Here is a 230686-nt window from a genome sequence, read left to right on the forward strand (position 1 = left end):
GCAGGTAGCACCGGCAGCAGCATTGGGGCTCGGAGGAGAAGGCGGGCCGGAATATATTCCACTTTCGTTTGGCCTGCCCCATCAAACCAATATTAGTGCTCAGCTGCAGCAGGTAATCTATAACCCTCAGCTTCCGGTGGGGATTAAAGCCGCTCAAACAGGGCAGGATATAGCTGAGCTTCAGTTGCGGCAGTCAAAAGAAGAAGTGGTGTATGGTGTATCCAGTACCTACTATCAGGCGCAGTCTGTGGCCCAACAGATCAACTTACTTAACCAAAATATTAATTCAATAGAGCGACTGGTGAAAATTACCGATTTGCTCAGACAGAATGACCTTGCCAAAAGCACTGATGTAGAGCGTCTTCAACTGAACCAGGCTAACCTTTCTAATCAAATGGCTAACCTTAAGGTGACTTATCAGCAGTTAATTAACGGGCTGAAGCTGATGACTAACACACCTATGTCAGAAGAGTTTGCCATTGATACTGAGATACATGTGCAGGAAGAAGAAACGTTGGTATTGGTCGATAGTGTAACGCGTACTGATGTGGCACTGGCAGAGAAACAACTGGAAGTGCAGAGGCTGGAAGAGAAGCAGATTTTGGCGGGCTACCTACCCTCTGTATACGCTACTGGCGTTTATGGACAGACCGGTTTCGGAGAGTTTGACAAAGACTATTATGAGATGTTCCCGGTCAGTTACGTAGGACTACAATTGTCAGTTCCCATTTTTGATGGGCTTAGCAAGCGTTCTCAACGTATGCAGAAGCAAATTCAGCAAAGCCAGACCCGCGACCAGATTGCCTTACTGGAACAGCAGGTAGAAAACGAAATTGCCAATGCTGTGGCAAGTCTGGAAACTCAGCAGCAGGCAGTAAGCATACAAAAAAGAGCCCTGGCCCTTGCTGAGAAGGTATATGACAATATGCAACTACAGTACAAAGAAGGGGTAAGCGGAGTAAGTGATGTCATTGACTCCGAAAACGAACTACGTCAGGCTCAGACTGACTACCTCACCGCCTGGGTTAAGCTCAAGCTGGCTGAACTGGAAATCAAGCAAGCTACTGGAAATCTAATAGAATAATCAACATATCAAGTAAAGAACCATTTAAGCAGAACATATATGAAAATCAATACCAAAGTTTGGAGATTCGTGATAGCCGGAGTCCTTCTGACTGTACTCGGTGCATGGACCTACACCTCACTAATGGATAACAAAGCAGCAGTAGAAGGTCGTGTATATGAAAGAGACTTTTCCCGTCGTACACCCGTACAGGTAGAAAAAGTTAGTAAAAAAGTATTGTCACAGTCTAAACGTTTGCTAGGCACATTTGAGCCTAATCGTGAGCTGGACGTAAAAGTACAGGCCCAGGGTGAAGTAGTAAGAGAGGCGATCAGTGAGGGGCAGAGCATAAAGCAAGGGGCACTTATTGCCAAAATTGACGATGACCAGCTACGTTATCAGCTTATTGCTGCAGAAGCAGACCTCAAAGACGCACAACAGTCAGTGAGCAGATACCAGAACCTGACTGATAATGATGCGGTAGCGAAAGTACAGTTAGATAATGCCCAGCTTAGACTTGCCCGTGCTGAGAGCCAGGTAAAAGTTTTGAGAAAGCAGATCAACCAGACAGCGGTTACCGCTCCTTTTTCCGGAGTTGTTACTGAGAAAATGTTTGAAAAAGGTACTGTAGTATCTTCCGGCATGCCTCTGGCACATTTGGTAGAGCTATCTAAGCTTAAGCTAATAGTTCAGGTACCTGAAGCCGATCTTTTATCCTTCCGCGAAGGGCAGAACGTTACTGTGGTAACAGATGTACACCCATCGGCAAAATATGAAGGTACCATCAGCATGGTAGGTGCAAAAGGAGACAAAGCTCACAATTTTCCGGTACACATCACTGTAGCAAACTCTGAGGAGTATCCTCTGAGAGCAGGAATGTACGGTAGCCTGCAGTTTGAGAGCGATGACCAGACAGAAACGATGGTAATTTCTCGCGAGGCGCTGGTAGGCTCTACCCAAAACGCAAGTGTATACAAAGTGAATGAGGGTGTAGCCTATAAGCAGCCTATCGTGATTGGTTCAACTTCTGGCGAGGAGCTTGAAGTCATTTCCGGTCTGCAGATCAATGATCAGGTAGTAGTAAACGGACAAATCAACCTGAGCGACAGTACTGAAGTTGTGATCCGCTAACCCATCCCAAACAAAAGAATTTATGAGTATCTCAGAAATATCCGTAAAACGCCCTACGCTGATTGTAGTACTGTTCCTGGTAACAGTACTGGCAGGGGTGCTGGCCTTTCCTAACATAGGCTATCAATTGATTCCTGACATTTCTGCTCCTACCATCACCATTACTACTATCTATCCGGGAGCTTCTCCCAGCGAAGTAGAAAATAGTGTAACCCGTGAAATTGAGGATGCAGTAGCAGACCTGGAGCGTATAGATGATATTACCTCAAAATCTCTGGAAAGTGCTTCTCTGGTAATTGTAAACTTTGAAGCAGGCACCGATATAAACCAAAGGGTAGAGGAGGCACAGCGTAATATTAACAATGTGCTCAGCGAACTTCCAGAGGATGCAGAAGCACCATCTATCTCAAAAGTATCGCCTAGTGACCTGCCCATCATGCAGATTAGCGCTACTTCCAGCCTAAGTAGTAAGGTGTTCTATAATGAGATGGAAGACCAGATTGTACCTGAGCTACAGCAGATAGAAGGTGTGGCAGAAGTAAGCCTGTTGGGGGGAGAAGAGCGCGAGATAAAAGTGGCAGTAGACCCAGGTAAACTAGAGTATTATGGAGTTTCCCTTCTGCAAGTGAGCCAGGCCATCAACCAGGCTAATATGGAATTTCCGACAGGAAGTGTGAAGAATGAAGGAGATGAAATTACTGTAAGGCTGGCCGGTAAATTTACTGATCTTGAGCAGATCAGAGAGCAGATAGTAGTTGCCGGTGAAGGTGGTAGTCAAATCAGAGTGCGTGATGTAGCAGAAGTTACTGATGGCACTAAAGATACTGAGAGTATCGCTCGTTTAAATGGTGCAAATGCCATTGCGCTTAGAGTACAGAAGCAGAATGATGCCAATACTGTAGATGTGAGTGAAGCTATTCGTGATCAGCTTGTTGAGTTGGAAGCACGCTATGCCGACAGCAACCTTAAGTTTGATGTTGCCCAGGACGAGTCCGAATTTACACTGGAAGCGGTAGAAGCGGTGCTTCATGATTTGGTTATCGCTATTATACTGGTTGCTGTGGTGATGTTATTCTTCCTGCACAGTTTCAGAAACGCACTCATCGTAATGATTGCCATACCAGTATCCCTCATCTCTACTGTTGCCTTTATGTACATGATGGGCTATACTTTTAACCTGATGACCTTATTGGCCATGTCACTGGTAATTGGTATTCTGGTGGATGACTCTATCGTGGTATTGGAAAACATCTACCGACATATGGAGATGGGCAAGAAGCCTTATAAAGCAGTGCTGGATGGTACTAAAGAAATTGGGCTTACCGCACTTTCCATCACCCTGGTAATTGTGATTGTGTTTATACCGGTGACCATGGTTGAGTCACTGATAGCTGATGTATTCCGCCAGTTCTCATGGACGGTAGCCATCGCCACCCTCTTTAGCTTATTGGTGTCCTTTACATTAATTCCATGGCTGATGTCACGCTTCTCTAAGCTTACTCATCTGAATCCTAAAAATCCGCTACAATGGGTACTGATTCAGTTTGAGAAAGGACTAAGCAACTTAAATGACTTCTATGAAAGTACGCTGAAGTGGACGCTTGGCCGTAAGTGGGTAGTTGTAACCATAGTCATCTTACTTTTTGGTTTTACTGGCTGGGTCGGTAGCCTGGGGATCATCGGTCAGGAGCAGTTCTCTTCTGGTGACAAAGGAGAATTTACGCTGAGCTTAGAATATGACAAGAGCACTTCAGTTCGTAGTAATAACCTTGCTACTTACGAAATAGAGCAGTGGCTGCTGGAAAAAGAAGAAGTAGTATCTGTATTGGCCAACATAGGTGGACCTAGTGTAGGTGTAGGAAGTACTGGTCTGGGTAATCCTTATTTATCTGAGCTTACTGTAAAGCTGGTAGACAAAGCTGACCGTAGTACGAGCACGGAGCAGTTTATGATCGGTGTGATGGAAGATGCACGTGAGCAGTTTAGTGGCGTGGAAGTTGGTGCTGCAGTAAGCGGCATGGTACAGTCAGGTCGTGCACCTATAGAGCTCACACTGAGCGGAGGCGACTATGATAAACTGGTAGCGAGTGGAGAGAAGCTAAAAGAACTGATAGAGCGCACACCAGGAGCAAATGATGTAAGCGTATCTGTGGAGAGTGGAAAACCTGAAGTGTCCGTAGAAATTGACCGTGATAAAATGTCTGAGTTGGGACTCAATATTGCCATGGTAGGAGCTACTTTGCAGAATGCATTCAGTGGTAATGACGATAGCGAGTTTCGTGATGGCGATTATGAGTACGACATACGCATTCAACTGGATGAATTTAATCGGCAGAACCCTGAAGATGTTAAGAATATTCTTTTTGTCAACAACAGTGGAGGGTCGGTTAAGCTGTCACAATTTGCGACAGTGAGCCAGTCAAGTGGGCCTTCAGTGCTTGAGCGTAAAGATCGTCGCCCTTCAGTTACTGTAACTTCCTATGCCCTGGGCGTTCCTTCCGGTACACTTGCTCAAAGTATAGAGGCGAAAATGGCTGGTGCTGACTTTATGAAAGATGTGGGCTACGTATGGGGGGGAGATATCAAAGGGCAGAATGAGAGCTTTGGCGCTTTAGGCACTGCTTTTGGTATCTCACTGATCCTGATTTATCTCATCCTGGTAGCGCTATACGATAACTTTATCTATCCTTTTGTCGTGTTGTTCTCCATACCTGTAGCTCTGATTGGTTCATTTCTGGCCCTGGCCCTTTCTATGTCTACCATGAGCGTGTTCGCTATTCTGGGGGTGATCATGTTACTGGGGCTGGTAGCCAAGAATGCGATTCTGATCGTGGACTTTGCCGGACAGCTAAAGTCTGAAGGCCTAGGCACTCGCGAGGCAGTAATCAAGGCAGGGAAAGAACGCCTGCGCCCCATCCTGATGACTACCCTGGCGATGGCAATCGGTATGCTGCCCATTGCGCTGGCAGATGGAGCTGGCGCTGAATGGAAAAATGCAATGGCCTGGGTAATCATAGGAGGCTTACTTTCTTCACTGGTACTCACCATTTATGTTGTACCTGTGGCTTATGATTTTGTGGATTGGGTAAAAGATATAATAAGTGACTTTACTCAGAAAAAGGAGCGGTCAAGAAAAAAATTAGAAAAAGTCTAACAAAAAAAGGATGCTAAGGGTAACGTACATCTGCGTTACCCGTATTTTCTAAAAGTAAATTTATAAGATTATGACTGACGTATACCATATAAAAGCAGAGATCGCTATGCAGTATGAGCATGGCTGGACTATTGCACAGGATAATTTCAATCGTTATCTGCATGAGCAAAGCAGGTACGGAAACCCGGGAAAAAAAGTGAGGAGAAACTTTATGTCCTCCGCAGTGAATAAATAAACGCCAACCCGGAGTTTATCAATCCCATGGGAAAAACTGATTTTTATAGGAAGAGCTTCGGCTCTTTCTTTGGTTAATACACCTGAATCAGCAAGTCCACGAGCTATTCATGTCTTATAAAAGTTGTAAATTAGGTTGAAAAAAAAGGGAGGTAAACAGATGGAAGAGAGTTGGGGCATGCAAGAGTTTATGGGAAGTGCAGTAGAAGATAAACGCGAGGCAAAGAGTTTGTCACTGATGGCTGATCGTCTTTTAGCTAACCCTGAGCTTTCCTTTAGTAGTGCAGTAGGAGAGAATTTCCGTAAATCAGCCTGGCGGATATTTTCCAAACAGGAAGTAGACGTCAGCTACGGCCACTATAGGCAAACGAGCAAGCGCTGTGCCGACCAGGATGTGGTTTTGGTGAGTCAGGATACAACAGACTTGAATTATGCCAGTCATGTCGCTACTGAAGGTCTGGGCGACTTAGGCGGCAGTCATGTAAATCCAGGGCTTTGCCTGCATACGGCCATGGCTCTGAGTGAGCAGGGAACGGCTTTGGGCCTGGTAGGACAAAAGCTGTGGCCTCCCCAATCCACAGGACGTACAAAGCAGGTGCAGTTTTATCCTTTAGAAGAAAAAGAAAGTTATCGGTGGGTAGAAGCCCTACAGTGGGTGGATCAGCATTTAGCTAAAGCCAAGAAGGTGATCGTAATCTCCGACAGAGAATCTGATTTTTATGAGTACATGGCTGCTCGCCGCTCCAAACATGTAGAATTACTCTTCAGGGCACATCATCTCAACCGAAAGGTGCATTATGAGCAAGAAAAGATGCTTCTTAAAGAAGTGGTTTTTCCCAATACTACTAAAGTAGAAGTTTACCTGCCCAGGACCAGCAAGAGAAAAGAGCGTAATGCTAAGCTGCAGGTAAGCTGGGGTAAGATCACATGCCCTGTCCCTACTTATAAAAAAGGAGAAGATATTGACTTATGGGTGGTAGTAGCTCAAGAAACACATACTCCGGCAGGAGAAGAACCGCGCAGCGAACCGCCTCTGCTATGGTATTTACTCACTACCATCAATATAGAAGATCAAGCTGCTGCTTTGCTGATGATAGATTATTACCGGAAACGATGGGTGATTGAACGCTGGCATATGGTGCTGAAGAGTGGTATGCAGATAGAAAAGCTACAGTTTGATACTTTCACACGACTATCTCATGCCATTGCTATGCTCTGTATTGTAGCCTGGCAATTGATCTGGCTTAAGCATCTGGCAGCAGAAAGTGCCCAATTAGCTGCAGAGAAAATATTTGAACCGCTACAAATAGAAGTCTTAGAAAAGCATAGTGGCAGAAAAGAACTCAGTGTACAGCAGGCATTGATCATCATCGCTGCCCTGGCCGGGTTTACGCCTACTAAAAAGCAGCCCTTCCCTGGAGAAAAAACCATGTGGAGAGGGTGGGCCATCTTCTCTCAACTCTGCCATGGATACCTTCTCGCTTCGCAGATAAATTATGAGACAGGATAAGGTCCACGAGTTGCTATCATGATTTCAGAAAATAAAAAAGAACATATCCTGACGAATGCACTGGCGTTGATTAAGCAAAGCGGTGTAATTCATACCACCATGGATATGGTTGCTGCGCAGTCAGGGGTATCTAAAAAGACGCTTTACGCCTACTTTTCCAATAAAAAGGTATTGCTTGCAGAGGCATTGGAGATGGAGGCTACCCTTTTAAGACAGGAGCTTGATAAGCCTGTGTATCCCAAAATGTCTTTGACTGACTACTGGTGCAGAACATTGCATATTGTAAGCGACCGCTTATCAGGATATTCTCCCCAACTGATGGAGGAGTTTACGGATTACTTTCCTCTGAAACATTGGGCGGATGAACAAAAAAAACTGGTGCTGGAACTGATATTAAAGAACACCACCAATCTGGAAGTTCGGCAAAAAGTGGAAATACTGTTTCGCTCATTTTTAGCTTTGATAGGGAGAAGTATTGTACAAAAAGGGTTTTATTTTAATAAGGAAGCCCTTGAAAAAACAGTAATACCCTTTTATTGTAAAGGTGTGGAATAAGAATTATTTACGATACTCGTGAAGTGATCCTTCGCTTATTTAATTCTTCAGTGCTGGCACATCAAGCATAATGCTAAAAACAATCAGTCAAAGTATCTTTGTTATATCTAAAAAGTATATACCAAAGACAAATGACATCCGTACTAACCTTAATCATCATTATCTCTATCTCAATATTGGTGACGCGCTTTGCTACCATGTCACTGATACATACCGGACTTTCCGAGCAGACAGCGCGCTTTCAGGCTCGTTCTGCCTTCACAGGTGTTGGCTTTACTACTCGTGAGTCAGAGCGAATTGTTGCTCATCCTGTGCGTCGCCGTATCATTATGGTTTTGATGTTACTCGGTAATGTAGGGATTGTTTCGGTATTGGCTACCCTCGTACTTACGTTTGTTGACGATCAGGCCGGGGCATCCGAATGGTTAGAGAAAATGGCTACCCTCATCGGAGGGCTGGGTTTGATCTGGGGCCTTTCCAAAAGTAAATGGGTAGACAGAGGGCTGTCCCGCTGGATTAATCATTTGCTGAATAAGTATACAGATATCAAAGTAAGGGATTATGCCGGTATACTTCATCTTTCCGGTGAATACGAGATCACTGAAATGCTGGTAGACAGTAAACACTGGATGACTGACAAGCCTCTGAGGGTGCTTAACCTCCGGCAGGAGGGGCTTAACCTGATTGGCGTAGAACGTGAAGACCGTACGTATGTGGGCTTACCCAATGGTGATACGGTGATCAGGGAGGGCGATACCCTGATTTTGTATGGCCGTGAATCGGCCCTCAAATTATTGAGCGAACGTAAAAAAGGAAGAGCAGGCGTAATGAATCGTCAACAGGCCATCTCGGAAAATATGGAAGCAGAGCGCAGGGAAGCTATAGCTGAGCAGAAGTCCAATGAGGCTACTAAAGTCTAAAGGTGCTAAAACACTTTTACATACATTTCTTCTTCTTCCTTCTTAACATTAGAATAGAGATAGAGAATTTGATGTACATTTTGGTTAATCGTTTCTGCAATAGTGCCCGTAGGAAGGTCATTACAATCCAGGCCGAAAGGATCTTCAATTTCTTCCCCAATGAGTTCTACACCAGCCATGGCAAAAAAAACAAACATAACCATAGGAATAGTATAGTACCCGAATTCTAAGACTAGCCCAAAGGGTAGGGTAAAGCAATAAGCGATGATGAACACTTTGATATACACATTATAGGAGAATGGTATGGGCGTTTTTTTAATCCGTTCACAAGCGCCCATCACATCCAGCAGAGCTTGTACTTGTGGCTTCAGGTTGATCATGTCAGCTTCAGAAAATACTCCGGCACCGTACAGCCTTTGGATTCTTTGAAAAATCTGCAAACTGATAAAATTAGGCATATGCCCCTGATGAGGGTAAACCTTTTTCTCTTCTTCGGTGAGCCTTATCATTTCTTCAATCTTTGTCCCTTTGCGCAAATGTTCTTTTAGTGAGATGCAGAAGTTAGCGATGTGCTTGGCGAAGTAGGAGCGGTTTTCCATGTCACCTTCGGGTAACATGGCCTGTAGCATTACCGCCAAAGTGCGGCAGGTATTGACCAGTGTCCCCCATTGTTTGCGACCTTCCCACCAGCGGTCATAAGCAGTGTTGGTACGAAACACCAGTAATATGCTCAGCACAATACCGAGTAAAGAAAAGAAACCGGAATGTAGCCTTACTTCCCAGGCCATTACGTCAATGATAAGCCAGCAGAAAAAGCCGGTAAATAAACCGATATATAAAACATAGCGGAGTAAGACCTGTAGTGTATAACTTTTATAAAAGTTGACTAAGTTTTTGAGCCACTCTTTGGAATTGTACCTTACCATAATTCTGTTTGATTAAGCATTGACGCTTTTTATATACTCGCGAGATATTCATGCACCATTTTAATTGCCATAGCTCCTTCTCCTACAGCGGAAGCTACGCGGTTCATCGCTCCGGCGCGAACATCGCCCGCAGTGAGTATGCCCGGTATGCTGGTTTCTAGCAGGTAAGGCTCTCGTTGAAGTTTCCATAGCTTTTTAAAAGACTCATACTTCATAAGTTCACGTCCGGTTTCTATAAAGCCTTTTTTATCCTTAATTACATCCAGATTGATCCAGTCGGTAAAGGGTCGGTTACCAATAAAAATGAAAAGTGCGGCAGCAGCGACCGCTCGCTTTTCTTCCGTCCTTACATCTTCAAGGGTAAGCGCTTCCAGGTGACCATTACCTTTAGCTGCCACCACCTGGGTATGGGGTACCACTTCAATGGTGGGAGTCTGGTTAATCTGGTCAATAAGGTATTGCGACATAGAGGAGCTTAAGTCAGCTTTACGAATAAGGATGTATACTTTACAGGCATAGTTGGATAAATACATGGCAGCCTGACCGGCCGAGTTTCCTCCTCCTACGATATAAATGTCTTTGTCTTCGCAGGCATTTGCCTCAGTTGTGGCTGCCCCGTAGTATACGCCCGCCCCTGTAAAAGTGTGTACTCCTTCTGCTTCCAGTTTACGGTAATTCACTCCCGTTGAAATGATAATACTCTTGGTCTTAATTTCACTTTCATCAGAGAGCGTTAGAATTTTGTACTGATCCTGAAGGCGTAAGCTTTTTACTTCCAGCGGGGAAAGAAATTCAGTACCCAGGCGTTTGGCCTGAGAGATAGCCCTCCGGGTAAGGTCTGCACCACTCAGGCCGTTAGGAAAGCCCAGGTAATTTTCTATGCGTGAGCTGGTCCCTGCCTGCCCTCCCGGAGCACGCTTTTCTATGAGTAGCGTTTTCAGCCCCTCCGACCCCCCGTAAACAGCGGCTGCCAAGCCTGCGGGACCTGCGCCAATGATGACCACATCATACAAAGGTTCAGCAGCCTGTACTTTCATGCCTATCTTTTGCGCTATTTCATTGATTTCTGGTTTAGCCAGAGCAGACTGATCTTCAAAAACTACCGCTGGTAGTGATTTTTCTTCAATCTGATGCAACTGAAGTAATTCTCTGGCCTTATCACTTTTCTCTATATCCAGCCACTGATAAGGTACAAGGTTACCTGCCAGGAAATCCTTGATCTCATGAGATTTAGGGTTGTACTGATAACCAATCACCCTTATGCCCTGGTAATCGGGGATATACTGCATCTGCCAGGCTTCCAGCAGATCGTTGATGATAGGGTAGAGCTTCTCTTCAGGGGGATCCCAGGGTTTAGTAAGGTAATAATCCAGTTGAACCTCATTTATCGCTTTGATGGCAGCATCAATGTCAGAGTAGGCAGTGAGGAGTACTTTTTTAGCTTTCGGAAAATGTGCTTTAGCCTTTTCCAGCATCTCTACGCCCAGCATGTCAGGCATTCTCTGATCAGAGATAAAGAGCGCTACTTCATCCCCTTTTTTCTTTAATTCTGGCAAGGCATCCAGGGCATCCTGGGTGTTGACAGTGCTCATGATCCGGTAGTCTTTGCGATACTGCTGGCGTAAGTCACGTGAAATGGCACGCAAGACCTGAGGGTCATCATCTACTGCAAAAATGATTGGGCGTTTCATATGGCTAATGGTAGAAGTTTTGTAAAAGATGGAAGCTAAGAGGTAAAGAGCATAAAAGCGCTTTTTTGTTTAATAAGGTAACGGTTTTAAGAAACAGGAAAGCTGACTTTGAACACAGTAGCACCTGGTTTGGATTTTACATCTATATCGGCCTGATGCTGATCCAGTATTTTTTTGACAATATCCAGTCCAAGCCCGGTACCTTGCCCTATGCTCTTCGTAGTAAAAAAGGGATCAAAAATGTGACTTAACAAATCAGGAGGTATGCCTGAGCCATTATCTTGTATGGTGACTTCAGTCCGCTCCCCTATGCTACGGCTACGTATAGTAAGCCTACCCTTCTGTTCCATCGCGTCAATGGCATTGTCTATGATATTGGTCCAGACCTGATTCAGTTCACTGACAAAAGCTTTTACCCTGGGAAGGTCATCTTCATATTTTTTTATGACTTCAATGTTTTTCTGCTTTAGCTTGTGGCTGAGCATGGTCAGGGTACTGTCAATGCCAGTATGTAAATTAACAAACTCTTTATCCTGGGCACGGTCCATATGAGAGTACGTCTTGACTGACTGCACCAGAGCAGAAATTCTGGAGGAAGCCTGTTCTATTTCAGCGACAAGCCTTTCGGTGTTCAGTACATTTTGTATCCAGCCCAAAACCTGTGGCAGGTATTCACCCTTAGTGATCTCTCCCACTTCTTCCACATCAGCAATTGTAAGCCCGAAGGAAACAAAAGTTTCAGCTATGTCATACGCGTCTTCAAAGCCCTGATCTTCCAGCCATTCGGCAATTTCATCCTCCTGGTTATTGCGTTCCAGCATACTAAGCTCGGGAAACTCATGCTGGTTGATTTTGGCAAAAAGAATATCATTCACTTCGTCTACCTGATCTGGTGTTAGCCGCACAGAAATGATCTGCTTGAAACTTTCGGGTGTATTATGCAGGTGGCTTTTTAGCGCTGCCGAACAGCGGATGATGGCTGATGCAGGATTATTTAGTTCATGTGCCAGTCCTGCAGAAAGCTTCCCCAGCGCCATCATTTTATCATTCTGCTGTTGTCTTCTGGTATAGTCTCTGGTTCTGCTGGTCATGACCGATACCAATGCCTGTACCATGGCATGGCTTTCGGTCTCCATCTCCTGGAAATGGGTTTTATGCAGGCTGAAAATAGTGGTTTTGGTGGTCGCAACGCCATATCCGCCAGCTTCTTTCATGCGGGAGTAAGGGAGTATGCCTGTAATATCTCCTTTTTCTAAGAGGCTTACATCCCTGAGCTGGCTACCCTGAGGAATTTTTAATTGTATAATGCCTTCCAGCATGATATACATATGCTCAGCCGGCTCTCCTTTTTTAAACAAATAATCACCGGGAGACAAAAAGATAAGTTCTCCTTTATCAGCAAGCCATTGCAGATGCTGATCTTCTATACCTTCAAAATTAGGAATTTCACGAAGGGCAGAAAGTAAATCCATTTTCATACTGGCTAGGGTTTAGGAGGTATTGATTCACAAGAATGAAGGTCAATCTAGTGAAAGTCTGTCAATCATTTTTTTCATGACCTTCTTGGCTGATTTTAAGTCTTTTTTGTCAATATCATGTGTAGCTTCCCGGGTAGTCTCTTTCACAACTTTGACAAGTTCTTCCTGCAGACTTTTTCCTTCTTCAGTCAGGTAGACCCTTTTATTTCTACGATCATTGGGATCAGCCTTACGGCTCACCAGTTTTCTTTTCTCAAGGTTGTCAATAAGATGGGTGATGCTGGCTTTGTTTTTACTGACCATATTTGCCAGGGTTTGCTGGCTCTGGCCGTCGTGTCTCCAGAGGCTAGCCAGTATTACCCATTGTTCTACAGTTACATGGTATTTCCCCATGTTCTTGCTGATCTTATTGTTAAGCAGGCGAGAACTAGTGCCCATGATGGTAGAAAGCGAGTTTTCTACTTTAACTTTTTTGCCCATGGCTTTTTTGTTGGATATTCAACTACTTACTAAATATAGTGCTTCTCATTGAGATGCAAAAAGTTATTTGGTATATTCTGGAAAGGTTTTGGGGCTTTATTTTGCTGCAAAGAACTGTATATTCGCAGCTTTAAGATTAATTCATCAATAACATGCCTATTGAAGACAATTACAAACATAAAGGAATGAGAAGGCAACTGGTCAATAAAATCCATAGAAAAGGAATTACAGACCAGAAAGTGCTAAAGGCCGTCAATACCGTACCTCGCCATGCTTTCCTGGATAATGCTTTTCTGGAGCATGCTTATCAGGACAAAGCTTTTCAGATAGGAGAGGGACAGACCATTTCTCAACCTTATACCGTGGCCTTTCAAACCCAACTTCTACAGCTTAAGCCGGGAGAAAAAGTGCTGGAAATTGGTACGGGCTCTGGTTACCAGTGCAGCATACTTCTGGAAATGGGTGCAAAAGTCTATTCTATTGAGTACAACTGGCCCCTGCATCAGAGGGCGGCAAGCCTGTTGAAAAGTATGGGTTACCAACCACATCTTTTCCATGGAGATGGAACCAAAGGCCTGCCCGCTTTTGCTCCTTATGATGGAATTATTGTGACTGCTGGGGCACCTACTGTTCCAATGGCTTTGATAGAGCAGTTGGCTCCCGGAGGAAGGCTGGTGATTCCGGTAGGAGATAGAAGAACACAAAAGATGCTTCTGGTGATCAAGGAGAAGAATGGAAAAATAAGTAAAAAAGAATTTGACCATTTTAGTTTTGTCCCCTTATTGGGTCAACATGGTTGGGAAAATCATTAAGTTTAAGGTATGAGTGAATCAAAAAAATCTGTTAAAGCCTCATTGACCACCATGACTGAAATGGTATTTCCAAACGATACTAATGGCCTGAACGGACTGATGGGTGGCAGGCTGCTGTATTGGATGGATATAGTATCGGCTATTGCAGCCCAGAAGCATGCGAACAGCCTGGTGGTGACCGCCTCAGTAGATAATGTGTCTTTCTCGCATCCTATCAAGATTGGGAATGTAGTAACCCTAAAAGCCCAGGTAACCCGTGCCTTTAACACCTCCATGGAAGTACATATAGAAGTAAAAGCCGAAGATGTGCCTAACGGTAAAATTGTAGAAAGCCATCGCGCTTTTTTCACCATGGTGGCCGTAGATATGGAAGGGCAAAAAGTAGGCGTGGCAGAAGTAGTACCGGAAACTGAAGAAGAGCAGAAATTATTTGACAGTGCATTACGTCGGAGACAGCTGCGTTTAGTCCTGGCCGGTAGAATGAAGCCTACTGAAGCCCATGAGCTTCGTTCCATTTTTGATATTAACGAAAAAAGGTAGAAGCGATGCATGCACAAGAAGACTTAAATTTCCTGCGTTTTTTCCTCACGGAGCCTATCTATCTGGTACCTGAAGCAGAACCACCGATAATAGCGCAGAAAGCAGGAGCTGCGGAGGCGGAGGGTATCGTTGAAACAGAGACAGTACAGCAAATGGCTGTACAGGATAAAGAAGAGAGTAAAGCAGCTCCTGCTGCCAGACCAGCTGCTCCCTTGCCCATTCCCGAGACTGAAGGAGGAAATCACAAAGGGGTGGTAGTACTATTTTATGATCAGAAGAATAGATCTCTGGGCAAAGAGGAACGCGGTTTTTTAGGAAATATTCTCAAAGCGGTTAAGCTTAACTTTGATGATGTAGCACTATGTAATTGGGCACTACTGGAAGCTGAATTTGAGCAGCGAAAGAATATCTTTGAATCTATACAGCATGTTGAATGCAATACTATATTAGCATTTGGCCAGCTTCCCCTTTCGTGGTCGCTGAGTCATTTTTTTCAAAAATATCACATTACTGAAGATGCCGAAGGGAGAAAACTACTGCTGGCCGATGATTTGCTGTCAATTGCACAAAACAGAGATTTCAAAGTACAGCTTTGGAATGCGCTGAAAAAGATGTTTCAGTAAATGATTGCGAATGAAGCGGAGGTATGTAGACCGGTATCGTAATGTCAAAAGTTTTGTTCTCTGGGGAGTGCTGCTCTGCCTCGCCACTTTTTTGATTGCTGCTGGTTTTTCAACTACGCCAGATTCAGCTACATCCATAGAGGCAGCAAAGGATAGTCTGCTCTGTGTAGCTTTTAGGCTGGAGGGTACACCTTATCGCTTCGGGGGTAAAAATGAACAAGCTTTTGATTGTTCCGGGTATACCCGATATCTCTATCAGCAGTTAGGTGTGAGTTTACACGCTTCGGCTGCCCAACAATATAAACAGGGAGTAGCTGTGCATGCAGATAGCTTGCAGCAGGGGGATCTGGTTTTTTTTCAGCATAGCAACGGTAGAGTTTTTCATGTGGGCGTATATATAGGAGAAAGAGAGGGCAGTCCGGCTTTTATTCATGCTTCCAGCAGCAGAGGCGTAGTAGTGGATCACTTATATCAGGATTATTTTCATACACGTTGGGCAGGAGCAAAACGAATTTTTAATCCATAAGAAAAAAGTTTCCCTTGCTAACTTCCCAACTAAATGTTTACTTTGTGCTCCCTTTTGAAAAGAATAGCTTTTCAAAGTTTATCAATGCTGGAGTGGCGGAATTGGTAGACGCGCACGTTTCAGGGACGTGTGAGTTTTACTCGTGCGGGTTCGACTCCCGCCTCTAGCACATCAGGCCCGGGCAATTTGTCCGGGTTTTTTTTGTTTTACCCTAATTTCCTGTTAAGCTTTCACTTTTATCGTGTTCCATGTAAGACAGGCAAGGAATTTGTCTGTCCCTGTAGTGAAGAAAGACTGTTTTGTAAAGCTTTAAACGGAAAAGCACATTTGTAACACCTTTCTCATTACCAAGGCTTTACAAAACATGACATTGTGGTACTTTGTAACATCACTTTAATCTAGGATTGCTATGCTGATAGCAGAATCAAAACTGACTGACAGACAAAATTGGCTGAATAACCGCAAGAAGCTGGAAGCATTACGCTTCAACCAACTCAGCGAATACGAAAAAGAAAAAGGACTTGTCACCTGGATTGATTACTTGCTCCCTGTGGCTTCATTAGGTCTCAAAGCGAGTGGCCTATACCCCATTGGTAAAAGGAATGCGCAAAAAATACAGCTACATGAATTTGAACTGTATTTTGATCAGCTACCTGCTGCATTTGATGGTTACAGTATTCTGCATCTGACAGATCTGCATCTTGACTGTCTGCCCGGAATTGAAGAAGCCATTTCCAACAAGCTACAAGACCTTCATTACCATAGCTGCTTTATTACTGGGGATTACCGCAAGAGATTGATGGGTGACTATGATGATAAAGTACTTAGTCCACTGCGAGACATCATTGCTTGTATACAGGCTGAAGATGGGATTTTTGCGACGCTGGGTAACCATGATACCCACCAGGTTGTGGAGCCACTGGAAAATATGGGAGTCAGGGTGCTCACCAATGAGTCGGTACAACTAGAGCGTGGGCAGGATAGTATTTTGGTAACAGGTTTGGACGACCCGCACTTTTACTTTACCCATCATGCTAAAACCGCCCTAAATACAAAGCAGGACAGTTTCAAAATAGCACTGGTACACTCTCCTGAAATGTACCAGGAAGTAGCGGACCAAAACTATGCCTTGTACCTTTGTGGGCATACCCATGCCGGACAAATCTGTTTACCAGGTGGTATACCCCTGATCAAGCACTTGAAAAAAGGAAAGAAGCTGTACAAGGGCTTATGGAATATTGGTAAAATGCAGGGATATACCAGCCCCGGCTGTGGTGTTTCCGGCTTGCCAGTAAGATTTAACAGCCAGGGGGAAATTACCCTTTTTACCTTAAGGAAAAAAGCTTAGACCACCTGCTGCCCTGAACAGACTTCAGGGCAGCAGGTACAGGTTTAAGTGGATCTAAAATACAAAGTTATTTGGGCCAACGCCTACACTATATGTTTCTAGCAGTGTCCCCTCACTATCATACTCCAGCACAGTACCTTCTCCCTGAAAAGAGTTGCTGTTGCCAACAAACAGATTGTTGGTAAGCGGGTCACTGCCAACTGCATAAAAGTATTCTCCGCTAATTACTTCTTCAGGACTGGCTGAAACCTCGTCAATAGCCAGTGAGTAGATTGAAGTGGCAGTAGCAGGCCAGGGCTCAGCGCCGATAAAGTAAATCACATTAAGGTTATCATTGATAGTAAACTTTCCATTACTATTGCTTCCCGCTACATCTACAGTAGCTGCCACACTGTTATTATCAGGGTTGATTCTGACAAACTGAGCTGCCGCTCCGGTTACGCTTACCCACAGATCATTTTCATGCACTTCCAGCCACTGGGGGCTGCCCTCCAGCGTAAGTACTTCTTCAACCTCATCAGTGTTCGTATTGATAACGGTTAGCTTGTTGGTATAACTATTGGCTACAAAGATTTTGTCATCTACAGCCTGTACGTCTTCTGCACCGTCTTCGGTAGCTATGTATTTGATGATGCTGTAATCATTAAGGTCAATTACCGCAACTTTAGATTCGGGGAGCATATAGTTTGCATCAAAATTTCCCCAAACCGAAACATAGGCCTTATCACCCACTACATCCATATAACGAGGGCTGATCAGTCCTGCGTCCTCAAGAGGTGCCTGAATAGCTACAAAAGTTTCTGCATCTACAATTTCAATCTTGTCAGAAGTATTACAAATGATGAAGGCTTCGTTGCCCTCAACCGTAACGGATTGTACACTAGCTTCCAGTTCACGAGGTGCATTGGCAGAGGCAAACACATTATTGCTTAGTGTATCCATATCTCGATCAAGAAGCGTGACAGAGCCATTGCCCTGGCCAAAGTTCCCTTCATTCACAACAATGATATTGTCTCCTAAAGCTGGTCCTTCCGGTGAATCTTCCTCGCAGGCAAAGGTTACTACAAGTAGGGTAGACAGAAAAAAATACGATAAAAGTTGTTTCGTCAAGTTCATGTGTTTTTAATGGATAATGATTAGTGAAAAATTAAATTTTGCTAGTCTGAAAAATGCAGTTGAATGCTGAGTTGGTAATTTCTACCTGGCATGGCCCTTCGGGCTACATTCTGATAGTCAGTATTGAGGATATTATTAATTCTCAGGCTTACTGCATGCTGTGTCTTCCACCATTCAAAAGTCCTGCTCAGGCGAAGGTTGACTAAGGCGTAGCCTTCCAAAGCACTTTCATTGGTAGTGGTCAGGAAGCGCTGGCTGGTCCACTGACTGAGCAGACCGGTTGACCACTCCCGCCATTCCGCATGCGTATTGAAAGTGAGTCGGTGACGTGGTACATAAGGCAGCTGCTTATTTTCCGAGCGGTCGTATTCGTTAATCGGCACTTTGTTAAGGGAGGAGGTAAAAGCATAACTGCTGCTAAACCTGAGCTTAAGTTTTTTCAATGTAAATTGATATTGCCCACGACCTTCAATACCATTTACCACTACGTTTCTGAAATTCTGCGGACGCCAAAACGTCCCCTGATCAAGCCATACAATCCAGTCTTCCATATCGGAATGGTAGTAGGTGACTTCAGTATTCAGCCTTTTGGTCTGGTAGTGCAAACCACTCTCATAGCTCCAGCCATTCTCGGCATTGAGCTCAGGGTTACCTCCCGGCTGCCAATACAGATCATTGAAAGTGGGCACACGATAATTTCTTGCGACCTGACTTTTTAAGCTTAGCTGCTGAGTGTTGTTATTGAGTAGCAGAATTTCACTGCCCAGACTGGGGGAGAAAGGCGGATCATAGCCACTGACCCACGACTGACGTAGGTTAAGGCTGAGCTTCCACCATTCCAGCGCCTGATAATTGGCTGAAGCAAAAGCATCTACTCTGTGTTGAAAGCGGATTTGTTCATAACTTTCTACAGCGGCCTTTACATATCTCCAGTCGCTGCCCACCTTTATACTAAGACGTTCGCTCAAATTTTTATCGTATTGTAGTCTGGCCAGAGTATGCTGCGCGATGATTGGAGCCTGCTGATCATATATCTGCTGATCACGTACAAAACCAGCGGTAGCCTGCAAATGTCCCCAACGCTCCTGCTGCTGATACTGCATAGATAAGCGCAGGTGGGTATCTTCTATGCGCTCATAAGTTTCTTCTTTTAGGTTGTTGCTCATCAGCGGAAGCACGCCATTCTCGCTCTCCTCATACCAGGCATTCAGGCTTAATCTTTTATTGCTGGCAGGTTGGTAGCTGATTTCCTGCATCACCCCAAAATTGTGTAGATCAGCATTCTCCTGTCTTTCTTCCGGTAGGCCGTACCTGGCAGTATTTTCAAAGGGAAAATTATTTTCGGCGGTATTGCGGTAGACCGTGGTCGCCAGCTGCCAGTCTTGTAGGCCTATATTGGCTTTGATACCGGAGAAAAGCTGCCCAAAACTGCCAATCGTCTGGCTGGCCTGTAGTTGCAACCCTTCCTGCTCAGGGGCATTACTTTGTAGAGTAATACTTCCGCCCAGGGCATCGCTGCCGTAGAGTGAGCTGCCCCCTCCATAATGCACTTGCACTTCATCAAACATGAAAGCAGGGAGATTAGAAAAGTCCGTAGAGCCCAGGGTAGGAGAGTTGATGTTAAGCCCATTCCAGAGCACCGCAGTATGGCTGGAAGATGTACCGCGCATGCTGATGCTGGATACCATGCCATAACCATATTCTTTGAAATACAAAGAAGTCTCCTGTTGCAGCAGGTCTTGTAAACTACCATTGACCTGAGATGCCTTGGCGACGGAATCAATGCGTACAATAGAGCTTCCACTGGCATATTTGCTAGCAGGGATACCGAAAATTTCTACGGCATCCAGCAAGATACTATCAGCTTCCTGTGCTATAGCATCCAGCGAACAAAATGTAAAAAATAATATGGTGAGCAGTCGCCTCATTCCTTGTCCCTTAATTCTCTTGAAACATAGTAACGCTTGTCCTTTAGCTTGCTGAGTAGTGCGGAAAGCGAGCGGCACATAATGGAATTGCCCTGCCCCTGAATGATCCAGGTGGGGGTAGGGCTGGTCTGCTGTATTTGTACAGACAGCTTTGTATCTGCATTTTCTACAATTTTATAGCCCACTCTTTCCAACGCCTGCTGTGTCCAGTGCGTGAGTATTCCCTCTCCATTTAGCCTGATCGGCAGTGTGGGTTTCCGACGAATAACAAAGCTGCCTTTCTGCTGGTCAAAGCGGAGGTTTTTACTTTGGAAACAAGCTTCCACTTTACCCTGTAACACCAAATCTTCCGGTATGCCTGACCAGATATTTTGCTTATGCAAGAGCCATAACTGATCTGCTGATTGTATCACCAGTTCCAGATCGTGCGAACTCATGAGTATGGCTTTTTGCTTCTCGTGGGTAAGCCGGTGCAATAGCTGCATGATCTCCACCCGATTGGGCAAGTCCAGGTGAACCGTAGGCTCATCCAGAATGATGAGAGGCGTATCCTGGGCTAAAGCTCTGGCGATCATGACTTTCTGCTTTTCACCATCACTCAGTTCGTAAAACGGACGATTGGCAAACTCCAGCGTAGCTGTATCTTCCATTGCCTGATCAATAAGCTTGCGGTCGACCTGACTGAGACGGCCAAACCAGCCACTGTAAGGGTGGCGGCCCATGGCGATCAGCTCATGTACCCGTAAGTTGAGCGCTATGCCTCTTTCTGTAAGCACCAGGCTAAGTTGCTGCGCCAGCCTTCGGGGAGAAATTTCGGAGAGCAGCTTTCCCGCTATGCTTACTTCTCCTTCCAGCGCAGCTTGCATGCCTGCCAGGGTGCGCAGCAAGGTAGATTTACCTGCGCCATTGGTACCCAGCAGACAAATCAATTCTCCTCTTTTTACCTTCAGATCCAGTTTGCTGATCAGTAGCTTATCGGGAGAATAGCCTACTGATAGTCCTCTGGTAAACAATATGGTGTTTTCGTTCTGCATCTTTAAACTTTCAGCCTCAACTATTAACCCTAATGAAAAGCACTTTGCTGTCTTCGGTTTTTAAGAATGACATAAATGACGACGGGCGAGCCGATTAGTGCGGTAATCGCATTTAAGGGCAGGGTAATGCTACTGCCCGGTACCTGCGCAATCAGGTCGCAGCCCAGAAGGGTAATGGCGCCCAGCAAGGCCGAAGCGGGTACCAATATACTGTGACTGGCCGTATGGAAAAGTCCTCTGCTCAGGTGGGGTACAGCGATGCCGATAAAACCGATAGGCCCGCAAAAAGCCGTTACCACGCCCGCCAGTAAGCTGGTAGCGATGATAACACCAATGCGCAGTTGTTTGATGTTGACGCCCAGGCTCTGCGCATAATGTTCGCCCAGCAAAAGTGCGTTCAGAGGCTTAGTCAGCAGAAGCGTGAGCAGTAAGCCTAGTGAAACGACTATAACCATCACCCAAAGATGCTTCTGAGTAACGCCATGCAAGCTGCCAAAGGTCCAGAGTAAGTAGTTTTGAATCTGTTCAGGATTGCTAAAATACTGCCAGAGGCTGACCAGAGATAGGGTGATATTGCCAATCATGATACCGGCAATCAGCAGCACTACATAATCATTGACCCTGAAAGAGATACCTAACACGATAAATAAAACCAGAGCAGCACCTAAACTCGCGGCTATCGCCACCAGCCAGCTACTGCTGATGCCTAACTGCTGTATCGCATAAACGGTAGTAGCCTGCCCGCTGGAAAGTGTGACCAAAGCTACGCCCAGGCTTGCTCCTGAGGTAACGCCCAGCACAGATGGACCCGCCAAAGGATTGCGGAAAAGCGTCTGCATCTGCAAGCCTCCTACCGATAGCGCAGCACCTGCCAGTACCGCGGTGATGGCTTTGGGCAGCCGGATTTTCATGACGATATTTTCAAAAGCCTGATTGTCCAGCGTTTTTCCCAGAAGTTTGTTGATGACTTCGGATAGAGGTATAGCGACTGAACCCAGCGCAATATCCGCCAGCCACAGCATTAGCGTCAACACCAGCAGCCCTAAAAGGAGAAGGCCTGTGCGCGGATAGCCTAATGCTTCTTTACTATGGTCCTTTTTTATTGTGGCAGGCATGGCTATTTCAGCTTTTGGTAGTAATACAACTGATGGCTGGGTAGCAAGTCCGGATGAAGAATATGGGTGAGATCCGCCAGGATGAGGTGAGGATTGACTACCCCGCTTTCGTAATAGTCATTGCCCTGCCCCTTGGGTGTCAGCCTGCGGTTATGATTGTAGACCTTTCCGTTCTGAAAAGCTTTAAAATCTGCGAAGCGCTCGTCCTTGGCCAGCAGTTCATCCATGGTATTTACCATGCCGGGATTAAGCCAATAGTCGGCTTCCAGTCCATAAGCGTATATGTTTTCAAAGGCTACAGGTAGACTTACTTCTTCGCTATCGCTCCAGGGCCAGTGGGCTCCTGCCTGCTCAAACATTTTGCTGCGATAACTTTTCCCTCCCGGCACATACCATGATCCCTGAAAAGGGGAGCCGCTGATGACTTCAGGTCTTTCTTCCAGATTATTTGTTAACTGAGCGATCTGCTGATAGGTTTGGGCAAGGGAGTCAAATTTGGCGTTTGCGATTTCCTCCCGATTGAGTAAAGCCGCCATCAGTTTTACCCACTCCGCTTTGCCCAAGGCGGTATTTTCCATCCACTCGGTATTGATGAGTACCGGAATATCAGAGCTGCTCAACGTATTATATTTTTGCAAATCGGTATTGGGCATACCGGATACCATAAGCAGGTCAGGCTGCAGGGCGAGTACCATTTCCTGGTTAAGGCTGCCCGCCTCACCAATGGCAGTGACTTCTCCTGCTTCTATTCTGGCTCTTACCTCAGGGTCATAGACATAGTCTGTATTGTCCAGAGCGATGATGATACTGTCGGCGTCAACAAAATCTGCCAGCGCAACATGGGTGGTAGACAAAGCTGCCAGGCTGTAGATAGGAATACTGATTGTCTGGGCCTCAGGATAAGCAGCGGGGCGAGTAGTCCCTTCTGGTAAAAGGATATAGTGTGTAGTGTCTTCACCCTGCATCAGGTGGAGTACTTTATAATCGTCTTCATAGCTGATATCAAAGCCCTGGGCATAGTTGACCTGTGCTTCTTCCGTCCAGAAAGGGGATGCTACGGAAGAAGTATTGTTTTGCTGCTGATGAGGGGTGCTTTCGCAAGCGCCAAGCAGCAGATAAATGCATATAATACTACAATAGCATGGCCAAAACATGCGCAATGCTATATGCCTGTTCAAAAATTTCATAAGATTGTTCTGTAAGCTTCCTTTTTGTTTCAACCCTCGGAAACAAGTCGGCGAAGTACGATGGCAGGTCTTCTGGCTTCTCTTGCTTTCCGGCTGTCTTCCCATGCTGGCGTAGGCCAGTAAAGTGACTGTGGCAGTGCCGGAAAGTTTGCTTCCGATGAGTGATCGGAAAAAGAGTTACAGCAGCGAGGACTGCAGCGGATTTGCACCGCATTCCCTATTTACAGCTTGTCCGTGTAGTCAGCAACGGACGAAGCCACCATAGTACGAGGCAAAGGTAAGGCTTATTTGAGGAAAAGAAAATGTTTGCAGATTATGTTAGTTTAGTTCGAGCTATTCAAACAGTAATAATGAAATACCAGGTAAGTAAAGCATTTTTCGAGCCCTTAAACTGTATACAAGTATAGAAAATCCTGCAAATTCACGAACTTGCCACCCCAAAAAAGCATTGATTGCTTTGTGCTAAGCACTTCACTAAACTGATGAATTGATCCTATGCGAGAGGAAATACAATTACAGGTCTCACCCGAAATAGCTGCCCATGAAGAAGCTCTAATGAAAGAGGTTTCGCGTAAGCTGGCCATTGCCTCCGCAGAGATCAGGCATCTGGAAGTGCTCAAGCGCTCTATTGATGCCCGCCAGCGTAAGGTGAAAATCAATCTGAAGCTAGGAGTTTTTGTAGATGAAGACTTTGAGGAAGTGCCGATACAACTACCCGACTATCCTGATGTGTCTCAGGCGCAGGAGGTGATTGTGGTGGGCGCAGGTCCGGCAGGCTTGTTTGCCGCGCTCAGGCTCATTGAAAAAGGACTGAAGCCCATTGTACTGGAGCGAGGCAAAGATGTGAAAAATCGCCGACGTGACCTGGCCGCCATTACCCGTGCGCATATCGTTAACGAAGATTCTAATTATTGCTTTGGAGAGGGGGGAGCCGGCACCTATTCTGATGGCAAGCTGTACACCCGTTCCAAGAAAAGAGGGGATGTACAGCGTATCCTGCATTTACTGGTAGCTCATGGTGCTCATCCCGATATTATGGTTGATGCGCATCCGCATATTGGTACCAATAAGCTACCCCAGATCGTGACCGCTGTCCGTGAAACCATTATCCGACAGGGAGGGAAAGTGGTTTTTGACGCTAAGGTCAGCGATATTCTCATTCAGCAAAATGAAGTGAAGGGTGTCAGGTTAGAGCGTGGTGATATCCTTGAAGCCTCTAAACTCATTCTGGCTACCGGACATTCAGCCCGGGATATTTTTGCATTACTGCAGCAAAAAGGAATCAGGATAGAAGCCAAGCCTTTTGCGCTGGGTGTGAGGGTAGAACATAGTCAGACGCTGATAGACAGCGTACAATACAATTGTGAAAGTAGGGGAGATTATCTGCCGCCCGCACCTTACAACATTGTCAGGCAGGTGCAGGGAAGGGGAGTTTATTCTTTCTGTATGTGTCCGGGAGGCATCATTGCCCCCTGCGCTACCGCTCCGGGAGAAGTAGTGACCAATGGCTGGTCGCCTTCCAAGAGAAATCAGCCTACTTCCAATTCCGGTATTGTGGTGGAACTGAAAGTAGCAGATTTTAAAGAGTATCAGAAAATGGGGCCGTTGGCAGGCGTAGAATTTCAAAAGAGCATTGAGCAAAAAGCCTGGACTCTGGCAGGAAAAACGCAAAAAGTACCCGCCCAGCGTCTGGTAGATTTTACCCAAGGAAAAGTTTCACAGGATATTCCTTTTACTTCTTATCTTCCGGGCACCAGCTCAGTAGAATTGGGAGAAGTATTACCCAGTTTCATCTACCGCGCACTGCAGGAGGGATTCCGGCAGTTCGGTAAAGCAATGCGTGGCTATCTGACCAATGAAGCAGTAGTGCATGCGCCTGAATCGCGAACTTCTTCTCCGGTACGTATTCCCCGTGATTACCAAAGCCTGGAACATGTAGAGGTCAAAGGTTTATATCCCTGCGGAGAAGGAGCGGGATATGCCGGAGGTATCATCTCTGCTGCCATAGACGGAGAGAAATGTGCCGAACAATGTGCAATCAGTTTAGGGAAAGCTCAGCGTGTCTCTTAACCGTTACCAATAAAACCGGGGTAGAGGCTCATCCCTCCATCGACATATATCGTTTGCCCGTTTACATAATCTGATTCATCAGAAGCCAGCCATACCGCAGCATTGCTAATATCTTCAGGTTCTCCTATTCTTTTATAAGGAATAAGCGCTAGTAGCTCATTTCGCTGTTCTTCATCCTTCCATACTTCTTCATTGATAGGCGTTTTGATAGCTCCCGGACTCAATGCGTTTACCCTGATTTTATGGTGAGCCAGTTCCTGCGCCATCGTTTTCATCAGCATCATCACCCCCCCTTTAGCAGTCGCGTAATTGATATGGCCTGCCCAGGGGATGATGTCATGCACTGAGCTCATACAGATGATTTTACCAGCTGCTTTGGAGCGTTCGTTTACAACACCTCTTTTTATAAATTCTTTGGCGGCGTGCTGGGCACAGAGAAATTGTCCGTTCAGATTTATTGCAAGTACCTTCTGCCAGTCTTCAAAACTCATGTCCAGAAAGGCAGCATCTTTCTGGATGCCAGCATTGCTGACCAGAATATCTATGGTGCCAAAACGCTCCATAAACTGACCGAACATATTATTTACGCTTTCTGGATCGCTCACATCTGCCTGTATGATCATACCTTCGCTGCCAGCCTGTTTTACCTGCCGTAAGGTCTCTTTGGCTCCATCCTCACTGCTGGAATAGTTGATACCTACAACAGCACCTTCATTGGCCATCGCAATAGCAATATTCTGTCCGATGCCAGAGCTGGCACCTGTAATTAAAGCAGCTTGTCCTTTAAGTCTTTGCATATCAAAAAAATTAATACCTCAATCATCAAAAAAGTATTCAGAGTATACCTTAATATAACAAGCATATTAACAATGTTTGAGGTCAGCTGTTTTATCTATGCAGATTCAAACATCATTTTTTTTAGCTATGAAAGATTTTTTAGGTGTATTCGTACTTCTGATTTTAGTATTTGGCTCCATGGCTTTATTTGTATACCTGATGTTTTATCTTGATTATGCCTGGTTTGCCTTTTTCCAGATCGTACTTTCTACAGTGATTATTCTGCTTTTTATCAAATATTTTCGCTCGCATCGCTATAAAAAATAGCTTGTAAATATAAGTGTAGTTGCTTAAGACTCAATACTTACATTTTATGAGCGCTAGAGATGAGCATTCAACTTATCAAGCAAAAATCAAGTGTTAGCCACATTGGTAATGTTTGCTTTTATCTGGGAATAGCTTTAGGAGTATTTGCGGCGGTTACGCTGAGTTTGTTTTTTAATTATGGCCGAGAGCTCTTCCGCTTTCTGTTCAGCGCTTTGCGAAATCTGGTAGAACTTAATGCTGAGAAGAAGCAGTTTTTTACTATTTCTATGCCGCGCTGTCTGGCAGTCTGGGTACGAATCTGATGTTATGGATATGGCAGCAAAAGATGGATGTCCGACATCTTTTCAAGAGACGTTACATTCGTCTGGCTTAACTCTCTGCGATATTTATTTTCTGGATGATCTTAGAAGTGGTCGTTCGCTTTGGTTCCGGCACTCCCTGGGGCTATGCAGGGTACTTTGGAGACCAGCCTATTCCAGTATTCACCGGGGCAAGTGGTTTACTTTTTTACCTTTTACCTTTAGTTATTTTTTTGCATGGATGGCATACTTTCCGGCTTGCTGTTCGCTGTTTTAGCTGGATGGGATATACATTTGTCGCAGGCTGTCTTTTGTCCTTTGTACTGGCACACATCACTTCAGTGGATAGTTCAGTAGTTACTAAGGTAGATGCTGAGTTACGTGCAGAATTTTACGCTTATATAGATTCTGCGCTGACTGAGGCTGAACAGAAATATAATATTAAGTTTAGCGAAGAGGAGGTCGATGACCTAAAGGAAAGAAGTACGGTAGCGACAGCTGCCCAACTTGAGCGCATGCAAAAAGCTTTTGAAGACAAACAGCCGGTTCCCCTCAAAACAATTGTTATACAGCGGGTTTCAGTGGCAGCCCTCAGACTGGGAAGTAACTTCCATGATTTTGCCAATTACTGGCCTTACGCTTATCCTGAAGATGTTGGGCAGCAGCTAAAAAACTTCTCGCCAGACTCGGATGAGGCGAAAGAGTGTATTCATGTACTTCAGTCTTTCGTTGATATTTACAATACTCCTACCCCTAAGCATTGGGACAATATTGACCGTTGGGAAATACAAAAGCATGCTAATAAATGGAGCTCGTTTAGATTACCTTCAGTGGTTGATTCATTAGAAAAAGTGATCCAAGCTATCCAGGCCGATCCTAAATATGAGCAGTATCACATAGACAACTTAGCGCATGCCCGCTGATTACTTTTTGATCTTTTTAGAGCAGATGTCTTCCCATCTTTAAAAAATGATCAGAGAAATAAGAGAGTTAGGTGAAGAATTGATTATTATCTTAAATTTGGTTGAGTAATTTGAATATTCGCATTTTGTGTAATTATTAAACTCAAGTTGCGAATTAAAAGGTTAAATGAAGCATAGTCTGCCAAAAGATTGTTAAAGTGAAGTTACCACACTTTACCTAACAATTACATGACAGACTATACTATTGCAATATATTGTTTTATGGACGATTATTTAAAAATCAGCCAACCCCACATAGACATTCGTCGCAAAGTAAGTGATGCGGAGATATTAACTACTGCCCTGCTCTCAGCCCAGTACTTTTATGGCAACCAGCACACTACTTGTCAATACATGCAGCAACATCATGGGATGGCCAAAATAGACAAGTCTAACTTTAATCGCCATCTGCATCGCCTATCAAATACTTTAATCAGGATCTTTTTAGCATTGGGGGAGAGTCTCAAGCAACTCAACACTGCAAGTCGCTACTTAATAGATTCGTTCCCAGTAGCTGTTTGTAAAAACATTCGTATTGGGAGGTGCAAGCTACTAAAACATGAATCTTATCGGGGATACAATGCCTCCAAACGACAGTATTTCTATGGTTTTAAGGTACAGGTAGTTACCACCGCCGATGGTATACCAGTGGATTATTTGATCACGGCTGGTTCTATTCACGACAATACAGCTTTACAAGCTATGTCCCTATACTTACCTCAAGGTAGTGAACTTTATGCTGACAGTGCTTATACGCATTATGAGTTGGAAGACCTTTATGAAGAATGCGATCAGGTGCGCCTATTGGTAGAGCGAAAATCTAACTCAAAAAGGCAGGATAACGCAGCTATGCGTTTTTTAAAAAAGCATTACAGAAAGCGTATTGAAACCTGCTTCAGCCAAGTTACTGCTCGCTTTCCCGGAAAAATCCATGCAGTTACCCCACAGGGGTTCTTGCTCAAGGTCGTTCTGTTCCTATTTGCTTTTACTTTTAACAAAACATTATCCACAACTTAAATTATTAAATATATAATTTGCGAAATCATTAAACATTTAGCCTTTGTTGTCTTTTTATACTCTTAGGTTTGAAAGAAAACATTTTAATGCTGGCCACTTGTGTATAAGATCGGAAATTTACACACTACCTATTCTATGGAAACTACGATTGAGCAGGTTGCCCAAAAACCTCGCCTGAGTTTTTGGCAAATATGGAATATGAATTTTGGATTCCTGGGCATTCAGTTTGGTTTTGCCCTTCAAAATGCCAATACCAGCCGTATTTTTGAAACCCTGGGAGCGAGTAAAGATGAGATTCCAATATTGTGGCTGGCAGCTCCAACTACCGGTTTACTGGTTCAACCTATCATCGGTTACTTCAGTGACCGTACCTGGCATCCCAGGCTGGGGAGAAGAAGGCCATATTTTCTGATAGGAGCGATACTTGCCAGCATTGCGCTGGTATTTATGCCTAACTCTCCTGTGCTTTGGGTGGCGGCAGGGATGCTGTGGATTATGGATGCATCCATCAATATTTCTATGGAACCGTTTCGGGCTTTGGTCGCCGACATGCTTCCTTCTATTCAGCGAACCACCGGCTTTGCGGTTCAGACTTTCTTCATAGGAGTGGGGGCTGTGGTAGCTTCTGCTTTACCCTATATGATGACCGAATGGTTCGGTGTGAGCAATACTGCTCCTGCCGGTCAGATACCAGATTCAGTCAAAATCTCCTTTTATCTGGGAGCATTCGCTTTCTTTTCGGCGGTAATCTGGTCAGTCATCAAAACTAAGGAATATCCTCCAAAAGAGTTTAAGCATTTTCATGGAGAAGAATATACAGAAGAGCAGGATCAAGGTATGGTACAGATCCTGATTGATTTTGTGAGAATGCCCAAAACGATGGTGCAATTGGCCTTAGTTCAGTTTTTTACTTGGTTTGCGCTCTTTTGTATGTGGCTCTATACGACAGCCGCAGTTACCGAGCATGTGTATGGTACAACCGATCCTACCTCATCATTATACAATGAAGGAGCCAACTGGGTAGGTGTATGCTTTGCCGTTTATAATGGGGTTTCAGCTATTCTGGCTTTTATGTTGCCCAGGCTGGCATTAAGTATGGGCAGAAAAAAAGTACATGCCCTATCACTTATAGTAGGAGGTATGAGTTTGATCTCTGTTTTTTTTATTGATGACCCTGTCATTCTTCTAGTCACTATGTTAGGTGTTGGGTTGGCCTGGGCAAGCATACTTACCATGCCTTATGCCATACTTGCAGGCTCATTACCAGCCTCTAAGATGGGCATCTATATGGGGATTTTTAATTTTTTTATTGTCATTCCCCAGATCATCGCTTCCAGTACGCTAGGTTATATTTCCCGTACTTTCTTTGACAACCATGGAATTTATGTGCTGATGCTGGGTGGCGCAGCCATGATACTTGCCGGATTTATGGTCACCTTTGTAAACGATGTGGATGATGTGGTGGAATGAATCGTGTTAGTGTTCTTTTGACCACTCATTTAGCAATATGAAGTTGCACCCTCTCACACCCTAAAAGCTCCAAGACGACCTACTCCATTAGCTCAGCCAGCTCCAGCCAACGGTCAGATTTTTCGTCAATCTGTTTGCTGATGCTTTCAATTTTTTGGGAAACTTCGGTTAATGCGTGGTGGTCAGGAGCAGCAGAGGAAGAAATCTGGTTGAGTTCTTCAGTTAGCTGTTCTTTTTCAGCTTCCAGTTTTTCAATTTCCTCTTCTAGAAGAGCATATTCACGTTTTTCTTTATAGGAAGCTTTACGACTCTTGCTTTCATCAGCAGCTTTGGGAGAAGTCTTTTGCTCTTTTTTTGCTGAAGATTTTTCAGAAGACGATTTCTTTTCACTCTCTTCTTGAAGAGTCTCCCTATAATCAGTATAATTCCCGGGGAAGTCCTTGATTTCACCTCCCTGATCACTAAATACGAACAGGTGTTCCACCAATCGGTCCATAAAGTAGCGGTCGTGAGAAACCAGGAGCAGACAACCATCAAAATTAAACAGAAAATCTTCCAATACATTCAGCGTCATCAAGTCCAGGTCATTGGTAGGCTCATCAAGAATGAGGAAATTCGGGTTTTTCATTAAGACGCGGAGAAGTTGAAGCCTACGCTTTTCACCACCACTCAGATTTCTCACCTTGTTATAGTGCATCTCCGGAGGAAACATAAAATGTTGCAGAAACTGAGAAGCAGAAATAAAGTTACCCTTGCTGACCTCCACAATTTCAGCGACTTCCTTCACTACATCAATCACCCTTTGGTCATCGTTGAAGCTGATTTCCTGTTGGGTATAGTACCCAAATACCGTATTTTGTCCAAGGTCAATCTCACCTGCATCAGGGGGCAGCTGCCCGGTAAGCATATTCAGAAAGGTAGTTTTGCCGGAGCCATTTTTTCCTATCACTCCAATGCGGTCACTTCTTTTGAAGGTGTAGGAAAAATCATCTACAATTTTTTTCTCATCATATGCCTTTTGGATATGTGAAAGCTCCAGAATTTTTTTTCCTTGTCGTCTTCCTTTCAGACCCAGCTCTATGTTTCGGTCTTCTACCTTTTTATTGGCCTGGTCCTTCAAATCGTAAAAAGCCTCTACCCTGTATTTCGCTTTTGTGCCCCTTGCTTTAGGTTGTCTACGCATCCATTCCAGTTCTTTGCGCATCAGGTTTTGCGCCTTGTCAATGCTGGCCTGCTGCTGTGCCATGCGCTCATTTTTCTTTTCCAGAAAATACTGGTAGTTCCCTTTGTAGCGATATACATTGCCCTGATCCAGTTCCAGTATCTCATTGGTTACTCGCTCCAGAAAGTAACGGTCGTGTGTGACCAGCAAAAGGGACATTTTTTGGGTAGACAAATAATTTTCCAGCCACTCTATGGTGTCCAGATCAAGGTGGTTGGTAGGTTCGTCCAGAATCAAAAAGTCAGGGCGTTCTATGAGTGCACGGGCAAGGGCTACCCTCTTACGTTGCCCTCCGGAAAGCTGACTTACCTGCTGCTCAAGATCATATATGCCCAACTGACCAAGTATTTGTTCAATCTGATGTTCATAATCCCAGGCATTAAGACTATCTACTCGGCTCATGAGGCCTTGAAGGCGGTCAGAAGTAGCATCTTTGTATAATTCCTGACGGTAGTCTCTTAGTAGCTGAAGCACTTCGTTTTCACTTTCATAAATTGCTGATAACACTGTCGCGTTTTGATCAAACTGTGGTTGTTGCTCGGCAAAAGCCAGTCTTACATCTTTACTAACCACCACCTGGCCCTTATCCTGAACTTCAAGTCCTGAGATAATCCGGAGCAAAGTAGACTTACCTGTGCCATTTACACCAACTAATGCTACTTTTTGACCTTGTTCTATCCCAAAGGAGATATTTTCAAAAAGAAATTTTTCCCTGCCCTCAGCGGTCAGGTAATGTTTGCTCAAAGAATCTACGGAGATGTGAATCATATAGCTAAAGAAAAATAATCAGCAAGATAGGGATATAAACAAAAAAAAAGTGAACCTAAAAGGATCACTTTTTTCACTACTAATACAACAACCTAAAACTACTCAATCAAATCTTAAATATTTGGCATTTGCCAAACTATATATCTTTAATATTTTTACTTCTCTTTACAACGTTTATCAATAAAGACGTGATTATACGACAAAGGTTACATAAAAATGATAAAAACAATAAAAAAATCTTAATTTTCTGTTTTTATATTACTCGCCATGTATAGAAACGAGATGACTAACCTTATAGTATTGCATTATCGCAAAAGTTGCAATAAATCCTGAGGCAGTACCTTCAATCAAAATCGCTATACTTACCAGCAAAGGATTTAAATAACTACCGAAAGGTTCGTTTTGTTTGATGATCTCCATAAATGCCGGATCTAAAATGGTAACATACAATAGTACCAAAGTTGCAAAAACAAATACCCCTACCACTGAAGTCAGCAGGCCCAAACCTACACCTTTCAGGTAGGTCAGGTGTAGCCCTTTCTTCTTTTTGTATTTGTCTATGGCCATCAACACAAAGCTAGACAGTATAATCAGGTTAAAAACTCTGAGCTCCAGATTTTGTTCCAAATTAACAGCCTTCATAAGAAGAAAATAACCTACCAATGCCAAGGTCATTAATACCCCATATTTTACTCCCAAGCGTTCAATGGTATTTTTACTATTAGTTTCCATGAGCTTTACGGTTTAGGCCTAAAAAGTTATAACCTGTTGATTTTCAAGATTGTTTTAAATGATGTGAAATATTTAAAAAAAAAGAAACAATAGAACAAGGTGCTCCAAGTAAGATGATTCTTTATCTTATGAATTATTTGTAAGCACAAATTCGTTTCTTTGACAAAAATGACGAGAGCTTATGATTGGATGGAAAAAAATTAGGTTATCAATGATGTGCGTTATACTTTTGATCGGTCTTATGAGTGCATGCGCTACCAATAAGCCCAGGAAGTTACCCAAAAAAGGGGCCATTCCCTGTCCCATAAGAGACTGTTAACCTTACACTGCATTATGCAGGATATTATCATAGCTTTAGATGGTTATTCCGGTTGTGGCAAGAGTTCTACTGCTAAAGAGGTAGCGAAGGCTCTTAAGTACACTTATCTCGACTCAGGCGCTATGTATCGTGCGGTAACACTTTACTTCCTCCGACACCAGGTAAATTTGCAGGACTCAGAAGTGGTAGCAGAAGCTTTGGATGCTATTAATATCCGCTTTTCACGTAATGAAGATAGCCTGCTTAATGAAACTTATTTAAATGGCGAAAACGTTGAGGAGGAGATTAGAAAAATGGAAGTTTCCAAAAACGTAAGTGCAGTTAGTGCACTGCCAGTGGTACGAAAAAAAATGGTCAGTCAGCAAAGAGCGCTAGGTAAAGATAAAAGAGTAGTGATGGATGGACGTGATATTGGAAGTCATGTTTTTCCTGAAGCCGAGCTAAAAATTTTTATGACAGCAGACCTGAAAGTGCGCGCTGAAAGAAGAATGAAAGAACTGGCTGAGAAAGGGGGGGGAGCGTCACTGGAAGAAATAGAAAATAATCTTAGAGAAAGAGATAAACTGGATAGCAGCAGAGCGCAGAGCCCCTTGATCAGAACAGAAGATGCCATAGAGATAGATACTACTTATCTGAATTTTGATGAGCAGGTAAAAAAGATTGTAGATCTCGCAAAAAAACTGATAGAAAGATAACAATTTGCACTGTATACTTTTAAGAAACTAAAAAGTGATTTCTTCCTATGGAAGTAACAATTGATAGTAACTCAGGTTATTGTTTTGGAGTTGAATTTGCCATCCAAATGGCTGAAGATGAAATGCAGGATGGTAACAAACTCTACTGCTTGGGAGACATAGTGCACAATGACATGGAAGTCAAAAGACTACATGACAAAGGGTTGCGCATTATTAACAGAGACGATCTTTCCAGAGTTACTGACTGCAAAGTGCTAATAAGGGCACATGGTGAGCCTCCCGAGACTTATCAAACCGCATTAAAAAATAATATTGAACTTATTGATGCTTCTTGTCCGGTCGTGCTCAAACTGCAAAACCGAGTGAAAAATGCTTACGATGCCATGCAGGAGAAGAGCGGGCAGGTTGTGATTTACGGCCAGCCTGGGCATGCCGAAATTATTGGCTTGACTGGACAAACAAGAGGAGATGCTATTATTATTCTTAAGGATGAAGATCTGGACGAAATAGATTTCGCACGTCCCGTCACCTTGTTTAGCCAGACCACCAAAAGCACTAAAGGGTTCTACCGTATAAAAGCAATGATAGAAGAGCGGATGCGCGCTTCCAGCCATGATTTAAAAACCATTGAGTTTAACGCAAATGACAGTATTTGCAGGCAGGTTTCTAACAGAGAACCTCAGTTACAAAGGTTTTCTAGGGAGCAGGACGTTATTATATTTGTGAGTAGTAAAAAAAGCTCAAACGGCAAAGCCTTATACAGTGTTTGCAAAGCCGAAAACGAAAGAAGCTATTTCATCGCCAATGAGGAAGAGTTGGAGGCAGAGTGGTTTGAAAATGCTGAAAAAGCAGGTGTCTGTGGAGCTACCTCCACGCCTATGTGGCTCATGGAAAACGTAGCTAATGCCATCAAAAGTATCGGTGAAAGATGCGTTACGACTGCCTGAGATACTTAGCTGAATGGTATTGAACCATAACATAAACTGAATATGCTGCATAGATCAGAAGTAACTGAGAAAAATTAAGGTTATTAGCTGATTTTGATTATTTTTGCAGCGTTTTTCCAATGGAAACGATCATATAAACCTTATTTGCAACGGTAAATGTCTCAGCACATCAAACTTAAAAAAGGATTTAACATAAATCTTGCAGGTAAACCTCAACAAGTAGTTGCCGAAGCTGACAGATCAGAAACTTTCTCTGTAAAACCTACTGACTTTATCGGTATCATTCGTCCCAAAGTTACTGTACGGGAAGGAGATGTCGTCAAGGCTGGTACACCGGTTTTATTTGACAAGAAAATGAACCAGGTCATGTACTGCGCTCCGGTAAGTGGAGAGGTTGTAGAAATAGTAAGAGGAGAGAAGCGAAAGCTGCTTGAAATTAAAATTTTGGCTGACAAGCAAATTGAATACGAACAGTTTAAGGAGCATTCAGCATCAGAATTGTCAGGCATTAGTAGAGAGCAGGCTCAGGAAACTATGCTTAAAGGAGGCGTTTGGCCACAGCTTATCCAACGTCCCTATGGTATTGTCGCCAATCCTGAAGATACCCCCAAGGCTATTTTTATTTCTACCTTTGATACTCATCCTCTGGCCCCTGACTATGATGTTCTACTGAAGAATCAGGCAAGCTTTTTTGAAGCGGGCATTGAAATCCTCAAGAAATTTACAAGCGGAAAAGTAAACCTGGGTGTAAATGCCGACGCAGAGGTTTCTCCTATATTCTCCAACGTAAAAGGCGTTCAGGTCAACAAGTTTTCAGGACCTCACCCTGCCGGTAATGTAGGAGTACATATTCACCACACAGACCCTATTGGTAAAGGTGATTTGGTATGGACTATTGATCCATATGGCGTAGTACAAATAGGTAAAATGTTTTTGAATGGAGTATTTGATGCTTCCAAGACTATTGCCCTTACCGGCTCTGAAGTGAAGGAACCTAAGTACTACCAGACTTATATAGGCGCTTGCATAGATAAACTCGTGGAAGGTAATATCAAGCAGGAGCATGTGCGCTATATCTCTGGAAATGTGCTTACCGGGGAAAAAATCAGTAAACAAGGATACCTTGGATTTTACCATCATCAACTGACAGTAATTCCTGAAGGAGACCAATACGAATTTCTAGGATGGTTAAAGCCTACGACCAGTAAGTTAAGCTTTCACAGGGCGTTAGGTTTACTGTCTTTTCTCAATCCCAAGAAAGAATTTGTGTTAACCACCAATACACTGGGCGAGGAGAGAGCCTTTGTGCAAACCGGGATATTTGAGAAAGTAACTCCTATGGATATCCTGCCGGAATACTTGATCAAAGCAATCATGGCGGAAGATTATGACGATATGGAAGCACTTGGGATATTTGAAGTCATTGAAGAAGACCTTGCCCTATGCGAATTTATAGATGTATCCAAACATGAAATTCAGGCCATACTACGCGAAGGTATTAACCTGATTAAAGCTACTACATAAATATTGTAAAGGTATATATGAAAGCGATTAGAGATATATTAGACAAGCAGAAGCCACTATTTGAAAAAGGTGGTAAGTTTGAGAAGTATTATTACCTCTTTGAGGCTAATGAGACCTTCTTATTTGTACCCAATGAAACTACTGGAATTAAAGGTGCTCAGGTGCGCGATGCGATCAATCTGAAGCGCTTAATGATTACCGTAGTAGTAGCGATGATTCCATGCCTGTTGTTCGGCATATATAATGTAGGACATACACATTTTCTGGCTACCGGCCAGTTGGCTACCTTCGGCGAAAAAGTTCTGCTAGGTGCTACCGTGGTATTGCCGGTTGTACTTACTGCCTATGTAGCCGGAGGCTTGGTAGAAGTGGTATTCTCTCTTATCCGCCGCCATCCGATCAACGAAGGCTTTTTGGTAACAGGAATGTTAATTCCATTGATTTTGCCACCTACTATTCCATTGTGGCAGGTAGCATTAGCATCTGTCTTTGCCGTGGTGATTGCCAAAGAAGTATTTGGAGGGACGGGCATGAATGTACTGAACGTTGCCATGACAGCCCGTGCTTTCTTGTATTTTGCTTACCCTTCGGATATGTCGGGAGATGTGTGGTACTATTTAGGTGACCAGCAATATGCTGACGGTTTTACCGGAGCTACCGCATTGGGACTGGCTGCAGAGACTATACTTGTTGACGGAACACAGGAAGTTACTTCTACATTGGCTACCACTAATGATGGTCTTTTTTCTTTCTGGAATATGTTTATAGGCTTTATTCCGGGATCAATTGGGGAAACCTCTACGTTGATGGCATTGGTTGGAGCCATTATTCTTATCGCTACTGGAGTGGGTAGCTGGAAAATTATTTTAAGTGTATTTGGTGGTGCCTTAGGCTTGGGATATTTACTGACTGCTTTTGGTGCTAACGAATTTATGATGATGCCTGCTCATTACCACTGGGTAATGGGTGGTTTAGCTTTTGGTGCGGTATTTATGGCGACTGATCCTGTATCTGCTGCACATACAGAATCCGGAAAATGGGTTTACGGTGCACTAATCGGAATTATTACAGTAATCATAAGAGTATTAAATCCTGCTTATCCGGAAGGAATCATGTTGGCAGTACTCTTCATGAATGTATTTGCACCGCTTATTGACCATGTAGTTGTTCAATCAAACAAAAAAAGAAGATTACAACGTGCGACAGTCTAACACTTATATTATCGTATTCTCCGCTGTATTGACCATCATACTTGGCGGATTGATTTCACTTGCGTCTGTAGGGCTTAAGCCTATGCAGGATATGCAAGTCGCTTTGGATACGCAGAAGAAGATCTTAGGTGCAGTAATGGACCTGCAGCCTACAGATGATATTCCTGCTATTTATAACGAAAGAGTTGAGACACTGGTGGTAAACGCTAGTGGAGAAGAAGTTCAGGAAGTAGACGGAGAGCCTGTAATAGCTGAAAAAGTGAACATTGCCTCTCAGTATGATAAGGCTCCTGAAGACCGACTTTATCCAGTTTACAAATACAAGGGAGAGGATGGAGAAGTAAGTTCTTATGTATTGCCTGTCTATGGTAGCGGTCTCTGGGATGATATCTGGGGATATGTTGCGCTGGAAAGCGACCTCGAAACCATCAGAGGAGTGGTATTTGATCATGCCGGTGAAACCCCTGGTCTGGGAGCGAGAATCACTACAGTAGAAGTACAGGAACGCTTCGCAGGTAAGAAGATTTATGATGACATAGGAGAACTTGTAGCAGTGCGTATGATGAAAGGGGAGACCGGAGATCCTAGCGCCTACAATGCTAATCAGGTGGATGGTATGTCAGGTGCAACGATTACTGCTGTAGGTGTTAATGATATGTTGTCTAATTATCTTACTTATTATCAACCTTACCTGGAAAGGGCTGCAAAAGCGAATGATGTTGAAAAGCCTGATTCAGAAGAGCAGTATACTGATGTATAAAAACTTTTTTATTAAAAAGCAGATATTATTATGAGCACAGAAGTAGCTGATAAACCAGTAAAAGAAAAAGAGAAATCGGAAGCTTTATTGTCAAAAAGGAGACGGAGGTTTGTATCCGACCCTCTCAATGACGATAATCCTATTACCGTCCAGGTTTTAGGAATCTGCTCTGCCCTTGCGGTAACTACCCAGCTGAGCCCTACCCTGATCATGGCGGTCTCAGTGGTTTTCGTAATTGTTTTTTCTAATCTGATTATTTCTCTGATTAGAAATTTGGTCCCCGGTAGAGTTAGAATTATTGTGCAACTAGCCGTCATTGCTACCCTGGTAACATTAGTAGACCAGGTGCTGAAAGCTTATTTCTACGATGCATGGAAAGTGTTGTCAGTATTTGTAGGTCTGATCATTACCAACTGTATAGTAATGGGTAGGCTGGAAGCCTTTGCCATGGGTAATAAACCTTACGATTCTGTGCTGGACGGTCTTGGCAGTGGCTTTGGATATGCGTGGGTGATTTTGGCTGTGGCCTTTTTCAGAGAGCTTCTTGGATCAGCATCTATTTTTGGCTTTAAAGTTTTTGAAGCTATTGGCATTGAAAACTTCCCTACTAATGGACTAATGGTATCTCCAGTGGGAGCCTTTATGATCCTCGGAATTATTATTTGGGTACAGCGTAGCTTAACTGGATACGTAGAAAGATAAGCGATCAATAACATTTACTATGGATTTAATAAATTTAGGAATTAAGGCAATTTTTATTGAGAACATGGTACTCGCCTATTTCTTAGGTATGTGTTCTTATCTGGCAGTATCCAAGAAGGTGTCTACCGCTGTTGGTCTGGGGTCCGCCGTTGTTTTCGTACTTACGATTACTGTACCGATTAACTGGGTACTGCAAGAGCTTGTGTTAAAGGAAGGTGCACTAACATGGGCAGGCGATCAGTTTGCAACCATTGACCTGAGCTTTTTACGCTTTATCATGTTTATTGCGGTAATTGCAGCAATGGTACAATTGGTTGAAATGGTAATTGAAAAAGTTTCTCCTGCGCTGTATGGTACGCTGGGAATTTTCTTACCGCTGATTGCTGTAAACTGTGCGATATTAGGGTCTTCACTTTTTATGGTCCAGAGAGATTATACTATTGGTGAAGCCGCAGTATTTGGTTTTGGATCTGGTACGGGATTTCTGCTGGCGATTGTAGCCCTGGCCGCAATCCGTGAACGTTTGAAATATTCCAACGTTCCCGATGGACTCAAAGGACTGGGAATTACGATGTTGATTACTGGACTTATGGGTATTGCTTTTTTATCTTTTGTGGGAATCTCTATCTAAAACAACACAAGCAATATTGACATTTGTAAAGGGTTTTACATTATCAATGTAAAGCCTTTTTTTTTTAACTTAGTGTATCCTATGAACCGCTTCGTTTCTTATTTTTTTCGTGGTCTTCTCTTTGTAGTGCCTGTTGCACTCACTATGTATATCATTATTCTAGCCATTAGCTGGCTGGATAGCTTGATTCCTTTTGCAGTTCCGGGTTTAGGAATGCTTACCATTTTAGTATTCATCACACTCATAGGATACCTGGCATCTACTCTACTGGCCGGCCCGATATTTAAGCTTCTGGAAGAATTACTGGTTAAGGTTCCGCTAATCAATATAATCTATTCGTCGTTAAAAGATTTGATATCCGCTTTTGTGGGAGATAAAAAGAAATTTAACCAGCCGGTGCTGGTCACACTTAACCCTGAATTTGTTATCCAGAAACCTGGTTTTATTACTCAGAAAGATTTGTCACAACTGGGTTTGGTAGATCAGGTAGCAGTATATCTGCCACATTCATATAACTTTTCAGGTAATTTATACATCGTCCCTGCCAAATTTGTGGTGCCCATCAAAGCAGCATCCAGTGCGGATATCATGAAGTTCATTGTATCCGGAGGTGTATCGGGCTTACAAGAAGTTGAAAACCAGACTGATGAAGGAGATAGGCCGGGCTTGCACTGATCTTAAAGGAATACTGAACAAGTGGTTTAGGTTATAGGGATTTTATTATATTTTTGCCCCATGTCAGAAATGATTCTAATTATCGATTTTGGTTCTCAATATACGCAGCTTATTGCGCGTAGGGTAAGAGAACTGAATGTGTATTGTGAGATACACCCGTTCAACCACCTTCCAGAGCCGGATAGCCTGGAAGGAAACGTAAAAGGAGTAATACTTTCAGGTAGCCCGTGCTCAGTGAAAGACGAGGAAGCACCTCATATTGACTTGCAGGATTATCTGGGCAAGCTTCCGGTACTAGGTATATGCTATGGAGCTCAATTAATGGCTGAAAAATACGGGGGAGAGATAGTCCCTTCTCGCATCAGAGAGTATGGCAGAGCCAAACTGAGCAAAATAGATACCCACAAAGACCTGCTCAAGGAGCTAACTCAGGATACACAGGTATGGATGTCACATGGGGATACGATTAACAGTGTACCTGATTCTTTTGAAGTGATAGCAAAGACCCCTACAGTGGCAGTCGCTGCTTTCAAAATTAAAGACCAGGAGACATATGGTATACAGTTTCACCCTGAAGTAACACATTCGCTGGAAGGTAAAACAGTACTCAGAAATTTTGTGGTGCATATTTGTAAGTGCGCTCAGGACTGGACTCCTGATATTTTTGTGGAGGCTACGATTGCTTCATTACAGGAAACTTTAGGAAATGATAAAGTAGTATTAGGGCTCTCAGGAGGGGTAGACTCTTCAGTGGCTGCTACTTTGCTACACAGGGCAATAGGTAAAAACCTGCACTGTATTTTTGTAGATAACGGACTTCTCCGTAAAAATGAATTTGAGGATGTGCTGACGTCATATAAAGACCTGGGGCTCAACGTAAAAGGAGTAGATGCCCATGAAGAGTTTTATACGGCATTGGCCGGCATTTCTGATCCTGAAGAAAAAAGAAAAGCTATCGGCAGAGTATTTATTGAAATATTTGATGCTGAAGCACACAAGATCAAAGATGTAAAATGGCTGGGTCAAGGTACCATTTACCCAGATGTAATTGAATCAGTATCAGTCAAAGGGCCTTCAGCCACAATTAAGTCACACCATAATGTAGGAGGTCTGCCCGAAAAGATGCATCTCAAAGTGGTTGAGCCACTCAAAACACTTTTTAAAGATGAAGTAAGGGAAGTGGGTAAGACATTGGAAATCCCGCGAAACATTCTGCAAAGACATCCTTTCCCCGGGCCGGGACTGGCTATCCGGATTTTGGGTGATATCACTGCTGAAAGGGTAAGAATATTGCAGGAGGTAGATCATATCTTCATTAGTAAGCTCAAACAGGAAAAGCTCTATGACCAGGTCTGGCAGGCAGGAGTCATTCTTTTACCTATTCAATCCGTAGGAGTAATGGGTGACGAAAGAACATATGAGGGTGTTGTGAGTTTAAGAGCAGTAAGCAGTGTGGATGGTATGACCGCCGACTGGAGTCATTTACCTTATGAATTTTTAAGTGATGTGTCCAATGAGATTATTAACAATGTAAAAGGAGTAAACAGAGTGGTTTATGATATCAGCTCTAAACCTCCGGCTACCATTGAATGGGAATAGTTATTTACGTATATTCTTTTATATGAAAAGTATGATGATCAGATGTATTTGCATTTTTTGCTTGTTGTCTTTTACAGTACAAGCGCAAACGAATCAGGGAAGTGCCTCATTAAAAGGGCGCTATGAACAGGGCAAAAGATTATACGAACAAGCGCAATATTCACAAGCCATTGAAGTATTCCGTACGCTAAGCAGGCAAGAACAAAGTAATCCCTATGTAGAATATGCCAACTATTATTTTGGGCTTTCTGCACTTAAAGCCGGTCAATACGATCTGGCAAAGAATATGTTCTTACAGGTGATTAGTAAATTTCCAAAATGGGATAAACTGGGAGAAGTAGATTATTGGCTGGCCGTTACCTATTTTAAAATGGGAGATTATGTTCAGGCAATGGGCTTAGTAAATGAAATTAATAACAGTCAGCTCAGTGCCTCTCTTAAAGAAGATGTAGCTTTTGCGAAAGAATATTTTTTAGGACAAGCTACTTCTGAAGAGTTAGATGTATTGCTCAGACAGCATCCCAAAGATAAAATGCTTGCCGAACAATTGGTAAAAAATATGTCCAGCAGACTCTACGATGCTGAGGGGCAGAGAGTGATAGATTCACTTGTAAATGCATTTGACATTGATCTGGCCAGCCTTGGTACGGTAAGTAAAGAAGCTTCAGTAAAGAAAAACAGCTATCAGATCGCAGTGCTTTTACCTTTTTTATACGGCAACCTAAAGCCTGAAGCCAGGCAACAGGGAAATCAATTTGTACTTGATCTGTACAAAGGTATTAAGATAGCGAGTGAAGAATTACAACAGAATGGGTTCAACATAAATATCCATGCCTACGATACAGAAAGGAGCGGTGATAAAACCAAGAGTCTGTTGAGCAGGCCTGAAATGGAGCAGATGGATGTGTTTATTGGTCCCTTATATGCTGGACCTATCCAGGAGGTTACGCAGTATACCAAGGAGAACCAAAAGTATATGTTCAACCCATTGTCCAGCAACCCTGCGGTTATCGGAGAAAACCCGTTTTCTTATCTGATGCTTCCCAGCTTGATTACACAAGGGCGAAGAGCGGCACAGTTTGCCATTGACTCTCTGGATAAAAATCATGCGGTGGTCATTACCAGTACTTCTGTTCAGGATTCTCTTAGAGTATCAAGTTTCGTAGAAGCCTTTGAAAAGGCAGGTCGTGAAACCACTGTTTTGGAAGAAGAAAATTTCAATAGAGAACGTATTGAAGAGCTGGTAGAAATGCTGGACGAACTGGGAGAAGATAATATGATTTATGTAGCTACTGATAAGGAACTGATCATCAGCAATACCGTCAGTGCTGTAGTGATGGCAGAAAATAACATCCCGGTGATCGGTAATGAAGATTGGCTAGGCATCAGCTCCATTTCATACGATCAGCTGGAAGGGTTTGAGGAGTACCTGATTGCTCCGGGCTATATCAACCCGGAAAATGAGAACTTCAAAGCTTTTAAAGAGCAGTACCGTAAAAAGTACTATGACATACCCAATAAATATGCTTATGCCGGCTATGATCTGCTTATGTACATAGGAAATATGCTGGACAAGTATGGCGTTTATTTCCAGGAGTTCTATACACAGAAAGATAAAATCAACAGTCTTCTATATTCTGGCTATGATTACTTCAATGCCAACGATAATCAATTGGTGCCTATTGTCAAATATGAAGAAGCTGAACTCAAAGAGGTAGATGTGCGTCCTTAATAAGGAGCCCGAAAACCAAATTTATTAAATCAAACTCGAGAACTCATTCATGCATAGCATTGACAGAAGTCGTTCATTATTTGCAAAAGCCCAAGAATTTATACCCGGAGGAGTAAACTCTCCTGTTAGAGCTTTCAAAGCCGTAGGCGGAGACCCACTCTTCATTAAATCTGCTAAGGGAGCCTACATCTATGATGAGGATGACAATCAATATATAGAGCTGATCAATTCCTGGGGCCCCATGATTTTGGGTCATGGGAATGAAATGATAGAGGAAGCAGTTTCTAAAGCTATTTCTCATTCTCTTTCTTTTGGAGCGCCTACTGCCAAAGAAGTGGAAATTGCCGAGTTGATCGTAAGCATGGTCCCTTCCATTGAAAAAGTAAGGATGGTGAATTCAGGTACTGAAGCGACCATGTCGGCAGCCCGATTGGCGAGAGGCTATACCGGAAAAGATAAGCTTATCAAGTTCTCAGGTTGTTATCACGGTCATGGCGATTCTTTCCTCATAGCGGCAGGAAGCGGTGCAATGACGATGGGTGTGCCTAATAGTCCAGGAGTTACTGCAGGTACCGCGAAAGATACACTACTGGCAAACTTCAATGATATTGAATCAGTAAGAAGTCTGGTAGAAAAAAATAAAAACGAAATTGCTGCCATTATCCTGGAACCTGTAGCCGGTAATATGGGCTGCATTCTTCCTAAAGATGGTTTTCTTCAGGATTTACGTAAACTCTGTGATCAGGAGGGTATTGTACTGATTTTTGATGAGGTGATGACGGGTTTCAGGCTAGCCAAAGGCGGTGGACAGGAAGTATATGGCGTTACTCCCGATATGACTACACTGGGTAAAATCATCGGTGGGGGTATGCCGGTAGGTGCTTATGGAGGTAAAAAAGAAATCATGGATTTTGTCTCTCCCAGTGGTCCGGTATATCAGGCAGGTACACTCTCAGGAAATCCTATTGCTATGGCAGCAGGTTATGCTATGCTCAATCATCTCAATGAGAACCCTGCTATCTATCAAGAGCTGGACAAGATAACCAACAAACTGGTAGAAGGCTATCGCCAGAATTTAGAAAAGCTCGGCCTGAACTATACCCTAACTCATCTGGGGTCTATGTTTTCTTTGTTTTTTACCGAACAGGAAGTATATGATCTGGATTCTGCCAGCAGTTCAGATACTGAACTTTTTGGAAAGTATTTCCGCAGTATGCTCAATCAGGGCATATACCTGGCTCCTTCTCAGTTTGAGGCCTTATTCGTTTCTCATGCCATCAATGATAAGATTGCCGATAGAATTATCCTCGCCAATTACCATGCACTGAAAGAAATTCATGAGTTGTAAGCAAAATTGAGCCACTTTTATATTGGCTTTATTACTTGTGCAATGTCTTAATCTTATTAAGGATTTTTTTTGCATAAATGTCTCTAGCTTCGCAATGGTGATAATGTTTCTATTTAAAGCGAAGCGAAGTGAATCTGAGATATACCTTATACGTGGTCATTACCCTCCTTATCACGGCCAATAGCGCCTTTGCGCAGAGTGACATGATAAAAGAGGCCATCACCTACGAAGAGCTATATGATGACCCTTATGCCATCAACAAGCTCTTTGTGCATTTACAACCCCTTTATACAGAGTTGTTTGCCACCAACGTAAATGCGGGCTTTGGACTGGGAGCAAATTACCTGCATAAAGATAAAGCTGATTTCTTTGCTAATTTTCGCCATGCTTACTCTCGCTCTACAGATTTTGTCAGAAATATTGCCTATAAAAACTCTTCCGTAGCGAATAAGCCTAACAGCTTTACCTATATGGAACTGGGCGGCACTTATCATGTGAGGGATGAGGAGACCGATACCGAGACCAAAATGATTTTATATTCCAAGAGGTACCAAAAGGGAAATCGCTGGGCATCACATGTACCGGAGCATACCATCATACCTTCCAAAGTTAGAAAAGTGGTCGGAGCACGCTTGGGAGCGTTTGCTTATGCCACTTCTATTGATTTAAAGAGGGTGGCACAAGAACAGGAAGTAGTAATTGAAGACGAATTTGGAACGTTCCCCGCAGATTTATATTCACATACTAACCAAAGTGTGACCGGCGCTTTCGTCGGAGGTTCTATGTCATGGATTAAGAACATGGCAATCAAGCCAGACAAAGGCTATGGAGTACTTTCTGACGATCTGCTACTTACCACCTTTCTTGACTTTATGTTCGCACCCAGTATTACGATAGAGGATATTCAGTATAGAGATCCTGTAAGTGGTGATATGCGTACTTTCTCTACCCAAGAGCTGGAAACCAAAAAAGTTGGCTTTCGCCTGGGGATAGAAGGAAAATACAACCGCGAGCTGAGCTGGGCATACGGAGCAGAAATTGGTGCCAGACCTACGGTGAACGGTAAAGGGTTTTTTGCTTTGATCAAAATCAGTCTTCCGGTATACAGTACCAATCTTGATTACGGAAGAGAAGCTTTTGGTAAGTAGGAAATGATAGTTCAACCACAAAGTGAGAATCACGCTCAGAGGCTAGTCTGAGCGTTTTTTCTTTTACAGCACTCCCTTAGTGCTCGGCAGTTTATCCATATTTTTTATATCCCTGCTCACCGCCATTTTGATTGCTTTTGCCAGCGCTTTGAAGGTAGCCTCAATTTTATGGTGCTCATTACTGCCTTCAACCTTGATGTTGATATTGCTCAGTGAAGCATCAGAAAAGGATTTGAAGAAGTGGTAAAACATTTCGGTAGGCATATCTCCAACCTTTTCCCGCTTGTACTCAGCCTCCCAGATCAGCCAGGGGCGGCCGCCAAAATCAATGGCTACCTGAGCAAGCGACTCATCCATAGGAAGCAGAAAACCATAGCGCATGATCCCTTTTTTATCGCCAATGGCTTTGCGATAAGCTTCGCCCAGCGCCAGCGCAGTATCCTCAATTGTGTGGTGTTCATCAATATGTAAATCTCCTTTGACCTTTAGCTTGAGGTCCGCACCTGAGTGGCGCCCCAGTTGATCCAGCATATGATCAAAAAAGCCTAAGCCCGTGTAGATTTCAGTTTGCCCTTGTCCATCCAGATTCAGGTAAATTTCAATATCTGTTTCTTTGGTAGTACGGCGCACATCAGCAGTACGGGCGGGAAGTCGTAGGTGTTCATATATTTTATCCCAGTCGGTTGTGCTGAGGGCTGCATCTTCGGAAATCTCATCTGAGATATAAATGGCTTTAGTCCCCAGATTTTGGGCAAGCTCTAGGTCGGTGAGCCGGTCGCCCAGCACATAAGAATTAGCCAGGTCATACTGATCGTTGTTCATATAACCCGTTAGCATAGCGGTGCCCGGCTTACGTGTAGGCTTATTTTCATGACTGAAACTGCGGTCAATGTGGATGTCTTTGAAGGTGATTCCTTCTCCTTCCAGAATTTTCAGCATTTTGTTGTGGGCAGGCCAGAAAGTTTCTTCAGGAAAAGAATCAGTGCCTAAGCCATCCTGGTTGGTTACCATCACAAATTCATAATCAGTTTCCTCTGCTAATTTACGTAGATTGGAAATAGCTTTGGGCAAAAATTCCAGCTTCTCTAAAGAATCTATCTGCTTGTCTTCCGGCTCTATGATGATGGTGCCGTCACGATCTATAAAGAGTACTTTTTTCATTTATGTGTATTTCTGATTAATGTTAAAGCTTAGCTTCGCTAAATCAAAGTGATATTAGGTCACAAATCAAAAAAATACGCTCCTCACTTCCAATTTCTGACAGGCTCAAGGATATGAGTAGCTATCCAGCCTGTAGAATTTCACAGCCATGCGGAAGGGCAGCTTATAAAAGAGAATCAGTCTCTTCAGCGATTGAAAGCTATTGGATTCCTTCTGAAACCGGCACCGGAATAACTGTATCAAACTCCTGAGGCATTACTAAAATACCGGCAAGAAGGAGGCAATCAGGCTTAGCTGGTAAAACAAGAGAGTGGATGGCACAAAATAGAGGACAAAGCAAATCAGAATAATCTTAAGAAATTTTTTTAGGGAACAGGTAGGGTAACAGAAGTCTTGGCTGTATTAGCTATAGAATCAACAATTAGCTAAAGCAACATTAACCCAAACCCCATGAAAAAATTCATATTTCTGTCATTTATGCTACTGACAGGATTTAACCTGACCTTATATGCTCAGCAAAAAGTTACACTGAACGGCTACATTAAAGATGCTACCAATGGCGAAGAGCTCATCGGTGTAACCGTAATAGTAAAAGAAAAAGGGGCAGGCGTAGTGACCAATGTTTATGGGTTCTATGCCCTTAGCCTGCCTCCCGCTACTTATGAAGTGGAGTTTAGCTATGTAGGTTTTCAGACATTGACAAAAACAATAGTACTGAATAGCAATCAGGAGCTGAATATCTCTTTGTCACCTTCGGTCACCGAAATGCAGGAAGTAGTTATTACAGAAGAGCGTACGGACGAATTCAAGAATGTAGAGCGTATAGAGATGAGCCGGAATGATATTCCGGTAGACTTGGTCAAGAAAACCCCCGCACTTTTTGGTGAGCCGGATATCATCAAAACTGTGCAGATGATGCCCGGCGTAGTCTCGGCCGGTGAAGGTACTTCCGGCTACTTCGTGAGAGGTGGCGGAGCCGACCAGAATCTGATTCTTATTGACGAAGCGCCTATCTATGATCCTTCTCACTTCTTTGGACTGTTCTCTGTCTTTAATGCGGATGTGATCAAAGACTCCGAACTTTACAAGGGCGGTATTCCCTCACAGTTTGGTGGTCGTCTTTCTTCCATTCTGGAAGTACGCACCAAAGACGGTAACAACCAGCAGCTTTCCGGTTCGGGCAGCATAGGTTTACTGGCCAGCAAAGTAATGCTGGAGGGGCCTATTGCCAATGAAAACAGCTCTTTCCTACTTTCTGCCCGTCGTTCTTATGCCGATGTATTTTTAAAAATGTCGCCTGACGAAAACTTGAGACAGAACCAGGTATATTTTTACGATATCAATGCGAAAGTGAATTGGAAACCGGATAATAAGAACCGCTTTTTTCTGGCAGCTTATACCGGAAGAGATTCCTTCAATTTTGACAATCTTTTCGGATTTAACTGGGGGAATATGACCGGGACATTTCGTTGGAATCACCTCTTCAATGAAAAATTGTTTTCCAATACCACCCTTATTGCCAGTAACTTTGATTATACCCTGGCAAGTGAGCAGTCTGCCGCTGAGTTTGACTGGGATGCCAATCTGCAGGAGTTTTCACTTAAGCAGGATTTCAACTATTTTGTTAACCCCGAAAATGTGTTGAGTTTCGGCTTACAGGCTTCCTATCGCCGCTTTTCTCCCGGTACGATTAGTCCGGGAAGTGAAGAGTCTTACTTTGGCAACATAGTAATGGATAAGATGTATGCGATGGACTATGCCTTGTACGCAAGCAACGAGCACCAGATTTCTGAGCGATTATCGCTTCTGTACGGACTGCGCTTGTCTGTTTTCCAGAATGTTGGAGAGACTACCATTTATGAGTATGCTAAAAACGAGCAGGGCCTTCCAGATAACATCAACATTAGGATCACTGACTCTACTTATTACGGTAGCATGGAGCCGATCAAGACTTTCGCTAATCTGGAGCCTCGTTTTAGTGCTCGATACCTGTTGGGAAGCGAAAGCTCGCTGAAACTCTCCTACAACCGGATGTTTCAGTATGTACATCTGCTGTCCAACTCTACCGTTCCTGTACCTTTCAATACCTGGACCCCCAGCTCTCCTTATCTGAACCCCCAGCAGGCAGACCAGTTGGCTTTAGGTTATTTCAAAAACTTCAACGACAATATGTACGCTTTCTCGGTAGAGTCTTACTATAAAAAGATGCAGGATGTCACTGACTTTGCTGATAATGCCAACCTGCTACTGAATCATGATGCTCCGGTAGAGTACCGACAGGGTGAAGGAGAATCTTACGGAATGGAGTTCTTTCTACAAAAGAATAAAGGCCGTATGACAGGCTTTGCCAGCTATACCTTGTCTAAAACGGAATTAAATATACCAGGCGTAAACCGTAATGTGGTATTTCCTGCCAACTATGACCGTCGTCATGTCGCCAATATTGTTGCCAATTATGGAGTGAATAATCAGTGGTCAATCGGAGCGAACTTCACATATTCGACCGGAAGGCCTTTTACAGTACCCGTTGGCCGCTATGTATTTGATGATTACAGTGTAGATCTATATTCAGAGCGCAACCCCTACCGTTTGCCTGACTTCCACCGTCTGGACCTGTCGGCTAATTTTGAACCTCGCAGAAATGCTACTCGTCGCTGGAAGACCGCATGGAGTTTCGCAATTTATAATGCTTATAACCGAAGAAACCCATTTACCATCTACACCCGGGCGCTTCAAGACGAAGAGGGCAATGTGATAGATCCCAATATGAAGGAAGCCAGAATGGTCTACCTATTTCCAATACTGCCTTCTGTCTCTTATAAAATCTCTTTCTAAATACCAGATCAAAAAACACAATGAAAACAATTATAAAAATCATATTGCTCAGCTTTAGCGCGGCAGCTTTCTTTGGTTGTGACGAACCCATAGAACTGGACCTTAAGCAGATACCCCCTCAATACGTAGTGGATGCATTGATCACAGATGAACTTACTGATCACTACCTAAAGTTGACAACTTCAGTAGGCTTCTATACCGAAGGGAGAACGCCCGGTGTAAGTGGGGCTGAAGTAATAGTAAGTGACAATGAAGGTAATCATTATCAATATTTGGAAAGTGAAACTGAAGCAGGTTTATATAAGGCGAATTTTGAGGGAAAGCCGGGGAATACTTACAGCCTGCAGATATCATTGCCCGGTGGTGAAAGCTTTTCTGCCCAGGAAGAGATGACTCCATTAGGCTCTATTGATAGTCTGGTGTGGGATATAGATGAACGCGCTCAGGGTGACCCTGAAGAGGAAGGCTTATATTACAGGATACGTATTTATGCCCGGGAGCCGACAGCTACTGAAGATTACTATTTGTTCAAATTCTTTCGCAATGATTCTATCCAGAATTTTGACTCCAATACCGGAATATTTTATGCAGATGACGAACTGATTTCTGGCTATATTTATGGATTAGAATCTCCGCAATTGTACCGTAAAGGCGACAAAGCTACCTTTGAGATGTATCGTATCAGCCGTGATGCGTATCTTTTCTATAATGATCTGGACAATATCCTGAACGGTGATGGCGGTATGTACGGTCCTTCACCTGCTAATCCGCGTACCAATATCATCAGCGCTGATGGTTTGGGATTAGGCCTTTTCCAGGTTTCAGCTATTGATCGAACTACAATTGTAGTGGGTGAATAAGGAAAAGAAGAATAAATGTTTGTTGTGGCTAAAAATAAAAATGCCGGGCTGTTTTGGCCGGCATTTTTTATATCTGTATCACCATTACTGCTTGTTAGGCTATTGAAGATTTAGGCTGATAAGCTTTCATCTTTTCTACTAGCTTGCGATTTTCATCAGCAGTACCTACTGTAATGCGGAGACAACCTTCGCAGAATACCACTTTGGAGCGATCACGCACAATGACCTTTTCATCAATCAGGTAATGGAAAAGTTCAGCGGCATGCTGCATCTTCACTAGCAGAAAGTTTGCGTCAGAAGGAAATATTTTTTCAACGATGGGTAATGTTTCCAGGTCGTTTTGGAGCTCTACCCTGTGGGTGAGTATCTGCTGAACAATGCTTTGCTGCTGCTCCGTCTGCTCCAGTACTTTAAGCGCAGCCTGCTGGGTCAGCGCATTGATATTATAAGGAGGTTTGATCTTATTCAGTACCGCAATGATCTCTTCGGAAGCAAAGGCCATTCCTAATCTGAGTGCCGCCATGCCCCAGGCTTTGCTCATGGTCTGCAGGACTACCAGATTTGGGTATTCGGCCAGCTTTTGTGACCAGCTTTCAGTGTCAGCAAAGTCAATGTAGGCTTCGTCGACGACGACCACACCTTCAAAGTGTTGTAAATAATATTCTATCAGATCAGGCTGAAGCAGGTTTCCGCTGGGATTGTTGGGTGAGCAGAAGAACAGCAGCTTGCTGTTGATATCAATTGCACCATCTAAAGTTTGAGCATCAATTTTGAAGTCAGGGGTGAGTTGCGCTTTTTTCAGTGTCACATCATTGATGGCAGCACTCACCTCATACATACCGTAAGTAGGAGGGAGGATAACAATATTATCTACCCCAGGACGGCAAAAAGCTCTGATCAGCAAGTCAATGGCTTCATCACTTCCGTTGCCCAGAAAGATGTTTTTTGCCGGTACATGCTTGATCTCGGCAATGCGCTTTTTAAGCAACTGCTGATAAGGATCAGGATAACGATGATAACCGGCTGCTGGGTCAGGAGTGCCGGGCGTACCAAAGGCGTTTTCATTTGCATCCAGAAACACTCCTTCCGTACCGGAGTATTCATCACGGGCAGAGGAATAAGGTTTGATACTGCTAATGTGAGGGCGTAATAATTTGTGTAGATCAAAAGCCATAAAATAATGAAGCTAGGTATGGTAATATTTTGAAGAGAAGGAAAGAAGGCTGAAGTTGATCATTCAGCCATTTTCAGTCTTAGTTTTCAAACAGCTTTCTGATGTTTGATCTCAGCCAGACGCAAAGAAACAGCTTTCTTATGAGCAAGTAGTTTTTCTGCTTCAGCCATAACTTCCACCGTTGGCCCTAACAACTGAAGCCCCTCTTCGGTAAGCTCCTGGTAAGTAATCTTTTTCACAAAGCTATCCAGAGACACTCCGCTATACGACTTGGCATAACCATTGGTCGGTAAGGTATGATTGGTACCCGAAGCATAATCACCTGCCGATTCAGGGGTGTAATGACCCAGAAAGACCGATCCGGCATTGAAGATTCTTTCCATTACCTCTCTGGGGTCATGGATGGCAAGAATAAGGTGTTCTGCTCCATATTCATTGAGCAGGTCTATGCAATCTTTAGAAGATTTCATGATGCAAACTACACTGTTTTCCAAAGCCGCAATAGCGAATTCACGACGAGGCAACATACTGAGCTGTTTGCTGATCTCTTCCCGAACCCTTTCTACCAGTCTTTTCTCGGTAGTTACCAGTAACACCTGGCTATCTGCTCCGTGCTCTGCCTGAGACAATAAGTCAGCCGCTACAAAAGAGGGGTTGGCGGATTTATCGGCAAATACTGCTACTTCTGAAGGACCGGCGGGCATATCTATGGCTACCCCTTTCTGACTGACTATCTGCTTGGCTGCAGTCACATACTGATTACCGGGGCCAAATATTTTATGGACTTTGGGAATAGTTTTGGTACCATAAGTCATAGCAGCGATGGCCTGGGCACCACCCACTTTACAGATTCTGTCTATCCCGATGAGCTTGGCAGCGTATAAAATCGCCGGGTGTAGCTTGCCCTCCCGATTAGGGGGGCTGCATAATACAATTTCCTGACAACCGGCCAGCTTGGCAGGTATGCCCAGCATAAGCACCGAGGAAAAAAGAGGTGCTGTACCTCCAGGTATATATAGGCCTACCTTCTGGATCGCCACACTCTTACGCATGCACATTACCCCGGGCATGGTCTGTACCGCTAAGGGTTCGTCCCGTTGTGCGGCATGAAATTTCTCAATATTCTGATATGCAGTTTGAATAGCCTCTTTTAGCTCTCTGCTCAGGAGTTTCTCGGCTTTGTTAATTTCTGCACCGCTCACCTTGATGTCATCAAGCTCCACATGATCATATTCCAGGGCGAACTGCCTTAGCGCTTTATCTCCTTTCTTCTTTACCTTTTTGATGATCGGTTTGACAATCTTCTCAATTTTTTTGAATCGCTGGGTAGGGCGTGTTAGAATTTCTTCCCAGTCTTCAGGAGAAGGGTTTGTATATATATTCATCAGAGAATCATTTTTTCTATGGGTACTACCAATATACCTTCTGCCCCGGCAGCTTTGAGCTGTTCAATCACATCCCAAAATTCATCTTCTTTGATCACGGAGTGCACTGAGTTCCAGCCGGACATGGCCAATGGCAAAACTGTGGGGCTACGCATGCCCGGAAGAATTTCTATAATTTGCTCGGTTTTATCAGCGGGAGCATTGAGTAGTACATATTTATTGCCACTACCTCTCTGCACAGCATCTATTCTGAACAGAAGCTGGTCCAGGGCTTTAAGGCGTTCATCTGACATGCCTTTATGCCCTATCAGTACCGCTTCGGATTTAAGTATGGTTTCAACCTCTTTGAGGCCATTGCTCAGCAAGGTACTACCCGAGCTTACGATATCGCAGACGGCGTCGGCAAGTCCTATGCTGGGCGCGATCTCAACCGAACCACTGATTTCGTGCAGATGGGCATTGATCCCTTTTTCCGCAAAAAAGCGCTCCAGAATTACCGGATATGAGGTGGCGATGCTCATTCCCTCAAAGTCCTGCACTCCCTTGTATTCCTTATCGCGGGCAATAGCCAATGATAGGCGGCATTTTGAAAAACCGAGCTTTTTGATCAGGCTTACATCTTTTCCTTTCTCCAGCATCACATTTTCGCCGACTATGCCAATGTCAGCTACGCCATCTTCTACATAGCCGGGGATATCATCATCCCGTAAAAAAAGAAACTCAGCAGGAAAAGTATGTGAAACAGCTTTGAGCCTACCTTTCCCATTGTTGAAATGTATCCCACACTCTTTGATCAGTTTGATGGAACTATCACTAAGTCGTCCTGATTTTTGAACCGCAATGCGTATTCTCTCTTTCATGAAAATTTATGGTGAAAATGATAAAAAAAGGGTTGATGAAGCGCTTGCTTACAAGCGTCTACACATGATGACAATGGGCGATATGATGCCAATGGTATTGCATAAAACTCTGTTCGGCTTATCCCGAAAGTATTGCCTGCAAATATATAAAATGCTCTCAATTCAGCACGAAAATCATGAAGTATTCTATTCATCTTACCGATAGAAACAAAAGCCGCTTGAAAAAAGTCATATTTAAGCTGGATTTCTTGTGTAAACTTGTATTCAGCATTTCACAGATTAACTTTGAAGTCTGAAGACAGAGCAGTAGAAAGTGAGAAGCTGGAAGTTTTGATTCACTGCTTCTTCCTGCTTTCGCATTCTAACCCAAAAACAAAAAACCATGCCCAGATACGCTCCACTTAATACTTCCCTATTCGTAGAAAACAGAAAACGACTATATAGCGAGCTGCATTCTTGTTCTTTACTAGTATTAAACAGCAATGATATCATGCCTACCAATGCGGATGGGAGCATGCGCTTTATTCAGAACAGTGATCTTTTTTACCTCACCGGCATTGATCAGGAGGAAAGCATACTGTTGATGTTTCCCGACTTTCCTAATGAAGATTTTCGGGAAATATTATTTCTCAGGGAGACTAATGAGGAGATCGCCATCTGGGAAGGACATAAGTATACCAAAGAAGAAGCACGGGAAGTCTCAGGCATACAGACAGTGCTATGGTTATCGCAGTTTGAGCGTATCTTCAGCATGCTGATGGCGGAAGCCAATCATGTATACCTCAATGCCAATGAGCACATACGCGCTGATGTAAAAGTAGAAACCCGCGATGCCCGCTTTATCAAATGGTGCCAGCAGCAGTATCCCTTGCATCGCTACGAACGGCTAGCACCTCATCTTTACCACCTGAGAGCAGTAAAGTCTGAAGAAGAAGTCAAAGTAATGCAGGAGGCCTGTAATATTACCGAAAAAGGTTTTCGCCGGGTGTTGCAGTTTGTAAAACCCGGGGTTATGGAATATGAAATTGAGGCGGAGTATCTGCATGAGTTTGTCAGGAACCGCTCCCGGGGTTTTGCCTATGAGCCTATCGTAGCCTCTGGCAAAAATGCCTGTGTGCTGCATTACATCGCCAATAGCGAAATGTGTAAAGAAGGCGACCTCCTTCTGATGGATGTAGGCGCTGAATATGGTAATTATAATGCTGATATGACACGCACCATTCCTGTCAGTGGTAAGTTCACAGATCGGCAGAAGCAAGTGTACAATGCGGTGCTGAAGGTACAGCGCGAAGCAATGAAAATGCTCAGGCCGGGCAATGTAGTAAAGGATTACCAGAAGGAGGTAGAGAAAATCATGGAGAGTGAACTGATTGGTCTGGGCTTACTGGACAAGCATGATGTAAAAAACCAAAACCCCAAGCAGCCTCTGCTCAAAAAATACTTTATGCACGGTACTTCGCATCATCTGGGGCTGGATGTACATGATGTAGGCAATGTGTACCGCATCTTTGAGCCGGGTATGGTCTTTACCGTAGAGCCGGGGATTTACATACGGGAAGAGGACATCGGCATCCGCCTGGAAAATAATGTGGTGATCCGTGAAGATGGCATTCATGACCTTATGGCCAACATCCCGATAGAAGCAGAGGAAATTGAAGCGCTGATGAATTAGGTTTAATAGAGTCTTCTTAGGGGCTACGGACTGGTGTTATAGTTTTCTTTAGCTTTCCAAGCTATAATATCCAGAATTATAACACTATCTAGGTTTTTGGAAGTACATCATCCAGTTTAATCTGCATATCCAGTACAGTAAACCGGCCTGTCGCGACCTGTTTCAGCTTGTACTGAGCGCCTTCCGGCTGGGTATAGACTTCCGCCTGTCGCTGATTCAGGTTAATGATGACTTAGGTCGGGATGCCAGCCGAGGCATAGAGGAGTGTTTTTATGCACAGCAGCGGTACGGAGTAAAGGGTAGCGCGCCTGCGCAATAATTGCAAAAGCAAACAGAGCTTCGCTATTCCCAAAGGGATGAAGAAATGAAGTACGCACCACTATCAGCGGTTCCAGGAAGGTGTGCAGTGGAAAAATAGAAATGGCTTTTGAGGTAGTATAGCCAGCACTGATCATGCCACTGTCAGACAGGCCACTGTATTTGAAAACAGTGGAGGTGAAGTGAGCTATGCAACAGATATGAAAAGGTCAATCCCTGATGTGGACTTTCGTCTGAGAGGGATGCGATCGGCCTATTACCACAAGCTGGGCATGAACACCGGCTACGCTTTCGGCCTGACAAATTACAAATCAGAGCGTATTGGCGCAGAGCAGGAAGTATACTCCAGGCTTTTCAGGTTCGTATTAGCCTGGAGGGTATAGTGCAGGAAGGTAACTATAGCATATAGTTTCTGTGGCTTAGCTTGTCAACTCCTTACAGGATGACCTTTTTATTTACCCATGCGTAGGGCTGGATGTTTTGGGAGAACCTGTCTGCTCTTTAGCTTTGGTCTGTTTGGTCTCTACTTTTACCTCACTGTCTTCCCAGGCAGCTTCATGCTTTTTTTCATAATGTTCAAAAGCAGTATGTAGTCCTTTTAGTACTTCGGCGGAGGTTTCAAATAAGGCTCTGGCCTGTGGATCGTCCAGCTTTTGTACGTCTTCTCTAAGCTGCCTCTGCAAACTATCCAGCTTTAGCTTTATCTCATCCAAATGATGTTCACGCATTGTCATATCAATCTCTCTTTAGGTTAAAGTATACACTTTCTCATCAAACAGCTTCATTGTGCTGAATGTTAGACGCGCAAGACAGGAAAACTAACAATGTCTATTCAAATTCAAAAGCCTGGGGCTTGCGCACACTGAAATCCATAAGCCGGGGAATAGGAAGTCCCGCTATAGTAACTTTAAATTGTGATTCTCCTAGCGGAGCTACCGGATAACAGGCAAACCTTAGCTGAAAAGTTTTATAAGCCAGCCGTTCGTTCCTGATCCTCAGTCCCAGGCCATAGCCCTGATATAAAGGGCTGTTCAATAGCTTCTCATCATGATTAGCGATGAGGCCGGCATCGGCAAAAAAGAAAGTGGCCATCCTGAAACTGTAAAACTCAAAGGGTAAATAGGCTACGGTTTCCAGGCTGAGCACAAGCCGCTTGTTGCCGTGCATACGATAGCTCCGCATGCCCCGTATACCCTGCCGGTCATTAAGGCTAATCATATTTTCCCGAAAATCTTCTTTGCCGTTTTGGGAAATACCCAGGGCATAATCAGCATTAAAAAACAATCTGTAAGTAGTTCGTTTCCACTGAATAGGATAAGAGAAGGTTCGCGCGGCAAGCTGTAAGAGCCCATCTTCCAACTCTCTGCTATGCCAGTAACCTCCCAGCCTTAATCCGCCCGAGATATAGCCCAGGGGACGAATGTAGTTTCCACGGGCTAAACGTATACCCGTGAAGAAGCGATTGTAAAACTCACCTTTCTCCGGCCCGAAGATAAGTTCCGTCACTTTGCCCAGAGGAATGTCTTCCGTACGGCCATAGCCATATACCAGCCGCTCCCGGGTGAAGTTGTTTCGTGAATAGCCCAGGCTCATCAGCAACAGGTGCCGGTTATGAAACGCCCGGTTTGTGTTGATACTTACTTCGGGGCGATCAAAAAACTGTTTGTGCTGATAGCGCATGGCCACTACTAACCTGGCACGTGGGTCGGCAGCGGTGATGAATCCGGGGGAGAAGCTTCTCCCTATCCAATAATCTTGTTTAAAACGCTTATAAAGATGCCTGGGAACATCTTCTTCATGCTCATAGGTATGTAGTATGTCATAATTATTGATCCAGGGAGCATACGCAAGTTCACGGCTATAATCCAGTGAGATGCCTCCGGCGAAATTGATGCCGGGAGTCAGGAAGCTGCGTTCTGCTGATACATTGTATCGCTGGCGGAAGACAGTATTTTCATATGCAGCAAGTCCCTCAATGAGCGTTCCCCGAATATTTGGAATGTAGTACTCACCTTCATATCCCACTTTTTGAGACTTATCTCTGTCGATGATCACTTTGTTATTTAACTGATGGCCATAGCCCAGAATATTGAGGTTGTTCAGGCTGAAGTCACCTCCATCCAACCCATTGGGAGAAGCAGACACTGTATAAGCGACCAGGTCCTGGGTGATCAGCAGGAGGTCAACCGTATCTCCTCTGACTGAAGAAACGCTGAAGCGCGCATCCCTGATATAAGGCAAAGAGCGAATCAGCCTTTCATTATCCAGAAGGCGGGCTGCACTAAGGTAATCCCCCTTTTCCAGTATCAAGCGGTTACGGATCACGTTTTCCCGTGTGTACATATGGAGTTTATTGATAAACCTACTGATGGTACTGGTCTTGTCAGAGGTAGTATCAGTTACACTGGGGCCAAAGATCTCTATTCCCTGAATGGTGATTTCACCAACGATTTTTCCGTCAAGATCAAGCTCAGGAGAGTAGGAAGTCTCTTGTGGCGCTGATGCACTTGAGTCAGCTTTATCTTCGGCGTCAATGAGCAGGTCTATGATTTTTTCGCGAAGCTGGCTGCTGTCGTTTTTTTTGGTAAGGTTTTCATAAAACTCCTTTTCAGGGGCAGATTCATGTTTCTGTAATAAAGACTCAATCTTACTCTTTATCGTGTCCTGCACGTACATGACCGTATCATTTTTTGAAAAGTAGATACTGTCAGCGTCAATGATGAGTGTGTTTTTTTCAATATGAATGGTATCCACCTGAGGGTGTGGCGTGTATCCTTTCTCCTTTTCCTGGGCATGTACACCAAATGCGTAAAGGCACAATATGATAATGAACCGAATGCGCAAAGCTTAAAAAATCAGTAAAAAAATTAAAAAATGAAGTAAGTAAGAGCTGCTTAATATAACTGATTTATGGTCAAAGTGTTCCGGAGAAGGAAGTAGGTTTAATTGAGCTTATCTTTTTCCAGTTTAATCAAAATCAGATCAATATACACGCTAGGGTAGGATTTCATAAAGCTGGCAAGCTCATCATAATAGTATTCGCTAACCCTGATGGGCGAATTAACTTTGCCCTCATCATCAAGGGCACGCTCTCTGGCCTGAGAGAGGAGCCTTTCTTTGAGGGCTTCCTGAGCATTGATGGTTAGCCTGTCTTGCTTTTCATCTATGAAGCTAAGCTCACGTATTTGAATACCATTATCCATCATTAATATAATAATTTTATCAGTGCCAAAGCATTAAAAAGTAAAATGACTAAAGCTAAAGACGTATAGAAATTAGCAAGGAATCAACTAAAACGCAAATAATTCAAACCATGTCTTTATCGCAGATAAAAAGTTATTAATAAGGCAGTATTTTTTTGTGATTAATTAATACAATAAAGGCTGACTGCAAATATGGATGTAACTGGAAACTATTGATACGCTTGATTATTTAGGGTGAACTTGAATAATAGCTCAACTCCTTAAGGTATTTTGTAGTTCATTATATTGCAAAATACTTCAATTAATTGTTCAATTTTTTAAGTATGAGATTACAAGAATTTTTTAAGCTGCATAGTTAAGACTAATTATCCAGAACAAGTTTATGGGAGCAGAAAAAACTACTTAGCGAAACGAAATAAAGGGTGAAAGAGCCTTTTTCACCACAGTAGGCGTAAGGTAGATAAATGCTCAGAACAGACTTATAAAAGTCAGGCAATCAGGTTTACTCCTTAAACAAGAAACCAGTCAGCATTTGCGCAAAATTTTATCTGAGATAAATCAGAGTAGGGTGCAGGCTGCATTATCCAGTATAATTGTGTTATATTAAAGCCTGCTAAATATTATTTGAAAAACAAACAACAACCTCAACTTGCTTACTCAGGAAAACAAAAAGCTGCTGGACAATCCTTATGTGCAGGATTCATCAGGTATCCAGGAACCTCCGACCCGCTTTAAAGATCGCTTAAAAAAACTTGGCCCTGGCTTTATTCTATCTGCTGCAATCGTAGGTTCTGGTGAACTAATTGCCACTACTACTTTAGGAGCGGAAGCCGGATTTGCCACATTTTGGGTAGTTATCATTTCCTGTCTGGTTAAAGTAACCTTACAACTGGAGTTTGGTAAGCATGCCATCTATTCCGGCGAAACGGTAATGTATGCTTTCAATCGCCTGCCAGGTCCTAAACTAAGGGGCACTAACTGGAGTATCTGGACATGGTTGTTTATCCAGATATTTAAGCTTTTGCAGGTGGGAGGTATCGTAGGGGGGGTGGCCATCACCCTGAATATCGCATTTCCTCAGGTAAATGATGCGATCTGGGCCATATTTGCGGCAGTGCTTTCTTCACTGCTGATCTTCAAAGGTTACTATCGCTTTATAGAAAAGTTTTCTATCAGTATGATTGGCCTGTTTACCCTTATGACTTTCGCTTCTCTTTTCTTTCTTCAATACACTGGCTTTGCATTAAGCTGGGACAATCTGCTGGAAGGCTTGAGCTTTAATTTGCCTCCTGAGGCAGTAGGTGTAGCCATTGCTGCTTTTGGCATCACCGGCGTGGGGGGGGATGAGATCATGTATTATAACTACTGGTGTCTGGAAAAAGGTTATGCACGTTTCGTAGGCCCTAAAGATGATAGTGAAGCGTGGCTAGGCAGGGCTAAAGGCTGGATAAGAGTAATGTATCTGGATGCGCTGCTCTCTATGCTGGTATACACGATAGTTACGGCTGCCTTTTATCTTCTCGGAGCTGCCGTACTCCATCAGTCGGGCCTGGTACCTGAAGGCTACGAAATGATAGAGTCTCTGTCAAGAATCTATACTGAGACATTAGGAACCTGGGCTATGTCCATTTATTTGTTCGGTGCGCTTATCGTATTGTTTTCTACCCTCTTCGCAGCTTTAGCCAGTTGGACACGTATATTTTCGGACGCTTTCGGGCAGATAGGCTGGATCAATTTTTATGATCCGAAAGTAAGGAAAAAGAGCATCGCCATTTTAGCATGGGTGTTCCCGCTTTGTTGGGCAGTGCTCTTTATTTTTATCAAATTACCTGTACTGATGATATTAGTAGGTGGATTTGTGACTTCCATCCTTCTGCTGGTGGTCGTGTACGCTGCCTTTCAGTTTCGCTACAAACGTTTACCAGAGCGGCTTAAACCGAGCAAATTCTATGATATTGCCCTCATGCTCAGTGCAATAGTTATTGTAGCAGTAGGGGTGTATAGTATAGTGAAAGTTTTCTAGTAGCAAATTTACTTTCCTACAACAACATTCTTTCCATAATCCTCTGATAAATTACGCCAGAGAGAGTGGATATGCCAGTATTCATAACTACGGTTATCGTATTCAATAATACATGCCGGCCCTTGAATACGATAGTAACGGGCTTCGTGTAAGCCTTTTTCACCAGACCAGGCAAAATGTAGCTTGTCAATACCGGCCTTTTCTATCTTATCCATCTCCTGCTGAGCCAGTGGATAGACGAGGTTATAGACCCAGGCCCGTACCAAAGCCATTACATCTGCCCGCTGCTTCTCAGTCATATCAGCTACTTCTAGGCCTGTAGCTTTTTGGGTATGTGGTTCATTCCCTTCCCGGGTAAGGATGTCGTCAGGCATCTTCCCTTCCATCAGTGCCTGCGAAGCCTGTTGTTCGTTGAAAGAGTTAATCAGCTCCCAGGCAACATTGGCTTCGGTGTGCATAAAACCGTATCCGGCATAAGGGCCTTCAGTAATTTCCCGGGGATCAACCCCTACAAACATAGGCGTAACACTTATTCCCTCGGGGGCTACGGTAAAATGCAGCGAAATGTGATGTCCTTCAAAACGCCAGCCCCAGGCAGATGTCATGCTTGGTTCACCAAAAAGGGTCAGGTAATAGTAGTCATGACCATACATGGTCATATTGGTTTCAAAGCCAAATTCCTCAAATACTTCTTCTCTACGGTTCTGATCCTGTTCAATAATGTTCTGCACCTTAAGGTAGCCTTGTTCGCTCAGAGCCGTCTGTAAGAGCTTGTGCAGTGCCATTTTTTGTGCCGGGTTGAGTTCACCCAGAGGTAGTCCTTTTCTCAAGAAGCTATGCGTAGGCAGGTTATTCCATACTTGCCTCTCATCATCGTCAAAAGAGTGTTTTAGCTTTTCCAGTTGTTCGCTGTATAGTACGCTCATCAGCTGATTGCTGGCGTCTACCATATCCTGTTTTACCCTTTCTATAGGATCATATGACTGGCTGAAGCTGCTGAATGAAAGGCTTAATAAAATAAGTAAGGTTGTGTATCGCTTATGCATAATCTGTTTATGTAAAACTCAAAACCTGAAAGTAAATAAATTTTACAGAGTAGGGAAGGGAAAAGTAAAGGAAAACCAGGCTTTTAAGTGCAGCACAATTGATGCAACGTGAAAAGCTGATTATATCAAGGCTACGATTCTCCCTCTTATTCTTCTTCACTCTCCCATGAGCTTTTACCTGCCCGATAAACTTCTTATGTAGAATGCTTCTATTTTCCAGTGGCCCTGGATTATATAGAACATGGGCTGTGGTGTATAGGTAGCGTAGCGGTAGGATTGTATCTGGATCATAGCTGATGCAATGCGTATCAGGCAAAATGATTTTGAATGCTTCGGCAGATGATCGTGGTGATTGTTCTATAGAATAGATGAGAATGTACGTTTGATGTATAAGCGAAATTCTACTAAGTTTGTACCATCTTGCGACTGCTTGCCACCATATTATCCTTTTATGTGTTGCTACTGGCTTTTATGCCCTGTGCAGACGAATTTTCCATAGAAGACATTCGGGAACAGACCTGCCAGATACAGGATGATTGCGGTTCGGATGAAGCCGCCCATCAAAAGTCCTGTACACCTTTCTGCCACTGTCATTGCTGTCATTCTCATGTTACTTTCTTGGAGATGGACTGGCATTCGCAACCTTTTTCTCCTTACAGTGAGAAGCATACGCTTTACACCAGGCAGAAAGAATGTATTTTTCCCTTCTCTATTTTCCAGCCCCCCAGGGTTTAACTCAGTTTTAGGCTTAGTATGTCGCACCCTCAGAGTTCTCCACGAGTAACTCTGAATGGGTAATCATTATCTATTTACTGATGCTAAACAAAAATATATGATCAATAAAATCATAGCATTTTCTATAGACAATAAACTTGTCATAGGATTGCTGACCCTTGCTTTGATTGGTGCGGGGATTTGGAGCATGAAAGAAGTGCCCATTGATGCAGTGCCTGACATCACCAACAATCAAGTGCAGGTAATTACACAAGCCCCCAATCTGGGTACCGAAGATATAGAACAGTTTGTCACCTATCCGGTAGAAGTAGCGATGGCCAATCTGCCGGGCGTGGTGGAGATACGCTCGGTTTCCCGCTTCGGTATCTCAGTGGTCACCATCGTCTTTGAAGATGATATGGGGACTTATCTGCCCCGCCAGTTGGTCAACGAAAAGCTGGCGATGGTGAAAGAAGATATACCTGAAGGCTTTGGCGAATCTTTTATGGGACCCATCTCCACCGGACTGGGCGAAATTTACCAGTACACCCTGGAGGTAGAGCCTGGATTTCAACATGAATACTCAGCCACCGATTTGCGCACCCTACAGGACTGGATCGTGCGTCGGCAGATGGCGATGGTACCCGGCGTGGTAGAGGTCAATGCTTTTGGCGGTAAGATGAAGCAGTATGAAGTAGCCATTGATCCCGAAGAGCTCAGGGCCATTGACCTGACCATCACCGATGTGTTTGAGGCGCTGGAACAAAATAACCAGAACACCGGTGGCGCCTACATAGAAAGAGACCATCAGGCTAACTTTATCCGGGGCGAAGGACTGGCACGAAGCATTGCAGATATAGAAAATATTGTGGTCCAAAACGCAGAAGGTATCCCCATCCGTATTAAGGATATCGCTAAGGTGCAGTTTGGCAATGCGGTGCGTTACGGTGCCTTTACCAAAGATGGGAAAGGTGAAGCCGTAGGCGGTATGATACTGATGCTGAAAGGAGCCAATTCCAATGAGGTGATAGAAGCTGTGAAGGAACGTATGGCACAAATACAAACGTCATTGCCCGAAGGCGTGGCTATAGCCCCTTTTCTGGATCGCAGTGCCTTGATAGCTGAGACCACCAGTACGGTTACTACCAATCTGCTGGAAGGTGCACTGATCGTTATTTTTGTGCTGGTATTTCTGCTGGGCAACTGGCGAGGTGGTCTGATCGTAGCTTCTACCATTCCGCTTTCCCTACTCTTTGCCTTTATCCTGATGAATACTTTTGATGTCTGGGCCAACCTTATGTCACTCGGAGCTATTGACTTTGGCATCATCGTGGACGGAGCAGTAATCATTGTAGAAGGGACTGTCTTCTTTCTGGTACAGCGCCTAAGACAGGGAGAAAAGATTAACGCTGCTGCTCGTGATAAACTGACTTACAGTGCATCCAGCAAGATGATGAACGCTGCTTTCTTCGGTCAGCTCATCATTCTTATCGTGTTTCTACCTATCCTTTTTCTGGAAGGTGTAGAAGGGAAGATGTTCAAGCCTATGGCCCTGACCTTTATGTTTGCCATGCTGGGAGCCATGATCCTCTGTCTCACTTATGTGCCTATGATGTCAGCCCTTTTTATTAAAGTTTCCAAAAGTGATAAGCTATCCTGGGGAGACAGAATAGTGATGTGGTTAGAAAATAGATACGAAAAACTGCTGAGTAAAGCTTTAAAAAGAAGAATGATTGTCCTTAGCTCAGCTGTAGCACTCTTTGTACTGGCCATCTTCACTTTTACACGTATGGGCGGTGAGTTCATCCCCCAACTGGATGAAGGGGATATTGCTTTTCATGTCATTCTGAAACCCGGAAGCTCGTTGGCGGAAGCCACCCGGACGTCTTCCCGTATTGAGGCAATTCTGCTGGAAAATTTTCCCGAGATAGAACATGCCATGACGCGCTTTGGTGTAGCCGATGTGCCTACCGATCCCATGCCGATGGATCTGGGCGATTGTATCCTTGTGCTGAAGCCTAAAGATGAATGGGTTTCGGCAGAGACCAAGGAAGAACTGATTGCTAAAATAAAGGAAAAGATCAGCGTAGTGCCCGGAGTCAATTATGAGTTTACCCAGCCCATAGAAATGCGTTTTAATGAGTTGCTTACCGGTGTGCGGGAAGATATTGCCATCAAGCTCTACGGGGAAGACTTGCAGGTATTGGCCAACAAAGCCCAGGAGATGGGAGAAATCATTGCCACGGTAGAAGGTGTGGGTGATATGAGGGTAGAAGCGACTACCGGTCTGCCCCAGATGACGATCCACTATGAGCGGGATGAACTGGCACAATATGGCATGAATGTGAACGATATCAACAGAGTGATAGAAACCGCATTCGCCGGGGGGAAAGCAGGGGTTATTTTTGAAGGAGAAAGAAGGTTTGATTTGGTAGTACGCCTTGATTCGGCTTACCGAACAGGCATAAACGATATCAAAAACATGTACATCAATACGCCGGATGGTGCCCAGATTCCTCTCAAGGAAGTAGCCAGCATCAGCTATCAGCCCGGTCCCATGCAGATCAGCCGCGACAATACCAATCGCAGAACTTCTGTCGGGGTCAATGTACGGGGAAGAGATGTACAAACGCTGGTAGAAGAGATACAGCAGAAGTTAAACCAGCAGTTGAATCTGCCTCCCGGCTATTATATCCGCTACGGCGGTGCTTTTGAAAACCTGGAAAGAGCCACAGATCGTCTGCAGCTAGTGGTCCCCATTGCACTGGCGTTGATCTTCATCCTGATTTTCTTCGCCCTGCAATCTTTCAAGCAGACCCTAATGATCTATATGTCAATTCCGCTGGCAGCGATCGGTGGTATTTTCGCGCTTTGGTTGAGAGGTATGCCTTTCAGCATTTCTGCCGGAGTGGGCTTTATCGTCCTCTTTGGCGTAGCGGTGCTGAACGGTTTGGTACTGATCAGTGGCTGGAATGAGTTGAAGGAAGAAGGTTTGAACGATCTGGGAGAAAGAATCCGGCAAGGCGCAAGAAGGAGAATACGTCCGATCCTGTTGACAGCCCTAACTGATATTCTTGGTTTTCTTCCGATGGCCCTGTCCGTATCCGCCGGAGCCGAAGTGCAGCGTCCATTGGCTACGGTGGTGATTGGCGGGCTGCTTACTTCTACCTTGCTCACACTCTTTATCCTGCCTGTCCTCTACCGTTGGACAGAGACGCATACTTTACGTCCAAGTCTGAGCAAAAGCGCAGCGGTACTTTTGGTGGGCTTAGGGATAAGCATATCTGTTTCCGCACCCTCTTATGCCCAGCATGGAGATGCCCAGAACTCTGCTTCAGTACCGAGAAGTGTACAGCAGACTGACTCACTTCGCTCCATCACTTTTCAGGAGGCAGTAGAGAAAGCTTTAGCCAATTATCCGAAGATAAAAGCGGCCAGACTGGAGGTGGAGCAGCAAGAGGCATTGAAAAAGACAGCCTGGAACCTGGGAAATACGCAGATATTTACTGCTGGCGAAGAGTTAGGAGAAGAGGGGCAAGGCGTTTATACTACGATAGGCATTCAGCAGCAAAACATGGACGTCTTTGGCATTGCTCCTGCTCTTGAAGTGCAAAAGCAGAAAGTAGCCCTGGCAGAAGCAGCCTTACAGCTCAACGAATATGAATTGCGACAGCAGGTAAAACTAGCCTATGGCGAAGCTTATATTGCCCTGAAAAATGTACAGCTTTATGAGCAGTTGGATTCTATCTACCAGGAATTTGAAAGGGCTGCCCGAATCAGATATGAAGTGGAAGAAACCTCCCGCTTAGCTTACCTTGCCGCCAGCAATCAGGTGAAGCAGATTACACTCCAAAAGACACAGGCGGAATATGACTACCAGGCTGCTCTGTATAAATTCAACCTTTGGCTGGTAAGCGATACCCTATATCAGGTAGTAAGCGCTGAAGAGACTCCCTGGTTAGAACCATTAATACAGCAGGATACCATCACCAATCATCCTTTGCTCAGGGTAGCCAGTCAGGGTATGGAGGTGGCGGAAGCAGAACGTAAAGCTGCAACTGCCGATTATCTGCCCAAGCTCTATGCTCAATATGGTATTCAGGAGATCGCCGGTGAGCCGGGCTTTTATCAGTTCCAACTGGGCATAACAGTGCCTCTGTTCTTTTTTCCGCAGCAGGGGAAGCTTCAGGCCAGTAAAATCCAGCAGAAGATTGCTCAACAGCAGTTTCAGCAAAGCCAGTACGAAATACAGGCAGCGTACCAATCCCTTTTGCAGGAATACAGAAAGTGGCTGGCTTCCTGGCAGTTTTATCAGGATGAAGCATTACCACTGGCCCGTGAACAGCGGGAGGGAAGTGTGCTTGCCTACGAGGAAGGAGCCATTGACTATGTCTCTTTTATTCAGAATCTAAAGGAAGCTGTGCAGGTAGAAGTCAAGGCTCAGGAAGCACTGAATCAGTACCTGCAATCCAAATTCCAACTGGAGTATTATCTCAATGCATCTAATCAGCAATAAACATGAAATCCAAGAAATATAACTTGTGCAATCTAAACCCAGGCTTTTGTCTTCACAGGCTATTCGGGCAAAATAAAAATGATAAATTAACCCGCTTCTTTCTATCTGGTTTGGTCATTCTCCTGTTTCTCTTTTCAAGCTGCGCCGGTGAAAATCATGCAGGAGAGGAGCAGCATGCGCATGAAGAGGAAGTCCACCATGGCAATGGCCACCATGAAGATGAGGGCGTCCATTTCTCTTCCGAGCAGTTTGTCGCCCTGGCTATGGAAGTAGGCGAGCTGCCCATGCGCAACCTTTCATCTCTGGTAGAAGCCAATGGTCAACTGGAAGTACCGCCCCAGAACGAAGCCACTGTCACCGCCATTATGGGTGCCACCGTAACTTCCATACAGGTGATAGAAGGAGATGAGGTGAGGAAGGGACAGGTGCTGGCTTATCTTTCTCATCCCAACCTGACGCGTTTGCAAAGTGATTATCTGGAAGCTCATAGCAGTTTGCAGTATCTGGAACAGGAGTTTCAACGTCAGAAAAGACTGTACGAAGAGGAAGTAGGTTCGGGTAAAAACTATCAGCAGACTCAGGCCGATTATCGTTCCCAGCAGGCGATGGTCAAAAGCCTGGAAGCACAACTCAGACAGTTAGGCATGAATCCCAGCCGACTTCGTGATGGTAATTTCTATGATCAGGTGCCGGTTGTAAGTCCTATTGAGGGAGCCGTGACAGCGGTAGAGGTCAAAACCGGGCAGTATGTACAGCCGGAGAAAGAACTTTTTGAGGTAGTCAATACACACCATATCCATGCCGACCTGATGGTCTTTGAGAAAGATATTTACAAAGTGGAAGAAGGGCAGCAGGTGCGCTTTTCAGTAGAGACGCTGCCAGGGCAGGAACTGTATGCTGAGATATATTCAGTAGGCAAAAAGTTTGAGCAAAATCCCAAAGCAGTGCATATCCATGCTGAAATAGAAAATTCAACTGGCAAGTTAATCCCCGGCATGTATATTCAGGGAGAAGTGCTCACCGATAGTGTGGAAACCTACGCTTTACCGGAAGAAGCTATTGCCAGCGAAGGCGATGGGTACATAGCGTTTTTGGCTACTAAAGAAATGGAAGGTGAATCTGAAAGCTGGATGTTCACTCCGGTAGCTGTCATCACGGGTACTTCGTCCAAAGGTTGGGTAGCGGTCAAATTTATGGAGACTTTGCCCGAGAACGCGCTTTTTGCCATCAACAATGCTTACTATCTGGTGGCTGAGATGCAGAAAGGTGAGGCTGGACATAGTCATTGACACCAGCATTTTATTGTAAAGGCTAGTGTTTCTCGGATAACGACAGTTTGAGTAACACTATCCTTTCCTCTCGGTTTTATAGGTAGAAGAGTTGATTTGATGACGATAGAGATGTTTAGTCTATATTTTTTAACCTGTAAAACCTATAAAGATGTTACAACTTTTAGATTTCACTCAAAATAATATTATCGCTACCCGTGCTACCGGAAAGGTGACCGGAGAAGACTATGAAAGGCTAAAACCTATGCTGGATAATATCACCAGTAAAGGCCAGAAGATCCGCTGGTATTATGAGCTGCAGCATGAAGAAGGCTTTAATATGGGAGCGATTCTGGAAGACTTGAAAGTGGATATCCGGCATGCCAGCGATTACGAAAAGATAGCTGTGGTAGGGGATAAGAAGTGGCAGGAAACAGTAACGAAAGCTTTCAGGCCCTTTACCAATGCTAACGTTCATTTCTTTGAGATGAATGAGAAGCAAGAAGCCCGGCATTGGATTATGAACTAGAAAGAAGTAGATCTGGCAGATTTTCGAAATCTGCCAGATCCTTTTGTTTTATGCCTGATGCTGTTCCCGCAGCAGGTCATTCACGGTTTTAACCGGATTGAAAGTAATAATGGGTACTTCCACAAAGATGGTGTTCCAGTCCGACATGCTGCCGTTCCACAGCCCGGGCAGCTCCAGGGCTTTTAGGTCTTTGCCATCTTTTGATTTTTGAGAAATAAAGCCTGTTTGAGGATCTATAAATCGCTTAAGGTCAAACTTATTCTCCTCAAAATCTTTAAGAGAGCAGACAATATCTACAGGGTTAAAGTGGGTAGAGTTTTTGAAGATAGACATCTGCTCAGGATCATTGGTATCTACCTGTGCACTCTCTACGATCTGCAGTGAAGTAGAGCCGTCACTGTTTTCTGCCCAGAAAGGGCCACCCCCAGGTTCACCTTCATTTTTCACCATACCACAAACCCGGATAGGACGATCCAGCTTCTGGAAAAGATAGGCCACTTTTTCATCATCTTCCATGGTGCTGAAGACCTGCGGAGAAATGGTGCAAAGCTGGTTTTCTACAAAGTGCTGGATTTCTTCTATCTTTTCAGCGGACAAATCATCCGACTCATGAATAAGCTTGAGATACGAAAAGATAATTTCCTGATAGCGTAACAGTATGCCTCCCAGCATCTTCTTGTTGCGGTAAGTAGCCTCTTTGATGGAATCGGGTACTACATTGTCAATATTTTTGATAAAGACGATATCTGCTTCCAGGTCGTTCAGGTTTTCTATCAATGCGCCATGCCCACCGGGGCGTAGTAGAATGCTGCCGTCTTCATTGCGGAAGGGCTTATTCTCCATATCTACCGCAATGGTATCCGTAGAGGGTTTTTGCTCGGAAAAAGAAATGTAATAAGTGACACCATATTCTTTTTCATACGATACTTTTACCTCTTCAATGTGCTGCTCAAACCCCTGACGGTGTTCAGGAGAGACTGTAAAATGAATAAAAACCTCATTGTTGGCATTCTTGCAGTATTTGGCCCCCTCAACCAGATGTTCTTCTACCGGGCTACGTGTAGTATCGGTATAGGCATGGAATTCCAGCAGTCCTTTGGGCAAACTCCCGTATTGTAGGCCCTCCTCATTGAGCAGCGTTTCCAGTACACTCACATACTGACGTTGAAGTATAGCTTCGTTCAGGCCTATTCCATGCTTTTCGTAGTGCTTTTCTTTAAGGCTGTCGTAAAAAGCAAAATCTTCAATACGCTTAAAGAAGTTAAAAATGGGACGTAGCTTCTCATCGCTGATAAGTTTGTCGTACTCCTCGTCACTTCCACTATACGAACCCATAAAGCTGAAGAGTGCTTTGAACATCCGGCTGGCCGCCCCGGAAGCCGGTACAAACTTTACTACCTTTACCTGAGGAGATTCGCTCTCATACGTACTGATGTATTTTTCAGCGAGTTGTTCATCTATTTGCAGTAAACCATCGTTGATGGTGGCAGCTTTGATAATTTTCAGAAAAGGAAAACCTTCCTCAAACTGTTGTATTTGCTGCTTAATGGTATCCAGGTTGGCACCATATGCTTTGAGATGGTTTAAGTCTTGGTCGGAAAACATATAGAAAAAAATTAGTTGGGTTGAAAAAGACGTTGTGCCTGAAAATAGTAATAAAAGCTAATATTACACAAAATGCGTTAAGGAAATGAAATTTTTGATACAATGAAGAACGCAGGAGAAGTTCAGCCTGTAAAAATAAAAAGCTCCCGAGTGTATCAGGAACTTTAATAAATACTTTTTGATCAGTTCTTTTTTCCACCAAAGATGCCTCTGATCACATCTATCAGCTTGGTTTTTTCTTTCTCCTGTCTCTGAGGCCTTTCCGGGACTTTCTGTACCCGTTCGGCTACTTTTTCTTCTTCTTTTTTATCTTCATCTCCGGCAAACAATCTCCAGAAGAAACCTTTATCTTCGTCCAGGTCCTCTTTATAGAAATCGCAGTCCAGCTTATCTTTGGCCCTACGGTTTAACTCAGGAAAGTGGCCATTGCTGACCATTCGGAAATCGGGTTCCCGGTTGACCTGCTGCATAAATTTCGCCCAGATAGGCAAAGCAGTATTGGCACCCTGGCCTAAAGTAAGGCTACGAAAACGAATCAGGCGGCTGGAGCCTCCAACCCATGCTCCGGCTACCAACTTAGGGGTAGCCCCCACAAACCATCCGTCCGCCTGCGACTGGGTAGTACCTGTTTTTCCGGCGATCTCATTTCGGAGCCCATACGCATAGCGAATACGGCGGGCACTACCGCTGTCCACTACATTTTTGAGCATATGTACCATGATATCGGCCACCTCCGAATGCAATACTTTTTTGATATCCTGCTTTTCTTTTTTGGTAAAGTCTACGATCACATTACCGTACTGATCTTCAATGCCTAACAAATACTTAGGTTTTACTCTGTATCCGCGATTTACAAAAGTGCCATACACAGTAAGCATTTCAGAGAGTGTAAGGTCGGCTGTGCCCAGGGCAATGGAAGGTTGAAGTGGCAGGTCATTTTCTATACCCATATCGTGAGCCAGTGAAGATACCTTCCTGACGCCAGTCTTCATCATCAGATCTACCGTAACAGTATTCACAGAATGAGCCAAAGCACCGGGCATGGAGTAATAGCCTTCATATTTGTTATCTGAGTTGCGAGGAGCCCAGCCTTCGTATTCTTCATAAGTTCTTAGCTCATTGCTGATGAAGTCGCAGGGGTCTACGCCATCTTCAATAGCAGCGGCATATACGATGGGCTTAAAAGTAGAGCCTACCTGTCTGCGGGCAGTGACATGATCATACTTAAAGTGTTCGTGGTTAATGCCTCCTACCCAGGCTTTTACATGACCATTTTCCGGCCGCATGGCCAGGAATCCGGCGTTGAGAAACATCTGGTAATACGCGATGGAGTCCAAGGGGCTCATGGTTTTTTCCTTTTCACCTTCCCAGGTAAATACTGTCATCGGAATAGGCTCCTTAAAGCTGGCTTCCGCCTCTTCTGCCGTTTTTCCATTGGCGACCATTTGCCTATAGCGGGAAGAGCGTTGCATCAAGGTTTTGAGGTAATCGTTGTGCTGATCCCAGGGTGCGCGGCCCTGCCAGTGCTTGAAGAAGGTGGATTGTAACTCTTTCATATGGTCTTTTACCGCCTTCTCGGCAAAAGCCTGCATACGTGCGTCTATGGTCGTGAAGATCTTCAGCCCATCCGTATAAAGGTTGTAAGTGGTACCATCTTCCTTAGGATGATCATTTAGCCATCGCTGAACCTCATGACGGAGCTTCTCCCGGAAATATGGTGCAAGCCCTTCGTTGTGAGACACATAAGTATAATCCAGTTCCATGGGAATGGACTTCAGAGAGTCTGCCTGAAAGGAAGTAATATATTCAGACTTGGCCATTTGATTGAGCACCACATTGCGCCGTCCTTTGGCACGCTCGGGGTGGAGCCTGGGGCTATAATAAGTCGTAGCTTTGAGCATGCCTACCAGTACGGCAGCCTCTTCAGGCCTGATATCTTTTGCCGACTTATTAAAAAAGCGCTTGGTAGCTGCCTCTATTCCAAATACATTGCCTCCAAAAGGAACTGTATTAAGGTATAAGGTCAGAATTTCTTCTTTGCTGTAAATTTCTTCCAGGCTGGTAGCGATGAATATCTCCTTAAGTTTGTTGACCGGCATACTCAGCAGCCAGAAATCCTGACGGGGGAAGAGGTTTTTGGCCAGTTGCTGGCTGATCGTACTTCCACCACCAGAACTTTCATTGCCCAACATAATACTCTTGACCAACACACGTGCCAGGCTGCGATAGTCTATCCCTTCATGTTTATAGAAACGCGAGTCTTCGGTAGATACCAGTGCCTGGATAATATAAGGAGAGATATTTTCGTAGCGGGCATTGGTACGATTCTCTATATAGTATTTTCCCAATAACTGACGATCGTAGGAATAAACCTCTGAGGCATTGAAATTTTTGATATTGCGTAACTCCTGCTCATTAGGAAGCCGGCCAAAAAAGCCCATATGCACCAGAAAGACAAATACCAATCCGGATAGCAGAACGCCAAAAAAAGTATATACACCCAGACGAAACCACTGTCGCCAGCCAAAATGCCTGACCGTACGAAATAAAGCTTTGAACATATGCTGTATCACCCGGAAGAACTTCCGAATGATTTTCATAAATGTTTTTTTGACTTTGGGGTTCAATGAAATGTCAGTTTGGTAAAACAATCTACAATACTACGCTAAAGTGCTCGCTTTGTTATGCCTTATTATCACAAATGAAGATAAATACACAAAGCGAAAGACTAACAAGCAGATGGGATGCATAATTCCTACTGCTGCTTTTACAAGCTAACTTTTTTTGGCATATTGAAATCTTGGTCCGCTCAGGCTTTTGATCACTCTAACCAACTAAACTTTATGAAGAGAATTTGCCTTCCGTTACTGCTGTGTATTTTTTACTTGCATACTTTATGCCATGCACAAACGCATGATGAGCTCATTGAACAAGTAGAGTCTCTTGAAGAGGAAATTAGCGATCTGCGTCATGAGTTCAATGCTTTGGAAAAAGCCATTGATGACCTGGCCTGGCAACAATCCATGGACAACATAGCCTTTGTAGATAAAGTTACCTTGACCGGGCCACCCAAAAGAGTAATTGAGAATCCTACAGCTCAGGGAGCCAATAACCCGCTTAAGTTCAGCGCCTATGTTTTCCTTCCTAAAAATATTGATTTCTCTAAAAAGTACCCTTTGCTCGTATTACCACATGGTGGGGTACACAGTAATTTCAATACTTTTTACCAGCACATCGTCCGGGAACTGATGGTGCAGGAGTATATAGTAGTAGCTCCGGAATATAGGGGGAGTACCGGCTACGGCAAGGGATTTTACGAGACCATTGACTATGGAGGGCTGGAAGTAGAAGATGTGTACAGCAGCAGAAACTATATGCTGGAAAACTATGACTTTATTGATGCCAATCGGGTGGGCATACTAGGTTGGAGTCATGGAGGATTGATCACCTTACATAATATATTTGAGCATCCTGACGATTATAAGGTGGCCTATGCGGGGGTGCCCGTAAGCGATCTGATTGCACGCATGGGTTATAAAACGCAAAGGTATCGTGAGTTGTATTCCGCTGATTATCACATCGGTAAGTCTGCCTATGAGGATGTGGACGAGTACAGGCGTCGTTCTCCTGCCTGGCAGGCGCATAAGCTACAAAGCCCGCTGCTGATTCATACCAATACCAATGACGGAGATGTCAATGTCTTTGAGGTGGAGCACCTGATCAAATCCCTAAAAGCGGAAGATAAAGACTTTGAATACGAGATATACGAAGATATTCCCGGTGGTCATACTTTTGACAGGATAGATACACAAAAAGCTAAAGAAGTGAGGCTTAAGGTGTATAACTTTTTAGCAGACTACCTGAAACCAAATGTCACCTTTCGCAATGTCAGGGAGCTGCAGCAGGCTAGTTATTTGCCGCGTTAGTGGATTGGCTTGATGCTTTGGTCGTTGTACTCGCGGGTTTTGCTGCCGGCTTCATCAACACTTTGGCGGGAGGGGGTTCACTGATTGCTTTATCAGCATTAATTTTTATGGGGCTGCCTCCCGCCGTTGCCAATGCGACCAACAGGGTGGCGGTTTTTTCGCAGAATGTTTTTGGTGTACTGGGCTTTAAAAGTAAAGGGATTTCTTCTTTCCGCTTTAGCCTCTGGCTGGGACTTTCCGCGCTGCTAGGGGCTGCCATAGGCGCTAAGATTGCTGTAGATATTGACGCTGAACTGTTCAATAAGCTGCTGGCGCTAATTATGCTTATTGTGGTTATTTTCATCGTTTTTAACCCCAATAAGGGGATTATTGAAACAGTGGAGCGGATGGATAAGAAGCATCAGGCCCTTAGTATTTTTCTGTTTTTCTTTATCGGCTTGTGGGGAGGCTTTATCCAGGTAGGGGTAGGCTTTCTGGTAATTGCCGTGCTCTCTACCGTCAATCGTTTTAGCCTCGTCAAGAGCAATAGTGTGAAGGTCTTTGTGATATTGATCTATACAGTAGCTGCACTGGGTGTTTTTATCTGGGAAGGAAAAATTAACTGGGGCTACGGTTTGGTCCTTGCCCTGGGCAACTCTTCAGGGGCCTGGTTCGCCTCTCGCTGGTCGGTAGAGAAAGGCGATCGCTGGATAAAGGTTTTTCTGATCGCTACCGTGCTTGTGATTGCTGTGAAGCTCTGGTTTTTTAGCGAATAAGCGTAAGTCTGGTTACCTCACGTCTTTGTAAAATTTCCTCTTGAGCCAGTGGGGGGAGGCTCCCAAAACCCATAGTATCAATACAGTAAAATAGAGTGCGTGGGCTTTCCAGAAACCCAGGTCCCTTACCCTGCGGTCAGAAGTGTAAACAACATCAGCTAACTGCCTGATGTGGCCAAGCTGGTTGATGCGTAAACAAAAATCAGCTTCTTCCATGATGGGTAAATTCTGGTCAAAGCCTCCTATCTTCCGGAAATCTATCCTCCGGCAAAACATCGCCTGATCTCCAAATAGCAACCTTAAACCCCTGAAGAAGTAACGGTAAGGACGATAAAGCAGTGGGCTGAGGAATGTTTTTACATAATTGAGCCAGGATGTGAAGTGCTGCGTTCTTCCATCTCCCTTCATTACTGATACAAATCCTCCTAATACAAGTTTGGGGTCGGTCAGCGCACTTCTGATTTTCAGTACTAGGCTTGAAGGTACCTTGGTGTCGGCGTGCAGAAAGCAGAGAAGCTCACCCTTAGCCTCATAAGCCCCGGCATTCATCTGAACAGCTCTGCCTTTTTGGGGACTTAAGATAAGCTTTACCGGAAAACGTTTCGCAACTTCAACTGTCTGATCGGTACTTCCTCCATCCACCACAATAATCTCATAGGGCGGCGGTGAGATTTTTACAAGCTGATGAAGGGTATCCGCCAGATAACGTTCTTCGTTCAGACATGGAATAATAACACTTACCCGGCGCATGCTAAGAACAAAATAGGTGAAAGTAGACTTATCAAAATAAACGATAGCATATGAACATCAAACATTTTTTTACCTTAACAGCACTTATTTTTTTTATACAAGCGCATGCCCAGATTGATGAAACTGAACCAGGCCAGTCACAGTTGAGAGAAGCCCGGCAGTTTGAACAGCTTTCTAACTTTGATATAGGGTTAAGAAGGGGTGGTATTCTGATGCAACTGGACTACCAGCATATCCATAGGTTGAATCCGGAAAACCGTTTTCGTATGGGCTATGGTTTGGCCTTGACCCGCTTTCGGGGGTTTAACGATATTCCTTATACCATAGTAGGAGAACCTTCCAATGCAGACGCGGGAGTTGGTCTGGATACCTTTCAGGTTGAGAATGCGAAAATATCTTCTCTTAATCTTTTTTTACTGGTCAACTACGCGCCCAATAACCGGATAGATTTCGGATTGTTAGTAGATGCCATAGGTCTAAGCTGGGGAGATGTACAGAAGGGCCTTTTTGCCAGCGGGCCTAATGATCCCAACCCCAGGGGAGGAAACGCTGCGCCTGTTCAACTGAATACGTCTTTCGGATCTTTAGGCTCCTGGCGGTCCAGGTTTCAACTCCGGTACTGGGTATACCCTCGCTGGTCATTACAGACCGCGGCTACTTTTTGGCGATCGGCTTATCAGATATCAGAAGATACAAATCTGGGAAACGGAGGCAGCAAGTACAGTAGTGGACTGTGGTTTTGGCAGATGGGTTTGGCTTTTCGGTGGGGTGAAGTTTATTACTAATCTGCTGCAATGCGCTGAAATTTGGCGGAGGCATAAAAAAGCAAAAGGTGGGCAATACCCACCTTCTGCTATGACTTATATCAAACCAAACTTATATGATCATAATTTTTTGTTGATGCTGTTTTCCATTGTTACTCAGGACGATGAGTAAGTAGGCTCCAGGCTTTACGCTAGAGGGTAAGCTAAATTTGTTACTGTCTAACCGGGTTGTTTGCTTATAGACGGTACGTCCGCTGAAGTCCATTAACCTGATTTCTTCCATCTCCGTATCGGAGATTACTGTTAAAGTATGATTGGTGACGAGATTAGGATAAACAGTGGTATTATTTACCCTGGCAGTAAAACCGTTATAATGAACACTGATAGTTTTGTGGTATTCCACTGAGCCGTCATAATCAGTAGCTTTGAGGCGGTAGAAGGCCTGTCCCTGAAGCGGGTTTGTGTCAGTAAAATCGTAAGCTATTTCCGCAGTGGAATCACCCGTACCATTAACGTTGCCAATGGCTTTGAACTTAAGATCAGCGCCGGCACGCTCTAGGGTGAAGTAGTCAAAGTTTTCTTCAAAGGCGGTGACCCAGTCCAGTTGTATTGAAGACATGTTTGCCTGTCCGGTGAAGGAGAGGAGTTTGATGGGTAAAGGCTGGTTTGGAGTTGAGTTTTTGTTCATTTCACCAGGACCTTCTAATGAGCCGCTGGTACAACCATCGCACTCATTACCCCATACTCCATTTTCTCCAATCTGAATCAATGTTCCCTTACTGTTATTGCTGGCTATTACAGTTCCTCCACTTTCAAATTCAATGGTGGTATTTTCTGGTAGTATGAGCTTGGAATTTGATTTAAAAACTATACTACCACTACTTTTAATTATAATTTTTGAAACAGAGGAAGAAGAAAGGTCAACAGTCTTATTGACCGCAATGTCAACAATATCATCAATAATAATATACGTCCCTCCAGTCCATGCGCCATTAGGTGGGAGGCCAACCGATCCATCAGCAGTCCATGTACCGGAAGAGAGCCAGGTTCCATCTCCATTTGAAGTCGCGGTATAGTTCTGCCCAAATGCTGAAAAACTAAATACAAGCAAAGTTATTGGTATAAATAAGTCTTTTCATTTCTGAACCATTGTTAATCTTATTGTACATTTCTTATGTACTATCTGGGGCAAATATAATTATTTTTATTTAAAATATAAATATTTACATAAAAAATTTAAATTTTCTTACCTGTAGCAAAGCATATCCCTGTTAAATAGGCTTTTTTAAAGTGATTTAGGGGTTTTTGGGATTTCAGCGCCTGATTACAAGCATAAAAAGGTGCCTGTTAGTGTATGTTTGAGGTATGAAAAAAGAGCTGTTTTGATAAAAAAGTGCTACTAAAAGCTGTGAATGCTGTTTTTCTTTCGTGCTCAGATATTCAATTTCATAATAACAGCCAGCTATTTTGGCAAAGAAATGTACTTAATTTCGCTAAAATGGTATAGCGTAAGGAGTTAAAGGAAAAGGTAAAGAGAGAAAAATAATGGGAAACAAGCAGGAGTATTGTAAAAGTATCTGGTAATTCTATCGTCCAGTTTGAATTTCCCTTAATAGATCAATAGAGGGAGGCATAAAAAAGCAAAAGGTGGGCATTGCCCACCTTCTGCTATGACTTATATCAAACCAAACTTATATGACCATAATTTTTTGTTGATGCTGTTTTCCATTGTTACTCAGTACGATGAGTAAGTAGGCTCCAGGCTTTACGCTAGAGGGTAAGCTAAATTTGTTACTGTCTAACCGGGCTGTTTGCTTATAGACGGTACGTCCGCTGAAGTCCATTAACCTGATTTCTTCCATCTCCGTATCGGAGATTACTGTTAAAGTATGATTGGTGACGGGATTAGGATAAACAGTGGTATTATTTACCCTGGCAGTAAAGCCACTATAATGGACACTGATAATTTTGTGGTATTCCACTGAGCCGTCATAATCAGTAGCTTTGAGGCGGTAGAAGGCCTGTCCCTGAAGCGGGTTTGTGTCAGTAAAATCGTAAGCTATTTCCGCAGTGGAATCACCCGTACCATTAACGTTGCCAATGGCTTTGAACTTAAGATCAGCGCCGGCACGCTCTACGGTAAAGTAGTCAAAGTTTTCTTCAAAGGCAGTGATCCAGTCCAGTTGTATTGAAGACATGTTTGCCTGTCCGGTGAAGGAGAGGAGTTTGATGGGGAGGGTCCCGTTGGCTATTTGATTGAACAAAGAATTATGGTTTAATTCTAAATTGTCGTCATCTCTAAACCCTTCCGGATCAGATGAACTAATCGTTCCTACTCCCCCATAATAGCTGTTATCCAGATCAAATACATAAAATTCTAAATTATTGATCAAATTACCACCTCTTACATCATAACGGTCAATGAGTACACTAATTCCTTGATTAGTTAAAGTGCCTCCTCTCATGTACAAAACACCGCTGATTATTAGTACCCCATCTGGTTTAATAGTTAGCGAAGAACCAGGCCGGATTGTAACATCCCCTTGCACCCATAAAGTATCATAGATTTCAGAGTGGTTATTATTGTCTAAAACCAAATTATCCTCCAGGGTAACTTTTCCATAAATATGTACACTGCTATTTTCTTCACCATTATTACCGGGTATACTACCCTCAACCCAGGTTCCATTGGCTTTCCAATTGCCTAAAGTATTGTTTTTTGAAGTTAAATCTTGAGCTATTATAGGGTTGCTCAAAAAAAGAATAAGGTAGATTAAGTATAAATTTTTCACTGCCAGTACAATTTTAAGTGTGTATTACTGACTTAAGTAATATTTAATGTAAATATAATCACATTTTAGAAACTATCTAAATTTTTTTGTTATTTTTTTAATATTTCTTACATGAAAAATTATAGAATAGTGAGACTAGAAAAAAAAATAGTATCCCAAAACTTTCAAATTTGCAGTGAAATGGAAAAAAGAGAGCTTTAATAGGTTCAAGACGGGTAAATTATCGCTAAGTTTGACACATCTGGATTTAGAAGTAATAAATACATATATTTCTAACAAAGCAGTCCTGAAGCTTTGGCCCCGTTCCTTCAATGATAATGCACAATGAAAAAGATATTGTACGGCCTCGCTATATTCGCACTCTTAATGGCAGGCGTATATAGCATGGGACCTACGCCTGAACATGGAGAACTGAGTGGGCAATTACCTGAAGTGCCTACTGACCTCATTGCGCTTGAACAGGAAGTCGTCACCCAGGAGCGGAGTAATCCTTACATCAAAGCTGATAATGAAGCCCGCATCATCTGGGCAGATAGCAGTAAACAGAAAACACCATATAGTATAGTTTATCTGCATGGCTTTGGAGCCAGCCAGGGTGAAGGAGAGCCGGTACATCGCTTGATAGCCGAAAAGTATGGGTTCAACCTCTATCTCTCACGACTCAAAGAACAGGGTATAGAGTCCGATAGCGCATTCAAAAGTATGACTACCGAGAACCTGCTGGAAACCGCCAAACGAGCAGTGGCGATTGGGAAAGTTTTGGGTGACAAGGTGATTATTATGGGAACCTCCACTGGCGGGGCGCTGGGCTTGTACATCACTGCTGAAAACCCTGAAATTGCCGGACTGATTCTCTACTCTCCTATTATCGCTCCTAAAGACGAAAATTTACTCCTGCTCAACCGTCCCTGGGGAAGGCAGATGATGGAAGCAGTAGCCGGAGGGGAATATATCATAGAGGAGAGAGAAGGATTGCAGAAACAATACTGGTCCAGGCTGTATTATATAGAAGGCTACATCGCATTGGCGGGTCTGGTTGAAAATGCCATGACTGCAGCAACCTTCGCAAAAGTCAAATGTCCGGTGTTTTTAGGTTACTATTACAAGAATGAAGAAGAGCAGGATAATGTGGTATCTGTAGAAGCTATGTTGGAGATGTTTGACCAACTTGGCACTGCTTCTGAAGACAAAGTAAAAGTAGCATTTCCTGAGGCGGGAAACCACGTGATCAGCTCGTATATCAGGTCTGGAGACTGGAAAGGTGTTTATCATGAAACCGATAATTTTATGCGGAAAATATTTGGTTTTTCACCTGAAAAGGAAGTAATTATTCCTGAATACGATGAATCGCAAAAACCAAACTCTTAGAAGTTTAAGTGCGATTTTCATAACTGAGCCCACCTGCAGCGCGTCTGTGATTAAACAAGTAATTGGTGTTAAGTAATTATTAAATTCTTTTTGCCTGAATTAACTTTTTGATAAAACTTAAAGAAGCATGAAAGCTTCGGGATTTTTAGAAATTTGCGGTCGTTTTTTACTTATAAACTTTACCTTTTGCTATGAAGAAATATTTACTCATTTGCCTTAGCCTGATGTGTCTAAGCTTTCAGGCCTATGCCCAAACGGGTTCGGTGAGCGGAAAAATCACCGATGAAGGAACCCGGGAAGGCCTCATCGGCGCCAACGTGATTCTGGAAGGAACTGCCACCGGTACAGTGACTGACATAGATGGAAGCTTTACGCTTAATGGAGTGGAAGCCGGCAACCAAACTTTAAATATCACCTTTTTAGGATATGAGTCTATCAGCCTTCCTGTGGTGGTAAAAGCCAATGAAAACACCGATATAGGTACAATTTCCCTGGGGGAAGGAGCCGTAGGGCTGGAAGAAGTAGAAGTTATCGCTTCAGTAGCTATTGACAGAAAAACACCTGTAGCAGTATCTACTATTAAGGGAGCAGAGATAGAACAGAAAATAGGCAATCAGGAATTTCCTGAAATCCTTCGCTCAACGCCTTCCATCTATGTTACCAAGCAAGGCGGTGGTTTCGGTGACTCACGTATTAATGTCCGTGGCTTTGATCAGCGCAACGTAGCCGTGATGATTAACGGTATTCCTGTAAATGATATGGAGAATGGCTGGGTATACTGGTCAAACTGGGCCGGTCTCAGTGATGTGACCAGCAGTATACAGGTACAAAGAGGCCTCAGTGCTTCCAAACTGGCAGTCTCTTCAGTAGGAGGAACAATCAACATTATTACCAATGCTGCCGAAATGAAAAAGGGCGGTGCTGTATCTGTAGGCGTCGGAAATGACGGCTACCAGAAGTACGGGCTGGTGCTTTCTACCGGACTAGGTGAGAATGGCTGGGCCTTTACCCTACAAGGTACGCACACCCGAGGTATGGGTTATGCTGATGGAACTCAGTTCCGCGGCTGGTCATATTTTGCTTCGCTGGCTAAGCAGTTTAATAATCAGCATGCGCTTAACTTTACTGTTTTAGGAGCGCCTCAATGGCATCACCAGAGAGAATACGGAAGCTTTGATGGCGTTACGATACAGACTATAGAAGAAAGAGGAATCAGGTATAACCCTCAGTGGGGCTATCTTGAGGGTGATGAGTTTTCATGGAGAAAGAACTTTTACCATAAGCCTAAAGCGTTCCTAAACCATTACTGGACAATTTCAGACAAGACAGAGTTAGCTACCTCCGCTTATGTTTCATTGGGAAGAGGAGGCGGAACAGGAGACCTGGGAAGAATCAACGGAAGTTACAGAACCTCCAGTAAATTTAGAAATGAGCAGGGCATCGTACGCTGGAATGATATTCAGTCCTGGAACCAGGGCGGGGCAGTACCGGATTTTGGCGATAACCGTATTCCATGGTCCGGACCAGGTACTGAGACATTTGATCCTGGCTATAACGGCCCCTTCGCCGGACAAAACGTAGCAGAATCCTACAGAAACGGATTCATCAGAAGAGCCTCTATGAATGAGCACAACTGGTTTGGGGTCCTGTCTAACCTGACGCATGAAATCACTCAGGACCTGACTTTGGTGGCCGGTATTGACGCACGCTACTACAAAGGAGCCCACTATCGCAGATTAGAAGATCTCTTAGGCCTGGATGCTTACTTTGATGATGATGATATCAATAATCCGGAACATTATGTAACGGATGAAGGCAGGGAAGAGGGTAACGAAATTGACTATTACAATGATGGCCTGGTAAATTGGCTGGGAGCATTTGCTCAGCTTGAATACACCCTTGGCGATTTGTCAATCTTCGGATCAGGCTCATTGTCAAACCAGGGCTTCAAAAGAATTGATTACTTCCTGTACGAAGACAGCGACCCTATGCAGGAGTCAGACTGGCAAAACTTTATGGGAGGAACCGTAAAGATGGGCGCCAATTATAATATCAATGATCAGCACAATGTCTTTGTAAACGGAGGTTATTTTTCTCAGCAGCCCCTCTTTGACAATGTATTTGTTAATTATTCTAACGAGGTTGATCCCGATGTGGAGAACCAGAACGTATATGCTATAGAAGCTGGCTATGGCTTTAGAAGCGCCTACCTGAGTGCCAATATAAATGCATACAGTACCCAGTGGTCTAACCGTCAGATTAGCCGCGGAATTCAGGTAGAAGGCACCGATGGTACCGCCAACTTTACCAACATCAGCCAGTTGCATCAGGGGATAGAGATTGACCTTACCGCATCACCAGTAGACCGTTTGAGTATCAGTGCTATGGCATCTTTTGGTAACTGGAGATATACCGATAACTTCAATGCCTCAGTATTTGACAATGACCAGCAACTGATAGGTACAGGCACTTTGTACATGGAAGATGTAAAAATACCGGATGCGGCGCAGACTACTTTTAACTTAAGCGCAAATTACGAGCTTATAAGTGGGCTTAGCTTATACGGTTCTTATTATTATGCTGATCGTGTGTTTGCTGACTTTGATATTGCTTCCGACGACTCATTCTCTGAGCCGGGAAATCAGGCGTGGCAGCTGCCTTCTTACAACTTGCTGGACGGAGGCCTTACTTACAATTTTACCCTAAGTGGACTGGATCTTACCGTTAACTTAAACGTTAACAATATTCTGAACGAAGAGTACATGGCCGAATCTGAATCTAATATACTATATGACCCCAGTGAAGAGGGAGACCGTGAAGTGGGCGAAAACGGAAGTGTTTTTAACAGAGTTTACTACGGATTTGGTAGAACCTGGAATGCAGGCCTGAAAGTTAGATTCTAAAATAGCTGACTTGCAATTAACATAAACTTCATACTTAAAAAAGAGGCCTTAAGGGTCTCTTTTTTTATTTTAGCACGATCACTACTTTCTAACCTTAAGCAAACAAGCTATGAAAACTTTCATTTTTTCTTTTGCCCTCCTACTTGCTTTTTCTTTTTCAGAAGCGCAGCAAGAGGCAAGTGGCATTGTATACGAAGACCAGAACGCCAATGGCAAAAAGGAGAGGAGAGAACCCGGCATTGCGGGAGTATCAGTTTCCAATGGTGTACAAGTTGTACAAACTGACGAAGAGGGGCGGTATACCCTTCCGGTTGATAATGATGATATTCTTTTTGTCATCAAGCCCAGCGGCTATGAGGTTCCGGTTAATGACTTAAACCTACCCCAGTTTTACTATATCCACAAACCGGCAGGCTCTCCCGATTTAGATTTTGAAGGCGTAGCACCCACCGGAAAGTTGCCCAAATCTGTAGACTTTGCCCTGCTGCCAGCTGAAGCAAGAGAAAGCTTCAGCGGACTATTCTTCGGTGACCCTCAACCCTATACCCGAGAGGAAGTAGCCTTTTTTGACCGGGCGGTGGTAGAAGAAGTAGTAGGCATACAGGATATTCCTTTTGGCCTGAGCCTAGGTGATCTGGTAGGCAATGATCTGGATCTTTTTCAACCCTATAACGAAGCCATTAGCCGGGTAGGTATCCCCTGGTGGAATGTATATGGTAACCACGACATGAATTTTGATGTTGAAGCAGATACACTGGCTGATGAAACTTTTGAAGCCACCTATGGTCCTGCCAATTATGCTTTTAATTACGGCAAAGTTCATTTTATCGTGCTGGACAATGTAATGTACCCCGATCCAAGGGATGGCAAAGGTTACTGGGGTGGTTTTCGCGAAGATATGTTTCAGTTCATGGAAAATGACCTGAAGCACGTGCCTAAAGATCACCTGATTGTAATTTCTTTTCACATACCTCTGTTTGACCCCAGTGAAGACAACGATACTTTTAAGGATGAGGATAGAGAGCGTTTCTTTGCGCTTCTGGAAGATTATCCTCATACATTGTCCTTATCAGCACATACCCATCTGCAAAGACACGATTTCTTCACCAACAAAGAAGGCTGGAAGCAGGATACCCCTCATCACCACTATAATGTAGGTACTACTTCAGGAGACTGGTATTCTGGTAAGCTTGATGAAAATGGAGTGCCAGTTTCTACTATGCGGGATGGGACCCCTAAAGGTTATGCGTTTATTAGCTTTGAGGGTAATCAATATGAAATTGACTATAAGGTGGTAGGTAAAGAAGAAGATTACAGAATGCGTATATTCGCTCCCAAAGTAGTCCCTCATGAAGGTCGTACTTCAGCAGGGATTTATGTGAATTTCTTTCAGGGTAGTGAAAAAGCCTCTTTGAGGTATAGAATAGACCAGGGGGCGTGGAAAGATATGTATTATACCATAGATGTTGACCCAACTTATCTGGGCTTTCTCCACGAATGGGACTATACTGAAGAACTGATGCCGGGCAGAAGACCTTCCAATGCGGTAGCTTCCCGTCATCTCTGGCGTGCAAGTATCCCAACTGACCTAAGTGTGGGGACACACACGATAGAAGTAGAAGCGACAGATATGTTTGGTAGAAAATTTACAGAAAGCTCAACCTATAAAGTTGCTCTACCTGCTAAGGTGGAAGAAGTAAAAGGGACTGAAGAATAAATGAATAAAAGATACTCATATCTCCTGCAGGGGCTGGCCTTGGTCAGCCTCTTTTCACATTGCAGTATATCCGATAGAACGGAAGCTGAAGTCAATACAGAGCCGGTTGAAGTTAAAAGCCAGCATGCCGCCGAGATTGATACGCAGGCTGTAGTGAGCACCATTGCCTTTGGCTCATGCAATAGGCAGGATCAACCACAGCCTCTCTGGCAGCCTATCCTGGCCAATGATCCTGACCTTTGGATTTGGCTGGGTGACAATATCTATGGAGATACCGATGATATGAAGGAGATGGCAGCGATGTATGCCCAGCAAAAACAGCAGCCTGGCTATCAGCAACTTTATCAAAATGTGCCGGTCATTGGGATCTGGGATGACCATGACTACGGAATCAACGATGGGGGTAAAGCTTTTCATAAGAAAAAAGAAAGCCGTGACCTGATGCTTGATTTTCTGGATGTGGATGATGAGGCGAAGGTGAGAAAAAGAGAGGGCGGCTATCAGGCTTATACTTTCGGACCTGAAGGGAGACAAGTAAAAGTAATACTTCTGGATACCCGATACTTTCGGGATACATTACTAAATAATGAAGAAGTTGGCAGGCGTTACAAACCTGATCCCGACGGCGATATGTTGGGTGAAGCACAATGGATATGGCTGGAAAAAGAATTAGCAGAAAGCTCGGCTGAAATTAACATCATCGCCAGCAGCATACAGGTAATTTCTGAGGAGCATGGCTTTGAGAAATGGGCTAACTTACCAACTTCCAGAGAACGCTTGTTTCAATACATAGAAGATTCAGGTGCGAGAGGAGTAGTCTTATTGAGTGGTGACCGACATATCGGGGAAATATCAAAGATCAACATTTCAGGAGTTCCTTATCCTATTTATGATATCACATCAAGTGGGCTTACCCATGTTTATGAAGACGCTGACGAAAGCAACCGGCATAGAGTCGGAGAACTGGTTACAAACTTAAATTTTGGTATCATTGAAATTAAATGGGAAAGCCCTATCAGCCTTACCTATAGCATAAAAGGGCGGAATAACCAGACCTATCAATCTGCTTACACTACCCTCTAAGCACTTTTTACATAATTCCACTTTATAGGATTAAAAGCAATCGGCTTTTAATCCCTTTGCTCCTTCGCTTTCTATAGCCATAGAATAGCCCAAATCACCTATAAATCTCTGGTGTCAATATTTAGGCACGTACCTTCCACATGTACCTTATGTAATCTATATCAAACATTGCAAAAAAAACTATTATTTAATTATCATTTTTTTATAACAATTACAATAACCTTCTTGTAATTATTCTATTAAGCCTTATCTCAAGAGCTAATAGGGCATAAAAAAAGAAAAAACTAAAAAAAATTACATTATTTAGTTTAATAATTAAAAATCATTTTTTAACTTCATGGTATGGAAAATCATTACGCAATTGTTACACCCTGTTTTAATGAGAATGAGACTATTATTAAGTTTCTATTGTCATTAGAAGACACCCTGCAAAACCTGCCATACCATTTCACAGTAGTGGTAGTTAATGATTGTTCTACAGATAAAACTTTAGATCTGCTTTCAGATTTTACTTTCAAGGCGCGCAATTTGTCATTGGACTTATTATCACTAAGAGTTAATCTGGGGCATCAGGGGGCAATATTTCAGGGCTTGCTTTATGCAAGAGGTCTTGAGGTAGATAGGTTTATCATCATGGACGCTGATGGAGAAGATGATCCTCATGCTATCTTAAGCTTACTGGTTCATCAGGAATCTGACATTGTACACGTTGTTCGGGGTAAGCGGAATGAGAGCCTCTTTTTTAGAGTGGCCTATTATTTCTATAAGTTATTGTTCAAGGCGATTACCCATAAGAATATGAACTTCGGGAACTTCTGTATGATCAACAGAAGAGTGCTGGAAGCCGCAACACATTCATCGTTCATTCATTTTGCGGCATATCTGTCTAAGGTGCGTGGAAGTCATGCCTACATCACCTTTGACAGACAGAAACGTATTGGTGGTGAGTCAAAAATGAAAGCCAGCAGTTTGGTCTACCATGCTTTTAAGTCTCTTACTGAATACGCTGAAGATTTGCTGATGATATTTCTGAAGTTATTTATGGTATTGGCAAGTGGGTTTGTAGGGCTGATAGGTTATATTTTTTATCTGAAATTATTTACAGATAAAGCTATCCTTGGTTGGGCCAGTACCATGTCTGTGGGTTTATTTAACACAGCCCTGATTTCAATAGGGTTTTACGTCATCGGAATTATTTTGCTCAACATTTCACATTATCGGAATGCTGCTTCTAAAGAGCCGGTATATGAGTTAGTTGATGATCATTATGAGCATGAATTTAACTGACTGAGATATTAACACCTGCTAGATATTAAGCATACTGGTTAATATAAATTTACTAGCTCCTACACTACCTACACATAAAATTAACATATAAGTTTGTGTAAAATGCTAAACAGAGAGAGTAAGACTAATCTGAATTCTATCTTAGACATCCTGTACAATTACGCAGCTAAGAATGGGTTCAGGCTTATTTTGGCGGTGGTATTGCTAGGCCTAATGGCAACTGTGGTGCTACGTATTGTATTAATTTTCACATTTATTCCGGATTTAGGAGGAGTTGAGAGTAATGTGATCTACAGTATTCAGAGGGTGATGGATGGTTATCCTTTGTATATGGACCCTTCAGACCCTCCCTATTCTATTACGCAATACACGCCGATCTATTATTTCATTATCTATGCGCTGGGAAAGCTTTTTCAAATCAGTGCAAGTGATGTGGAAAGTATTTACATATTGAGCAGGAGTGTGTCTTTCATTTTCAATTTGGGATTCGCATATCTATCGGCACTCATCCTTGTAGATATTTTTAAAGGAAAAAAGTGGATGGGGTTTATCGCTTTTACCTTTGCTTTTGTATTCCTTGACGAAGAAAGCTTCTCCCGTCCCGATAGTTTGTACAATGTAATGGTGATGGCAACCATATATGTTTTCCTTCTTTTTTTCAGGAAAGGTGTTAAGCCTAAAAAAGTTAGCCTGTTGGTATTAGCTTCTCTGCTTTCGGTATTCACAATTTATGTCAAGCAATCCGGAATATTTTTACCTGTATTACTGGTATTCTTCGTGCTGGTTTATTGTCAGAATATCAGGTGGGCTTCTATTTCGGTAGCCACAATGTTGGTATCGTTTACAGCATTACTTTTCCTGTTTACAGGAGGTAATCTGGTGCCGTTTTTTCAAAATGTTGTGGAAGGTGTAAATAATGGAATAAGTCTGAAATGGTTCGTCGAGAAAATAGTGATTGAGCATTTTCAAAAAGAAAGGTTTATCAACATTTTTGGTATTTCGTTGTCAATCTATTGGCTTGTAAAAGGAGGAAGCCACCAATTGAAGTTTTTGGGGCTAGCCATGTTGGGGTCCTTCTTATTTGCCCTTATTACTGGCGTAAAAGTTGGTGCGGCACCTAATTATTTTACTGAGTTTATTGCACTCACAGTGATTGCTACCCTCATCTTCTTACAAAAGTATGATAGACTTATTTACGAGGAGAAAACACATCATCATGATGCTCCGGATAACTTTAAGATATTATTTTACTTAATTCTGGTAGGAATGACGCTCCTGCCCAGGCTTGCAGGAAAAGTAGATACCGAATTAATTAAGGCACAGCCTCACATATTAGGTAAAGCAGGCTATCAGAGTAATAAAGCGATCGCCGACTTTATGTATGAAGAGGAAAAAATACAGCCGGAAGATCAAGTGTTTATTACTACTCATGTACATGACTACTTAAATAAATTTCTGTACAGAAATGCTATTTTTCCTCAGAAAGAGATTGTGTACCGTAACCCCGAAGGTGTATATGACTACAATAAATTTAAACAAGGATTACAAAACGGTGATGTTAAATATATCATCGCAAGTGTAGCGGAAGGAAATATTGTAACTGAGGGTGGTGAACAAGTAATTTCTGAAGATTTTCTGAGTGCTGACTATTCAGATTATAAGCCTATCAAAGAACTTAATGGTTATGTGATATTTAAAAGTAAATCTGCTCCTTAAGTAGTTTTTCTTTTAAAGATAAATTCCAGGCCTGTTTTGGTAACCTTTACTGAGACAGGCTTTTATTTTTTTTTGCTACAAAAAATGATTTTTTTGATCAGTATGAAAGAGATAGCGTAGAAAGAATATTACTTTGTGGGCATGGATAGAATGAGTTTTCTACAAAAGATTGTTACCAATGTAATCAGAGATTTTTCAGATGAGCTGAAAGATGCTACAGTAGTTTTTCCTAATCGTAGGGCAGGAATATTTTTTAAAGATTTGCTTGCTAAAAGGCTGGATAACGCCAGTTGGATGCCTCAGGTTTGTACTTTGGAAGATCTGGCAGCACGCCTGTCTGATTTAGTTTTGGCAGATAAGCTAAGTCTCGTATATCAGCTTTATGAAGTGTTTCGGCAAAATGATAGACAAATAGAAAGCTTTGACCGCTTTTACTTCTGGGGTGAGTTACTGCTCGCTGATTTTAGCGAAGTAGACATGGCTATGGTCAATGCTAAAGACTTGTTCTCAAACCTTAAAGACCTCAAGTCCATTGAAGCGGGTTATGACTACCTCACGGAAGACCAGAAAAAAGTAATTGCTCGTTTCTGGGAAAGCTTTCAATATGAGGAAGAAAAAAAAGCTGTAGGTAGCTCTCAAGAAAGATTTCTTTTATTCTGGAATAAGCTCTATCCGATTTATCAGCAGTATAGAGAGGCGTTGACCAAGCAGGGACTTGCTTACGAAGGATTGGTTTTCAGGCATGTCGCTGACCAACTAAAAAATGATGCAGTGTCTTTACCATCTGGTTCTTTCGTTTTTGTTGGCCTGAATGCTTTGAAAAATGCTGAATTGCAGATTGTCAAACAATTGGTGAGTCAGGAAAAAGCAACAGTTTATTGGGATATTGATGCATATTACTTAAATAATGAGGTGCAGGAAGCAGGTGTTTTTTTGAGAAAATATCTTCGCTCCACTACACTTGCACCCACCTTTCCCAAAGCGATACCTAACCAATACCATAGTGGAAAAGAAAGACAGATCCATATACATGGGGTGCCTTTGGAAGTGGGACAAGCAAAAAAAACAGGAGAATTTTTACAGGAACTCAGCAAAAAAGAAGGCTTTAATCCCGAGCGATGTGTGGTAGTACTTCCTGACGAGCATATGCTTTTTCCGGTACTACATGCTTTGCCCCCTGTCATCCCGAAAGTAAACGTAACGATGGGGTATCCACTGCGGAACACTTCTCTCTATAGCTTTATTGAGCATTTACTAGACTTACAATTAGAAAAAAAGCAAGTCCAACAGCAGTATACCTATCATTATGAGAGTTTATTAGCATTACTTCGCCATCCCTTTATAAAAAACTATGCTCCGGCACTGGCAGAACTTAACATTCAGCATATTATACAGAGTAATGCCGTTTATATTCATCAGGAGGATCTTGAAGGGGATACAACTTTCTTTCAGAATTTATTGACGGCTGTAGAGGATGTCCCTCACTTATTCAGCTACTTACTGCACTGGAGTGCCCAGCTTCATCAATTACTAAACCAGGAAGAAGAAAACGCGAATAACGCAGCTCATGAATTATCAGAAAGTGAAGATGGCGCTTCCAGTCAGAACATCCCCATGCTGGAGCAGGAGCTCCTGTATCACTTCTATATCCATCTCAACCGACTAAAATCGCTTACCCAGGAACGTCAGTTTGATTTTGAGCTACCGGCTTTTATTAAGTTACTAAGGCAAATCTTCCAATCGCTTAGAGTCCCTTTTACCGGTGAGCCACTGCGGGGTCTGCAGATTATGGGCTTATTAGAAACCCGAAACCTTGATTTTGACCACGTTTTTGTCCTTTCCATGAATGAAGGTGTTATGCCTGCCTCCAGCAGTCAAACTTCGTTTATACCTGCTAACCTGAAGAAAGGCTTCGGCTTATTTGGTGTAGATCAGCAGGATGCCTTTTATGCACATGCTTTTTTTCGTTTGCTGCATCATGCCCAGCATGTTCACCTTTTTTATAATACAGAGGATACCTCCCAGCTGAGTGGTGAAATGAGTCGTTTCCTTTATCAGTTGTACTATGAATCTGCGTACAATGAGTCTGATGAACTTCGTTTTCCTGATGCCAAGGGTGATTTTATTGTGCATAGAGACTATTTGAGCATGCAGGTTTCCCCTTCTATCGTAAAGCCTATTTCTATCACAAAGTCAGAAGATGTCTGGAAACAAATGCTGAGGTACATCAATACAGATGAAAATAGTGCGAGATCAAGTCTGACACCTTCAGCGCTAAATACATACCTGGATTGCCGACTTAAATTTTATTACAAATATGTAGCCCGGCTAAAAGAGACTGAGGAAGTGGAAGAAGAACTGGACGCCAGGGTGTTCGGGAATATACTTCACAAGACGATGGAAGTACTATATAAGCGTTTGATCAGCCTGAAAGGAAGTAAAAAAATTGAGGCGGAAGACTGTCTTCAGCTCAAAGGCGAAAAACTTGAGGAAGCTATCCAGAAAGGCTTCAAAGAGCATTATCAGCCGGAGAAAGCGCAAGCGTTTACTTTTGAAGGAAGAAATATTATTGCCAGGGAAATTGTGAAGAAAATGGCTAAGCAGATACTGGATCATGATAGCCGCTACGCTCCTTTTGAAATTGTGAGCCTGGAAAAAGGAGGTAAAGCAGGACACCATGCTCAGTTGACTGTAAGTGTGAACGGAACAAATATCAGTATTCCGTTGAGAGGGATTATTGATAGGATAGACCGGAAAGAGGGAGTGGTAAGAGTTTTAGACTATAAAACCGGGCGTGATGAGAGAAAAGCCGTTGACATTCAGTCCATGTTTGACAGAGAACATCCGGGACGAAATAAAGCTGCAATGCAGGCATTATTGTATGCCTGGCTTTATCAAAAAAATCAATACCATGAAAATGAAAGCATTGTACCAGGTTTGGTAAATGCTACCGAACTTTTCAAAGAAGACTTTGATCCAAGCCTCATCCTGGAGGGGGAGAAGGTCAACAGTTTTGAGAGGTATCAAGATGAGTTTATCAGCAGTCTTTCCAGGCTTTTGGAAGAAATTTTTAATAAAGAAGTGCCATTTGATCAGACAGATGATGAGAAGAAGTGCGGATTTTGCCCCTACGCCAATATTTGTTACTGATCCTTATATATTTTTATTCATTTTTAGTAAAATACATCTCTGAAAGAGGCCTTTCAAGATTTTTCACAGACATTCATTGAGCCATGCATGTAGTAAGCACTATACTCAATATTTACAATGAGCAAAACTATACCGTAAGAAGAGTGTGTATGGTCGTATTTTTTTGGACTTTATTCGTAGGGGCAAAGCTTGAAGCCCAGTCGCTTTTTATAGGAAGCGAACAGACAGTCTGGGTGGAAGAAGGAGGGCTGATCAGCCTGAATGGTGATGCTGAAAACTATGGACAAATTACAAACCAGGGCGAGATCAGCATAAGTGGTGATTGGCAGAATCAGGGGCAGTACGTAGCTGGCACGGGGCTCTTGACGCTTGCAGGTAGTGAAACCCAAAACTTTGCTCATGGAGATCAGGAAGTATATCAGTTGGCACTGATGAACGGGGGAGATAAGATCCTTCTGGATGATGTAAGTATATCCTCTCTGCTTAAGCTTACAAATGGTATTTTAAGAGCAGAAAATAATGCGACAGTATATTTGGAAGCAGAGGCCCAGTCAAACGGTGGAAATAATTCATCTTTTGTTGAGGGTAAGGTTGTCAGCACAGGAACCGGGTACAAACAGTTTCCGCTGGGAAGCGGAGAACTTTACCACCCCCTGACATTGCTTGACGTACAAGGTAACAACCCGCTCATTGGTGTTGAAGTATCCGAACCTCATCCGGCTCCCGCAAGTCTGAGTGGGCTGGAAAGCATTTCCACCAGCCGCTACTGGCAGTTAGATGTATTGTCAGGAACCTATGAAGGTTCAGTAGTCAGGATAGGGATTACAGATGAGCCTGACTTTAGTGATCTTACAGGCCTGGTCGTAGCGGCTGCACCAGCAGTAGCTACCACTTATGAGAGCTTAGGTGCCTCAGAAATAGTAGGCAAATTGGATGATGGTAGTGTTACTAGTGCTGAACCTACGACACTATCAGTAATTTCATTGGGACTAAGTTCAGAGTTTTCCGAAAGGGGTAAAGTATTGGTGCCTAATGCTTTTGCCCCTGACTCCCCATTGGAAGAAGACAGAAGCTTATCCATTTTCGCGGTTAATCTTTTGCCTGAGAGTTTTGTTTTCCGCATCTTCAACCGCTGGGGTAAACTGGTTTACGAAACGACTTCTCTGGGTGAAGCTTTACAGACAGGGTGGAATGGGATTAACCAGGAAACTAATCAGCCTGCTCAGTTTGGGGTATATAGCTATTACCTGAGCGGTAAGTTCAGTAATGATGAAACAGTGATTCAAAAGGGAACACTGACACTTTTCCGTTGATTTATGCAGCTGACTTTTTTACATATCTTTAAAAAAAATATTCCGGTATTTTTTCTGCTGAATGTGCTTAGTTTACTACACTTACAGGCACAGGAAGTTCGTTTTTCTCAGTATCAGACCGTCCCCCTCTTGGTCAACCCGGCTTTCGCGGGCACACAGTCTGACTATGCGCTGCATCTCAATTATAGAGTACAGAACATTGGCCTGCTTGCTTACCGTACCGGCTATTTTTCATTTACGCTACCTTTATATGATCAGTCCCAGGACCCCAGGCATGTAGGTGGACTTTCTTTGGGAGCTATCAATGATATGGCGGGTGAGGCGGGTGAAATAAAGACCAATGGAGTGAATTTATCAGGAGCTTATAGCCTGCTCTTTGATCGTTATGGCGTTCAGTCCCTTACTTTTGGCCTGCAAGGCGAATATATGCTGACCAGCATAGACTATGGCGTGCTCAACTGGCCTTCGCAGGTAACGTACTTTGGCTTTGATCCGGGACGTCGCCCGCTAGATGTGATTGAAGGTAGAAATAGCTTTGTCAGGTTCAATGCGGGTGTAATATGGTCTTATAATCCCGCGAATAATCAGCTGAATTCAGAGCAGAAGCTCAGGTTTTTTACAGGTTTTGCGGTATCAAATCTGAATTCTCCATCGCAAAGTTTTTTGAAGGATAGCTCATATGAGCTGCCCTTTCTTTATAAGATTCATGGTGGAGCTGAAGTGATGCTAGGCAAAAGAATGAGTCTGGCCCCGGATTTTGTTATAATGCTGCAAAATGGGCTATCTCAGTTTACGCTTGGTACTTTGCTCAATTATGAGAAAGATGTTCGTTCTGCAAATAACCCTAACCTTAGCAAAGTCAATTTATTTGCGGGCGCATGGTTTCGTTCCACCGATGCGCTTATATTACTGTTAGGAGCTTCAAACCGTCGGTTCAACGTAGCATTAAGCTATGACGTTAACACTGTTCCGGCCCAGGCAGGGATAGAAAGTCAGGGGGCGGTTGAACTATCTTTGGCGCTAAAGTTTTTAAAAGAAAAAAACCTCAGAAAAATATCATCACCGCTTTTTTGACCTGCCTGAATTATGCAAGTAACTCTTGAATACATAGCCAAGCTTCAAAAAAGCGCTTATCTTTATTTAGCAGTCACGGGCTGTATTTGCTTTTTTGCCTTAAACCTTGCCTCCGCGCAAAGTATAGTTCAGGCTGATAATTATTATAGTGCCCAACAATATTATAAAGCCTCTCAACTCTATCAAAAGATCGTCTCAGGAGATAGTAGCCATTATCAGGCTGCATATCAGCTTGCCCATTGTTACCGCTACCTATATAAATACCAGCGGGCCGAAAAGTACTACGGCGACGTAGCCCAAAATGCAGGAAGAAATTTTCCTCTCGCACCTTACTATTATGCCCAGATGCTGAAATATAATCAGCGTTATGAAGACGCATTATTCTGGTATAATCAGTTTCTTAAGAACTATGCTGACAAATCTTCCAAATTTGTGATTCAGGCGGAGAAAGAAAAAGAGGGTTGCGTTCAGGCGATATTAAGCCAGCCAGAAGGTAATGATAAAGTTAAACTTAACAGACTGTCTGAGGACGTCAATACTGTGGATTATCAGGAGTTTGCGCCGGCGCTTTATCAGCACGACTCCATCATAGCCTATAGCTCCACACGAATTGACTCACATGATAACATCAGCAACAGATCAGGAGAAGCATTTTCCAATCAGTATTTGGTAAAAAAAGATAGCCAGGCGTGGAAAGATATTTCCAGAGAAACGCGTTTCAGCCAGCTCAACACAAAATGGTCTGATGCCAACGGCTCTTTTACGGCTGATGGTATGTATTACTATTTTACCCGTTGTAGCCCGACTACCGACGGTTTTTGCCATATCTATGTCACTACTCAGAAAAACGGAAAATGGCAGGAAGCCAGGCTTTTGGGAGAAGACATTAATGCTCCGAACAGCAATACAAAACATCCATCCATTTCTGCAAATGGCGACACCTTATTTTTTGTATCTGATAGGGCAGGTGGCCTGGGAGGCACAGATATCTGGATGAGCAGGCGAGTAGAAGGCGAGTGGAAAGCAGCAGTAAATCTTGGCAATGATACCAACACAGTGGATGATGAGATTTCTCCTTTTTACAGTACTAAGCATAAACTGCTGATTTTTGCGTCGGATGGCCGGAGTGGAATAGGAGGGATGGATTTATATATGGCTGAAATCAATCAGGCTACTCCTGAAACGCCAGTTCCCTTAGCATCTCCATTTAACTCCAGCAAAGATGATTGCTACCTGGTATTGGGTGAAAATGTAGCCTATATGGCTTCTAACAGAGAAGGAAGCTTTGATATTTATAGTGTTCATAAACAGGAAAAGCAGTCCTTTTTCCGGCTATTACAAGGTATTCATGCTGATCAGCTTGTAAAGCAACAAAAGGAGGGGGAAGTGTTTGAAGATATTATCACTGATTATTCAGTTTTAATGTCTCAAAAAGAGGAAAATATAACAGTTATGCATTCCAGTGGGCAGGACTTCCTGAGAAACGGGTCTTCTCGTTTTGTGTTGAGTGCCGATGTTAATGATATTTTATTAGAACAGCTCCGCGATAAAAAAGCATTGACAGAAGGAACTACGTATACGCCAACCGCTGAGAACAGTGCAGATACATTGTCAGAAAATAACCTGTTGGTATCATTTTCAACCTTTCAGATCAGCAGTGATGAGATGGTTGAAATAAGCGGATCAGTATCTTACAGAAATCAGGAAAATACCCCTGTCGCCAAGCTTAGCTTATACCTGCTTGACGAAGAGGGTAACATTACCAAAATTACCACCACCAACGCTCAGGGAGAGTTTAGGTTTGTTAACCTGGAAGCTGAAGCTGCTTACGAAATACGATATTCTGAAACTTTGGAAGCACAGCAGCCTAACTATAAGCTGGAAAACTTAAGAGTGTTTGGTTACGGAAATGACTTTGTGACGCTTCACTTTGAAAATATCTATTTTGATTTTAACCAATCCTATCTGAGAAATGAAGCCAAAGTAGCTTTAGATCAGTTAGCAGCGTTTCATGAGCGTTACCCTGAGTCAGTCATTGAAATTAATGCTTTTACCGACAGTACAGGCAATGATGTATATAATCTGCAACTGAGCCGGGAACGAGGCCAGTCCGCATTTAATTATCTTTTGGAACAGGGGGTAGACCGTTCGGCTTTGGTGTTCAATGCCAAGGGCGTATCTACTGCTATTGAATCCTCCAACTCATTTATCAGTCAGCAACTCAATCGTAGGGTAGAATTTTATGTATTGGGAAAAGACCTGAAGTTTGAGCAGGAAGTAGTAACCCGGATGTTGCGGCCTAAAATTACACTTTACACGCTTGCAAACGAAACAGGGATGAGCCTGGAAGAAATCAAACGCTTAAATGGACTTAATGGAAACGAGTTACAGGCATACAAACCCATAAGAATATATCGTTGGGCTTATGAGCAGGCTCAGGGATTATTCTATCAGATGCAGCTTCGCTCTGAATAGCCAACGAATTGATGAAGTATGTGAAAATAATGCTAAATTGTGAAATCTAGATGTAATTAGACGTATATATGAAGTTTAATGTAAGATACTGTTTGGCAACAGTGGTAGTCATTTTTTTTGTGCTTGTGCACCAGGCATGGTCACAAAATAATGTAGGTATTGGCACCAGAGAACCCAATAGCAATGCTGCCTTACATGTTGTTGCTCCTAACGGTGATCAAGGCTTACTTATTCCCACCCTTACTACGACTCAAAGAGAGTCACCAGATTTACTGTCACGTCTAGGTAGTAGTGAAAATGGCTTATTGGTTTACGATCTTGATCGCAACTCTTTCTTCTATTGGATGGATGAGCAGTGGCAACCTATCGTGAGTGGCAATATTACTGAGTTTTTAACTGGTGGTGAAGGTATAAGTATTGCTGATAATGGTGTTATTACAAATATCGGTGACGCTGATTCTACCAACGACATTACGACTTCTACCTTAGCTGAAGGTGATATTGAAGGCACATTTCCATCGCTCAGCATTGCTCCGCAAGCTGTAACGACCGAAAAGCTTGGAGATGGGGCTGTGACTTCGTCTAAAGTAGCCAATAATACGCTGCTTCCCCAGGATATGCAGTCGCCGGGTGCGGGCAAAGTGCTGATCACTACCAGTGGGGGGACAGTCTTTTGGGAGAATCAGTCTATTTTTGGTATTACTTTCTTACCCAGAGGAAGAATGTATATAGGAGATAGTGAGAATAAACCTTCTCCCGTTGATGTAAGGGGAGAGGGGAACATCCTTATTGGTAATGGAACTTCCGCCAACAGCCTGGCCATCAGCGGAGATTTGAGCCTGAGCAGTACCGGTGACGCACAAATTCAGGCAGACGCGGTTACTGCTAATGAAATAACCAGCGGGGCCGTAGGTACCGATGAAATTGCCGACGGTCAGGTAGGAACCGCTGATATGGCAGATTCTGCCATTACGAATTCAAAACTGGCCGAAAATGCTGTAACTTCTTCAAAAATTCTGGATGGAGAAATCATCGGCAGTAAAATCGCTGCCAATGCTGTGAATTCTAATACCATAGCAGATGGTAGTATTATCAATGCTGATATTAGTGCGACGGCTGCCATAGATGGAGCCAAGATAGTGCCCAACTTTACCGAAAAAGCATCGTCTACTTCCTCAACTTTACCTACGGATGGAGCAGGAACACTGACTACTAAAGATTATGTAGATGCGGTCAATACAGAAGACCTTAGTGGAGGCAATGGAATCTCTTCATTTACCTACGATGGAACTTCAGTAGCTACGGTAGGAGTAAATGCAGGAGCAGGCTTGGGCTTTGATGCAGGTGGGGCTTTACAGGTCAACAGTATGGGAATTACTGAAAGTATGCTGGCTAATGATGCGGTTACGTCTGCCAAAATAGCCAATGAAAGTATTATCAATGATGATATTAGTACTTCAGCTAATATTGCTGGCGTTAAAATCAGCCCTAACTTTGGGAGTCAGAACATAAGTGCTGATGGAAATATAAATATTACCGGCAAAGCTACCTCCGCCGAGACCTTGGCTGGCGACCCGAATAATACGCTTGCTACCAAAGGATATGTAGACAATGCAGTTAGCAGTGACCGTCGTTTGAAAAAAGATATTCAGGCTGTTGACAGCTCATTAGAGCAAATACTTCTTCTTAAGCCTTCACAATACAAATGGAAGAACCCACAAAAAGAAGGCATCAGCTATGGGTTGATTGCGCAGGAACTGGCCGAGACATATCCCGAACTGGTAAGAGAACGCAATGACGGATATTTGGGTATTGATTATTATGAGCTTATCCCTCTTCTGATAAAAGCAATACAAGAACAGCAATTACAAATGCAGCAACTTCAAACCGCTAAATCTGAGGCCACAATCGATACGGATGTAAAAGTTGAGCTACAAGATTTGAGAAACGAAAACCAACGGCTAAAGCAGGAAATTGAGGACATCAAGAAGGCACTGGGACTAAAAGCAGCAGCTACTGCTGACGAATAGGCTACCATGCGTAACTTACCCCTGCACTGATAAAATAGGGAGAGCCTATGGACAATTCACCTCCCACATGTAAAGCTTCATTAATAGGTATGTCTCCTCCCACTAATATAAGTTGAGGTGCGAAAGCAGCCCCCAGTGCAATATTTATATACTGGTCTATATCAAAGTTAGGGTCTCCGGTATTCGTATCTGCTCTCCAGTTGGAAACTCCCAATCTTAATCCTGAATATAAGCGAAAGGTGCTATTAGGATTGTACCAGAATAATGCTCTCGCAGAAAAATTAAGCCTCGTTAATTCCGCATTGATATTTTCAGTAATCGTTTCTCCACCTGACTCATACTCATAGCCATCATAAAAAGCACTGATTTGCTGATAGGCTATGCCTACGCCCAGACTCAGCCTTTCATAAAAAAAATAATTGTACTCTATATGCAATGCAGGACTGGCGCTGAAACGAATATCATCTACCACATTAAAAGTATTGGCGATATTGGCTGACAAACCGATCCAGCTAAAGCCTCCCTGTAATTGCACAAGATGTTTTTGTTGATTCTGCGCCTTAGCGCTTCCTACTAACAAGACAAAAAAAATGGTTATAACGATATGAATATTTCTCATACAGCTATAACCATCTAAATACAGGAAAGATTATATCCTTAGGTCAATTCTTCAGAAACATTTTGAACTTCCTTCCAGACTCTGAACACATTCTTGTAACATATTTTGGCTATATCCTCTTCGGTATACCCTCTCAAGAGCAGTTCGGCAATCAGGTTTGGGTATTCAGAAGCGTCTTTCAGTCCTGTAGGAAGTGTATCGCCTACACCGTCAAAGTCTGAACCAAAGCCTACATGATCCACACCTACCAGACTTACTACATGGTCAATGTGGTCCGCCACTTTCTTGACAGTAGAATAAGCCGGGTTTTCTTTCATATAGCCTTCTATATAAGCTTGTGCAGCTGAGTCTTCATAGGTCAAATTATTTTCTTCTAACCAGCTACGGAGATGTCCTCTTACCTCTTCTGACTTTTCCCTTGATTTGTCATCGACAAAAGTAGAGCCGAAATTGATCTGAATAACGCCACCGTTTTCGCCCAACACTTTGATCATATCATCATCCATATTTCGCTCAAAGCCAGGCACAAATTCCCGGCAGGATGAATGAGAAGCAATCACCGGGGCTTTGGTAATTTTCATCACATCATAAAAAGTGCTGTCTGAAATGTGAGAGACATCTACCATGATGCCTACCTTATTCATTTCCTGTACTACTTCTTCTCCAAAAGGGCTTAAGCCGTTCCAGACTCTTACTGAGTCGTAAGAAGAATCACAAATCTGGTTGACTTTGCTATGGGTTAATGTGATGTAGCGAATGCCACGATCGTAGAAGTACTTTACATTGGCTAAGTCGTCTCCAATAGGTGCGCCATTTTCCATACCCATGGGTAGAGCAATCAAGCCTTTCTCAAAATGTGCCTCTACCTCCTGAGGGCTGGTGGCAATGGCAAATTTGTCAGGATATTTCTCACTTATGCCTTCTACCAGAGTGATGAGTGAGTCCGCCACTTCCTTGGCTCGGTTCTTTTCACCTTCCAGCAAATTACCATATTCATGATCAAAGGCAGCCTGATAAGAAGCGGGAATGTAGATAGACATGAAAGGTGCATCAAGTCCACCTTCTTTGGCTTTTACATAATCAAAATCCCCATCAGTTTCTACAGATGGATCAACGAATTCGCGTTCTAATCGGAAATTAGCGATTCTCATACGGTAAGGAAGGTCTATGTGCCCATCCACAATGATGAACTCTTTGGCAAGTGCCATAGCCTTTTCGTCTACATTTTCTTCAGTAACTTCAGTGTCACTTTCCTGCGCTTCCGTGTTGCAAGCAGATAGCAGCGCCAGTGATAAGGCGGAAAATATGAAGGATAGGTAATAATTTTTCATGTGTAGCTATTTGTCAATAATATATACCCAATTTTATTGAAAAACTTAAATATATAAAGGTGTATGGTGGTAAAATTAAAATAATATTTCATTATTTATACCATTGGGAATATTTAATATAATTTTTCGCAATTCTTTCCATCATGGCTTTATTTTCTGAACCTATAGTTTTTATCTTCTTTGCGGGTACTCCTGCGTAGATGCTATTAGCTTCTACAACAGTATTTTCTAACACCACAGCGCCTGCGGCGATCATCGCCCCGCTTTGTACTACAGCATGGTCCATGACAATAGCCCCCATACCTACCATTGTCTGGTCTTCCAGGGTGCAACCGTGTACAATGGCTCGGTGTCCGATAGTTACATGATTGCCTATGTACGTAGCGGCTTTTTCATAGGTGCAATGAATGATGGCCCCATCCTGGATATTGGAATGATGGCCGACACTGATCTCATTCACATCAGCCCTGACTACTGCATTAAACCATACACTGCAATAATCTCCCATGCTGAGCTGTCCTACCAGGGTAGCGTTTTCCGCGATAAAGCAGTCTTCTCCCCACTTTGGGGTAAACCCTCTAACTGATATTATTTTTGCCATACTGTAAAAATAAAAAAAACCGCCCAATTTGGGCGGCCTTAGTTTAGGTAGTTAATATTTTATGCTTAATGTATAGCTGTTAGTTTTGAGAGATCCACACTATTACTGTTGGTAGGCTCAAGGAAGAAAATCACATCATCGTAGTCCTTATCTCCCCCGGGCAAGCGAATATCTTCAAATGTAAGAATACCTAGCTGGTGATCTTCTGCTCTGAGCAGCAAACTTGCCTGACGATACTTTTCAGGCCGATCCGTATTTAAGTGCTTGCTGGTAAAATGTGTATATACCCCGGAAGTAACTTCAGAACCCTTCCATCCCGAAGTGATCAGGAAGAAACCTATAGCCGTACCTGCCTTTAAATCAGTTATACAAACTTTATCCCCTTTTCTTAAGCCCCCTCCTTTTCCCTCAGCAGAGGCATTAGCAAACAAGATCGTCATATTTTTGATCTCATCCTGTGTTGTAGGAGGATTGGAAGGATCATAAATATAGTAACCCAGTGTGTTTTTGAATAAAGTAGCTTCGCTATAAAATGTAATTTTAAGATCAGTATCTTCTTCAATGTAAAGGTCAGTAACTACATCATCAGCAAAATAACTGGGCTTTCTCTCAATAAGATTTTCTGTCTCAATAAAGTTATTGACAATCAGGTTTTCCAGTTCAGTGTCTATTTGAGTGGCCTTTTCACATAAATTTTTGGGGGTACCATCATCTTCCCACTCATCACCAGGGATATAGTCACCCTCTCCGGGATTGTAGTTTACGATTTCAATAATTTTTAGGCCGCCGGCACCGGTAGCTACGAACATGGCTTGCCCCTGGCTTTCCACATAATTTGCCGAAGCCTGAAACCCTACACTCCCAATCAGGCTTGTACTAGCCGAATGGTGTTCTGACAGGTACATTCCGGCAGCGCCATTGGCACAGAAAATTTTCTCCTCATTGACCGAAACACCATTGGTTACAATCATTTCATCCTCAATGCCTTCAATGCTAGGTAAGCCCATTTCCGACAGTATTTCACCAGTATGGAAATCAATGATTTTCAATCCTCCTTTACCTACGGGCAGGAAAATTTTATCATTCGTAATGTTCAAAATAGATTTGGCTTCAGGTATATCAGCCCCCCCCACATTATATCCATTGACATAGCTGTGATCTGCTCTACGATAGATTTTGACCCTTGCCGGTGTGCCCTGCATTACCGCGTAGTATTCATCATTGAAAGCGATAGAGCGGGCATCGTCCATGCCTGTAGCTGTAACTACTTCCAGTGTTTCTTTGTCAAGCACAGTAATACCACCATGTGAGCCTGAAGTAACATAAATGTGGTTATCTCGCACTTTTACATCGGTAGCTACAAAACTGGAAATATCTACCACCTGGCTTTCACTTTCCTCAGAAGATGGATAGTCTATAATTTCCAGCACCGCATTGGAGTTGAGGTTAAACTCTTCCGTATTTTCTGTAGCCCCGGCCAGGTAGATTTTCCCATCTGCATAAAATACAGAACTATAATCAGTATCATCCACCAGCATCTGGAAGATAAGAGAAGGAGCCTGAATATTACTGATATCAAAAACCTCTACACCCCCTTTGTACATAGGCCCTTCGGTATTGTAAGATACAAATGCTTTATCGCCATCAATGAATACGTGGGACGCTTTTAATATATTTCCGCCTGCCTCGGGAGCTTCTACCTCAGCACGCATGACTAGCACATAGTCTGAGCTTCCTGAAGTAATATTTTTTAATCGTGCATTATTGTGTGTGATATTCAAAGGAGCATCGTATAAGGAAAGCATCTCTTCGTACTCCGGAATGCGCACACGACTATTTAAATCAACTTCATTATTGTTGATATTGAATCTCTGATTGAGCTTTTCCTTTTCTATAGTATCCTCATTACATGCGTTAAATATCAATAGAGAGAATAGCATCAAGGGTGAGAGTATTTTATGCTTAATGTGCTTTGTCTTTTTCATATGATTGAATATTTACAATCCCACAATCAACTGTGTAGCACAAATGTAATAATTTTTATATTAATTATAAAATAATTATGAAAAATATAACTTAAATAAAAAATATTGTGAGAAATGATTGGAGTTAAGATAAGCTGAATTATAGCCTGTAAACACAATTAATTGCTGCTGATAAGCATAATTGCTAACTTCCCTTTGTAATTCAACTTTTACTACTCACCACAAGCGTTTACTAGCAACTCATAACTTACAGATGAAGAAGCCTGGAATAAAAAGAAGAAAATTCATTCAAAATACCTCCTTATTATTGGGTACAACCAGTTTAACTACCCTTACTACCATGATGCAGGAAAATGAGCCACGCGACCCGAATCCCCCTTATCTGGGTGAAGAAATCAATCTTTGGGAAGATGAATCGCCTAATAATGGAAGTCATAAAAATTACCGTCCTAAGCTCAGGTTGTATTATCCTTCCCTGAAACGAAATTTGTACGAGAATAGAAAATTTCCAGTAGTGCTGATTTGTCCGGGAGGGGGATACCATGTGCAGGCGCATCATGAGGGGCAGCCTTTCGCGCAGTTATTTGCTCTGCATGGTATAGTAGGAGCAGTACTTACTTATCGTGTACATCCTGACCCCTATCCGGGAGCTTATGCCGATGCTACCCGAGCCATGCGTATCCTTCGTTCCAAAGCAGATCAATATCAATTGGATGCGAAGAAGGTGGGGATCATGGGCTTCAGCGCGGGAGGTCATCTGGCTTCCACTGTGGCTACGCAACCGGAATTGTATAAAGAACCCGAAGATGATTTGGTAGATCAATTTTCTGCCCGTCCTGAGAAAGTGATTTTGGGATATCCGGTGATTTCCTTTGAGGAGCATGCTCACCAAGGTTCGGTAAAAGCGCAGTTAGGGGAGAATCCTGATCCGCAGATGATGGAACAACTGTCCAATCAAAAACAGGTTACGGCTGATACCCCTCCTGCTTTTCTCTTTCATGCGGCGGATGATGGGGGAGTACCAATACAGAACAGCCTGATGTTTGCCAATGCCTGTGTGGAACATGAAGTGCCGCTGGAATTACATGTCTTTCCCAAAGGCGGACACGGTATGGGTATGGCTTTGGATAATCCCAGCCTAAGCATCTGGTCAGAAAACCTGATGAACTGGATGGGAGATTGGAAGTTGGGGTAGGTTTACTATGTCTTTTTGATTTAGGGGATGTTTTTATTTTTATGAAAAAACTAAAGAAGTGAGCCATTCATCTAACATATTATTGTCTTGTAAAAAATACTCTGAATCAGTATTTATTATCTTTAGTAATAAAATGCGAGTTAACTGATCTATCTCTTTTGAAATATTAATCAATTTTTCTCTTGACTTAAATTTTGAACCTAAATGTTGACCGTGGACAAATTTTGATCTAATTGTATAAGCAGTCTTTATTAGCTTAAAAGTATCTATCTTAGTTTCAAATTCTGATGCTAAATAATAGCTTATTCGTTCTGAGACTTTGTGGGTAACTTCAGAATTATCAGTCGTAAATAGAGTTTCAAAAATTGCTACATAAAATGAGATTTTTAGTGGTAAAAAAGAGTTAGATCGAGCTAGAGATAAAAACATTAATGCCCTATCAATTCTGTTGCGATCATTGTAAGGAATATAATGCATGCTGCCTAGAGTGGTTTGAGCATTATTAACAGGTTTGCTTTCAATGAACTTTTTTGCATCAAGTCCTTTATTCATTAAAGAAGCAGCTTTATGAAATATGGAATATGCATTTGCTAGCTCTTCGTATGAAAATTTTGTGTTTGTATATTCACCGCTTGCATTGCTATTAAAAATATTTCTGTATCTCGGATATGCATTATTTTCCTCTATGTTATAAGTATAAAGTGTATCAGCATTAGATGAACAGTCTTTTATAAACCATAAACACATAAAAAAGAATTGTACATGTTCATGCTTAATTTCAGAAAGTTTAATGTCACTATCTACTTTTAATTGTTTAAAATAATAAGAGCTATCTGCTTTAGAAAGCAAAAAAGGGTTGTTATCCAGCGAATAACAGGATTTTAGTCCAATGTTTGTTACAAATGTTTTGTTTTGAATTTCTTTTCTAAGGAGAGTTTTGTCATTTGAAATGATAAAATCTTCAACTTTAAATCCATTTGCTGATTTTTCAATTTCAAAAAAGACAGTACTACAAACTAATTTGATTTCCATAGTGAAAAGGGCTTTATGAGAAAGTAAAATAACTCTTTATCAATCTTTTCATTACAAACTCATGACTAGTCCTAAAATAGGTTGACACTTTTTAGTGTTAAAATTAAGACCACTGGAGATATTCTTCAATGGCATTTTGATGTACAAATTCAGGTGTTTGATACCCTAAACTTAAGTGTGGTCTTTCATGATTATACGTTTTTATGGATTCGTCTATGACTTGGGAGAGTTCATTGAAGGTGTTACACTTATGAAGTAAGAACTCATCTTTTAAAATTCCATTCACTCTTTCAGCCAGTGCGTTCTGATAACAATCATATCCTTCTGTCATTGAGGGTATCATTTTGTTTTTTCGTAGTTCCTTCTGGTATACTTCTGAGCAATACTGTAGCCCCCTGTCTGAATGGTGGATAGTATTCTGATCACTCATTTTGTTACTGACAGCCTTTTGAAGAGCTTTTACTACATTTTCACTACTCATGTCCTTGCTGAGATGATACCCCATAATTTTTCTTGAATAGACGTCGGTGACCAGCGATAAGTAATGTATCCCTTCCGATGACTTCACATAGGTTATATCACTGACAAAACAACGCTCCGGCTTGATAAACACCTTGTCCTGATACAAGTTAGGGTATTTTTTGAGCCAATGTTTGGAGTCAGTGGTTTTGGTATACTTCTTCCTGGGTTTTATCAACAAACGCTCTTGGCGCAAGTAAGAAAACAGCCCATCTCTACCAATCTTGACGCCCATAGTATCAAACGCACCGGAAAGCAAGGTACAGTTTCCTGGTACCTATGCGAGGCATACGTCTACGCGTATCAACTACTAATTCTTTTACCTTCAGCAGTACTGATGTACGCCGGGTATATCGTCTCTCTCCCTGATAGATAGCCTGACGGCTTACCCCGAACAAACTACAAGAGGATGCCAGGCTTACTTGGCGCTCTTGCTGGAGTTCTCTTGTTGCCCGGGGGAAAACTTTTTTCGGATCGCCGTCCCATATTCTTTATCAGAGATGTCGATCATCCTATTCAGAATCAGGTTTCTGGCCTTCTCATCGGCCAACTCCTTCTCTAAACGCTTAATCTGCTGGGCAGGAGTTTCTTTGGATTTAGGCATAGGATGCATGTTGTGTGAAGGTTTACTCCAATCTAGCTTCCCATGCTTTCTTAACCAAACTAAAACTGTGCTCCTTCCCTGAATACCATATCTCTGCTGGGCTTGTTTATAGCTCAGTTCGCCTTTTTCTACCTGATCTAATACCGATAATTTAAAGCCCAGTGTATAGTCCCGTTGCGTGCGCTTTTTTTGAGATTCTTCTGCATTTTGATGTCTTTTCATAAATAAGTCAAGCTTCTGTCAACTTATTTTAGGACGAGACATCAAAATAAAAAAAGCCTGAAACAAGGATCATCCTGCTTCAGGCTTTTATGTGTGCGCACGAGAAGATTCGAGCATCCCATGCTAACTAGTTGATTTATAGCCTCATTGTAGAGCGTATCGTACAGGGGTCACTGAACCAGAGATTACTTTTGGTAAACTCTCGGCCAAAATATCAATGACCTCATCCTTTCCCGAAGTTACATTATTCAGTAAATTCTGAAGGTATTCTTTATCCTTACGAAGCTCAGCAATAACGTTTCTCATCATTTGCTTTTCAATGTCATCTCCGAACGTGCCATTATCCATAGGCTTACTGGAAGAAGGATCTGAATCAAAGTTAGGTTCCTCACCTCCTTTTGTAAGCCAATCTACAGTGACATTACATAAATTGCTGATATTGACAAGAACTTCTATGCTAGGCTTACTTTTACCAGTTTCATAGTTTCCTACACCACTAGTTGTAATACCTAAAAGTTGAGCTAGCTTTTCCTGGCTCAAGCCGTTTTTTTTTCTGGAAAAACGTATTCGCTTTCCCAGATTATCTAATCCATCCATAACTTTTATTGATATTTTATATACCATTGGTTGTAAAATACACTAACAGTTGTATATTTGCTCATATCTTGTTACAAGATAACTACTATTAGTTTATTCTACAAGATATTATCATTTACAGTTGTAAATAATTGGGATATGCCAACACCTTATGAGATAGAGATGTGTAAAAGGATTTTGAGGGATATTGAACCACATATACCACTAAGGCACTACGTCAAACCAGTTCAAAGGATAATAGAGAGAAAAGGTTTGGAGGTCCCTAACAAGTTTAAAATCCAAAATGTAAGACACGGACGGGTATACGACTTAGATATAGTCTTAGCATTATCTGAAATAAGTAAACCAAGAGATGAGAAGGGGGAACGGGTACCAAGAAAAAAGTATAAGATAGATGAAAAATAGGGTAGGGGGTGAAAATAAAAAGCACTCCCAATTGATGAAAGTGCTTTCTGGTACTTTAAAACTTTAATAAGTCTCAAACCACAAGATTTTAAGACATAATCATCCACAATAAAACACCTTAAGAATGAAAATCATTAAGCCACCTTAATCATTCATGACCATATAGAACTCCCTAAAATCAGTGACTCGCAGCCGGTTTAAAATTGCTTGTAACTGGTTCTGAGGTAAGTCCGCAATGGCGGCATTAATACTGCGGAATTTGCTCCCAAGATAGCAAAAAATTCCGAGAAGAGAATCTTATTGTCCTAATAGCAGCATAGCTATTTTTTTCAGGATTGACTTAGTTTTCCATTAAGCCCAAACTATGTTTTCAACATAAGTTCTCTACCCTTTATACTTTCTTACTTTAAAACTTTAATAAGTTAACTAACGCAAACTATGCCTAATAAAAAATTTGAACTAGCTCCCTACGATACCGATAATGCCACCTATATGCAAGTGATCAGATTTCTGAACGGAAAAGTGATACCAGGATACAGCAAAAAAGTAGGTTTTGACGAAAATGTAGATCCTACCAATACGCTGACCAACTTCATTTTGAGAATGTATGTGAAAGGCTATCTGAGACCCAGCAAAAGAATTACCCCGGTTAAGGAAATTGAATATAAACTGAATCAACCACCCTATACCACCATTGTCACCTGCACCTACAAAATGCCTTATTTGAACCCTGAATATTTACGAGATAAAAGACTTAGTAAATGGCTCAGTGGATTCTATGATGCCATAGAGAGAGGACAACCCAAAGAGCATATTGAGCGAAACTTTCACCGACAAGGAAGAGCCTCAGAAGTGGACAAACTAGATTCTAATGTACATGCCTTTCTGAATCCCAGGCATCTGTTACAGTACTGCATAGAATTAATAGAAAAGAATGAGTATCCTATAGGACACATTATCCATTTCTATCAGAACTGTAAAAACAAGTATTTCAGCAGGATAGATACCCGAAAGTTTGACAATGAGATGTTTAACCGGACTCAGAACCTGGCGGAAGAAGCAGCTCTGAAATTCAAATTCTGATACTATGCACTACCTGGATGTTTACATACAATCGGTAAGGATCAAAAACAGAGTGCGGCTACAACCTCTAGCCGACCAGAATATTCCTCTACTTTTTGTATCAGCATCCAGGAAGTCTCGCTTACAGTGGCCGGTAGGTACCATTTTCAAGGCAGACCTGGTACTGGTCAAAAAGGAGAAGATCAAGAATTTCTATCGCTTGCGCAAAGGTCAAAAGCTGGAAAGAGCCATAGAATACTTTGATCATAACCTACAGCTGCAGCAAAATGATTCTTCCAAACTAGAGCAAACATGAACAACCCTAGCATGAAATATATCTGGCTGGAAATATTTCCTGAAACTGATAGTGAAGGTAGATACAATCCCCGGTTAATGGCCTGCCATACCTGTAATGAAAATGACTTCTTATTGGCATTGAACAAGCTGTTGGAAGCTCATGATATCAATATAGGCGAGTTAGTCAATGAATATGCCTGTGACAGTATAGAACATATGTTGAGCAATGACCTATTGAAAAGAGGTGCTTATATGCCTTTTATCAATGACAAACTTTCCCACCGCTACTACCTCACCAAGTTTATCACTTATGTTGCCTGGAAAGCCAAGGGCTTCTTACAAATCAATGATCAACAGGTCCGTAAAATCTATTTTTGAATGACAAAACTCTACGAAAAAGCAGCCGATTCGCTTTTCTCTCTTCCTCCCATCCTGATTGGATTCTTTGCCATATTTGGTTATTTAATTTTTGAATCGCAAGCGCTGATTAGTGGCTTACTACCTGCTGAGATGGGTGATTTATCCAGAGAGGTAGCTGCTGGCTTTCTCGCCGTAGCCATCCACCTGATGATATTGCTCACTGCAACCAACAGCAAACTGGTAAGTCATGCATTTACTATTTTCTATGCTTTTTGCTCCTATGGAATTACGGCTCTCTTCTTTGATGCCTTTGAGTTTACGGGTAAGAGTAACAGAGCTATCTTTTCAGCGCATCTGTTTTCAATCCTTATTGCCAGCATCAATTATCTGGTTGTATATCTTTTGGTGGGTAAATATTATGAAGTGAAAGACAATCGCTCAGCTGTAGAAAAACTACAAGAGGCTAACGAACTGCTATCGCAAAGGGAGGAAACCATCAGGCTTCTCAACGAAACGCTTACGAAAACGGAACGGCAGCTAACGAGCTTCCAACAAGAAGCAACCAAATCCAACGAAGCGGTTACCAAGCTTAACGAAGAATTACAAAAGGTGAATCAGGAGCTTACAAAATCCAAAGAAGCAGCTACCACTTACTATCAGGAATGCAGTGAAGCCAACGAACAGAAGCAAAGTCTTGAACAAAAGCTTCTTCAAGCCCAACGGATTTTAAAAGACCAGAAAGACAAAATCTTCAGAGCCTACGAGAAACTATACTGCCCCCACTGTGAATCCACCTTTACTAATGTCAATGCGCATAATGTACATAAAAGGATTTGCAAATGAATGAAGTATCTCTAGTTAGCTTATTATTTTGATTTTTTTCTAGTTAGTTGGGCATTTGCTCTTTGACACTTTCATAAGCCATTTCCAAATGATTCTCTGATATTTGCCCTCGAGTTCTTGTTGCAAATTGTTCAGTAATATAGAGAATACGCCCATCATGTGAGTCTATTAAGCAGTAAAGATATAATGGTGTACTACTTTGTCCCACTCCTGTAGGTATAACGATTGGGTATACAAACCCCTTCTTATGAGTAGTAATGATTTCAATCGCATTCTCGTCATTTGATGATTGGTATTGATATCCATACATTTCTTTCAGACTTCCATCATTGATTACTGACTGTAGACTAGAAGTAACGACTTTTTCATAAAGTATTAGGTTTCTGTCTTGTAATTGCATGGAACGTTTAGAAATTTCTTTCTTAAACTTTGATTTTTTATCAATTCCATTATTGGTATAATCAAATAACTGATTTTTAAGATGTTGTATCATAAATGTCATTGATACCTCGGGTAAGTCAACTAAAGGTATTGCAGAACGAACTATGGCTTTTTTAGGTTTACCACCCCATACAATCATAGCATATGAGGTAATATCATTACCAAATGCGCCACTAAAGTAATTACCTGTTCCAGTGCTCATTCTGTAATTAGCAACAGAAATTTTGTCTAAGATACAGTACTCTGGATTTTTGCTTTTTTTTATTTGCTCTGCCCTTTCAGGGCTTACAAATTCAAAATTCTTAGAGACATCCCACTCTCTTTCTATAACTGTCTTTAACATTGAGTTATACTTCGTAATGCTCTCTTTGTAAGACTTTAACTCTTCTGGTTTATCCTTGAGTTTTTTAAGTTCCTTGGTATCTTCCGTCATAAGAACGACAGCTAAAGTTGTTTCAGATACCTTGTCAACGTATTTACCATTCATTGGAACATACTGAGCAAACACTTCAAAATTGTTTACAACTATTGATAACAAAACGAATAAGAAGAACTTTTTCATTAATTATGAATTTAGTATTGCATTGAAAAATGCAAATAAGTATGTAATTATTTTTATTTTTCAATAATCAATTCACAATAACTTACCGTGTAATTTTTGATAGATATAACCAGTGAGAATTAAGAGTAAATACCTATCCTTTAAATATCAATTTCTATTTCAATCTTTTTACATTTTCCTTTTTCAAAACTAAGCTCCTAATTAACACCACCCCGCCCAATAGTGCACCTCCAATGATCAGAGGTTTAGGTATATCTCCGAAGCCTGCAGTCATAGAAGAGGCATCTGCAATGTTGGGAGTATTGTGTGCTCTGTTAGCAATGCGAGCTTCTCTTGCTTGCTGAACTGAGTATGTGTTTCCTGAATTACTTCTTACTGAGTCCCGAATGATCACTCCTTGCTCATTGGTCACATAGCTTTTTGGGGCATAAGGATCGTAATTACGCACACGAGGATCATAATCACTGGATCTGTTAAGTGATCCTAATTGCTGAAAATCATATTGATCTATCATTATTGTATTCTTTATAGTTGAGTATATTATTTGTCGTTACGCTTAGCCATTTTCTTGATAAGTACCAATCCCAGCAGTCCAGCCCCTATGTAGATAGCTTTTTTGGAATCTATATCTCCAAACGCAGCCATCATAGGGTTTGAAGTAGGTCTACCTCCTTCCACTTCCAATTGGCTGTACTGCATCATCAGACTTAGGGTAGCCGAATCACCATTGCTTTGCTGGTATTGGGCAATGATATTTTGCAGCTCTGAATATTGAGATTGGGTAAGTACAAAGCCCTGTTCCTCAACTTGTTTAGCCAAATCTTTAAACTCATTTAGATAATAGGTGGCCTGCATCCTTTGGCTATTTTCTTCCGGAGTTTCTGCTCGGGTTGCCCTTTGTCCTGACTGCCCGGTAGTGACTTGTCGGGGAGCATTGGGATCATGTTCTACCCCACTTCTACCCGTAGTCTTGGTCACAGTACTCGTACTACTCCTGCTACCTCCGCTTGAAGAGGTGCTACCACTAGCAGCATTTCTGCTGGAAGATGAACTACTGTTTGAACTTGTAGCAGGCGCAGAAGCAGTCCTATCCTGAGCCTGATTGACTACCTGTACCGCTCTGGAAGTAGCGTCTCTCAAACGGTCCAGAAAGGAAGTACTGGTAGCACTTGACCTGCTGGTAGAAGAACTTCCGGAACGAGAACTAGTACTGGAAGAAGTTCTGCTTGTGGAACTACCAGCGGATCGGGCATTGGAATAGGAAGTGGACCGGGTGGCTCCCAGCTTATCCGGATTTTGATTGAACTCTAGCTGATCTATCATATGTACAATATTTACCTGGTTGTTGGTGGTTGCTCATGGTTGTAATGGGCCCATGGGCTAATCTTACATTACTAACAAGCTAACTTTGTGTTATTCCAAGAGCTATTCAATTCATAGTCTGCGATATCTTCCAGGCTTCGGGGAGAAAGGGAGTAGGTATTAAAAAAGGCGGAAACTATTTCAGAATCAAGCAGTTCGTATCTTTTTTGCTCAATACCTTGCACCCGGTTCATTTTTCTTTTCAGCGTGGCCTCACTAATTCCCAAACGGTCAGCTAACTCCTTTCTGCTTACAAATCTTCGCAAATATATCCTCATCATGCTTTTATGGTTTTTGCTTTTTTTAAGAAATATAGAGAGCCCAAACATTAAAAATTTGTCAAAATCCCCAAAAAGTCGACATGGTACAGCTTAGTGCTTCATAGTCGGTCAGGCAGTTGGATGAAAGCCGGAAAGCCCCCAGTTTTGGGACATAACAAGCCCAATACAGGTGCTATGAACAAGTCAAATTTTGCATTATTATCGGCAGGTTTGGTTGCTGCCGGAGGTTACTACCTCTACCAACTCAAAGCAACCGGGGAGGCGCTGGAAACCGTCACTGATATCAAGCTCCATAGCCTTAGCATGGACCGTGCAGTGCTCAAAGCCCATGTGAAGCTGATCAATAAAGGCACAACTACGCTTAGAATAGAAAATCCCGATGTGGAAGTGTTTTATGTCCTTCCTAAAGGAAGCCAAAAATCAATATTAGTCACCAAACCAAAGGATCAAACCATAGTGGTAAAGCCTGGCGGAAGCAATGAGTTTGACTTGTATTTAGAGACCTTATCCAAAGCTGAGCTACTCTCTATTGTCGGGCAAAGCAAAGCTTTACAGCTGATCACCTCAGGCTTAACTTTCTTAATGAAGACCAAAGCCAAAGTGAACTACTTCATTCCCATTGAGGAAGAAGAACCCATAGTGCTCAAATTATTCAAATAGGTTATGCAATCAGCCAAAAGACAAATACTTCCAGGGGCCCAGTATGATATGTACTTTGCTAAGCCCAAAGGACTAAGGCAGATCATTGTCAAATCCGGAGGAAGTGTTGAGGAAACCGTAGCCCTTTGCAAAAAAGTAGTGGCAGAAACTTTATCTGAGACCAAAAAGATTGCCCCTCTCTTGAAAGGAGAAACTCGGGAGCAAACGGCTAAAAACATATGGGAGTTCATTGTGACCTATATCCAGTATCAGTTGGATAACCGGGCAGAAGATGTAGGCTCAGTAGAAAGAGTGAGAACCCCAGCCCGTACCTGGCATGACCGAAAAATGGGAGCAGATTGTGAGGACTATTCTATCTTCATAAGTTCAGTATTAACCAATCTGGGGATTCCTCACTCTTTTAGGATTACCAAGTACAATGGTAAATCTCACTGGCAGCATATTTATGTGGTGATTCCTTATGAATCTGAAAGAGGAAGTCGTGGATACATCACCTGTGATCCGGTGGTAGACTACCGCTTCAATTATGAAGTGCCTTACAGTCAGAAGCGGGATTATGAGATGCCTGTATCCGTGAGTAAGGCAGGTTTATCAGGAACATCCAGTAATGCTCTCTGCTGTGCTGGAGGTATTGATGCCGCTGAATTTAGTGAGGAAAATCATCTGTCGGGCTTGCCAGCAGTGAGACTGCCTTTGTATCCTAAAAGAACACTTAGTGGGTTCAATGCAGGTATACTAAAAGCATACGCTACGCCTAAAAACATGGCGATTGCTGCAGGGGCAGGTATGCTGCTTTATATCTTTTTCAAAAGAAAATAATCATTTAATATGAGCAATATAGATCAATTAGAGTTTGCTACCAGCTTTTCAGGTTTGTCAGGTTCATCCAAAGCTTCCCATGTGGCTGAATGGTGGAAAATCATTTACCCTCAGGGGAATTATGCTACTCCTGAATCCCTGGCAGATCGCACCAAGTCAAGTTTGGAATATGTAAGCAGACAAAAGCAGGCTGATCATCCCCTGTATAAATATGCCGGATTATTGGCTAAAGGGTGGAATACTGCAAGAGCAGCCATTGTCTCTGATATCAAAGCCAACTGGACTTATATCACCGGAAAATCAGGCAGTGCTCCTTTACCCAATGGAGGCAATGTACAAGCTACATCTGCCCCCAACATGAATAGTGCTCCCGTGAGTTCTACCAGTTCTACTACATCAGTGCCGGCAGTACCTACCAGCACAGGAGTTTCCACTACTTCTGAAGTGGAAGGATTTAAGAAGTATCTCACGACTAAGAACATGATCATTGGTGGCGTGGCTACAGCAGCCATTCTCTATTTCGTGCTTAAATAATTATTCATGAATATTGATAGTAAAGAATTTCAATCCTTAGGGAGAGTAGCCAGATCTTCAGCGGACATTATCTCTGACATTGATGCTGATATTGATGCCTGGGCGAATAGCGAGTCAGCTGCTTCTAGCAATACCAAAAGTGGTGGGAATTGGTTGGATACCGTTACCAAAGCCACCACCACTGCAGCTGATCTGTTTAGCAAGTACACCCAATCCAAAACGCCTACGGTAACCCAAAATCAGGTATCAAGTTCTGCTACCCCCTCATGGTTGCTGCCGGTGGGGCTGGGAGCAGCAGGCCTGATTCTATTGATCGCTTTTGACAGCAAGAAAAACTAATCATGCAAATACAACTATTATCAGGAGTAGCTGAGTCTAAAGGATTACGAGAATACAGCACCACTGCTGTAAACGCTGATCCTAATCAGCTCAAAAGATTAGGAGTGCTTATCGGGCTCAAAATAGATTGGAATAAAACTGCCGATATGTTGCGGTGGGGTTATCTCAAAACGGAGAGCTTAAGAGGTAGAGGGCTTAATGATAGACAAATCATGAGTCTTAAAAGCAAGCTTAACCGTGCGGAAGCAGAATATACCAAGCTGGGAGGCAACCGTAAAGACTTTGCCAAAGCCATTGTAGAAGGTTTTGGTAATCGAGACTATGCCGTAAGGGTTGATTATGATGCCCTCGGAGAAATCTCTATTAGAGCTGAAGAAAGAATACTGCTTACTTCCCCTGCGCAACTGATTGCTGATCTTAAAGCAGGTGTTTCAACTACTGGGTTAGGCAATCCTGAAAGTAATGCTAATGCGGATGCTTTTGCCAAAGCTGGTAGTACACTTTCCAAGATTTCAGAGATTGCCTCAGGGGTTTCAAGTATTACGGGGTCTCTTGCTACCATCACGCAGAAAGAGGATAAGGTCAATGCCAGCATTGATGAACCAGCTACTACACAACAAGCAGGCATGGGGTCATGGATAGATACCCACCGAAAGAAACTGCTGGCAGGAGGAGCATTACTATTTGCCGGTCTTTTCATTACTCAAATGAAGCATGCCGATGGTGATCCGGGAAGCAACTCTCGTTCAAGAAGCAGAAAGTCTGGTGCTAAGAAAACTACAAAGCCTAAAAAAAGGCCTGTGAGCAGGAAACGACCAGCTAAGAAAAAGTCTACTTCATCTTTAGGCATAATACCACTTCAATAATTCACTCAATCAAATATCTAAATCAATTCATTTCCAATGAGAAAAAAGAGAAATACTGCTGCTGTAGCTACCAGAGGTGCTAAGAAAATAGGCAGCCGTTTGGGCAATACCGCTCTTCTGTTGCTGCCGGCAATTGCGGGTGGTGCTGTAGGTGCAGGTATCGGACGTAACAGCTTTTTAGCTGGATTCGCTTTGCTGGCTTCAGCCAATCATTTTAAATGGCCGGAGTGGACCAAAACCATGGCCGTAGGTATGGCAGTCAATGGTGTGGCAACCACCAAACCGGTTACAGAGTCACAAAAAGTAGCCGAAGTCACTACTGATAGCGCTACTGTGTCAGGTTTCCTTCCCTCAGGTCTGATAGAGGACAACTTCAAAGAACGGGGAGAGCAGTACTTGAAAAACATCATGCTCAATGCCTACATAGACAAAATCCCTATGGTCAATAAAATGGTTGGCCTTGCCGGTATTGAGTCAGAAAGCATGTTTGCTCCTAACAAATCGGCAAAGATCAATCTGAAACCTCATCAGCGACAGGAACTCAATCGCCTGATTGCAGAAATGAGCAGTGTATCAGGAATTGATCAGACTGAATTTGCCGATCGTACTACTGAGCTCAGCAGTATGGGAAGCATTGATCAGTATGCTTTTGAAGAATCATCGGTAAGAGCCTTTGATCGCAGAAGAGCCTCATAAGGAATACCACAATAACTCAATCAATAATCAATTAACATCTAAATCAGAATCAAAAAAATGGGATTGCTAACTCAAATTAAAACCTCTCGTGAGCACTTCATTGAGCAAGCGAAAGCTTCACAAAACCCCGACATTAGAAAAATTGCTGAGGCGGTGGCTGCTGGCCGTTCCCGACTGGCTGACTTTGCTGCATACGCTATTGTAGATGGCAGTACTAAAACCATGATCCGCTTCTTTGAATCTCAGGACAAAGAAGAGATCGGTATCAAAAACATTGCTACCGCACGCCTGGAAAAAGGCGAAGTCTTTATGGCTACTTCTATTGCCATTCTTGCCAAGACAAGTGTAGAGGCTACTTATGATGAGGAAGCCATGTCCAAACTCAAATTCGGTATGGTAGATGATATTCCCGGACTTGCCAATGGAGAATGGGAGTTTGAAGTGAACAACTCCATCATTGTTCCCAAATCTTCCATGCAGATGTTTGTGACTACTGGCTTTAATGTTCCGCTGGGAATTTGTCCTCTGACCAATCCTAAGATCCTGGAGGATAACGTTCCATTGTCATTGACCATTGAAACCAAAATTGCGCTTCCGGCAAAAACTGCTTTGAAAGCGATTCTTTACGGAACAGTCGCAGTACCTGCTTAATACTCTGGTAAAAAGACGGATACATACCCCGTCTTTTTACCCTATTATTTATTCAATCATGCAACAAGAGCAATTAGAAAACTATAAAGTAGCCTATAAGACCTTCAAGTTTGAAGCTGTAGAAGATGGCCTTGCCAGAGGAACCAATTTTGAACTGGATAAAAACACGGTCTTTGTTACAGGCTTTCAGTTGGGTTCAGACAACAAAAGTAAGCTGAACTTCAGAGGATCATTGGGCCTGCGCATTGGAGGAGATACGCTACTAGAAAATGGTACACCCTGTCAGCTGTTTGTCTCTTCAGTAGGCGTACCGGTAGAAAAGCGTTTCTTCCCGCTAGGTGAAGTAAAGCCAGGCAACTACAAGGTGGAGCTCAACTTCCAGGATGAAGACAATGCCATTGCTCCCTTTGAAGCTGGGTATACCGTCTATATTACTTTTGCTTATTTACTTCCTAAAGAAAATCTCTAAAGAAAAGCTGTAATGCTGAGACACAAAGTGCTGCATAGAACCTTAGCAGGAGGTAAAGAAAAAGAAACCAAAAGAAGGTTGCTTGCCAAACGTATCCGGATAGAAAGCAAAGGGGCTTACAAAGTAGCTACTATGGATATTGATGGCTGCAAAGTAGTGGGAGCCTACATTGTACCCATGGTGTATGTAGATCAGCCGATCAAGACTTTCAGAAGATTCTACGGCATAGGTGCAGCAGGACAAAACTCAGCATCATTTATAAACTCGCTCAACCGTGAACTGATCCAGAGCAAGATAGGTCAGGTATCCGTAAGTGCAGGATTGAATGAGCATATCTATATCGCTCAACCGGTAGAGGCTGGTTTACCGCTGCTTTCCTATGGGGGTCTATCCGGTGGGTTTAAATCACCCATCATCGTAACAGTGACTGATCCTCAAACAGGATCTGCTATGGATTACTATCTCTTTGAAAGTGTAAATGATAATCTGGGACAAACGACTATTGAAATAGAATAAGGAAATAGAATAAGTTGAAATAGCATAACATGATACCCTTCTTAGGAGAACTATCGCTTCAGTCCAGAGACACATCAGACCTCTTTTACCAACACCAGGTGGAAGCAGCTTTCATTACTTATGAAGTAGAAGGTGATCAGTTGATAGATACCCCACATATCAACGGTTTTGATGCGGATACCGAATTGGACTATCCACTTGTTGAAAGCCTTCCCGATCTGGAAATGATACCGGTGGAACTGGAAGCAGGGAACCAGGAAGTAAAAATCATGTACCGGGATGCTGAACAATTTGGATCTCAATATGAAGTCATTGTCTACCTACTGATTGAAGAAGAATAAGAATGGATGCTACACTACTCAAAGAACTTATTGCGCAGCGGATTGCTGAAAAGGGCTACTCTGTCCAAAAGAGCCAGATTGTATACCGGGATATTGCTCTACCTGCTAAAGCAAGCAAAGAATTTAGAGCTTACAACCAATTATGGATACTCATTGATGATGTAGCAGGAATCAAAATAGAAAGCAGCTACGGCATGTATAACCTTTCCAACATTGTAGCTGATGAACAGCAGCACGAACACAGCGACCAGATCACGATTGAAAACCTAACAAGCCAAGCGGTACAGATCAAGATGTATCAGATAATTCTAAAAAAATAACTCAACACTATTAACCCATGACTACCCAGGAAAACCATACCCTTCAAAAATATTCGCATGTGGTAGAGGACATCATGAACAACCGCTCTACCTCCCAGATGCTGAGAAAAAACTACCTCATAGACAATGGGGTGGAAAAAGTAGCCGAAGATACCATTTATGGATTGCGCCAGATGGTAGCGAAAAAGAAGGCTGAATTAAGACGTAAAGGTCTAAATGGGATTGATGCCCAAGATATCACTGCTCCTAATTCAGAGGTAGTAGGAAGCCTATCAATGACTAATGCTGGTGGCTACAAGCCTCAGCAACCGATGACCACCTCTTCTACTGGACCAGCATATGCTGATGAAAGACCTGCTCCCAATTACATGCAGGCACCTGTCTCGGATATGCAGGCCCACGTACAAAATGCTGAGCTAAGAGCTGAAATCCGTTTTTTAAAGCATCAACTTTCAAGTACTGAAAAAGAGCTTGGCAAACTCCAAAATGAAGGTCTGGGCAATACCAACCTCAATACCGAGCATATCTTTTTAAAAAGGGACTTCTCAGACCTGCAAAAGCAATATGATGAGGCCAAAAAGAAGCTGGAAAGCTTAGAACCAGAGTATGAAGATCTCAAAGAAGATGCTAAAACATGGGCCAAGCTGGAAAAAGCAGCTACGCTTATTACTTCTCAGCCACAGATGTTCATCTCGGTCTTATCGGCTATCAATCCGGTAGCAGGTAGAAATGCAGCCAGTGCTTTGGCAGGCATGTCGGGAGAGCAGCAGCAGTTGCCGGCAGGATCACAGACTGCCATGCAGATCGCCCAGGCCATAGACCAGGCTTTCAACCAGGATGAGCAACGACAGCTGGCCCAAATCATCAATCATTGCGCAAGCCGCAAAGAACTTGTCACTGAGCTTGCCTATATGTTGCAACGCCGATTAGAAGAGATTGCCGCCAAAGCAGAAAAGCTTACTGCTGAAGGCTCCGAAAACGCTGAAATGATATAGATCCCGGCTGCTCCACAGCGGAACAAGCCACTGTGGAGCAGCCCGGGATGACAAAAAAGAAAAAACCAATGGCAGATTTTAAAATGGAAATCCTTGTAGATGCGAAAAGCAAGGAGGAAGCACTCAAACTCAAAGGTATCATTCTGGAAATGTACCAGGATTATGGTACCGAAGGCTTAGTGGGCTTGTACCAGCTAGGCAAAAGCCCGGCTGGAAAGATGTTCACGAGCAAGTTCAAAAAGAAGAAAAAGTAAGCTGCTATGCTCCCGCTCATCGCATCACAATTAGCAACCAAAGACAATATGAATAGTCTGGGAGAGGCTCTGTCTACTGTAGGCAAAGTTGGCTTAGGAGTGCTGGTAGCAGGGGGAACTTTCATGCTTTTACGCTCTGGTTACCGTAAGCTGACAGCAGACTTACAGGACGATAAAGCTACTGAAATAGGTACTCCTGCATATTATGCCGCCCAAATTGGCAAAGCCATTCATACCGGAGATGTATGGTGGGGATGGCTGCAGGATGACGATGAAGAGTACCTCTACAACATCCTGCGGGAAATCCCTTCCGGGACATGGGAAAGAGTTGAGATTGCCTTTAGACAGCTCTTCAATAATAAAAGCCTGACGAGCGAGCTTTTGCGTGCCCTTTCTACTTATGAGTACACCAAAGCACTTTCCATCATCAACAGCAAATAGGAAAATGAAGAGAAATAGAAAAGGACAAAAATTAACAACGGGAAAAATCATCATGTATGCCGCCGGGGCAGGAGCTATTCTGGGTACTGGCTATGTGAGTTACAACTTCTTGCGAGACCTGAATTTTGGCTCAGTGAAGACTAGTGAAGATTTTCCCAATGGCAGTGGCTCTACAGCACCTAACGGTAACACCGGAGTAGTTGGCCCGAATGCTACTTCTTCTTTGCCCAAGCCCACCTACCACGATGCTTTTCCTTTGGAAGTAGGAGACAGGAACTGGTATGTGCAGCAAATGCAGTTGGCCCTCATCAACCACGGAGGCAAAACCAAAGACTTGATTGAACAAAGTGGAGGAGCGGATGGCGCTTTCGGTCAAGGTACTTTGAATGCTTTGGTGGCTGCCCGATACATTGGAGTCCTGGATCAATATTTAGGCGCCAGAGTCACTGATGTTACTTATGAGCGAATCCTCAATAAAGGATCACTATCAGGACTTTCCGGTCTGGGCTACGCTCCTAAAGTGGCGATTACCACCCAACAGACTTTCATGATTAATGCTGACTCCATTAACCAGGCTGATCCCCAGGCCTATCCGGTACAGCAAGGAATTCTGCTGGGCTATCTGATGGATGAAAGTAAAGGCTTATCCAGGATACAAACCGAGCAAGGAGATATTTTCTATACCGTTTCTTCAGGCATTAAAGTAATCTAATCATGAGTTTTGAAACAGCATTTACCCACCTGATGCAATTTGAAGGCAATTATGCCCATGTAAAAGGAGATATGGGAGGTGAAACCTATAAAGGCATTGCCCGCCGCTTTCACCCGCATTGGAGCGGGTGGGCAAGCATTGATAAATACAAAACCCAGCACGGACCACTAAAAAGGAATCACTACATCCCTGATCCGGAGCTGGACCAGAAGGTAAAAGCATTTTATCTGGCAAATTACTGGCATGAGATCTACTGCAGCAAAATTGCAGATGAACGAGTGGCTCACTTCATGTTTGACTTTTATGTGCATAGCGGTCATGTAGGCATGAAAATAGTCCAGCGTTGTGTGAATCAACTCCTAGACCGGGATGTACTCAAAATAGATGGCGTTATTGGCAAAATAACGCTCAACTGGATCAATAAAATACCGGGAGAGTTACTCCATGATCTCATTAAAGAACGGAGACGGGACTTTTTAGAAGGACTGGCTTTGCGACCAGGACAGTCTAAATTCTTAAAAGGCTGGATGAGACGTGTTGATTCATTTCCAACCTTAACAGAAGATGCTGGATCATGGGTATAAAAAACATTCTAACCGGCCTCTTTTCAGGAGGACTTGCTGAAATCCGTCAACTGGTGGATGAGGTCACTACCAGCAAGGAAGAAAAGCTCAGGCTGCAAAATGAGATTGATAAGGTCTTTTATGGTCTGCAGTCTCAGTTATTTGAAGCAGATCTGAAGCGCTTCCAGGAATCACATGAGACTTTCAGAAAAGACGGGCAAATGCAGAAGGTCTATGCGCTGACCTTTCTAATTGCTTATGTAGGTTTATCAATCGTGATGCTTTTGATCATCACTCGCATGACTGATCTACAGGATTATGCGATATCATTGATATCTACTATTTGGGGAGGGATGTCGGTCAAAGTCAATACCATTACTGATTTCTTCTTTGGCTCTTCTTCGGGAAGTCAGCACAAAGATGATAGAATCTTAAAGAAATAAGTTTACCGAATGAGTTTTACTGCCCAGCTATCAACTTATTCCAAAGTGAATTCCTTATTGCGAAAGCTAAGAAGCAAGGGCTATAGGATATTTGATCGCCCCCTGGAGTTGAACCTCATCGCTGAGCGTAGCAATACGGTTCGCTCAGAAGTCATGGATGATAAACTGCACATGCTTTATAAAGACCTGGAAGGTAAGTGGGTACTCAAAAGCTATCAAGTGACCACTGATCCAAGTGCCTATTATATTGACAACCCGATTGTACCGCAAGGCTATGGGTTCATCAAAAAAGGACAGTGGCTAGATGTGTATTCTCTCGGCTATCATAAAGGCAGACCGGCACTCGTGCAGGTAAAACCTATGACCGTCATTAGAAATTATGCCTTGAAAGGTATTTTTAAAACCTATACCGGTACAGAAGAAACTGGAATCTTTGGCAATAACATCCATGATAGGAAGGGTAGCATGATCAATGCCTCAGCAGGTTGTGTGGTCTTTGCAAGAGACAATGACTATCAACAGTTTTTAAATCAATGCCAGGTTCATCGTAATCGCTATGGTAATGCATTTACTTTAAGCCTGTTGGATTTTAGAGACAATCATAAGACTCGCAATACCATGATTGCTGCAAGTCTGTTAGGTCTGGGAGGACTGGCAACCATACTATTCAAAAAATGAAGAAAAGCGATAAAGTAAGTCTAATCAGTGGCCTTGCCGCCATTGCAGGGGTATCTGTCCATGAATATCTAAAAAAGAAAAAGCTTATCAGTAAGCAGGTGAAGACGATCTATACCGTTACGCCAATATCATTGCTTTCTGCACTAGTTGCCAATAGCGTGATTCCAGAAGATGCTCCCCGGACCTATGATGATTACTTGCAAGAGGTAGCTCAAAAAAATATCAGATAATGGAAAGATATGTCCAGCTCAACTATGGAGAAAGTGGCACTTACTTCATAGGTGATAGTAAGACCGGAATCATTTATGCTGCCACTGGCCCCCTTGCTGAACTTAAGAAAAGATATCCTATTCAATTTGGTTTAGGGGCACTGGGAATCATTCCAGTGATAGTGGGAGCGGTAGCTGCAGTAACACCTGCAGTGATTGGTGCGGTGAATGCTTCCAAGAACCGTAAAGCAGCTGAAAAGGAAGCGGCCCGTCAGCAGGAAATGTTGCAGCAACAAGCCTACATGCAAACTTCAGCGCAGGCCAACCAACAGCAAATGCTAATGACAGTGGGTGGTTTAGGGCTAGCAAGTCTCTTAATGTTTATGCTTCTTAAATAACACTCTTATGACAAATCAAGCTTATCACTACTCTTCTCAGCACAACAGCAACTACCAGCAACATATAGAAAGGCAACAGAGACTTAAAGCGATTGAGTTTTCAGGGGAAGATGACTTCAAAATTAAGGCCTACACCAAATCAGAGTTAGCCGATATGTATGGAGTGCACGTCAATACCCTATCCAAATGGATAGACAGACATTTGCCAGCATTTGAAGAATTAGGCTACACCAAAACCCTGAAGATGCTTGATCCTGCTATGGTTAGGCTCTTCATAAGTATTTTTTCTACTCCCTAGGAAATAATGTCTTAAGAAATGAAAATTAAACTATTATGAATTTCAAGGAGTATATAGGTAGTCGGCCTTAATTGTGATGCTCTCCTACATTATATTATCCAAATAGTTTTGTACATAGGGCTGCAATTTTACAATCAGCATCTTGTCTTTTCCTAAAACACAATACCCATAATCATAGCAGTAATAATAAAGATGTCCTTGCTGTGTTTCATAACGACCGGTATAATAACCAAACTTAAATCCATCTTTATGCAGAATAGCTTTAGTTACTTTCCCTTTTCCATGTAAGCAATACTTTGCCAGAAGTTCCCTATTCATTTTCAGAGTTGTATTCACTTTTTTGATATAGGCTCTCTGATTTTTTTGATCCCTATTGTGATGAATAGATCTGCACTTGTCAGAACAATATATTTTATCTGCTCTGCCTTGAATGACTTTGTTACATGTAACACACTTTTTCATAACCGTTTTCAGAAAAACTAAACGTTTGTAAACGTATCATTTTTCTTCATCGCTTATAAACGTTTATAAACGCTTAGCTTACGACTACTATAAACTACTTTTTTTATCATAGTCCCATGAAGGACGTGAATGTGTTTTTATCGGTAGTAAGGCAAAAATTGGTCTTAAGAGGCTATAGTGTTAGTACCATTCAGGGTTACAGCCAAATGTTGCAACTCTTTGCCAATAGCTTTCCTGAAAGAGAATTAAGTACTGTTTCAGAAGAAGAAATAAAAAACTTCCTGCTTCATCAGGTTTCAAGTAGAAACCTTTCTCGTTCTTATCAGAACCAAATGATTAATGCCATTAAATTCTACTATGAACATGTTTTAGGCAGGCCCAGAACCTATTATAATCTGGATAGACCTAGAAAAGTATTCCGTCTTCCTATCGTGCTTTCACCAACAGAAGTTAAAAACATTTTATCTCAGGTAGATAATCTCAAGCACCAAGCAATACTTCAGACAATTTATGGATGTGGCCTTCGCTTATCAGAACTTATTCATTTAAGAATTAAGGACATTGATTCCCAGAGGATGATTGTAATTATAAAACATGGTAAAGGTGCCAAGGATAGGATAGTACCTTTATCAGAAAAACTACTTAAACTTCTTAGAAGATACTATTTAGCTTATCGACCTAAGGAATATTTGTTTGAGGGACAATTTGGGGGAAAGTATGGTAAAAGTAGTGTCCAACAGATATTGAGAAGGGCAAGGAAAGCAGCTGGAATCCAGAAAAATGCTACAGTCCATACCTTAAGGCATAGTTATGCAACACACTTGCTGGAAGCTGGTACCGATTTACGGTATATACAGGTACTCTTGGGGCATAATAGCAGCAAAACTACTGAGATTTACACACACGTAAGTAGTACACATATCAAAAGAATAAGTTCTCCTCTGGATGCTATTACTTAGTAAATGATTATCTTAGAGATTATCTATAAGTGAAACATGCACAATATGCATGTTCGGATGTTGATAGGCAATTCAATCATTTTCGGGGATCATTTTTCCTAATTTTGCCAGTAAGAAGATGGAGATTTCCTTCTGTAGGAGCGGGATGTATGTAGGGAGAAAATCTTTGATTTTGGCCCAAGTCTTCTGTCGGCTTTGCCGTTCAAACCGTGTTTGATGACGCTAAGACGTCAATGAAGACTTGAAGATAAAGAATTTAGATCAAAATTGCTGGATAGACTTTATCGGAAACATACATTGGAGGGGGTCAGAAGGAAATAATGATACAAGATAAAGCTCTTTAGGCTTCTTACTGGCCCAATTTAGACCACGAACGTCTATGCAGACATAAACATCATAGTCTAAATTTAAAATCAGGAAAAGGGAAGGAGCGGAGAAAATGATAGAACACCGTGCCCTACATGATAAAGATAAAAGGGGAGGCACTGCCTACAACATCCCGCTACCGGTCATACAACTATCAGGACGTAATAAAGCCAGCAAGATGAAGCAGAATATCTCATCAAAAAGTCACATCTTGCCTCTACGACCGGTAGCTATAACGTTATGTGCAATTAGAAATGAAAAAAACGGATTTTTTAACCAAGTTGATCTTTTCCAGACAATTAGTTTCTGTAATGAACAGAACTAAGTGGAAAGAATTAGCTGATGAGATGACCTCAAATCAAGATTTCAACCCTAAAGTCCGAATTAAATATCTAGAAGATGAATTGCCATTAGGATTCAGCCATTTAGATTGGGAATGGGTAAAATTTGGCGACTCAAGAGTAATTGAATGGATGGAAATTGATTCAGTTAAAAGAGAATACGTTGGCCGACTCATTGATGACAAAGAAAAAGATTACAGTGAATGGATTAGAAAAAGACTAAAAGCTAATTCAATTCCATTTGATGAGAGCGATGGTATTTTTCGGATTCTCGGTTATTTAAGCCCAACAAAAGAATAGTGAAAAAGCACATAACAAAACGCAGCCATCAGCCTAGCCAAAATGAGCTTGAACATTCATTGCTCCAAGCACGAAAAATGATAATTTGAAAGACAAACGCCAACTAGTCCGGCCGTTGGCTTGCGTTGGTCGTTGTAAAACATATGAAAAAAGAATACTTCATATTTGTTTTTCTGATTTTTGGATTTACATGTGCTGACCAATCTTGTAATCTGAAAGACGGAAAATATAAAGTAGTTTACGATAAGCAATTTTCAGGTTATGCGGAATCAGAATTTGTAATTATAGATCAAACTTTGATTGAATTAAAGAATAACCAAAAATCTGAATACAAGATTAATTGGATTGCGGAAGACCAATTTCGACTAGACCCGATTAATAAGGAAACAGATTCTTTGACAAGCATTCAAGAGGAATTGAACTCTTTGGGAGAGCCATATTATCAAATTACCGGATGCAAAGCTGGCGATATTATGTTTGAGTTTTACCGTAATCCACATATACTTATAAATTCTGGGAAACTAATTAGAAAAGATTAAATACGTTTTACAACATTATGCATCGGTCAGCCCTATTTGAAACGCACCTGGGAGTTTATTGCTCCAAGCACCATTTTGATATTCGAACAGAAAACGCAAACAACGCCAGGCCGTCCGCTGCATCGATCGTTAGCAGGCACTTAAAAAATGAGAGAATTAGATGATCCAATTTGGAAAGATTTGACTGGTGGATATCAAGTTCCTTATGATGCATCGGATGCTTTAAAGAGACTTGAAGCTTCTGCTGATGAAAAGGATGAGGAATTGATCTGGGAGGAACTCTGGAATGAATTGTATCATCAGGGAGACGTGGGAACAGCTTCTTTCTTAGCCATCCCCCAACTCGTTAGGATTTACAAGATAAAAAATAGAGCTTCTTATCATGTATTTGCTTTTATCACAACGATTGAATTAGTCAGGATCAATGATTCAATTCATCTTCCGGATGAATTTAACAATGAATATGAAGAAGCTCTCGATCGGATTCCGGAATTGATTGATCTGATAAAAGATCAGATTTGGGATTCGGTATTGGCAGCCAGTGTATTATCAGCCACCGCGATTTGGAAGAAAAAGTATAAGATGGCGGAGCTGATAGCTGAATTAGAAGATGATAATTTGACGGATTACTTATTGGATCAGATAAATGAATATTGAAAGCGCCTGCTAACAGTATGCAGCGCCCAGCCCTGTTAAATAGCGATTGAAAGTCGATCGCCCTAAGCACTATTTTTGCAACTTGAAAGAAAAACGCAAACAAGACCAGGGCCGTGCTCTGCATCGGTCGTTGTAGCCAATTTGAAAAATGACAAAGCGACTTCTTTTAATGTTCCTAGTTTTAATTGGATTTTTAGTATTCTGGAATAATTTCTATCCGAGATTTTCAGTTGAGGGAGTTTATGTCAGTAACAATACCAGACCGATAATCGAAGGGCCGAAATCCATAGACACTTTGACAATTTACAGTAACGGGACTTTTGAAAACGGATCTTGGGGGAAAGGAGAATATTCAATTGACGGTGACCAAATTCACTTTGACATAACATACGACTATGGAAAATTTGGATTCAATACATATTTATCAAGAACATATTTTATAGGTTCACCGAAAATCCAATTGGATTCAGATCTAGGGTTTTATTATGAAAAAATTAAATAAAAAAACTGGCTACAACAACACCTAAAGCTAATGCGGCCATTTCGTCTTCGGTAGACACTGACACGGTTGACGATGACGATCTCGGTTCTTTAGGAATTTACGGAAAGCCGCACTAGCTTTAGCCAAACCGTTCTATGCCATTGAAATGAATGAAAGGATTGAGAATAGAGATAAATGAAATTCCACTTCCCCAGAAGAGTTCAAAAATAGGAAGCCTATTCGGAGGAGGACTCTTGATTTTGATAGGTATCCTGTCACTTCCTTTGATTTTAATTTTTTGGATCGGTGGAATGATTATCAATCTCATCCCATCAAGAAAAGCAGTCACTGTTGCCAATGATTGGCAAACTATCGTTTCTGATAACCATTGGATATTAAAATTTAGATGGATTAACGTGGATGATTTAGCAGATTATTTATACGGTTACTTTGATACTCAACCCTTAATTGAATATTGGTCCGATCCTGAAATAGATTTCTTTCAAGGCTACTTTACGGATTTCAGATTAGAAAGAACGGATGGTATTTTTGTTCAGAAAGTAATCCACGATCCAGCAAACAAGGAAGTGCTGTCATTACCGGTATGTTTTTTCAGTTATCTAACGAAGGAGGTGGAAGAAATCAGAGACTTGAAGGATTATGAATTTGATACCAAAGGAAATCCGGATGACTTCATGATTTCGGCCATTGGAGACGGACACGAACTACAGATTCGATTGAAAAGAGAGTGAAAGCGGCATAGAACATCGTGCAGCCCTCAGCCTAGCGATGATTAGCTAGATTGTCTGTTGCGCCAAGCAGGGAAATTGATACTCGTAAATTAAACTGCAAACAAGTCGGCCGAGGGCTCGCACTTGTCGTTATACCCAATTTAAATGAGAAATGCGATCATACTTGATCTGGATGGAGTCTTGATCACGACACCGAAATGGAAAGCGGATGCAATACATGCTGATGGATATTCAGATTTTAATCGGCATGCAGTAGATAACCTCAATTTGTTATTAAAAGATATCTCGGCTGAATTATGGTTAAGTTCAAGCCGAAGAATAGGAAAAACGATGGATGAATTTAGGACCATATTTCATAATCGGGGAATAGAGAGTAACTTGATTGGATTTCTGCCAGGCGATGAACTAGGAATACAAAGGAAGATTGAGGTAACTAATTTCTTGGAAAATGAATCGTTCATAAACTTCTTGATCATTGATGATGATGCTTCCCTGCATGGATTGGAATTAGAAAAAAAGAAGTACTGGATAAGAACAGATCCCCATCTGGGATTTGATTCCAACAAATTAGATGAGGCGAAGGAAAAGATAAAAAACTGGGTATAACACTGCTCAGCCCTCACCCTAGCAATATAAATGCTAGAACATTAGTCGCTCTAAGTAGCGAAAATGATAAATGAAAGTAAAACAGCCAACAAGCCGGGCGACGGCTGCGCTTATCGTTGGCAGTAATTAGAAAAAATGAAAATAACACTTAAAGCAGACCACAAGTCGATTAAAGAACGAATAGATTTTGAATTACCAAATTTTTCTGTTTTAACCGGTAAAAATGGGAGCGGTAAAACTCATTTACTCGAAGCTCTTGCCAATAAAGATTTGACAGATGTAATTGTTAATGGGGCAAAAATTAAAAATGCAAGATATATTCCTTTCAACGGCCTAAACCCCAATATTCAGGAAAATTGCGATCCAGACACAATTACAAAGCATATAAAAAATGTTTGGAAAGAATATGAAAGAGCAAAAAATCAATCAACCAGAAGAGGGCAGCAAAATGTAAACAATGAAACAGTTCTCAATCAAATTAATAACCAACATATACGGAAGCATTGTGCTAAAGCATTAGAAGAAACTGGCAAAAATTATGATGTCCTCACAGAAGACGATTTACAAGACTCTTTTGACATTGCCTTTATGGGCCAAAATGATTTTTTTACGGCACAATTTGCATTAATCTTTAAAAATTACCACAAACTTTGGCTCGAAAATCAAGAGAATAAATTTTACGAATCACAAGGTATCGCAACAACATCATCGGTTTTAACTGATGAGGAGTTTTTAAATAAGAATGGAGAACCACCATGGGAATTCGTGAATAAGATTTTAGAGGAAACAAGTATTCCCTATGAAGTAAATAGCCCAATGGGCAGTAGGAAAGACACTTCGTTCTCCTTTAAACTAAAGGATAAAGTGGAGGGTTTTGAAATTAGCTCTGCTAATCTTTCAACTGGTGAAAAGGTTTTAATGTCATTAGCTTTGGCAATTTATAACACAGGTGGTGAACAAGGAAAACCTGAACTGTTGTTGATTGATGAGCCAGATGCTGCATTACACCCTTCAATGACAAAAAAGATGGTTGGTGTTTTAAAAAAGAATATTGTTGAAGAAAATAATATTCCAACAATAATAACCACTCATTCACCAACTACTGCTGTTGCGGCAGAAGGAATTTCTATTTATCAGCTTGAAAGAGGCAATAATAATCCTAAAAAAATACCCACACAGAAAGCTGTAGAGTTGTTATCAGGAGATATTCCGTTTTTAAAAATATCAACAGAAAGAAGACGTCAAGTTTTTGTAGAAAGTAAATATGACGTAATCTACTATGAACTCTTGACTAACATTTATGGTCGTATAGAAACTTTCCCATCAGAACCAATTTATATTCCAGCAAGAACTTCTAATGGTTCTAATTGCACTGATGTTATAGAGGTTGTTAATAGTTTATTTTCTAATGGAAATGACCAGATTTATGGAATAATCGATTGGGATCTAAACAATCCTTCTACGAATAGAATTATTGTCCTTGGCGATGGTGAAAGGTATTCCATTGAAAATTATTTGCTAGATCCTTTATTAATGGGGATTCTGATGTTAAGAGAAAACAAAATCCCTGTAACTGATTTTGGAGCAATCAGTGTATCAAATTACCCCCAATTTGGACAATTGACACAAGGAGATGCTCAAGTCATAATAACTAAAGTATTAACTGATTTGGGATTACAATCCGCAAATACAGTGACCTATAAATCTTTTAATGGTTGGGAGTTAGAAGTTTCAGAAGAGTTTAATAAGCATCAAGGTCATGATCTAGAGCAGCTATATAAGTCAAAATATCCTTTTTTGAACTCTTACCAAAGAGAAGATGCTTTGAAGAAAGATGTGATTGAAAAAGTAATAAATGATTACCCTGACTTTGCACCAATTGCACTTAGTAAGGTAATAATGAAAATAATATAACATACCGCCAACAAAGTGTATAGTGCATACCCTGCGGGATACGCACCATACACAGAACGTTGTGGTGCATTAAAATGAAACAGTGAAAACAAAGAAAATCCGCGGACATAAAAGAAGATGGAATGATATTGACCATTGGGTTGAAACTCATAAGAATCTCGACTTGGACTATTTGAAAGAATACCAAAGAGATTATGCGAAAATTCGAGTTCACCCTTGGAGCGGAATTTCTTTGACTAATAGCCAAACACCCGAACCAAAAGGACAAACAAAGACCAAAATTATAAGTGGACTTATTGAAATTTATGATTCTTGGAAAAGGGAATTGGACAAACTTGGCGAAAATTATTATTTGAGAATATGGCTCTTTGAACCAAGGTTTGCTAATTCTCAAGTTGTTTGCGCGATTGGAGACTATTTAGACTTTTATGAAAACACATTTTTCAAACCAGAAGATTCGAAGAAAATGAATCCCGAGAATTATGGAGCATTGAAAAATGAAATTGAAAAGTTTAATTGGGAATATAGGCTTGACGAAGATCACTTTGATAATAGTGAGCCAGGTGCTCCGGACTTATACGCAACGATGGCGGACTATGAAGAAAGCAAAATGTATTTTAAAAAAATGCTAAAGAAACCGCACAGGACAACGAAATTTAAAGAACCGATTGGAGAAGCCACAGAATCATATTCATTTAAGAAAGGAGTTGTTTGGCTTGGAGAAAAATAAAAAACGACACCACAACAAGGTGTATAGCCAATAGTGCATTTAGAGATAAATTGAAAGTCCCGTTCTTTGAGCAGGCAGCGCCAAAACAAAGTTTTGACGTTTAACAAAAAAGAAAATTAAAAGTAAAAACGTTTGTTTTGGCTTTGTGGTAAACCGAAAGTGATTTGCTTTGAACCTGCCCTACTGTCCATACACAGAACGTTACAGCCCATTATAAAAATGATAATCACAGGACTGATAAAATTTACAATTGGATTAATAGGTTTACTATTGACGTTCGTTTATTTTATAGTTGCGGTAGCCAATAAGAACAAAAGAGAAAAATTCAAAACTGCAGCCAAGGTGTTCTTTTCAACAGCCGCTTTTGTGATAATAATCAGCGTGATTGAATTTTTAGTTTATCCTTCTAATAGTAAATCGAGTGAAATAATTTTGGAAGCATATCGTGAAGCTCCAATTGGTGGTATTTGGCTAGCCCTGTATGAAGATAAAACATGGGAATTAGGCAATTCGTCGAGAGAAGTAAGGATAAAAGGTCAATATCAAATTTCTGGAGACACATTGATAATTATTGCTGATCAAGAAAATGAAATAAATGCTGATGTTAAAAGAACATTTGTTATTGATCGAGAAAGATTAATAGAAACTACTAAAACTGGCATTCATTCCTTGGAAATACTAACTAACAAAATAAATGAAAACGGGCTGTAACATCGCTCAGCCACCATACTTCGGCTAAAGCCTTCGTCGTCGGCTGCGCAAACGTTATCTACAAGGTAAATATAATACAGAGAGAATTTTCATGAAAAACCTGAATCTCGTTCTAATGCTCTTTCTGACAATATGCTGCCTAACAGTTAACGCACAAAATAAAGAAATCACAGGTAAAGTGATTTGTTCAGACTTTCCTAGTAAGGATGATTCAACTGAACACGAATTTTGGAACGGGTCTGGAGCCGTGATATTTGGGAATGATTCAATTCGATTGGGAACGGCAAACAATAACGGAGAATTTAAACTCTCAGTGACTGATAACATTCACTCAATCAGCGTTGGTTGGGTTGGCATGTACCCTGAAAAAATTGAATTGACCGGCAATTGCAAATTTCTTGAAGTTATATTGCTACCTGACGTGATCTACGATTTTGTAACGTATAAAAAAGAACAAAGACTAAGAAAGAAGGATCGGAAGGTGCTTCCTGATTTGTACAGAAAAGCTTATGAACAAGGAATATTTAAAAATGAAGAACCCTGTAGATAACATTGGCTAGCCACAACCGGGCGGAAATAAGTGCCTGAAAGCTAGTCGCTCCAACGGTAGAAAATTGTAAATTGAAAGAAAAATACCAACAAGGCCCGGTATGATGGCTAGCCTGGTCGTTATGTGGCATTTAAAAAAACATGAGACAACTATTCATAATATTCACTTTGATTTCATTTAATGCTTGTTCACAGGACAAGCAGAAGAATGATATAGATGTAAATGAATTACCTGAAAGAATTCAATACATAAACAATCCTAACTCAAATGACACTCTCTGTATATCTGAAATTGAAAGAGCAAAAAAAGATATTGATAATGGAAAGATTGTATTTACACAAAGTGCAGGGTTTCTTTTCGGAGACATTCGATATGAAAGAGAACTGAGAGAACTCTGCAAGGAAAATGGACTTGTATTTGACTTTGATTTAATTGGTTGTGTTGTATTTGAAGGTCAAACTCAAGGTTGTTATGGAGATTACATGGATAAAATAATCATCGACAAATATGGAATTGACTTCAAAGAAAATCTTCATAAAGAAGCAGATAGTCTTTTTCTATCTCGGACACAATCAGAAAATAAACTTGTAGAATATTGGGATTGTGACGAAAGACCAAGACTGCCGAATGAAACTAAAAGAACAAGTGATTACATTCCAAGTATAACTGTTGACAGTCTTGATATAATAGAGAAAAAAGGAAATTATGGTGGTTGGCCATTCTTTGACCTAGGGTTTACTGTAGAAAAGGATAGTACAATTTCAGGGTTTTATTCTCGCAACTTTGTAGCTCAACTTGAAGAAAATGAAAAATATAAAAACGAACTTTTTGAAATTGCTGTAACACACATAAAGAAGAAATACCCGACTTGGGTTCCTGGAAAAGTCAATGGTGTGCCAGTAAGGACAAAAAATAATGTTCGAATATTTATAAAAAAAGAATAAAAAACGCCACATAATCGAGTAGACGGCTGACAGTCTCTGACTGCCAGTGCGCCTCTCACACCACCCGGCATACGGTCCTCGTACCGGGCGGTTCATTGAATTTCAGGACTGAGTTTCTGGTAATAGCTTGCCATCTGTTCATAACCTCTTTTTCTTAGGCGTGCAACAGTAATTGTAGTTCCAAGTATAGGGCTTTGGGCCACTGCCCATCCTCCCATATTGGTTCTGCTCCAGGCATAAGCCTGCCCTTGTTTTACGCCTAATCTAATGAGGTTTTTACGCTTTCTTTCCGGCTTTTTCCAATCATGCCATATGCAATACCTGAGGCGGTTTCTTAGCCATTCATCCAGTGATTTGAGCTTGGTATAAATACTTGCCAGTCGGTAGTTGTTTACCCAACCCCTGTACACTTCATTTATTTTGGCTATTCTTTCCTCAAAACTATAAGGCAGTGTTTTCTTGGTCATTGCCTTTAGTTTGCGCTTTAGACTTGCCCAACTGCTCTTCTTGGCAACCAGTTGATATCTACCTTTTTCTCCTTTACGGTAAGTTGGTACAAACCCATGACCTAGTAATTCAAAGTCCGAAGGTCTACGTATACCGCTTTTTTCTGGGTTAATAGGTAAATCCAGCTTATCTCTTAGAAAGAGATATGTTTCGTTTCCTATCTTCCTTGCCTCCTCTTTTGTCTTAGCGTAAATACTAAAATCATCGGCATACCTGATGAACCGGTATCCTTTAGATTTCAGATGTTTATCCAGTTGGTCTAACAGTATGTTAGATAAAAGGGGGCTTAGGGGACTTCCTTGTGGCATTCCTTTTCTGCGCTTATGAAGCTTCCCATTGATTAAAATAGGAGCCCGTAGCCACTTGCGGATTAGCCATAAGGTAGTAGGGCATTTAACTTTGTTGTAGATGAGTTGCAGTAGCTTATAATGCTGGACTTCATCGAAGAAACTCTTCAGGTCTATATCCACAATATCCTGATATCCATCATTGATGTGTATCAAGGATTTCTGGACTGTCTGATGAAGGTTCTTGTTAGGGCGGAAGCCATAGCTTTCTTCTTCAAAATCTAGTTCGAATTTGATTGCTAATTGTTGACTTACCGCCTGCTGAAGCCATCTGTCAACTACTGTGGGCACTCCCAGCAATCTGGTTTTGCCATTCCCTTTGGGTATCTCTACCCCTCTGATAGCTTGCGGTACATACGTCCTGTTCAGGATAGATGTCACCGTGGATACACGGTGGTAATCCAGGTATGAGCGTAGCTGATCTACCTTCATGTCATCTACTCCTGGTGCCCCTTTATTACCTACCACTTTGCGGTAGGCTCTGTACAGGTTTTTCGGTTGTAGTACTTTTTCTATCATCTTTTGTTCTGTCCTTGTCCGCTTAAGGGAAAGCTATCTCGTCTTAAGACGACATTCTGACCCGAATTTGGACGCAATTCAATGTTCGGTCCTTCGCTGTTCTGTGAGACCTCAGGGGTATGGTATTCGCAATCCCTGCTCGTTCATCCAGCTACTATGACCTCTGTCGGCAGCCGACGCTGTGACTTCTCAGATATCTGTTAATATCTGAGACCTCCCTCGGTAAGGTAAATACCCCGCGCCGCGTCGGCTTGTGCCTATTCCTGCTACATCTACTATTTCGGTGCTGGCCTCTTTCGAGGAGTTGGACTTCGGTATCATGTGCTACCTCATCCGACCTCATAGCCTCGGTATGTAGTTTCTGTTCGTCAGTACAGACACCGCAGTCTGGCCGCTCGGCGGTCCGATTACTTCAGTTCCAGAGTCACCTCTGACAACCTTGCCGCTTGCTTAGCTTGGGGTAACGACTCCCCCGCCTACGGGACTATTTCCTGGTGAACATTACACCAGAACTTTCACCCTTTGGGACGTCCTTTTAAAGAACTATATTTACCATTCAAGGCACACACAAAGCATATAGCTTATGGCGGGTGAACGGCTGCCAGCATGGTTTTCGCTCCGTAGCCAGCTTTGGTTTCGCGGGACAGGAAAGTGCTTCGAAACCGCCACAAGCCATATGCAAACCGTTAGTGCGCCACGAAGTGGTGCCATTCCAGTGGGTGAAAATCCCCCCAAGGTAATTGACTGTTCACCTTGAAGAAAAACAAACAGTCATGCCCGTGAGGGTATTGCTGAAGCTTTGTTCTTTCAAATAATCAAGCTGTAATGCGCAAGCGTGGGGGCGGCCCCCCGCAACCCATAGTAGCTTCGAGAGGTGTACCCGTAGTTTGGGGAGAGTGTTAACGGTGTCTGCGAGACCCGCTTGAACCCTGCCATACTAAGAGGATTAACAGTCACAAGAATCTTAGTAAACTGCCGGAGTCCTAGGGATAGCGTGATTATAGATGGAATGGGATTAAACGTGGGAGATCTGATTTTCTGTAAGATAGCCACTTACAACTCTCTGCTATAAGTATAACGAAGTGCAGAAGGGGGAAGGTCAGAAGTCGGAGGGGCACATAGTACTGTAGATGACAGAGACAACAAAACTCTGTTGGAGGGAAGGTGCCCTACTTTGAAAGCGCTCATATAATTCATTGATAGTTGATACTGGCTTAGTCCTATACGGTTAACCTTCTTGCTTGTCAAGTCGAATGTGTCAGATGAGATTAAAAGGAGCTATAGTTTGAGCCAAATATGGGGATACAAGTTGAGGGGTGTTATAGCTAAATACCAAAACCGAAACTTGTAGACATGTATGCACGCTTAAACCTGAATTTCATCGGTAAGCCGGGGCGGCCCCGCCGGATGAGGGAAAACTTCAAGTCCGGTTTGATGAAGGTCGCCATGAAATGGGGTCACTGATAGTCTACAGAATTTGCTATCTTTTAGTAAGTTTAACGGTGGGCTATCAGGGCCTACTCTACTGCAGCAGTAAAAAAAAGAATTTGAAAACTATTCCGACCATATTACTTATTTTGATGTTCTGTGCTTCATTTGCAGTTGCTCAGACCGATTCAAAAAAATTATGGATTTCTGGTAAGGTAAAAGTATTAGCAGGTTTGGAAGTTGTAGATCCTTTGGATGCATTCGCAGAAATAGAACAACTTCATAAACTTGAACTGATTGATCCTCTTGGAAGATTCAGATTTGATTATTTAATGCCTGGAGATTATAAGATCAAAATACATGGTCTGGGTTACTCAACTTTGGATACCTTAATTAGCATTCGAAAGGAATCTGTCAAAGATTTACAATTATTGATTGTAGCCGATTGCGAGGTAAGCCGAAAAATGGCTGAATTAGACATTAAAAACGGTAAACCGAATTTACTACTCATCGGTGGTATTGCACCTGTAGTCTATATGGATCAATACAAATTTGAGGAGAAATATGATATAGAATATAAGGATTATGGTTGTACCCCACCGGCTCAGGAATGTGTAGAACAATACAATAAAAGAATCTTCGAGCATTTGGACTCACGATACGGTAAATCATGGAGAAAGAAAGTGAGAAAGGATGTTATTGGATTGAAATAAAGGAAACCGCTGCATAACATCGGGCAGCCTTCAGCCTGGCATCAGTGAGCCTGAACATTTATCGCTCCAAGCACGGAAATTGATAACTGAAAGATACATGCAAACAATCTCGGCCGTCGGCTCGCCCTGGTCGTAGAATGCTTCATCGTGACCTTGATACTTTATCAATTGAAGCATTAAGAAGTAAAATAAATAGGTAGATTAAATCTACATGTTTCGCATTTTAATGCGCCATATTCTAATCGTTTTCAGCATCTAACAAATGAAATTGACGGATGAACATATTGCAGAAATTGCAGAACTCCTTGAAAGTGGAATGATTTGTTTCTTTCATCGAGAAAATGGAACGATTGAATTTCATCCTGATCAAAGTGATCTCTACTATGATCCGGAACCTTGGCAAGACATTATTGATAAAATTGAAAATGATTGGGACAATTACAACCAATTTGTAAAAATGGACTCGAACCAGGGGTTTAGAGTAATGGAGGAATTTGCTTATTCAATATCTGATTCAAATTTTAGGAGCAGCTTACTCAACCGTCTCTCCGGAAGAAAACCTTTTCAGAACTTTAAAATTTTAATAGATGCCTCTGCCTATCGGCAAGATTGGTTTGACTTTAAAAAGAGAGCCTATATCAAATGGGTTGAACAACAAATTGAAATAGATACTTAATAGCTGTGCGTAACAAAAACACAGACTGATATGCAAAATCTCAAAAATAAAGATGATACAGCGAAGAAAGGTTGCCTGAAATCGCTTCAAACAACAGCGGAAACCTTAATTACTACTGTATAGCTCTTAATGTACTTTTGAAGTCTTCACATATTTATAAAGTGTGGGCTTGGAGATATTCATCATCTGGCAGATCTCTTTTACTGATATGCTGTCATCTTTGTATAACTGCATCAGAAGTTTTTGCTTGTCTTTGGTGAGTGCTTTAGGTCTGTCCCTTGTTTTGCCTCTTTGAAAAGCACATCAATCATTGAATAAAATATACATCAATCAGTGAATTTTTTATGCCAAAAATACCATGTTAAAATAATTTATTTAATAATTATATTGATATATTTACAATTTATTATACTAAAAGTAAATTTAATTTATCAATAAAGCAGTATGTGGCGAATTTCCTTCCTAATATTTTCAATTTTTTTATTTCAAGAAGCAAACTGTCAACTTATTAATGCTACAATTCATTTCAAGACAGACAGTACAAAAAACCTGAAGCTTGATAAGCAAAGTTTTTTTTCTGATCATCTTTTAATAACAAAGGAAGGAAAGAGAATTCCAGTTGAGAGTGTAAATCAAATAAGCATAGCTGACATTACATATTTTCCAGAGGTTGTTTCTTATCAGACTCATGACTCACTTCTTTTCCTAGAAAAAATAGTGGATGGAAAATTAAGCTTATATATTACCCCAAGACAGTCTCAGGATGTCTCTTTCATTTTGCAGAAGAAAGACAGAGCTATAGTCCTCAAAAACGCACGAACACAATATAAAGCAGTATTACGAACAGTGAGTAATGACTGTTCAAACATAAATGATGAAGATATAAGTAGAGTAAAGCTAAATTATGAGTCAATTTACGAGTTTGTAAACTTTTATAATCAATCTTGTGGCTGGACTAATTTTAAAGAAGAATTATCATCCAACTCAAGGTTTCAGATAAACACTAATGTACTTATAGGATATTCTAGTTCGAAGTTTGAGTTAAAGGATAGTTTTATGAGTCCCTACTTTTTTTTCGAACCAGATGAAAAATTAATGGTAGGAAATAGGCTTTTTTACGGTGTCGGACTAGACCTGAAATTTAAAAGATTAACAATTTCCAATAATTTAATAATTGAGAATTTTCGTTCAGATATAGCATACCAAAATGTAAAGGAAAAGTATGCTGGAACTCTGAATATTTATGATATAAAGTCACAGTTTCATTACAGTTTCACAGACCTTCGCAATCAACTTTCATTTCAATTACATTTTCTTAAAAAAGGTGGTTTTAGTGCTTTTGCGGGCTTAGGAGCAAGTATAAATTATATTTTGATTGATCAATCATCCTACACATACAATGGTACTTATACTAATTACTTAGATGGTACTGTCACTTACGATGAACATAAAGCGATTCCTATCCAGAAAAGATTAAGAGGAACTATATTTCCGTATATAGGCATTGATTTCAACCGAGTAAGTTTGAAGTATCAAGTAATACTCAATGGAGGGTTTGTAGAAGAAATAGAAATGCCACATCTAGAAAACAGATTTCTCCTTTCATATGCTTTTTTTAAAATGAACTAGTATGTTAATGTGGTTATAATAAAAATCCTCGGATTAAGTATTATAAACTTTTGCTTAGCCAACTTTCAAATACTTGTAGAGGGTAGGTTTGCTAATCCCCATCATCTGGCAAATCTCTTTTACTGATATGCTATCATCTTTGTAAAGCTGCATCAGGAGCTTTTGCTTGTCTTTGGTGAGTGCTTTAGGTCTGCCTCCCATTTTTCCCCTCGATCGTGCTGCCTGAAGACCAGCCATAGTTCTTTCACGAATCAGGTTTCGCTCAAACTCGGCCAGGGCACCGAACATATGAAACACCAGCTTACCGGTGGAAGAACTTGTATCAATGGATTCCTGAAGGCTTACTAACCCTATGCCTCTTTCTTCCAGGTAACCTGACCAGTTGATGAGGTCTTTGAGCGAACGGCCCAGGCGGTCCAATCTCCATACCACTAATGAATCTCCTTCTCGGAGTTGTTCTTTCACCTTTTCCAAACCAGGACGTAGCACAACAGATCCGCTGATGGTATCAACTATGATTTTCTCACAGCCTGCATTCGCAAGTGCATCTTTTTGAAGGTGTAAATTCTGATCTATGGTAGAAACTCTGGCGTAACCTATTTTCATATCTCAAGGGTTAAAATACCCTAATTTATAGAAAATAACTTTACTTAGATTTTTTAACACATTTTCTTTACTATATTAAGAGGCAATACGAGGGAATTTGGAGGGTGTGCACTGAATACGCTCACCAGTAAGTTAAACCTTCGTTTATTTTACGGTATTGCCAGATAGTCAACATTCAAGTTTCTAAATAAGTGTTTTAAGAAAAATTAGGTAAAAAGAATGACTCTGCTTGTTTCATGGATTGGAGTTGATGATAAGAAAAATGGTAAAAGTGTAGCTTCACTATATATTGCTTCAGATAGCAGATATAGTTGGGGGAAATATGGAAAGTATGATTATGGAATAAAAGTTTTTGGATCCACTCGTTATCCTGATATTTTTGGCTTTTGTGGTGATGTTTTATTTCCTTCAATTGTATTCGGACAACTTATTCCTCAAATAGATTCTGGGTTAATTTTTAATGATTCTGACATTGGTGAAATCAAAAACAAAAAGTTTTGTGATTTTTTAAGAACTTCATTAGAAAGTTACCCTAAAGAGCAATTAGCTGGTTCATTTACTATACTGCATGGAACAAGAATAAGTAAAGAATTTAAGTGTTATAAGACTACTTACAGCACTCTATATGGATTGAAAAATATAGAAATAAGACTCCCTAGCTTTTCTACAAAGGTTTGTAGTGAAGGTTCAGGTAAAAATGAATTTGATAAAAATTTTGCGATTTGGGAAAGTGAAAAACATAATAATCATAGGACAAGCAGAGGTGTTTATCATTGTCTTATTACAACTCTCAATAACATAAAAGATCTTCAAACTGGTGGAAAACCGCAAATCGTTGGATTATATAGGGTGAGTAATATGAGGTTATTTGGTATCGTTGACAATGGACAAAAGTACATCTATGGTAAAGAAAGCTCAGAAAACATATTCTCCTCTACAGTTGAGTGGAGAAACGAAAACTTTGAAAGAGTTAACCCTGAAACAATGAAGTTATTCACTGGTGCACAGCGCCAGCCAATATAAAGACGCAACTCCCTGGCTCTCCACTAGCATATTTTATAAGTTTCATGGGGAGGTCGAGGTGTCTAGTAACTTGGTTATTTTACCAAGTTACTATCAGGGTAGTTTTATTGTCTAACTGTGGTGTAATTAGATAGCACATCCATATCTAAATGGAAGGTCCTGGGGCAGAGCCAGGCAGCATTATTTCTCATAGATATTACAAGGTTTACACTTCACAAAACTTTGATAAAATGGCCTTCAAAACTGTTAAAAAGAAAAGTGACAATTATGATGATATAGAATCATTGTTCAGAGACTTACCCACTCACGATATTCAATCTCTATATTCTCATCAAGCAGATATTATAAGGGACTATCAGGAAAAGGCTATATCTAAAACAGATGTAGCAATTGAGCTTCCTACTGGTAGTGGCAAAACTTTAGTAGGATTGCTAATTGCTGAATTTAGAAGAAGGAAGGATAACTACAGAGTTTTGTATTTATGCCCAACGAAACAACTTGTAAATCAAGTAGTTGAAACTTCTAATTCTTCATATGGAATAAAATGTATTGCATTTACTGGCTCACACAGGTATTTTAAAGAGAAAGATAAATATGCTTATAATAATGGGGAGGCAATAGCAGTAACAACTTACTCCTCTCTTTTTAACATAAATCCTTGGTTTGAAAAGCCTAATATTATTATACTCGATGATGCACATACATCAGAAAACTATATATCTTCATGTTGGTCATTATCTGTTTTTAGATCTAGGGATTCTAATATTTATAGAGCTCTCATTGATACAATTAAAGATAATATATCATATGCTAGCTATAATAAGCTTATTAATGATGATTTAGACTACTTTGATAGAGATTTGGTCGAGAAATTTCCAAGCCCAAAGCTTTTTCAAGCGAAGGAACGTATATTTGATTGTCTATCTACTTATTTAGATGATCATGCAGATTTAAAATATCAGTGGTCTATGATAAAAGACCACTTAGATGCCTGCCAGTTTTATTATTCTTGGAATGAAATATTAATTAGACCCTTAATACCACCTTCTTTATCAAATAAGCAATTTGAATCTGCAGCTCAGAGAATATTTATGTCTGCAACATTAGGAAAAGGAGGAGACTTAGAAAGAATTACAGGAATAAATAGCTTTTATAAAATCCCTATACCAGCAGGGTGGGAAAAACAAGGTTTGGGAAGAAGGTTTTTTATGTTTCCTTCTCTTAGTTTAGAGCAAAGTGAATTAGTGAGATTACTAGAAGAATTTTTAAAGCTTAATAATAGAACCGTTTTTTTGGTTTCAAGTGAAGATCAAGTTAAGAGTTTACGTTCACAAATTAAATCTATTGATTCAAATATAGAATTTTTTACAGCATATGATATTGAAGAGTCTAAATCAAACTTTGTAAATTCTAAGAAAGCCGCTATCGTATTGGCAAATAGATTTGATGGAATCGATTTTGCAGGAGATCAGTCAAGGCTTTTGTTTTTAATAGGACTTCCTTATGCTTCCAACTTGCAAGAAAAATTCTTGCAATCAAGAATGAATGCTTCAATCATCTTCAATGACAGAAATAGGACAAGGTTAATCCAAGCTATAGGAAGATGTACAAGAAGCCCAAAAGATTACTCAGCAATTTGTGTTTTCGGTGAAAAGGATTTATCGGAATGGCTTTTATTGAAAAATAAAAGAAAATATCTTCATCCTGAACTCCAGGCAGAAATTGAGTTTGGGATTGACAATAGCAGTGATATAGATTTTAATTCATTTTTCGACAATTTTAGAGAGTTTATCAATCAAACAGACGATTGGAAAAATGCAGATAGAAATATTATTGAGTTAAGAAATGATGCAATTCAAACTAATTTAGAAGGCGCTGACCAACTTGAAAAAGCAGCAAAACATGAAGTAGACTTTCAATATGCATATTGGTACAAAGATTATTTAAAGTGTTTCTCAATTGTAGATAATGTTATTTCTAGTTTGGATGGTGGTCCCGAATTAAGAGGATATAGGGCTTTTTGGAATTATCAAGCTGGTTCCATAGCTCACTTACTCTTTATAGACACTCAAAAACCGATTTATAAAGAGACTAGCGAGAAATATTTGGAAAAACTGGTTAAAATATGCCCATCTGCTACATGGTCCAGATTTATTACTAAAATTGATTCTGAAAGCAGTATTGATACTAATTTAATTTCAAATATTGAATATTTACAACAGTTTCTAAACTGGAAAAAAATTAGCCAAACACAGTCATATTTTAAGTATTTAAAAAATATTGAAGAGTTCATCAATAATAATGATTTGGAAAATATGAACCTTCATGTTGGGGAATTATTAGGGTTTAAATGTGAAAACCCTGGTAGCAATGCTGCACCTGACCCTTACTGGATATCTAGTGACGACTTAATCATTGTATTCGAAGACAAGTTATATGAAAATTCAGATGGAGAAATATCTGTTGAGCATATCAGGCAGGCAACTCATCATGAAGATTGGATTAAAGAAAATGTTAAGGAAGTAAGCGCGCAGTGTAAAATCATTACGGTTTTCGTTAGCAACCGAACAAAGGTAACCGAAGAAGGCAGGCTTTTTGGTAAAAAATTAAAATATTGGAATTATTCTGACTTCAAAAACTTTTGTATTGAAATAATTTCATTAGGCAGAGAGTATTCAAGGTATTACAATGGGGTAAATGACAGTAATTGGAAAGACTACTTTATTGATGAGTTTCTTAAAAGAAAGTTAAGCCCTGCTGAGATAATAAAATCTTTAAGAGATTTTGATTCATTGTAGAATTCAAGAAGTGCAATAGACATTATTTTGAATGACTAAGAGATCAAACCAGTAACAATTCCTTTTCTTTTTAGCATCGTTACATCAAACGAGCACAAACTATCCTAAATCACATCCAGCTAACCCGGTACACCTACCTTGCTCTCAAAAATAGGCAATGCTGGAATCGATAGGTTTTTCAGGGGCACAGGCAGAAAGCAAAGCAGAAATAGAAGCGATGATCCGCAGAAAAAATGCTGCGGGGGAATTGTATTCTGAAGAAGAAAAAGCTTTACTCCGTGAATATGAAGGTGCTGGTGGTATCTCCGATGCTGAGGATGAATATGCAGGGGCAGCAGATGAGTTCTATACTCCGGATTTCCTTATTGAAATCATGTGGGATTTGGCTAAGCATTATGGCTTTCCTCAGGATGGCAAAGCACTGGAACCTTCATGTGGTACCGGAAGATTCTTTGACCATGCACCTGATCAGGTAAAACTATATGGAATGGAGATTAATCCTATCAGTTTTCGGATTGCCCAAATACTGCACCCCCAAGCAACCCTTTACAACCAATATTTTGAAACGCTCTTTTTAGAACCCCCACGCTACACCACCAAAGCCAGCAAACCCTGGTTAAGAGAATTTGAATTGATTATTGGCAATCCTCCCTATGGCACCCACTTAGGACCTTACGCCAGTTACTTTAACACCAAGCCAAGGCATCATACCATTGAGAATTTCTTCCTGTACTATGGGTTGAAACTCCTTAAAAAGAATGGCCTAATCGTGTTCCTGACTTCTTCTAATTTCCTGCGCAATGGAGATAAGTATAAGGAGATCAAACAAGCTATGGGTAAGGTAGCAAATCTGGTGGATGCTTACCGACTACCGGCAGTATTTAGAAATTCCAGCGTACCTACCGACATTCTGGTGCTTAAAAAACTATAACCATGAGAAAAAAAAGAGAAAACACCATCATCCAGCTACGCCAAAAAGTGCGCGATCTGCTGTTGAGTCTTGATCCGAAAAGCTATCCTGGTATTTCTGCTATCCTTAATGATGCAGACGGATACCGGCAGATGGAGAACATGCTGCTTAATTATGCAGCCACCAACCAAATCAGCTTGTCTGCAGCAGTCAACCAACTGGAAATGGAGCTCTCATGAAACATCCAGCCAGCCATTACCGGGCAAGGATTCAAATCATAGAAGACTACATCAATGAGTTACCCATAGACCGAAAGGCAAAAAATGATGTGCGTTCACTGCTCAAGCAAGGCTATATCTCTCCGGAGCTTTATGCGAAAGACAATCTTTTTGTATTACCCGCTGCCGAAAGTGAAGAAGCACTTATCAAAGACTATCTCTTTGCTAATATGGTATCTGAAGAGCCTTTGAGCTTTGAAGAGAAAGCCAGTTACTCTACTTGGTTTGCTATGCATCCGGAAAAGCAGCTAGGAGAAGAAAAAGTGACTTCTTCCTTTCACTTTCCTCTGCAGATCAGGGGCAAAAAAGCGGATATCCCCAGGCTGATTAGAGCACAGCTCAATAAGCAAACCCCAGAACAACCAACCCAAAGCAACCCAAAATTACTGGCTGCAGCGAAAGCTAGGGCCATCATCATCAAAATGAACATGCTCAAAATGAAGAATACAAATAGAACTACTCAAATTACGCTTTCCGGACTTGCTGGTTTAGCAGGGCTTTCCGGGCATCAACTCCATGCCACTTTAGGAGCATTGCCTACCGGTACTTTAAGAAAGCTGGATGATTACACATTAGGAAGGCTTGTGAAGCCTGAGCGGAAAGAAGAGGGGAAACGCAGCTTTGAGGAAGTGATTCAAATGTATAACCAGGGTATTAGTGAAGATGAAATCAAAGTATGGGTGTGGTATCGCAGGTCATTAGGCTCTCCCATGACAAGCTGGAAGAAATACTTCCTGGACAACAATACCGGTGCGGATAGAGACAATGTAGCATACGCAAACGCTGCTACTTCCATCTTAGACAACAAGTGGCACAAAATAGCAACCGTTCCCACCGGTTCTATTCTGGGTAAACCCACCAGATTTGAGCATGAATACAACAATAAAGTGTATCTGGTACTCACCAATCCTCAGGGCCAAAAGATCATTGTGCTTAAGGATCACTGTACCATCAAAGCTACTACTCAGCAAGTCAGTGAAGAAAGCCTTAGCAGCTTTGTTCAAAAGGGGCTGCTTTTCTACTCCAACGGAGAATTATTGCCCTTGCCCATTTATGCCTATGGCAATATGTATGAAAGGGCGAAGCAGTTAGAAGATGACAAAGAGGAAATCATCTCAAGGTTTGGAGAGTCCGTATATGCCAAGCATCAAAACATCATCGCTGAGCGTACTCCCAAGCCAATTTCTATTCAGCATGTAGATCCTAACGAACGTCCTAAGATTCTGGCATTCTCTGAGTTTTCTAAATCCTTCAGGATTGAGAATCTTGCTGAAGAAACGGGTTATGAAATAGCCGATAGCTATAAAGATTCTCAAACTGCTAAAATCTCTTTAAGAGATGCTTTCTGGCATTATCTGCAGACTTTAGAAAGAACGGATTTTGGCAACCTATCCGCCCATCAAATCTACTATTATTATGTACTGGGCAGAAGCATGAACCGCATGGATAAAGCCGAACAGCAGATGATCATGCAGTACGGTCCAGAAGAAGGCGAAAAGCTTTTCTCCCGATTCCTGCACGAAGGCTTACAACTGGAAGACAAGCAAAAGATAGATTTTGAATGGAACAGGCTTTATAATGGTACTGCTGATATCATGTATCATCGCATTCCGGTAGGTTTTGAGTGCAGCAAAACCTTTGGCAAAAACCATGGTACACTCCAATTTACCCCTCCCCAAAGAGAAGCCATTGCCTTTATGCAGGCCGCTGGTTCCGGTATTATAGCCTATGATGTAGGTGTCGGTAAAACCATGTCGGCCATCATCACTATGGCCAATAATCTTTACGAAGGCAGAGTGAAGCGTCCGGTGGTAGTGGTTCCCAACCCCACTTACGAAAAGTGGAAGCGAGAAATCATCGGATATACTGATAAAAAGAGCAAGCAGTTTGTACCTGGAGTGCTTTCTCATACCGGTATTACCATCAATGACTGGTATAATCTGGGCACTCAGATCCGTAAAGGCATAGACTTAGAGCAAGAAGTACCGGAGAACAGCATCACCCTGCTTACCTATGAAGGTTTTATCCAGTTGGGCTATTCAGAAAACCTGCAAAGAGAATTCTTTGATGAGCTCAATGACATCGTGATGATGAAAGATGTGGGCAAAACCAATAGGGACTGGTCCAAGATGAAAAAGAAGAACCAGAAAACAGTGGGTCAGGCGCAGAAAGGAACCCGGGTAGATGTAGACAGCTTAGGCTTTGACTTTATCGTAGTAGATGAAGCCCATAACTTCAAGAACGTATTTACCAATACTCCCACCGATGATGAAGGCAACAAGCGTTTCAAAATGGAGTCGCAAGCCTCAGACCGAGCCATCAAAATGTTCTTTATGACCAACTACATTCAGCGTAAGTTTGGTCGTAATGTGATGCTCTTAACCGCTACTCCTTTTACCAATTCTCCGCTGGAAGTATTCTCTATGTTGTCCATGGTTGCTTATGACAAAATGGTGCAGATGGGCTTAAAAAACATAGGCTCCTTTCTGGAAACCTTTGTACTACAGGAAATGGAATATGCCAACAGTTATGATGGCACTATCCAGCAGAAATATGTAGTGAAGCGATTCAACAACCGATTGCTACTCCAAAAACTCATTCACAACCATATCAGCTACAAAACAGGAGAGGATGCAGGGGTATTAAGACCTATTAAAGTTAATTTACCCAAGCTCTACCGTACTACGCCTTCCGGAGAAGTACAGCGATTAAAAGGAGATGAGCAGATCCTTACCTACCTTACCATGACTGAAGACCAGTATGCGGTACAAAACCAGGTGATCAAACTGGCAATGGACAAAAGCAGAGGGGGAAGTATACTGGAAAGTATGGGGCAATCTTTAAGCAATGCCATAAGCCCCTACTTTACCAAGCTCTACAATGGCTTGCCGCCCAAAGATCATATAGAGTTTGTCAAAAACTCTCCCAAGATTGACTATACCTGTCAATGTATAGCCTCAGTGAAGCAGTACCATGAAGAAAAAGGAGAAGCCGTTTCCGGCCAGGTGATCTATATGAACCGGGGGAAAGACTATTTCCCCATGCTCAAAAAATACCTCATTGAAGAAGTAGGCTACAAGCAGAACGTCAAACACAACAGAAAGTCTTTTGATGAGGTAGAGATCATTACTTCTGGTATTTCCGGAACACGCAAAGAAGCCATCAAAGATGCTTTCCAGGCTAATGTTGTTAAAGTCATTATCGGCACGAGCACCATCACTGAAGGAATTGATTTGCAGAACCATGGTACCGTACTCTATATTTTGCTGCCCGACTGGAATCCTACCAGTATCAGGCAGGTAGAAGGAAGAATTCACCGGCAGAAAAACCGCTTTGGCTATGTGCGTATTGTTATGCCTTTGGTCAATGACTCCATGGATGTGTTTGTCTTCCAAAAGCTGGAAGAGAAGTCCAGCAGGATTAACGACATCTGGTACCGTAGTGATAGAGGCAATGTACTGGATCAGGAATCCCTCGATCCGGAAGAAGTAAAGTTCGCGCTGTACACCAATATCGGTGAATTGGTCAAAATGGAACTGGACAAGCAGGAAAAAGAGAATACCCGCAAAAAAGAAGTATTGGAATCTGAGCACAAGACTTTGCTTACCCTGAAAGGTAGAATCAAGACCTACCAGAATTTCAGAGACAGCTTGCCTCGTAAAATGGAGGATTTGGTCAATCGGACTAATGACTATTTCTTTGGCCACCATGGAAATGGAGTATCCAAGAACTACGAACAGCAATATTACTGGCGCAGTAAAGATGAAAAGCAGCGTAAAGCTTTATTAGAACGTATTCAGGATGTAGTCAAAGACGTACAGGAGTTTCTTGCCTCTTCAGATAGGGATGATAAAGAGTTGATCAGGGCTGGAAAGCGACTGCTTAATCTATTGGGAGACATCAATTCTTCAAACTGGCAGTTCAATGCTGACTTTTCCGAATTCAGAGCCATTGTTCCCCAGGTTCGGAAAGCGGAGACCACAACCCTTGCCAAACGAAGTATGAGCATCCATGATGATCTTTCTCCAATTTTAGAAGAGATGGAAACTGAAATCCAGAAGGTGGAAGAAGAGCGGCAGTTTTTACGCTCAGAAGAAAATCTGAGCAAGCTGGAAGCCATAGTTAGGGAAAAGAAAGCCAAACTACAGATCAGGCCGGGAACCATCACCGAACGAGCGCAAGAATTTGCTTCTCTCAACTATCTGCTGGACTACTCACAGGCTGATACCATGAATCAAGGGCACTCTTTACTTCCTAATGAAGTGGATGCTTTCTCTGACGAAATCAATAAGATCCAGCAGTATAAGCAGATTAGTATGGTTAAGGAGGTAGCCGAAGAAGAGAGAGAAGTGCCTTCAGTAGCTTCTGACAAGCTCAAAGCCAAGGCAAAAGCCAAAGCTATTATCATTAAGATGAAGATGTTGAAAATGAAGAGGGCTGCATAAGTCTTTTTTCATGAGAACTGAAGTAAGGAAACGATCGCAGCGGCGCACCGCACCTTGCCTTTTGGGTAGGTTTAAATGTCAATTCCTACTTTTCCCTACACGATTGGTGGTTCGTTGTTTATTTTTTCCGTTTGTAATGTAACTGCGTTAACCCTGTGTCAAAAGTTTTTGCAGTTACAAATTCAAGCGTTTGTTCAGGTCTTCCATTTTTAAATAGCCTCGTTCCATTACCTACCAATATTGGAATGACCGAAATAATAAATTCATCAATCAAGTCATTTTTTAAAAGTTCATTTATTACTTCTGCCCCTCCATCACAATAGATGTTTTTTCCGTTTTCGCTTTTTAGTTTATGCACTAATTCAGTTAGATTTCCGGTATAGAACTTTACTTTGCCTACACTTGGCCTTTCAGTTCTTGTGATCACATATACGTCCCTTTCCCCATTGTCATAATGAGATGAACCGATTTCTTTAAGCACATAATCGTAGGTTTTCCTACCAATAATAAGAGTGTCAATCGTTGAGGTAAATTTCTCATAACCATAATCTTCGCCTTCTTTTTCTACTATTTTTAAGAAGCTGAGGTCATCATTAGGTTTTGCAATGTACCCGTCCAGACTTGTCGCAATGAAAAGTGATAATTTTCGCATTCGTATTATATTTAAAGTTTCTGCAAAATTAATAGGGAGCACTTATCACTACTTTGGAAAAAAACGACAGACTAAAGTTCGGATGGTGAAAATCCTGTATTTCGCTTGACTTCGTTGGTAAGATGGGAATGGTCATAAAAGCCACATTCAAAAGCAATATCTAACAAACTTCGATTTTCGCTTGAGTTTTTAATTATGTTCAAAGCATTTTGAAAGCGAATAATGTTTGAGTATTCTTTTGGTGAAATTCCTATGTACGTTTTAAAATTTCGTTCTAGCTGGCGCACAGTTGTATAATTCCGTTTCGAGAGCTCGTAAATACTCAACTGTCCATTTGAAGAATGTATATCATTGATTACTGATTGGAGTCGGTTCTTGTTGCTTTTAATTCTATCTATATAAAATTGATTGAAATGATTAAGAGGGTCTTTTAATATTTTGTCAACATCAAATGAATTGTATTTTTCAAGCTCAACGGTGTTGTTGGTCAGTTCATTTTGTGCTACATAATTATAGAAATTTGAAAAAGTTGCAGGCTTGAGGCAAACTCCTAATAAATGTGTATTGCGGTCTATAAAACTATCTTTGAATGAACTCATTGCACCAACAGCATAAGTTTTCCCAAACTCCATAGAAACCAAGCCGTTGTCTGTCAAACAAGAATCTCCCAAATTCACCACTAATCCTGCACATCCATCAGGAAAATTCCGTTCCCATTGTCTATCTTTTTCGTCTCCTTTCAGTTCCCAATAGGAATGAATAAAGAGTTCTAATTTTTTGTGAGGCTTTATTTCTTTGTATTTCATCAATCTCGAGGTGTTGTTTTACAATGACTGCAAACATTAAAACAGCTGAAAGAAGGATATAAGTGCTCAATCCAACTCCACTAATCTTTACCTTCCTAGAATAGCATTCTCAAAGTTAATGAGAAGAATCCGCTATTCATGAAAATAACAAAAAGCAATCATAACAGCATTATAACTGCCGGTTTGGTAAAGGAAATGCCCTCTGAGTTGAAGGAAGCTCACAGCTTCTATGAAGAATCAGTACAGTTTTATGAGGAAGTGCCAGAGGTTAAAGAGGCCATAGATTTATATCTGGAAAATGTTTCTGATTGGGTTGGAAAAGCTAAGGATAAGCCCAATCAGAACAGCGGTAAAGAGAAAAAATCAACTGCCAGCAAAAGCAGCAGTACCGCTAAAAAAACTAGCTCTGCTGCAAATAAAAGAAGCAATACAGCCAAAAAGAAGTCAACTCCCAGGAAATCTACTCCAAAAAAGACTACTCAAAAGAGAAAAACCACAGCCACTAAAAGGCCAAAAACAACTCAGAAAAAGACTGTCAGACAAGAAAATGCAAAGCCTGTCAATAAAATCAGTCCTGAGGTCCGCTTTGCCAAACGGGCCAAGTCATTGCATGAGAAAGTAGCTACCAAGACTCAGATTGCAGCATTTGTTAAAGCTTTGCAACGAGCCATTCTTAAAAAAGAAATTCGCAAGAACAGCCCTCATGCTAATTTTATTATGGATATGCAGCGAATGCTGGTCAATTTCCACAATGGCATGAGCAAATCTCAGGAAAAGTTTAACCTCCCTGCAAGTCTTCTCAAAAAAGCAGTAGATCTCTCTGATGATGAAAGGGTAAGGACTTCAGTAAGGCTGGTAAATCGCTACATTGGCCTCATCAATACCGATAAAATTGCTTCCATGAAGCGATTACTGGATGCTATTGAGAAAGCCATAAAGCAGGGCAAGATCAAAAAAGAAGATGATTACTATTCAGTCATCAACAGTATCACTAAAAAGCTGAAGAATCATACCAGCAACCATACCGTTCTGGATGCCACGCAAACCGAACTGGCAGGTCTACAGGATGTGCTCAAAAAATACAACACCCTTCCTTCCAGACTTGCTCAGCCTAAAGCAAGAAAAGCCAGCGCTGTAAAAAAAAAGTAAGTACCAGATCAGTAAAAGCTAAGCCTAGAAAAAAGATGCTCACTCAAGCACCGGAAGTTGCCAAGAAGGTTGCTACAACCACCAAAAGCAAAGCTGTTGTTTTACCCGGCTTTCAAAGTGTAGATCAGCTTAAAAAAGCTGAGAACACCTTTAGGCTAAAAGGCCACCGTGGCAACGGAGACATCGGTAAACTCTTGGGTGATCTTGAAAAGTATATGCTGGCGCTCACTATAGAAGGAGATCAGGGAGCAGGAAAGACCAGATTTACCTATCAATTAGCCAATGCCTTTGCAGGCTCAGGATTTAATGTAGGGGTGTTTTCTTTAGAAATGGGGGATAAGTCGGATGTAGTGCGCAAGATGATCAATAGCTACATTTCTAAACCCAACAGATCAAGAGTACAGCTGACAGGAAAAGCCAGTGAGGGTATACAAAGCATCCGCAAGCATGCCAAACACTTTGATGTGGTCATCATTGACTCCTGGAACAAGCTGGATACCGATTCCAGTGAATTTGATAAGCTCAGAAAAGACTTCCCTGATACCATCTGGGTAGTAATCTTCCAACGCACTACGCAAGGTATGATCCGGGGAGGGACAGCTCCTTTGTATGATGCGGGCATTAACCTGGAAGCGGTCAAATCCGATGCTGGCTTTGAGCACAACTATGTGCAGGCTACTAAAAACCGATATGGAGAGACCTTCATTCCTTATTCCATAGCTACTAAGAAAATCATCCAACCCAAGCAGGATAACAAACCCACTGAAGAACAAGCATGAGCCTATTTACTGAAGTCTTAAGCAAACTCAAGCCCAAGAACTGGCAGAACGGCAATCACTTCTTTGTGCTGGATTCTCATTATGTAGAGTTTGCCTATCAAGCTACTGTGAAATACCCCAATGGAGCTATAGTCATCTTTCAGGGTAAGTTCTATCAGCGTAATCAGGTGACAGCAGGCTACAATCCGGGTATTGCTCCTACCAATAGCAACTACTGGATTGCCGCTAATCCGGGAAGAGACTTAGGAGATCACCTTTCTTTACTAGCCTTACAAACTGCTCATCCCAATCCCGCTCCTGGAAGTATTGCCACAGTGGAAGATGAGGATGCTTTTTATAAGTGGGACAAGGATAATGGGGAATGGGTACAAATTTCCGGAGGCGGGGGCTCTGATTTGCTGGTATTGTTTGATTCAGACCTGGACACTGTAAGCCCTCCCTTAATGTTCAAAGGGCTGATTGAGAACATTCAAATCAATCTCCCAGTGAATCTGGCAAGCTATTCTTTTCAGGCCCGACTGAATGGAGGCAGTTCTACAGTATTAGCAGATATCAATGCCCTGCAGAGTTGGATCAATACCCATGTAGTAGCAGATGATACGCTTTGGCTATTGGAGATCATTGTCAGCTATCAGTCTGGGGAAAGCGGAGAAGCGGTTGTATTGATGCAGTACGAAAAAACGAGTGTGTAATGATGTTAGTAGTCTCAAAAAGCAAGCAGTTACGACAGGATAGGGTAAATGTGGATTCAATGGTGTCCTTTGATGGGATAGATCAGTATGGAACGATTGAATCAAATCCTAATATCCGAAATGCAGTAGACTGGAATAAGAATTGGGGAGTTTCCTTTTTTTTCTATTTCAATGAGTTTACGCAGTCTGGAAATTACACACAAGTCATTTTTTCGCATAGGAAAAGGTTAACCTCAGCTACCAATACATTAGGTTATAATTTTGGGGTTAGTCATATAAATGGACAATACCATGTATCTATATTTGCTACAAACGGTAGCAATAGGAACGATGGCTTTAGGATGGGTAATGTAAAGCCAAACCAAATTTATCATTGCATTTTAAACTACGACAGCAATTCTCATCAACCTGGAATTTATATTAACAGTGTACCACAAGCTTATTATAGTATAACTTATGATGATGTAAACGGCAGTTGGCAGAATGATGATATTTATACCATTGGATGCTCTAAAGTTGATGCTTTAGATAACTTTTTTGATGGAGGTATATCACATTTAGTTGTTTGTGATAGAAAGATATTGCAACCGGAAGCAAGGCAAATACATTCGTTAGGTGGCGTTATCCCAACTTCCCTTCATTCCGCAGTAGTGGCGCACTATCCATGCACACATTCAGAAGGTGATGTGCTGGTAGATGTGGTAGATCAGTACAGTTATGCGAAGCCACTGAGCAACATATACATTGATTATGGTAGCAATAATGATGGTAGTGGAGAGTGGACAAAAAGCAATGGTGCAAATGTAAATGAATTAGCTACCTACATTACAATCGGTAATAGTGCCACTACTAGCAAAAGAATTTATAATCCTTCCAATGCACTAAGCAAGTATAGATATTCTGCCAATATCAGAACAGCCAGAGCAACAGGTATTTTTGAGGTGTATCAGGATAATACTTTGATTGCTGCAAGTAATGGCTTTGGGGATATTGTTAATGGAAATTTAACCAACAATATCAGCTTTGACTTTGAAGTAGCAGGAAGCTTTGAAATACGTTACAGGCAGACAGATCAGGGAGCAGGCTCATCTAGCGACTTGTTTCACGATACGCTTCAAAACACTGAAGGTTTAAGCCCTCACCACGCCTATCTGCAAAACTTCACTGAAAGTGAGCATACCGGAAGTGCGCAAACTGCCTGGAAGGATTTTTACAGCAAATTGCCCGTAGCAAACTATGGCGTTCACTTTGCCAGCAGTACAAGTAAATGGTTTGGTACGCATATTAATAATACGCCCCTGGTAGGTAATTCATGGAGTACAATGATTGAGTTTACTCCTACCAATCAAAACAGTTTTCCCAATGACAATTACTCTTTTAGGTTTGGCTTTGATCTTTTAATCCAATTCAGAATTAGAGGACAGCTAAATAGCCAACAGTTAGTATTTCAATGGCTGAACAATAATGTGAAAAGCGGTAATTTGACAGGTTATTTACCTTTAAATAATCCCACAAAGATTATCATTACTTACGATGTAGAAACCTATACCCTTACTGCTTATCATGGTAATGGAGTCAGGGTATTTTCTAATGTTCCTCCTATATCAGCTACCAATGGGAGCTATGATATTAACAATACAAATTATAGTGTTTCAGCCTATGCCCTATTGCGCAACGTCTGGTATAACAAAGCTTTATCAGTAAAAGAAGTAGCTTATTTGCAATCAGGCAAAGAGCTGGATAGTGCTTTCATGGATTATGCCTTTACTGATTTTGAAGGTCTGCAAAACCGTATTAGCAGTTCGCCTGCTTGGCCATTGAGCTATACCGGAGGAACCGGACAAATCATTGATAGAGAGCTACAACCTCCCTTTACCAAAAAAGCCCTGCAAATACAGGCTACAAGCAAAGCACAAAGGATATTGCTTGATTCGTTGACTGAATCCTGGAGTGGAGAAATGCACTTCTTCCTGTATCTGGATAGTAAGCCTTCGGGAGCAGAGCGATACCTGTTTACCTCACAACATAATAGCAGCCAGACACACTTTTTTATTGAATATGGAAACAGGCTTTACTTTGAAAATACTTATGGCCCTGGGGTTATCCGTATGCAGTCAGATGTGATCAACATTCAAAAAGGATGGAATCATTTTGGAATCAGGTGCGGAAGTGTGAGCAATGCCAATAGCTTTAAATTTTATCATCAAGGTAGATACGTTGGTAATAACGTAGTGACCAACAACTACAACTCCATTTACAGCGATTTTTTTCCAAGATACATTAGTCGTCAGTACCTTTTCACCGCATGGGCAAGTAGCAATAATACCTTTCCTGCTGGTACGCAATTGGATTGCCGTTTGGTGGCTTTCTATGCTAGTAGAGGAGTGTTTACAAGTAATGACAAGGAAATCCTGGAAGCCATACAACAATGGGCTATTTCAGGGATTGGGCAAAGTGCATACGGTTTTGTATGGGGATTACAAGAATGTACATTCTTTAAGTGATGCCAATAGCAATTTCACAAGCGGTCACAGTTGGGTAACTGGTGAAGGATGGACGGTAACTGCTAATACTTTGCAGTTTAGTGGAGCTGGGGGAGGCCGTAACAGTTCGGTAGCAGTGAATGGCATTGGCGATGGTGGAAGCAATATAGGCAAGAAGATCATGGTTACGGTCAATGTTTCTGCTATTAGCAAGCCTAGCGGTGGTAATGGGATCGGTTTAGCACTTGGTAGTACCTCTAACAAGAAATACATCAATAGTGTAGGTTCGCATACCTATCAGCTAACCTATGAAGGGGGAGGACAAGGAAGGTTATTCATTTCAAATGATAAAGGAGCAGACAGCTATACCATTACTTCTATTGTGGTCTGGTGGTATAACGTAAAAGATGTAGGCAATGCCCGTAGTTGTGAGTTGGAAAACTATACTCCCAACGATGAATCTCCAGTCATCAACATAGACCGTTTTCAAGCTGGTGAACTGGACACGAATTATAGCCCATACCCAACAGTTTTCAGTAGCCGTAGTGCTAGAATTAGCTGGAATACCGATGTAGACGAGACTAAATTCTCAGTATCGTTCTGGTATTATGCAACAGGCTATAATGGCAGTACAGGCTCTAATAACCTCTTTTTTGCTGGATTGGCAGGGGGAGGCTATATTTCGGTCAAATACCAAAACACAAGCGGGCCGCTTTATTTTGTCTGGGCACATACTGACAATGGTAATAATAATGGGGAAAGGACTACCTTAAACTTTGGTAGCCCCCCCATAGGTCAGTGGACGCATATTGCATTTAGTTTTGAGCAAAATGTGTTGGGTAAATGCAATAGGCATGGTTATCAATTATCAAGTGCAGACAATGTTTTTTTAGCTGGAAACATCAACTACATAGGCTTTTTTGGTAGTACCGATGGCAATGAAAATCCCGCACCCGCTTTTGTGCGCAATCTCCAAGTATACAATGGTCACGTACTGACAACCGCAGAGATCAACGAACTCAGAGCATTAGGCCACAATGCGATTAATCCTCCTATAAACTTAGTCAACAAGCTTAGTCTGCATGCCCCATGCATGCAAAAGGCAGGTGTGCCAATGGATTTGATCAGTGGCAAACGTGCTTATATGGAAGAAAGCAGATTGCAATGGGCTAAGAGTCCTTGATAGAAAAATTCACTTTAAAATTAAGATAATGACCTATGATTACTTATAAGATTAATGAGCTAGATGTCCATGTATATGCAGATTTCGTGGATGATGAAACGGATTGGCGCATTGAGTATCTGGATGCTGATGGATTGCTTAACCGCTACAAGATTAAAGGTTATCCCATACCTTTTAATAAGAAAATCAAGGTGAGCTATTCTTATGCTCTCATCAGGCCCAGTAATGGAGAGGTATTAAAAAGCTTTGCTGATGCTTACGATGAGCCTAATGTCTCTACTTTTTACCATACGGTTCTCCCTCAGAGTGTTAGTTATGGCTATTTTGCTGCTTTTCAAAGCCTGAATGGATTGTGTGCAAGGCTACCTGAACTAGCGGGTAACAATCAATGTCCACATAAAGGTTATAGGCCTTTCAATACGGTGGGTGAATTTGTGCAGCCGGTACAATTTCGCACTGAAATTACCGATGAAACACAATCTAACCTAGAAGTTGAAGGACAACAGCAACTGGTTGCTAACAGTGACGGAAATATCACAGTAACTGTTATCAATGGAGTAGGTCCTTATGAATACAAGCTGAACGATAACATCTATCAGTCCACCAATGTATTTGATAACCTTGCTGCCGGTGATTATACCATCTATGTACGAGATAGTGTAGGTACTGAGCGATATGCCCAGCTCACAGTAAAACTTCAGGATTTTGAAAGAGAAGCTATCCAAATATGATCATACTTCAGGTAATAGAAGCCACTAACGCCCTGATGGAAACCAGCAAAGAGCAGGGATTTCTCGTTTTTTTCCTTTGCTTTTTGTTGGTGGTGCTTGGTGGCTTGATTTGGTGGTACATGCAAAAGCTGGAAACCAAAAACCAGGCAATACAGGATTGTTACAAAGATCAGGTAAAGGTAGAAGTCTCTGTCCAACAATATGCAAAACAAGTGGATGAAAGACTAAAAGATATCAACAATGCCATGAGAAATAATGATACTCATCTATTAAGGCAGTTGATTGCAGATTTAGGGTTTTCGGTCAGGAACAATCAATACAGGGATGAATAAGGGGTTGATTCTAGGAATAATTGTGATCGCAATCGTTTGGGTTACGGTCACACTAGCGCTAAAAAAGCAGGAAGAGCAGCAGATACAGATCAGGCGTATTGAAATGCATGTCCAGGAGCAGGATTCACTTATCACATCTTTAGTAACTGTCAATGGAAAACTTCAAACTACGATTATCCAGCGGGATTCTCTCTTACATCATCAAAAGCATCTTATTCACAGCTATGAAAGGGCTATGGATAGTTTGTCTGTTATCATGCAGTATCTTGAGCGTAGCGACTTATCAAAACGTTATCGCTCAAGGTAGCGATAGCCTGATCATTGAGAGAGTTACTATTCCTCAATCCCTATCCGGACAGATCGAGAAAAGTGATATCCTGATTGACAGAAGAACTTATCAACTGCTATTAAGAGACCTGGATAAGTATGATAAGTTCAAAAGTAAATTCGCAGTCCTTCAGCAGCAGAATGACAGCCTGTTTGCTGAATTAAGATTTCAGATAGCTCAGTTGAACCAGCTTTACCAAAAAGCAGATCTACTACAAAACAAGCTATTGAATAATCAAATAGAATTGATTCGTACTGAAGAGTCTCTCAATGACTACAAGGTGAAGTATGACGAATATTTGGATGAAACTGGAACTCAGGAAGAGAAGATCAGGTACCGGACTCGCTATATTTTCAGAAATAAACAGGAAAGAAGGTGGTTCTGGATCACCTGGGGAGTCTTTACATTGGTGCCTGCCGGTATAGTGGTTCTTACACGATAGATAAGGTTATCGTTTAGTATATGGCGAGTAGGGGAGTTGAAAGCGATGGACTTTCAAGTTTGCATTAAACTAAATCGTTGTATTTTGTTTTAATATCGATTTTCGTTTTAGAAATATGACTGTGAAAATTACTAGGTCTAATAGCATCAAGATAATTAGTACATTTTTCTCCAATGCAGTTGCTTCTTTAATATTGAGAATTTCATGGTCATCAATTTGAATATTGAAAATATGAGCGGTCCTGTTATTGCTGAACCCATTAAATCCATTTGGGTCATACATTATCGATATACTCTTGCCTAAAACTCTGTTTGTCTTTAGAAACGAAAATGCCCTTTCATATTTTTCATGTACTGAAAAACGTAATGGTTCATTCACGATACTAAGAACAATGGATTTATTATTTCCCTTTCCTGGAACTCTTTCAAGTTGTTGAGAGTAAACAGTTCCAGAAACTTCCTTAAGGTCTGATTCAGTAATAAAAACTTGATTCAGAACAAATGAATGGACAAAAACATAAATTATTATTAAGAATAATATGAGTGCTATCTTTCCTTTATAATTCATTATTCTTTTTCTAGATGCTTGGCTAAATGAATGCCAACATTAAAAATAAACATACCCTTTGAAGAAGTTCGGAAAGCACCTCTTCTACTTCAATTTCTATCTTAGAATGAGATTCATTTCAGCCAATTCCTGCCCAATTTGGTGAATGCCATCTAATATCTTCCTTTGTTGCTTGGGAGAAGGTGTCTTTTTGCCTTTTGCATACTGAGAAAGCAATGAGGCATTTACCCCAATGCGTTGGGCAAGCAGGTTAGCATTGATGATTTTGTACTCCTGAAAAAAGTGCTGCCAGTCTATCTCAAATTGTATGTTTGAAGCATCAGCTACATACCCTTCTTCTTCAAAGTAAAAGTTTACTGCCTCAACTGTGTTCCCTAACAAATCAGCTACCGACTTTCCAGTAGTATAAATAGGATAGTCTTTAGCATAAGCAGAAAAACCTGTATTGGTTTTTTCTACTACTATCGGTATTTTTTTTCTTAGCTTTTTCATTTTAATCCAGCGTCTTTTAAGATTTTCTTTTCCGTGCGACGTCCGCTAACCCTTTACCCATCTCCTGGCTTCCATGATTAGGAAAAATGATAATACCCTCTTTTGTAGGGTGCTTCATTTTTACATGAGAGCCTTTCTGAGATATTGGATACCAGCCATTCCATGGGGGCCATCCTTCTTAAGAATTCTAAATAATTCTGAACACTTCATTCACGTAAATTTAACAAAAAAAGGTAAATAATAATTTACCTTTTGATAAAAAAGAAGGGAGTAGATTACTTGCTACTCCCTTATATGATTAAAACTGTTTTTATAAATTTCTAATAGCTTCTGTTTCCTTTGCCACTTTTACTGCTGACACATCTACATAATAACTTCTTGTCATACGAGTATCAGCATGGCCATACATGCCAGAGATACTTTCTATACTGACTCCATTTTCCTGTAAGACATTTCCGAAAGTTTTACGACCAACATGCGTAGTTAGATGTTTATCAATACCTACAATGAATGCTACCTCTTTGAGATAACGATTATATTGTTGGTTGTCTAAAGTTGGAACAGTGTATTTCCATTTTTCCAGGATTTTTTTTGCTGTTGTGAACAAAGGAATCTCACACTGAGCACCATGTACTTTTTTTCTGTCGGTGAATATCCATTCTTTGCCATCTACACCAATTTTAATCCATGAAGGGTCAAATCGTATGAGTTCGGCATAACTTAAGCCAGTATAGCATTGAAAGGTAAATAATTCAGCTACTTGCGCCAGCCTCCAGCTGGCAAACTTATGATTTACCAGCTTTTGAAGCTCATTTTGGGTTAAGTAGACCTTTTTTTTACGTTCAACTCTTCTATACTTAAAGCTGTTTAAGGGATTATATTCAATCCATTCTTGAAGTACTGCGAAATCCAAAACGGTTTTGACAAAACCAATAATCCTATTGCAGTATACCTGTTTAAACCTTCTCTCGCCTCTGAGATAATTATCTAAATTTGCCAGAGTACGGACATTGACATCAGAACATAAAAGATTAAGGTCCTTTTGGAAGACTAAGAAATGATGAACGTTTTTCATCTGTCTTCTGAAATTACTTACCGTACTTTTGGAAAGTTCAGGTTCATAAGAGCGATTCTGGATGTACTTTTGCATTGCATGCACGAGAGTAGCTCTTTCTTTTAGCTCGCCTGTAAAGATTCCCTTTACAATGGCTGGAGTTGATCGTTTACCACGTCGTTCTAAGTCACTGTGGATACTAATTATCTCCGCCCTAATGTCAATGAGCTTATTGTTGTACACATTAGCCAAACGATCTTCGCCTAGCACTTTACCATTTCCTCGGGAATCCCACTGTTCAGGTAAAATAAATATACCCGTAGAAAACTCTACTGTCTTTTGGCTTTTCATTTGAAGCCTGGCATATAACGGCGCCAATCCCGTCCTCTTCGCCTTCGCCTTGCGAACGACATAGAGGAGCTTCATAATAGATTTATTTCTCTCATATTGCCCCGAAAATTGGTCACTAATAGATAGTGAGGTCACTGAAAGGGTCACTGGTCACTGATTCGGGCTAAGGTTTGGGGAAAGAAAAAGCCCGAAAAAGAGCTCTTCGGGCTATAAATTAACAAGTTAGTGCGCACGAGAAGATTCGAACTTCCACGCCAGTTAAGGCACTGCCCCCTCAAGACAGCGTGTCTACCAATTCCACCACGTGCGCGTAGGGGAGCACAAAATTAGAAAAATTGTGATAGTACACAATGGTTTTTTCCGCATTTTAGTGTATACTCTCCAACATTCAAGCATATAAAAAAAGAAAAAGCATGTATCAATACATTCAATATGAAGAGCAAGGGGGCAGAGCTACCATCACCATGAACCGTCCGGAGGTGTATAATGCTTTAAATCAGGGGATTAAAGAAGAGTTATTACAAGCTTTTAAGGCTGCTGAAAACAATCCTGAGATCAGGGTAGTAGTATTAGCAGGGGCAGGTAATGCTTTTTGTTCCGGTCAGGACCTTAAGTCCGCCCAGGAAGAAATGAAGGGAAAGTCCTATGCTGACGCTATTCGGACCTATTATAACCCTCTTATACTTCAGATGCGGCACATGCCTAAACCTATTATCGCCCGTATTCAGGGCATTGCAGCCGGTGCAGGTTGTTCATTAGCACTGGCCTGCGATGTAGTGGTTGCGTCAGAAGATGCGATCCTCAGCGAACTTTTTGTAGGCATTGGCCTGGTCATGGATTCTGGTTCTACCTATTTTTTACCCCGGATGATCGGTAGACTGAAAGCTTTTGAGCTGGCTAGTCTGGGTACGCAGGTACAGTCGGCAGTGGCGCTCGAACTAGGCTTGGTAAATAAAGTAGTATCTGAAGAGTCATTGGATAAGGCTGTTCAAACTTATGTAGAAGGATATCTGAATGCACCCTCGACCACAGTAGGGCTGATCAAGCAGATGCTGCATCAGTCAGCCAATATGAGCCTGGAAGAAGTGCTGGAACTGGAAGCGGAATATCAGGATAAAGCCGCTGTTACCCAGGATCATCAGGAAGGAATGAAAGCTTTTCTCGAGAAAAGAGATCCGAAATTTACAGGAAAATAATACTGAATCATGAAATTTTTTAAAGTTAACGTATCACTCATTTTTTTATCTCTAATTCCCCTCACAGCTTACGCACAGGAAGAAAATGCGCCTGTACATCAGCAAGAAATTGAAAAGCTAGGTAGCGATATGGCACAGAGCTATGCTTCCCGCTATGAGGGGGTAAAAGGGAGCCCTTATTTTACAGAAAAATGGATTTCAGGGGAAATAGAATTTGACGACAGAAGTAAGTACGATGACGTAGAATTGCTTTACAATGTTTATGAAGATGAGCTGCTGGCTCGCGATAAGGGAGGAAATCCAGTAATCGTTAACAAAGAGATAGTGCGTTCATTCACCATGGGGAAAAATGACAATACCAATATGGGTAACTTTCTCAAAGCAGATTACTTGGAATATGAATTGGATGATGTTGATGATAGTCAGTATGTACAGGAACTCTATAAAGGTGAAGGGGCACTATATGCCGTAAATAAGAAAAGCCTTGGTCAAAATAGTAGTGCTGAAAATAGAGGAGATACCTATGATGCGTTTACAGAACTGAAGGCTGACTATTATTTTATTTCTCCTAGTGGTAAGATTCACCAGTTAGAACCCGAACAGAATTCAATATTGAAAGCTATGAGTGCGCGTAGGGAAGCGGTAGGAAACTATATTGAGGAACAAAACCTAGATCTGAATGAAAGAAACGACCTGGTAGAACTGGTCATGTTCTATGAAATAAAAGATTGACTGTCAGGGGGCTAAAACTGTAGAATTTGCAGGCTATGGCAGGCAGCCAGCCCCGCGGTCTCAGTTCTTAGCCGGCTGTTTCCCAAGCTTACCGGGCTAAAGCCCGCTTCTAGGGCATTTTCTACTTCTTGGGGACTAAAGTCTCCTTCCGGACCGATAAGTACCACGTAGTTCTGATGTGCCTTGGCGGTATGGATAAGCTGAGGGCATGCTTCTTCTCCCAGGTAAGCGATGAACTTATGCGTATTGGTTTCTCTTTTTTGCCCCTGGACAAAATCTTTGAATTTGGTCAAAGTGCTGAACACAGGTAAGTAAGCATGTTGTGACTGCTTCATGGCACTAATAGCTTTACGTTCCAGGCGATCCATTTTCAGTACTTTCCTTTCCGAATGATCACAGAGGATAAAGCTGATCTGATGTATGCCGACCTCAACGGCTTTCTCCACAAACCACTCGGTACGATCTATATTTTTGGTAGGAGAGAGCGCAATGTGGATGTTAAAGTTATCCCGGGGAATTGTAGTTTGTTTGATAATGTCAAACTCACATTTCTTGTCATTGGCTTTAGAAATGCTGGCCTCATAAAAATGCCCTTTTCCGTCTACCACCTGAATCTGATCGCCTTCCTGTTTTCTTAACACCTTAATACAGTGCTTAGATTCGTCTCTATCTAAATAATGCGCTCCTTCACTTACAGATGGCTGGTAAAATATAAACATAGACTACTGTTGATCTGCCGTTTCTAAGCTAGCATGTTGAACGAGTGCCTTTTTAATTTCCTTCAGGACAGAGGGGCCCTCATATACAAATCCGGTATAGAGTTGTATCAAACTGGCACCGGCCTCTATCTTTTCCAATGCATCCCGGGCTGAAGCGATGCCACCTACCCCTATTATGGGAATTTGATTTCCCAACTGTCGGTGGAGATAACGAATTACTTCGGTAGAACGCTTACGAATCGCCTGACCGCTGAGTCCTCCGGCTCCTATTGCTTTCACTTTGGCGTCAGAGGTTTTTAATCCTTCGCGGCTAATGGTGGTATTGTTAGCGATAATACCATCCATTTTCAGCTCCACGCAAATCTCCACAATATCATCTAACTGATGTGGACTGAGGTCGGGAGCGATCTTGAGCAGGATAGGTTTTGCCTTGGGTTTTTGCCGGTTCAGCGAGCTTATATGGTGAAGTAACCGTTTAAGCGGTTCTTTTTCCTGTAGCTCTCTGAGATCTGGGGTATTAGGTGAGCTTACATTTACCGTAAAATAATCAACCACATCATACAGGGCTTCATAACATTTTTCATAATCATCCTGTGCCTGGGCATTGGGAGTGACTTTGTTCTTCCCAATGTTTCCCCCTACAATAATATCAGACTTTCTCTTCCTCAGTCGTTTAACCGCATCTTTCACGCCTTTGTTATTGAAGCCCATCCGGTTGACCAGGCTTTCGTCATCAGATAAGCGAAATAAACGTGGCTTAGGATTACCCTCCTGAGGCAAGGGTGTGAGCGTCCCTATTTCCACAAAGCTAAAACCCAGTGCTGCCATGGCATCAATCATTTCCGCATTCTTGTCAAAGCCGGCAGCCAACCCTATCGGGTTCTTGAATTTGAGTCCAAACAATTCTTTTTCCAGCTTGTGGTCTTCCATGCCATACATGCTATGTAAGAGAGAAGCCCCTCCCGGGCTGTGATACAACATTCGCAGCATTCGGGTAGTAAAATGATGCGCACTTTCCGGTGCCATCTGAAAAAGTAAAGGTCTTATGAGTTCTTTATACACGCTCAATATCAGTTTGGTGAGTTAAGTCTATCGTCAGCAATAGGTCTGCGGGAACGAGGGTGACAATCAGTAATCACCTGCTTCAGGTAGTCACGATCCAGGTGTGTGTAAATTTCAGTTGTAGTAATAGACACATGGCCCAGCATATCCTGCACTGCTCTCAAATTTGCCCCTCCCTCAATCAGGTGGGTAGCAAAAGAATGGCGAAAAGTATGGGGACTTACCTTTTTGTTGATGCCGGAGGCTAATGCAGCGTCCCTGATGATATAAAAGATCATGACCCGGCTCAGTTTTTTTCCCCTACGGTTAAGAAAAACAAAATTCTCGTGACCCGGCTCAATCTCCAGGTATTGCCTGATCTCCTGTATATATTGCTTGGTGAATTTTAATGCGTCTTTTCCAATGGGAACAATCCTTTCTTTACTGCCCTTTCCCAAAATTCTTAAGAAGCCGATATCCTCAAAAATATTATTCATTTTAAGTTCGGTCAACTCGGTCACCCTGAGCCCGGAACTGTAGAGCGTTTCCAGTATCGCCCGGTTTCTAAGCCCCTCAGCGGTAGAGACATCTATCGCCTCCAAAATACTTTCTATCTCAAAGTAGCTTAAGGTATCAGGCAGCTTACGGTCGAGCCGCGGGCCTTCCAGTAGTAATGCCGGGTCTTCAGGGATCAAGTCCTGTAGCAGTAGAAATTTGTAGAAGGCTTTGATCCCCGCAAGTATGCGAGCCTGCGTAGCCGCACTTAAGCCCAGGTCACAGATATGTTGTAGCATCTTCTCCAGATGATCCTGCTGTATGTCCAGAGGAGAAAGATCCAAGTCAGACATTTCTACAAACTGCTGTAGCTTCTCTATATCGCTGATGTAGGCTTTCAGGGAATTCTCAGAAAGAGAGCGTTCAAGCTTAAGGTAGTCCTCAAACTCGCTCATATATGTTTCCCATGCTTTATACTGTGTCATACCTCAATTTACTCCTTTTGGGTAAGGATAAAAATGCCGGGCTTATGGCAATATAAACGACGAATAATATTCTGCTAAAGCTGCCTCCAAAAATATTGACTAAAAACGAAAGCTTTCTATTAAAGCCAAAGATATATTTACAACAATAAATTTAAGGAGTTAAATAAATCCATCTGGCTCCGGCAAATTAAAGACATTTTCTAACTTTACAGTACTAAACGATTATGCAGTATATTTTTTTACTTACTGGACACCCAACATATGAAAGTTCTGATTATTAATGGCCCAAACCTCAATCTGCTGGGAAAGCGCGAACCCGGTATTTACGGTGCTACTTCTTTTGAAGCGTATTACAAAACGCTTGAGAAAGATTTTGCAGAACTAGCACTCAGTTATTTTCAGTCCAATCATGAGGGAGCGATAGTAGATAAGCTGCATGAGACAGGTTTTTCATACGATGGTATCGTAATGAATGCCGCTGCCTATACACATACTTCTGTGGCCATTGCCGATGCCATTTCAGCAATCAAAACTCCAGTGATTGAGGTGCATATTTCCAATGTGCATGCCCGCGAGGCGTTCCGCCATCATAGTTATCTGAGTAAAGTATGTGCCGGCGTGATTTTAGGCTTTGGGTTGGAGAGCTATCGTTTGGCAGTACAGTATTTTGCAAATCAAGCCAGATCACAATGATTTCTTTTTATCCCGGCCCTTCCAAAGTATACCCTGAAGTGCCCCGCTATGTACAGGAGGCTTACGAGCAGGGCTTACTGAGTGCCAACCATAGAAGTTCGGAATTTGTAGCCATTTCTTCCAAGACCATCAAACTGCTTAAAGAGAAACTGCACATACCTCAGGATTATATGGTGTTCTTTACTTCTTCGGCCACAGAGTGCTGGGAAATCATTAGTCAGTCACTGGTCAGTGCGGCATCTTTTCATATCTATAATGGAGCGTTTGGGCAAAAATGGTATCAGTACGCACAAAAACTCCAACCTGCCGCAAAAGGTTTTAGCTTTGGGTTGAACGAAGTGTTGGAAACAGAAGATGTGACAGTAACGGAAGAAGCAGAACTGATCGCCCTGACCCATAATGAGACCTCAAACGGGACAGCCATAAGTCAGCAACTGATCGGAGCAGTGAAAAGGCAATATCCTGATAAACTGATAGCAGTAGATGCTACTTCATCTATGGCAGGCGTAGCACTGGATTTCAGCCTGGCTGATGTCTGGTACGCTTCTGTACAAAAGTGCTTTGGCCTACCGGCGGGCATGGCAGTACTGATTTGCTCTCCCCGGGCATTGGAAAAAGCAGCTCGTTTGAAGGAGAACAAGCATTACAATAGCCTGGTATATATGCGGGAAATGATGGATAAGTGGCAGACCACTTACACTCCTAATGTGTTGAATATCTATTTGCTTAAGCGAGTAATGGAGGCACGACCCGAAATTGAAGATACAGAAAAGGTGCTGCTTAAAAGGTACAGGCAGTGGATAGAGCTACTAGGAGAGTTAGGTTATGTAAATTTAATGGTGGGCAATGATGAGCTTAGATCCAAAACAGTAATCCCATTAACAGCAGAAAAAGAAGTAATAGATAAATTGAGAGCTGACAGTAAGCAAGCTGGTATTACATTAGGAAATGGCTATGGCCAATGGAAGGAAAGCAGCCTTCGTATTGCTAACTTTCCTGCTATTGAAGAATGGGAAATAGAAAAACTCTCCAATTTCCTGAAATCTTTTTCGGTTTAGTTTTTTATCACTAGCATTGTGATTTTATAGATAGTACGCCACAAAGATGATCCACTGGAAAGAACTGATATCAGTTACACTCATATTATTTTCAGTAATAGATATACTGGGAAGCATCCCTGTCATCATAGAACTTAGAAAAAAACATGGTCATATACAGTCTGGCAAAGCCACACTGGTAGCCGGCCTGATCATGGTCTCATTTCTGTTTTTAGGTGAATCTATTTTGTCATTGTTTGGGGTAGATGTAGCTTCGTTTGCTATAGCCGGAGCTATCGTCATGTTCCTGATTGGCATGGAAATGATATTGGGCGTAGAAATATTCAAATCTGAGGCGGATACCGGTGGAGGGGGAAGCCATTCTATTGTACCTCTGGCTTTTCCTTTGCTGGCGGGAGCAGGTACTATGACTACACTGATCTCCCTTAGGGCAGCCTTTACCTATCCCAACATTCTACTCGGTATAGTAATTAATCTTATATTAGTGTTTATAGTGCTTAAATCTTCTGCCTGGTTAGAAGACAAATTAGGCCAAGCAGGGTTTAATATTTTGAGAAAAATTTTTGGCATTATACTATTGTCAATTGCCATCAAACTAGTGAAAAACCAGTTTACCTAATGATTACAATGTTCACTGACGGTGCAGCGAGAGGGAACCCGGGAAGAGGAGGATATGGCACCATACTTATTTATAAAAAACACCGGAAGGAGTTGGCTGCAGGCTACCGTCAGACGACTAACAATCGTATGGAACTATTAGCGGTGATCGTGGGTCTGGAAGCGATCAAGAAACCTGACATGAAGGTGAAAATATTCTCTGACTCACAATATGTAGTAGACGCAATCAATAAGGGTTGGGTATGGAACTGGGAGAAGAAAAATTTTAAAGACAAAAAAAACGCTGACCTCTGGAAGCGCCTTATCCCGCTATTTAAAAAGCATGATGTAGAGATTAGCTGGATCAAAGGTCACTCCGGTATACCTGAAAATGAACGCTGTGATGAGCTGGCAGTAGCTTGTGCAGACGGCGGCAACCTATTGGTAGATGAAGGATATGAGAATAGTATAAGCAAGTAGTGAACAACTTCCTGTCTCAGGAGTTTTATTTTTTTATGTTACAAAACTATTTTTTAGATATGAAGGAAGAAGATCAGATTCACCTGAATAATATCACCACCATGATAAATGAGATTGATGCTTATGTAGCCCATATGGACTACAATCAATTTTCTAAAGAAGAAAGTGTAAGGCAGTCAGTGGCAGTTAACCTGCAACAGATTGGTGAAGCATCAGATTTGCTTTCTCCTGAGTTCAAAGCTGACTTTACCGAGGTAGACTATCGTGTGCTGGATGTGCTGAAAAGAGCCAAGTTTAATGAGGCAATGGAAGTAGACCACCGCCAGATCTGGAATGTGATACAAAATGACTTACCGGAATTCCGTAATATGATAGAAACCCGTTCTGAGCAAATGGACAAAGATGAGCAGCCGGGTGAATAAATAGAGTTATTTGCCTGATTGGCGTTACAAATGCACGCGAGTTTCATCGCCAGATTTTAGCTATCCTGTCTTGCGCTCGTTTGCAAGGTGTGCATTTAATGCTAAAAAAATCCTCCTGAAGAGACTCAGGAGGATTTTTTAATTTGTACTACTTCCACTTTCTTAGAGTGGTAATCCGTAGTATTGCTTTTCATCAGGTGAGTCAGGGTAAACACCTTCTACCAATACTCCACCTCTTTCGTTTTGAATGACTTCAGTAAGGTCATCTACGTCTGTAACAGCCTTACCTGCTACTCCGGTGATGATAAATCCAGGGCGGATGCCTTGCTGTCTTAGCTTACCGGCAAATGTTCTGACAACTTTTACACCACCACTCACATTCAACTCATCCGCTTCTTCTTCAGTTAGCGACTGAAATTCCGCGCCAAGGTCTTCTAAAGCTTCTACGCGCTCTTTGGCAGCGAGCGTGGTAGTTCCATCTAGTGTTTTGAGTGTCATTTCATATTCCTGGCGCTCTCCATCACGAAGTATGATAACATTCACTTCATCACCCGGGCGTTTTCTTCCTATGTAAGAAAGCAGGTCAGAAGTCTGGGCGATTTTCTTGTTATCTACCTGAATGATAACGTCTCCCTGTTCAATGCCAGCAGAGGCAGCAGAACCACTTTCTACAACATCGGCTACATATACACCCTGATTAGTAGAAAGATCATACTCTTCAGCCATAGCAGCATTTACTTCCTGTATACTTACGCCCAGGAATCCTCTCTGTACACTTCCGTATTCTTTCAGGTCGCTTACCACTTTGGCGGCAATATTAGTAGGAACTGCAAACGCATAACCTGCATACGCACCAGTCGGGCTGGCAATCGCGGAGTTGATACCAATGAGGTCACCATCAAGGTTAACCAATGCACCACCGCTATTACCCGGATTTACCGCTGCATCCGTCTGAATGAAAGATTCAATGGCATATTGCTCATCACGAAGAATGTTAATGTTTCTTCCTGTAGCGCTTACAATACCGGCAGTAACTGTTGAATTAAGTCCTCTGAAAGGGTTGCCTATCGCAGCTACCCACTGTCCTACCTTTACATCATCTGAATTAGCAAACTTCAGGAAAGGCAATGCTTCTTCGTCAATTTTGATCAAAGCTAAGTCAGTAGTTGGGTCAGTACCAATGACAGTAGCGACATAACTTCTGTTATCTACCAATACTACAGTAAGCTCATCAGCATCAGCCACCACATGATTGTTGGTAATGATATAACCATCATCACTGATGATTACTCCTGAGCCAGAACCTACACGAGGCTGACGTTGCCCCTGCTGAGGCAACTGATCTCCGAAGAAATCTCTGAAAAACTCAGGAATTTGTTGTTGCTGCTGGCCATTATAGGCCTGAGCCTCCTGCTTTGAGGTAATATGTACAACCGCCGGAGTTGCTTTTTCAGCCGCAAGGGTAAAATCAAACGGGGCTTCAGCTGCACTGCTCGCGCTAGTGTCATCATCATAATAACTGGCTGAAACCGCCGGAAAAGCATCTGCCTCTGACTGGTTTTTGTTAAATTTATCTCCTGCAAAATACAAGAAGGCTGCGATAGTGATCAGACTGGCTATCACCGCCGAAATAACTGGAGTGATTATATTTTTCATTATATATTTAATGTTTGGGTTTAACTTAGCATCGGAAAAATTTATTACTATCCAATAACATACATACTACTTACTTATTGTGTAAAACTGGATAGTGTTTGCTCAGGTCAAGGATTTTATGGAAGTTCTATGCAAAACAACATTATATGCTGATAACTTATAGTTCCATATCCATAGCCCTAATCTTTCTTTCTCTTTGCTATCTTACTCACAATGATAATACCATCGTAAAAGTTCTTTTTTGTTCTTAAGATATTAAGTCAAAATGTCAAGAAAAACTTGATTTATGTAAAATTGTCATGAATAGGTTGTCATATTGTATAAATAAAATCATAAACAGGTATACTACACATGGAGAAATATGATGCAGTAGTAGTCGGTAGTGGTCCCAATGGTTATGCGGCTGGAATCAGGTTGCTCCAGGCTGGCTATTCAGTATTAATATTAGAAGCAAATGCTCAAAGTGGAGGGGGGGCGCGTTCCTCCGCACTTACTCTACCAGGCTATATACATGACATAGGCTCCGCTATACACCCGCTGGCTTATGCATCACCTTTCTTTAAGACTTTACCTCTTGAGCAGTTTGGCTTAAAGTGGCTTTACTCTGAAGCAGCGCTGGCCCATCCTCTTGAGCATGGTGAAACCCTCTTGATGTATCAGGATCTGAATAAAACGGCCGCGCAACTGGGCAGAGACACAGGCGCCTATACCAGACTTATGCAGCCTGCGGTAGAAAATTGGGATCAAATCGCTCCTGATTTTCTGGGAAACTTACGCTGGCCCAGCCACCCTCTCAAGCTGGCTCAGTTTGGCTTACGCGCAGTGCAGCCTTTAAGCCTACTGAATAAAATTTCTTTCAAAGAGGAACGTACCAAAGCATTGATGGCGGGCCTGGCAGCCCATGCTATGCTGCCTCTGAGCAAATGGGCTTCCTCAGGGATCGCCATGGTACTGGGAGTTTTGGCGCATAAGGTAGGTTGGCCTTTTCCGGAAGGAGGAGCGCAATCTATCACCAATGCACTTGACAGTTTATATAAGTCATTGGGCGGAGAGATACGCCTGAATACAAAAGTAAGTACAGTATCGGATATCCCTCCTTGCAAGATAATCATGCTGGACACTGCTCCCCAACTTTTGCTGGATATGAAAGGAATTCGCCTTCCCTGGGTTTATCGACAGGATCTAAAGCGCTATCAGTATGGCCAGGGAATATTTAAGCTGGATTGGGCATTGCGTGAACCTGTACCTTTTACCAATAAGGATTGCCTGAAAGCGGCTACTGTGCATTTTGGACCTACATATGGGGAAATAGCCAGATCAGAAAAAGAGATATGGAAGGGAAAACATCCTGAAAAGCCCTATGTGTTATTCGTACAGCCTTCCCTTTTTGACAAAAGCCGTGCGCCGGAAGGCAAGCATACTGCCTGGGCTTACTGCCATGTGCCCCGCTATTCTGAACAGGACATGACTGAGGTGATTGAAAACCAGATAGAACGCTTTGCCCCGGGTTTCAAAGATGTGATACTGGAAAGACATAGCATGAATACCAGGGCTGTGCAGCAGATCAGTACTAATTATATAGGGGGAGATATCAATTGCGGTGCGCAGACACTCAATCAACAGTTTACCCGCCCTGTGTATCGCCTTAACCCTTATCGTACGCCGGTGACAGGCATGTATATATGTTCATCAGCGACTCCTCCCGGAGGTGGCGTACATGGTATGGGAGGCTTCCATGCTGCTGAAACCGCGATCAGAGATTTACAGAGAAATAAGCTATAGGCTTTTTCACAAATAGTACATATTCCTTCAAAGGCTATGAGACTCAATAATTCAACTATTCCTGAAAATTAAGCGTAGGGCTCATTTTAGGAGATATGATATCTGCTATACTGTCTTCTTTTATTCTTAGATGAAGAAATCCTTATCTCTACTACATACCGGGCTGAAGAAAAGAGTTCGTATGCTTTCTTTCCATCAGTCATAAAGCCTCCTTGCCAGGAAAATAGGAGAAACCCCTAGAGGCTTACCCCTCTTTCTCGCAAAAATACCTAACTTACCAGGATATTAAACTACACAACTCATGATGATCAAGAAAACAGTCTTTACGCTGCTGTTTGTTATAGCCAGTCTGACTACCTTCGCTCAGGTTAAGATCGCTTTCGCAGAAGTAAATTATATACTCAATCAGCTTCCTGAAACTCAGACGATAGATACGCAATTGCAAGCGTTTGAGACGCAGCTCTCCAGCGAGATACAGACGATGAGCCAGCAGTTTCAGCAAAGCGTTCAGGAGTATCAGAGTAGCTCAGGCACTATGACCGATGAAGCCAAAGCTACCAAAGAGGGAGAACTACAGACTTTACAGCAGCAGATCCAGCAAAAACAGCAGGAGGCTCAGCAGAAATTACAACAGCGATATGCTGAGTTGCTTGGTCCGGTTCGGGATAAGGTAATGAATGCGATAGAAACAGTAGCTGAAGCGAATGGTTACACCCATGTTTTTGCTAAATCAATCTCCGGAAATTTGATTGCTGTCTATCCTGATGTGCAGGATAATAGCTTCTCAGATATGGTATTACAGGAACTGGGAGTCACCGTGGAATAAAACACCTTCAGACGTAATAAAAAAAATAACGCCAATCTAAACTGGCGTTATTTTTTTGAGTTTATCGCACTCGCCTCTCATTATATTTCATCTGAAGCAGGGACTAACTGAGCGTCTAACTCAGGATCTTCCATATCTTTATCCAAAGGAAATATTGGTCTCTGAAGCCTTTTGTAGTCAAGGCGTTCCAGGTCCTGATCCACCCCTCCGGGAGTCAGTGCCAGTAGCCAGTCAGCACGCATGTCATACAATTCGGGAACAAGGTAACCGATCTTCACGACTACAATATCTGTCTCTCTGGGGTATAGACCCAGATTGGTAAAATCACTTTCGTGATGGTAAGGCTTGCGTTTTTTGGTGACAATGACATGCGCACTACCTACCTTCACCACCACTTCAGTTTCGGCATCTCTGTCGCCATGTTCTATCGCTTCTACTGTACCTGCAAGACGCACCGGAGGGGCAAAGCGGTCGTCCACATTGGCACCAGCTAGTGCATCTATCTTTCCGCCAACACCAGCTTCTATTGCTTTTTCTACAAACTTAGGTCCGGGAATAGAGGCATAAATCAGGGAGGGGCCCTCAGCGGTTTTGAACTCAGGTCGCTCCAGTATTTCTTTCAATGTCCAGGTGACGTCACCGGCACCTCCGGCAGTTGGGTTATCGCCCGAATCGCTGATCATAAAAGGTTGTTTATCACTGACTACTGCCTTGTCCAGGGCTTCGTGTAGAGTAGCGGTAGGCGCTACGAATTCAAATTCATTTCTAACTTCCCAGAAGCTTTTGGCTAGTTTTTCAGCAGCACTGCTCACTTTTTCCTGGTCATCACCGGTCACCATCACCACTCCGTGGTTGCGTGGTTCGTCAGCCCAGGGGTAACCCATCCAGATGGCTGCGTCAATCACTCCTTCCTGCTGGGTAGCGGGATCAACCTGGGCATACAGGCTTTTACCCGGTTCTATACGTGTACTGGTTTTTTCTCCCGGCAGCAGGATAGGCACTCGTATCCAGGCTTTATAAGCAGGCTTCCCTTTGCCATTTTCCAGTCGGGTGAGCAGATTATCCAGCGCCCTTTCTTTAGACTCCAGCGCATCTTCGTGAGGCGCCATACGGTAGCAGGTGATCAGGTCAGTATGCTGAGCCAGTCGCATGGAAACATTACCATGTAAATCCATGGAGGTAGAAATGAGTGTTTCAGTGCCGACTACTTCACGTATTCTTTTGATATAATCTCCTTCAGGATCGTCAAGTCCTACTACACTCATCGCTCCGTGTATATCCAGAAACAGACCATCATAAGGGAGGTTTTCCTCAAGCCTTTCCAGGGTTTGGTTTACCAATGACTCGTAAGTTTCGCGGGTCACTGCTCCTCCGGGGATGGATTTACCTACTACGGTAGGGAACCACACTGCCCGATTCCGATGGGGCTCATCCTGAGATAAAAAGGGATAACGGCTGAAAACTTCATCTCCATATCTGGCATGAAAAGCTTCTTCATGAGTAAGTGCTGGTGAAAAGGTACTGGATTCTATGCCCAGGCCGGCAATAGCCACTCTCGGCAGCGTTTCCTGCGGGCTCCCCGATTCGGCTTCCTCTGCCTCTTTATTGGAGGTGCAGGAATAAAATGTGAAAGAAATGAGGAGAAAAAAAGTTGTGGTCAGATAGCAAACAAATTTCATGTATAGCGTATTTGGTAAAAATTTTTAGAACCGGAAATATAAATAATTTTTGATTGACAAATTAGTCCTGCCTACTAAGCCGGTACATAGGGTTTATCAGTGAACATGAATGCTTTCCAGAAAACAGCCTTGATTTCATATTGAGTGGCCAAAAGCAAAACCCAGGTTTTATAATCAATTCTTTACTTTTCTCATACTATGGTTCTCACAATTATTCAGGCGATTCTTTAAAAGAATAATCGCTCTCAGTGCATAATATTACGAAAATTTAATATTGACTTTGGTTAAAATTTTAGAATTTAATTTTAATTTATACATTTATATTAGAATATTATTCCAATATTAAAATCATTACTTAACTAATCTACTGCGTTATGAGAAAAGTTCTACTCATTTATTTTGTTCTTCTAAGCACTTTTCAGCTATACGCCCAGGAGCGTATAATATCCGGGAAAGTAAGCAGCGAAGAAGACGACTCTCCCATACCGGGAGCAAATATAATCGTCAAAGGAACCACTACTGGCACGTTGACGGATATTTCCGGCAGTTATAGCTTATCCGTACCCGAAGATGCTTCTACGCTTGTTTTCTCCTTCATCGGGATGACCACCATGGAAGTAGATATTAATGGACAAAGCGAGATTGATATCCAATTAGCTACAGATGCCAAGGAGCTCTCGGAAGTGGTGGTGACTGCCCTGGGGGAGCGGGTAGACAGAGATGAACTTGGCACAGCGATCACTTCTGTAGAAGGGCAAAAAATAGCCGAGTCTGGTGAAACCAGTGCGCTTACAGGATTGAGTGGAAAAGCTGCCGGAGTTCAGATCACCCGTTCCGGTGGAGATCCCGGGGCCGGTGCTTTTATACAGATAAGAGGACAAAATACCATCAATGGACTATCTCAACCCCTGATCGTAATTGACGGTATCCCCATGAGCAACAGCAGCGAAGGCTCAGAAGAAGTGATGCAGCAGTCACGGCTCAATGACCTTAATCCTGCGGATATTGCATCTATGGAAATCCTGAAAGGAGCTTCGGCGGCGGCCCTCTGGGGAACAAGAGCGGCCAATGGAGTAATCATGATAACCACTAAACAGGGGGAGGATACCGAAGGAAAAGTGAATATTGATTTTTCTTCTACCTTTTCTATAGATAAGATAAACAAACTCCATCCGATCCAATCTTCATATGGACAAGGCACCGGCGGTATGTACGACATGTTTACAACTCGCTCCTGGGGAGATAAAATTGCCGACAGATCAGGCGGTGAAGATGTCTACATCACTGACCCTAACGATCCTGCTTATGCCGGCTATGTGACATTTCCCGACGGTACTCGCAAGTATGTCATTCCAGGGGGGACAGAAGAAAACCCTCACGGCGGTAAAAACTCTCAATTTATTGATGATCATACCAATGATGTTTTCAGAACCGGTTATTATACGGATAATAATCTGGCGGTTTCTGGTGGCAATACCAATACCAATTTTTATCTGAGCCTGGCAAATCTTAACCAGAAAGGAATAATTGAGGGGAATAGTGATTATGTGAAAAACAGCATTCGCTTTAATGTAAACAGTAATCTGACAGACTGGCTAACGGTGAGGGTAAATAGTAATTACATTAGCATGAACTCTAACCGGGTACAGCAGGGCGATAATGTAAATGGGCTGCTGCTGGGCATGCTGCGTACTCCACCTGATTTCAATAACGATTATGATGTGGGTGATTATACAGACCCTGCTGGTAACACCTATGTGGATCGGCATATTGCTTTCAGAAATCCTCTGGGAATCAGCGATAACCCTGGCTTTTCTAATCCGGTCTGGAACGTGCACAATATTGACAATACCACGAATGTAGACCGCATTCTGGGTAATGTGGAACTGTCTATCAATCCAACAGACTGGCTAAGCATTACCGGCCGCTCAGGAATTGACAATTTTGTTGATAAGCGAGTATATGACTTTCCGATTTATTCGGCAGCCAATACCACTGGTGAACTCACTCAACAATATATCACGGAGCGTCAGTTCAATAATGATTTGTTTGCCCGGGTAACCAAGCAGGTTAGTTCATCTTTGTCAGTACGTGCTTTGGTTGGGGCAAACTATAATAGCCGCTATTATGAAAATGTAGATGTGTCACTCAACAACTTCATTATTCCGGATGCTCCTCCTTTACTGAACAATGCGCTAAACAGCAATTTAAGCGCTGAAAATGAGACCCGGCTCATCAGAACGTATGCCTACTATGCTCAGCTGAATTTTGATATCATGAATATGCTGTACCTGGAATTTACCGGAAGAAATGAAAGTGCCTCAACTTTTGGTACACAGGCCGAAAACAGTTTCTTCTTCCCTTCTGCTTCCATGGCCTGGCAGTTTACCAATCTGCCCGGTTTTCCGGAAGCTTCCTTTCTAAGTTTTGGTAAGTTAAGAGCCAGCTATGGAGAGGTAGGGATTCAGCCCAGACCTTATCTGACCACCACTCCTTTTAACCTGGCCAACTACAATGTGCCTTATGCTTCTAACCTGATAGGAAGTAGCGACAATTATCAGGGGGCTTATATCCGGGATTATACCTCTGGAAACTTTGGTTTGAAGCCTGAACGCAAAGCTGAGTTTGAAATCGGAACAGACCTCAGATTTTTTAATGACAGGCTGAACCTGAGTGCCACCTATTATAAAAATGATACCCGTGACGTTATTATGGAGCTTACCACTTCACCTTCTACCGGCTTTACCTCTTCATGGGAAAATGCGGCTCATCTGCAAAACAAAGGGGTAGAAATTGAACTGGGTTACGATATTTTCAGTAGACCCAATTTCTCCTGGAATATAGCTGGAAATTACTCATTTAACCGAAATGAAGTCATATCTCTGGCAGGTTCTGATGCCCAGGAAATAGGATACCGTTCTGCTATTATTGAAGGACAGCCCTTCGGAGTTTTCTATGGGGTAGATTTTGCAAAAGATGAAAATGGAAACTATGCGCTGGATGAGAATGGTTTCCCAACAGTAGGTACTTCTAATGAAGTACTTGGAAATCCTAATCCAGCCTGGCAGGCTGGTTTAAACAATGCTTTCAGGTTCAAAAACATCACATTTTCCTTCCTTTTCAGCGGTGTGTTTGGCAATGACATCTGGTCAGGCGCACGAGGAGCCTTGTTCAACTATGGTACCCATGCCCTGATTGGTAAAGAAAGGGTGTCTGACGTAGATCTCGTTACCAATACTGGCGTAGTGATACCAGCCGGAACGCCGTTCAGAGGTAACATTGGTGACTTTGGTGGAGGTCCGGTAGCCCTCACTGAAACATGGTATAATGGTGGTGGAGGCGGTGCTTTTGATGGCGCTTCGGACGGACAATTTGTCTTTGATGGCTCTCACATCCGCCTGCGTCAGGTCTCATTGAGCTATACCCTTAACACCCCAGGCTTCCGGGACTTTACCAAGCTCAGTTCGGTAGAGATTGGTTTTACTGGACGTAACCTGGGGCTCTGGACAGACTATATAGGGGTAGACCCTGAGTCCAACCAAACCCAGGCTGATTCTCAGGCAAGAGGCGAAGACTGGTTTGTCAACCCCAGTACCAAGTCTTATATCTTCTCAATTCGCATTAGTTACTAACCATTAACCTACTATTGACATGAAATCCAGCATAAAATATATACTGCTTTTATTAGCTTTCTTGTTAGGGGCCTGTGAAGATGTGTTTGATCACGAACTGATTACCACTAATCCGAATGCGGTGACCCGGGAATCCGTCCCTATGGAAACCTTATTATCAGGCACCTTATTGGGAGTAACTGCCCTGCATGAGGATACCGATACCAGAATTTCCTATATGTGGTCTGGTCAGATGACCGGCGCTGCCCGGCAGCACCTGGCTTTTTCCCAGTACATTGTCTCAGCAGATAGGTTCACCTGGGATGACTATTATGCTACTGGGGCTGATGCCAGAATTGTGCAGGAAAAAGCTGATGAAAATGGAGACAGCTGGCATAAGGGAATCGCCCAGGTAGCCGAGGCTCTCATCATTGCCAAGCTTACCTCCTTCTGGGGAGATGTACCCTACAGTCAGGCTTTTAACATTGATGAGTATCCATCACCGGTATACGATAGTCAACCAGATGTATACAGTCAGTTGCAAACTACTTTGGATGTGGCGATTGAGAATCTTTCAGTGAGCTCAGGTACCAGTCCGGGAAGCAACGATATTATTTATGGAGGAGATGTAGACAAATGGGTCAGAGCAGCTTACACTCTGAAAGCCCGCCTCTATATGCACTTGGGAGAATATGAAGCTGCGGTAGAAAATGCGTTACAGGGAATCAGCACTCCGGAAGAGGATGCTTTAGCACCTCATGGCAACAGCCAGGGCATTGATCAGAATTCAAATTATGCGTTTTTTGTAGTTACCCGTTCTGGTGATACCAATTTTAGCCCTCCGGCTGTCTTGCCTACCTTAATGGAGCCTAACAGAAATGCTAAGACAGATGATACAGCCCTGTATAATCATTTCTTCCAGTTTGGCCTCATCCAAAGTGGAGTGCTGGATGCCAATGTAAACCCTGATGGCTTCTTTGCCGCTGATGCTTACCAGCCCCTGCTCACTTACTATGAGAATCAACTGATACTGGCCGAGTCCTATGCAAGACTTAATGATTTACCCGCTGCTTTAGAAGCCTTGAACTCTGTACGTTCCGTACTTTCTACCGGATACATTAATGGGAAGTACATCAGTGAAGATAACCTGGCTTCGGGTATCAAATATGAGCCTTATGTACTGGGAGACTTTTCAGGACAGACTGATCTACTATATGAAATCATGCTCACCAAGTATATGGTAAGCCTTTCTCAGTATGAGTCTTTTAATGATGTGAGAAGGTTGAAAGTGGCCAGTCCGGTGGTAACATTACCAGTAGAGCCTATCGTTTCTACCCGAACCGGTAATCTACCCGGTAAATACATTTATCCTACTGCTGAGATCACTACGAACCCTAATATTCCTGAGGTTACTGATCAGTTTGAAACACTGCCCATCTTTTAAGCTTGTTTTCTCTTAACTTTCTGATATACTTTAGAGGCTGCTCCGATTGGGGTGGTCTCTATTTTTTTGTCAGACCTTAAGGTTATACCTGAAAGAGAATAAGCTGCTTTTGGTGGTGTGATTCCAAATACCAGCACTCCATTATGGATGTTCCACATTGGGTGCTCTTTTCCTTAAAATTCCGCTAAGGGGTATAAAATGTTGCACATCAACATTCTACAGCAAAGAAATGCCTTGTTGTTTATGCTCTACTACTAAAAGCGAATGGATAGATAAAGCAGCTAGATAATTTATCCTTCCAGAAAGGAAAGTCTTTCAACACTCAAGTTAAAGTTCGTCAACGCAAAAAAAAGGGAGCATCTCAAGTTCATCCTGAGTGTTGGCAAAGCATCTTTTTACTCTTTAACCAATAGTTTAGAGAATTAAAAAAGATGCTCCACTTTGTTCAGCATGACTTATGAGATGTTACCCTTTTTGAGTAAAGGGAGAAGTGTTAATTATCTGCTCACGGTAAGCGGCCCGATTTCATTGTCTTGTAAGGTGTCAATCAGTTCTTTCATAGGGCCTTCCATATAAGTATTCCACTCTCCCTGCACCGCTTCCCATCGGGCGTGCAATTCTTCATATACTTCTACATGTTGGTTTGCCGGCCTGAAATCGGCTGTGGCCACGGCTGATGATAGGTAAGATAGTTTTTCCAATAGCATACCCGGAAAGCGTACTCCATCCTGACCAGTACCAGTACGTTTGAGTTGAATCATTTTGTTTTCAAGCACCAAGACCGTACTATCAACAGATGCCAGTTGTAGGTGAACTTCTTCCATATCTCCAGAAAGCAAAGGCTTTAAATCCAGCAACTGTCTGCGGATTTTTTCTGCTTTATTTACCGTTAGTGAGATATCCTCTATGTCTTGCTTGATTTTAGTCAATAATTCGTCTTGCAATTCAATATCTTCCAGCGTGCCTTCCGAATTCGGATCTTTGAGTACTTTAATCGTTTGAGTCTGTACCTCATCACCGATCATTAAATGCACCTGATAAGTTCCCGGGGGTACGAGCTTAGACATAGGAGAGAGCGGGGCTTCTCTGGTTCTGTCTTCCTCCATCGGAAACCAGTCCGCATACATGGGTTTGGTTCGCATCACCAGCTCAGTAGTTGGGTTATCATTAAAATCCCACCATAAACGGTTGAAGCCTGCTTTTCCCTCATGCTCCATAGTCCGCAGGGTATCGCCTGACTGATCTGTAATGACCAGCGAAATGCTGTCTTTCATCGTGTCTGCCATTTCTTCAGACAGCCAATAGTTCAGCGATGCTCCGAATGGAGGGTCAGTACCAAAGGTGGGTTCATCAAAGAATTGCATGATCCCGGTTACAGGATGAAAGCGGTAGGCATCTTTGGGCGCAAATAAATGGGCGTCGGATGCAGCTACTTCATCCGTAAATTGCTGTATGGGAGTAAGGTCATCCAGTATCCAGATGCCACGACCGTAAGTGCCCACGACCAGGTCATTGAAATGTTCAGGAATGTCCATCCAGTACATAGGGCTGGCGGGTAGGTTTGTCATCAGTGATTGCCACTGTCCTCCATTGTCAAGAGACACATACAGTGCGTTTTCTGTACCGAGATAAAGCAAACCAGGACGTGTAGGATCTTCTTTGATCATACGGCAGTAGCTAAGTTGAGAGTCTTCAATGCCATGGGTGATCTTCTCCCAGCTTTTACCATAGTCTGTAGTACGGTAGACGTAAGGCCTAAAGTCACCCATTTCATGCGCATCCACGGTCATGTAAGCGGTCCCTTCTTCATGCGTAGAGGCTTCAATATTTCTGACAGCCCCATACTCAGGCATGTCCGGCACATTGGCAGTCAGGTTTTCCCAGTTCTCTCCATTATCGCGACTGACATGAATCAGTCCATCATTGGTACCTGCCCAGAATAAACCTTCTTTTAGGGGAGACTCTTCAAAAGCATAAATCACATTCGCATATTCCACACCGATGTTATCGCCGGTTAGCCCACCGGAAAACTGCTGCTTGGACTTATCATTGAGCGTGAGGTCGGGGCTGATAATCTCCCAGGATTGCCCCCCGTTTTGTGTACGGTGTACAAACTGACTGGTGACATATACTGTGTTATGGTCATGGGAGGATACAAGTAAAGGGAATGTCCACTGGAAGCGATATTTTACATCGGCGGCAGCGCTTCCCGCGGTATTTTCAGGCCATACTTCTACCTGACGAAATTGTCTACTCTCTTCATTATAACGAACAACCACACCGCCCAGGGCTCCTGATCCCGAAGCGCTAGACCATACAATATCAGGATTGCTGGGATCAGGGGTTGCAAAACCACTTTCTCCTCCACCTAAGTCATGCCACATGCCGGAAGGGATAAAAACACCGCGAAAGCTTTTTGTCCGGCTACGGCTGGGGCCTTTCATAGAGGGACCATCCTGCCGGTTGGTCAGCACATTATATGGAATCTCAGTGTCGGTGGTAACATGATAAAGCTGTGCGATGGGAAGCTCCATGCGAAACCAGGATTTGCCTCTGTTCTGGCTGATGGCAAGGCCACCATCTCCCACTACGATCTGGCGGTTGCCATCAGTTGGGTCAATCCACATTTCGTGATGATCCCAGTTGGGAGCCTTCTGTCTTTCTATAGCATGAGCAGTAGCCCCACCATCTATGCTGGTATAAAAGCTTGCTGCCATAAAGTAAATCTCGTTGGGATTATCAGGCGAGGCTTTGGTGCGGGTATAGTAAGCCCCTCTGCCTCCAAGGTTGCGGTTGGAGTTGATCAGGCTAAAAGAATTACCACGATCTTCTGACCGCCATAATTCGCCGCTATTGGTAGGTTCACCATTCAAAGGCACGCCATCTCCGGTTTCAATAAGGGCAAAAAGGCGTCCCTGCTTGGCAGCAGTCATGCTCAGGGCGATTTTGCCTACATTCCCTTCGGGCAGGCCATTGCCTTCCAGCTTTTCCCAGCTCGCACCGGCATCCAGAGAGCGGTAAATTCCTCCACCGGGACCTCCACTGGTTCGTGTCCAGGGTTTGATTTCCAGGTGCCACATGCCGGCAAAAAGGATGCGGGGATTATGAGGATCCATCACCAGATCAGAAGCACCGGTGCTATCGTTGACATGGAGTACATTCTCCCACGTCTTTCCTCCGTCCGTACTCTTATAAATCCCTCTTTCCTTTTGTGGCGTAAAACCGTGGCCCAGGGCAGCCACATATACAATGTCCGGGTTTTCAGGGTGAACCACTATCCTGCTGATCCTTGAAGTCTCTTTCAAACCCAGATATTCCCAGTTTTCCCCGCCGTCAGTAGATTTATATACTCCTTCACCTATAGAAACATTGGAGCGGATAAAAGATTCTCCGGTACCCGCATAGATAATCTCGGGATCAGATTCAGCCAAAGCCAGCGCTCCGATGGAGTGCACCGACTGATCGTCAAAAACAGGCTTCCAGTCAAGGCCGCCATCAGTGGTTTTCCAGATACCGCCGGATGCCGCGCCTACATAGTATACCATTGGGTCTTCGGGAACTCCGGCTACTGAAATAACACGGTTACCCACCGGGCCGATGTGGCGAAACTCAAGTTGCTCCATCTGTTGAGGCTGGAGTTTCTGGGCAATGAGCTTTACATTGAGTAATGTGCTGGCGAAAAGTACCAGCATTGATAGTTTGAAAAAGCGTTTCATCATAAGTTTAAGTTAGGCTTAAGGTTTACTTGCTGAAAGTACTAAACAGGGATTATGCAACAAAGGTGTTTTGGATAAAATTTCAAAATTATATACTGAAATAGATTTAAATACTTTTAATAAATTTTATTATTGAATATTAATTCAATATTATATTTCCAGTATGTGATTGCTTTTATATATTGCGTGCTCACTATAAAAGAACGCGCTGCTTTTTGGTTAATGGTGGAGCAACAAGTTGTTTCAGAAGGGAAGGCTGGGAGAAAGCAGAACATGAGTTTCCATGAGAATAGCTTGCCCTCCAGGACGAAAATCAGGCAACATCATGGGTAAGAGCACGGCAAGAGCTTAGCAGAATAAATAATGAGACAGAATTAGGTTAGGTTTTGCTTATTAACATCGCTAGATATCAGCAATTTAATAACATGCAACTTTTAGCCAACCTCTGTACCCTGACGACAGGTGCTAGTCATGCTGTCAGGAGTCAGGGTGAAACTGTTATTCTACTTAAGCCAGCCGCATTAAAATTTACGAACTAATAGAATTTTCACATTTCATTAAAAAGATATTGAGAATGGACAGAAGGTCCCTGACGGCTACACCCCTCCCAGCTTTTCTGATTTTCAGCGCTATCGTATCGGGCATTGCCGGCTATCATTTCCAAACAAGTCTGCATCCGCTACTCATGATGGGGTTGGGTGCTATTATTGGCCTGCTGGCTAATCTCCTGTTTTACTACCTGATCAAATACTCAGGAAAAGCCTTAAGGCAGATTTCTATGGGCCTGATGGCGGCTGTTTTGAGCACAGTAGCGGCTCTCATTCTGGTAAAAACCTATGCTTTTCGCTGGCCAGACCAGGTCTTTTACATCGCTGCGCTTCTGGGGATTATATGCTCCATCATCAGCTTCTATAGTTTCAAAAAGTTATCAGTAGACCAAAAATCTGTGCGAGCCTGGATAGGAGTGGTGATTGTTGTACTATGTGCAGGCGGTGGCATATACTGGCTGTTGCAGGAAGGTCATGATCCCTATGCCGAAACATTAGCGCCGTTTTTTGAAGATGTAAAAGTAAGTACATTGTCTGAGCAGGGACTGGAAGGTCCTGGCTCACAGGGAAAATATGCAGTTCAGATATTCACTTATGGAAGCGGTAATGATCAGAAAAGAGAAGAATACGCCAAAGCAGTAAAGTTCAAAACCCCAACGGTAGACGCCAGCTTACTGCTTCCTGAATGGAAGGGTGACAAAAAAAAGTGGCGTGAACGCTACTGGGGATTTGGCGTTACTGACTTTCCTTTGAATGGACGGGTGTATATGCCGGAAGGAGATGGCCCTTTTCCGTTGGTATTGATTGTACATGGGAACCACAGCATGATAGATTATTCAGATGGAGGCTATGCTTATCTGGGAGAACTACTGGCAAGCCGTGGTTTTATTACCGTTTCGGTAGATGAAAATTTTATCAATGGGCATTGGTCAGGAGATTTCAGAGGTAAAGAAATGCCAAGCCGGGCATGGCTGCTGCTGAAACATTTGGAGCAGTGGGAAAAATGGAACAATAGCCCGGAGCACGAGCTCTCTGGAAAAATTGACATGGACAATATCATGCTGATCGGGCATTCCCGGGGAGGCGAGGCGGTGTCTATCGCAGCTGCGTTTAATGAACTGAAATACTTTCCTGATAATGCTGAGGAAACGTTTGACTTCAACTTCAACATAAAAGGTGTGGTAGCAATCGCTCCCACCGATTATCGTTACCACCGACAAGTCAATTTAGAGAATGTCAATTACTTATCACTGCAAGGCTCATATGATGCTGATGAGGTGAGCTTCTGGGGGCTGCGTACTTATCGCCGCCTGACTTTCAGTGAAAGTAGCAATTTTTTCAAGGCAGGTGTGTATATCCATCAGGCCAATCATGGGCAATTTAATGCAAGCTGGGGCAGGGCAGACTTTGGTGCTCCTGCCAAGTGGTTATTAAACACCGAACCTATGCTTACGGGCGAAGCGCAGCGGGAGGCGGCAAAAGTCTTTATCAGTGCATTTGCTGAGGCAGCTTTGCATAATGATCATAGCTATCTGCCCCTCTTCAAAAATGTGGCATTAGCCAGAGACTGGCTTCCCGAAGAATATTACCTTACGCATTTTCATAGTCAGCATACCGAAACGCTGGTAGATTTTGAAGGTGACATGGATCTGACGACTGCCAAAGAAAATATGAGATTGCAAGCAGAAAATGCAGCCATCTGGAGAGAAGAAAACCTGAGCACGCGCGATGGGGGTAGCCAGCAGAATAATGCTGTGGTACTGGGCTGGGATTATGGGAAGCAGATGAATCCTGACACTCTTGCCAGCTATGCAGTCACTCTGCCTGATAGCTTAGGCGTTACAATAGATAGTAGTGGAAGCATGCTGCTTACGCTGGCTGCCGGAGATTATCACGAACTGAAAAACAAAGAGGGACAGCCAGCTTCTGAAGAAAGAAAAGAGCCTGCCCTTGATTTCAGCATCCTGCTTTCCGACCAAAATGGCAATAGCGCACGTATGCAGCTTAGTGATGAAAAAAAGCTGGCTCCCATGTTAAAAACCAGGTTTATGAAGACCGCCTCGCTGAGCAAAGACATGATAGGAGATGAATGGGAAGTACAGCCGGAAACCTTTCATCTGCCGCTCTCTAAATTTCAGCAAAACGATTCCTCTTTCAATATTCAGCAGCTAAAGAAAGTTGAATTAATATTTGACCAGAGCAACTATGGTGTAATCATCCTGGACGATATAGGATTTGAAACCATAAAGTAAACAGGAAATACTGCTAAAGCTATTTGATGCTATAGTCCGCAAAGACTTCGGCAAAGAGCTGGCACAGCTCTTCCATGCTGGAAGCAACAGTAAAAGCCCCAACCTCCCTTACGGTATTTTCGTGTCCGTCAGGAATGTGGCTGGCTCCCAGAAAACCGATGACATGCATACCGGCACTATGCGCGGCAGTTACTCCACTCTGGCTATCCTCTACCACCAGGCACTCGGAAGGCTTTACCCCTAACTGGCTGGCAGCATGAAGATACACATCGGGAGCGGGTTTAGGACGCTCTACCATTTCAGCGGCAAACAGCTTTTTACCGAAGAGCTCAGTCAGTCCGGCTACCTTAAGCGAAGAAATCACCCTCACCAAACGGCTGTTGGACACCACTGCTTTAGTAACAGGAAGGGGAGAAATGGTTTCTACAACTCCGGGTATCGCCTGTAAATCGTGGTCTAAGCTATGTTCTATCTCCAAGCGTACTTTAGAGAGAAAATCATCGGGCAGGTTGATGTTAAAATCTTTTTTGAACACTGGCGAGTATATCTTCCTCTTTTTTGCCGGCATATAAATGGGCGTATTCTTTGGGTGTCATGCTGAAGCCATAAGGTTCAAGCATACGCAGTGAAGCCTGCGAGGCTAGTATCTCACTGTCTACCAGTACGCCATCACAATCAAAAATGACACAGCTAATGTTTGGGGGGAGTTTTTTTAAGTCAGGGTTTTTCATCGTTGATTTATATAAATGAACAGCATTTAGCTTGGCTGAAAAAACTTGCAGGGGCGAAATTAAGCTAAGAATCCCGAAAACAGAAATGATTGGGCTTTATGTGCATTTCGGGAGTTCTTTCTGATGGAATAATAATCTTTGTTGAGCACTATGAGTAGAGGATTTATCATTAAAATGCTCTTTAAACACCATAAAATTCTGCCCATCTCAAAACCATTCTGGAAGAACTTACGATAGAGAGTCTATAGAAATGACTTAGTACATTTAAGCTTGGTCAATTAACGGAAATATAGATTCTTAAAATGTCACAACATCATAAAAATATACCTTATTCTATTTTAGAGCTGGCCTCCGTCGGGGCAGGTTTTTCTCCGGCTGAAGTATTCAGAAATAGCCTGGATCTGGCACAAAAAGCCGAAGCTATGGGCTATACCCGCTTCTGGCTGGCGGAGCATCATAACATGATCAGCATTGCCAGTTCCGCTACTTCGGTGCTGATTGGGCATATTGCGGGAGGCACCGAGAAGATCAGAGTTGGTTCAGGCGGGATCATGCTGCCCAACCATTCCCCTCTGATTGTCGCTGAGCAGTTTGGTACTTTAGGCGCATTGTATCCCGGGCGTATTGATCTGGGACTGGGCCGGGCTCCGGGTACAGATCAGGCGACCGCACAGGCCATACGATCCGACAGGATGCAGGCAGTGCACCAGTTTCCCGAAGAAGTGGGTGAGATTCAGCAGTATTTCTCGGTAGATAATGCTGATCATCAGGTAAGGGCAACGGTAGCAGAAGGGGTTGAAGTACCTATTTACATTCTGGGTTCCAGTACTGACAGCGCGCATCTGGCCGCTAAAAAAGGACTTCCATACGCCTTTGCCAGTCACTTTGCTCCTGCGCATCTGTTTGAAGCTTTGCATATTTATCATAACAATTTTCAGCCTTCCGAATACCTGAAAGAGCCTTACACTATTGCCTGTATTAATGTAATTGCTGCGGAAAGTGATCAGAAGGCAGAAAAGATGTCTACTTCACTGGTAAGAATGATGCTGGGCGTGCTGACCAATAACCTGGATTATATGCAGCCTCCTACTGAGATGAATGCTGAGATCAGGGAGCTTATGCAACACCCTGCTTTTCAGCGTATGCTCAAATATGCTTTTATCGGTAGCAAAGAGACGGTGAAGCAAAAAACAGAAGCATTTTTACAGGAGACGGGCGTCAATGAGCTGATGGTAGCTTCTCATATTTACCATCATGAGGACAGGCTAAGATCTTATCGTATCTTTTCAGAAATCATGAAAGGAGAGTGATAAGAATAGAGGTAGTCTTATAGCTGACTACCTCTTTGTTTTCTGGAATCACCTGAAAATTAGAATAATTACCTGACTAACCAAGGTCTTTAACTCTCTATCCTAAGATTGAAAGGCTTCCAGCATTTCATCCTCCTTGAGTTTTTGGGCATCATAATGACGAATCATGGCTCGGGCCAGCACCCGCGTTGCATCAATGAGCAACATACCTTTGTATTCATTCTCTGTAATGGCCAGGGGAATCTCTGTACATCCCAAAATGATAGCCTCAGCCCCCTGCTTTTTCATCAGGTCCATCACATGATATAACTGAGCTTTGGATAAGTCTGTAATCCTTCTTCCTACTGATTTGATACCATAAGAAGGGTGGTAAATAGCAGTATGCACCAGCTCTTTTTGCATATCGGCATCCGGCAGTATGCATGCATAACCCGCAGCCTCCAGGTGGGAAGAGTAGATTTTTTGTTCAAAAGTTCCGGTAGTACTCAATACACCAATCCGGCTGCCCTTTTTAAACTTGCCATGCAAATAGTTAATATTTTCATGAATCAGGTGTACCAGGGTAAGCTGGCTATTTGCTTTCTTTAGCTCCTCTTCCAGGCGGCTAAATATAGGTGCGGCATGTGCCGTATTGCAGGGAATACCAGCCACACATACTCCACTGGCTTCCATGTTCAGGCATATTTCTGCCAGGTTGATGCCGGGATTCTGAAACTCTTTACCTTCTAAAAAAGCAGTCCTGTCCACTATCCGATGGGGCAGAGAATACAAAAGTACTGGTAGATGTTCCTGGTCTTTATGCGCAGCAGTCTCTTCTGTAATTTTGCTAAGTAAATCCGCCCCGGCTGCCGGGCCCACGCCCCCTACTATTCCTATCATCTCAATGGTGTATTATATGTATGTTATCAAATTTTCTAGTCGTCACTACTCCGGGGTAAGCCTTCCAGTTCAAAAGTGTTGAGTTCATCCTGTAGCTCATCCCACTGCGCTTTTAGTTCTTCATAGCGCTGATAAGCATCACTTCCGGGGCGCTGGTCGGCCTGCTCCAGCATAGAGCGGAGATAGCTCAATTGGTCAATCAGCATGGGACGCATGTAAATGCCTTCTGCCGTAACCAACTGGTCCTGAATCTGGGCTAATTTCTGATCTTCCTTTTTGTATTTGTTACGCTTACCGCTCTCTTCCATCAGCTTGACCAGTTCTTCTCTTCTCTCTTCAATCTTTGCCGCAGCAACTTTGGTGCTGTCTTCCAACCCGATGATGTTCATAACCAGCTGAATCTGCGCATTAATATCTGCTTCGCTTACATTCTGATATTTCAGGCGAGGGTCAGCCAGCACTTCAAAGCTTTGCGTATAGGTTTCTCCATCTACTGTCAGACGAGCGCTATAGGTGCCGGGACTTACCATAGGCCCTCTCTGGTAGCTTCGCTTAGGATTCTGATCCCAGGGGCCGGGATACTGCATATTCCAGCGGAAACGGTGTGCGCCTGCCGAGCTTTTTAGCGCATCCGAAGTTTCTCCTTTGTAAAAGCCTGTAGCCATGTCTACCATCACTTCTTGTGTGCTGTTCTCAATATCACTGCTGCTGAAGGAGCGTACCAACTGCTGTCTGGCGTTGAGAATATCGAGCCTGACTTCCTCGGGGGCGTCATTTAGAAAGTAATCAATGATGACCGAAGGCTCAGGATAGTAAGGAATGTCATCTTCATCGGTATCTCTGTAGCGATAGCGGTAGGCATCTTCGGGTTGGTAAAGGTAAGCGCTGGCTGCTTCTTTTGCCTCTGCCAACTGGTGCAAAGGTGTAATATTATCCAGTATCCAGAAGGAGCGACCCATCGTAGAAAGCAGCAGGTCGTTACGGAAAACTTTGATATCAGTGACCGGCGTAACCGGCAGGTTTTGCTGAAATGCCTGCCAGCTACTGCCATCATCCAAAGAAATAAACAGGCCATACTCGGTACCTGCGTACAAGACGCCTTCTTTTACAGGATCTTCACGTACTACCCGTGTAGGATAATCTGCCGGAATTCCATTGGTGCCATCAGTCAGCAAGCTCCAGCTTACACCATAGTCTTCAGTTTTATAAATATAAGGCTGCCAGTCGCCTACTTGATAGAGTAGTACGGAGGCATAGGCTTTGCCCGGCTTGTGAGGGGAAGGCTCCACGCTATCTACCCGGCCACCATCCGGCAGGTCGGTAGGTGTCACATTTTCCCAGGTTTTTCCTCCATCTTTGGTGACATGGATAGGGCCGTCATTAGCACCCACCCAGATTACTCCTTCTTCCAAAGGAGATTCCCTGATAGAGTAAATGGTGCTGTAGTATTCTTCTCCGGTCACATCACGGGTGATCGGGCTGCCGGATACCATCTGTTTTGTAGGGTCGTTGGCAGTCAGGTCAGGGGATATTCTTTCCCAGGTCTTACCATCATCGGTGGTCTTATGTACGTACTGTGAACCGTGATAAACGACATCAGGGTTATGAGGCGATACATGGATAGGAGATACCCTTTGGAAACGGTAGGTCAGATTCTCCGGATTGTGCCCGTAGATGTAAGCCGCTCCCACATAATACTGCTGTTCCTGCCCGGTACGTTTGTCATAGACACCGAAACGTCCCTTGCAATTGGAGTAGACAATATTCGGATTACCGGGCTTAGGCACTGCCGGGCCGGTTTCACAGCCACCTACCGCCAGCCAGAATCCTGCTGCTCCGCCGGGTGCGTCATAGGGCGGCAGGCTTGGCACAGCTATCGTACTATTGTCCTGCTGACCGGCATATATCCAGTAGGGGTGCTGGTCATCCACTTCAATCTGATATAGCTCAGCGGTAGGCTGGTTACTTTGGGTAGACCAGCTTTTTCCTCCATTGGTGGTTACGTTTACCCCTCCATCATTGGCCTGGATAAAAAGGGAAGTGTCATTGGGGTTGATCCAGATGTCATGGTTGTCTCCGTGTGGAGTACGCATGGTTTTCCAGTTTTTCCCTCCGTCAGTAGATTTAAAAAAGCGGGTTGCCATGGCAAAGATTACATCGGCATCCAGCGGATTAGCGGCGATGTTACAATAGTAAAAAGGGCGGTCCAGCAGGCCATCGTGATTGCTGACAAACTCAAAAGTTTCGCCTCGGTCATCGGAACGGTAGAGTCCTCCACCTTCACCGGGAGTTTCCACTCCGGGAGTATCCACTCTGGGAGTATCCACTAAGGGGGCCTCTATTAAGGCATAAAGACGATCGGGATCAGCCGGAGAGACGGCCAGGTCAATTTTACCGATCAGTCCCTGGGGAAGTCCATTTTTCAGCCTGTTCCAGCTATCACCTCCATCCGTGGATTTGTAAATACCCCCTGATTCATTAGCCCCTCCACTGATGATGGTCCAGGGTTTACGCTCGGCCCGCCAAAGTCCGGCGTATATTGTTTCAGGATTATCGGGAGCAAATTCAAGGTCAACCGCACCTACTGTATCCGAATGGTAAAATACCTTTTCCCAGCTTTTGCCACCGTCATAGGTACGAAATATTCCTCTTTGTTCATTGGGCTGGAAAGGCTGACCGATGGCTGCAACAAACACGGTGTCGGGATGCTGAGGGTGGATTTCTACCGCCCCGATCAGGCCGGCATCGTCCAGCCCGATATGCTGCCAGCTTTTACCGGCATCGCTTGATTTGTACATGCCTTTCCCCGCTATGATATTGGAGCGAAGTCCGTCTGAGCCTGTACCCACATAAATAATATTGGGATCATCCTGAAACACGCTGATGGCGCCGATAGAGGGGGAGGCAAAATAGCCATCAGAAAGGTTTTCATAGCTTATTCCGTAGTCTTCGGTTTTCCATACTCCCCCGCCGGTGCTGCCCATATAAAAAGTACCGGGTTTTGAAGCTACTCCAGCCACAGCAGTTACCCTCCCTCCGCGGGTAGGCCCAACATTTCTGAACTTTAGTGATTCCAGATAGACTTCATCAGAAGAAGAAATTTGCTGTGCCTGCATGGAGGTTGGATAAATCAGAAATAAGCATGCTACAGAGAGCATACTGTATAGTAAAGATTTCATAAGGTTAAGTTTAAAATAGGTGTCAGTAGAAACAATCTATATGAGGTTAAAAAACACTTATTGTGTAACATAAAGTGTAAATAAGCTGCTAATATAATTATGAATTATGAACTAAGATTGATTTTGACAATAAAATAACGCAAATATATATTGTAATAATATTTTATTCTTCATATGGTTATTTTTGCAGTTTATAATTTCAGATTATCCTGAAATTTTCAACGTTTTACTTCTTTTTATTCAGATAATCATGTTGATAAACAGATAATATCATATTTTCATGCAACACACTGAAAGACTAGAATTTAGCAAGCTGATAAAGCGATACCTGAGGAAATAAGCAATTAAATAATATATCTTTTTGAACACACAAAACTATCTGTTATGAGGAAATTTTTCATCTTATGCAGTCTTCTTGCTTTGAGCTTTATGGGGATGGCTCAAAAGAATACTGATAAGCAAATGATGCTGGATTATATAGATGAGCATAAAAGTACGTACGGCGACATGGCCCAAAAGATTTGGGAGTATGCGGAAGTTGGCTATCAGGAAGAAAAAAGTGTAGCCTTATTGCAGCAGCATTTGCAGGAAGAAGGCTTTGAGGTCACTGCCGGCGTGGCTGACATCCCTACGGCTTTCACGGCCAGCTACGGCAGCGGAGCGCCGGTTATCGCTATTTTGGGAGAATACGATGCGCTGCCGGGTTTGTCACAGGCGGCTGTTCCCCAGCGAGAGGTAATGGTAGAAGGAGGAGCGGGGCATGGCTGTGGACATAATTTATTTGGTTCGGGTTCTGCCGCTGCAGCAGTTGCCATTAAAGAATGGCTTAAAGCATCAGGGGCTCAGGGTACTATTCGCTTCTATGGCACACCGGCTGAAGAAGGGGGAGCCGGTAAAGTTTATATGGTTAGAGCCGGCCTTTTTGATGATGTAGATGCTGTCTTGCATTGGCATCCTGGCAGCAGTAATTCTGCGGTGGCGGCATCCTCACTGGCCAACAAATCTGCCAAGTTCCGCTTTCATGGAATTGCCGCGCATGCTTCTTCTTCTCCTGACAAAGCACGCTCAGCGTTGGATGGGGTAGAGGCTATGAATGACATGGTCAACCTGTTGCGTGAGCACGTGCCTATGGAAACCCGTATCCATTACGTGATCACCAGTGGAGGTGAGGCTCCTAATGTGGTACCTGCCTTTGCAGAAGTGTACTATTATGTGCGCCACCCAGAGGTGGGCAGCGTAAAAGAAATTTTTGAACGGGTAGTGAAAGCCGCTGAAGGCGCAGCGATAGGAACGGGTACGGAAATGGATTATGAGATTATTCACGGTATATACAATGTACAACCGAATGAGACCCTGGCTAAGCTGATGGATCAAAACCTGCGTGTAGTGGGTGGAGTACATTATTCGGAAGAAGAAAAAGCCTTTGCAGAAAAATTACAGACTTCACTGAATGAGCAGGTACCTATATCCAAAGCTGAAGAAGTAGAGCCTTTTGAAGTGATAGAAAGAGGTAGGGGAGGCTCAACCGATGTCGGTGATATCAGTTGGGTAGTCCCCACAGCCGGTTTACGTACTGCCTGTTTTGTGCCTGGCACCCCGGGACATAGCTGGCAGTCAACCGCGGCGGGAGGCACCAGCATAGGAACTAAGGGACTAATCGTAGCTGCCAAAACTCTGGCGATTACTGCTTATGACCTTTTTAGCAATCCTGAGATCATAAGAGAAGCCAATCAGGAGTTGGAAAAGCGGCAGGGAGAAAATTTTGAATACGAGTCTCTGGTAGGTGACAGGGAACCACCCCTGGACTATCGAGGGTCAGAATAATATATACCGAATTAAAATTGAAGTACTTACTGAAGTGTGTCGGTAAGTACTTTTTTATTTACTCTAACAGCTTAGGTGCCTTTCGGTGTTGTGTAGCTTGTTCATAGGCGTACATGAGTTTGATCAGAGTAGGCTCATCGTACATACGGCCTAAAAACTGAAGTCCTGCCGGTAAATTTCCCTCAGTATAACCCATAGGTACCGTAAAAGCAGGCTGACCGGTATGAGGGGCAATGATTTGACTGTTGTCGCCTTCGTATTCTTCGGAAAAACGCTCAATATGCGCAGGAGGATGATTCCAGGAAGGGTATATGATGGCATCCACTTGCAGCGAGTCCATGACTCGCTCAATCGCAGTACGGAAGGCAATGCGCCTCTCGTCTTCGTAAGGGTTCAGACAAGGCACTTCCGGTTCCTCATATCTTCCGCGGTTTTCTGCCTGTCTTTCCAGTCGGCCTTGCGCGAATTCAGACTTGGTGCCAATTCTTATGATATCTTCCAAAGTTTTGAGCGTATCAGACCGTACATAAGTGGCCAAAAAAGTTTCCAGATCTTCCCGGAATGCTGCGCACCACTGATTTTGTCGCAAGCTGTCAAAGTCAGGGATCACAAGGGTATCAACAATTATAGCTCCGAGGGAATCCAGGTCTGAGATGGCCTGCTCAAAGAGTGCGTGTATCTCCGGATCTGGCTCATTTTCACTCAGCGTTCTGAGTACGCCAATTCTGGCTCCTTCTAATCCATCTTTTTGTAAATATTGCTGGTAGTTTCCGGGTATTTTTCCTTCAGCATAAGCGGTAAGCGGGTCAGCAGGATCTTCTCCGGCAATCACTTCCAGGACACGGGTAGCATCCTCTACGGTTCGGCACATAGGTCCAACCACATCATTGCGCAGGTACAAAGGTACTATGGCACTTCTGCTTACCAGGCCCAGCGTAGTGCGGAATCCTACCAAAGCGCAGTGAGAAGAAGGGCCACGAATAGAGTTTCCGGTATCCGTTCCTAATCCTATAATTCCTAAATTGGCAGCTATCGCTGCTGCCGTTCCACCGCTGGAACCTGCCGGCACATAGTCAGGATTATAAGGGTTATGGGTAGTGCCTGCCGTGGAGCTTTCGGTATGCATAGGACTGAAAGCCCACTCCGCCATATTGGATTTAGCAAGAATGATCGCTCCCGCATCTAGCAGTTTTTGGATGATGAATGCGTCTTGTTCCGCTACGAAATTTTCTAATGCCAGTGAACCGGCGGTGGTAGGCATCCCCTGGGTATTGATATTATCTTTGACGACCAATGGAATGCCATGTAACGGGCGTAACCTATTGGTTTCAGCATATTCGTCATCAAGCTTACGGGCGATCTCCAATGCGTCGGGATTGATGTAGGTAAGTGCGTTGAGGTCAGTGTCCACCTGGCTGATCCTGTCCAGGTAAGCCTGTACTAATTGCTCGCTATTGTATTCCTTGTTTTCAAAAGACTGATGAATATCAGCGATGGTGAGTTCTTCAAGCCTTACAGCTTCATTCTGCTTAGGAGAAGTGCAGGCTATAAAGCACAGGCTGAGCGAGAAGCACAACATGATGAATTTGTTCATCTGGTAAATCGGTTTAAAATTGTGTGAAGATGAAAGTGCCTGAAAATAAGCTGAGAAAGTTATTTATGAGTATCATCAATTCTGGCAATAAGGTCGTTCCAATGAATTCTGCTCATTTTGTCAGCGTTTCTCTGGCTGTGATTTTTTAGATCTCTAGACAATTGTTCCAGCTCAGCCCTCATCAGGGGAATGATATCTGAAATGATAATTTCTTCATCATCGCGCTCAGGCTGCTCCTGCTGAAGTAAGTCCAGTTTGGATTTTGCGATGTCTATATAAGCTCTGTGCAAATTTCTACGGTAAGCGTCTACTGCTTTTCCGTTGTACAGTTCAGCGAAAATCCCTCTTCTCAAATTATCCAGCATGTCAAGTACAGAATAGGCTTCGCTTCCGTTGAAGCTTTCATTTTCTACCATGCGCAGCAGCCGTTCCTCATCCAGCAAACGCTCCAGGCTCCATGTCTGAATGGCCTTTGCTCGCTTTATGGCTCCGGCGGGTTCTATCCTGTCCAGAATCTCAGCATTCATCAGCCAGTCAGGACTACTGAAGGCGTGCTCATTCAGAAAAGCCATGGCCTTCTTTTGCATAGATAAGGGCACATGCTCATACATAGCGCCATCCTGATTGGCAGTTTTTCTGGTTTCATAAACGCCGCCGATATTGGTGATCACATGTGAAATGTAGCCGCGCCACATATAACTGAGTTCACGATACACTTCCGCCAGTTCGTCATATCCCTGTCCATCTACCGAAGTCCATGCGACAAGATTGGGAACTACTTTTTTCATATTCGCCAAGCCGTACTCGCTGGCTTTGACCTGATCTTTCCCCAGGCTTTCTGTCTGTGATTGCGGATCAATTCCTGAATTACTGCTCCCAAACTCATACCAGGGATTTCCGGCTTTCTCCAAAATCCAGGAGTCCAGTACATTTTTTTCATCCTCTTTAGTTTGTGCTTCGGGCAGATAACGGTAGCCCCAGTTGATGGCATATTCATCATAAGGTCCCATCATTCTGATATAGCGCACCCCTTTATCTTCAGGCTGGGCAACATAGTTTACACGGGCATAATCCATGATGGAAGGTGTAAGCCCATATTGTTGAGTAAAGTCAGCCGAACGTAGAGAATCAGTTGGGTAAGCAGCACTGGCTTTCATATTGTGCGGTAGGCCCAGGGCATGCCCCACTTCGTGGGCAATCACCATGCGCATCATCTCTCCGATTTCAGCTTCCGGAGTTTGTAATGTTCTGGCAGATGGGTTTTGGGCGCCTGCCTCAATCATGTAGCGGTTGCGGTAAGAACGTAAATGGTTGTGGTACCAGATGATATCGCTTTCAATAATTTCTCCGGTGCGGGGATCAGTCACTGAGGGACCGATAGCATTTCGGGTGGTACTGGCTACATACCTGACCACTGAGTAGCGTACATCTTCGGGACTAAACGCCGGATCTTCTTCTTCAGAAGGAGCGTCTTTGGCGATGATCGCATTTTTGAAACCTGCTTTCTCAAAGGCCTGGTTCCAGTCTTCTATGCCCTGCTTGAAATACGGTCTCCATTTCTCGGGTGTAGCAGGGTCAAGGTAATACACGATAGGCTTGACGGGTTCTACCAATTCGCCTCGCTTGTAGGCTTCTATGTCTTTGGGCATAAGTCTCCACCGGCGAATAAGCTCATAATCATCAGACTTGAGGGCATCCGAATCATAATTGTATTTTTTGATCGTAAACCACCCTACACGATAGTCAGCCAGGCGGGACTGCATCTTGTCTTCGGGCAGCAGTATCATGGATTGGTTGAGCAGTAAGCTGATGGTACCGGCCTGGTCACTTTCCGGTGGGTTAGCCGCATCGTATGTCATGACATGTTTTATCTCAATATTCTCGGGAAATGACTTTACAGATTCAATATATGTGCGGCTCTTGTCTAATTGCTTTACTTCATATTGCTTTCTCAAACGGTCAGGCATAGCATTGATGGCCCTTACTTCATCAGTAAAAATGGAAGTGATATCAATGAGCAAAGCTGTAGAGTCTGGATTAAAGCTCTCTATTTTGCTGCTGAATAAGATGGAGTAAAAATTATTCGCCTGTACAGATTGATAAATCGGGGACTCCTCATCGCTCACATTCTGAAAGCTGATCACTTTTAAATCCACATGATCTCCTCTCCGGTACCATCGTACAACCTGCTCATTGATTTTGGACCCCGCATTGGTATAGCCTCCCCCAAAATTACCAGGAAGCTTGGCGATACGGCTCACCCACAGCATGTCTTTTTTAAGTTTATCAAAAGGCATTTCATAATACACTTTGTCATCCACCCAATGGGTAGTGAATAGACCTTCATCGCTCCGGGCATCGGCGGTGATAAGTTGGTCATAATCAGTGAATTTGCTCTCTTTCTCTGCTTCTTTACTTTCCTTTTTCTTCTTTTGAAAGAGCTGCGCATGGAGATTTCCTTGAACAGAGAAGATTAAAATACTGCAAATTAGTAGTGCCTGTTTTGTCATAATAGGTTTTTTGAATGTCCTGTGCTTGAAAAATATGTATGCAGATTGCCCATTGCTTTTGTTGTGTACGAAAAACGATTTTCTGACAATTGATCTTGGGAATGTAAAATGATCTGATCAAAACACATGGGTATATTTTGTCATTTTTCTACAAAGCTGAGAAAACTAATATTCAACTTTCCCGGGACTATGGAGACAAGGCAAATGTTTTGAATTTTTTTGGCTAAAGGAGTATGTAAATATAAAAAACACTTTCCTTCAGCCCCAAGCTCCCAATATGTTTTTAGCAGAAGCGAGTGACTGAAGGAAAGGTTTAGTCAGTCAGGAATTGTAAATGGGAATTATTTAACACTCATTTACATACAATTCCTGCCTGCAGGGATGCTAAGACAGATCAGGTGCCGTAACCGGGAGCCTGCTCAATATTTGGATTCACATCCGTTTCCTCCTGCGGTAACGGTAGGATAAAATTAGGATCAGGGAACTCTACTATACAGGTAGGGGAAGTACAATCCGTACGTACCAGGTCCTGTCCGTTTCTTGTAATATCAAATACGCGGTGCCCTTCCGCAAACAGCTCTCTTCTTCTTTCCAGCAGGATTTCATCCACCAAAGCCTGTCCACTCAGGCCACTCAGTGGGTCTACGCCAGCACGTTCGCGAATCATATTTAAGTCAGCCAGCGCGCCAGCGTCATCTCCGGTTTTGGCAAGTGCCTCGGCACGATTCAAAAGCACTTCGGAATAACGTATTACCGGCACATTGTCAGTAGCAATGATAGCTCCTTCACTGGGGTATTTATAAACACGCTTTCCTTCCCCTTCGGCATTGGCATAAATAGTCCCGTCCAGGTTATCGTCGTCGGCAAATAATGTTGCTCTAATATCACCTTCTTCAAAAAGCGCAAATAGTTGCTGAGAAGGGAGGTAGTCACCATAACCTGAGCTTTTGTACATATTCCCTAAATGATCTGAGCCGGGATTGTCCAACTGGCTGAAGATAATTTCAAAGATAGCCTCAGAAGAGTTGCCTTCCAGAAACTGATTAGGGTAAGCTGCTTGGCTCACGAGAGTAAATCTTCCGCTGTTGACCACCTCAGTTGCCAAAGCAGCAGCTTCGGTGTAGCGGCCCATGTAAAGATATACTCTTGAAAGCAGGGCTTGCGCCGCCTCTCTGCTTATTGTCCCTGCATTGTCCGGGTCCGAAGTCAGGAGAGGGATCGCAGTTTCAAAGTCAGCGATAATCTGGTCATAAACCTGCGCTACCGTATTACGCACAGGGCGTGCTTCCGGGTCAAATTCAGTCACTACAGGGATACCCGGATGTGAAGCATCCGGAGTGAATGTATAGGTCTGAGCAAATAATCGGACCAGATCAAAATGGCCTAATGCACGAATGGCATAAGCCTGTCCCAGTAAGTTTTCAAACTCCTCCTGACGGCTGGCAGGGGGGGCAAACTCAGCATTGATCATTTGATTCGCCATGTTGACGATCTCATAGATTTCTGCCCAGAACTCACGATGTTCACTCTGGTTGGTAGTAGGGGCACCATTATACTCAGCCCACTCTTTTCCCCGGTTGGCACTGGCGTTTTGCTTGATGTCTTCTCCCATAATATCTGGGACCAGCACAAAGTAGCGCCCGTAGTAGTCGGCCAGCTGCATCTGGTCGTAAGCTCCGAGTACAGCAGCCTGAAAGTCGTCTACAGTTTCCAGAAAATCAGAATTAGCTACCTGCAAGGGAGGCTGCAGGTCCAGGAAATCCTCCCCGCAGGAAACACTCAACAGCGTTAGCGGGATCAATAGGAGCGATTTATATATATATCTTATAGTCTTCATATGATTCTTTTCTACAATTAAATACCAATGTTTAACACAAAACTGACAGTCTTATTGATGGGTGTAACTGTATTGTAAACACCGCTAATAGTCTGTTCAGGATCAAAATATAATTGATCATCTTTGGTCCAGGTCCAGAAATTATTCATCAATACTGAAAGTTGCAGTGAACGGAGGTTCAGTGTACTGAGCACACTGGCAGGAAGATTATATGCTAAGCTTACAGTTCTAAGTCTCATATAATCTCCTTCAAAGAGGTAGCGGTCTGAGTCCTGCTGGTTAGAGCTTTGGTTACCACCCCAGCGGTGCTGAGGAAAGATAGCCTGCTGACCGGGAGTGGTCCATCGGTTATTAAAAGCATAGGTAGAAGTACTACGAGGTGTAAATCTGCCATCACCATGGATTACCCATCCGGGGCCATCATACACATAGTTTCCGAACTGGTAGTTCAACTGCCCTGAGAGAGTAAAAGCCTTGTATTGAGCTCTCAGGTTGAAAGCACCGAAGAAGTCAGGGGTCGCACTTTTGCCATCATAAAAGCGAAGCGCGTTATTGATCTGGTTGGTAGTTTCTGACTTGGTTTCATCAGTATACCAGAGTGGATCACCATTGGCCGGGTCAACCCCCGCCCATCCGTAGAGGTAATATTCCTGGAAATCACGCCCTTCTTCTCTCCGTTTGGTACCATCCACGATAGCTTCGTCCAGGCTGGTGATTTCGTTGGTAATGGCCGTAAAGTTTATTCCTGCATTCAATAAGAAATCAGGCGTTGAAATCAGGTCAGCACCCAGTTGTATCTCAATACCTCTGTTTTCCATATCACTGATATTGGAAAGCTGCTCACGGAATCCGGTGGTACGGGAAAGAGGCCGGTTGAGGATTAGATCAGTAGACTGTCTGATGAAATACTCTACATTAGCATTCACTCGGTTATTGAAACCGGTAAAGTCAACACCTACATTGAAGTTACCTTGTGATTCCCAGGTAAGCCCCGGGTTTCCGATAGAGAGGGGGGCCGCACCAGGAGTACCATCATACTCACGGGCAAACCCATAGGTCTCAGCCCACAGGTAGTTATCATCAGTATCGGCATTGTTGTCATCAATATTGGCGTTACCTGTTTTACCATAACTGGCTCTAAGCTTCAGAAAATCAACAAAGCCGACATTCTGCATAAAGCCTTCTTCGCTTATGGAGTATGCACCTCCTATCGACCAGAAAGTACCATAGCGAGACTCTGGGCCAAAGCGGGAAGATCCGTCCCTTCTCAGGGAAGCGGTAAGGTAATATTTCTGATCAAAATCATAGCTTACCCGGCTGAAGAGAGATTGAAACGCAAACTCTGAGCGGCTGTTAAAGGTCTCTGACTGTGGGTTGGCCCCTGCAGAAACGTAGATCAGTGAAGGGTGTGAAAATCCTTCAGTAGAGATGTCTAACTGATCGGTTTTTACATGTTGTGCTTCGTATCCCAGCAGTACATCTATGTTGTGAGCCTCTCCAAAAGTGTTGTTGTAATTCAGGGTCTGTGTGCCCAGCCAGTTGAGTTGGTCAGTGGCTGCTTCCTGTGCACTTCCGTTGGCGTTTCTACCGTCACCATAACGACCATTATTAAATATATAGTCATCTACCTGAATCAGGTCAAAGGACCAGGCTGAACGGAAAGAAAGGTTATCAAGGATTTCGTAATCAATGCTCAGGTTGTCAATGATGCGGGTTTGTTCACGCTCTCTTCTATCATCAGAAAGGTGGCCCCGAGGGTTGTTGCCCCCCATAAAAAAATCAGCATGTTCGGCATAGAATAAGCCCTGATCATCATACACCGGTATGGTAGGTGCCATAAGGTAAGCTACATAAAAAGGTGCCTGCCAGCGTGTACCATCAGTGATACCTCTCTGGTTAAAATAAGAGAGTGTTAAATTATTGGTAAGGGTAAGCCTATCGGTCAGGCTGGCGCTTAGGTTGGCTCTGCTTGAATAACGGTCAAATTTGTTATTGACTACAATACCATCCTGTTGCAATACATTTCCGGATACAAAGTATCTCAGTTTTTCTGAGCCACCTGAGACACTTATGTTATAATCCTGGGTAACACCCGTCTGGGTAATTTCATCAAGCCAGTCTGTGTCTGCCTGATCAGGAAATTGCTGATTGTAAAATTCCAGTGCTTCCTGCTCAGTATCATAACTTCCGTTATTAACATAACCTTCAACGTAGAGCTGACGGTATTGCTCTTCATTCAGAGGCTCAAGTAAGTTATTAAAGGCCGGAGATGAAAACCCGACACGAGCTTTCAGATCAATCTTGGCCGCTCCCTGGGAGCCTTGCTTGGTAGTGATCAATACTACTCCATTGGCACCCCTTGCACCGTAGATAGCAGTGGAGGAAGCATCTTTCAAAATCACAATATTTTCAATATCGTTGGGGTTGATTGATGCCAGAGGGTTAGCACTTCTTCCGCCATTGTCGAAGTCAGTGGTAGTTAGCGATCCGCTGCCCGAGGTAATAGGAATACCATCTATGACATACAAAGGCTCATTGGAAGCATTGATAGAGCCAATACCCCGTATACGAATAGAGATGCCTGCCCCGGGAGCACCATCCTGAGAAACCACCTGCACCCCAGGTGAACTTCCCTGTAAGGCATCTTGAAAAGAAGGAGTAGGAACCTGCTGAATAGACTCTGAGTCTACTACATTCACAGAGCCGGTAAGTTCTTCCTTTCTCTTGGTGCCGTAACCTACCACCACCACTTCGGATAGTTCAGTCAGGTCAGGTTCCATGTTTACGTTGATGGTTGACTGGTTACCCACCTGAATCTCCTGATTTTTAAAGCCCAGAAAAGAAAATTCAAGGATGGCGTCATTACTGCCAACGCTGAGGCTATAGTTACCCTCAATGTCGCTAATCGTACCAATGGTGGTTCCTTTCACGACCACATTAACTCCGGGAAGCGGGTCTTCATTTTCATCCAGAATTTTTCCGGATACAGTACGCTCCTGCCCATATCCCTGAAAAGAGATAAAAAGCAAAAGGCTGAAAATCATCAATAGATGTTTCATCATAATGGTAAAATTTAGGTAGTAAATGTTTACTTTGAGAAGTAAGAAAAAAGATTTACACGAGATGTGTTATTATGCTGCAATTATAGGAAGTTATGTTATAATATTCATGTATGAACATCAAAAACATAATTTTGTTTGTGTTTGGCTTAAACAGATAAAATAAAATACTCAAAATTTTTCAAAAATTCAACTTTAAATAGTTAAATGAAAATGAAATAATTATACCTAAGCCAGGCAGTCAAATGCTGGAGTAAAGTCGTATACAAGACTTTAGTCAAAAAAATGAAATTTCTCCAAAAAAAGTAAGGGCTAAGCAGCGTAAACAGGATGTCAGGCATAGCTTTATCCAGGGGCTTTATGGTAAAAAGAGCGTAATGATTCTTGCTGTGTAGAAGATGCGCATAAGATCATCTGACTTTGACAAACCGCATATTTCTCACTCTGCCATTACTAGCTGTGAATCCCGCTATTTTACCGCTAGGGTTTCGTTTAAGTACAATCTCCCGCATAGCATAATGATCTCCGGAAAGCGTATCCTGACTTAGCATTTGCATATCAAAAGTACCATGGCGAGTATGCCCAATGGTGACGGTTTCATCATCGCTTAGCTTCAGGTAATAGGTAGTACTTAACTCGGGACTGTAGTACTCACCTGAAACCTCAGGTGAAACTGCCATAGGCTTTGCGGTTTCTGTCTCTGCTTCTTCGTCAGAAGTTTCCTCTTCTATAGCTTTTTCCAGCACAATATCTATGATGCGAAATGCTTTTTCCGCTGGCTCACTGTTAGAAAAATTAGTTAATACAACCACATTAAGTTGATGTTCAGGCACCGACTGAATAGAAGCCCTGAATCCCCCAATTGAACCACCATGACCAAATCCCTGCTCTCCGTGATAGTCCTGAAAAGTACTCATGCCAAAGGCGTAATCAAGTGTATCGCCATTGTTGAGTATTCCCCTTTCAAACATAGCTGCCACGGTCTCTTTTTGCCCATCGGGTGGGTTGTTTAGAAAGTCCTGCCACTTGAGCAGATCATAGATGTTGGTATGAATGTTACCCGAACCTACATAGCCCCAGTAAGGGACCGCATATCTGTAGGAGGAGTCTTGACTGTACCAATTGTATGAGGTGGCATTATTTTTAGATACCAGATCATACTCTTCCTCGACATAGGTATGCTCCATACCTACAGGCGTAAAAACATTTTCATCCATCCATGAGATAAAATTTTGACCGCTGATTTGCTCCACAATCTCAGCCATCAGCATATAACCCGTATTGCAATAAAGATATTCATCGCCGGGTCTGAAGTTTAGCGCCTCCTGCCTGTGCATCAGTCGCATAAGATCTTCATTGGTACGCTTATCCTGCCCTCTCCAGCCTGCCATGTGCATGAGGGCGTGCAGGCTTCTGAGACCGCTGGTATGATGGACCATTTGCTTGATAGTGATAGGGTAGCCCAGCTCGTGCAGGTCAGGGAAGTATTGATGTATTTCATCATTCAGTGATAGTTTTCCCTGACTTTGTAGTAATAGCATGGCGTAAGCAGTAAACTGCTTGGAAACGGAAGCGATATTGTATAAGGTGCTGTCGGTATTGGGAATACCATATTCCAGGCTGGCCAGGCCAAAGCCTTTCGCATATACAATCTCTCCATCTCGCATGATTCCCACACTGCCCCCCGGATAGTCAGCCATCTCCCATTCCAGAAAGAGGGAGTCAATTTGCGACTCGGTTTCAGCCGAAAGCGAGGAAGATTCTTCAGTGTCAGGATTTTCTTTGCAGGAGATTAAAATTAAAAACAGTAGGGGAAAAAGAATCAGTTTTATATTTTGTGCTTGATTCATTATTTAAAATTTTATCATGTATATGAAATATTTAAGTAATATATATTTCTTATTATTTGCAAAGAAGAGATGGTATTCTGTGAAAATATGTGTTTTGAAATGCTCTTCCGTCAACCTTAAAAAAAGTGCTCAGATGAGCACATATCCTTTTTTTTGTGTTTTATGCCTCTTGCTGACTCCTCTCATATTTTCGTGTAATGTAGGTTCTTCTGAATATACAGACAGTGCTGAAAATCAGCCTTATAAAATCGGAGTAGCCTACTTCAGTCATGAAACCTGTACTTTTTGTCCCGAGCCTACCGGCATAGAACAGTTTGAATACCATGGCCCACCCCTTCAGCAAGAAGAGGTGCTGGATTACAGTTCCTACATCAAAGGTTTTGTGAAAAGAGCTAAGGAATACGGAAACTTTGAGCTGCTAGGATTAACTTCCCCTCGCTCACCCTACGGAGGCTCCTCAGGCAGTTGGGTAAGCCAGGAAGCTTTTGATAAATACACCCAGGCTATGGTGGAAGATATCAAAGCCTATGGTCCTTTTGATGGCATCTACCTGTCTCTGCATGGTGCGATGGCGGTGACCGGTATTCCCAAACCCGAGGCCGAGATCGTAAGACGGGTCAGAAGTGAAGTAGGGGATATACCCATCATTGTCACCCTGGACTTGCACGGCAATGAAGACCAGGAACTGAGTGAGGCGGCTGATGCAGTTCTCGTAGTCAAACGTTATCCTCATTATGATACCGGAGAGCAGGGCGAGAGAGCTGCCCGCCTAATGCATCGTATCTTGCAGGGAGAGTACCAACCGGTGATGGCAACCCGCAAGCCCGGAGTCATTACGCCTACGGTGATGCAGGATACCAAGACCTACCCTTCCATAGAAATTATGGAAAGGGGCCGTATCTGGGAAGATCATGAAGAAGATGTGTATGTGTCGGTGCTGTATGGCTTTCCCTGGTCGGATGTGCCTGATGTTGGTGCTACGGTGATGGTCATCACGAACAATGATCAGGCGCTGGCAGACGAAATCGCTGAAGATATGAGCAGCTTCATCTGGAAGGTGAGAGAAAGTTTCGCCAACAAACAATATCCCCGGCCAGAGGTAGCTGCCGCGCAAATTATAGAAGCCGTAGAGCAGGGACAGACACCGGTAGTGGTAGGAGACTATAGCGATCGTATGGGTGATGCCACATTTATTCTCAGAGAACTGATGGAAAAAAATGCTTCTAACTTTTGTATCGCTACGCTCAAAGATGCCCCCTTACTGGATTCACTTTCTGAAAATAATGTTCAGCAGGGGGAAGAGGTGAGTGTGACAGTGGGAGGCTATCTGGCAGAATCAAGCGGTGAGCCTGTGATCATCAACGGTACATTAGAATATTTTGGTGCTTATGCTAATCCCAAAGATGGATGGGAATTTGAAAAAATTGCTGTAATCCGGTTTGGTCAAAATAACCGCCTGATCATCAGCCCTGATCTTTATCAGGTAACTTATCCGGCAATCTTTAATGTGTTGGACATTGATCAGAGTGAGCTGGACATCATCGTACTGAAATCCAGGGCTCATTTTCGCAGAGGCTTTGACCTGGTTGATTATGCTGGCTCTATCTTTATCGTAGATGCGCCTGAGCCCTATTTTGGCACGGTACATCTGAGTGAGTTGGATTATCAGCATATTCCCGATGGGCTTTACCCTCTCAATGAAACTGATATCCAAACCTACTGATCCTCAGAGAGATTTTTTACTTAAAAATTTACAGCTATGGCCTTTTCTATTCAGCAGATTTTTGAATGTAAATTGTGTTTTTACTGCTCAAAGTTGTTGTTAGTGTTTTTACTTCTGTGTACTTATTCTTTCCATACTTCTGCGCAGCAGCGGGATTTTACGCTGGAGCAGGTTACTTCTTATCCATTTCCCAATGCACTCACTTCAGGAGGAGAGAACCGGATTGCCTGGGCTGTAAATGCGCTAGGAAAAAGAAATATCTACGTAGCAGAGGGATCTGATTTTGAAGTCCGCCAACTTACGAATTACCAGCAGGATGATGGACAGGAATTGTCATCCGTGATCCTCTCACCCGACGGGAAATGGGTCGTGTATATCAGAGGGGGTGATTTCGGCAGCAATTGGGATGATGCCCGTCCGGTAAATCCCGCTTCTCAGCCAGTACTTCCTAAAGTCCGGTTATGGAGCATCCCTTTTGATGGTGGTGAAACAATATTGTTGGGAGAGGGGATATCGCCTGCCATTTCTCCCGACAGTAAGCAGGTAGCTTTCATCAAAAACGATCAGGTATGGACAGTACCCGTAGATGGAAGTAAGGAAGCCGAACAGCTTTTTTATGCCCGGGGTGAGAGCGAATCACCAGTCTGGTCGCCCGATGAGAGTATGCTGGCCTTTACCTCCGACAGAGATGATCATTCTTATGTAGGCATCTTTGAGAATCGTGAAACACCCATACAATGGATAGCCCCTTCCTTTCACTTTGACAGTAACCCAAGCTGGTCACCTGATGGTCAGTCACTGGCATTTATACGACAGCCAATAAGGGCTGGAAAGCCCGACTCTATCCTGGCGGCAATACCTCGTCCCTGGTCGGTGATGAAAGCAGAAGTAGTTTCTTCCAAAGTGGCTTCGGAGGAAGCGGCTTCGGAGGAAGTAGAAAAGCTATGGGAATCTCCCCATACGATGCGAGGCTCAGCGCCTACCACACAGGGGAGGTTCAACCTCAATTATGCTGATGGTCATATTACTTTTCTGTCTTATCATGATGGCTGGCCTCACCTGTACAGCATAGATGAGCAGGGAGGAGATCCTTTGCTACTTACTCCCGGTGACTATATGGCCGAGTATATTTCACTGTGCCCTGACAAAAAATCCCTGGTGTTTACCGCCAATACCGGCCCCGATGAATTTGATATTGACCGTAGGCATATTGTCAAAGTTTCGGTAGATAAGGCAGATGCTCAGGTAATGACGCCCGGTAAAGGCAATGAATGGACCCCGCTGATTACCGGAGATGGTGAAAGTCTCATTTATCTGAGTGCTGGAGCCAAAAGGCCTCCTCTTCCGGCTGTAATGAATCTGGCGAGTGAAGAACCAGACTTAATTGGTGAAGAACTGATTCCAGCAGATTTCCCTACAGATCAGCTTGTAGTACCTGAGCAGGTTGTTTTTGATGCTCCCGACGGAAAGCAAATTCATGCTAGCATGTTTAGTACTGAGAATGGCGAGGGGCAGAAACCCGCAGTGATTTATGTGCATGGTGGGCCTCCCCGCCAGATGTTGCTGGGTTGGCATTACTCTTCGTATTACTCTAATGCCTATGCGCTAAATCAGTACCTCGCCAGCCAGGGGTTCGTGGTACTATCGGTAAATTACCGGCTGGGCATTGGCTATGGTTATGAGTTTCACAGGCCTGTAGATGGTGGATCCCGAGGAGCATCAGAATATCAGGATGTAAAAGCAGCGGGAGAATGGTTGGCGGAACAGTCATTTGTAGATCCTGACAGAATTGGTATCTATGGTGGCTCCTACGGTGGTTATCTCACGGCCCTGGCATTGGGACGCGATTCCGACCTCTTCGCCGCGGGAGTAGATATTCATGGCGTACACAATCGTGTAGGGGGACGCTACGCTTTTGATGCTGCTGAGTATGAGCAGGCTCCTGATTTGCAAGAGGCTATGGATGTAGCCTGGCAATCTTCGCCGGTTTCGGCAGTAGACAGCTGGACATCTCCCGTTTTGATTATTCACGGAGATGATGATCGTAATGTAAACTTTCATCAGAGTGTAGACCTGGTAGGCAGGTTGATGAAAAAAGATGTGCCTATGGAAACTATCGTGATTGTAGACGATACACATCATTTTATGAAGTATGCCAACCAGCACAAGGTAAACGAGGCTGCCGCGGAATACCTCATCAGGAAGTTAGGCGCAGTAAAATCTACTCCTTAAGTGATGGATGTAAGCAAGGAGCTTATGGCTAAGGGTTTGCTTTATATTCTTGTACATTTCCAGTTTGTGAAGACACAAGCTGAGGCGCAGAAGCCGTGGGCCTGCGTCGCACTGGCTCCACAGTCCGATTCAGAAAATGTACCGTAGTATGGATTAGACCAAAAAAATGCTGCTGATTAGACCTGATTTTTATTCTGGCAAAAATATTTATGGTACTATTGCTTCCTCCTTACTCAAAAAATCATAATAGATTGACCTTGACGGGGTTTTCTTGTAAATGTAATGCTCTACCCTCATAGAGACTTACGGATAATCAGTTTGGTGGTATTGGCGACTTTCTTTTTTTTACCGCTAATAATCATTTCAGCTGCTTTTTTACCCATACTGGCAAAGTCAGTAGTTATTACCGTGATGCCACCTTCCAGTACTTCTTTTACGGGGGTATCATTATAGGAAATGAGGCCAACTTCTCTTCCTAATTGCCAGCCCTTTTCATGAGTCAGTTTGATGATTTTGACTTCGTCAATGTCATAAGCGGCGAGGGTGATATAAACGTTATTCTGATGAAAATTTGTGATATCAATGCCATCCACTTCCTGATGTTTGAAATGATGTTCTTTACAAAACCGCAGGAAGCCTTTTCTTGCACGGGCCAGGTGGAAAAGGGTAGAGGGAGCTACGAGTGTGAGGCAATCGTATTGTTGGAGCAGTTCATAAGCTTCTTTCAGGGAACGGTAAATGTCATTTTCAAAGTCCTGATATACGCTGGCATACTCCTCACCCATGCTTTTCTCCAATGCATCCAGAATAATCAGTTTGTCTGAAGGAATTTTTTGTAGCACGGCTCCTACATCACCCTTTAAATATGTGACTATGACGAAATGGGTATAATTCTGTAGGTTATTTTCAATCAGTTGCTGAAAAAGCCTGAAATTATGGTGATGGAAGTAGACATCTATTTCTCCGTATTCTATGAGTGTGTCATAGAATGCATGATAAAGTTCATCCTTGAAAGTGGTCATTTTATCCAGCATGAAGAATATACGCAGCCCTAATCTGACATCAGTTCTTTGTACATAGTATCCCTTGCGAAAGACAGCACGGATAATGCCTTGCTCACTGAGGTAATTCAGCCCTTTAAGTGCTGTTTCCCGGCTCATCTTCATGTTTTTGATGATCTCGTTTACCGAAGGAAGGCGGTCATCCTGCTTGAGCTTACCTTTCTCGATTTGTTCTATTACCACATCAGCCAGCTGAAGAAACTTAGGTCTAGTAGAGTTCTGGCCTGTATTGGGTAGTGTCATACTGAAAGACTTGCTGTTGAGATTTTTTAATAGTAAAGCTTGAAATTACTTTCAATAAAATACAATTAAAATAATTCACATAATTTAAAAATTTGAATAAAAAATTACAAATATTCAAAAAAACATAAATTCAAAAAGTTTATTTTTTCATTAATGGATAATATTTAATAATATTACTGACCAGACCAAACCAAACCAGATTTTGCTAAAACAACCTAAATTATATTCATGGAAATATTGGACTACATCGTCATTGCTGTTTTTACCCTGATCATCGTTGGGGCAGGAATGTCTTTCCGGAATGGTAATGCGAACCTGAAGTCATATTTTGCCGCGGGAGGAGCTGTGCCCTGGCCCATCAGTTCTCTGTCTCTCTTCATGAGTTTCTTTTCTGCGGGAACATTCGTAGTCTGGGGTTCTATCGCCTATGAATATGGTCTGGTAGCTGTTTCCATACAGCTTACCATGTGTGTGGGTGGATTTTTGGTAGGTATGTTTATTGCACCTGCCTGGAGAAAAACAGGAGCACTCACTGCAGCAGAATTTTTAAGAAATCGCCTAAACGCTAAGACGCAGCAATTTTACACCTACCTGGTGCTCTTTATCTCACTGGGCTATACAGGTGCGTTTCTATATCCGGTAGCCAAGATTATCAATGTTTCTACGGGAATTGACATTAGTAGCTGTATTATAGGATTGGGTATACTCATTATTCTCTACACAGCCAGCGGAGGGCTTTGGGCAGTGATTGTTACCGATGTTTTGCAGTTCGTAGTACTAACCGCAGCGGTTTTGATTGTGGTGCCTTTAGCGATTGATAAAGTAGGAGGGTTTGTAAATTTTCAGGAAAGTGTGCCAGCTGACTTCTTTGCTATTACGCAGGGAGAATACAGCTGGACTTTTCTAATAGCTTTCAGCATTTACAACGCCATTTTTATTGGTGGCAACTGGGCCTATGTACAGCGCTATACCTCGGTCTCCAGCAACAGGTCGGCCAAAAAAGTAGGCTACTTATTTAGCTTTCTTTATTTGGTTAGCCCGCTGATCTGGATGCTTCCTCCTATGCTTTACAGAGGAGTGAGCACAGATTTGAGCGGGTTGGAAAATGAAGGAGCCTATCTTTTGATGTGTCAGGCAGTATTACCAGCCGGTATGATAGGTTTAATGTTGGGAGGGATGATATTTGCCACGGCCAGTTCAGTAAATACTACGCTCAACCTGGCATCTGCCATATTTACCAATGATTTATTTAAAGTATTTCGTCCCTCGGCCTCCGAAAAAAAGGTGATGCAGGTAGCCAGATTGGCTACTGTCGTTTTTGGGATAGGTACCATACTGGTAGCGCTGATGGTGCCTGCTGTCGGCGGTATTGTGGAAGTAGTCCTGAGTATTGGCGCAGTAACGGGTTGCTCCCTCTACGGGCCACCCATCTGGGCGCTCTTTTCCAAAAGACATACCTCTGTTTCCATACTTTCCTGCACCATTCTAAGCTTAGCTATCAACCTTTTTTTCAAGTTTCTTAGTCCCCTTTTTCTGGATATTACATTAGGCCGTTCTGCTGAGATGCTGTTGGGGGCTATGCTGCCTTTCTTGCTACTTGCCATCTATGAGGTGTATGCAGTTGTAAAAAGCAGCGTGAGCAAGGAATATCTGAGATATCAGGCGGACTGCCTTGCGAGCAGTAAAATTGCTGAACAGGAATCGGAGGATGAAGCCTCATTATCAGAAGAAAATCGCTACGGGATTAAAGTCTTGTCTTATACACTTAGCGCTATTGGAATACTGATCGGCATACTTGGGGTAATTGCTAACTCTAATGGGTGGCTGGTAGCAGGTATGGGGCTTCTCATCGTGCTGGTAGGCCAATGGCTCAATCAAAAGAAAAAAATGAAAAATCTTAAATCAGAAAACGCATGATCAGGGAGGGTTTTAAAAGTAAAAGACAGCTCAGGGAAGAGCCTTACTCGGCAGATCTGGTAATCGTAGGAGGAGGAATGTCGGGAGTGTGCTGTGCGATTACAGCTGCCAGAGAAGGGCTGAAGGTAGTACTGGTTCAGGATCGTCCGGTTTTAGGAGGGAATGCTTCCAGCGAAGTCCGTCTCTGGATCCTGGGGGCTACTTCTCATATGGGTAACAATAACCGCTGGGCCAGAGAAGGAGGAGTGATTGATGAAATTCTTCTGGAAAATGTCTACCGGAACAAAGAGGGTAACCCCCTGATGCTGGATACCATTCTGCTGGAGAAAATCAAGCTTGAAGAGAATATCACCTTGCTGCTAAATACGGCAGTGTATGAAATTGAAAAAAAGTCAGACAGGGAGATCAAAGCTGTAAAAGCATTTTGTAGTCAAAATTCTACCCAATACCGACTGGAAGCTCCTCTTTTCTGTGATGCTTCCGGTGACGGAATAGTGGCCTTTTTGTCGGGTGCTTCTTTTCGTATGGGTGCGGAACCACCTGAAGAGTTTGAGGAAGGGTTTGCCCCTGATGTAGAAGATTATGGAGAGTTACTGGGCCATTCTATCTATTTCTACACCAAGGACGCTGGCCACCCTGTCAAGTTTCAGGCGCCATCATTTGCCATCAAAGATGCGGGTGAACTTCCCCGAATCCGCAACTTCCAGTTGCAGGACCACGGTTGTCGCCTTTGGTGGGTAGAGTACGGAGGAAGGATGGATACCATACATCAGGCAGAAGAAATCAAATGGGAATTATGGAAGGTGGTCTATGGAATTTTTGACTATATCAAAAACAGTGGAGAATTTCCTGAAGCAGAAAATCTGACGTTGGAATGGTTAGGTACTATTCCCGGTAAGCGAGAAAGTCGCCGTTTTATCGGGGATTATATCCTCAACCAGAAAGATGTGGTAGAGCAAAGAGAGCATGAAGATGCGGTAGCGATTGGGGGATGGTCGCTGGATCTGCATCCTGCCGATGGGGTATATAGTGATAAAATGGGCTGTAACCAATGGCACAGCAAGGGTGCTTATCAGATCCCCTACCGCTGCTACTATAGCAAGGACATCTCAAATCTCTTTCTGGCCGGCCGTATCATTAGTGCTACTCATGTAGCTTTTGGCTCCAGCCGGGTGATGGCTACCTGTGCCCATGGCGCGCAGGCGGTAGGCATGGCCGCTTCATTATGTAAAGCATATCAGCTTAAACCTGTTCAAATCTATCAGCAAGGTAAAATCAAAGTGCTGCAAAACAAGCTTAACCTGAGGGGACAGAGCATACCTGATACTCCTTTGGAAGGAGAAGAAAATCGCTTGTATAAGGCAAAAATAGAAGCCTCCAGCACGCTGAATATTCATGAAATTCCATTTGACGGGCCTTGGATGTCGCTGAAGCATGGTGCTGCTCAAATGCTGCCTCTACAGGCCGGACAAAAATATCAATTCAGGCTACTTATCAATGCCGAAGAAGTCACTGAGCTAAGCTGTGAACTGAGAGTAAGCAGCAAGGTAAAGAATTATACGCCTGACATCACACTCAGCAGTAAAACGCTCTCATTGCATAAAGGTGAGCAGTACCTGGATATCTCTTTTGATAAAACGCTCAAAGAAGATCAATATGCTTTTTTGACATTCCTCAATCATGAGCATGTACAGTTGAAAGGAAGTCGACAGAGGCTGAGTGGTATCCTTTCAGTATTCAACCACGGAAATAAAGCTGTTTCCAACACAGGAAAGCAGGAGCCTCCCGAAGCATTAGGCATAGACAGTTTTGAGTTCTGGACACCTATCAGGCGCCCTGAGGGACACAATATAGGCATGCAAATCAGCCCCGGTCTGGAAGCTTACGGGACTGAACTACTCTTGAATGGTTTTACGCGTCCTTATATAAGAAGCAATGCATGGGTGGCCAATCCGCTGGATACGCATCCCACCTTACAGCTACAGTGGACAGAAACTCAGCAGATCCAAAACATTCAACTGCATTTTGATACCGATTTTGATCATCCGCTGGAATCTTCTCTCATGGGACATCCGGAACATGTAATGCCCTTTTGTGTCAGAGAATATATTCTTAGAGATGAAACAGGAAAGGTAATTCATCATGAAAAAGAAAATCATCAAACCATCAATAATATCAGACTTGATCAAGTGATTCAAACTAAAAGCCTGACAATAGAACTGCTGCACCCCTCAGCGGATGTTCCGGCAGGCTTATTTTTTATACATCTAACATAAAACTAATACACATGTACAACCTAAACATCAGTGCTTATGAAAGCTTTTAAACTATGTGCGATACTGCTTCTTGTCAGCATGCAGTTGCTGGCACAGGAGAGAAACGTCACGGGTACTGTGACATCCTTAAATGATTCTGGTCCATTGCCGGGAGTCAATATACTGGTAAAAGGCACTACCCAGGGAACGGTAACAGATGTGGAGGGAAATTACTCCATTACTGTACCTGGGTCAGATGCGGTGCTGGTTTTCAGTTCCGTAGGTTATGAGACACAGGAAGTAAATGTAGGTAACCATTCTACAATTGACTTAGAACTTTCTCCCGATCTGCAAAGCCTGCAGGAAGTCGTAGTAGTAGGGTACGGTGAACAGCAACGAGAAAACCTTACCGGTTCGGTAGAAACCCTGGAGGGACAGGAAATCTCCAGACAACCCGTGATGCAGACCTCCCAAGCCTTGCAGGGCAAAATGCCGGGCGTTACTGTAACATCAAATTCCAGCCAGCCCGGAGCGGATGGCGCTACCATCAGAATTCGTGGAATAGGCACATTGGGTAATTCTAATCCTTTGGTATTGATTGATGGAGTGCCCGGCGATATGAATGGCGTAGATCCTCGTGACATAGCAAGCATGTCAGTCTTGAAAGATGCGGCGGCGGCTTCCATTTATGGCTCCCGTGCAGCCAATGGTGTAATACTGATCACTACCAAAAGAGGTGCAAGCGGAGAGTTCAAAGTAAATTATAGCGGCTATGGAGGATGGCAGCAGCCTACCAACTTTCCCGAATATCTGGGGGGCTATGAGTATATGACCTATCATAACCTGGCCCGCGAAAACCTGGGACAGGACCCGCTTTACAGCCAGGAGTCTATCAATGAGTGGCAACAAAATTATCAAAGTAATCCCGACCTCTACCCCAATACTGACTGGATAGATGAGGTGTTTACCGAAAATGGTTTTCAGCAGCATCATCACCTGAGCTTGTCAGGAGGTAATGAATTTGCTAAGGTTTTAGGCTCCGTCTCTTTTATGGACCAGAACGGTAATGTGCCTAATTATAATTTCAAGAGGTATCAGGCCAGACTGAATACTGATCTCACTGTATCTGAAAAGCTATCGGTTAACTTTGACCTGAACATCAGGAGATCTATCCGTAATCAACCTTCCGGAAGTCTGGATGATGTGATCCGGCAGGCCTATAGAATTCCGCCCATTGCCGCGGCCGTTTACTCAGATGGTAGCTGGGGGCCGGGCTGGAATGGGAAAAACCCTGTAGCTATAGCAAATGAAGGAGGTTTTGATGAAGATCAATACAATTACTTCCGGGGAATTTTAAGGGCCGTATATCAGCCCCTTGAAGGAATGGAAGTATCATTTATGTATGCTCCTGAATACACAGATGATGTAGGTAAAGAATTTACCCGTAATTACGAAGTCTACAACTTTGAAACAGCTGACCTGGAGTATGTTTTTCCGGGAAGAAACTCTCTTTCACAGTACAACCAAAGGGCGCTGACTAACAACATGAACGCAGTAGCCACCTACGAAAAGCAATTGGGTGATCACTTTTTCAAGGGCTTATTAGGCTATGAACTGATCACCTATCACTGGGACCGTTTTACTGCCTACCGTGATAATTTCCCACTGCAGGACTATCCCCAGCTCAACGTAGGTTCTCAGGAAAATATGCAGAACTCAGGCACTGCCGAAGAGTGGGGGCTACAATCTTATTTTGCCCGGCTTAACTACGATTTTCAGGGGAAGTACTTACTTGAAGCAAATGTAAGAAGAGATGGCTCATCCCGCTTTGCCAAAGGCAATCAGTACGGTATTTTTCCAGCCTTCTCAGCCGGATGGAGAATCTCTGAAGAAGCTTTTATGTCCAACGTGGGTTTGATTAGCAACCTAAAGCTAAGAGCTTCATGGGGACAGTTGGGTAACCAGAATTTAGTGGATAACAATAATAATCCTATCATTTATCCTTTTGCTTCAGTGATAGCATTGGGCAATGATTTTCTATTCGGCGGTACCCCCCAAAGCGGAGCTGCCCAAACTGATCTGGCCAATAAGGATATCAGTTGGGAGACCACGGAAACGACAAACTTCGGCCTTGATGTGGGAATGTTTGCCAATAGGTTTACTCTTTCGGCTGAGTATTATATCCGCAATACCAAAGACATACTACTTCAGCTGCCTATACCTGTTACTATTGGACTGAATGCCCCTTTCCAGAATGCCGGACAGGTAAAAAATGCCGGCTGGGATCTGGGATTAGGATGGAGAAATAATGCAGGTGAATTTAGCTACAGTATCAACGCCAATGTTTCAAACGTAATCAATGAAGTGACTGATCTTGTAGGAACAGGCCCCTACATCAGCGGCTCCAGCATTATCAGAGAAGGTGATCCTATCAACTCCATCTACGGTTATCAATCCATCAGCTATTTCCAGACCCAGGAAGAAATAGATAATGCCCCGCAACAATTCGGAGCTTTGGCCCCTGGAGATATTCGTTATGTGAATATGCTGACCGAAGATACGAACGGTGATGGAGTGCCCGATGAAGTGGATGATGCGATTAATTCTGAAGACAGGGTTATCATCGGAAATCCCTTTCCCAGATTGACATATGGATTAAATATATCGTTGGATTATAAGGGCTTTGACCTTTCAGTTTTTGCCCAGGGGGTAGGTAAAAAAGACCTTTACCTGAGCGGAGATGCGGTATGGGCCTTCCAGAATGCGGGTAAAATACAGGACTGGCATCTGGATTACTGGACACCTGAAAATCCGGATGCAGCGCATCCTCGTTTGGTGGCTACTACCAGCCATAACAATTATGAAACCTCAGACTTCTGGGTTTGGAATGCATCCTATTTGAGGTTGAGAAACTTAACCCTCGGATATACTTTCTCCGATCAGGTAATACAGAATGATTTTCTTGACAACCTGAGAGTTTACTTCTCCGGACAAAACCTCTTTACCATTGACAATATGCCCCAGGGAATTGATCCTGAAGCACCCAATGGTACGGCAGGGGCGGCCTATCCGATTACCTCAGTCTATACTTTCGGACTAAACCTCAACTTCTAACCTAAAACTGCTTAAATCATGAAATTGATACATAAAATATTTAGCGTACTGCTATTGCTTTTTGTAATAAGCAGTTGTGAAGATGCCCTTGAGAAATTACCTCTGGATGCGCCTTCTGATGAAACCTTTTTTTCCAATCAGGCTGAGTTGACCTTAGCTATCAATGGCGTATATCGCGATCTGTACTGGCGTTCAGGGGGGATGCCTTATCCGCTAACCCTGGATAATGCTACCGATCTTGGTTTTCTGCGCTCAGACTTTAGTGGAATGCAAACCTACTCTCGTGGTGCACATACTTCAGAGACTTCCGGATTTGCCGAAACCTGGGAAAAGATGTACAGTGGTATCAACCGGGCTAATAACTTGCTGGTCAATATGGAAAGAGCTCAGGATGTTGTTACTGAGGATTTTTATACAAGGATACAGGCAGAAGCCAGGTTTTTGCGAGCTTATTTCTATTCCTGGCTGATAGCACTGTACGGTGATGTACCCTATGTGACCGAGATACCTTCTAATATAGATGATGCAAAAGTGGCAAGAACGCCCAAAGCAGAAGTATATGCCAATATCATAGATGACCTCGATTTTGCTGCTCAGAACTTGCCAGAAAGTTGGGGAGGTTCAGAAGAAGGCAGGGCTACGCAAGGGGCGGCACTTGCCCTTAAGGCCCGCATTGCTTTGATGAACGAAGAGTATGAGGTGGCGGCGCAGGCAGCCCAGAAAGTGATAGACGCTCAGGTATACAGCCTGCATCCCAATTACGCTGAACTATTTACCTATGCCGGAGAAAGATCGGAAGAAGTGATTTTGGACATGCCATTTCTGGTAGGCTTTCTGGATACTCCTATTCCCAGAGAGCAGGGCCCTCGTAATACCAGCTGCTGGAGTCGTTTTGTGCCTTCACAGTTCATGATTGATTCTTACGAATGTGTAGATGGTTTGCCAATTGACGAATCTCCTCTTTATGATCCGGCAAACCCTTTTGAAAATCGTGACCCCCGCTTAGACGCTTCCATTATCAGGCCTCAAAGTCTGTTTGCCACTTATGTATTTGAGACCCATCCTGACAGCGTAGAAACCTGGCAGGTTGTAGATGGAGTACAGAAACGTGTGGCTAACCAGGATGTTACCAATCCATTTGCGTCTTTTACGGGTTATCTTTGGAGAAAGTACACCAGCGAAGAGGACCTACCCATCAACCGCCAGAATTCTCAGCTGAATTTTATCCTGATGCGTTATGCTGAAGTGCTGCTTACCTATGCAGAAGCTAAAATTGAGATGGGCCAGGTAGACAATAGCATCCTGGACGCCATTAATGCCATAAGAGCAAGGGCTTATCAGGTAGATCCTTCCCAGACCAGCGAGTATCCTGCTATCACTACTACCAATATAGAAGAGCTAAGAGCTATAGTGCGGAGGGAAAGGAAAGTAGAACTGGCCGATGAGGGATTTCGTATGCTGGATATCCACCGCTGGCGCATTGCGGATCACGTGATGTCAGGTACTTTGGTGGGACGCCCTAAAGGCGCTTATGTAGATTTGAATGCTGCCCCTGAAATTGATGAATTTGGTCACCCCAATTACGGAGGTATGGCTGACTTATATAGGGCGGTAGACGAAAGGGTATTTAACGCTGATAAAGATTATCTATGGCCTATTCCTCAGAAGGATATGGACGTCAACAATCAGTTGGAACAAAATCCCGGGTACTAACCCATTGAGCAAAGCACCTTCTTCTAATAGAGAAGGTGTACTTTACACATAACATAACCTTATTACATGAATAGCATAGTCACCAGTCTTCTTTTAGCTGTCTTATTGAGTTTTAATCAGATGATTATGGCGAGTGAGATCAGCCTGACCAATCTGGCCTTGGATCAGCACACCAGGGCTTCCAGTGAGGAAGAACCGGCCAGGGCAGCGGTAGATGGAAATCCTGAGAGTTACTGGCAGTCAGCAGGCACGGTAGGAAATCATTGGCTGGAGATTACCCTGGATCAGGAATACAATATTGACCGTATTGTACTGCCTTTGGTGAGCGGTGCTGATAGTTTGCTGGCTGAAGTATGGAAAGATGAAAAATGGGTGATGGTAGGCAGTCTTCCCAATGACAATCCCATGATCGCTTTTGAGCCGGTAAAAACACAAAAAATCAAGCTGAGAAGTGTGCGAAGCCAGCCGCTCAGGATTTATGAAGTGCAGGTCTTTGCCTATGATCCGCAGCCTGTTTTTGTGAATCAGCTGGGTTATGACAAAGCTAAACCCAAACGCTTTACTGCACCTCTGGCTCAGGAAGGTACTTCTTTTAGTATTGTCAAAGTGGGAGAGGAGCGAGCACTATTTGAAGGTAAAATTTATTCTCAGCTTGGTGATTTTACGGGTTTTCAGCCGGAAGACCGGGGAAGCTACCAAGTGATCGTCCAGGGAGAAGCACATATCGGTAGGTCAGTACCTTTCTGGATTGCCGACGGGCTGATTGAACAGGCCTCTTATCAGCCGGCTATTAATTTTATGGTGGATGTGCGCTGCTGGTTTGGCGACTCCCAGAATTATTCGCCCACTGACGAAAGCGCGGATTGTCCAAACCTGGGCGTAGCCTGGAGGGATAGCCATCAGTTTTCTTTTGAAATTCCCTCTTTGCTCAACCTCTACTTTGCCAATCCTTCAGCCTTTTCCACTGAGCGTATGCCGGTGCAGGGCATGTATCTGGGGGTGAGAGAAGAACTGCCGGAAAATACGCCAGAAATCATCCGGCTGATTTACTGGGCAGTAGATATTTACCTGAGGGGAGAAGTGAACCATACGCTGCTCAAAGAACAACTGGCTTATTTTCTTTATGCCTATCCTTATCTGGATGATTATATTCCTCTTACAGTTTATGAAGAAGCCAGAGACTATCTGTTTGCGATCTGGGGAGATGAAGCGATCAACCGCTGGCAGTGGCACGACATTGAGCATAATGGAAACCTGTTTCAGGTCTATGATTTCATAGGCACCGGAAAAGGGCAGTTTCCTCCCGGACATAGTATTGTGCCTAACCTCATGATGTACGAAGTTGCCCAAAGAGAAGGGAGAGAGGATGCTGAACAATACTTTGAAGCCGCTTATGCCCAGACCAAATGGCTTCTGGACAACCTTGACTGGCAGGACCCACGAACCACCAAAGGACAAAGACAGGGAGAGCATATAACGCTTACCGCTTTAACCTATTTTCTGGAAAACTATCCTAAGCGAGCGCCTAAGGGTATTCAGGAAAAAATGGAAAGCTGGGCAGATGAGATGATTCGCCGCTCCGAAAATATGTGGGACTATCGCCGATACTCGAATGATAAGTGGATTATCCCCAGTATCAGGCCGGAAAATGATGCTAGATTTGATTCAAAAACCGGTTTTAATGAAGTAGGTAACATTGCTGGCTTTCCTGCTCCGGCCCTGGCAGTAGCAGCCCATCTGGAAAGCACTCAAAAGCAAGCCCGCCTGGAAGAAATGGCCATAGCCTATGTAGACCATATATTTGGCAGAAATCCTAGTGGGAGACATTTTGGCTTTGATGCGGTAACTGATTTTGAAGGTGTGGAAATGGGTTGGTACAAAGAATGGCAGGGGGGCGCAGGTATCTTACAAACAGCCCGTGGAGTACTGGATGGCAATCCTAAAGAAACCACTTACCCATACGATCCCTATGCCGGAGATCCTGGTCACACCGAAGGCTGGGTGACTTTCAATACCGCCTGGAACATTGGCCTTGCCTATCTGAGTAGCAACAGCATAGCCCTCAAAATCTACAATCAGGATTTTAGCGAAGAAATCAGCAAAGCTAAGCAGGGAGAGACGATTGGTATAGCGTTGACAGCTCCCCTCAACTTTGACAATAGCTGTCCTGAGAAAGCGGAAGTGATGCTGCATATCAATAACGAACTTATACCGCTCACGCTTACCGAAACAGGAGATCAGTCTACGGTATTCAGGGCTGAATATGTGCTGGGTGAAGCGTTAGAAGAGCGTGAACTGAAAGTAAGCTATGGGTATGCCTGGCATGAAAAACAGCAAACCATCAGGCTAAGATGAAAAAATATAGTAGTACCCTATTAATTATTTTGCTGGGCTTATTCACCCCTTGGCAACTAAAGGCACAGACACAGCCCATGAATGTGTTGTGGATCATTGCCGAGGACTTATCTCCCGATCTGAAATGCTATGGAAATAGTCTGGTCAATACTCCGCATCTGGATAGTCTGGCGGCGCATGGGATGCGATTTACTGAGGCTTTTTCGGCAGCTCCGGTTTGTTCTCCCAGCCGAACGGCTTTTGCCACTGGCATGTACCAGACATCCATAGGAGCGTATCATATGCGCTATCCTGAGGAGTTGCTTCCCGAGCTGTCTGAAGGTATCAAGACAGTTGCCCAGATTGTAAATGAGCAGGGCTATACCAGTGCCAATATCAAGGATGTGCCGGGCAAAGGAAAAATAGACTGGATGTTCAAGCATGAGCCGGGCGAGCATTTCAATGCGGAGCATTGGCAGGAGATTGCTGAAAAGAACGAACCTTTTTTTGCACAAGTCTCTTTGGGATTGACCCACCGACCTTTTGAAGAACCTCAGCCCGGACAGTTTGATCTGGATAAAATTTCTATCCCGCCCTATTATCCTGATCATACTGTAAGCAGGAAAGATTTTGCCGGTTACTATGCCAGCATTGAAAAACTGGATGAGCAGGTAGGGATGGTACTGGATAGCCTGAAAAAGTACGGGCTGGATGAAAATACGGCTATCATTTTCTTTTCCGATCATGGCCGTCCGATGACCAGAGGCAAAAATTACCATTATGATTCCGGCCTTAGAGTTCCCCTGATCATTTCACTGCCTCCCGACAAAAGTATAGAAGGCTATACTGAAGGGCAGACTTCTGATCAACTGCATAGCCTGATAGATGTCACCGCAACTAGCCTGAAGTTGATGCAAATACCACGTACAGAATATGAATTTATGCAGGGCAGAGTTTTTCTGGGTGAACATCAGGAGGAAGAGAGTGCATACGTTTTTAGTGCAAGCAACCGAATTGGTGGTACAGATTTCAGAAGCAGAAGTGTGCGAAGCGAAAACTTTCGCTACACCCGCAACTACCATCATGATTTTTCAGTGAATAGCTCGGCTACTGCTTACCGTAAGCAGATGCATCCTATTTACCATCTGCTCAACATCATGCATGAGCAGGGAACATTGACACCTGCGCAGGAAGCGCTGGTAGAAGATATGCCTTATGAAGAATTGTATGAGCTGAAAAACGACCCTTATGAAACAGTCAACTTGATTGAGCAGGAGGAGTACGCTCAGGAGCTGTCTCAATTAAGAAAAGCACTTGACGACTGGATCAAAGAGACCAGTGATCAGGGGCTGGGAGAAGATAATGATGAGATCAAAGCAGCCTTTCAGCAGTATCACGATGCGTCGCACAACAGCAGAAAAGAAAAAATTGAACAACTACATCAGGAGGTGCTTCATGCAGTTAGCAGGGAATAACATATTTCAGAGATTCTGTCTGGGAATCCTTGCCCTGCTCTTCTTCGCATCCTGTCAGGAAGGGGAAGAAAGGGCGGAACGTCCCAATATTGTAGTGATTCTGGCCGATGATATGGGGTATTCAGACCTGGGTAGTATGGGTAGTGAAATTGCTACACCTAATCTGGATGCGCTGGCTAAAGATGGTTTATTATTCACAAACTTCTACAATACCTCCCGCTGCTGTCCGTCCCGTGCCAGTCTGCTCACCGGCCTGTATCAGCATAGAGCGGGGGTAGGAGCGATGAACCATGATCTGGGCACCCCTTCTTACCAGGGTTTTCTGAATGACAAATGTGTGACCATCGCGGAAGTGCTCAAAGAAAATGGTTACCATACCATCATGTCCGGTAAGTGGCATGTGGGAGATGAAAGGTCACAGTGGCCTGACCAAAGAGGATTTCAGGATTTTTATGGTATCCCCAAAGGAGGAGGTTTGTATTTTTATCCTTCTGAATTTATAGACCGACCCATTTTTAGAAATAGTGAGCAGGTTTTCCCTGAGCCGGAAAGCTACTACTCTACCGACAACTTTACTGATGAGGCCATCCAATTCATAAAAAACGGGAAGGAAAAAGACCATCCCTTCTTTCTCTATCTGGCCTATATTGCTCCGCATTATCCTTTACAAGCCTGGCCGGAAGACATTGCCAAGTATGAAGGGGTTTATACAGAAGGATATGAAACTATCCGCCAGAGAAGGTTTGCCAGACAAAAGGAGTTAGGCATTATACCCGCTGATCTGGATTTATCACCTTCAGATTTTCAGTCCTGGGATAGCCTGCAAAATAAAAGTGAGGAAGCCAGAAAAATGGCGGTGTATGCTGCCCAGGTAGATAGGATGGATCAGAATATTGGCAAACTGATACAAGCTTTGAAAGAAGAAGGGAAAATGAATAATACCCTCATCCTGTTTCTTTCCGACAATGGGGCCTGTGCGGAAGATGTGAACCGCTCCCCCGAGGCTGAAGTAGGAGGGGCAGATTCCTTTGTGGCCTACGGACAAAACTGGGCCAATGTGAGCAATACACCCTATCGTCTTTACAAGAGCATGACGCATGAAGGGGGGATAAGAACTCCACTCATCGCCCATTGGCCAAACGGAATTAAAGGTGAGGGACAAATTATCAGGCAGGTAGCCCACATTAATGATATTCTACCTACCTGTCTGGCAGTAGCGGGAGCCGAGTATCCTGAAATTTATGAGGGAAGAGAAGTCATAGCCTATGATGGAAATAGCTTTGCTGGAATATTCGCGCAGGTAAATGATAGTGAAAAAAATAAGACTGCTTCAGAAGATGCACTGTATTGGGAGCATATTGGTAACCAGGCCATACGGGAAGAAGATTGGAAACTGGTGAAGAGAGGAAAGCAGTCATGGGAGCTCTATGACTTGTCTCAGGACCCTACTGAATTGAATGACCTGAGTCTGTCCTATCCGGAAAAAGCTTCCAGTATGGAAATGCGCTGGCAACACTGGGCGGATAGCGTAGGTGTAATGGAAAGATCAAAATAATTTTATGCAAATACACAACCTAGACTTAGCTATGAGACAGCAACATTTTCTAATATGGATTTTACTTCTTCTAAGCTTTGCTTTCGCCTGTGAGCAAAAGACTAATGAACGAATCACGGAAAATGAAGATCATATACTCGTCAATACAGAAAATTATCAGCTAGTCATTCAGAAGGGAGGCTTTCGGTATGAAATCAGCAATGCCAGTGGTGAAGTTTTAGCCGCAGCCCATCCGCTTTCAGGTTTGCAAATTTCTGCTGATAGCCTGGAAAGTGGAAATGTAGTAAGTACACAACTGAGCTGGGAGAGTGGAGACCAACTCACGTTCACCGTAGAGACTGAAAACGGCCTGACCGCCGATGTGAATCTTAGTTTGGCCCCCCATCATTTTAAGCTGGGCGTATCTCCCCAGCAGCAGGGTAATTATACCATCGTAGCAAGAACGCAAGGTGTTACTCCTGCCTATGGGTTAGCCGATCATGCTGCCCATGGAAATGGCCAGTGGGATAAAGATGTACGCGCCTCTACCGACCTTACCGGCTTTGAGATGAACCCCCTGCACGGCCATCGTATGGTCAGTAACTTTGCTATTTTCCCCCAACAGGGACTGGCACAGGTCAATATTGAGCCGGGCGATAAACTGGTGAGGTTTACGGAAGAAGAAAACGCACAGGGCTCTATTGGCGTAGCCGAGATGCCTGCTTTCTACTACTTTATCGGTTCGCCAAAAGCGATTTACAAAGATTTTCTGGAAGTGCGCAATGAAGAAGGCTATCCGGTGTATAAACCTAAATACGAATGGTTTGGCGTGGGCTGGGAGGCCTTCGGGGCTCTGGCCTGGAATACCAATCATGAAACTGTCACCAAGAACGTAAACCAGTATCTTGAATTAGGCTATCCCCTCCGCTGGATGGTGGTAGGTTCCGGCTTCTGGCCCAGCAGCAGTGGTGAGTTTGACGAGCATGGCACCCCTTATGGTTCAGATTCGGAATCAGAAGAAGCCAAGGTGCTGCAGGCAACCACTAGCTTTGGCATGTGGGATTCGCAGCTTTATCCTAATCCTAAGGAGATGATTGATTATTTCCATGATCAGGGGCTGATCTTTACCATCGGATTGAGAATTGGTTTTATTCCCGGAGGGTCCTTTACCGGGGAAGGTCTGGAAAATGATTATTTCATCCAGGACGCGGAAGGCAATCCCAAATTATTCAAAGCCGGTTTCCCCGAGCCGGATATTTATCTGATTGACGCACAGAATCCCGCAGCAGTAGACTGGTATGTAAAGCTCTGCCAGAAGTGGATGGATTTTGGGGTGGATGGTTTCAAAGAAGATCTATTTGGCTATCCCCAATCTTTACCTGATGATTTGATTGACCCCATAAACAGAGCCTTGATGGATAAAGGTGTATATATCATGGGCAGAAATAATTACCTGGGTTCCCCCGCTGATATTCACCGTTACAATGATTTTAATTATAATCAGCCGCAGGATCGTGGCCCGCTCAACGGCCTGGCTTATGCCTATGCGGGCTTTCCTTATGTATACCCTGACATCATAGGCGGTACAGGGCTGGCTACCGGTAGATTTGGCGATGAACCCCAAGAGCAATTACGGGTATATCTGATGCGCTATGCCCAGTATGCAGCCGTAAATCCTTCCATGTCCTACGGTTATGGTCCCTGGCAGTTTGATAAAGAGACCAATGCAGTAGCTTTGGAAGCTGCCCAACTGCATGAGCGCCTGCTTCCCTATATCTATGATGCCGCTTTAGATGCTTATGAAACCGGCTATCCCTATCCCATGACACCCATGCCTGTTGCTTATCCTGAAGATGAGCAGGTATACCATCTGGCAGATACCAGTCGCCGGAGTTATCAGTGGATGATAGGCGAGTCCTTACTGGCTACGCCTCTCTTTGGAGATGATTATGCTACTGCTGAAGGACGGGATATCTATTTACCTGAGGGAAAATGGATGGATTATGACAGCGGAGAGACCTTTGAAGGTCCTACGACACTGGAAGATTACCCTTTACCCATCGGTAAAACGCCTTTGTTTGTTGGCGGCAAAGGTATCGTAATAGAATTAAAAGATGGGGTGCTGAAAGCCAGAGTCTATCCCATTGCGCAGGAAACAGAAATGATTTTTACCGATAAAGACGGAGAAACCCAGAGTACGATCAGCATTGTAAGCCCCGACTGGGAAAATGCTAAAATCCTCAATACGACCAGTGGGGAAGAAGTAGCGTTTGAGGAAATCAATCATGCTATGGAGTTCACCTTGAATCCGGGTGAATCTTATCGGGTGGAATAAAAAAATAGACTGAATTATGGAAAAGTACCATAGAACTATATTACGCATTACCCTAACCTTTCTTCTCATCAGTTTTGGTGGAGTATTGTTAGCGCTTGCCCAGTCTGAGTACCGACATTCTCTTAATGGTGAATGGTCTTTTAAAACGGATTTATACAATCAGGGTGAAAAAGAGAACTGGTACCAAAGTGAAGTTGATTTAGCCGGCTGGGACG

Annotated in this window: 193 protein-coding genes, 2 tRNA genes, 3 pseudogenes and 1 riboswitch (2 of these 199 only partly in view); of the genes and pseudogenes, 135 read left to right on the forward strand and 63 right to left on the reverse strand. The window is 42.8% G+C overall.

Going from position 1 to position 230686, the window contains the following annotated elements; genetic code table 11:
• The 7 genes from OKW21_RS02410 to OKW21_RS02440 form a co-directional block, all read left to right on the forward strand.
• On the forward strand, window positions 1–1084 hold the 3' portion of the coding sequence (locus OKW21_RS02410; RefSeq protein ID WP_277476839.1) for a TolC family protein. 218 nt of this gene lie to the left of the window's left edge; 1084 of the gene's 1302 nt are visible here — the last part of the coding sequence; its start codon lies off the left edge, out of view; its stop codon occupies window positions 1082–1084.
• Window positions 1085–1123: 39 nt separating this feature from the next.
• Window positions 1124–2194: an efflux RND transporter periplasmic adaptor subunit gene (locus OKW21_RS02415; RefSeq protein ID WP_277476841.1), complete on the forward strand. Its 1071-nt coding sequence runs from the start codon at window positions 1124–1126 to the stop codon at window positions 2192–2194.
• A 22-nt stretch (window positions 2195–2216) separates the two neighbouring features.
• Window positions 2217–5348 (forward strand): efflux RND transporter permease subunit, encoded by a 3132-nt coding sequence (locus tag OKW21_RS02420; RefSeq protein ID WP_277476844.1) that lies wholly within the window; start codon window positions 2217–2219, stop codon window positions 5346–5348.
• A gap of 70 nt (window positions 5349–5418) precedes the next feature.
• The gene (locus OKW21_RS02425) at window positions 5419–5583 is read left to right on the forward strand and encodes a hypothetical protein (RefSeq protein WP_277476847.1); all 165 of its coding nucleotides are present in this window, start codon (window positions 5419–5421) and stop codon (window positions 5581–5583) included.
• A 135-nt stretch (window positions 5584–5718) separates the two neighbouring features.
• Entirely contained in the window at window positions 5719–7092 is a 1374-nt protein-coding gene (locus tag OKW21_RS02430; RefSeq protein WP_277476848.1) for an IS4 family transposase, read from the forward strand.
• Between the two features lie 18 nt (window positions 7093–7110).
• Window positions 7111–7647, forward strand: a complete 537-nt coding sequence (locus tag OKW21_RS02435; protein WP_277476850.1) for a TetR/AcrR family transcriptional regulator — start codon at window positions 7111–7113, stop codon at window positions 7645–7647.
• Window positions 7648–7778: 131 nt separating this feature from the next.
• Window positions 7779–8567 (forward strand): TrkA C-terminal domain-containing protein, encoded by a 789-nt coding sequence (locus tag OKW21_RS02440; RefSeq protein ID WP_277476853.1) that lies wholly within the window; start codon window positions 7779–7781, stop codon window positions 8565–8567.
• Between the two features lie 5 nt (window positions 8568–8572).
• On the opposite strand, the gene OKW21_RS02445 is transcribed toward OKW21_RS02440, so the two are convergent.
• The 4 genes from OKW21_RS02445 to OKW21_RS02460 form a co-directional block, all read right to left on the reverse strand.
• A complete protein-coding gene (locus OKW21_RS02445) occupies window positions 8573–9493 on the reverse strand; it encodes a bestrophin family protein (protein ID WP_277476855.1) in 921 nt (306 codons plus the stop codon).
• 29 nt (window positions 9494–9522) lie between these two features.
• Window positions 9523–11184 (reverse strand): NAD(P)/FAD-dependent oxidoreductase, encoded by a 1662-nt coding sequence (locus OKW21_RS02450; protein ID WP_277476857.1) that lies wholly within the window; start codon window positions 11182–11184, stop codon window positions 9523–9525.
• A gap of 86 nt (window positions 11185–11270) precedes the next feature.
• The gene (locus OKW21_RS02455) at window positions 11271–12662 is read right to left on the reverse strand and encodes an ATP-binding protein (RefSeq protein WP_277476859.1); all 1392 of its coding nucleotides are present in this window, start codon (window positions 12660–12662) and stop codon (window positions 11271–11273) included.
• 42 nt (window positions 12663–12704) lie between these two features.
• On the reverse strand, window positions 12705–13142 hold the full coding sequence (locus OKW21_RS02460; protein ID WP_277476862.1) for a MarR family winged helix-turn-helix transcriptional regulator: 438 nt from the start codon (window positions 13140–13142) through the stop codon (window positions 12705–12707).
• A gap of 185 nt (window positions 13143–13327) precedes the next feature.
• Between OKW21_RS02460 and OKW21_RS02465 the strand changes: the two genes are divergently transcribed.
• From OKW21_RS02465 to OKW21_RS02490, 6 genes are all read left to right on the forward strand, one after another.
• Entirely contained in the window at window positions 13328–13954 is a 627-nt protein-coding gene (locus OKW21_RS02465; protein ID WP_277476864.1) for a protein-L-isoaspartate(D-aspartate) O-methyltransferase, read from the forward strand.
• Window positions 13955–13963: 9 nt separating this feature from the next.
• Window positions 13964–14494, forward strand: a complete 531-nt coding sequence (locus OKW21_RS02470; RefSeq protein ID WP_277476866.1) for an acyl-CoA thioesterase — start codon at window positions 13964–13966, stop codon at window positions 14492–14494.
• Between the two features lie 5 nt (window positions 14495–14499).
• Window positions 14500–15117: a hypothetical protein gene (locus OKW21_RS02475; RefSeq protein WP_277476869.1), complete on the forward strand. Its 618-nt coding sequence runs from the start codon at window positions 14500–14502 to the stop codon at window positions 15115–15117.
• A gap of 10 nt (window positions 15118–15127) precedes the next feature.
• Complete coding sequence (locus tag OKW21_RS02480; RefSeq protein ID WP_277476871.1) at window positions 15128–15643, forward strand: C40 family peptidase; 516 nt, start codon at window positions 15128–15130, stop codon at window positions 15641–15643.
• 86 nt (window positions 15644–15729) lie between these two features.
• Window positions 15730–15812: transfer RNA gene (locus OKW21_RS02485), tRNA-Leu, on the forward strand.
• A gap of 240 nt (window positions 15813–16052) precedes the next feature.
• Window positions 16053–16991, forward strand: a complete 939-nt coding sequence (locus tag OKW21_RS02490; RefSeq protein ID WP_277476873.1) for a metallophosphoesterase — start codon at window positions 16053–16055, stop codon at window positions 16989–16991.
• A gap of 54 nt (window positions 16992–17045) precedes the next feature.
• On the opposite strand, the gene OKW21_RS02495 is transcribed toward OKW21_RS02490, so the two are convergent.
• The 5 genes from OKW21_RS02495 to OKW21_RS02515 are packed head-to-tail and all read right to left on the reverse strand — an operon-like array spanning window position 17046 to window position 23338.
• Entirely contained in the window at window positions 17046–18101 is a 1056-nt protein-coding gene (locus OKW21_RS02495; protein WP_277476876.1) for a YncE family protein, read from the reverse strand.
• Between the two features lie 47 nt (window positions 18102–18148).
• Window positions 18149–20035, reverse strand: coding sequence for a TonB-dependent receptor (locus OKW21_RS02500; RefSeq protein ID WP_277476878.1), 1887 nt, complete (start codon window positions 20033–20035; stop codon window positions 18149–18151).
• Window positions 20032–21069 carry an ABC transporter ATP-binding protein gene (locus OKW21_RS02505; protein ID WP_277476881.1) on the reverse strand — a complete coding sequence of 346 codons (1038 nt, stop codon included), beginning with the start codon at window positions 21067–21069 and terminating at the stop codon, window positions 20032–20034. The genes OKW21_RS02500 and OKW21_RS02505 overlap by 4 nt, the downstream gene beginning before the upstream one ends.
• Window positions 21070–21098: 29 nt before the next feature.
• On the reverse strand, window positions 21099–22184 hold the full coding sequence (locus OKW21_RS02510; RefSeq protein WP_277476883.1) for an iron ABC transporter permease: 1086 nt from the start codon (window positions 22182–22184) through the stop codon (window positions 21099–21101).
• 2 nt (window positions 22185–22186) lie between these two features.
• Entirely contained in the window at window positions 22187–23338 is a 1152-nt protein-coding gene (locus OKW21_RS02515; protein WP_277476886.1) for an ABC transporter substrate-binding protein, read from the reverse strand.
• A gap of 78 nt (window positions 23339–23416) precedes the next feature.
• A riboswitch (cobalamin riboswitch) is annotated at window positions 23417–23650 on the reverse strand.
• 216 nt (window positions 23651–23866) lie between these two features.
• Here OKW21_RS02515 and OKW21_RS02520 point away from each other — a divergent pair.
• On the forward strand, window positions 23867–25441 hold the full coding sequence (locus OKW21_RS02520) for an NAD(P)/FAD-dependent oxidoreductase (RefSeq protein ID WP_277476887.1): 1575 nt from the start codon (window positions 23867–23869) through the stop codon (window positions 25439–25441).
• Here the strand turns inward: OKW21_RS02520 and OKW21_RS02525 are convergent.
• Window positions 25438–26238: an SDR family oxidoreductase gene (locus OKW21_RS02525; protein ID WP_277476889.1), complete on the reverse strand. Its 801-nt coding sequence runs from the start codon at window positions 26236–26238 to the stop codon at window positions 25438–25440. The genes OKW21_RS02520 and OKW21_RS02525 overlap by 4 nt on opposite strands.
• A 127-nt stretch (window positions 26239–26365) precedes the next feature.
• Between OKW21_RS02525 and OKW21_RS02530 the strand changes: the two genes are divergently transcribed.
• The 5 genes from OKW21_RS02530 (at window position 26366) to OKW21_RS02550 (ending at window position 30293) form a co-directional block, all read left to right on the forward strand.
• Window positions 26366–26545, forward strand: a complete 180-nt coding sequence (locus OKW21_RS02530) for a hypothetical protein (RefSeq protein ID WP_277476892.1) — start codon at window positions 26366–26368, stop codon at window positions 26543–26545.
• A gap of 59 nt (window positions 26546–26604) precedes the next feature.
• Complete coding sequence (locus tag OKW21_RS02535) at window positions 26605–26847, forward strand: hypothetical protein (RefSeq protein WP_277476894.1); 243 nt, start codon at window positions 26605–26607, stop codon at window positions 26845–26847.
• A gap of 95 nt (window positions 26848–26942) precedes the next feature.
• Window positions 26943–27767: a hypothetical protein gene (locus tag OKW21_RS02540; RefSeq protein WP_277476895.1), complete on the forward strand. Its 825-nt coding sequence runs from the start codon at window positions 26943–26945 to the stop codon at window positions 27765–27767.
• A 228-nt stretch (window positions 27768–27995) separates the two neighbouring features.
• Window positions 27996–28823 carry an IS982 family transposase gene (locus tag OKW21_RS02545; protein WP_277476897.1) on the forward strand — a complete coding sequence of 276 codons (828 nt, stop codon included), beginning with the start codon at window positions 27996–27998 and terminating at the stop codon, window positions 28821–28823.
• 135 nt (window positions 28824–28958) lie between these two features.
• Window positions 28959–30293, forward strand: a complete 1335-nt coding sequence (locus tag OKW21_RS02550; RefSeq protein ID WP_277476901.1) for an MFS transporter — start codon at window positions 28959–28961, stop codon at window positions 30291–30293.
• A 79-nt stretch (window positions 30294–30372) separates the two neighbouring features.
• Here OKW21_RS02550 and OKW21_RS02555 read toward each other — a convergent pair whose 3' ends face one another.
• Window positions 30373–32283: an ABC-F family ATP-binding cassette domain-containing protein gene (locus OKW21_RS02555; RefSeq protein ID WP_277476903.1), complete on the reverse strand. Its 1911-nt coding sequence runs from the start codon at window positions 32281–32283 to the stop codon at window positions 30373–30375.
• A 258-nt stretch (window positions 32284–32541) separates the two neighbouring features.
• Entirely contained in the window at window positions 32542–33015 is a 474-nt protein-coding gene (locus OKW21_RS02560; protein ID WP_277476906.1) for a DUF4199 domain-containing protein, read from the reverse strand.
• Between the two features lie 333 nt (window positions 33016–33348).
• On the opposite strand from OKW21_RS02560, the gene cmk reads away from it, so the two are divergent.
• The 12 genes from cmk to OKW21_RS02620 all read left to right on the forward strand — a co-directional run bounded on the left by cmk (window position 33349) and on the right by OKW21_RS02620 (window position 46306).
• Window positions 33349–34029 (forward strand): (d)CMP kinase, encoded by a 681-nt coding sequence (gene cmk, locus OKW21_RS02565; RefSeq protein ID WP_277476909.1) that lies wholly within the window; start codon window positions 33349–33351, stop codon window positions 34027–34029.
• A 47-nt stretch (window positions 34030–34076) separates the two neighbouring features.
• Window positions 34077–34976: a 4-hydroxy-3-methylbut-2-enyl diphosphate reductase gene (locus OKW21_RS02570; RefSeq protein WP_277476912.1), complete on the forward strand. Its 900-nt coding sequence runs from the start codon at window positions 34077–34079 to the stop codon at window positions 34974–34976.
• A 156-nt stretch (window positions 34977–35132) separates the two neighbouring features.
• The gene (locus OKW21_RS02575; protein ID WP_277476914.1) at window positions 35133–36500 is read left to right on the forward strand and encodes a Na(+)-translocating NADH-quinone reductase subunit A; all 1368 of its coding nucleotides are present in this window, start codon (window positions 35133–35135) and stop codon (window positions 36498–36500) included.
• A gap of 17 nt (window positions 36501–36517) precedes the next feature.
• Entirely contained in the window at window positions 36518–37711 is a 1194-nt protein-coding gene (locus tag OKW21_RS02580) for an NADH:ubiquinone reductase (Na(+)-transporting) subunit B (RefSeq protein ID WP_277476916.1), read from the forward strand.
• Entirely contained in the window at window positions 37698–38471 is a 774-nt protein-coding gene (nqrC, locus tag OKW21_RS02585) for an NADH:ubiquinone reductase (Na(+)-transporting) subunit C (RefSeq protein WP_277476919.1), read from the forward strand. Before OKW21_RS02580 ends, nqrC begins: the two co-directional genes overlap by 14 nt.
• Window positions 38472–38501: 30 nt before the next feature.
• The gene (locus OKW21_RS02590) at window positions 38502–39173 is read left to right on the forward strand and encodes an NADH:ubiquinone reductase (Na(+)-transporting) subunit D (protein ID WP_277476921.1); all 672 of its coding nucleotides are present in this window, start codon (window positions 38502–38504) and stop codon (window positions 39171–39173) included.
• Window positions 39174–39192: 19 nt separating this feature from the next.
• Window positions 39193–39804, forward strand: a complete 612-nt coding sequence (nqrE, locus tag OKW21_RS02595) for an NADH:ubiquinone reductase (Na(+)-transporting) subunit E (RefSeq protein WP_277476922.1) — start codon at window positions 39193–39195, stop codon at window positions 39802–39804.
• Window positions 39805–39885: 81 nt separating this feature from the next.
• The gene (locus OKW21_RS02600; protein WP_277476924.1) at window positions 39886–40479 is read left to right on the forward strand and encodes a DUF502 domain-containing protein; all 594 of its coding nucleotides are present in this window, start codon (window positions 39886–39888) and stop codon (window positions 40477–40479) included.
• 60 nt (window positions 40480–40539) lie between these two features.
• Window positions 40540–42078, forward strand: a complete 1539-nt coding sequence (gene guaA, locus OKW21_RS02605) for a glutamine-hydrolyzing GMP synthase (RefSeq protein WP_277476925.1) — start codon at window positions 40540–40542, stop codon at window positions 42076–42078.
• Between the two features lie 61 nt (window positions 42079–42139).
• The gene (locus tag OKW21_RS02610) at window positions 42140–43810 is read left to right on the forward strand and encodes a tetratricopeptide repeat protein (RefSeq protein WP_277476928.1); all 1671 of its coding nucleotides are present in this window, start codon (window positions 42140–42142) and stop codon (window positions 43808–43810) included.
• A 49-nt stretch (window positions 43811–43859) separates the two neighbouring features.
• Window positions 43860–45158, forward strand: coding sequence for a glutamate-1-semialdehyde 2,1-aminomutase (gene hemL / locus OKW21_RS02615; protein ID WP_277476931.1), 1299 nt, complete (start codon window positions 43860–43862; stop codon window positions 45156–45158).
• A 128-nt stretch (window positions 45159–45286) separates the two neighbouring features.
• On the forward strand, window positions 45287–46306 hold the full coding sequence (locus tag OKW21_RS02620; protein ID WP_277476934.1) for a hypothetical protein: 1020 nt from the start codon (window positions 45287–45289) through the stop codon (window positions 46304–46306).
• Window positions 46307–46369: 63 nt separating this feature from the next.
• Here OKW21_RS02620 and hisB read toward each other — a convergent pair whose 3' ends face one another.
• On the reverse strand, window positions 46370–47467 hold the full coding sequence (hisB, locus tag OKW21_RS02625) for a bifunctional histidinol-phosphatase/imidazoleglycerol-phosphate dehydratase HisB (protein WP_277476937.1): 1098 nt from the start codon (window positions 47465–47467) through the stop codon (window positions 46370–46372).
• Window positions 47468–47917: 450 nt separating this feature from the next.
• Between hisB and OKW21_RS02630 the strand changes: the two genes are divergently transcribed.
• Complete coding sequence (locus tag OKW21_RS02630; RefSeq protein WP_277476939.1) at window positions 47918–50302, forward strand: TonB-dependent receptor; 2385 nt, start codon at window positions 47918–47920, stop codon at window positions 50300–50302.
• A 20-nt stretch (window positions 50303–50322) separates the two neighbouring features.
• Complete coding sequence (locus tag OKW21_RS02635; RefSeq protein ID WP_277476940.1) at window positions 50323–51162, forward strand: DUF4249 domain-containing protein; 840 nt, start codon at window positions 50323–50325, stop codon at window positions 51160–51162.
• 94 nt (window positions 51163–51256) lie between these two features.
• On the opposite strand, the gene hisC is transcribed toward OKW21_RS02635, so the two are convergent.
• From hisC to hisG, 3 genes are all read right to left on the reverse strand, one after another.
• On the reverse strand, window positions 51257–52336 hold the full coding sequence (hisC, locus tag OKW21_RS02640) for a histidinol-phosphate transaminase (protein ID WP_277476943.1): 1080 nt from the start codon (window positions 52334–52336) through the stop codon (window positions 51257–51259).
• Between the two features lie 86 nt (window positions 52337–52422).
• A complete protein-coding gene (gene hisD / locus OKW21_RS02645; protein ID WP_277476946.1) occupies window positions 52423–53721 on the reverse strand; it encodes a histidinol dehydrogenase in 1299 nt (432 codons plus the stop codon).
• Complete coding sequence (gene hisG, locus OKW21_RS02650; RefSeq protein ID WP_277476949.1) at window positions 53721–54581, reverse strand: ATP phosphoribosyltransferase; 861 nt, start codon at window positions 54579–54581, stop codon at window positions 53721–53723. Before hisG ends, hisD begins: the two co-directional genes overlap by 1 nt.
• A 382-nt stretch (window positions 54582–54963) precedes the next feature.
• Here hisG and OKW21_RS02655 point away from each other — a divergent pair, with 382 nt between their 5' ends.
• Window positions 54964–56253: an aminopeptidase P family protein gene (locus tag OKW21_RS02655; RefSeq protein WP_277476952.1), complete on the forward strand. Its 1290-nt coding sequence runs from the start codon at window positions 54964–54966 to the stop codon at window positions 56251–56253.
• Window positions 56254–56474: 221 nt separating this feature from the next.
• On the opposite strand, the gene OKW21_RS02660 is transcribed toward OKW21_RS02655, so the two are convergent.
• Window positions 56475–56708, reverse strand: a complete 234-nt coding sequence (locus OKW21_RS02660) for a hypothetical protein (protein WP_277476954.1) — start codon at window positions 56706–56708, stop codon at window positions 56475–56477.
• Between the two features lie 63 nt (window positions 56709–56771).
• Between OKW21_RS02660 and OKW21_RS02665 the strand changes: the two genes are divergently transcribed.
• Window positions 56772–56954, forward strand: coding sequence for a hypothetical protein (locus tag OKW21_RS02665; RefSeq protein ID WP_277476956.1), 183 nt, complete (start codon window positions 56772–56774; stop codon window positions 56952–56954).
• Between the two features lie 72 nt (window positions 56955–57026).
• On the opposite strand, the gene OKW21_RS02670 is transcribed toward OKW21_RS02665, so the two are convergent.
• From OKW21_RS02670 to OKW21_RS02680, 3 genes are all read right to left on the reverse strand, one after another.
• The gene (locus tag OKW21_RS02670; protein ID WP_277476959.1) at window positions 57027–57305 is read right to left on the reverse strand and encodes a hypothetical protein; all 279 of its coding nucleotides are present in this window, start codon (window positions 57303–57305) and stop codon (window positions 57027–57029) included.
• Window positions 57306–57399: 94 nt separating this feature from the next.
• Window positions 57400–59415 (reverse strand): BamA/TamA family outer membrane protein, encoded by a 2016-nt coding sequence (locus OKW21_RS02675; protein WP_277476964.1) that lies wholly within the window; start codon window positions 59413–59415, stop codon window positions 57400–57402.
• 98 nt (window positions 59416–59513) lie between these two features.
• Window positions 59514–59777: a hypothetical protein gene (locus OKW21_RS02680; protein WP_277476965.1), complete on the reverse strand. Its 264-nt coding sequence runs from the start codon at window positions 59775–59777 to the stop codon at window positions 59514–59516.
• 646 nt (window positions 59778–60423) lie between these two features.
• Between OKW21_RS02680 and OKW21_RS02685 the strand changes: the two genes are divergently transcribed.
• Complete coding sequence (locus OKW21_RS02685; RefSeq protein WP_277476968.1) at window positions 60424–61797, forward strand: Nramp family divalent metal transporter; 1374 nt, start codon at window positions 60424–60426, stop codon at window positions 61795–61797.
• Between the two features lie 8 nt (window positions 61798–61805).
• On the opposite strand, the gene OKW21_RS02690 is transcribed toward OKW21_RS02685, so the two are convergent.
• Window positions 61806–62843, reverse strand: coding sequence for a DUF3500 domain-containing protein (locus tag OKW21_RS02690; RefSeq protein WP_277476970.1), 1038 nt, complete (start codon window positions 62841–62843; stop codon window positions 61806–61808).
• A gap of 420 nt (window positions 62844–63263) precedes the next feature.
• Between OKW21_RS02690 and OKW21_RS02695 the strand changes: the two genes are divergently transcribed.
• The 4 genes from OKW21_RS02695 (at window position 63264) to OKW21_RS02710 (ending at window position 69870) form a co-directional block, all read left to right on the forward strand.
• Window positions 63264–63578 carry a DUF6660 family protein gene (locus OKW21_RS02695; RefSeq protein WP_277476972.1) on the forward strand — a complete coding sequence of 105 codons (315 nt, stop codon included), beginning with the start codon at window positions 63264–63266 and terminating at the stop codon, window positions 63576–63578.
• Window positions 63579–63675: 97 nt separating this feature from the next.
• Window positions 63676–68073 carry a CusA/CzcA family heavy metal efflux RND transporter gene (locus tag OKW21_RS02700; protein ID WP_277476975.1) on the forward strand — a complete coding sequence of 1466 codons (4398 nt, stop codon included), beginning with the start codon at window positions 63676–63678 and terminating at the stop codon, window positions 68071–68073.
• 2 nt (window positions 68074–68075) lie between these two features.
• Window positions 68076–69362: an efflux RND transporter periplasmic adaptor subunit gene (locus OKW21_RS02705; protein ID WP_277476979.1), complete on the forward strand. Its 1287-nt coding sequence runs from the start codon at window positions 68076–68078 to the stop codon at window positions 69360–69362.
• 151 nt (window positions 69363–69513) lie between these two features.
• Window positions 69514–69870, forward strand: a complete 357-nt coding sequence (locus tag OKW21_RS02710) for a SpoIIAA family protein (RefSeq protein WP_277476982.1) — start codon at window positions 69514–69516, stop codon at window positions 69868–69870.
• A gap of 48 nt (window positions 69871–69918) precedes the next feature.
• On the opposite strand, the gene OKW21_RS02715 is transcribed toward OKW21_RS02710, so the two are convergent.
• Window positions 69919–71475, reverse strand: a complete 1557-nt coding sequence (locus OKW21_RS02715; RefSeq protein WP_277476983.1) for a DUF4301 family protein — start codon at window positions 71473–71475, stop codon at window positions 69919–69921.
• A gap of 182 nt (window positions 71476–71657) precedes the next feature.
• On the reverse strand, window positions 71658–74075 hold the full coding sequence (locus OKW21_RS02720) for a penicillin-binding protein 1A (protein WP_277476986.1): 2418 nt from the start codon (window positions 74073–74075) through the stop codon (window positions 71658–71660).
• 243 nt (window positions 74076–74318) lie between these two features.
• On the opposite strand from OKW21_RS02720, the gene OKW21_RS02725 reads away from it, so the two are divergent.
• A complete protein-coding gene (locus OKW21_RS02725; protein ID WP_277476989.1) occupies window positions 74319–75401 on the forward strand; it encodes an alpha/beta hydrolase family protein in 1083 nt (360 codons plus the stop codon).
• Window positions 75401–76156, forward strand: a complete 756-nt coding sequence (locus OKW21_RS02730) for a sulfite exporter TauE/SafE family protein (protein ID WP_277476992.1) — start codon at window positions 75401–75403, stop codon at window positions 76154–76156. Before OKW21_RS02725 ends, OKW21_RS02730 begins: the two co-directional genes overlap by 1 nt.
• A gap of 12 nt (window positions 76157–76168) precedes the next feature.
• Here OKW21_RS02730 and OKW21_RS02735 read toward each other — a convergent pair whose 3' ends face one another.
• On the reverse strand, window positions 76169–76906 hold the full coding sequence (locus OKW21_RS02735; RefSeq protein ID WP_277476995.1) for a TIGR04283 family arsenosugar biosynthesis glycosyltransferase: 738 nt from the start codon (window positions 76904–76906) through the stop codon (window positions 76169–76171).
• Between the two features lie 50 nt (window positions 76907–76956).
• Here OKW21_RS02735 and OKW21_RS02740 point away from each other — a divergent pair, with 50 nt between their 5' ends.
• Complete coding sequence (locus tag OKW21_RS02740; RefSeq protein ID WP_277476998.1) at window positions 76957–77691, forward strand: hypothetical protein; 735 nt, start codon at window positions 76957–76959, stop codon at window positions 77689–77691.
• 91 nt (window positions 77692–77782) lie between these two features.
• On the opposite strand, the gene OKW21_RS02745 is transcribed toward OKW21_RS02740, so the two are convergent.
• Entirely contained in the window at window positions 77783–78781 is a 999-nt protein-coding gene (locus OKW21_RS02745) for a T9SS type A sorting domain-containing protein (RefSeq protein ID WP_277477001.1), read from the reverse strand.
• A 580-nt stretch (window positions 78782–79361) separates the two neighbouring features.
• A complete protein-coding gene (locus tag OKW21_RS02750; RefSeq protein ID WP_277477003.1) occupies window positions 79362–80426 on the reverse strand; it encodes a T9SS type A sorting domain-containing protein in 1065 nt (354 codons plus the stop codon).
• A gap of 360 nt (window positions 80427–80786) precedes the next feature.
• On the opposite strand from OKW21_RS02750, the gene OKW21_RS02755 reads away from it, so the two are divergent.
• From OKW21_RS02755 to OKW21_RS02805, 11 genes are all read left to right on the forward strand, one after another.
• The gene (locus OKW21_RS02755; protein ID WP_277477005.1) at window positions 80787–81830 is read left to right on the forward strand and encodes an alpha/beta hydrolase; all 1044 of its coding nucleotides are present in this window, start codon (window positions 80787–80789) and stop codon (window positions 81828–81830) included.
• A 191-nt stretch (window positions 81831–82021) separates the two neighbouring features.
• Window positions 82022–84733 carry a TonB-dependent receptor gene (locus tag OKW21_RS02760; protein ID WP_277477008.1) on the forward strand — a complete coding sequence of 904 codons (2712 nt, stop codon included), beginning with the start codon at window positions 82022–82024 and terminating at the stop codon, window positions 84731–84733.
• Between the two features lie 109 nt (window positions 84734–84842).
• Window positions 84843–86450, forward strand: coding sequence for a calcineurin-like phosphoesterase family protein (locus tag OKW21_RS02765; protein ID WP_277477012.1), 1608 nt, complete (start codon window positions 84843–84845; stop codon window positions 86448–86450).
• On the forward strand, window positions 86451–87533 hold the full coding sequence (locus tag OKW21_RS02770) for an alkaline phosphatase D family protein (protein WP_277477015.1): 1083 nt from the start codon (window positions 86451–86453) through the stop codon (window positions 87531–87533).
• A 342-nt stretch (window positions 87534–87875) separates the two neighbouring features.
• The gene (locus OKW21_RS02775; protein ID WP_277477018.1) at window positions 87876–88820 is read left to right on the forward strand and encodes a glycosyltransferase; all 945 of its coding nucleotides are present in this window, start codon (window positions 87876–87878) and stop codon (window positions 88818–88820) included.
• A 102-nt stretch (window positions 88821–88922) separates the two neighbouring features.
• Window positions 88923–90536, forward strand: a complete 1614-nt coding sequence (locus tag OKW21_RS02780) for a hypothetical protein (RefSeq protein WP_277477024.1) — start codon at window positions 88923–88925, stop codon at window positions 90534–90536.
• Window positions 90537–90677: 141 nt separating this feature from the next.
• The gene (locus OKW21_RS02785) at window positions 90678–93686 is read left to right on the forward strand and encodes a PD-(D/E)XK nuclease family protein (protein WP_277477026.1); all 3009 of its coding nucleotides are present in this window, start codon (window positions 90678–90680) and stop codon (window positions 93684–93686) included.
• An 83-nt stretch (window positions 93687–93769) separates the two neighbouring features.
• Window positions 93770–94999 (forward strand): T9SS type B sorting domain-containing protein, encoded by a 1230-nt coding sequence (locus OKW21_RS02790; protein ID WP_277477030.1) that lies wholly within the window; start codon window positions 93770–93772, stop codon window positions 94997–94999.
• A gap of 3 nt (window positions 95000–95002) precedes the next feature.
• Window positions 95003–96073: a PorP/SprF family type IX secretion system membrane protein gene (locus tag OKW21_RS02795; protein WP_277477032.1), complete on the forward strand. Its 1071-nt coding sequence runs from the start codon at window positions 95003–95005 to the stop codon at window positions 96071–96073.
• Between the two features lie 12 nt (window positions 96074–96085).
• Window positions 96086–98548 (forward strand): OmpA family protein, encoded by a 2463-nt coding sequence (locus tag OKW21_RS02800; RefSeq protein WP_277477034.1) that lies wholly within the window; start codon window positions 96086–96088, stop codon window positions 98546–98548.
• Window positions 98549–98616: 68 nt separating this feature from the next.
• Complete coding sequence (locus OKW21_RS02805) at window positions 98617–100578, forward strand: tail fiber domain-containing protein (protein ID WP_277477037.1); 1962 nt, start codon at window positions 98617–98619, stop codon at window positions 100576–100578.
• A gap of 1 nt (window position 100579) precedes the next feature.
• Here OKW21_RS02805 and OKW21_RS02810 read toward each other — a convergent pair whose 3' ends face one another.
• The 4 genes from OKW21_RS02810 to OKW21_RS02825 form a co-directional block, all read right to left on the reverse strand.
• Complete coding sequence (locus tag OKW21_RS02810; protein WP_277477041.1) at window positions 100580–101158, reverse strand: outer membrane beta-barrel protein; 579 nt, start codon at window positions 101156–101158, stop codon at window positions 100580–100582.
• Window positions 101159–101235: 77 nt separating this feature from the next.
• Window positions 101236–102528: a dipeptidase gene (locus tag OKW21_RS02815; RefSeq protein ID WP_277477053.1), complete on the reverse strand. Its 1293-nt coding sequence runs from the start codon at window positions 102526–102528 to the stop codon at window positions 101236–101238.
• A 91-nt stretch (window positions 102529–102619) separates the two neighbouring features.
• On the reverse strand, window positions 102620–103129 hold the full coding sequence (locus tag OKW21_RS02820; protein ID WP_277477055.1) for a gamma carbonic anhydrase family protein: 510 nt from the start codon (window positions 103127–103129) through the stop codon (window positions 102620–102622).
• 65 nt (window positions 103130–103194) lie between these two features.
• Complete coding sequence (locus OKW21_RS02825; protein WP_277477060.1) at window positions 103195–105114, reverse strand: DUF4114 domain-containing protein; 1920 nt, start codon at window positions 105112–105114, stop codon at window positions 103195–103197.
• Window positions 105115–105367: 253 nt separating this feature from the next.
• On the opposite strand from OKW21_RS02825, the gene OKW21_RS02830 reads away from it, so the two are divergent.
• The gene (locus tag OKW21_RS02830) at window positions 105368–106309 is read left to right on the forward strand and encodes an alpha/beta hydrolase (protein ID WP_277477063.1); all 942 of its coding nucleotides are present in this window, start codon (window positions 105368–105370) and stop codon (window positions 106307–106309) included.
• A gap of 39 nt (window positions 106310–106348) precedes the next feature.
• On the opposite strand, the gene OKW21_RS02835 is transcribed toward OKW21_RS02830, so the two are convergent.
• The 3 genes and pseudogenes from OKW21_RS02835 to OKW21_RS02845 form a co-directional block, all read right to left on the reverse strand.
• On the reverse strand, window positions 106349–107341 hold the full coding sequence (locus tag OKW21_RS02835) for a HEPN domain-containing protein (RefSeq protein WP_277477070.1): 993 nt from the start codon (window positions 107339–107341) through the stop codon (window positions 106349–106351).
• A gap of 103 nt (window positions 107342–107444) precedes the next feature.
• Window positions 107445–108686, reverse strand: a pseudogene (locus tag OKW21_RS02840) (IS3 family transposase).
• Between the two features lie 144 nt (window positions 108687–108830).
• On the reverse strand, window positions 108831–109283 hold the full coding sequence (locus OKW21_RS02845) for a helix-turn-helix domain-containing protein (RefSeq protein ID WP_277477075.1): 453 nt from the start codon (window positions 109281–109283) through the stop codon (window positions 108831–108833).
• Window positions 109284–109421: 138 nt separating this feature from the next.
• Between OKW21_RS02845 and OKW21_RS02850 the strand changes: the two genes are divergently transcribed.
• The 5 genes from OKW21_RS02850 (at window position 109422) to OKW21_RS02870 (ending at window position 112250) form a co-directional block, all read left to right on the forward strand.
• Window positions 109422–109688: a hypothetical protein gene (locus tag OKW21_RS02850; protein WP_277477078.1), complete on the forward strand. Its 267-nt coding sequence runs from the start codon at window positions 109422–109424 to the stop codon at window positions 109686–109688.
• A gap of 438 nt (window positions 109689–110126) precedes the next feature.
• Window positions 110127–110771, forward strand: a complete 645-nt coding sequence (locus OKW21_RS02855; RefSeq protein ID WP_277477080.1) for a hypothetical protein — start codon at window positions 110127–110129, stop codon at window positions 110769–110771.
• A 4-nt stretch (window positions 110772–110775) separates the two neighbouring features.
• Window positions 110776–111066: a hypothetical protein gene (locus tag OKW21_RS02860; protein ID WP_277477083.1), complete on the forward strand. Its 291-nt coding sequence runs from the start codon at window positions 110776–110778 to the stop codon at window positions 111064–111066.
• Entirely contained in the window at window positions 111063–111425 is a 363-nt protein-coding gene (locus tag OKW21_RS02865; protein ID WP_277477086.1) for a hypothetical protein, read from the forward strand. Before OKW21_RS02860 ends, OKW21_RS02865 begins: the two co-directional genes overlap by 4 nt.
• Window positions 111426–112250: a hypothetical protein gene (locus OKW21_RS02870; protein ID WP_277477089.1), complete on the forward strand. Its 825-nt coding sequence runs from the start codon at window positions 111426–111428 to the stop codon at window positions 112248–112250.
• Between the two features lie 43 nt (window positions 112251–112293).
• On the opposite strand, the gene OKW21_RS02875 is transcribed toward OKW21_RS02870, so the two are convergent.
• The 4 genes from OKW21_RS02875 to OKW21_RS02890 form a co-directional block, all read right to left on the reverse strand.
• On the reverse strand, window positions 112294–113253 hold the full coding sequence (locus OKW21_RS02875; protein ID WP_277477091.1) for a hypothetical protein: 960 nt from the start codon (window positions 113251–113253) through the stop codon (window positions 112294–112296).
• Between the two features lie 154 nt (window positions 113254–113407).
• Window positions 113408–113767, reverse strand: coding sequence for a hypothetical protein (locus OKW21_RS02880; protein ID WP_277477093.1), 360 nt, complete (start codon window positions 113765–113767; stop codon window positions 113408–113410).
• A 26-nt stretch (window positions 113768–113793) separates the two neighbouring features.
• Complete coding sequence (locus tag OKW21_RS02885) at window positions 113794–114576, reverse strand: hypothetical protein (protein WP_277477095.1); 783 nt, start codon at window positions 114574–114576, stop codon at window positions 113794–113796.
• A gap of 71 nt (window positions 114577–114647) precedes the next feature.
• Window positions 114648–114944, reverse strand: a complete 297-nt coding sequence (locus OKW21_RS02890; protein WP_277477097.1) for a helix-turn-helix domain-containing protein — start codon at window positions 114942–114944, stop codon at window positions 114648–114650.
• A gap of 126 nt (window positions 114945–115070) precedes the next feature.
• On the opposite strand from OKW21_RS02890, the gene OKW21_RS02895 reads away from it, so the two are divergent.
• The 21 genes from OKW21_RS02895 to OKW21_RS02995 all read left to right on the forward strand — a co-directional run bounded on the left by OKW21_RS02895 (window position 115071) and on the right by OKW21_RS02995 (window position 126098).
• Window positions 115071–115556 (forward strand): hypothetical protein, encoded by a 486-nt coding sequence (locus OKW21_RS02895; protein WP_277477099.1) that lies wholly within the window; start codon window positions 115071–115073, stop codon window positions 115554–115556.
• Between the two features lie 3 nt (window positions 115557–115559).
• Window positions 115560–116375, forward strand: coding sequence for a transglutaminase-like domain-containing protein (locus tag OKW21_RS02900; protein ID WP_277477101.1), 816 nt, complete (start codon window positions 115560–115562; stop codon window positions 116373–116375).
• A 9-nt stretch (window positions 116376–116384) separates the two neighbouring features.
• The gene (locus tag OKW21_RS02905; protein WP_277477103.1) at window positions 116385–116909 is read left to right on the forward strand and encodes a hypothetical protein; all 525 of its coding nucleotides are present in this window, start codon (window positions 116385–116387) and stop codon (window positions 116907–116909) included.
• Between the two features lie 6 nt (window positions 116910–116915).
• Window positions 116916–117248, forward strand: a complete 333-nt coding sequence (locus OKW21_RS02910; protein ID WP_277477105.1) for a hypothetical protein — start codon at window positions 116916–116918, stop codon at window positions 117246–117248.
• A gap of 2 nt (window positions 117249–117250) precedes the next feature.
• Complete coding sequence (locus OKW21_RS02915; protein ID WP_277477106.1) at window positions 117251–118114, forward strand: hypothetical protein; 864 nt, start codon at window positions 117251–117253, stop codon at window positions 118112–118114.
• A 36-nt stretch (window positions 118115–118150) separates the two neighbouring features.
• On the forward strand, window positions 118151–118810 hold the full coding sequence (locus OKW21_RS02920; RefSeq protein WP_277477108.1) for a hypothetical protein: 660 nt from the start codon (window positions 118151–118153) through the stop codon (window positions 118808–118810).
• Between the two features lie 57 nt (window positions 118811–118867).
• A complete protein-coding gene (locus OKW21_RS02925; RefSeq protein WP_277477110.1) occupies window positions 118868–119461 on the forward strand; it encodes a hypothetical protein in 594 nt (197 codons plus the stop codon).
• A gap of 58 nt (window positions 119462–119519) precedes the next feature.
• The gene (locus tag OKW21_RS02930; RefSeq protein ID WP_277477112.1) at window positions 119520–119930 is read left to right on the forward strand and encodes a hypothetical protein; all 411 of its coding nucleotides are present in this window, start codon (window positions 119520–119522) and stop codon (window positions 119928–119930) included.
• A 12-nt stretch (window positions 119931–119942) separates the two neighbouring features.
• The gene (locus OKW21_RS02935; RefSeq protein ID WP_277477114.1) at window positions 119943–120446 is read left to right on the forward strand and encodes a hypothetical protein; all 504 of its coding nucleotides are present in this window, start codon (window positions 119943–119945) and stop codon (window positions 120444–120446) included.
• Between the two features lie 29 nt (window positions 120447–120475).
• A complete protein-coding gene (locus OKW21_RS02940) occupies window positions 120476–120787 on the forward strand; it encodes a hypothetical protein (RefSeq protein ID WP_277477116.1) in 312 nt (103 codons plus the stop codon).
• Between the two features lie 2 nt (window positions 120788–120789).
• Window positions 120790–121107: a hypothetical protein gene (locus tag OKW21_RS02945; protein ID WP_277477117.1), complete on the forward strand. Its 318-nt coding sequence runs from the start codon at window positions 120790–120792 to the stop codon at window positions 121105–121107.
• 17 nt (window positions 121108–121124) lie between these two features.
• A complete protein-coding gene (locus tag OKW21_RS02950; RefSeq protein ID WP_277477119.1) occupies window positions 121125–122102 on the forward strand; it encodes a hypothetical protein in 978 nt (325 codons plus the stop codon).
• 68 nt (window positions 122103–122170) lie between these two features.
• Window positions 122171–122356 carry a hypothetical protein gene (locus tag OKW21_RS02955; protein ID WP_277477121.1) on the forward strand — a complete coding sequence of 62 codons (186 nt, stop codon included), beginning with the start codon at window positions 122171–122173 and terminating at the stop codon, window positions 122354–122356.
• A 6-nt stretch (window positions 122357–122362) separates the two neighbouring features.
• Window positions 122363–122797 carry a hypothetical protein gene (locus OKW21_RS02960; protein ID WP_277477123.1) on the forward strand — a complete coding sequence of 145 codons (435 nt, stop codon included), beginning with the start codon at window positions 122363–122365 and terminating at the stop codon, window positions 122795–122797.
• Between the two features lie 4 nt (window positions 122798–122801).
• A complete protein-coding gene (locus OKW21_RS02965; protein WP_277477125.1) occupies window positions 122802–123509 on the forward strand; it encodes a hypothetical protein in 708 nt (235 codons plus the stop codon).
• A gap of 2 nt (window positions 123510–123511) precedes the next feature.
• Window positions 123512–124093 (forward strand): glycoside hydrolase family 108 protein, encoded by a 582-nt coding sequence (locus OKW21_RS02970; RefSeq protein WP_277477127.1) that lies wholly within the window; start codon window positions 123512–123514, stop codon window positions 124091–124093.
• On the forward strand, window positions 124084–124515 hold the full coding sequence (locus tag OKW21_RS02975; RefSeq protein ID WP_277477128.1) for a hypothetical protein: 432 nt from the start codon (window positions 124084–124086) through the stop codon (window positions 124513–124515). Before OKW21_RS02970 ends, OKW21_RS02975 begins: the two co-directional genes overlap by 10 nt.
• Before the next feature lie 57 nt (window positions 124516–124572).
• A complete protein-coding gene (locus OKW21_RS02980; RefSeq protein ID WP_277477130.1) occupies window positions 124573–125193 on the forward strand; it encodes a hypothetical protein in 621 nt (206 codons plus the stop codon).
• Window positions 125190–125423 carry a hypothetical protein gene (locus OKW21_RS02985; RefSeq protein ID WP_277477132.1) on the forward strand — a complete coding sequence of 78 codons (234 nt, stop codon included), beginning with the start codon at window positions 125190–125192 and terminating at the stop codon, window positions 125421–125423. The genes OKW21_RS02980 and OKW21_RS02985 overlap by 4 nt, the downstream gene beginning before the upstream one ends.
• Window positions 125423–125800: a hypothetical protein gene (locus OKW21_RS02990; protein WP_277477135.1), complete on the forward strand. Its 378-nt coding sequence runs from the start codon at window positions 125423–125425 to the stop codon at window positions 125798–125800. Before OKW21_RS02985 ends, OKW21_RS02990 begins: the two co-directional genes overlap by 1 nt.
• 7 nt (window positions 125801–125807) lie before the next feature.
• A complete protein-coding gene (locus tag OKW21_RS02995; RefSeq protein ID WP_277477137.1) occupies window positions 125808–126098 on the forward strand; it encodes a DUF4248 domain-containing protein in 291 nt (96 codons plus the stop codon).
• Between the two features lie 84 nt (window positions 126099–126182).
• Here OKW21_RS02995 and OKW21_RS03000 read toward each other — a convergent pair whose 3' ends face one another.
• Window positions 126183–126416: a hypothetical protein gene (locus OKW21_RS03000; protein WP_277477139.1), complete on the reverse strand. Its 234-nt coding sequence runs from the start codon at window positions 126414–126416 to the stop codon at window positions 126183–126185.
• Window positions 126417–126676: 260 nt separating this feature from the next.
• Between OKW21_RS03000 and xerA the strand changes: the two genes are divergently transcribed.
• The 12 genes from xerA to OKW21_RS03060 all read left to right on the forward strand — a co-directional run bounded on the left by xerA (window position 126677) and on the right by OKW21_RS03060 (window position 136410).
• Window positions 126677–127519, forward strand: coding sequence for a site-specific tyrosine recombinase/integron integrase (gene xerA / locus OKW21_RS03005; RefSeq protein ID WP_277477141.1), 843 nt, complete (start codon window positions 126677–126679; stop codon window positions 127517–127519).
• 620 nt (window positions 127520–128139) lie between these two features.
• Entirely contained in the window at window positions 128140–128526 is a 387-nt protein-coding gene (locus OKW21_RS03010; protein ID WP_277477143.1) for a DUF6678 family protein, read from the forward strand.
• A gap of 143 nt (window positions 128527–128669) precedes the next feature.
• Window positions 128670–129065, forward strand: coding sequence for a hypothetical protein (locus OKW21_RS03015; protein WP_277477145.1), 396 nt, complete (start codon window positions 128670–128672; stop codon window positions 129063–129065).
• 147 nt (window positions 129066–129212) lie between these two features.
• Window positions 129213–129722: a hypothetical protein gene (locus OKW21_RS03020; protein WP_277477147.1), complete on the forward strand. Its 510-nt coding sequence runs from the start codon at window positions 129213–129215 to the stop codon at window positions 129720–129722.
• Between the two features lie 148 nt (window positions 129723–129870).
• Window positions 129871–130224 (forward strand): hypothetical protein, encoded by a 354-nt coding sequence (locus OKW21_RS03025; RefSeq protein ID WP_277477149.1) that lies wholly within the window; start codon window positions 129871–129873, stop codon window positions 130222–130224.
• Window positions 130225–130373: 149 nt separating this feature from the next.
• The gene (locus tag OKW21_RS03030) at window positions 130374–130955 is read left to right on the forward strand and encodes a hypothetical protein (RefSeq protein ID WP_277477151.1); all 582 of its coding nucleotides are present in this window, start codon (window positions 130374–130376) and stop codon (window positions 130953–130955) included.
• 144 nt (window positions 130956–131099) lie between these two features.
• Window positions 131100–131561 (forward strand): HAD domain-containing protein, encoded by a 462-nt coding sequence (locus OKW21_RS03035; RefSeq protein WP_277477153.1) that lies wholly within the window; start codon window positions 131100–131102, stop codon window positions 131559–131561.
• A gap of 135 nt (window positions 131562–131696) precedes the next feature.
• Window positions 131697–133475, forward strand: a complete 1779-nt coding sequence (locus OKW21_RS03040) for an ATP-binding protein (RefSeq protein ID WP_277477155.1) — start codon at window positions 131697–131699, stop codon at window positions 133473–133475.
• A gap of 82 nt (window positions 133476–133557) precedes the next feature.
• Complete coding sequence (locus tag OKW21_RS03045) at window positions 133558–134205, forward strand: hypothetical protein (RefSeq protein ID WP_277477158.1); 648 nt, start codon at window positions 133558–133560, stop codon at window positions 134203–134205.
• A gap of 219 nt (window positions 134206–134424) precedes the next feature.
• Window positions 134425–134916 carry a hypothetical protein gene (locus tag OKW21_RS03050; RefSeq protein ID WP_277477160.1) on the forward strand — a complete coding sequence of 164 codons (492 nt, stop codon included), beginning with the start codon at window positions 134425–134427 and terminating at the stop codon, window positions 134914–134916.
• A gap of 91 nt (window positions 134917–135007) precedes the next feature.
• Entirely contained in the window at window positions 135008–135466 is a 459-nt protein-coding gene (locus tag OKW21_RS03055) for a hypothetical protein (RefSeq protein WP_277477162.1), read from the forward strand.
• Window positions 135467–135606: 140 nt separating this feature from the next.
• Window positions 135607–136410, forward strand: a complete 804-nt coding sequence (locus OKW21_RS03060; RefSeq protein WP_277477163.1) for a hypothetical protein — start codon at window positions 135607–135609, stop codon at window positions 136408–136410.
• Window positions 136411–136502: 92 nt separating this feature from the next.
• On the opposite strand, the gene ltrA is transcribed toward OKW21_RS03060, so the two are convergent.
• Window positions 136503–137783 carry a group II intron reverse transcriptase/maturase gene (ltrA, locus tag OKW21_RS03065; protein ID WP_277477165.1) on the reverse strand — a complete coding sequence of 427 codons (1281 nt, stop codon included), beginning with the start codon at window positions 137781–137783 and terminating at the stop codon, window positions 136503–136505.
• A gap of 1547 nt (window positions 137784–139330) precedes the next feature.
• Here ltrA and OKW21_RS03070 point away from each other — a divergent pair.
• Both OKW21_RS03070 and OKW21_RS03075 read left to right on the forward strand, forming a co-directional pair.
• Complete coding sequence (locus OKW21_RS03070) at window positions 139331–139924, forward strand: FEKKY domain-containing protein (protein WP_277477167.1); 594 nt, start codon at window positions 139331–139333, stop codon at window positions 139922–139924.
• A 262-nt stretch (window positions 139925–140186) separates the two neighbouring features.
• Entirely contained in the window at window positions 140187–140600 is a 414-nt protein-coding gene (locus OKW21_RS03075; protein ID WP_277477169.1) for a UPF0158 family protein, read from the forward strand.
• 126 nt (window positions 140601–140726) lie between these two features.
• Here OKW21_RS03075 and OKW21_RS32665 read toward each other — a convergent pair.
• Window positions 140727–140861, reverse strand: a pseudogene (locus OKW21_RS32665) (helix-turn-helix domain-containing protein); the annotation flags it as partial.
• A gap of 183 nt (window positions 140862–141044) precedes the next feature.
• On the opposite strand from OKW21_RS32665, the gene OKW21_RS03080 reads away from it, so the two are divergent.
• The gene (locus tag OKW21_RS03080; protein WP_277477171.1) at window positions 141045–142229 is read left to right on the forward strand and encodes a hypothetical protein; all 1185 of its coding nucleotides are present in this window, start codon (window positions 141045–141047) and stop codon (window positions 142227–142229) included.
• Between the two features lie 54 nt (window positions 142230–142283).
• Here OKW21_RS03080 and OKW21_RS03085 read toward each other — a convergent pair whose 3' ends face one another.
• A complete protein-coding gene (locus tag OKW21_RS03085; RefSeq protein ID WP_277477172.1) occupies window positions 142284–142835 on the reverse strand; it encodes a recombinase family protein in 552 nt (183 codons plus the stop codon).
• A gap of 219 nt (window positions 142836–143054) precedes the next feature.
• Here OKW21_RS03085 and OKW21_RS03090 point away from each other — a divergent pair, with 219 nt between their 5' ends.
• The 5 genes from OKW21_RS03090 (at window position 143055) to OKW21_RS03110 (ending at window position 152289) form a co-directional block, all read left to right on the forward strand.
• Complete coding sequence (locus tag OKW21_RS03090; RefSeq protein WP_277477174.1) at window positions 143055–143858, forward strand: hypothetical protein; 804 nt, start codon at window positions 143055–143057, stop codon at window positions 143856–143858.
• A gap of 149 nt (window positions 143859–144007) precedes the next feature.
• Complete coding sequence (locus tag OKW21_RS03095) at window positions 144008–146656, forward strand: DEAD/DEAH box helicase (protein WP_277477176.1); 2649 nt, start codon at window positions 144008–144010, stop codon at window positions 146654–146656.
• A 157-nt stretch (window positions 146657–146813) separates the two neighbouring features.
• Complete coding sequence (locus OKW21_RS03100) at window positions 146814–147587, forward strand: HsdM family class I SAM-dependent methyltransferase (protein ID WP_277477178.1); 774 nt, start codon at window positions 146814–146816, stop codon at window positions 147585–147587.
• Window positions 147588–147589: 2 nt separating this feature from the next.
• On the forward strand, window positions 147590–147805 hold the full coding sequence (locus OKW21_RS03105; RefSeq protein WP_277477180.1) for a hypothetical protein: 216 nt from the start codon (window positions 147590–147592) through the stop codon (window positions 147803–147805).
• Window positions 147802–152289 (forward strand): SNF2-related protein, encoded by a 4488-nt coding sequence (locus OKW21_RS03110; protein WP_277477183.1) that lies wholly within the window; start codon window positions 147802–147804, stop codon window positions 152287–152289. The genes OKW21_RS03105 and OKW21_RS03110 overlap by 4 nt, the downstream gene beginning before the upstream one ends.
• A 118-nt stretch (window positions 152290–152407) precedes the next feature.
• On the opposite strand, the gene OKW21_RS03115 is transcribed toward OKW21_RS03110, so the two are convergent.
• The gene (locus tag OKW21_RS03115) at window positions 152408–152941 is read right to left on the reverse strand and encodes a dihydrofolate reductase family protein (protein ID WP_277477185.1); all 534 of its coding nucleotides are present in this window, start codon (window positions 152939–152941) and stop codon (window positions 152408–152410) included.
• 71 nt (window positions 152942–153012) lie between these two features.
• Window positions 153013–153747, reverse strand: a complete 735-nt coding sequence (locus tag OKW21_RS03120) for a helix-turn-helix transcriptional regulator (protein ID WP_277477186.1) — start codon at window positions 153745–153747, stop codon at window positions 153013–153015.
• 138 nt (window positions 153748–153885) lie between these two features.
• On the opposite strand from OKW21_RS03120, the gene OKW21_RS03125 reads away from it, so the two are divergent.
• From OKW21_RS03125 to OKW21_RS03165, 9 genes are read left to right on the forward strand one after another with little or no spacing between them, the layout of a single operon-like run.
• Window positions 153886–154896, forward strand: coding sequence for a hypothetical protein (locus tag OKW21_RS03125; RefSeq protein WP_277477188.1), 1011 nt, complete (start codon window positions 153886–153888; stop codon window positions 154894–154896).
• A 35-nt stretch (window positions 154897–154931) separates the two neighbouring features.
• A complete protein-coding gene (locus OKW21_RS03130; protein WP_277477191.1) occupies window positions 154932–155675 on the forward strand; it encodes a DNA/RNA helicase domain-containing protein in 744 nt (247 codons plus the stop codon).
• Window positions 155672–156367, forward strand: coding sequence for a hypothetical protein (locus OKW21_RS03135; protein ID WP_277477193.1), 696 nt, complete (start codon window positions 155672–155674; stop codon window positions 156365–156367). The genes OKW21_RS03130 and OKW21_RS03135 overlap by 4 nt, the downstream gene beginning before the upstream one ends.
• Complete coding sequence (locus OKW21_RS03140; RefSeq protein WP_277477195.1) at window positions 156367–158871, forward strand: hypothetical protein; 2505 nt, start codon at window positions 156367–156369, stop codon at window positions 158869–158871. The genes OKW21_RS03135 and OKW21_RS03140 overlap by 1 nt, the downstream gene beginning before the upstream one ends.
• The gene (locus tag OKW21_RS03145) at window positions 158765–160033 is read left to right on the forward strand and encodes a LamG-like jellyroll fold domain-containing protein (protein WP_277477197.1); all 1269 of its coding nucleotides are present in this window, start codon (window positions 158765–158767) and stop codon (window positions 160031–160033) included. Before OKW21_RS03140 ends, OKW21_RS03145 begins: the two co-directional genes overlap by 107 nt.
• 35 nt (window positions 160034–160068) lie before the next feature.
• Window positions 160069–160764, forward strand: coding sequence for a SprB repeat-containing protein (locus OKW21_RS03150; protein ID WP_277477199.1), 696 nt, complete (start codon window positions 160069–160071; stop codon window positions 160762–160764).
• Entirely contained in the window at window positions 160761–161096 is a 336-nt protein-coding gene (locus OKW21_RS03155; RefSeq protein ID WP_277477201.1) for a hypothetical protein, read from the forward strand. Before OKW21_RS03150 ends, OKW21_RS03155 begins: the two co-directional genes overlap by 4 nt.
• Window positions 161089–161403, forward strand: coding sequence for a hypothetical protein (locus OKW21_RS03160; protein ID WP_277477203.1), 315 nt, complete (start codon window positions 161089–161091; stop codon window positions 161401–161403). The genes OKW21_RS03155 and OKW21_RS03160 overlap by 8 nt, the downstream gene beginning before the upstream one ends.
• Window positions 161363–161866, forward strand: a complete 504-nt coding sequence (locus OKW21_RS03165; RefSeq protein WP_277477204.1) for a hypothetical protein — start codon at window positions 161363–161365, stop codon at window positions 161864–161866. The genes OKW21_RS03160 and OKW21_RS03165 overlap by 41 nt, the downstream gene beginning before the upstream one ends.
• A 69-nt stretch (window positions 161867–161935) precedes the next feature.
• On the opposite strand, the gene OKW21_RS03170 is transcribed toward OKW21_RS03165, so the two are convergent.
• The 5 genes from OKW21_RS03170 to OKW21_RS03190 form a co-directional block, all read right to left on the reverse strand.
• On the reverse strand, window positions 161936–162433 hold the full coding sequence (locus tag OKW21_RS03170) for a hypothetical protein (protein ID WP_277477206.1): 498 nt from the start codon (window positions 162431–162433) through the stop codon (window positions 161936–161938).
• Between the two features lie 96 nt (window positions 162434–162529).
• Window positions 162530–162925 carry a helix-turn-helix domain-containing protein gene (locus tag OKW21_RS03175; RefSeq protein ID WP_277477208.1) on the reverse strand — a complete coding sequence of 132 codons (396 nt, stop codon included), beginning with the start codon at window positions 162923–162925 and terminating at the stop codon, window positions 162530–162532.
• A 16-nt stretch (window positions 162926–162941) separates the two neighbouring features.
• A complete protein-coding gene (locus OKW21_RS03180) occupies window positions 162942–163043 on the reverse strand; it encodes a type II toxin-antitoxin system HicA family toxin (RefSeq protein ID WP_277477210.1) in 102 nt (33 codons plus the stop codon).
• A 192-nt stretch (window positions 163044–163235) separates the two neighbouring features.
• Window positions 163236–164405 (reverse strand): site-specific integrase, encoded by a 1170-nt coding sequence (locus OKW21_RS03185; RefSeq protein WP_277477212.1) that lies wholly within the window; start codon window positions 164403–164405, stop codon window positions 163236–163238.
• A gap of 151 nt (window positions 164406–164556) precedes the next feature.
• A tRNA-Leu gene (locus OKW21_RS03190) sits at window positions 164557–164640 on the reverse strand.
• Between the two features lie 103 nt (window positions 164641–164743).
• On the opposite strand from OKW21_RS03190, the gene OKW21_RS03195 reads away from it, so the two are divergent.
• Together OKW21_RS03195 and OKW21_RS03200 are read left to right on the forward strand one after the other, a co-directional pair.
• Complete coding sequence (locus tag OKW21_RS03195) at window positions 164744–165526, forward strand: enoyl-CoA hydratase/isomerase family protein (RefSeq protein WP_277477215.1); 783 nt, start codon at window positions 164744–164746, stop codon at window positions 165524–165526.
• 9 nt (window positions 165527–165535) lie between these two features.
• The gene (locus OKW21_RS03200) at window positions 165536–166258 is read left to right on the forward strand and encodes a hypothetical protein (protein WP_277477216.1); all 723 of its coding nucleotides are present in this window, start codon (window positions 165536–165538) and stop codon (window positions 166256–166258) included.
• 11 nt (window positions 166259–166269) lie between these two features.
• Here OKW21_RS03200 and OKW21_RS03205 read toward each other — a convergent pair whose 3' ends face one another.
• Genes OKW21_RS03205 through xerD form a run of 3 tightly spaced genes read right to left on the reverse strand, consistent with a single transcriptional unit; the run spans window position 166270 to window position 168998 of the window.
• Complete coding sequence (locus OKW21_RS03205; RefSeq protein WP_277477218.1) at window positions 166270–166977, reverse strand: 16S rRNA (uracil(1498)-N(3))-methyltransferase; 708 nt, start codon at window positions 166975–166977, stop codon at window positions 166270–166272.
• Window positions 166978–166980: 3 nt separating this feature from the next.
• Window positions 166981–168039, reverse strand: a complete 1059-nt coding sequence (locus OKW21_RS03210) for a quinone-dependent dihydroorotate dehydrogenase (RefSeq protein WP_277477220.1) — start codon at window positions 168037–168039, stop codon at window positions 166981–166983.
• 8 nt (window positions 168040–168047) lie between these two features.
• A complete protein-coding gene (gene xerD / locus OKW21_RS03215; protein ID WP_277477222.1) occupies window positions 168048–168998 on the reverse strand; it encodes a site-specific tyrosine recombinase XerD in 951 nt (316 codons plus the stop codon).
• 261 nt (window positions 168999–169259) lie between these two features.
• Between xerD and aroQ the strand changes: the two genes are divergently transcribed.
• Genes aroQ through OKW21_RS03240 form a run of 5 tightly spaced genes read left to right on the forward strand, consistent with a single transcriptional unit; the run spans window position 169260 to window position 172248 of the window.
• The gene (gene aroQ / locus OKW21_RS03220) at window positions 169260–169691 is read left to right on the forward strand and encodes a type II 3-dehydroquinate dehydratase (protein ID WP_277477224.1); all 432 of its coding nucleotides are present in this window, start codon (window positions 169260–169262) and stop codon (window positions 169689–169691) included.
• On the forward strand, window positions 169688–170749 hold the full coding sequence (locus OKW21_RS03225) for an aminotransferase class V-fold PLP-dependent enzyme (protein WP_277477225.1): 1062 nt from the start codon (window positions 169688–169690) through the stop codon (window positions 170747–170749). Before aroQ ends, OKW21_RS03225 begins: the two co-directional genes overlap by 4 nt.
• 46 nt (window positions 170750–170795) lie before the next feature.
• Window positions 170796–171368 carry a MarC family protein gene (locus OKW21_RS03230; RefSeq protein ID WP_277477227.1) on the forward strand — a complete coding sequence of 191 codons (573 nt, stop codon included), beginning with the start codon at window positions 170796–170798 and terminating at the stop codon, window positions 171366–171368.
• Window positions 171368–171826 (forward strand): ribonuclease HI, encoded by a 459-nt coding sequence (gene rnhA, locus OKW21_RS03235; protein WP_277477231.1) that lies wholly within the window; start codon window positions 171368–171370, stop codon window positions 171824–171826. The genes OKW21_RS03230 and rnhA overlap by 1 nt, the downstream gene beginning before the upstream one ends.
• A 59-nt stretch (window positions 171827–171885) precedes the next feature.
• On the forward strand, window positions 171886–172248 hold the full coding sequence (locus tag OKW21_RS03240) for a HepT-like ribonuclease domain-containing protein (RefSeq protein ID WP_277477233.1): 363 nt from the start codon (window positions 171886–171888) through the stop codon (window positions 172246–172248).
• Window positions 172249–172410: 162 nt separating this feature from the next.
• Here the strand turns inward: OKW21_RS03240 and OKW21_RS03245 are convergent, their stop codons facing one another.
• Window positions 172411–173904 (reverse strand): Do family serine endopeptidase, encoded by a 1494-nt coding sequence (locus OKW21_RS03245; protein WP_277477235.1) that lies wholly within the window; start codon window positions 173902–173904, stop codon window positions 172411–172413.
• A 351-nt stretch (window positions 173905–174255) separates the two neighbouring features.
• Between OKW21_RS03245 and OKW21_RS03250 the strand changes: the two genes are divergently transcribed.
• Both OKW21_RS03250 and OKW21_RS03255 read left to right on the forward strand, forming a co-directional pair.
• Window positions 174256–175686: a phytoene desaturase family protein gene (locus tag OKW21_RS03250; protein ID WP_277477236.1), complete on the forward strand. Its 1431-nt coding sequence runs from the start codon at window positions 174256–174258 to the stop codon at window positions 175684–175686.
• Window positions 175687–175987: 301 nt separating this feature from the next.
• Window positions 175988–176512, forward strand: coding sequence for an OmpH/Skp family outer membrane protein (locus OKW21_RS03255; protein ID WP_277477237.1), 525 nt, complete (start codon window positions 175988–175990; stop codon window positions 176510–176512).
• Between the two features lie 80 nt (window positions 176513–176592).
• Here the strand turns inward: OKW21_RS03255 and OKW21_RS03260 are convergent, their stop codons facing one another.
• Entirely contained in the window at window positions 176593–178191 is a 1599-nt protein-coding gene (locus OKW21_RS03260) for a M81 family metallopeptidase (RefSeq protein ID WP_277477238.1), read from the reverse strand.
• Window positions 178192–178565: 374 nt separating this feature from the next.
• On the opposite strand from OKW21_RS03260, the gene OKW21_RS03265 reads away from it, so the two are divergent.
• The gene (locus OKW21_RS03265; protein WP_277477241.1) at window positions 178566–181823 is read left to right on the forward strand and encodes a SusC/RagA family TonB-linked outer membrane protein; all 3258 of its coding nucleotides are present in this window, start codon (window positions 178566–178568) and stop codon (window positions 181821–181823) included.
• A 19-nt stretch (window positions 181824–181842) separates the two neighbouring features.
• Window positions 181843–183246, forward strand: a complete 1404-nt coding sequence (locus OKW21_RS03270) for a SusD/RagB family nutrient-binding outer membrane lipoprotein (RefSeq protein ID WP_277477243.1) — start codon at window positions 181843–181845, stop codon at window positions 183244–183246.
• Between the two features lie 497 nt (window positions 183247–183743).
• On the opposite strand, the gene OKW21_RS03275 is transcribed toward OKW21_RS03270, so the two are convergent.
• Entirely contained in the window at window positions 183744–186965 is a 3222-nt protein-coding gene (locus OKW21_RS03275; protein WP_277477245.1) for a WD40/YVTN/BNR-like repeat-containing protein, read from the reverse strand.
• A 571-nt stretch (window positions 186966–187536) separates the two neighbouring features.
• Here OKW21_RS03275 and OKW21_RS03280 point away from each other — a divergent pair.
• On the forward strand, window positions 187537–189762 hold the full coding sequence (locus OKW21_RS03280; protein ID WP_277477247.1) for a hypothetical protein: 2226 nt from the start codon (window positions 187537–187539) through the stop codon (window positions 189760–189762).
• A gap of 19 nt (window positions 189763–189781) precedes the next feature.
• Here the strand turns inward: OKW21_RS03280 and OKW21_RS03285 are convergent.
• Window positions 189782–190493 (reverse strand): annotated as a pseudogene (locus OKW21_RS03285) (HAD family hydrolase).
• Window positions 190494–190795: 302 nt separating this feature from the next.
• Between OKW21_RS03285 and OKW21_RS03295 the strand changes: the two are divergent.
• Window positions 190796–191803 (forward strand): LLM class flavin-dependent oxidoreductase, encoded by a 1008-nt coding sequence (locus OKW21_RS03295; RefSeq protein WP_277477253.1) that lies wholly within the window; start codon window positions 190796–190798, stop codon window positions 191801–191803.
• 102 nt (window positions 191804–191905) lie between these two features.
• Here OKW21_RS03295 and OKW21_RS03300 read toward each other — a convergent pair whose 3' ends face one another.
• Window positions 191906–192682 (reverse strand): aspartate/glutamate racemase family protein, encoded by a 777-nt coding sequence (locus tag OKW21_RS03300; RefSeq protein ID WP_277477255.1) that lies wholly within the window; start codon window positions 192680–192682, stop codon window positions 191906–191908.
• A 35-nt stretch (window positions 192683–192717) separates the two neighbouring features.
• Window positions 192718–195861: a WD40/YVTN/BNR-like repeat-containing protein gene (locus tag OKW21_RS03305; RefSeq protein ID WP_277477256.1), complete on the reverse strand. Its 3144-nt coding sequence runs from the start codon at window positions 195859–195861 to the stop codon at window positions 192718–192720.
• 384 nt (window positions 195862–196245) lie between these two features.
• Here OKW21_RS03305 and OKW21_RS03310 point away from each other — a divergent pair, with 384 nt between their 5' ends.
• The gene (locus tag OKW21_RS03310; protein ID WP_277477258.1) at window positions 196246–197685 is read left to right on the forward strand and encodes an amidohydrolase; all 1440 of its coding nucleotides are present in this window, start codon (window positions 196246–196248) and stop codon (window positions 197683–197685) included.
• Between the two features lie 58 nt (window positions 197686–197743).
• Here the strand turns inward: OKW21_RS03310 and OKW21_RS03315 are convergent, their stop codons facing one another.
• The 5 genes from OKW21_RS03315 to OKW21_RS03335 all read right to left on the reverse strand — a co-directional run bounded on the left by OKW21_RS03315 (window position 197744) and on the right by OKW21_RS03335 (window position 208535).
• Window positions 197744–199279, reverse strand: a complete 1536-nt coding sequence (locus tag OKW21_RS03315) for an amidase (RefSeq protein WP_277477260.1) — start codon at window positions 199277–199279, stop codon at window positions 197744–197746.
• Between the two features lie 59 nt (window positions 199280–199338).
• Window positions 199339–201789 (reverse strand): zinc-dependent metalloprotease, encoded by a 2451-nt coding sequence (locus OKW21_RS03320; protein ID WP_277477262.1) that lies wholly within the window; start codon window positions 201787–201789, stop codon window positions 199339–199341.
• 394 nt (window positions 201790–202183) lie between these two features.
• Complete coding sequence (locus tag OKW21_RS03325; protein ID WP_277477264.1) at window positions 202184–203626, reverse strand: RagB/SusD family nutrient uptake outer membrane protein; 1443 nt, start codon at window positions 203624–203626, stop codon at window positions 202184–202186.
• A gap of 17 nt (window positions 203627–203643) precedes the next feature.
• Window positions 203644–206688: a SusC/RagA family TonB-linked outer membrane protein gene (locus tag OKW21_RS03330; RefSeq protein ID WP_277477266.1), complete on the reverse strand. Its 3045-nt coding sequence runs from the start codon at window positions 206686–206688 to the stop codon at window positions 203644–203646.
• 407 nt (window positions 206689–207095) lie between these two features.
• Window positions 207096–208535, reverse strand: a complete 1440-nt coding sequence (locus OKW21_RS03335; protein ID WP_277477268.1) for a serine hydrolase domain-containing protein — start codon at window positions 208533–208535, stop codon at window positions 207096–207098.
• Window positions 208536–208668: 133 nt separating this feature from the next.
• Between OKW21_RS03335 and OKW21_RS03340 the strand changes: the two genes are divergently transcribed.
• Together OKW21_RS03340 and OKW21_RS03345 are read left to right on the forward strand one after the other, a co-directional pair.
• A complete protein-coding gene (locus OKW21_RS03340; RefSeq protein WP_277477270.1) occupies window positions 208669–210258 on the forward strand; it encodes a M81 family metallopeptidase in 1590 nt (529 codons plus the stop codon).
• Between the two features lie 102 nt (window positions 210259–210360).
• Entirely contained in the window at window positions 210361–212490 is a 2130-nt protein-coding gene (locus tag OKW21_RS03345; RefSeq protein WP_277477274.1) for a S9 family peptidase, read from the forward strand.
• Between the two features lie 293 nt (window positions 212491–212783).
• On the opposite strand, the gene OKW21_RS03350 is transcribed toward OKW21_RS03345, so the two are convergent.
• Window positions 212784–213794: a GntR family transcriptional regulator gene (locus OKW21_RS03350; protein ID WP_277477276.1), complete on the reverse strand. Its 1011-nt coding sequence runs from the start codon at window positions 213792–213794 to the stop codon at window positions 212784–212786.
• Window positions 213795–214022: 228 nt separating this feature from the next.
• On the opposite strand from OKW21_RS03350, the gene OKW21_RS03355 reads away from it, so the two are divergent.
• The 9 genes from OKW21_RS03355 to OKW21_RS03395 form a co-directional block, all read left to right on the forward strand.
• Window positions 214023–215711, forward strand: coding sequence for a sodium:solute symporter family protein (locus OKW21_RS03355; protein ID WP_277477278.1), 1689 nt, complete (start codon window positions 214023–214025; stop codon window positions 215709–215711).
• Entirely contained in the window at window positions 215708–217987 is a 2280-nt protein-coding gene (locus OKW21_RS03360) for an FAD-dependent oxidoreductase (RefSeq protein ID WP_277477280.1), read from the forward strand. Before OKW21_RS03355 ends, OKW21_RS03360 begins: the two co-directional genes overlap by 4 nt.
• 36 nt (window positions 217988–218023) lie before the next feature.
• A complete protein-coding gene (locus tag OKW21_RS03365) occupies window positions 218024–221080 on the forward strand; it encodes a SusC/RagA family TonB-linked outer membrane protein (protein ID WP_277477282.1) in 3057 nt (1018 codons plus the stop codon).
• An 18-nt stretch (window positions 221081–221098) separates the two neighbouring features.
• The gene (locus tag OKW21_RS03370; protein ID WP_277477284.1) at window positions 221099–222793 is read left to right on the forward strand and encodes a RagB/SusD family nutrient uptake outer membrane protein; all 1695 of its coding nucleotides are present in this window, start codon (window positions 221099–221101) and stop codon (window positions 222791–222793) included.
• Window positions 222794–222859: 66 nt separating this feature from the next.
• Window positions 222860–225148: a discoidin domain-containing protein gene (locus tag OKW21_RS03375; protein ID WP_277477286.1), complete on the forward strand. Its 2289-nt coding sequence runs from the start codon at window positions 222860–222862 to the stop codon at window positions 225146–225148.
• On the forward strand, window positions 225145–226602 hold the full coding sequence (locus tag OKW21_RS03380) for a sulfatase family protein (protein WP_277477288.1): 1458 nt from the start codon (window positions 225145–225147) through the stop codon (window positions 226600–226602). Before OKW21_RS03375 ends, OKW21_RS03380 begins: the two co-directional genes overlap by 4 nt.
• The gene (locus OKW21_RS03385) at window positions 226526–228157 is read left to right on the forward strand and encodes an arylsulfatase (RefSeq protein WP_277477290.1); all 1632 of its coding nucleotides are present in this window, start codon (window positions 226526–226528) and stop codon (window positions 228155–228157) included. The genes OKW21_RS03380 and OKW21_RS03385 overlap by 77 nt, the downstream gene beginning before the upstream one ends.
• A 31-nt stretch (window positions 228158–228188) precedes the next feature.
• On the forward strand, window positions 228189–230471 hold the full coding sequence (locus OKW21_RS03390; protein ID WP_277477292.1) for a TIM-barrel domain-containing protein: 2283 nt from the start codon (window positions 228189–228191) through the stop codon (window positions 230469–230471).
• Window positions 230472–230487: 16 nt separating this feature from the next.
• Window positions 230488–230686, forward strand: partial view of a glycoside hydrolase family 2 TIM barrel-domain containing protein gene (locus OKW21_RS03395; protein ID WP_277477294.1) — the start only. The gene runs 2633 nt beyond the window's last position; only the first 199 of its 2832 coding nucleotides appear in the window; the start codon lies at window positions 230488–230490; the stop codon falls past the right edge of the window.

It is taken from the genome of Catalinimonas alkaloidigena, from assembly GCF_029504655.1.
In the GTDB taxonomy this organism is placed as follows: domain Bacteria; phylum Bacteroidota; class Bacteroidia; order Cytophagales; family Cyclobacteriaceae; genus Catalinimonas; species Catalinimonas alkaloidigena.

What these genes read in the sequence shown, in the direction of transcription:
- OKW21_RS02415 (WP_277476841.1), top strand. Translation starts at nt 1,124, where the DNA reads ATGAAAATCAATACCAAAGTTTGGAGATTCGTGATAGCCGGAGTCCTT.
- OKW21_RS02420 (WP_277476844.1), top strand. Translation starts at nt 2,217, where the DNA reads ATGAGTATCTCAGAAATATCCGTAAAACGCCCTACGCTGATTGTAGTA.
- OKW21_RS02425 (WP_277476847.1), top strand. Translation starts at nt 5,419, where the DNA reads ATGACTGACGTATACCATATAAAAGCAGAGATCGCTATGCAGTATGAG.
- OKW21_RS02435 (WP_277476850.1), top strand. Translation starts at nt 7,111, where the DNA reads ATGATTTCAGAAAATAAAAAAGAACATATCCTGACGAATGCACTGGCG.
- OKW21_RS02440 (WP_277476853.1), top strand. Translation starts at nt 7,779, where the DNA reads ATGACATCCGTACTAACCTTAATCATCATTATCTCTATCTCAATATTG.
- OKW21_RS02445 (WP_277476855.1), bottom strand. Translation starts at nt 9,493, where the DNA reads ATGGTAAGGTACAATTCCAAAGAGTGGCTCAAAAACTTAGTCAACTTT.
- OKW21_RS02450 (WP_277476857.1), bottom strand. Translation starts at nt 11,184, where the DNA reads ATGAAACGCCCAATCATTTTTGCAGTAGATGATGACCCTCAGGTCTTG.
- OKW21_RS02455 (WP_277476859.1), bottom strand. Translation starts at nt 12,662, where the DNA reads ATGAAAATGGATTTACTTTCTGCCCTTCGTGAAATTCCTAATTTTGAA.
- OKW21_RS02460 (WP_277476862.1), bottom strand. Translation starts at nt 13,142, where the DNA reads ATGGGCAAAAAAGTTAAAGTAGAAAACTCGCTTTCTACCATCATGGGC.
- OKW21_RS02465 (WP_277476864.1), top strand. Translation starts at nt 13,328, where the DNA reads ATGAGAAGGCAACTGGTCAATAAAATCCATAGAAAAGGAATTACAGAC.
- OKW21_RS02470 (WP_277476866.1), top strand. Translation starts at nt 13,964, where the DNA reads ATGAGTGAATCAAAAAAATCTGTTAAAGCCTCATTGACCACCATGACT.
- OKW21_RS02475 (WP_277476869.1), top strand. Translation starts at nt 14,500, where the DNA reads ATGCATGCACAAGAAGACTTAAATTTCCTGCGTTTTTTCCTCACGGAG.
- OKW21_RS02480 (WP_277476871.1), top strand. Translation starts at nt 15,128, where the DNA reads ATGAAGCGGAGGTATGTAGACCGGTATCGTAATGTCAAAAGTTTTGTT.
- OKW21_RS02490 (WP_277476873.1), top strand. Translation starts at nt 16,053, where the DNA reads ATGCTGATAGCAGAATCAAAACTGACTGACAGACAAAATTGGCTGAAT.
- OKW21_RS02500 (WP_277476878.1), bottom strand. Translation starts at nt 20,035, where the DNA reads ATGAGGCGACTGCTCACCATATTATTTTTTACATTTTGTTCGCTGGAT.
- OKW21_RS02505 (WP_277476881.1), bottom strand. Translation starts at nt 21,069, where the DNA reads ATGCAGAACGAAAACACCATATTGTTTACCAGAGGACTATCAGTAGGC.
- OKW21_RS02510 (WP_277476883.1), bottom strand. Translation starts at nt 22,184, where the DNA reads ATGCCTGCCACAATAAAAAAGGACCATAGTAAAGAAGCATTAGGCTAT.
- OKW21_RS02515 (WP_277476886.1), bottom strand. Translation starts at nt 23,338, where the DNA reads ATGTTTTGGCCATGCTATTGTAGTATTATATGCATTTATCTGCTGCTT.
- OKW21_RS02520 (WP_277476887.1), top strand. Translation starts at nt 23,867, where the DNA reads ATGCGAGAGGAAATACAATTACAGGTCTCACCCGAAATAGCTGCCCAT.
- OKW21_RS02525 (WP_277476889.1), bottom strand. Translation starts at nt 26,238, where the DNA reads ATGCAAAGACTTAAAGGACAAGCTGCTTTAATTACAGGTGCCAGCTCT.
- OKW21_RS02530 (WP_277476892.1), top strand. Translation starts at nt 26,366, where the DNA reads ATGAAAGATTTTTTAGGTGTATTCGTACTTCTGATTTTAGTATTTGGC.
- OKW21_RS02535 (WP_277476894.1), top strand. Translation starts at nt 26,605, where the DNA reads ATGAGCATTCAACTTATCAAGCAAAAATCAAGTGTTAGCCACATTGGT.
- OKW21_RS02540 (WP_277476895.1), top strand. Translation starts at nt 26,943, where the DNA reads ATGATCTTAGAAGTGGTCGTTCGCTTTGGTTCCGGCACTCCCTGGGGC.
- OKW21_RS02545 (WP_277476897.1), top strand. Translation starts at nt 27,996, where the DNA reads ATGACAGACTATACTATTGCAATATATTGTTTTATGGACGATTATTTA.
- OKW21_RS02550 (WP_277476901.1), top strand. Translation starts at nt 28,959, where the DNA reads ATGGAAACTACGATTGAGCAGGTTGCCCAAAAACCTCGCCTGAGTTTT.
- OKW21_RS02555 (WP_277476903.1), bottom strand. Translation starts at nt 32,283, where the DNA reads ATGATTCACATCTCCGTAGATTCTTTGAGCAAACATTACCTGACCGCT.
- OKW21_RS02560 (WP_277476906.1), bottom strand. Translation starts at nt 33,015, where the DNA reads ATGGAAACTAATAGTAAAAATACCATTGAACGCTTGGGAGTAAAATAT.
- cmk (WP_277476909.1), top strand. Translation starts at nt 33,349, where the DNA reads ATGCAGGATATTATCATAGCTTTAGATGGTTATTCCGGTTGTGGCAAG.
- OKW21_RS02570 (WP_277476912.1), top strand. Translation starts at nt 34,077, where the DNA reads ATGGAAGTAACAATTGATAGTAACTCAGGTTATTGTTTTGGAGTTGAA.
- OKW21_RS02575 (WP_277476914.1), top strand. Translation starts at nt 35,133, where the DNA reads ATGTCTCAGCACATCAAACTTAAAAAAGGATTTAACATAAATCTTGCA.
- OKW21_RS02580 (WP_277476916.1), top strand. Translation starts at nt 36,518, where the DNA reads ATGAAAGCGATTAGAGATATATTAGACAAGCAGAAGCCACTATTTGAA.
- OKW21_RS02590 (WP_277476921.1), top strand. Translation starts at nt 38,502, where the DNA reads ATGAGCACAGAAGTAGCTGATAAACCAGTAAAAGAAAAAGAGAAATCG.
- nqrE (WP_277476922.1), top strand. Translation starts at nt 39,193, where the DNA reads ATGGATTTAATAAATTTAGGAATTAAGGCAATTTTTATTGAGAACATG.
- OKW21_RS02600 (WP_277476924.1), top strand. Translation starts at nt 39,886, where the DNA reads ATGAACCGCTTCGTTTCTTATTTTTTTCGTGGTCTTCTCTTTGTAGTG.
- guaA (WP_277476925.1), top strand. Translation starts at nt 40,540, where the DNA reads ATGTCAGAAATGATTCTAATTATCGATTTTGGTTCTCAATATACGCAG.
- hemL (WP_277476931.1), top strand. Translation starts at nt 43,860, where the DNA reads ATGCATAGCATTGACAGAAGTCGTTCATTATTTGCAAAAGCCCAAGAA.
- hisB (WP_277476937.1), bottom strand. Translation starts at nt 47,467, where the DNA reads ATGAAAAAAGTACTCTTTATAGATCGTGACGGCACCATCATCATAGAG.
- OKW21_RS02630 (WP_277476939.1), top strand. Translation starts at nt 47,918, where the DNA reads ATGAAAAAATTCATATTTCTGTCATTTATGCTACTGACAGGATTTAAC.
- OKW21_RS02635 (WP_277476940.1), top strand. Translation starts at nt 50,323, where the DNA reads ATGAAAACAATTATAAAAATCATATTGCTCAGCTTTAGCGCGGCAGCT.
- hisC (WP_277476943.1), bottom strand. Translation starts at nt 52,336, where the DNA reads ATGGCTTTTGATCTACACAAATTATTACGCCCTCACATTAGCAGTATC.
- hisD (WP_277476946.1), bottom strand. Translation starts at nt 53,721, where the DNA reads ATGAATATATATACAAACCCTTCTCCTGAAGACTGGGAAGAAATTCTA.
- hisG (WP_277476949.1), bottom strand. Translation starts at nt 54,581, where the DNA reads ATGAAAGAGAGAATACGCATTGCGGTTCAAAAATCAGGACGACTTAGT.
- OKW21_RS02655 (WP_277476952.1), top strand. Translation starts at nt 54,964, where the DNA reads ATGCCCAGATACGCTCCACTTAATACTTCCCTATTCGTAGAAAACAGA.
- OKW21_RS02660 (WP_277476954.1), bottom strand. Translation starts at nt 56,708, where the DNA reads ATGATCAGTGCTGGCTATACTACCTCAAAAGCCATTTCTATTTTTCCA.
- OKW21_RS02665 (WP_277476956.1), top strand. Translation starts at nt 56,772, where the DNA reads ATGAAAAGGTCAATCCCTGATGTGGACTTTCGTCTGAGAGGGATGCGA.
- OKW21_RS02670 (WP_277476959.1), bottom strand. Translation starts at nt 57,305, where the DNA reads ATGACAATGCGTGAACATCATTTGGATGAGATAAAGCTAAAGCTGGAT.
- OKW21_RS02680 (WP_277476965.1), bottom strand. Translation starts at nt 59,777, where the DNA reads ATGATGGATAATGGTATTCAAATACGTGAGCTTAGCTTCATAGATGAA.
- OKW21_RS02690 (WP_277476970.1), bottom strand. Translation starts at nt 62,843, where the DNA reads ATGCATAAGCGATACACAACCTTACTTATTTTATTAAGCCTTTCATTC.
- OKW21_RS02700 (WP_277476975.1), top strand. Translation starts at nt 63,676, where the DNA reads ATGATCAATAAAATCATAGCATTTTCTATAGACAATAAACTTGTCATA.
- OKW21_RS02705 (WP_277476979.1), top strand. Translation starts at nt 68,076, where the DNA reads ATGAAATCCAAGAAATATAACTTGTGCAATCTAAACCCAGGCTTTTGT.
- OKW21_RS02710 (WP_277476982.1), top strand. Translation starts at nt 69,514, where the DNA reads ATGTTACAACTTTTAGATTTCACTCAAAATAATATTATCGCTACCCGT.
- OKW21_RS02715 (WP_277476983.1), bottom strand. Translation starts at nt 71,475, where the DNA reads ATGTTTTCCGACCAAGACTTAAACCATCTCAAAGCATATGGTGCCAAC.
- OKW21_RS02720 (WP_277476986.1), bottom strand. Translation starts at nt 74,075, where the DNA reads ATGAAAATCATTCGGAAGTTCTTCCGGGTGATACAGCATATGTTCAAA.
- OKW21_RS02725 (WP_277476989.1), top strand. Translation starts at nt 74,319, where the DNA reads ATGAAGAGAATTTGCCTTCCGTTACTGCTGTGTATTTTTTACTTGCAT.
- OKW21_RS02735 (WP_277476995.1), bottom strand. Translation starts at nt 76,906, where the DNA reads ATGCGCCGGGTAAGTGTTATTATTCCATGTCTGAACGAAGAACGTTAT.
- OKW21_RS02740 (WP_277476998.1), top strand. Translation starts at nt 76,957, where the DNA reads ATGAACATCAAACATTTTTTTACCTTAACAGCACTTATTTTTTTTATA.
- OKW21_RS02755 (WP_277477005.1), top strand. Translation starts at nt 80,787, where the DNA reads ATGAAAAAGATATTGTACGGCCTCGCTATATTCGCACTCTTAATGGCA.
- OKW21_RS02760 (WP_277477008.1), top strand. Translation starts at nt 82,022, where the DNA reads ATGAAGAAATATTTACTCATTTGCCTTAGCCTGATGTGTCTAAGCTTT.
- OKW21_RS02765 (WP_277477012.1), top strand. Translation starts at nt 84,843, where the DNA reads ATGAAAACTTTCATTTTTTCTTTTGCCCTCCTACTTGCTTTTTCTTTT.
- OKW21_RS02770 (WP_277477015.1), top strand. Translation starts at nt 86,451, where the DNA reads ATGAATAAAAGATACTCATATCTCCTGCAGGGGCTGGCCTTGGTCAGC.
- OKW21_RS02775 (WP_277477018.1), top strand. Translation starts at nt 87,876, where the DNA reads ATGGAAAATCATTACGCAATTGTTACACCCTGTTTTAATGAGAATGAG.
- OKW21_RS02780 (WP_277477024.1), top strand. Translation starts at nt 88,923, where the DNA reads ATGCTAAACAGAGAGAGTAAGACTAATCTGAATTCTATCTTAGACATC.
- OKW21_RS02785 (WP_277477026.1), top strand. Translation starts at nt 90,678, where the DNA reads ATGGATAGAATGAGTTTTCTACAAAAGATTGTTACCAATGTAATCAGA.
- OKW21_RS02790 (WP_277477030.1), top strand. Translation starts at nt 93,770, where the DNA reads ATGCATGTAGTAAGCACTATACTCAATATTTACAATGAGCAAAACTAT.
- OKW21_RS02795 (WP_277477032.1), top strand. Translation starts at nt 95,003, where the DNA reads ATGCAGCTGACTTTTTTACATATCTTTAAAAAAAATATTCCGGTATTT.
- OKW21_RS02800 (WP_277477034.1), top strand. Translation starts at nt 96,086, where the DNA reads ATGCAAGTAACTCTTGAATACATAGCCAAGCTTCAAAAAAGCGCTTAT.
- OKW21_RS02805 (WP_277477037.1), top strand. Translation starts at nt 98,617, where the DNA reads ATGAAGTTTAATGTAAGATACTGTTTGGCAACAGTGGTAGTCATTTTT.
- OKW21_RS02815 (WP_277477053.1), bottom strand. Translation starts at nt 102,528, where the DNA reads ATGAAAAATTATTACCTATCCTTCATATTTTCCGCCTTATCACTGGCG.
- OKW21_RS02820 (WP_277477055.1), bottom strand. Translation starts at nt 103,129, where the DNA reads ATGGCAAAAATAATATCAGTTAGAGGGTTTACCCCAAAGTGGGGAGAA.
- OKW21_RS02825 (WP_277477060.1), bottom strand. Translation starts at nt 105,114, where the DNA reads ATGAAAAAGACAAAGCACATTAAGCATAAAATACTCTCACCCTTGATG.
- OKW21_RS02830 (WP_277477063.1), top strand. Translation starts at nt 105,368, where the DNA reads ATGAAGAAGCCTGGAATAAAAAGAAGAAAATTCATTCAAAATACCTCC.
- OKW21_RS02835 (WP_277477070.1), bottom strand. Translation starts at nt 107,341, where the DNA reads ATGGAAATCAAATTAGTTTGTAGTACTGTCTTTTTTGAAATTGAAAAA.
- OKW21_RS02845 (WP_277477075.1), bottom strand. Translation starts at nt 109,283, where the DNA reads ATGGATGGATTAGATAATCTGGGAAAGCGAATACGTTTTTCCAGAAAA.
- OKW21_RS02850 (WP_277477078.1), top strand. Translation starts at nt 109,422, where the DNA reads ATGCCAACACCTTATGAGATAGAGATGTGTAAAAGGATTTTGAGGGAT.
- OKW21_RS02855 (WP_277477080.1), top strand. Translation starts at nt 110,127, where the DNA reads ATGCCTAATAAAAAATTTGAACTAGCTCCCTACGATACCGATAATGCC.
- OKW21_RS02860 (WP_277477083.1), top strand. Translation starts at nt 110,776, where the DNA reads ATGCACTACCTGGATGTTTACATACAATCGGTAAGGATCAAAAACAGA.
- OKW21_RS02865 (WP_277477086.1), top strand. Translation starts at nt 111,063, where the DNA reads ATGAACAACCCTAGCATGAAATATATCTGGCTGGAAATATTTCCTGAA.
- OKW21_RS02870 (WP_277477089.1), top strand. Translation starts at nt 111,426, where the DNA reads ATGACAAAACTCTACGAAAAAGCAGCCGATTCGCTTTTCTCTCTTCCT.
- OKW21_RS02875 (WP_277477091.1), bottom strand. Translation starts at nt 113,253, where the DNA reads ATGAAAAAGTTCTTCTTATTCGTTTTGTTATCAATAGTTGTAAACAAT.
- OKW21_RS02880 (WP_277477093.1), bottom strand. Translation starts at nt 113,767, where the DNA reads ATGATAGATCAATATGATTTTCAGCAATTAGGATCACTTAACAGATCC.
- OKW21_RS02885 (WP_277477095.1), bottom strand. Translation starts at nt 114,576, where the DNA reads ATGATAGATCAGCTAGAGTTCAATCAAAATCCGGATAAGCTGGGAGCC.
- OKW21_RS02890 (WP_277477097.1), bottom strand. Translation starts at nt 114,944, where the DNA reads ATGTTTGGGCTCTCTATATTTCTTAAAAAAAGCAAAAACCATAAAAGC.
- OKW21_RS02895 (WP_277477099.1), top strand. Translation starts at nt 115,071, where the DNA reads ATGAACAAGTCAAATTTTGCATTATTATCGGCAGGTTTGGTTGCTGCC.
- OKW21_RS02900 (WP_277477101.1), top strand. Translation starts at nt 115,560, where the DNA reads ATGCAATCAGCCAAAAGACAAATACTTCCAGGGGCCCAGTATGATATG.
- OKW21_RS02905 (WP_277477103.1), top strand. Translation starts at nt 116,385, where the DNA reads ATGAGCAATATAGATCAATTAGAGTTTGCTACCAGCTTTTCAGGTTTG.
- OKW21_RS02910 (WP_277477105.1), top strand. Translation starts at nt 116,916, where the DNA reads ATGAATATTGATAGTAAAGAATTTCAATCCTTAGGGAGAGTAGCCAGA.
- OKW21_RS02915 (WP_277477106.1), top strand. Translation starts at nt 117,251, where the DNA reads ATGCAAATACAACTATTATCAGGAGTAGCTGAGTCTAAAGGATTACGA.
- OKW21_RS02920 (WP_277477108.1), top strand. Translation starts at nt 118,151, where the DNA reads ATGAGAAAAAAGAGAAATACTGCTGCTGTAGCTACCAGAGGTGCTAAG.
- OKW21_RS02925 (WP_277477110.1), top strand. Translation starts at nt 118,868, where the DNA reads ATGGGATTGCTAACTCAAATTAAAACCTCTCGTGAGCACTTCATTGAG.
- OKW21_RS02930 (WP_277477112.1), top strand. Translation starts at nt 119,520, where the DNA reads ATGCAACAAGAGCAATTAGAAAACTATAAAGTAGCCTATAAGACCTTC.
- OKW21_RS02935 (WP_277477114.1), top strand. Translation starts at nt 119,943, where the DNA reads ATGCTGAGACACAAAGTGCTGCATAGAACCTTAGCAGGAGGTAAAGAA.
- OKW21_RS02940 (WP_277477116.1), top strand. Translation starts at nt 120,476, where the DNA reads ATGATACCCTTCTTAGGAGAACTATCGCTTCAGTCCAGAGACACATCA.
- OKW21_RS02945 (WP_277477117.1), top strand. Translation starts at nt 120,790, where the DNA reads ATGGATGCTACACTACTCAAAGAACTTATTGCGCAGCGGATTGCTGAA.
- OKW21_RS02950 (WP_277477119.1), top strand. Translation starts at nt 121,125, where the DNA reads ATGACTACCCAGGAAAACCATACCCTTCAAAAATATTCGCATGTGGTA.
- OKW21_RS02955 (WP_277477121.1), top strand. Translation starts at nt 122,171, where the DNA reads ATGGCAGATTTTAAAATGGAAATCCTTGTAGATGCGAAAAGCAAGGAG.
- OKW21_RS02960 (WP_277477123.1), top strand. Translation starts at nt 122,363, where the DNA reads ATGCTCCCGCTCATCGCATCACAATTAGCAACCAAAGACAATATGAAT.
- OKW21_RS02965 (WP_277477125.1), top strand. Translation starts at nt 122,802, where the DNA reads ATGAAGAGAAATAGAAAAGGACAAAAATTAACAACGGGAAAAATCATC.
- OKW21_RS02970 (WP_277477127.1), top strand. Translation starts at nt 123,512, where the DNA reads ATGAGTTTTGAAACAGCATTTACCCACCTGATGCAATTTGAAGGCAAT.
- OKW21_RS02975 (WP_277477128.1), top strand. Translation starts at nt 124,084, where the DNA reads ATGGGTATAAAAAACATTCTAACCGGCCTCTTTTCAGGAGGACTTGCT.
- OKW21_RS02985 (WP_277477132.1), top strand. Translation starts at nt 125,190, where the DNA reads ATGAAGAAAAGCGATAAAGTAAGTCTAATCAGTGGCCTTGCCGCCATT.
- OKW21_RS02990 (WP_277477135.1), top strand. Translation starts at nt 125,423, where the DNA reads ATGGAAAGATATGTCCAGCTCAACTATGGAGAAAGTGGCACTTACTTC.
- OKW21_RS02995 (WP_277477137.1), top strand. Translation starts at nt 125,808, where the DNA reads ATGACAAATCAAGCTTATCACTACTCTTCTCAGCACAACAGCAACTAC.
- OKW21_RS03000 (WP_277477139.1), bottom strand. Translation starts at nt 126,416, where the DNA reads ATGAATAGGGAACTTCTGGCAAAGTATTGCTTACATGGAAAAGGGAAA.
- xerA (WP_277477141.1), top strand. Translation starts at nt 126,677, where the DNA reads ATGAAGGACGTGAATGTGTTTTTATCGGTAGTAAGGCAAAAATTGGTC.
- OKW21_RS03010 (WP_277477143.1), top strand. Translation starts at nt 128,140, where the DNA reads ATGAAAAAAACGGATTTTTTAACCAAGTTGATCTTTTCCAGACAATTA.
- OKW21_RS03015 (WP_277477145.1), top strand. Translation starts at nt 128,670, where the DNA reads ATGAAAAAAGAATACTTCATATTTGTTTTTCTGATTTTTGGATTTACA.
- OKW21_RS03020 (WP_277477147.1), top strand. Translation starts at nt 129,213, where the DNA reads ATGAGAGAATTAGATGATCCAATTTGGAAAGATTTGACTGGTGGATAT.
- OKW21_RS03025 (WP_277477149.1), top strand. Translation starts at nt 129,871, where the DNA reads ATGACAAAGCGACTTCTTTTAATGTTCCTAGTTTTAATTGGATTTTTA.
- OKW21_RS03030 (WP_277477151.1), top strand. Translation starts at nt 130,374, where the DNA reads ATGAAAGGATTGAGAATAGAGATAAATGAAATTCCACTTCCCCAGAAG.
- OKW21_RS03035 (WP_277477153.1), top strand. Translation starts at nt 131,100, where the DNA reads ATGAGAAATGCGATCATACTTGATCTGGATGGAGTCTTGATCACGACA.
- OKW21_RS03040 (WP_277477155.1), top strand. Translation starts at nt 131,697, where the DNA reads ATGAAAATAACACTTAAAGCAGACCACAAGTCGATTAAAGAACGAATA.
- OKW21_RS03050 (WP_277477160.1), top strand. Translation starts at nt 134,425, where the DNA reads ATGATAATCACAGGACTGATAAAATTTACAATTGGATTAATAGGTTTA.
- OKW21_RS03055 (WP_277477162.1), top strand. Translation starts at nt 135,008, where the DNA reads ATGAAAAACCTGAATCTCGTTCTAATGCTCTTTCTGACAATATGCTGC.
- OKW21_RS03060 (WP_277477163.1), top strand. Translation starts at nt 135,607, where the DNA reads ATGAGACAACTATTCATAATATTCACTTTGATTTCATTTAATGCTTGT.
- ltrA (WP_277477165.1), bottom strand. Translation starts at nt 137,783, where the DNA reads ATGATAGAAAAAGTACTACAACCGAAAAACCTGTACAGAGCCTACCGC.
- OKW21_RS03075 (WP_277477169.1), top strand. Translation starts at nt 140,187, where the DNA reads ATGAAATTGACGGATGAACATATTGCAGAAATTGCAGAACTCCTTGAA.
- OKW21_RS03080 (WP_277477171.1), top strand. Translation starts at nt 141,045, where the DNA reads ATGTGGCGAATTTCCTTCCTAATATTTTCAATTTTTTTATTTCAAGAA.
- OKW21_RS03085 (WP_277477172.1), bottom strand. Translation starts at nt 142,835, where the DNA reads ATGAAAATAGGTTACGCCAGAGTTTCTACCATAGATCAGAATTTACAC.
- OKW21_RS03090 (WP_277477174.1), top strand. Translation starts at nt 143,055, where the DNA reads ATGACTCTGCTTGTTTCATGGATTGGAGTTGATGATAAGAAAAATGGT.
- OKW21_RS03095 (WP_277477176.1), top strand. Translation starts at nt 144,008, where the DNA reads ATGGAAGGTCCTGGGGCAGAGCCAGGCAGCATTATTTCTCATAGATAT.
- OKW21_RS03100 (WP_277477178.1), top strand. Translation starts at nt 146,814, where the DNA reads ATGCTGGAATCGATAGGTTTTTCAGGGGCACAGGCAGAAAGCAAAGCA.
- OKW21_RS03105 (WP_277477180.1), top strand. Translation starts at nt 147,590, where the DNA reads ATGAGAAAAAAAAGAGAAAACACCATCATCCAGCTACGCCAAAAAGTG.
- OKW21_RS03110 (WP_277477183.1), top strand. Translation starts at nt 147,802, where the DNA reads ATGAAACATCCAGCCAGCCATTACCGGGCAAGGATTCAAATCATAGAA.
- OKW21_RS03115 (WP_277477185.1), bottom strand. Translation starts at nt 152,941, where the DNA reads ATGCGAAAATTATCACTTTTCATTGCGACAAGTCTGGACGGGTACATT.
- OKW21_RS03120 (WP_277477186.1), bottom strand. Translation starts at nt 153,747, where the DNA reads ATGAAATACAAAGAAATAAAGCCTCACAAAAAATTAGAACTCTTTATT.
- OKW21_RS03125 (WP_277477188.1), top strand. Translation starts at nt 153,886, where the DNA reads ATGAAAATAACAAAAAGCAATCATAACAGCATTATAACTGCCGGTTTG.
- OKW21_RS03130 (WP_277477191.1), top strand. Translation starts at nt 154,932, where the DNA reads ATGCTCACTCAAGCACCGGAAGTTGCCAAGAAGGTTGCTACAACCACC.
- OKW21_RS03135 (WP_277477193.1), top strand. Translation starts at nt 155,672, where the DNA reads ATGAGCCTATTTACTGAAGTCTTAAGCAAACTCAAGCCCAAGAACTGG.
- OKW21_RS03140 (WP_277477195.1), top strand. Translation starts at nt 156,367, where the DNA reads ATGATGTTAGTAGTCTCAAAAAGCAAGCAGTTACGACAGGATAGGGTA.
- OKW21_RS03145 (WP_277477197.1), top strand. Translation starts at nt 158,765, where the DNA reads ATGACAAGGAAATCCTGGAAGCCATACAACAATGGGCTATTTCAGGGA.
- OKW21_RS03150 (WP_277477199.1), top strand. Translation starts at nt 160,069, where the DNA reads ATGATTACTTATAAGATTAATGAGCTAGATGTCCATGTATATGCAGAT.
- OKW21_RS03155 (WP_277477201.1), top strand. Translation starts at nt 160,761, where the DNA reads ATGATCATACTTCAGGTAATAGAAGCCACTAACGCCCTGATGGAAACC.
- OKW21_RS03160 (WP_277477203.1), top strand. Translation starts at nt 161,089, where the DNA reads ATGAATAAGGGGTTGATTCTAGGAATAATTGTGATCGCAATCGTTTGG.
- OKW21_RS03170 (WP_277477206.1), bottom strand. Translation starts at nt 162,433, where the DNA reads ATGAATTATAAAGGAAAGATAGCACTCATATTATTCTTAATAATAATT.
- OKW21_RS03175 (WP_277477208.1), bottom strand. Translation starts at nt 162,925, where the DNA reads ATGAAAAAGCTAAGAAAAAAAATACCGATAGTAGTAGAAAAAACCAAT.
- OKW21_RS03180 (WP_277477210.1), bottom strand. Translation starts at nt 163,043, where the DNA reads ATGAAGCACCCTACAAAAGAGGGTATTATCATTTTTCCTAATCATGGA.
- OKW21_RS03185 (WP_277477212.1), bottom strand. Translation starts at nt 164,405, where the DNA reads ATGAAGCTCCTCTATGTCGTTCGCAAGGCGAAGGCGAAGAGGACGGGA.
- OKW21_RS03195 (WP_277477215.1), top strand. Translation starts at nt 164,744, where the DNA reads ATGTATCAATACATTCAATATGAAGAGCAAGGGGGCAGAGCTACCATC.
- OKW21_RS03200 (WP_277477216.1), top strand. Translation starts at nt 165,536, where the DNA reads ATGAAATTTTTTAAAGTTAACGTATCACTCATTTTTTTATCTCTAATT.
- OKW21_RS03205 (WP_277477218.1), bottom strand. Translation starts at nt 166,977, where the DNA reads ATGTTTATATTTTACCAGCCATCTGTAAGTGAAGGAGCGCATTATTTA.
- xerD (WP_277477222.1), bottom strand. Translation starts at nt 168,998, where the DNA reads ATGACACAGTATAAAGCATGGGAAACATATATGAGCGAGTTTGAGGAC.
- aroQ (WP_277477224.1), top strand. Translation starts at nt 169,260, where the DNA reads ATGAAAGTTCTGATTATTAATGGCCCAAACCTCAATCTGCTGGGAAAG.
- OKW21_RS03225 (WP_277477225.1), top strand. Translation starts at nt 169,688, where the DNA reads ATGATTTCTTTTTATCCCGGCCCTTCCAAAGTATACCCTGAAGTGCCC.
- OKW21_RS03230 (WP_277477227.1), top strand. Translation starts at nt 170,796, where the DNA reads ATGATCCACTGGAAAGAACTGATATCAGTTACACTCATATTATTTTCA.
- rnhA (WP_277477231.1), top strand. Translation starts at nt 171,368, where the DNA reads ATGATTACAATGTTCACTGACGGTGCAGCGAGAGGGAACCCGGGAAGA.
- OKW21_RS03240 (WP_277477233.1), top strand. Translation starts at nt 171,886, where the DNA reads ATGAAGGAAGAAGATCAGATTCACCTGAATAATATCACCACCATGATA.
- OKW21_RS03245 (WP_277477235.1), bottom strand. Translation starts at nt 173,904, where the DNA reads ATGAAAAATATAATCACTCCAGTTATTTCGGCGGTGATAGCCAGTCTG.
- OKW21_RS03250 (WP_277477236.1), top strand. Translation starts at nt 174,256, where the DNA reads ATGGAGAAATATGATGCAGTAGTAGTCGGTAGTGGTCCCAATGGTTAT.
- OKW21_RS03255 (WP_277477237.1), top strand. Translation starts at nt 175,988, where the DNA reads ATGATGATCAAGAAAACAGTCTTTACGCTGCTGTTTGTTATAGCCAGT.
- OKW21_RS03260 (WP_277477238.1), bottom strand. Translation starts at nt 178,191, where the DNA reads ATGAAATTTGTTTGCTATCTGACCACAACTTTTTTTCTCCTCATTTCT.
- OKW21_RS03265 (WP_277477241.1), top strand. Translation starts at nt 178,566, where the DNA reads ATGAGAAAAGTTCTACTCATTTATTTTGTTCTTCTAAGCACTTTTCAG.
- OKW21_RS03270 (WP_277477243.1), top strand. Translation starts at nt 181,843, where the DNA reads ATGAAATCCAGCATAAAATATATACTGCTTTTATTAGCTTTCTTGTTA.
- OKW21_RS03275 (WP_277477245.1), bottom strand. Translation starts at nt 186,965, where the DNA reads ATGATGAAACGCTTTTTCAAACTATCAATGCTGGTACTTTTCGCCAGC.
- OKW21_RS03280 (WP_277477247.1), top strand. Translation starts at nt 187,537, where the DNA reads ATGGACAGAAGGTCCCTGACGGCTACACCCCTCCCAGCTTTTCTGATT.
- OKW21_RS03295 (WP_277477253.1), top strand. Translation starts at nt 190,796, where the DNA reads ATGTCACAACATCATAAAAATATACCTTATTCTATTTTAGAGCTGGCC.
- OKW21_RS03300 (WP_277477255.1), bottom strand. Translation starts at nt 192,682, where the DNA reads ATGATAGGAATAGTAGGGGGCGTGGGCCCGGCAGCCGGGGCGGATTTA.
- OKW21_RS03305 (WP_277477256.1), bottom strand. Translation starts at nt 195,861, where the DNA reads ATGAAATCTTTACTATACAGTATGCTCTCTGTAGCATGCTTATTTCTG.
- OKW21_RS03310 (WP_277477258.1), top strand. Translation starts at nt 196,246, where the DNA reads ATGAGGAAATTTTTCATCTTATGCAGTCTTCTTGCTTTGAGCTTTATG.
- OKW21_RS03315 (WP_277477260.1), bottom strand. Translation starts at nt 199,279, where the DNA reads ATGAACAAATTCATCATGTTGTGCTTCTCGCTCAGCCTGTGCTTTATA.
- OKW21_RS03320 (WP_277477262.1), bottom strand. Translation starts at nt 201,789, where the DNA reads ATGACAAAACAGGCACTACTAATTTGCAGTATTTTAATCTTCTCTGTT.
- OKW21_RS03325 (WP_277477264.1), bottom strand. Translation starts at nt 203,626, where the DNA reads ATGAAGACTATAAGATATATATATAAATCGCTCCTATTGATCCCGCTA.
- OKW21_RS03330 (WP_277477266.1), bottom strand. Translation starts at nt 206,688, where the DNA reads ATGATGAAACATCTATTGATGATTTTCAGCCTTTTGCTTTTTATCTCT.
- OKW21_RS03335 (WP_277477268.1), bottom strand. Translation starts at nt 208,535, where the DNA reads ATGAATCAAGCACAAAATATAAAACTGATTCTTTTTCCCCTACTGTTT.
- OKW21_RS03340 (WP_277477270.1), top strand. Translation starts at nt 208,669, where the DNA reads ATGAGCACATATCCTTTTTTTTGTGTTTTATGCCTCTTGCTGACTCCT.
- OKW21_RS03350 (WP_277477276.1), bottom strand. Translation starts at nt 213,794, where the DNA reads ATGACACTACCCAATACAGGCCAGAACTCTACTAGACCTAAGTTTCTT.
- OKW21_RS03355 (WP_277477278.1), top strand. Translation starts at nt 214,023, where the DNA reads ATGGAAATATTGGACTACATCGTCATTGCTGTTTTTACCCTGATCATC.
- OKW21_RS03360 (WP_277477280.1), top strand. Translation starts at nt 215,708, where the DNA reads ATGATCAGGGAGGGTTTTAAAAGTAAAAGACAGCTCAGGGAAGAGCCT.
- OKW21_RS03365 (WP_277477282.1), top strand. Translation starts at nt 218,024, where the DNA reads ATGAAAGCTTTTAAACTATGTGCGATACTGCTTCTTGTCAGCATGCAG.
- OKW21_RS03370 (WP_277477284.1), top strand. Translation starts at nt 221,099, where the DNA reads ATGAAATTGATACATAAAATATTTAGCGTACTGCTATTGCTTTTTGTA.
- OKW21_RS03375 (WP_277477286.1), top strand. Translation starts at nt 222,860, where the DNA reads ATGAATAGCATAGTCACCAGTCTTCTTTTAGCTGTCTTATTGAGTTTT.
- OKW21_RS03380 (WP_277477288.1), top strand. Translation starts at nt 225,145, where the DNA reads ATGAAAAAATATAGTAGTACCCTATTAATTATTTTGCTGGGCTTATTC.
- OKW21_RS03385 (WP_277477290.1), top strand. Translation starts at nt 226,526, where the DNA reads ATGCGTCGCACAACAGCAGAAAAGAAAAAATTGAACAACTACATCAGG.
- OKW21_RS03390 (WP_277477292.1), top strand. Translation starts at nt 228,189, where the DNA reads ATGAGACAGCAACATTTTCTAATATGGATTTTACTTCTTCTAAGCTTT.